The sequence below is a fragment of the Mesorhizobium sp. P2_B5 genome (genome assembly GCF_056404775.1).
Map to the genome: position 1 here is coordinate 1,022,413 of NZ_JBFUDJ010000002.1, position 218,559 is coordinate 1,240,971.

Annotated in this window: 225 protein-coding genes and 3 pseudogenes (1 of these 228 only partly in view); 127 read left to right on the forward strand and 101 right to left on the reverse strand. The window is 63.1% G+C overall.

The genetic code is table 11. The annotated features are described in order from the left end of the window. Positions 1 to 24: 24 nt before the first annotated feature. Together AC1D1N_RS11345 and AC1D1N_RS11350 are read right to left on the reverse strand one after the other, a co-directional pair. On the reverse strand, positions 25 to 744 hold the full coding sequence (locus AC1D1N_RS11345) for a DNA helicase (protein ID WP_477348595.1): 720 nt from the start codon (positions 742 to 744) through the stop codon (positions 25 to 27). 219 nt (positions 745 to 963) lie between these two features. After that, positions 964 to 1,413, reverse strand: a complete 450-nt coding sequence (locus tag AC1D1N_RS11350; RefSeq protein WP_436260965.1) for a GatB/YqeY domain-containing protein — start codon at positions 1,411 to 1,413, stop codon at positions 964 to 966. A 253-nt stretch (positions 1,414 to 1,666) separates the two neighbouring features. Here AC1D1N_RS11350 and carA point away from each other — a divergent pair, with 253 nt between their 5' ends. Continuing rightward, positions 1,667 to 2,884 (forward strand): glutamine-hydrolyzing carbamoyl-phosphate synthase small subunit, encoded by a 1,218-nt coding sequence (gene carA / locus AC1D1N_RS11355; RefSeq protein ID WP_477348598.1) that lies wholly within the window; start codon positions 1,667 to 1,669, stop codon positions 2,882 to 2,884. A 214-nt stretch (positions 2,885 to 3,098) separates the two neighbouring features. Here carA and AC1D1N_RS11360 read toward each other — a convergent pair whose 3' ends face one another. Both AC1D1N_RS11360 and ypfJ read right to left on the reverse strand, forming a co-directional pair. Continuing rightward, positions 3,099 to 4,367 (reverse strand): TCR/Tet family MFS transporter, encoded by a 1,269-nt coding sequence (locus AC1D1N_RS11360; RefSeq protein ID WP_477348600.1) that lies wholly within the window; start codon positions 4,365 to 4,367, stop codon positions 3,099 to 3,101. A gap of 169 nt (positions 4,368 to 4,536) precedes the next feature. Next, positions 4,537 to 5,469 carry a KPN_02809 family neutral zinc metallopeptidase gene (ypfJ, locus tag AC1D1N_RS11365; protein ID WP_142866943.1) on the reverse strand — a complete coding sequence of 311 codons (933 nt, stop codon included), beginning with the start codon at positions 5,467 to 5,469 and terminating at the stop codon, positions 4,537 to 4,539. A 191-nt stretch (positions 5,470 to 5,660) separates the two neighbouring features. Here ypfJ and AC1D1N_RS11370 point away from each other — a divergent pair, with 191 nt between their 5' ends. After that, positions 5,661 to 7,730 carry a hypothetical protein gene (locus AC1D1N_RS11370; RefSeq protein WP_477348602.1) on the forward strand — a complete coding sequence of 690 codons (2,070 nt, stop codon included), beginning with the start codon at positions 5,661 to 5,663 and terminating at the stop codon, positions 7,728 to 7,730. A gap of 29 nt (positions 7,731 to 7,759) precedes the next feature. Here the strand turns inward: AC1D1N_RS11370 and AC1D1N_RS11375 are convergent, their stop codons facing one another. Continuing rightward, a complete protein-coding gene (locus AC1D1N_RS11375; RefSeq protein ID WP_436260969.1) occupies positions 7,760 to 7,948 on the reverse strand; it encodes a hypothetical protein in 189 nt (62 codons plus the stop codon). Positions 7,949 to 8,048: 100 nt separating this feature from the next. Further along, positions 8,049 to 8,504, reverse strand: coding sequence for a manganese-binding transcriptional regulator MntR (gene mntR / locus AC1D1N_RS11380; RefSeq protein WP_181058845.1), 456 nt, complete (start codon positions 8,502 to 8,504; stop codon positions 8,049 to 8,051). A 244-nt stretch (positions 8,505 to 8,748) separates the two neighbouring features. Here mntR and AC1D1N_RS11385 point away from each other — a divergent pair, with 244 nt between their 5' ends. The 3 genes from AC1D1N_RS11385 (at position 8,749) to AC1D1N_RS11395 (ending at position 11,915) form a co-directional block, all read left to right on the forward strand. Then, positions 8,749 to 10,107 carry an Nramp family divalent metal transporter gene (locus AC1D1N_RS11385; RefSeq protein WP_477348604.1) on the forward strand — a complete coding sequence of 453 codons (1,359 nt, stop codon included), beginning with the start codon at positions 8,749 to 8,751 and terminating at the stop codon, positions 10,105 to 10,107. Positions 10,108 to 10,285: 178 nt separating this feature from the next. Beyond that, positions 10,286 to 11,146, forward strand: coding sequence for a protein-L-isoaspartate O-methyltransferase family protein (locus AC1D1N_RS11390; RefSeq protein WP_477348605.1), 861 nt, complete (start codon positions 10,286 to 10,288; stop codon positions 11,144 to 11,146). Between the two features lie 118 nt (positions 11,147 to 11,264). After that, a complete protein-coding gene (locus tag AC1D1N_RS11395) occupies positions 11,265 to 11,915 on the forward strand; it encodes a dihydrofolate reductase family protein (protein WP_436260972.1) in 651 nt (216 codons plus the stop codon). A gap of 58 nt (positions 11,916 to 11,973) precedes the next feature. Here AC1D1N_RS11395 and AC1D1N_RS11400 read toward each other — a convergent pair whose 3' ends face one another. After that, complete coding sequence (locus AC1D1N_RS11400) at positions 11,974 to 12,843, reverse strand: LysR family transcriptional regulator (protein WP_477348871.1); 870 nt, start codon at positions 12,841 to 12,843, stop codon at positions 11,974 to 11,976. A 96-nt stretch (positions 12,844 to 12,939) separates the two neighbouring features. Here AC1D1N_RS11400 and AC1D1N_RS11405 point away from each other — a divergent pair, with 96 nt between their 5' ends. Continuing rightward, on the forward strand, positions 12,940 to 13,539 hold the full coding sequence (locus AC1D1N_RS11405; RefSeq protein WP_477348607.1) for a LysE family translocator: 600 nt from the start codon (positions 12,940 to 12,942) through the stop codon (positions 13,537 to 13,539). A gap of 186 nt (positions 13,540 to 13,725) precedes the next feature. Here the strand turns inward: AC1D1N_RS11405 and AC1D1N_RS11410 are convergent, their stop codons facing one another. Next, positions 13,726 to 14,520: an SDR family NAD(P)-dependent oxidoreductase gene (locus AC1D1N_RS11410; RefSeq protein WP_477348608.1), complete on the reverse strand. Its 795-nt coding sequence runs from the start codon at positions 14,518 to 14,520 to the stop codon at positions 13,726 to 13,728. 182 nt (positions 14,521 to 14,702) lie between these two features. Between AC1D1N_RS11410 and AC1D1N_RS11415 the strand changes: the two genes are divergently transcribed. Continuing rightward, entirely contained in the window at positions 14,703 to 15,167 is a 465-nt protein-coding gene (locus AC1D1N_RS11415; protein WP_477348609.1) for a MarR family winged helix-turn-helix transcriptional regulator, read from the forward strand. A gap of 34 nt (positions 15,168 to 15,201) precedes the next feature. On the opposite strand, the gene AC1D1N_RS11420 is transcribed toward AC1D1N_RS11415, so the two are convergent. Continuing rightward, positions 15,202 to 16,380 carry an MFS transporter gene (locus AC1D1N_RS11420; RefSeq protein ID WP_477348611.1) on the reverse strand — a complete coding sequence of 393 codons (1,179 nt, stop codon included), beginning with the start codon at positions 16,378 to 16,380 and terminating at the stop codon, positions 15,202 to 15,204. Between the two features lie 206 nt (positions 16,381 to 16,586). Between AC1D1N_RS11420 and AC1D1N_RS11425 the strand changes: the two genes are divergently transcribed. After that, the gene (locus AC1D1N_RS11425; protein WP_112567379.1) at positions 16,587 to 16,943 is read left to right on the forward strand and encodes an ArsR/SmtB family transcription factor; all 357 of its coding nucleotides are present in this window, start codon (positions 16,587 to 16,589) and stop codon (positions 16,941 to 16,943) included. 34 nt (positions 16,944 to 16,977) lie between these two features. On the opposite strand, the gene AC1D1N_RS11430 is transcribed toward AC1D1N_RS11425, so the two are convergent. Beyond that, positions 16,978 to 17,448: a nucleoside deaminase gene (locus AC1D1N_RS11430; protein ID WP_352556492.1), complete on the reverse strand. Its 471-nt coding sequence runs from the start codon at positions 17,446 to 17,448 to the stop codon at positions 16,978 to 16,980. Between the two features lie 214 nt (positions 17,449 to 17,662). Between AC1D1N_RS11430 and AC1D1N_RS11435 the strand changes: the two genes are divergently transcribed. From AC1D1N_RS11435 to carB, 3 genes are all read left to right on the forward strand, one after another. After that, positions 17,663 to 18,433 (forward strand): metallophosphoesterase family protein, encoded by a 771-nt coding sequence (locus tag AC1D1N_RS11435; RefSeq protein ID WP_477348613.1) that lies wholly within the window; start codon positions 17,663 to 17,665, stop codon positions 18,431 to 18,433. A 149-nt stretch (positions 18,434 to 18,582) separates the two neighbouring features. Further along, complete coding sequence (locus tag AC1D1N_RS11440; RefSeq protein ID WP_477348615.1) at positions 18,583 to 19,413, forward strand: SH3 domain-containing protein; 831 nt, start codon at positions 18,583 to 18,585, stop codon at positions 19,411 to 19,413. Between the two features lie 259 nt (positions 19,414 to 19,672). Then, complete coding sequence (carB, locus tag AC1D1N_RS11445) at positions 19,673 to 23,176, forward strand: carbamoyl-phosphate synthase large subunit (RefSeq protein ID WP_477348616.1); 3,504 nt, start codon at positions 19,673 to 19,675, stop codon at positions 23,174 to 23,176. A gap of 126 nt (positions 23,177 to 23,302) precedes the next feature. Here the strand turns inward: carB and AC1D1N_RS11450 are convergent, their stop codons facing one another. After that, entirely contained in the window at positions 23,303 to 23,647 is a 345-nt protein-coding gene (locus AC1D1N_RS11450) for a hypothetical protein (protein ID WP_477348617.1), read from the reverse strand. A gap of 77 nt (positions 23,648 to 23,724) precedes the next feature. Here AC1D1N_RS11450 and AC1D1N_RS11455 point away from each other — a divergent pair, with 77 nt between their 5' ends. Then, positions 23,725 to 24,507, forward strand: a complete 783-nt coding sequence (locus AC1D1N_RS11455; protein WP_477348619.1) for a hypothetical protein — start codon at positions 23,725 to 23,727, stop codon at positions 24,505 to 24,507. Between the two features lie 4 nt (positions 24,508 to 24,511). On the opposite strand, the gene AC1D1N_RS11460 is transcribed toward AC1D1N_RS11455, so the two are convergent. The 3 genes from AC1D1N_RS11460 to AC1D1N_RS11470 all read right to left on the reverse strand — a co-directional run bounded on the left by AC1D1N_RS11460 (position 24,512) and on the right by AC1D1N_RS11470 (position 25,829). Beyond that, positions 24,512 to 24,904: a RidA family protein gene (locus tag AC1D1N_RS11460; RefSeq protein ID WP_477348621.1), complete on the reverse strand. Its 393-nt coding sequence runs from the start codon at positions 24,902 to 24,904 to the stop codon at positions 24,512 to 24,514. A 73-nt stretch (positions 24,905 to 24,977) separates the two neighbouring features. Beyond that, a complete protein-coding gene (locus tag AC1D1N_RS11465) occupies positions 24,978 to 25,439 on the reverse strand; it encodes a DUF6644 family protein (RefSeq protein ID WP_477348623.1) in 462 nt (153 codons plus the stop codon). Next, positions 25,440 to 25,829, reverse strand: a complete 390-nt coding sequence (locus AC1D1N_RS11470) for a DUF6152 family protein (RefSeq protein ID WP_112560976.1) — start codon at positions 25,827 to 25,829, stop codon at positions 25,440 to 25,442. Between the two features lie 232 nt (positions 25,830 to 26,061). On the opposite strand from AC1D1N_RS11470, the gene AC1D1N_RS11475 reads away from it, so the two are divergent. Then, on the forward strand, positions 26,062 to 26,382 hold the full coding sequence (locus AC1D1N_RS11475) for a DUF1476 domain-containing protein (RefSeq protein WP_477348625.1): 321 nt from the start codon (positions 26,062 to 26,064) through the stop codon (positions 26,380 to 26,382). 7 nt (positions 26,383 to 26,389) lie between these two features. Here the strand turns inward: AC1D1N_RS11475 and AC1D1N_RS11480 are convergent. The 3 genes and pseudogenes from AC1D1N_RS11480 to AC1D1N_RS11490 all read right to left on the reverse strand — a co-directional run. After that, a pseudogene (locus tag AC1D1N_RS11480) lies at positions 26,390 to 26,701 on the reverse strand (cupin domain-containing protein); the annotation flags it as partial. 360 nt (positions 26,702 to 27,061) lie between these two features. Beyond that, the gene (locus AC1D1N_RS11485; protein ID WP_477348627.1) at positions 27,062 to 27,526 is read right to left on the reverse strand and encodes a cupin domain-containing protein; all 465 of its coding nucleotides are present in this window, start codon (positions 27,524 to 27,526) and stop codon (positions 27,062 to 27,064) included. A 304-nt stretch (positions 27,527 to 27,830) separates the two neighbouring features. After that, entirely contained in the window at positions 27,831 to 28,568 is a 738-nt protein-coding gene (locus AC1D1N_RS11490; protein WP_477348873.1) for a DUF899 family protein, read from the reverse strand. A 159-nt stretch (positions 28,569 to 28,727) separates the two neighbouring features. Here AC1D1N_RS11490 and AC1D1N_RS11495 point away from each other — a divergent pair, with 159 nt between their 5' ends. After that, positions 28,728 to 29,072: a hypothetical protein gene (locus AC1D1N_RS11495; protein ID WP_477348628.1), complete on the forward strand. Its 345-nt coding sequence runs from the start codon at positions 28,728 to 28,730 to the stop codon at positions 29,070 to 29,072. A 201-nt stretch (positions 29,073 to 29,273) separates the two neighbouring features. Here the strand turns inward: AC1D1N_RS11495 and AC1D1N_RS11500 are convergent, their stop codons facing one another. Beyond that, positions 29,274 to 29,762 (reverse strand): GNAT family N-acetyltransferase, encoded by a 489-nt coding sequence (locus tag AC1D1N_RS11500; RefSeq protein WP_352556480.1) that lies wholly within the window; start codon positions 29,760 to 29,762, stop codon positions 29,274 to 29,276. A gap of 5 nt (positions 29,763 to 29,767) precedes the next feature. After that, positions 29,768 to 30,703: a transglycosylase SLT domain-containing protein gene (locus AC1D1N_RS11505; RefSeq protein ID WP_477348630.1), complete on the reverse strand. Its 936-nt coding sequence runs from the start codon at positions 30,701 to 30,703 to the stop codon at positions 29,768 to 29,770. A 178-nt stretch (positions 30,704 to 30,881) separates the two neighbouring features. On the opposite strand from AC1D1N_RS11505, the gene AC1D1N_RS11510 reads away from it, so the two are divergent. Beyond that, the gene (locus AC1D1N_RS11510) at positions 30,882 to 31,451 is read left to right on the forward strand and encodes a methylated-DNA--[protein]-cysteine S-methyltransferase (protein WP_477348632.1); all 570 of its coding nucleotides are present in this window, start codon (positions 30,882 to 30,884) and stop codon (positions 31,449 to 31,451) included. Positions 31,452 to 31,471: 20 nt separating this feature from the next. Here the strand turns inward: AC1D1N_RS11510 and AC1D1N_RS11515 are convergent, their stop codons facing one another. After that, positions 31,472 to 31,798: a hypothetical protein gene (locus tag AC1D1N_RS11515; RefSeq protein WP_477348875.1), complete on the reverse strand. Its 327-nt coding sequence runs from the start codon at positions 31,796 to 31,798 to the stop codon at positions 31,472 to 31,474. A gap of 298 nt (positions 31,799 to 32,096) precedes the next feature. On the opposite strand from AC1D1N_RS11515, the gene AC1D1N_RS11520 reads away from it, so the two are divergent. Next, positions 32,097 to 32,309 (forward strand): cold-shock protein, encoded by a 213-nt coding sequence (locus AC1D1N_RS11520; RefSeq protein WP_015316174.1) that lies wholly within the window; start codon positions 32,097 to 32,099, stop codon positions 32,307 to 32,309. Positions 32,310 to 32,690: 381 nt separating this feature from the next. On the opposite strand, the gene AC1D1N_RS11525 is transcribed toward AC1D1N_RS11520, so the two are convergent. After that, positions 32,691 to 33,551, reverse strand: a complete 861-nt coding sequence (locus AC1D1N_RS11525) for an EAL domain-containing protein (protein WP_477348633.1) — start codon at positions 33,549 to 33,551, stop codon at positions 32,691 to 32,693. Beyond that, a complete protein-coding gene (locus tag AC1D1N_RS11530) occupies positions 33,548 to 34,441 on the reverse strand; it encodes an EAL domain-containing protein (RefSeq protein ID WP_477348634.1) in 894 nt (297 codons plus the stop codon). Before AC1D1N_RS11530 ends, AC1D1N_RS11525 begins: the two co-directional genes overlap by 4 nt. A gap of 276 nt (positions 34,442 to 34,717) precedes the next feature. Between AC1D1N_RS11530 and AC1D1N_RS11535 the strand changes: the two genes are divergently transcribed. Next, on the forward strand, positions 34,718 to 35,920 hold the full coding sequence (locus AC1D1N_RS11535; RefSeq protein ID WP_477348635.1) for a pyridoxal phosphate-dependent aminotransferase: 1,203 nt from the start codon (positions 34,718 to 34,720) through the stop codon (positions 35,918 to 35,920). Between the two features lie 126 nt (positions 35,921 to 36,046). Here AC1D1N_RS11535 and AC1D1N_RS11540 read toward each other — a convergent pair whose 3' ends face one another. Continuing rightward, entirely contained in the window at positions 36,047 to 36,442 is a 396-nt protein-coding gene (locus tag AC1D1N_RS11540) for a (R)-mandelonitrile lyase (protein WP_477348636.1), read from the reverse strand. 36 nt (positions 36,443 to 36,478) lie between these two features. After that, positions 36,479 to 37,030 (reverse strand): methyltransferase family protein, encoded by a 552-nt coding sequence (locus AC1D1N_RS11545; RefSeq protein ID WP_477348638.1) that lies wholly within the window; start codon positions 37,028 to 37,030, stop codon positions 36,479 to 36,481. Positions 37,031 to 37,178: 148 nt separating this feature from the next. Here AC1D1N_RS11545 and AC1D1N_RS11550 point away from each other — a divergent pair, with 148 nt between their 5' ends. The 3 genes from AC1D1N_RS11550 to AC1D1N_RS11560 all read left to right on the forward strand — a co-directional run bounded on the left by AC1D1N_RS11550 (position 37,179) and on the right by AC1D1N_RS11560 (position 41,569). Beyond that, on the forward strand, positions 37,179 to 38,036 hold the full coding sequence (locus AC1D1N_RS11550; protein WP_112560988.1) for an alpha/beta fold hydrolase: 858 nt from the start codon (positions 37,179 to 37,181) through the stop codon (positions 38,034 to 38,036). 254 nt (positions 38,037 to 38,290) lie between these two features. After that, positions 38,291 to 40,342, forward strand: a complete 2,052-nt coding sequence (locus tag AC1D1N_RS11555; protein WP_477348639.1) for an elongation factor G — start codon at positions 38,291 to 38,293, stop codon at positions 40,340 to 40,342. A 729-nt stretch (positions 40,343 to 41,071) separates the two neighbouring features. Further along, entirely contained in the window at positions 41,072 to 41,569 is a 498-nt protein-coding gene (locus AC1D1N_RS11560) for a methyltransferase family protein (protein WP_477348641.1), read from the forward strand. A 19-nt stretch (positions 41,570 to 41,588) separates the two neighbouring features. Here AC1D1N_RS11560 and AC1D1N_RS11565 read toward each other — a convergent pair whose 3' ends face one another. After that, positions 41,589 to 42,485, reverse strand: a complete 897-nt coding sequence (locus AC1D1N_RS11565) for a LysR family transcriptional regulator (RefSeq protein WP_181058731.1) — start codon at positions 42,483 to 42,485, stop codon at positions 41,589 to 41,591. Between the two features lie 80 nt (positions 42,486 to 42,565). Continuing rightward, positions 42,566 to 43,540, reverse strand: coding sequence for a thioredoxin-disulfide reductase (gene trxB, locus AC1D1N_RS11570; protein ID WP_112560992.1), 975 nt, complete (start codon positions 43,538 to 43,540; stop codon positions 42,566 to 42,568). A 256-nt stretch (positions 43,541 to 43,796) separates the two neighbouring features. On the opposite strand from trxB, the gene AC1D1N_RS11575 reads away from it, so the two are divergent. Continuing rightward, positions 43,797 to 44,273, forward strand: a complete 477-nt coding sequence (locus AC1D1N_RS11575) for an Lrp/AsnC family transcriptional regulator (RefSeq protein ID WP_436260995.1) — start codon at positions 43,797 to 43,799, stop codon at positions 44,271 to 44,273. Between the two features lie 69 nt (positions 44,274 to 44,342). On the opposite strand, the gene AC1D1N_RS11580 is transcribed toward AC1D1N_RS11575, so the two are convergent. The 4 genes from AC1D1N_RS11580 to AC1D1N_RS11595 form a co-directional block, all read right to left on the reverse strand. Next, positions 44,343 to 44,987, reverse strand: coding sequence for a D-glycero-alpha-D-manno-heptose-1,7-bisphosphate 7-phosphatase (locus AC1D1N_RS11580; RefSeq protein WP_436260996.1), 645 nt, complete (start codon positions 44,985 to 44,987; stop codon positions 44,343 to 44,345). Then, on the reverse strand, positions 44,980 to 45,552 hold the full coding sequence (locus tag AC1D1N_RS11585) for a D-sedoheptulose-7-phosphate isomerase (RefSeq protein WP_436260997.1): 573 nt from the start codon (positions 45,550 to 45,552) through the stop codon (positions 44,980 to 44,982). Before AC1D1N_RS11585 ends, AC1D1N_RS11580 begins: the two co-directional genes overlap by 8 nt. Positions 45,553 to 45,560: 8 nt before the next feature. Further along, entirely contained in the window at positions 45,561 to 47,054 is a 1,494-nt protein-coding gene (gene rfaE1 / locus AC1D1N_RS11590) for a D-glycero-beta-D-manno-heptose-7-phosphate kinase (RefSeq protein WP_477348643.1), read from the reverse strand. Positions 47,055 to 47,177: 123 nt separating this feature from the next. Further along, complete coding sequence (locus AC1D1N_RS11595) at positions 47,178 to 47,810, reverse strand: LysE family translocator (protein WP_436260999.1); 633 nt, start codon at positions 47,808 to 47,810, stop codon at positions 47,178 to 47,180. 132 nt (positions 47,811 to 47,942) lie between these two features. Between AC1D1N_RS11595 and rfaD the strand changes: the two genes are divergently transcribed. From rfaD to waaC, 3 genes are read left to right on the forward strand one after another with little or no spacing between them, the layout of a single operon-like run. Beyond that, on the forward strand, positions 47,943 to 48,893 hold the full coding sequence (gene rfaD / locus AC1D1N_RS11600; protein ID WP_436261000.1) for an ADP-glyceromanno-heptose 6-epimerase: 951 nt from the start codon (positions 47,943 to 47,945) through the stop codon (positions 48,891 to 48,893). Then, positions 48,866 to 49,873 carry a lipopolysaccharide heptosyltransferase II gene (gene waaF, locus AC1D1N_RS11605; protein WP_477348644.1) on the forward strand — a complete coding sequence of 336 codons (1,008 nt, stop codon included), beginning with the start codon at positions 48,866 to 48,868 and terminating at the stop codon, positions 49,871 to 49,873. Before rfaD ends, waaF begins: the two co-directional genes overlap by 28 nt. Then, entirely contained in the window at positions 49,870 to 50,844 is a 975-nt protein-coding gene (gene waaC, locus AC1D1N_RS11610) for a lipopolysaccharide heptosyltransferase I (protein WP_436261002.1), read from the forward strand. Before waaF ends, waaC begins: the two co-directional genes overlap by 4 nt. 24 nt (positions 50,845 to 50,868) lie before the next feature. Here the strand turns inward: waaC and greA are convergent, their stop codons facing one another. Both greA and AC1D1N_RS11620 read right to left on the reverse strand, forming a co-directional pair. Next, positions 50,869 to 51,342, reverse strand: a complete 474-nt coding sequence (greA, locus tag AC1D1N_RS11615; protein WP_181058741.1) for a transcription elongation factor GreA — start codon at positions 51,340 to 51,342, stop codon at positions 50,869 to 50,871. A gap of 287 nt (positions 51,343 to 51,629) precedes the next feature. Beyond that, positions 51,630 to 52,166 carry a tetratricopeptide repeat protein gene (locus tag AC1D1N_RS11620; protein WP_436261003.1) on the reverse strand — a complete coding sequence of 179 codons (537 nt, stop codon included), beginning with the start codon at positions 52,164 to 52,166 and terminating at the stop codon, positions 51,630 to 51,632. Between the two features lie 217 nt (positions 52,167 to 52,383). Between AC1D1N_RS11620 and AC1D1N_RS11625 the strand changes: the two genes are divergently transcribed. From AC1D1N_RS11625 to AC1D1N_RS11645, 5 genes are all read left to right on the forward strand, one after another. After that, on the forward strand, positions 52,384 to 52,809 hold the full coding sequence (locus AC1D1N_RS11625) for a DUF3775 domain-containing protein (protein ID WP_112561002.1): 426 nt from the start codon (positions 52,384 to 52,386) through the stop codon (positions 52,807 to 52,809). 76 nt (positions 52,810 to 52,885) lie between these two features. Continuing rightward, positions 52,886 to 54,055 (forward strand): extensin-like domain-containing protein, encoded by a 1,170-nt coding sequence (locus AC1D1N_RS11630; protein WP_477348647.1) that lies wholly within the window; start codon positions 52,886 to 52,888, stop codon positions 54,053 to 54,055. A gap of 104 nt (positions 54,056 to 54,159) precedes the next feature. Further along, positions 54,160 to 54,960 (forward strand): extensin-like domain-containing protein, encoded by an 801-nt coding sequence (locus AC1D1N_RS11635; protein WP_436261006.1) that lies wholly within the window; start codon positions 54,160 to 54,162, stop codon positions 54,958 to 54,960. A gap of 64 nt (positions 54,961 to 55,024) precedes the next feature. Beyond that, entirely contained in the window at positions 55,025 to 55,732 is a 708-nt protein-coding gene (locus tag AC1D1N_RS11640; protein ID WP_477348649.1) for an LssY C-terminal domain-containing protein, read from the forward strand. Between the two features lie 70 nt (positions 55,733 to 55,802). Then, on the forward strand, positions 55,803 to 57,113 hold the full coding sequence (locus AC1D1N_RS11645; RefSeq protein ID WP_436261008.1) for a hemolysin family protein: 1,311 nt from the start codon (positions 55,803 to 55,805) through the stop codon (positions 57,111 to 57,113). Positions 57,114 to 57,126: 13 nt separating this feature from the next. Here the strand turns inward: AC1D1N_RS11645 and AC1D1N_RS11650 are convergent, their stop codons facing one another. The 3 genes from AC1D1N_RS11650 to AC1D1N_RS11660 all read right to left on the reverse strand — a co-directional run bounded on the left by AC1D1N_RS11650 (position 57,127) and on the right by AC1D1N_RS11660 (position 60,562). Further along, a complete protein-coding gene (locus AC1D1N_RS11650) occupies positions 57,127 to 58,005 on the reverse strand; it encodes a DMT family transporter (protein ID WP_436262044.1) in 879 nt (292 codons plus the stop codon). 327 nt (positions 58,006 to 58,332) lie between these two features. After that, positions 58,333 to 59,697, reverse strand: a complete 1,365-nt coding sequence (locus tag AC1D1N_RS11655; protein WP_436261009.1) for a DHA2 family efflux MFS transporter permease subunit — start codon at positions 59,695 to 59,697, stop codon at positions 58,333 to 58,335. Positions 59,698 to 59,704: 7 nt separating this feature from the next. Then, positions 59,705 to 60,562 (reverse strand): HlyD family secretion protein, encoded by an 858-nt coding sequence (locus AC1D1N_RS11660; protein WP_477348878.1) that lies wholly within the window; start codon positions 60,560 to 60,562, stop codon positions 59,705 to 59,707. Here AC1D1N_RS11660 and AC1D1N_RS11665 point away from each other — a divergent pair. Next, positions 60,449 to 60,889 (forward strand): hypothetical protein, encoded by a 441-nt coding sequence (locus AC1D1N_RS11665; protein ID WP_436261011.1) that lies wholly within the window; start codon positions 60,449 to 60,451, stop codon positions 60,887 to 60,889. The genes AC1D1N_RS11660 and AC1D1N_RS11665 overlap by 114 nt on opposite strands. On the opposite strand, the gene AC1D1N_RS11670 is transcribed toward AC1D1N_RS11665, so the two are convergent. After that, positions 60,805 to 61,356: a winged helix-turn-helix transcriptional regulator gene (locus AC1D1N_RS11670; protein WP_436262045.1), complete on the reverse strand. Its 552-nt coding sequence runs from the start codon at positions 61,354 to 61,356 to the stop codon at positions 60,805 to 60,807. The two genes, AC1D1N_RS11665 and AC1D1N_RS11670, sit on opposite strands and share 85 nt — an antisense overlap. 259 nt (positions 61,357 to 61,615) lie before the next feature. On the opposite strand from AC1D1N_RS11670, the gene AC1D1N_RS11675 reads away from it, so the two are divergent. Further along, positions 61,616 to 62,917 carry a glucoamylase family protein gene (locus AC1D1N_RS11675; RefSeq protein ID WP_477348651.1) on the forward strand — a complete coding sequence of 434 codons (1,302 nt, stop codon included), beginning with the start codon at positions 61,616 to 61,618 and terminating at the stop codon, positions 62,915 to 62,917. 93 nt (positions 62,918 to 63,010) lie between these two features. Here AC1D1N_RS11675 and AC1D1N_RS11680 read toward each other — a convergent pair whose 3' ends face one another. Then, a complete protein-coding gene (locus AC1D1N_RS11680; RefSeq protein ID WP_192257837.1) occupies positions 63,011 to 63,616 on the reverse strand; it encodes an NADPH-dependent FMN reductase in 606 nt (201 codons plus the stop codon). Between the two features lie 89 nt (positions 63,617 to 63,705). Here AC1D1N_RS11680 and AC1D1N_RS11685 point away from each other — a divergent pair, with 89 nt between their 5' ends. Then, entirely contained in the window at positions 63,706 to 64,074 is a 369-nt protein-coding gene (locus AC1D1N_RS11685) for a winged helix-turn-helix transcriptional regulator (protein WP_192257835.1), read from the forward strand. Positions 64,075 to 64,234: 160 nt separating this feature from the next. Here the strand turns inward: AC1D1N_RS11685 and AC1D1N_RS11690 are convergent, their stop codons facing one another. Together AC1D1N_RS11690 and AC1D1N_RS11695 are read right to left on the reverse strand one after the other, a co-directional pair. Continuing rightward, positions 64,235 to 64,483: a hypothetical protein gene (locus AC1D1N_RS11690; protein WP_436261013.1), complete on the reverse strand. Its 249-nt coding sequence runs from the start codon at positions 64,481 to 64,483 to the stop codon at positions 64,235 to 64,237. Positions 64,484 to 64,532: 49 nt separating this feature from the next. After that, positions 64,533 to 64,928 (reverse strand): acyl-CoA thioesterase, encoded by a 396-nt coding sequence (locus AC1D1N_RS11695; protein ID WP_112561014.1) that lies wholly within the window; start codon positions 64,926 to 64,928, stop codon positions 64,533 to 64,535. A gap of 225 nt (positions 64,929 to 65,153) precedes the next feature. Here AC1D1N_RS11695 and AC1D1N_RS11700 point away from each other — a divergent pair, with 225 nt between their 5' ends. The 3 genes from AC1D1N_RS11700 to AC1D1N_RS11710 are packed head-to-tail and all read left to right on the forward strand — an operon-like array spanning position 65,154 to position 68,895. Then, a complete protein-coding gene (locus tag AC1D1N_RS11700; RefSeq protein WP_477348654.1) occupies positions 65,154 to 66,770 on the forward strand; it encodes a GMC family oxidoreductase in 1,617 nt (538 codons plus the stop codon). Further along, positions 66,767 to 67,981 (forward strand): mandelate racemase/muconate lactonizing enzyme family protein, encoded by a 1,215-nt coding sequence (locus AC1D1N_RS11705; RefSeq protein WP_477348656.1) that lies wholly within the window; start codon positions 66,767 to 66,769, stop codon positions 67,979 to 67,981. The genes AC1D1N_RS11700 and AC1D1N_RS11705 overlap by 4 nt, the downstream gene beginning before the upstream one ends. Then, positions 67,978 to 68,895 carry an NAD(P)-dependent oxidoreductase gene (locus AC1D1N_RS11710; RefSeq protein ID WP_477348658.1) on the forward strand — a complete coding sequence of 306 codons (918 nt, stop codon included), beginning with the start codon at positions 67,978 to 67,980 and terminating at the stop codon, positions 68,893 to 68,895. The genes AC1D1N_RS11705 and AC1D1N_RS11710 overlap by 4 nt, the downstream gene beginning before the upstream one ends. 91 nt (positions 68,896 to 68,986) lie before the next feature. Here the strand turns inward: AC1D1N_RS11710 and AC1D1N_RS11715 are convergent, their stop codons facing one another. After that, positions 68,987 to 69,925: a diacylglycerol/lipid kinase family protein gene (locus AC1D1N_RS11715; RefSeq protein WP_477348660.1), complete on the reverse strand. Its 939-nt coding sequence runs from the start codon at positions 69,923 to 69,925 to the stop codon at positions 68,987 to 68,989. Between the two features lie 792 nt (positions 69,926 to 70,717). Between AC1D1N_RS11715 and AC1D1N_RS11720 the strand changes: the two genes are divergently transcribed. Further along, entirely contained in the window at positions 70,718 to 71,839 is a 1,122-nt protein-coding gene (locus AC1D1N_RS11720) for a hypothetical protein (RefSeq protein ID WP_477348662.1), read from the forward strand. 43 nt (positions 71,840 to 71,882) lie between these two features. Here AC1D1N_RS11720 and AC1D1N_RS11725 read toward each other — a convergent pair whose 3' ends face one another. Then, positions 71,883 to 72,479 carry a hypothetical protein gene (locus AC1D1N_RS11725; RefSeq protein WP_436261018.1) on the reverse strand — a complete coding sequence of 199 codons (597 nt, stop codon included), beginning with the start codon at positions 72,477 to 72,479 and terminating at the stop codon, positions 71,883 to 71,885. A gap of 286 nt (positions 72,480 to 72,765) precedes the next feature. Here AC1D1N_RS11725 and AC1D1N_RS11730 point away from each other — a divergent pair, with 286 nt between their 5' ends. Further along, positions 72,766 to 73,287, forward strand: coding sequence for a hypothetical protein (locus tag AC1D1N_RS11730; protein ID WP_436261019.1), 522 nt, complete (start codon positions 72,766 to 72,768; stop codon positions 73,285 to 73,287). Between the two features lie 123 nt (positions 73,288 to 73,410). Here the strand turns inward: AC1D1N_RS11730 and AC1D1N_RS11735 are convergent, their stop codons facing one another. Continuing rightward, positions 73,411 to 74,388, reverse strand: coding sequence for a DUF3137 domain-containing protein (locus tag AC1D1N_RS11735; protein ID WP_112561022.1), 978 nt, complete (start codon positions 74,386 to 74,388; stop codon positions 73,411 to 73,413). Positions 74,389 to 74,441: 53 nt separating this feature from the next. After that, entirely contained in the window at positions 74,442 to 75,488 is a 1,047-nt protein-coding gene (locus tag AC1D1N_RS11740) for a CapA family protein (RefSeq protein ID WP_477348665.1), read from the reverse strand. Positions 75,489 to 75,633: 145 nt separating this feature from the next. On the opposite strand from AC1D1N_RS11740, the gene AC1D1N_RS11745 reads away from it, so the two are divergent. From AC1D1N_RS11745 to AC1D1N_RS11765, 5 genes are all read left to right on the forward strand, one after another. Further along, a complete protein-coding gene (locus AC1D1N_RS11745; protein ID WP_477348667.1) occupies positions 75,634 to 76,890 on the forward strand; it encodes a hypothetical protein in 1,257 nt (418 codons plus the stop codon). Between the two features lie 122 nt (positions 76,891 to 77,012). After that, the gene (uvrB, locus tag AC1D1N_RS11750; protein ID WP_477348668.1) at positions 77,013 to 80,192 is read left to right on the forward strand and encodes an excinuclease ABC subunit UvrB; all 3,180 of its coding nucleotides are present in this window, start codon (positions 77,013 to 77,015) and stop codon (positions 80,190 to 80,192) included. 460 nt (positions 80,193 to 80,652) lie between these two features. Beyond that, a complete protein-coding gene (locus AC1D1N_RS11755; RefSeq protein WP_477348670.1) occupies positions 80,653 to 82,179 on the forward strand; it encodes an ABC-F family ATP-binding cassette domain-containing protein in 1,527 nt (508 codons plus the stop codon). Between the two features lie 106 nt (positions 82,180 to 82,285). After that, positions 82,286 to 82,675, forward strand: coding sequence for a nuclear transport factor 2 family protein (locus AC1D1N_RS11760; protein WP_112561029.1), 390 nt, complete (start codon positions 82,286 to 82,288; stop codon positions 82,673 to 82,675). A 126-nt stretch (positions 82,676 to 82,801) separates the two neighbouring features. After that, on the forward strand, positions 82,802 to 82,975 hold the full coding sequence (locus AC1D1N_RS11765; protein WP_185970417.1) for a hypothetical protein: 174 nt from the start codon (positions 82,802 to 82,804) through the stop codon (positions 82,973 to 82,975). A gap of 49 nt (positions 82,976 to 83,024) precedes the next feature. Here AC1D1N_RS11765 and AC1D1N_RS11770 read toward each other — a convergent pair whose 3' ends face one another. Further along, on the reverse strand, positions 83,025 to 83,639 hold the full coding sequence (locus AC1D1N_RS11770; protein ID WP_436261026.1) for a glutathione S-transferase: 615 nt from the start codon (positions 83,637 to 83,639) through the stop codon (positions 83,025 to 83,027). Positions 83,640 to 83,840: 201 nt separating this feature from the next. Between AC1D1N_RS11770 and AC1D1N_RS11775 the strand changes: the two genes are divergently transcribed. Together AC1D1N_RS11775 and AC1D1N_RS11780 are read left to right on the forward strand one after the other, a co-directional pair. Next, a complete protein-coding gene (locus tag AC1D1N_RS11775) occupies positions 83,841 to 84,269 on the forward strand; it encodes a VOC family protein (protein WP_112561031.1) in 429 nt (142 codons plus the stop codon). A 191-nt stretch (positions 84,270 to 84,460) separates the two neighbouring features. Further along, the gene (locus AC1D1N_RS11780; protein ID WP_112561032.1) at positions 84,461 to 84,814 is read left to right on the forward strand and encodes a DUF1428 domain-containing protein; all 354 of its coding nucleotides are present in this window, start codon (positions 84,461 to 84,463) and stop codon (positions 84,812 to 84,814) included. Positions 84,815 to 84,822: 8 nt separating this feature from the next. On the opposite strand, the gene AC1D1N_RS11785 is transcribed toward AC1D1N_RS11780, so the two are convergent. Next, the gene (locus AC1D1N_RS11785; RefSeq protein ID WP_477348672.1) at positions 84,823 to 86,457 is read right to left on the reverse strand and encodes a tetratricopeptide repeat-containing sulfotransferase family protein; all 1,635 of its coding nucleotides are present in this window, start codon (positions 86,455 to 86,457) and stop codon (positions 84,823 to 84,825) included. Positions 86,458 to 86,706: 249 nt separating this feature from the next. Then, complete coding sequence (locus AC1D1N_RS11790) at positions 86,707 to 86,982, reverse strand: hypothetical protein (RefSeq protein ID WP_477348674.1); 276 nt, start codon at positions 86,980 to 86,982, stop codon at positions 86,707 to 86,709. 236 nt (positions 86,983 to 87,218) lie between these two features. On the opposite strand from AC1D1N_RS11790, the gene AC1D1N_RS11795 reads away from it, so the two are divergent. From AC1D1N_RS11795 to AC1D1N_RS11810, 4 genes are all read left to right on the forward strand, one after another. Beyond that, the gene (locus tag AC1D1N_RS11795) at positions 87,219 to 87,488 is read left to right on the forward strand and encodes a hypothetical protein (protein ID WP_112561035.1); all 270 of its coding nucleotides are present in this window, start codon (positions 87,219 to 87,221) and stop codon (positions 87,486 to 87,488) included. After that, positions 87,485 to 87,769 carry a hypothetical protein gene (locus tag AC1D1N_RS11800; RefSeq protein WP_112561036.1) on the forward strand — a complete coding sequence of 95 codons (285 nt, stop codon included), beginning with the start codon at positions 87,485 to 87,487 and terminating at the stop codon, positions 87,767 to 87,769. Before AC1D1N_RS11795 ends, AC1D1N_RS11800 begins: the two co-directional genes overlap by 4 nt. Before the next feature lie 41 nt (positions 87,770 to 87,810). Beyond that, positions 87,811 to 87,948: a hypothetical protein gene (locus AC1D1N_RS11805; protein WP_192257804.1), complete on the forward strand. Its 138-nt coding sequence runs from the start codon at positions 87,811 to 87,813 to the stop codon at positions 87,946 to 87,948. A gap of 214 nt (positions 87,949 to 88,162) precedes the next feature. Continuing rightward, positions 88,163 to 88,381, forward strand: coding sequence for a hypothetical protein (locus tag AC1D1N_RS11810; RefSeq protein WP_112561175.1), 219 nt, complete (start codon positions 88,163 to 88,165; stop codon positions 88,379 to 88,381). A 138-nt stretch (positions 88,382 to 88,519) separates the two neighbouring features. On the opposite strand, the gene AC1D1N_RS11815 is transcribed toward AC1D1N_RS11810, so the two are convergent. Beyond that, entirely contained in the window at positions 88,520 to 88,921 is a 402-nt protein-coding gene (locus tag AC1D1N_RS11815; RefSeq protein WP_477348676.1) for a Kazal-type serine protease inhibitor domain-containing protein, read from the reverse strand. A 486-nt stretch (positions 88,922 to 89,407) separates the two neighbouring features. Between AC1D1N_RS11815 and AC1D1N_RS11820 the strand changes: the two genes are divergently transcribed. The 4 genes from AC1D1N_RS11820 to AC1D1N_RS11835 all read left to right on the forward strand — a co-directional run bounded on the left by AC1D1N_RS11820 (position 89,408) and on the right by AC1D1N_RS11835 (position 90,787). After that, a complete protein-coding gene (locus AC1D1N_RS11820; protein WP_006202520.1) occupies positions 89,408 to 89,620 on the forward strand; it encodes a cold-shock protein in 213 nt (70 codons plus the stop codon). A 51-nt stretch (positions 89,621 to 89,671) separates the two neighbouring features. Beyond that, complete coding sequence (locus AC1D1N_RS11825; RefSeq protein ID WP_352588554.1) at positions 89,672 to 89,845, forward strand: hypothetical protein; 174 nt, start codon at positions 89,672 to 89,674, stop codon at positions 89,843 to 89,845. Positions 89,846 to 89,970: 125 nt separating this feature from the next. Beyond that, entirely contained in the window at positions 89,971 to 90,183 is a 213-nt protein-coding gene (locus AC1D1N_RS11830) for a cold-shock protein (protein WP_112561038.1), read from the forward strand. A gap of 193 nt (positions 90,184 to 90,376) precedes the next feature. Continuing rightward, on the forward strand, positions 90,377 to 90,787 hold the full coding sequence (locus tag AC1D1N_RS11835) for a BA14K family protein (protein WP_436261030.1): 411 nt from the start codon (positions 90,377 to 90,379) through the stop codon (positions 90,785 to 90,787). Between the two features lie 149 nt (positions 90,788 to 90,936). Here the strand turns inward: AC1D1N_RS11835 and AC1D1N_RS11840 are convergent, their stop codons facing one another. From AC1D1N_RS11840 to AC1D1N_RS11850, 3 genes are all read right to left on the reverse strand, one after another. Then, complete coding sequence (locus AC1D1N_RS11840) at positions 90,937 to 91,575, reverse strand: MBL fold metallo-hydrolase (RefSeq protein ID WP_477348678.1); 639 nt, start codon at positions 91,573 to 91,575, stop codon at positions 90,937 to 90,939. A 141-nt stretch (positions 91,576 to 91,716) separates the two neighbouring features. Beyond that, the gene (locus tag AC1D1N_RS11845) at positions 91,717 to 92,034 is read right to left on the reverse strand and encodes a hypothetical protein (protein ID WP_112561041.1); all 318 of its coding nucleotides are present in this window, start codon (positions 92,032 to 92,034) and stop codon (positions 91,717 to 91,719) included. A 145-nt stretch (positions 92,035 to 92,179) separates the two neighbouring features. After that, a complete protein-coding gene (locus AC1D1N_RS11850; protein WP_477348680.1) occupies positions 92,180 to 93,073 on the reverse strand; it encodes a branched-chain amino acid aminotransferase in 894 nt (297 codons plus the stop codon). Between the two features lie 251 nt (positions 93,074 to 93,324). Here AC1D1N_RS11850 and AC1D1N_RS11855 point away from each other — a divergent pair, with 251 nt between their 5' ends. Together AC1D1N_RS11855 and AC1D1N_RS11860 are read left to right on the forward strand one after the other, a co-directional pair. Beyond that, on the forward strand, positions 93,325 to 93,858 hold the full coding sequence (locus AC1D1N_RS11855) for a MarR family winged helix-turn-helix transcriptional regulator (RefSeq protein ID WP_477348682.1): 534 nt from the start codon (positions 93,325 to 93,327) through the stop codon (positions 93,856 to 93,858). Next, on the forward strand, positions 93,845 to 94,564 hold the full coding sequence (locus AC1D1N_RS11860) for a response regulator (RefSeq protein WP_477348684.1): 720 nt from the start codon (positions 93,845 to 93,847) through the stop codon (positions 94,562 to 94,564). Before AC1D1N_RS11855 ends, AC1D1N_RS11860 begins: the two co-directional genes overlap by 14 nt. 79 nt (positions 94,565 to 94,643) lie before the next feature. Here AC1D1N_RS11860 and AC1D1N_RS11865 read toward each other — a convergent pair whose 3' ends face one another. From AC1D1N_RS11865 to AC1D1N_RS11885, 5 genes are read right to left on the reverse strand one after another with little or no spacing between them, the layout of a single operon-like run. After that, positions 94,644 to 95,183, reverse strand: coding sequence for a prepilin peptidase (locus AC1D1N_RS11865; RefSeq protein WP_477348686.1), 540 nt, complete (start codon positions 95,181 to 95,183; stop codon positions 94,644 to 94,646). 9 nt (positions 95,184 to 95,192) lie between these two features. Next, complete coding sequence (locus AC1D1N_RS11870) at positions 95,193 to 95,732, reverse strand: tetratricopeptide repeat protein (RefSeq protein WP_477348688.1); 540 nt, start codon at positions 95,730 to 95,732, stop codon at positions 95,193 to 95,195. A 56-nt stretch (positions 95,733 to 95,788) separates the two neighbouring features. Continuing rightward, positions 95,789 to 96,739, reverse strand: coding sequence for a type II secretion system F family protein (locus AC1D1N_RS11875; RefSeq protein WP_436261034.1), 951 nt, complete (start codon positions 96,737 to 96,739; stop codon positions 95,789 to 95,791). Positions 96,740 to 96,754: 15 nt separating this feature from the next. Beyond that, entirely contained in the window at positions 96,755 to 97,726 is a 972-nt protein-coding gene (locus AC1D1N_RS11880; protein WP_436261035.1) for a type II secretion system F family protein, read from the reverse strand. Continuing rightward, positions 97,726 to 99,111: a TadA family conjugal transfer-associated ATPase gene (locus AC1D1N_RS11885; protein WP_112561048.1), complete on the reverse strand. Its 1,386-nt coding sequence runs from the start codon at positions 99,109 to 99,111 to the stop codon at positions 97,726 to 97,728. Before AC1D1N_RS11885 ends, AC1D1N_RS11880 begins: the two co-directional genes overlap by 1 nt. A 543-nt stretch (positions 99,112 to 99,654) precedes the next feature. Between AC1D1N_RS11885 and AC1D1N_RS11890 the strand changes: the two genes are divergently transcribed. From AC1D1N_RS11890 to AC1D1N_RS11935, 10 genes are all read left to right on the forward strand, one after another. Then, positions 99,655 to 99,873 (forward strand): Flp family type IVb pilin, encoded by a 219-nt coding sequence (locus tag AC1D1N_RS11890; protein WP_112561049.1) that lies wholly within the window; start codon positions 99,655 to 99,657, stop codon positions 99,871 to 99,873. Positions 99,874 to 99,953: 80 nt separating this feature from the next. Next, positions 99,954 to 100,991 carry a Flp pilus assembly protein CpaB gene (gene cpaB, locus AC1D1N_RS11895; protein ID WP_436261036.1) on the forward strand — a complete coding sequence of 346 codons (1,038 nt, stop codon included), beginning with the start codon at positions 99,954 to 99,956 and terminating at the stop codon, positions 100,989 to 100,991. A gap of 54 nt (positions 100,992 to 101,045) precedes the next feature. After that, positions 101,046 to 102,491 carry a type II and III secretion system protein family protein gene (locus tag AC1D1N_RS11900; protein ID WP_436261037.1) on the forward strand — a complete coding sequence of 482 codons (1,446 nt, stop codon included), beginning with the start codon at positions 101,046 to 101,048 and terminating at the stop codon, positions 102,489 to 102,491. Beyond that, complete coding sequence (locus tag AC1D1N_RS11905; RefSeq protein WP_477348692.1) at positions 102,478 to 102,759, forward strand: hypothetical protein; 282 nt, start codon at positions 102,478 to 102,480, stop codon at positions 102,757 to 102,759. Before AC1D1N_RS11900 ends, AC1D1N_RS11905 begins: the two co-directional genes overlap by 14 nt. A gap of 73 nt (positions 102,760 to 102,832) precedes the next feature. Then, positions 102,833 to 104,374: a TadE/TadG family type IV pilus assembly protein gene (locus tag AC1D1N_RS11910; RefSeq protein ID WP_436261039.1), complete on the forward strand. Its 1,542-nt coding sequence runs from the start codon at positions 102,833 to 102,835 to the stop codon at positions 104,372 to 104,374. Positions 104,375 to 104,379: 5 nt separating this feature from the next. Continuing rightward, positions 104,380 to 104,904 (forward strand): TadE/TadG family type IV pilus assembly protein, encoded by a 525-nt coding sequence (locus AC1D1N_RS11915; protein ID WP_436262046.1) that lies wholly within the window; start codon positions 104,380 to 104,382, stop codon positions 104,902 to 104,904. Then, positions 104,889 to 105,542: a TadE/TadG family type IV pilus assembly protein gene (locus tag AC1D1N_RS11920; protein WP_436261040.1), complete on the forward strand. Its 654-nt coding sequence runs from the start codon at positions 104,889 to 104,891 to the stop codon at positions 105,540 to 105,542. The genes AC1D1N_RS11915 and AC1D1N_RS11920 overlap by 16 nt, the downstream gene beginning before the upstream one ends. Beyond that, entirely contained in the window at positions 105,539 to 106,702 is a 1,164-nt protein-coding gene (locus tag AC1D1N_RS11925; RefSeq protein WP_436261041.1) for a CpaE/TadZ family protein, read from the forward strand. Before AC1D1N_RS11920 ends, AC1D1N_RS11925 begins: the two co-directional genes overlap by 4 nt. Further along, positions 106,686 to 107,285: a L,D-transpeptidase gene (locus AC1D1N_RS11930; protein WP_436261042.1), complete on the forward strand. Its 600-nt coding sequence runs from the start codon at positions 106,686 to 106,688 to the stop codon at positions 107,283 to 107,285. Before AC1D1N_RS11925 ends, AC1D1N_RS11930 begins: the two co-directional genes overlap by 17 nt. Beyond that, positions 107,282 to 107,875, forward strand: a complete 594-nt coding sequence (locus AC1D1N_RS11935) for a hypothetical protein (RefSeq protein WP_436261043.1) — start codon at positions 107,282 to 107,284, stop codon at positions 107,873 to 107,875. The genes AC1D1N_RS11930 and AC1D1N_RS11935 overlap by 4 nt, the downstream gene beginning before the upstream one ends. 21 nt (positions 107,876 to 107,896) lie before the next feature. On the opposite strand, the gene AC1D1N_RS11940 is transcribed toward AC1D1N_RS11935, so the two are convergent. Both AC1D1N_RS11940 and AC1D1N_RS11945 read right to left on the reverse strand, forming a co-directional pair. After that, positions 107,897 to 108,436 (reverse strand): hypothetical protein, encoded by a 540-nt coding sequence (locus AC1D1N_RS11940; RefSeq protein WP_436261044.1) that lies wholly within the window; start codon positions 108,434 to 108,436, stop codon positions 107,897 to 107,899. A 131-nt stretch (positions 108,437 to 108,567) separates the two neighbouring features. Beyond that, positions 108,568 to 108,948, reverse strand: coding sequence for a hypothetical protein (locus tag AC1D1N_RS11945; RefSeq protein ID WP_477348696.1), 381 nt, complete (start codon positions 108,946 to 108,948; stop codon positions 108,568 to 108,570). A gap of 59 nt (positions 108,949 to 109,007) precedes the next feature. Here AC1D1N_RS11945 and AC1D1N_RS11950 point away from each other — a divergent pair, with 59 nt between their 5' ends. Together AC1D1N_RS11950 and AC1D1N_RS11955 are read left to right on the forward strand one after the other, a co-directional pair. Next, complete coding sequence (locus AC1D1N_RS11950; protein ID WP_112561061.1) at positions 109,008 to 110,423, forward strand: ATP-binding protein; 1,416 nt, start codon at positions 109,008 to 109,010, stop codon at positions 110,421 to 110,423. A gap of 273 nt (positions 110,424 to 110,696) precedes the next feature. Continuing rightward, positions 110,697 to 111,719 (forward strand): glycosyltransferase family 4 protein, encoded by a 1,023-nt coding sequence (locus AC1D1N_RS11955; protein WP_436261046.1) that lies wholly within the window; start codon positions 110,697 to 110,699, stop codon positions 111,717 to 111,719. A gap of 6 nt (positions 111,720 to 111,725) precedes the next feature. Here the strand turns inward: AC1D1N_RS11955 and AC1D1N_RS11960 are convergent, their stop codons facing one another. The 3 genes from AC1D1N_RS11960 to AC1D1N_RS11970 all read right to left on the reverse strand — a co-directional run bounded on the left by AC1D1N_RS11960 (position 111,726) and on the right by AC1D1N_RS11970 (position 113,224). Continuing rightward, a complete protein-coding gene (locus tag AC1D1N_RS11960; protein WP_436261047.1) occupies positions 111,726 to 112,085 on the reverse strand; it encodes a tRNA-binding protein in 360 nt (119 codons plus the stop codon). Positions 112,086 to 112,104: 19 nt separating this feature from the next. Next, the gene (locus AC1D1N_RS11965; RefSeq protein ID WP_006202532.1) at positions 112,105 to 112,605 is read right to left on the reverse strand and encodes a type III secretion system chaperone family protein; all 501 of its coding nucleotides are present in this window, start codon (positions 112,603 to 112,605) and stop codon (positions 112,105 to 112,107) included. A 316-nt stretch (positions 112,606 to 112,921) separates the two neighbouring features. Next, positions 112,922 to 113,224, reverse strand: a complete 303-nt coding sequence (locus AC1D1N_RS11970) for an accessory factor UbiK family protein (RefSeq protein WP_436261048.1) — start codon at positions 113,222 to 113,224, stop codon at positions 112,922 to 112,924. Between the two features lie 177 nt (positions 113,225 to 113,401). Here AC1D1N_RS11970 and AC1D1N_RS11975 point away from each other — a divergent pair, with 177 nt between their 5' ends. From AC1D1N_RS11975 to AC1D1N_RS11985, 3 genes are all read left to right on the forward strand, one after another. Then, positions 113,402 to 113,641 (forward strand): BrnA antitoxin family protein, encoded by a 240-nt coding sequence (locus tag AC1D1N_RS11975; protein WP_436261049.1) that lies wholly within the window; start codon positions 113,402 to 113,404, stop codon positions 113,639 to 113,641. Between the two features lie 102 nt (positions 113,642 to 113,743). Next, positions 113,744 to 114,628 (forward strand): prolipoprotein diacylglyceryl transferase, encoded by an 885-nt coding sequence (gene lgt, locus AC1D1N_RS11980; RefSeq protein WP_477348699.1) that lies wholly within the window; start codon positions 113,744 to 113,746, stop codon positions 114,626 to 114,628. Continuing rightward, a complete protein-coding gene (locus AC1D1N_RS11985; protein WP_477348701.1) occupies positions 114,625 to 115,689 on the forward strand; it encodes a class I SAM-dependent methyltransferase in 1,065 nt (354 codons plus the stop codon). The genes lgt and AC1D1N_RS11985 overlap by 4 nt, the downstream gene beginning before the upstream one ends. 101 nt (positions 115,690 to 115,790) lie before the next feature. On the opposite strand, the gene AC1D1N_RS11990 is transcribed toward AC1D1N_RS11985, so the two are convergent. Further along, positions 115,791 to 116,690: a hypothetical protein gene (locus tag AC1D1N_RS11990; RefSeq protein ID WP_436261052.1), complete on the reverse strand. Its 900-nt coding sequence runs from the start codon at positions 116,688 to 116,690 to the stop codon at positions 115,791 to 115,793. A gap of 151 nt (positions 116,691 to 116,841) precedes the next feature. Here AC1D1N_RS11990 and pgeF point away from each other — a divergent pair, with 151 nt between their 5' ends. From pgeF to AC1D1N_RS12015, 5 genes are all read left to right on the forward strand, one after another. After that, complete coding sequence (gene pgeF / locus AC1D1N_RS11995; protein WP_352588480.1) at positions 116,842 to 117,636, forward strand: peptidoglycan editing factor PgeF; 795 nt, start codon at positions 116,842 to 116,844, stop codon at positions 117,634 to 117,636. Beyond that, positions 117,636 to 118,787, forward strand: coding sequence for a M24 family metallopeptidase (locus tag AC1D1N_RS12000; RefSeq protein WP_142869245.1), 1,152 nt, complete (start codon positions 117,636 to 117,638; stop codon positions 118,785 to 118,787). Before pgeF ends, AC1D1N_RS12000 begins: the two co-directional genes overlap by 1 nt. Positions 118,788 to 118,841: 54 nt before the next feature. Continuing rightward, entirely contained in the window at positions 118,842 to 119,444 is a 603-nt protein-coding gene (locus tag AC1D1N_RS12005) for a hypothetical protein (protein ID WP_436261053.1), read from the forward strand. A gap of 159 nt (positions 119,445 to 119,603) precedes the next feature. Beyond that, the gene (locus AC1D1N_RS12010) at positions 119,604 to 120,539 is read left to right on the forward strand and encodes a ribose-phosphate pyrophosphokinase (RefSeq protein WP_142869247.1); all 936 of its coding nucleotides are present in this window, start codon (positions 119,604 to 119,606) and stop codon (positions 120,537 to 120,539) included. A gap of 110 nt (positions 120,540 to 120,649) precedes the next feature. Then, on the forward strand, positions 120,650 to 121,621 hold the full coding sequence (locus AC1D1N_RS12015; RefSeq protein WP_436261054.1) for a Bug family tripartite tricarboxylate transporter substrate binding protein: 972 nt from the start codon (positions 120,650 to 120,652) through the stop codon (positions 121,619 to 121,621). Positions 121,622 to 121,650: 29 nt separating this feature from the next. Here AC1D1N_RS12015 and AC1D1N_RS12020 read toward each other — a convergent pair whose 3' ends face one another. Then, on the reverse strand, positions 121,651 to 122,529 hold the full coding sequence (locus AC1D1N_RS12020) for an AraC family transcriptional regulator (protein ID WP_477348704.1): 879 nt from the start codon (positions 122,527 to 122,529) through the stop codon (positions 121,651 to 121,653). 181 nt (positions 122,530 to 122,710) lie between these two features. Between AC1D1N_RS12020 and AC1D1N_RS12025 the strand changes: the two genes are divergently transcribed. Next, entirely contained in the window at positions 122,711 to 123,955 is a 1,245-nt protein-coding gene (locus tag AC1D1N_RS12025) for an MFS transporter (protein WP_436261056.1), read from the forward strand. A gap of 252 nt (positions 123,956 to 124,207) precedes the next feature. Then, the gene (locus AC1D1N_RS12030) at positions 124,208 to 125,122 is read left to right on the forward strand and encodes an alpha/beta fold hydrolase (protein ID WP_436261057.1); all 915 of its coding nucleotides are present in this window, start codon (positions 124,208 to 124,210) and stop codon (positions 125,120 to 125,122) included. 76 nt (positions 125,123 to 125,198) lie between these two features. Here AC1D1N_RS12030 and AC1D1N_RS12035 read toward each other — a convergent pair whose 3' ends face one another. Further along, positions 125,199 to 126,041 carry an alpha/beta fold hydrolase gene (locus AC1D1N_RS12035; protein ID WP_263782527.1) on the reverse strand — a complete coding sequence of 281 codons (843 nt, stop codon included), beginning with the start codon at positions 126,039 to 126,041 and terminating at the stop codon, positions 125,199 to 125,201. Between the two features lie 152 nt (positions 126,042 to 126,193). On the opposite strand from AC1D1N_RS12035, the gene AC1D1N_RS12040 reads away from it, so the two are divergent. Next, a complete protein-coding gene (locus AC1D1N_RS12040; RefSeq protein ID WP_436261058.1) occupies positions 126,194 to 126,625 on the forward strand; it encodes a MarR family winged helix-turn-helix transcriptional regulator in 432 nt (143 codons plus the stop codon). A gap of 27 nt (positions 126,626 to 126,652) precedes the next feature. Here AC1D1N_RS12040 and AC1D1N_RS12045 read toward each other — a convergent pair whose 3' ends face one another. The 4 genes from AC1D1N_RS12045 to AC1D1N_RS12060 all read right to left on the reverse strand — a co-directional run bounded on the left by AC1D1N_RS12045 (position 126,653) and on the right by AC1D1N_RS12060 (position 132,087). Then, positions 126,653 to 127,414 (reverse strand): glutamine amidotransferase, encoded by a 762-nt coding sequence (locus AC1D1N_RS12045; RefSeq protein ID WP_436261059.1) that lies wholly within the window; start codon positions 127,412 to 127,414, stop codon positions 126,653 to 126,655. 77 nt (positions 127,415 to 127,491) lie between these two features. Next, a complete protein-coding gene (locus tag AC1D1N_RS12050) occupies positions 127,492 to 128,493 on the reverse strand; it encodes a rhamnose ABC transporter substrate-binding protein (RefSeq protein WP_112561079.1) in 1,002 nt (333 codons plus the stop codon). 46 nt (positions 128,494 to 128,539) lie between these two features. Beyond that, positions 128,540 to 129,529 (reverse strand): ABC transporter permease, encoded by a 990-nt coding sequence (locus AC1D1N_RS12055; RefSeq protein ID WP_477348708.1) that lies wholly within the window; start codon positions 129,527 to 129,529, stop codon positions 128,540 to 128,542. After that, a complete protein-coding gene (locus tag AC1D1N_RS12060) occupies positions 129,526 to 132,087 on the reverse strand; it encodes an ATP-binding cassette domain-containing protein (protein WP_477348709.1) in 2,562 nt (853 codons plus the stop codon). The genes AC1D1N_RS12055 and AC1D1N_RS12060 overlap by 4 nt, the downstream gene beginning before the upstream one ends. 182 nt (positions 132,088 to 132,269) lie before the next feature. Here AC1D1N_RS12060 and AC1D1N_RS12065 point away from each other — a divergent pair, with 182 nt between their 5' ends. The 7 genes from AC1D1N_RS12065 to AC1D1N_RS12095 all read left to right on the forward strand — a co-directional run bounded on the left by AC1D1N_RS12065 (position 132,270) and on the right by AC1D1N_RS12095 (position 138,639). Further along, entirely contained in the window at positions 132,270 to 133,559 is a 1,290-nt protein-coding gene (locus AC1D1N_RS12065; RefSeq protein ID WP_436261062.1) for an ROK family transcriptional regulator, read from the forward strand. Between the two features lie 268 nt (positions 133,560 to 133,827). Beyond that, positions 133,828 to 134,472 carry a 50S ribosomal protein L25/general stress protein Ctc gene (locus AC1D1N_RS12070; protein ID WP_352588437.1) on the forward strand — a complete coding sequence of 215 codons (645 nt, stop codon included), beginning with the start codon at positions 133,828 to 133,830 and terminating at the stop codon, positions 134,470 to 134,472. Between the two features lie 21 nt (positions 134,473 to 134,493). Further along, positions 134,494 to 135,234, forward strand: a complete 741-nt coding sequence (gene pth / locus AC1D1N_RS12075) for an aminoacyl-tRNA hydrolase (RefSeq protein ID WP_436261063.1) — start codon at positions 134,494 to 134,496, stop codon at positions 135,232 to 135,234. 95 nt (positions 135,235 to 135,329) lie between these two features. Continuing rightward, a complete protein-coding gene (gene ychF, locus AC1D1N_RS12080; RefSeq protein WP_436261064.1) occupies positions 135,330 to 136,433 on the forward strand; it encodes a redox-regulated ATPase YchF in 1,104 nt (367 codons plus the stop codon). A 214-nt stretch (positions 136,434 to 136,647) separates the two neighbouring features. Beyond that, positions 136,648 to 137,622: a magnesium/cobalt transporter CorA gene (gene corA / locus AC1D1N_RS12085; protein WP_436261065.1), complete on the forward strand. Its 975-nt coding sequence runs from the start codon at positions 136,648 to 136,650 to the stop codon at positions 137,620 to 137,622. A gap of 94 nt (positions 137,623 to 137,716) precedes the next feature. Continuing rightward, positions 137,717 to 138,178, forward strand: a complete 462-nt coding sequence (locus AC1D1N_RS12090; protein WP_477348712.1) for a MaoC family dehydratase — start codon at positions 137,717 to 137,719, stop codon at positions 138,176 to 138,178. Continuing rightward, a complete protein-coding gene (locus AC1D1N_RS12095) occupies positions 138,175 to 138,639 on the forward strand; it encodes a MaoC family dehydratase (protein ID WP_436261067.1) in 465 nt (154 codons plus the stop codon). Before AC1D1N_RS12090 ends, AC1D1N_RS12095 begins: the two co-directional genes overlap by 4 nt. A 251-nt stretch (positions 138,640 to 138,890) precedes the next feature. Here the strand turns inward: AC1D1N_RS12095 and AC1D1N_RS12100 are convergent, their stop codons facing one another. The 5 genes from AC1D1N_RS12100 to petA form a co-directional block, all read right to left on the reverse strand. Beyond that, positions 138,891 to 139,436 (reverse strand): adenine phosphoribosyltransferase, encoded by a 546-nt coding sequence (locus AC1D1N_RS12100; RefSeq protein WP_477238600.1) that lies wholly within the window; start codon positions 139,434 to 139,436, stop codon positions 138,891 to 138,893. A gap of 9 nt (positions 139,437 to 139,445) precedes the next feature. After that, a complete protein-coding gene (locus AC1D1N_RS12105; protein ID WP_436261069.1) occupies positions 139,446 to 140,591 on the reverse strand; it encodes an alpha-hydroxy acid oxidase in 1,146 nt (381 codons plus the stop codon). 329 nt (positions 140,592 to 140,920) lie between these two features. After that, a complete protein-coding gene (locus AC1D1N_RS12110) occupies positions 140,921 to 141,793 on the reverse strand; it encodes a cytochrome c1 (protein WP_436261070.1) in 873 nt (290 codons plus the stop codon). Between the two features lie 23 nt (positions 141,794 to 141,816). Next, positions 141,817 to 143,121, reverse strand: coding sequence for a cytochrome b (locus AC1D1N_RS12115; protein ID WP_112561091.1), 1,305 nt, complete (start codon positions 143,119 to 143,121; stop codon positions 141,817 to 141,819). Between the two features lie 16 nt (positions 143,122 to 143,137). Continuing rightward, complete coding sequence (gene petA, locus AC1D1N_RS12120; protein WP_436261071.1) at positions 143,138 to 143,698, reverse strand: ubiquinol-cytochrome c reductase iron-sulfur subunit; 561 nt, start codon at positions 143,696 to 143,698, stop codon at positions 143,138 to 143,140. Between the two features lie 316 nt (positions 143,699 to 144,014). On the opposite strand from petA, the gene AC1D1N_RS12125 reads away from it, so the two are divergent. After that, positions 144,015 to 144,359, forward strand: a complete 345-nt coding sequence (locus AC1D1N_RS12125; protein ID WP_477348715.1) for a cupin domain-containing protein — start codon at positions 144,015 to 144,017, stop codon at positions 144,357 to 144,359. Positions 144,360 to 144,381: 22 nt separating this feature from the next. Here AC1D1N_RS12125 and AC1D1N_RS12130 read toward each other — a convergent pair whose 3' ends face one another. The 4 genes from AC1D1N_RS12130 to AC1D1N_RS12145 are packed head-to-tail and all read right to left on the reverse strand — an operon-like array spanning position 144,382 to position 148,894. Further along, positions 144,382 to 144,693: a DUF6665 family protein gene (locus AC1D1N_RS12130; RefSeq protein ID WP_352588408.1), complete on the reverse strand. Its 312-nt coding sequence runs from the start codon at positions 144,691 to 144,693 to the stop codon at positions 144,382 to 144,384. 9 nt (positions 144,694 to 144,702) lie between these two features. Beyond that, complete coding sequence (locus AC1D1N_RS12135) at positions 144,703 to 146,586, reverse strand: ABC transporter ATP-binding protein (RefSeq protein ID WP_477348717.1); 1,884 nt, start codon at positions 146,584 to 146,586, stop codon at positions 144,703 to 144,705. Positions 146,587 to 146,596: 10 nt separating this feature from the next. Beyond that, the gene (locus tag AC1D1N_RS12140; protein ID WP_477348719.1) at positions 146,597 to 148,477 is read right to left on the reverse strand and encodes an ABC transporter ATP-binding protein; all 1,881 of its coding nucleotides are present in this window, start codon (positions 148,475 to 148,477) and stop codon (positions 146,597 to 146,599) included. A gap of 27 nt (positions 148,478 to 148,504) precedes the next feature. Beyond that, positions 148,505 to 148,894, reverse strand: coding sequence for a hypothetical protein (locus AC1D1N_RS12145; protein ID WP_112561182.1), 390 nt, complete (start codon positions 148,892 to 148,894; stop codon positions 148,505 to 148,507). A 445-nt stretch (positions 148,895 to 149,339) separates the two neighbouring features. Here AC1D1N_RS12145 and AC1D1N_RS12150 point away from each other — a divergent pair, with 445 nt between their 5' ends. Then, entirely contained in the window at positions 149,340 to 149,798 is a 459-nt protein-coding gene (locus AC1D1N_RS12150) for a tRNA (cytidine(34)-2'-O)-methyltransferase (protein WP_477348721.1), read from the forward strand. Positions 149,799 to 149,936: 138 nt separating this feature from the next. After that, a complete protein-coding gene (gene soxR / locus AC1D1N_RS12155) occupies positions 149,937 to 150,386 on the forward strand; it encodes a redox-sensitive transcriptional activator SoxR (RefSeq protein WP_436261077.1) in 450 nt (149 codons plus the stop codon). Here the strand turns inward: soxR and AC1D1N_RS12160 are convergent. Beyond that, positions 150,383 to 150,640 carry a hypothetical protein gene (locus AC1D1N_RS12160; protein ID WP_006202578.1) on the reverse strand — a complete coding sequence of 86 codons (258 nt, stop codon included), beginning with the start codon at positions 150,638 to 150,640 and terminating at the stop codon, positions 150,383 to 150,385. The two genes, soxR and AC1D1N_RS12160, sit on opposite strands and share 4 nt — an antisense overlap. A 112-nt stretch (positions 150,641 to 150,752) precedes the next feature. On the opposite strand from AC1D1N_RS12160, the gene hemF reads away from it, so the two are divergent. The 3 genes from hemF to AC1D1N_RS12175 all read left to right on the forward strand — a co-directional run bounded on the left by hemF (position 150,753) and on the right by AC1D1N_RS12175 (position 152,692). After that, entirely contained in the window at positions 150,753 to 151,667 is a 915-nt protein-coding gene (gene hemF / locus AC1D1N_RS12165) for an oxygen-dependent coproporphyrinogen oxidase (RefSeq protein WP_436261078.1), read from the forward strand. 244 nt (positions 151,668 to 151,911) lie between these two features. Further along, on the forward strand, positions 151,912 to 152,172 hold the full coding sequence (locus tag AC1D1N_RS12170; protein ID WP_192258836.1) for a DUF1344 domain-containing protein: 261 nt from the start codon (positions 151,912 to 151,914) through the stop codon (positions 152,170 to 152,172). 334 nt (positions 152,173 to 152,506) lie between these two features. Then, positions 152,507 to 152,692 (forward strand): DUF1059 domain-containing protein, encoded by a 186-nt coding sequence (locus AC1D1N_RS12175; protein ID WP_477348724.1) that lies wholly within the window; start codon positions 152,507 to 152,509, stop codon positions 152,690 to 152,692. A 3-nt stretch (positions 152,693 to 152,695) separates the two neighbouring features. On the opposite strand, the gene AC1D1N_RS12180 is transcribed toward AC1D1N_RS12175, so the two are convergent. From AC1D1N_RS12180 to AC1D1N_RS12190, 3 genes are read right to left on the reverse strand one after another with little or no spacing between them, the layout of a single operon-like run. Next, the gene (locus tag AC1D1N_RS12180; protein ID WP_477348726.1) at positions 152,696 to 153,967 is read right to left on the reverse strand and encodes a CCA tRNA nucleotidyltransferase; all 1,272 of its coding nucleotides are present in this window, start codon (positions 153,965 to 153,967) and stop codon (positions 152,696 to 152,698) included. Beyond that, entirely contained in the window at positions 153,964 to 154,596 is a 633-nt protein-coding gene (locus tag AC1D1N_RS12185; protein ID WP_112561100.1) for a CoA pyrophosphatase, read from the reverse strand. The genes AC1D1N_RS12180 and AC1D1N_RS12185 overlap by 4 nt, the downstream gene beginning before the upstream one ends. Beyond that, a complete protein-coding gene (locus tag AC1D1N_RS12190) occupies positions 154,596 to 155,225 on the reverse strand; it encodes a DUF1285 domain-containing protein (protein WP_477348880.1) in 630 nt (209 codons plus the stop codon). The genes AC1D1N_RS12185 and AC1D1N_RS12190 overlap by 1 nt, the downstream gene beginning before the upstream one ends. A 146-nt stretch (positions 155,226 to 155,371) precedes the next feature. Here AC1D1N_RS12190 and AC1D1N_RS12195 point away from each other — a divergent pair, with 146 nt between their 5' ends. Genes AC1D1N_RS12195 through AC1D1N_RS12210 form a run of 4 tightly spaced genes read left to right on the forward strand, consistent with a single transcriptional unit; the run spans position 155,372 to position 162,204 of the window. Next, the gene (locus AC1D1N_RS12195; RefSeq protein WP_436261080.1) at positions 155,372 to 156,376 is read left to right on the forward strand and encodes an AAA family ATPase; all 1,005 of its coding nucleotides are present in this window, start codon (positions 155,372 to 155,374) and stop codon (positions 156,374 to 156,376) included. Beyond that, positions 156,376 to 157,290, forward strand: a complete 915-nt coding sequence (locus AC1D1N_RS12200) for a DUF58 domain-containing protein (RefSeq protein WP_477348729.1) — start codon at positions 156,376 to 156,378, stop codon at positions 157,288 to 157,290. Before AC1D1N_RS12195 ends, AC1D1N_RS12200 begins: the two co-directional genes overlap by 1 nt. Continuing rightward, entirely contained in the window at positions 157,287 to 160,112 is a 2,826-nt protein-coding gene (locus AC1D1N_RS12205) for a DUF4159 domain-containing protein (RefSeq protein WP_477348730.1), read from the forward strand. The genes AC1D1N_RS12200 and AC1D1N_RS12205 overlap by 4 nt, the downstream gene beginning before the upstream one ends. A 4-nt stretch (positions 160,113 to 160,116) precedes the next feature. Then, on the forward strand, positions 160,117 to 162,204 hold the full coding sequence (locus tag AC1D1N_RS12210) for a hypothetical protein (RefSeq protein ID WP_477348732.1): 2,088 nt from the start codon (positions 160,117 to 160,119) through the stop codon (positions 162,202 to 162,204). 338 nt (positions 162,205 to 162,542) lie between these two features. Here AC1D1N_RS12210 and clpS read toward each other — a convergent pair whose 3' ends face one another. From clpS to AC1D1N_RS12230, 4 genes are all read right to left on the reverse strand, one after another. Next, complete coding sequence (gene clpS, locus AC1D1N_RS12215; RefSeq protein WP_352588371.1) at positions 162,543 to 162,848, reverse strand: ATP-dependent Clp protease adapter ClpS; 306 nt, start codon at positions 162,846 to 162,848, stop codon at positions 162,543 to 162,545. A gap of 132 nt (positions 162,849 to 162,980) precedes the next feature. Further along, on the reverse strand, positions 162,981 to 163,319 hold the full coding sequence (locus tag AC1D1N_RS12220) for a hypothetical protein (RefSeq protein WP_477348734.1): 339 nt from the start codon (positions 163,317 to 163,319) through the stop codon (positions 162,981 to 162,983). Positions 163,320 to 163,479: 160 nt separating this feature from the next. Next, the gene (locus AC1D1N_RS12225) at positions 163,480 to 163,707 is read right to left on the reverse strand and encodes a hypothetical protein (protein WP_112561108.1); all 228 of its coding nucleotides are present in this window, start codon (positions 163,705 to 163,707) and stop codon (positions 163,480 to 163,482) included. Positions 163,708 to 163,744: 37 nt separating this feature from the next. Beyond that, positions 163,745 to 164,047, reverse strand: coding sequence for a hypothetical protein (locus AC1D1N_RS12230; protein ID WP_112561109.1), 303 nt, complete (start codon positions 164,045 to 164,047; stop codon positions 163,745 to 163,747). Between the two features lie 259 nt (positions 164,048 to 164,306). On the opposite strand from AC1D1N_RS12230, the gene AC1D1N_RS12235 reads away from it, so the two are divergent. The 3 genes from AC1D1N_RS12235 to AC1D1N_RS12245 all read left to right on the forward strand — a co-directional run bounded on the left by AC1D1N_RS12235 (position 164,307) and on the right by AC1D1N_RS12245 (position 166,903). Then, positions 164,307 to 165,023 (forward strand): response regulator, encoded by a 717-nt coding sequence (locus tag AC1D1N_RS12235; protein ID WP_436262048.1) that lies wholly within the window; start codon positions 164,307 to 164,309, stop codon positions 165,021 to 165,023. Continuing rightward, the gene (locus tag AC1D1N_RS12240) at positions 165,020 to 166,429 is read left to right on the forward strand and encodes an ATP-binding protein (protein ID WP_477348736.1); all 1,410 of its coding nucleotides are present in this window, start codon (positions 165,020 to 165,022) and stop codon (positions 166,427 to 166,429) included. The genes AC1D1N_RS12235 and AC1D1N_RS12240 overlap by 4 nt, the downstream gene beginning before the upstream one ends. 93 nt (positions 166,430 to 166,522) lie before the next feature. Continuing rightward, positions 166,523 to 166,903 (forward strand): YciI family protein, encoded by a 381-nt coding sequence (locus AC1D1N_RS12245; RefSeq protein ID WP_436261086.1) that lies wholly within the window; start codon positions 166,523 to 166,525, stop codon positions 166,901 to 166,903. Between the two features lie 43 nt (positions 166,904 to 166,946). Here AC1D1N_RS12245 and AC1D1N_RS12250 read toward each other — a convergent pair whose 3' ends face one another. Beyond that, the gene (locus tag AC1D1N_RS12250) at positions 166,947 to 167,183 is read right to left on the reverse strand and encodes a hypothetical protein (protein WP_436261087.1); all 237 of its coding nucleotides are present in this window, start codon (positions 167,181 to 167,183) and stop codon (positions 166,947 to 166,949) included. A gap of 182 nt (positions 167,184 to 167,365) precedes the next feature. On the opposite strand from AC1D1N_RS12250, the gene AC1D1N_RS12255 reads away from it, so the two are divergent. Next, complete coding sequence (locus tag AC1D1N_RS12255; RefSeq protein ID WP_477348738.1) at positions 167,366 to 169,378, forward strand: BTAD domain-containing putative transcriptional regulator; 2,013 nt, start codon at positions 167,366 to 167,368, stop codon at positions 169,376 to 169,378. Between the two features lie 21 nt (positions 169,379 to 169,399). Here AC1D1N_RS12255 and AC1D1N_RS12260 read toward each other — a convergent pair whose 3' ends face one another. Both AC1D1N_RS12260 and AC1D1N_RS12265 read right to left on the reverse strand, forming a co-directional pair. Continuing rightward, the gene (locus tag AC1D1N_RS12260; RefSeq protein ID WP_477348740.1) at positions 169,400 to 170,887 is read right to left on the reverse strand and encodes a pyridoxal phosphate-dependent decarboxylase family protein; all 1,488 of its coding nucleotides are present in this window, start codon (positions 170,885 to 170,887) and stop codon (positions 169,400 to 169,402) included. 19 nt (positions 170,888 to 170,906) lie between these two features. Further along, positions 170,907 to 171,992, reverse strand: coding sequence for a PLP-dependent cysteine synthase family protein (locus AC1D1N_RS12265; protein WP_477348742.1), 1,086 nt, complete (start codon positions 171,990 to 171,992; stop codon positions 170,907 to 170,909). Between the two features lie 201 nt (positions 171,993 to 172,193). Between AC1D1N_RS12265 and AC1D1N_RS12270 the strand changes: the two genes are divergently transcribed. After that, positions 172,194 to 174,224 (forward strand): transcriptional regulator, encoded by a 2,031-nt coding sequence (locus AC1D1N_RS12270; protein ID WP_436261091.1) that lies wholly within the window; start codon positions 172,194 to 172,196, stop codon positions 174,222 to 174,224. Positions 174,225 to 174,263: 39 nt separating this feature from the next. Here AC1D1N_RS12270 and AC1D1N_RS12275 read toward each other — a convergent pair whose 3' ends face one another. The 4 genes from AC1D1N_RS12275 to AC1D1N_RS12290 all read right to left on the reverse strand — a co-directional run bounded on the left by AC1D1N_RS12275 (position 174,264) and on the right by AC1D1N_RS12290 (position 177,676). Continuing rightward, positions 174,264 to 174,554 (reverse strand): hypothetical protein, encoded by a 291-nt coding sequence (locus AC1D1N_RS12275; RefSeq protein WP_436261092.1) that lies wholly within the window; start codon positions 174,552 to 174,554, stop codon positions 174,264 to 174,266. Between the two features lie 16 nt (positions 174,555 to 174,570). Further along, positions 174,571 to 175,752, reverse strand: coding sequence for a choline ABC transporter ATP-binding protein (gene choV / locus AC1D1N_RS12280; protein WP_436261093.1), 1,182 nt, complete (start codon positions 175,750 to 175,752; stop codon positions 174,571 to 174,573). Further along, positions 175,749 to 176,603, reverse strand: a complete 855-nt coding sequence (choW, locus tag AC1D1N_RS12285; RefSeq protein WP_352556372.1) for a choline ABC transporter permease subunit — start codon at positions 176,601 to 176,603, stop codon at positions 175,749 to 175,751. The genes choV and choW overlap by 4 nt, the downstream gene beginning before the upstream one ends. A gap of 137 nt (positions 176,604 to 176,740) precedes the next feature. After that, positions 176,741 to 177,676: a choline ABC transporter substrate-binding protein gene (locus AC1D1N_RS12290; protein ID WP_477348745.1), complete on the reverse strand. Its 936-nt coding sequence runs from the start codon at positions 177,674 to 177,676 to the stop codon at positions 176,741 to 176,743. A gap of 237 nt (positions 177,677 to 177,913) precedes the next feature. On the opposite strand from AC1D1N_RS12290, the gene AC1D1N_RS12295 reads away from it, so the two are divergent. The 10 genes and pseudogenes from AC1D1N_RS12295 to AC1D1N_RS12340 all read left to right on the forward strand — a co-directional run bounded on the left by AC1D1N_RS12295 (position 177,914) and on the right by AC1D1N_RS12340 (position 189,767). Then, a complete protein-coding gene (locus AC1D1N_RS12295; protein WP_477348747.1) occupies positions 177,914 to 178,525 on the forward strand; it encodes a thymidine kinase in 612 nt (203 codons plus the stop codon). Positions 178,526 to 178,539: 14 nt separating this feature from the next. Beyond that, positions 178,540 to 179,724 (forward strand): glycosyltransferase, encoded by a 1,185-nt coding sequence (locus AC1D1N_RS12300; protein WP_477348749.1) that lies wholly within the window; start codon positions 178,540 to 178,542, stop codon positions 179,722 to 179,724. An 88-nt stretch (positions 179,725 to 179,812) separates the two neighbouring features. Next, positions 179,813 to 180,196: a c-type cytochrome gene (locus AC1D1N_RS12305; RefSeq protein WP_436261097.1), complete on the forward strand. Its 384-nt coding sequence runs from the start codon at positions 179,813 to 179,815 to the stop codon at positions 180,194 to 180,196. A gap of 311 nt (positions 180,197 to 180,507) precedes the next feature. Then, complete coding sequence (locus AC1D1N_RS12310; protein WP_112561187.1) at positions 180,508 to 181,596, forward strand: hypothetical protein; 1,089 nt, start codon at positions 180,508 to 180,510, stop codon at positions 181,594 to 181,596. Positions 181,597 to 181,624: 28 nt separating this feature from the next. After that, positions 181,625 to 182,770: a hypothetical protein gene (locus AC1D1N_RS12315; RefSeq protein ID WP_436261098.1), complete on the forward strand. Its 1,146-nt coding sequence runs from the start codon at positions 181,625 to 181,627 to the stop codon at positions 182,768 to 182,770. A gap of 24 nt (positions 182,771 to 182,794) precedes the next feature. After that, positions 182,795 to 184,705: an AAA family ATPase gene (locus AC1D1N_RS12320; RefSeq protein WP_477348752.1), complete on the forward strand. Its 1,911-nt coding sequence runs from the start codon at positions 182,795 to 182,797 to the stop codon at positions 184,703 to 184,705. Positions 184,706 to 184,806: 101 nt separating this feature from the next. Further along, positions 184,807 to 185,222 (forward strand): annotated as a pseudogene (locus tag AC1D1N_RS12325) (endonuclease domain-containing protein). 109 nt (positions 185,223 to 185,331) lie between these two features. Then, a complete protein-coding gene (locus tag AC1D1N_RS12330) occupies positions 185,332 to 186,636 on the forward strand; it encodes a DUF6638 family protein (protein WP_477348754.1) in 1,305 nt (434 codons plus the stop codon). Positions 186,637 to 186,650: 14 nt separating this feature from the next. After that, on the forward strand, positions 186,651 to 187,775 hold the full coding sequence (locus tag AC1D1N_RS12335; RefSeq protein WP_112561125.1) for a DUF2333 family protein: 1,125 nt from the start codon (positions 186,651 to 186,653) through the stop codon (positions 187,773 to 187,775). A gap of 312 nt (positions 187,776 to 188,087) precedes the next feature. Then, positions 188,088 to 189,767 carry a formate--tetrahydrofolate ligase gene (locus AC1D1N_RS12340; RefSeq protein WP_112561126.1) on the forward strand — a complete coding sequence of 560 codons (1,680 nt, stop codon included), beginning with the start codon at positions 188,088 to 188,090 and terminating at the stop codon, positions 189,765 to 189,767. A gap of 158 nt (positions 189,768 to 189,925) precedes the next feature. On the opposite strand, the pseudogene AC1D1N_RS12345 reads toward AC1D1N_RS12340, so the two are convergent. Next, positions 189,926 to 190,462 (reverse strand): annotated as a pseudogene (locus AC1D1N_RS12345) (isochorismatase family protein); the annotation flags it as partial. A 127-nt stretch (positions 190,463 to 190,589) separates the two neighbouring features. Here AC1D1N_RS12345 and AC1D1N_RS12350 point away from each other — a divergent pair. Continuing rightward, positions 190,590 to 191,579, forward strand: a complete 990-nt coding sequence (locus tag AC1D1N_RS12350) for a helix-turn-helix domain-containing protein (RefSeq protein WP_436261103.1) — start codon at positions 190,590 to 190,592, stop codon at positions 191,577 to 191,579. A gap of 18 nt (positions 191,580 to 191,597) precedes the next feature. Here AC1D1N_RS12350 and AC1D1N_RS12355 read toward each other — a convergent pair whose 3' ends face one another. After that, positions 191,598 to 192,155, reverse strand: coding sequence for a sugar O-acetyltransferase (locus AC1D1N_RS12355; RefSeq protein WP_477348756.1), 558 nt, complete (start codon positions 192,153 to 192,155; stop codon positions 191,598 to 191,600). A gap of 130 nt (positions 192,156 to 192,285) precedes the next feature. Between AC1D1N_RS12355 and AC1D1N_RS12360 the strand changes: the two genes are divergently transcribed. The 4 genes from AC1D1N_RS12360 (at position 192,286) to AC1D1N_RS12375 (ending at position 196,562) form a co-directional block, all read left to right on the forward strand. Further along, the gene (locus tag AC1D1N_RS12360) at positions 192,286 to 192,747 is read left to right on the forward strand and encodes a DUF4126 domain-containing protein (RefSeq protein ID WP_477348758.1); all 462 of its coding nucleotides are present in this window, start codon (positions 192,286 to 192,288) and stop codon (positions 192,745 to 192,747) included. Then, the gene (locus AC1D1N_RS12365; RefSeq protein ID WP_477348760.1) at positions 192,744 to 194,120 is read left to right on the forward strand and encodes an FAD-containing oxidoreductase; all 1,377 of its coding nucleotides are present in this window, start codon (positions 192,744 to 192,746) and stop codon (positions 194,118 to 194,120) included. Before AC1D1N_RS12360 ends, AC1D1N_RS12365 begins: the two co-directional genes overlap by 4 nt. Positions 194,121 to 194,236: 116 nt before the next feature. Beyond that, entirely contained in the window at positions 194,237 to 195,415 is a 1,179-nt protein-coding gene (locus tag AC1D1N_RS12370) for an MFS transporter (RefSeq protein ID WP_477348762.1), read from the forward strand. A 91-nt stretch (positions 195,416 to 195,506) separates the two neighbouring features. Then, complete coding sequence (locus AC1D1N_RS12375) at positions 195,507 to 196,562, forward strand: M14 family metallopeptidase (protein WP_477348764.1); 1,056 nt, start codon at positions 195,507 to 195,509, stop codon at positions 196,560 to 196,562. 1 nt (position 196,563) lies between these two features. Here the strand turns inward: AC1D1N_RS12375 and AC1D1N_RS12380 are convergent, their stop codons facing one another. Continuing rightward, the gene (locus tag AC1D1N_RS12380) at positions 196,564 to 197,334 is read right to left on the reverse strand and encodes an isocitrate lyase/PEP mutase family protein (RefSeq protein WP_436261109.1); all 771 of its coding nucleotides are present in this window, start codon (positions 197,332 to 197,334) and stop codon (positions 196,564 to 196,566) included. A 310-nt stretch (positions 197,335 to 197,644) separates the two neighbouring features. Between AC1D1N_RS12380 and AC1D1N_RS12385 the strand changes: the two genes are divergently transcribed. Together AC1D1N_RS12385 and AC1D1N_RS12390 are read left to right on the forward strand one after the other, a co-directional pair. After that, complete coding sequence (locus AC1D1N_RS12385; RefSeq protein WP_436261110.1) at positions 197,645 to 199,849, forward strand: anthranilate synthase; 2,205 nt, start codon at positions 197,645 to 197,647, stop codon at positions 199,847 to 199,849. A gap of 5 nt (positions 199,850 to 199,854) precedes the next feature. Beyond that, positions 199,855 to 200,802 (forward strand): cation diffusion facilitator family transporter, encoded by a 948-nt coding sequence (locus AC1D1N_RS12390; RefSeq protein ID WP_477348767.1) that lies wholly within the window; start codon positions 199,855 to 199,857, stop codon positions 200,800 to 200,802. A 102-nt stretch (positions 200,803 to 200,904) separates the two neighbouring features. Here the strand turns inward: AC1D1N_RS12390 and AC1D1N_RS12395 are convergent, their stop codons facing one another. Next, positions 200,905 to 202,002 carry a hypothetical protein gene (locus AC1D1N_RS12395; RefSeq protein WP_477348769.1) on the reverse strand — a complete coding sequence of 366 codons (1,098 nt, stop codon included), beginning with the start codon at positions 202,000 to 202,002 and terminating at the stop codon, positions 200,905 to 200,907. Positions 202,003 to 202,102: 100 nt separating this feature from the next. Here AC1D1N_RS12395 and AC1D1N_RS12400 point away from each other — a divergent pair, with 100 nt between their 5' ends. From AC1D1N_RS12400 to AC1D1N_RS12420, 5 genes are all read left to right on the forward strand, one after another. Further along, a complete protein-coding gene (locus AC1D1N_RS12400) occupies positions 202,103 to 202,531 on the forward strand; it encodes a DsrE family protein (RefSeq protein WP_477348771.1) in 429 nt (142 codons plus the stop codon). 66 nt (positions 202,532 to 202,597) lie between these two features. Then, positions 202,598 to 203,380, forward strand: a complete 783-nt coding sequence (locus AC1D1N_RS12405; protein ID WP_477348773.1) for an SDR family NAD(P)-dependent oxidoreductase — start codon at positions 202,598 to 202,600, stop codon at positions 203,378 to 203,380. A 79-nt stretch (positions 203,381 to 203,459) separates the two neighbouring features. Further along, a complete protein-coding gene (locus AC1D1N_RS12410; RefSeq protein ID WP_477348775.1) occupies positions 203,460 to 203,768 on the forward strand; it encodes a putative quinol monooxygenase in 309 nt (102 codons plus the stop codon). 63 nt (positions 203,769 to 203,831) lie between these two features. Next, a complete protein-coding gene (locus AC1D1N_RS12415; RefSeq protein ID WP_477348777.1) occupies positions 203,832 to 204,920 on the forward strand; it encodes an AbrB family transcriptional regulator in 1,089 nt (362 codons plus the stop codon). A 49-nt stretch (positions 204,921 to 204,969) separates the two neighbouring features. After that, entirely contained in the window at positions 204,970 to 205,722 is a 753-nt protein-coding gene (locus AC1D1N_RS12420; protein ID WP_477348882.1) for an SDR family NAD(P)-dependent oxidoreductase, read from the forward strand. 54 nt (positions 205,723 to 205,776) lie between these two features. Here the strand turns inward: AC1D1N_RS12420 and AC1D1N_RS12425 are convergent, their stop codons facing one another. Continuing rightward, a complete protein-coding gene (locus AC1D1N_RS12425; protein ID WP_477338933.1) occupies positions 205,777 to 206,673 on the reverse strand; it encodes a LysR family transcriptional regulator in 897 nt (298 codons plus the stop codon). 148 nt (positions 206,674 to 206,821) lie between these two features. On the opposite strand from AC1D1N_RS12425, the gene AC1D1N_RS12430 reads away from it, so the two are divergent. Beyond that, positions 206,822 to 208,357 carry an MFS transporter gene (locus tag AC1D1N_RS12430; RefSeq protein ID WP_477348779.1) on the forward strand — a complete coding sequence of 512 codons (1,536 nt, stop codon included), beginning with the start codon at positions 206,822 to 206,824 and terminating at the stop codon, positions 208,355 to 208,357. Between the two features lie 12 nt (positions 208,358 to 208,369). Here the strand turns inward: AC1D1N_RS12430 and AC1D1N_RS12435 are convergent, their stop codons facing one another. From AC1D1N_RS12435 to AC1D1N_RS12445, 3 genes are all read right to left on the reverse strand, one after another. Beyond that, positions 208,370 to 208,519 carry a hypothetical protein gene (locus AC1D1N_RS12435; RefSeq protein ID WP_477348781.1) on the reverse strand — a complete coding sequence of 50 codons (150 nt, stop codon included), beginning with the start codon at positions 208,517 to 208,519 and terminating at the stop codon, positions 208,370 to 208,372. A 163-nt stretch (positions 208,520 to 208,682) separates the two neighbouring features. Beyond that, positions 208,683 to 209,459 (reverse strand): esterase family protein, encoded by a 777-nt coding sequence (locus tag AC1D1N_RS12440; RefSeq protein ID WP_436261119.1) that lies wholly within the window; start codon positions 209,457 to 209,459, stop codon positions 208,683 to 208,685. Between the two features lie 5 nt (positions 209,460 to 209,464). Then, entirely contained in the window at positions 209,465 to 210,631 is a 1,167-nt protein-coding gene (locus tag AC1D1N_RS12445) for an ATP-grasp domain-containing protein (RefSeq protein WP_352588273.1), read from the reverse strand. Positions 210,632 to 211,149: 518 nt separating this feature from the next. Here AC1D1N_RS12445 and leuA point away from each other — a divergent pair. The 4 genes from leuA to AC1D1N_RS12465 all read left to right on the forward strand — a co-directional run bounded on the left by leuA (position 211,150) and on the right by AC1D1N_RS12465 (position 216,393). Then, on the forward strand, positions 211,150 to 212,826 hold the full coding sequence (gene leuA, locus AC1D1N_RS12450) for a 2-isopropylmalate synthase (protein WP_477348884.1): 1,677 nt from the start codon (positions 211,150 to 211,152) through the stop codon (positions 212,824 to 212,826). 192 nt (positions 212,827 to 213,018) lie between these two features. Further along, complete coding sequence (locus tag AC1D1N_RS12455; RefSeq protein ID WP_436261120.1) at positions 213,019 to 214,788, forward strand: tetratricopeptide repeat protein; 1,770 nt, start codon at positions 213,019 to 213,021, stop codon at positions 214,786 to 214,788. Positions 214,789 to 214,894: 106 nt separating this feature from the next. Then, the gene (locus tag AC1D1N_RS12460) at positions 214,895 to 215,692 is read left to right on the forward strand and encodes an alpha/beta fold hydrolase (RefSeq protein ID WP_436261121.1); all 798 of its coding nucleotides are present in this window, start codon (positions 214,895 to 214,897) and stop codon (positions 215,690 to 215,692) included. 83 nt (positions 215,693 to 215,775) lie between these two features. After that, complete coding sequence (locus AC1D1N_RS12465) at positions 215,776 to 216,393, forward strand: hypothetical protein (protein ID WP_436261122.1); 618 nt, start codon at positions 215,776 to 215,778, stop codon at positions 216,391 to 216,393. On the opposite strand, the gene AC1D1N_RS12470 is transcribed toward AC1D1N_RS12465, so the two are convergent. After that, positions 216,383 to 217,318, reverse strand: a complete 936-nt coding sequence (locus AC1D1N_RS12470; protein ID WP_352588569.1) for a metallophosphoesterase family protein — start codon at positions 217,316 to 217,318, stop codon at positions 216,383 to 216,385. The genes AC1D1N_RS12465 and AC1D1N_RS12470 overlap by 11 nt on opposite strands. Positions 217,319 to 217,389: 71 nt before the next feature. On the opposite strand from AC1D1N_RS12470, the gene AC1D1N_RS12475 reads away from it, so the two are divergent. Next, a complete protein-coding gene (locus AC1D1N_RS12475; protein ID WP_436261123.1) occupies positions 217,390 to 217,890 on the forward strand; it encodes an NUDIX domain-containing protein in 501 nt (166 codons plus the stop codon). A 90-nt stretch (positions 217,891 to 217,980) separates the two neighbouring features. Here the strand turns inward: AC1D1N_RS12475 and AC1D1N_RS12480 are convergent, their stop codons facing one another. Next, a protein-coding gene (locus AC1D1N_RS12480; protein ID WP_436261124.1) for a glutathione S-transferase family protein crosses the window boundary here: on the reverse strand, positions 217,981 to 218,559 show its 3' portion. The gene runs 408 nt beyond the window's last position; only the last 579 of its 987 coding nucleotides appear in the window; its start codon lies off the right edge, out of view; its stop codon occupies positions 217,981 to 217,983.

The window sequence follows — 218,559 nt, forward strand, 5'->3', positions numbered from 1 at the left end:
CCGGGAAGCAGGGCGACGCCGAGACTAGGCAAAGCCTCCGGCCTGGAAACGAACTTCGCCCTTGTTGAGAAAACATGCCTTGTCGAACAGCGACAGATCCAGCGGGTTCGGCAAGCGGACGTCGCTGATATCTGGACAGGACTTGATCCGCGGATCGTATGATCGATCGATCTGGGAGATGAAGACTAGGATCAGCCCTCGTTCCCGGGCAAATGACTTCAGCGTCCGAACCTGGGCCATCAGGTCGGGGTTTTCACGTTTCTGATCGAGCAGTTGCAGATAGTCTATGACCACCAGCGTGCCACGCGGCGCCGATCCCAGTTTGCCTATGATGTAGTTGGCGCTGACGGCGTCGGAATTGTCGAATTCGAACAGGCCGCCGAACTGCGCCGGGTCCGCCCCGATGGCGCGAAATCGGTCCAAAACGTCTCGCTCGCTGTACTCCAAGGTGAAGAATACGCCGCGATTGCCGGACCTCATGGCCTCCAACGCGAGCTTGAGGCTCATCAGGGTCTTGCCCTGGCCCGGCCGCGCCCCCACCAGAACCAGGTCACCGGGCGCCATTTGCGCAAACAATTTGCCGGCAGGCGTCGCTGCGGAGGCTTTGCTCGCAAGCAAGCTCCAGTTGTCGAAACCTTCCCTGGCTGCAATGCGGTCAAGCGCTTGGTGAAGGGGAATATTGTCTTTGCGCGCCAAGAGTTTGGCTTCACGCTTCAGATGGTAGACCGGCGCTGACAACCTCATCGAAAAACCTCCTATTGCGAGCAATCTTCGCAACCCCTCCTTATGCTTGGTGCTCGAACAGTCGGTTTTGATGATCGCATGGCCCCGCATGATCAATGCTTCCCCGCTGGAGGGAGGAGGCGTGGGCGCGCCGGAATCAGATCATAGCTGAATCTTTGCCGATCGAAAATGCGTCGCCACACGGCAAGACGCGCTGCAAGACGCCTTGAAGGCCGGCTGCTACTGCAGCAGGCCTTTGACGATGCCGCTTGCCTTGCCGAAGTCGATCTGGCCGGCATATTTCTGCTTCAGCGCGGCGATCACCTTGCCCATGTCCTTCTGGCTGGCGGCACCGGTCGCCGCGATCGCCTCGCGGGCCGCCGCGGCCACGGCCGCATCGTCCAGCTGCGTCGGCAGGAAGCCGCGGATGATCTCCATCTCGCCGCGCTCCTGGGCCGCCAGTTCCGGCCGCTTGCCGTCTTCGAACGCCTTGGCCGACTCCTCGCGCTGCTTCACCATCTTGGCCAGGATCTGCAGGATCTCCTCGTCGCTGGCGGGCTCCTTGCCCGAGCCGCGATTGGCGATGTCGCGGTCGTGGACGGCGGCCTGGATCAGCCGCAATGTCGGCAGCCGGTGCTTGTCCTGCGCCTTCATCGCGCTCTTCAGGGATTCGGCGATTTTTGCGCGCATGATGCTTTCTCCTTCGAACGGCGCGGACAATAACCGTGGCGAACTCGTAAAGCAAACGTGCCAAGCCCTTGATATCGTTCGACGAAACAAATGCCCGCCGGATTTGGCCCGGCATCATTGACCGCTCTGGCGCCTTCCCCTATGTACTCGGCCTTGCATAAGACAATGAATTGATGCGCGCAGGCTCGAGAGATCGGCCGCGCCGTTTGCGGCGCAGAACCGTCGAAACGCGCAACCTGACAGGAGCGCCGCCATGGCCGAGATGACGCCCGCATTGACCCCCGCCTGGGCAACCGAAAAGCCGACCGCCCTTCTGGTGCTGGCCGACGGCACCGTCATCGAGGGTCGCGGTCTCGGCGCCGCCGGCTCCGCCGTTGCCGAAGTCTGCTTCAACACCGCGCTGACCGGCTACCAGGAAATCCTCACCGACCCGTCCTATGCCGGCCAGATCGTCACCTTCACCTTCCCGCATATCGGCAATATCGGCACCAATGACGAAGACATCGAGGACTTGAACCCGATCGCCCGCGCCGGCGCCGTCGGCGCCGTGTTCAAGGCCGATGTCACCAACCCGTCCAACTACCGTGCGGCCGGCCATCTTGACCAGTGGCTGAAGAAGCGCGGCATCGTCGCGCTGTCCGGCATCGACACCCGCGCCCTGACCGCGCTGATCCGCGAGAAGGGCATGCCCAACGCCGTCATCGCCCATGCGCCCGACGGCGTCTTCGACGTCGACGACCTCAAGCGCCGCGCCGCCGCCTGGTCGGGCCTGATCGGGCTCGACCTTGCCAAGGAGGTCACCTCCGGCCAGTCCTCGGTCTGGCGCGAAACGCCCTGGGTGTGGAACGAAGGTTTTGGCGAACAGGCCGAACCGTCCATGCACGTCGTCGCCATCGACTACGGCGTCAAGCGCAACATATTGCGCCTGCTTTCCGGCCTCGGCGCCAAGGTGACCGTGGTTCCGGCGAGCACCGGTTCGGAAGAGATCCTGGCCATGCAGCCCGACGGCATCTTCCTCTCCAACGGTCCCGGCGATCCGGAAGCAACCGGCGACTACGCCGTGCCGGTGATCCAGGATCTGCTCAAGACCGACATTCCGGTGTTCGGCATCTGCCTCGGTCACCAGATGCTGGCGCTGGCGCTGGGCGGCAAGACCGCCAAGATGCATCAGGGCCACCACGGCGCCAACCATCCGGTCAAGGATCATACCACCGGCAAGGTCGAGATCGTCTCGATGAACCACGGCTTTGCCGTCGATGCCGACTCGCTGCCGGAAGGCGTCGAGGAAACCCATGTCTCGCTGTTCGACGGCTCGAATTGCGGCATCGCGTTGACGGGACGCCCGGTGTTCTCGGTCCAGCATCATCCCGAGGCTTCGCCAGGCCCACAGGACTCGCACTACCTGTTTCGCCGCTTCGTCAATTTGATCCGCGAAAAGCGTGGCGAGGAATTGCTAACCGAGCGGGCCTGAGCCTCTACGCCACCGGCCGGCCTTCGCTTGCCTCCAGAATGGCGAACCATTGCTGGCGGTCGAGATTTATCTCCAGCGCCTTGACCATGGCTGACAACCGCTCGGTTTCATCGTTCCGGAGGCGCGCAGCGCCGTCGAGCAGGCGCCAGGCGCCGAAGACCAGGCGCCACAGCGATACTCCCGTCCCTGGTCAGCGCAATGCGGCTGACGTGCCTCATACCTGTGCTCCATCTTCCGCAGCAACACCGGTGGTGACATTTGCCCGGGCCGCCGGCCTCGCCACCTTTGTGACAAAGACGATGACTGCAAGCGTCAGGAAGCACGCGCCGAGCAGATAAGGCGCGCCGCCGAAGGTCACGGGCGCATTCGGCCCGGTGAACCAGGAAAAGATTGCGGTGTAGAGCAGCGGCGTGATGATCGAGGTGATCGAGAAGATCGAGGTCATCGCGCCCTGCAATTCGCCCTGCGCCGAAGGCGGCACCTTGGCGGCGGCGAGGCTCCTCAGCGGCGGATCGGCCAGCGCTTCCAGGCAGCCGACGACGATCACCGCATAGATCATCCAGCCTTGCGAAGCGAAGGCGTAGCCGAAGGCGCTGGCGGCCGTGAATGTGAGACCAATGACCGCCGTCCTCCATTCGCCAAGTTTTGGGATCACGCGCGGCAGCACTGTCGCCATGACGATCGCGCCGCACAGGCCGAAGGCGCCGAGCGAGAAGCCGATCTGCTGCTCGCTCCAGCCATAGCGGTAATTGGAGACGAACGACCACACCGCCGGATACATCATGTGGCCGAGCGTCATCAGGAAGAAGGCGAGCCCGATCCAGCCGATCCCTTGGTATTGGCGCATCTGCATGAGCGTGCCGACCGGGTTGGCGCGCTTCCATTCGAAGCGGCGGCGGTGCTTCTGCTCCAGCGTTTCCGGCAGGAAGAACAGCGCGATCAAAAAATTCACGAAGGCAAGCCCGGCGGCGAAATAGAACGGCACGCGCGGCCCGAACGTACCGAGCAGCCCGCCCAGCACCGGGCCGATGACGAAGCCGACGCCGAAGGCAATGCCGAGCAGGCCGAAATTCTTCGCCCGGTTCTCATCGTTCGAAATGTCGGCAATGAAGGCCGATGTCGTGGAATAGCTGGCGCCCGAAATACCAGCCAGCACGCGGCCGATGAACAGCATCGGATAGGACCAGGCGATGGCGCAGATCAGATTGTCGATGGAGAAGGTGAGCACCGAGGCAAGCAGGATCGGCCGCCGCCCGAAGCGGTCGCTCAAGCCGCCCATGATCGGCGCGAAGAAGAACTGCATCGCGGCATAGACGAAGAACAGCCAGCCGCCCTCGATCGCCGCTTCGCTGATGCGGACGCCGCTCAACTCCCTCAAGAAAGCCGGCAACACCGGCATGATCATGCCGAAACCGATAATATCGAGCAGCAGCGTGGTGAAGACGAGCGCAAGGCCCCGCCTGGCGGTTTTGGGGTCGATCATGATGGTGCCTGCTCCCTGGGCCGCCTTTGGGCGAAGGCGGGCGCCCCTTATAGGCGAGGCGTCATTCCGGAACAATAAGGGAACGCGCAGGAATCGTTGATCCTGACATTCCCTGACGGCAAGTTGGCGGTTGGTTTACGCTGGGAACTGCGGGCCTGAGACAGTCTCGTCAGATTGGACCCGTCAGCGTGTTGCAATCCGACAGCTTGCCGCTCTTGTAGCCACGCGCCAACCAGGTCTGCCGCTGCTGCGAGGTGCCATGGTTGAAGCTTTCCGGAACGACATAGCCCTGCATCTTCTTCTGCAGCGTGTCGTCGCCGATCTGCTTGGCGGCGTTCAGCGCCTCTTCGATGTCGCCCTGTTCCAGAATGCCTTTCTGCCCGGTGAAGTGTGCCCAGACACCGGCGAAGCAGTCTGCCTGCAACTCGATCCGCACCGACATCTGGTTGGCTTCCGCCTCGCCCATGGACTGACGCATCTGGTTGAACTTGGGCAGGATGCCGGTGAGGTTCTGCACATGGTGACCGACCTCATGGGCGATCACATAGGCCTGAGCGAAATCGCCCGAGGCGCCGAACTGCTGGTCGAGCTGCTGGAAGAAGGTGGTGTCGAGGTAGACCTTATGGTCGCCGGGACAATAGAAGGGGCCGGCTGCCGTCGAGGCGGAGCCGCAGGCCGAGCGGATCTGGCCGCTGAACAGCACCAGCTTCGGGTCCTCGTACTTCAGGCCCTGTGACTGGAAAATGCCGGTCCAGGTCTCTTCGGTCTCGGCGAGCACCGTCGCCACGAACTGCTTCATCTCGTCGGAAGCAGGCGTGCCGGCACCCTCGTCCTGGCCGCCGCTGTTGTCGGTGATCTGGCCGCCGCCCCCCGGCAGCACACCGCCGCTGTCGCCGCTGCCCAGGATCTGCGACGGATCGAAGCCGAAATACCATCCGGCCAGCACCACAAGGATGACGAGCAGGATGCTGCCGCCGCCACCGGTGCGGCCGCCGATCGGGACGCGGAACTGGCCAGGGCTGCCGCCGCCGAAACCACCGCCGCCGCTGTCGCTGCGCTCGTCCTCGACGTTGTCACTCTGACGGCGGCCCTTCCAGAGCATGGCAACTCCCCGTAATGCAAAATTCCCGGCAGACCCGGCCGATGGTATGGCCCGGTCCGACCCAACAAACGAATATCCCAATGGTTGCACCAAGTCACAGTATTTTTCGCGCCGCCGGCATCGCGGCTTCGCGCTCTGGTCGAGGCGGCCTGCGCGCTGTAGCATCCGGTTCGAACGGGGGTATCAGGGGCTTGCGGACGATCGGCCGATTTCTGTTGCTGGCGGCGCTGCTGTGCCTCGGCCCGTGGCCGGCGTGCGCCGTGACGCTCGATTCCAGCGTCGCCGTCACCGACCCCGACACATTGCAGGCGCTCGAGCGTGGTGGTCTTTCCATCAGCCGCCTGCTCGGCCCGGCGCTGGGTCTCACGCGTGAGGTCGACAATCGCGGCCTGTTTTCGGTGCGTGCGCTGACCCCGGTGCGCAACGCCGTCAAGCAGGAGATCGCCGACGAGCCCGCCGGCAGTCCCGACCCCTATGTCGCCGCTATGGCGAAGACGAAGGACCCCAGCCAGAAATTCAACCCCAACTACATCGATGACGATGGCTCGACGCTGGACCTGACTGGCGTCGTCAACCGCATGGACCGCGGCTATCTCGGCCACACCGAATGCGGCGAGATCAGGCTGATCTACCGTTTCCATTATTCGGTGGCGGAGAAGCCGGCGAAAGGGAAGACGGCACAACGCATTTCGTCGCGCCTGCCGCTGACCATGAGCCTGGTCTTCAACGCCAAGCCCGGCGGGGTTCGCGCCCGTGCTTCGAGAGACCGTCCAAGAGCCACCGCCGTGTCGTGCGCCGATGTCGCCAAGCGCTGGCTGGCCGCGGGGCAAAAAGACCTTCCACCCGATCAGCTGGCGGCCTGGCTGCGCTCCGATGAAGGGCCGCTGTCCAACGCCATGCTGAACTCATCGCAGATCATGCGGCTCGAACTCAACATGCAGGTTCTCCGGCTATCGGCCTCGAGCCGGCGCGACTTCGGCGGCCACGCCGAATATCTCCTCAAGATTTTCAAATGGGACCCGGCGACTTCCACCTTCCAGGAATCGAAGATGGAGAACCAGATCGACAGGAAGATCGTGCTCGCCGACCGGCCGGGCTTCGCCAAATGGCTGCTGACCGATCGCAACATCTACGACCTCGATCGTGGCCGGCTGGTGATATCAGACAAATTCCTGGCGACCAGCGCCGTATCGGTCGCACCCGGCGGCATGGCCAGATCGCAAAACAACATCGCCTATGGGCTGCTCGACGATGCCGATATCGACAAGGCGCTAAAGGATTATGTCGCCAGAGGCAACGAACTGCGCAGCGTGAAATCGGTGGCCGGTTTCAATTTACGTCTCAACGACATGACCTGCACCGGCTGCCATCAGACGCACGGCATTGCCGGCTTTCATTACACCGGCGCTGATCCGGCCAGCGAGCCGCGCCGCAACGCTGTCTTCGTACCGGGCTCGGCTGTGTTCTTTGCCGACCTGCCGCGCCGGCGCGCCATCGTCGAGGACTTCGCCGCCGGCAGCCATCCGGATTTCTCCCGCGGCTTCGCCGCCCGTCCCGATGCCAAATACGCCGAGGCGCTGAAAGGCACCGACCTCTACAATGGCTGGGGCTCGATCTGCTATCAGGGTGAGGATGCAAGTTTCAAGGACTGGAGCTGTGGTGAAGGCCTGCGCTGCGCCGGCGTCCATGAAAGCGCCATCCATCTTGGCTTCGGCACCTGCGTCAGCGAGAAGGGCACCGCCGTCGGCGATCCCATCGAGTTCGGCGAGATCAAGATGTCAAAATGGGGCATCGACCAGTATTGCCGCCTGTCACCGGCCACCGCAAAGGCTTGCGCCATCGATCCTGCGCGCGACAAGAAACCGGTAATCAAGCTCGCCGGCTATGGCGCGGCGCGCCAGCGCTACGACAATCCCGAACAGAAGACCGGCGGCTTTCCCGGCGGCATGCTGCGCAAGGCGAGCTGCGAAAAGCTGCCCGACGAGGCGAGTTGCGGACGGCTGGCCAAGACCGGCTTCAACGACTGCATTGCGTCGGGCAAGGACCACAAATTCTGCACCAAGGAATTTACCAAGACTGCCGGCCTGCGCGGCTGCGACAAGGCGCATCCCTGCCGCGAGGACTATATCTGCACCGCCGGCTACGACGATCTGGCCGAGGCCAAGCCCGGCAAGGGCACCTGCATCCCGCCCTATTTCATCTTCCAGTTCCGTGTCGACGGCCATCCGCGCAGCTGGGTGCAGGATGTGAGCGAAGAATAAGCTGCGCGTTGGCGCTTGCGGCCGAGAACTCAGCTCTTCTGCTTGGCGCCGGCGCTCTTGCCGTCCGAGCTTTTGGAGCGTTCCTCGAAACGCGCGGCGCCCTTCTTCAGCGGCTGGCCGGTTTCGGCTTCGGTCTTGCGCTCGTCCTTTGCAGCTGCCTGCTTCAATCCCCTGGCGGCCTGCTTGCCCTTCGCGGTCGGTGCCTGTTCGACGCCCATGGTTTTCCTCCCTTGGCGCGCAACAATCGCGCGCGACGTCAGGAGCAACGAGCCTGAGGTGCAGAGGTTCCCGTGGACTTTGGTTCGAGGCTGGCAAGGCTCAGCGCGGCGCGATCATCGCCTTGCGAAACGCTTCCAGCGTCTCGGCGCTGACATGATGCTCGATGCCCTCGGCATCGATGCGCGCCGTCTCGGCGCTGACGCCGAGCGAACGCAGGAAGGCTTCAACCGTTTGGTGGCGGATGCGGCTTTCCTCCGCCACCTTGCGGCCGGCATCGGTCAGGAACACGCCGCGATACGGCTTGCGGGAGACGAGCCCGTCGGCGCACAGCCTGGTCAGCATCTTGGCCACCGTCGGCTGGGCGACACCAAGCCTTGCCGCGATATCGACCTGACGCGCCTCATTGCCGTCCTCGATCAGGTCGGCGATCAGCTCGACATAATCCTCGACCAGCGCGCTGCGGCGCGCTTCGCGCGTGTGCCGGAAGCCTTCGGAATGGACGTCGGCATCCGGAAGCGGCTCTTCGCGTCGAACCGGTTTGTGCTTCAGCGCCAATATGTGTTCCCTCTTGGCTTTCGACAAATCAATCCGCCTTTGCCATTCATAGCACAGGCTTAACTGTTCCAGCCGTTTATTTGCATTCCATGGCAGGCGCAACCGGCGTTTGCGATCACCTCCTGCGTGTCCATTGGGCTGCCCTCACAAGAAGCACATACAATGAAATATAGCCTATTGCATAATGTTGAGCCCTGGCATAGATAGGATGACAGATACCAATCCATCCAGTGGAAAACTCTCCATGTCCGAAGCCGACGCAACCGTGGGATCAGCCTGGCGATTTGACAGGCTGGAGGACAATCCGCCGAGCCTGCGCGAGGTGAATTCCACGATCGCGGTGCCGCAATCCGGCATCTGGTTCCGCCGCCTGTTCGCCTTCATGGGGCCGGGCTACATGGTTTCGGTCGGCTATATGGACCCGGGCAACTGGGCAACCGATCTCGCCGGCGGTGCCCAGTTCGGCTACACGCTTTTGTTCATCATCATGCTGTCCAATCTGATGGCGATCCTGCTGCAGGCGCTCGCCGCCCGGCTTGGCATCGCCACCGGCCGTGACCTCGCCCAGGCCTGCCGCGCCTACTATCCGCGGCCCGTCAGTTTCCTGCTGTGGATCGCCTGCGAACTCGCCATCATCGCCTGCGACCTCGCCGAAGTCATCGGCACGGCGATTGCGCTGCAGCTTCTGTTCGGCATTCCGCTCATCGGCGGCGCCATGCTGACGGCGCTCGACGCCTTCATAGTGCTTTTGTTGATGAACAAGGGTTTCCGCTATCTCGAAGCCTTCGTCATCGCGCTTTTGATCATCATCTTCGGCTGCTTCGCCATCCAGATCTTCGCCGCCGCCCCGCCGGTCGGCTCGATCCTGCATTCGATGTTCGTGCCGTCGACGGAGATCGTCACCAACCCGGCGATGCTCTACATCGCCATCGGCATCATTGGCGCTACGGTCATGCCGCACAATCTCTATCTGCACTCCTCGATCGTGCAGACACGCGCTTATGAGCGGACCGAAAAGGGCAAGCGCGACGCCATCAAATGGGCGACGACCGACTCGACCATCGCGCTCATCCTGGCGCTGTTCGTCAACGCTTCGATCCTGATCGTCTCGGCTGTCGCCTTCCACGGCACCGGCCATCAGGACGTCGCCGAAATCGGCCAAGCCTTCGAACTCCTGTCGCCGCTGCTTGGCCTCGGCATCGCCTCGATCCTGTTTGCGGTGGCGCTGCTGGCCTCGGGCCTCAACTCGACGGTTACGGCAACACTTGCCGGTCAGATCGTCATGGAAGGCTTCCTGCGCCTGCGCATTCCGCAATGGGCGCGCCGGCTGCTGACGCGCGGCATCGCCATCGTTCCAGTGGTGGTCGTCACCGCGTTCTATGGCGAAAAGGGCACCGGCCAGTTGCTTGTCTTCAGCCAGGTGATCCTGTCGATGCAGCTTCCCTTCGCGGTCATCCCGCTGGTGCAGTTCGTCTCGGACAAGAAGAAGATGGGCAACCTAGCCATCCCGCGCAGTGTCGCGGTGCTTGCCTGGGTGGTCGCGGCGATCATCCTGGTGCTCAACTTCAAGCTGCTCTACGACACCGTCTTCGGCGTCGGCTGAGTTTCTTCTCGAGTAATTCGCCGTTTCGCGGAAACGGCGACCTGCTCTATCTCTTTGTTTTAACGCAATTCCCAAGGGAAAGCGCTACGCGCTTTTCCCGGGAAAACCACTTCACACTTTTCCTGGAATTGCTCCAGACCGCGACAAACTGGCGGCTTGCGCTATCTTGTTCGCCATCATGACAAGTGTCGAAGACGCCAGGAAATTCTATGCGCAGTTGATGGCGGCCAGTGCTGGCTCGGCCGATCCGCGTCTCGAACAGGCTTTCGCCACGGTGCCGCGCGAGGCCTTTCTCGGCCCCGGACCGTGGACGGTGGTTGCTGGCAGAGCGCTGATCACCGGCACCGGCAAGATCATGACGCCGAGCGCCGATCCGGTTCACATCTATCAGGACGTGCTGGTGGCGCTCGATGCCGACAAGGGCATCAACAATGGCGAGCCCTCCCTGCACGCCATGTGGATCGGCCGGATCGCCCCCAGACCGGGTGAGGCCGTCACCCATGTCGGCGCCGGCACCGGCTACTACACCGCCTTGTTGGCACGGCTGGTTTCGCCTGGCGCGGTCACCGCCTTCGAACTGGAGGCCGACCTTGCCGCCAAAGCGACAAAGAACCTCGAAACCTATGACAATGTCAGCGTCATTCACGGTGATGCCGTCACGAGCGATCTGCCGCCTTCCGACATCATCTATGTCAACGCTGGCGTCATCGCCCCGCCGGTTGCCTGGCTGCGAGCGCTAAAGCCCGGCGGCCGCATGATCTTTCCCTGGCGCCCGTCCCAGAGCGTCGGCCTTGCCGTGATGGTAACCCGCACCGACAAGGGCTTTGCCTGCGACCCGTTCATGCGCTCCTGGTTCATCCCTTGCGTTGGCGCCTCGGTTGCCAGCTCCGAGGCGAAAATCCCCGACCTCCAGCAAGCGGCCCGCAGCCGCTCCATCTGGCTGGCAGCTGACAGGACGCCCGACCGGACCGCCACCGCTGTCATCGGCGATGTCTGGTTTTCATCACAGGCTCCTGGCAGCGGGCGAAAGCGACAATAGGTATCCTGCACCGGGCGGCGGCGGATTTCTTGCCGTCGCCTGTCGGAAGGTCGCCTGCCCGTCCGTCCTTGGATCGAAATCCGGCCCTGACGGCGTGGATCACCAAAGGAGAAGCTCAATGAGGAAGATCATCGCCGCCACCTTCGTCAGCCTCGACGGCGTCATGCAGGCCCCAGGCGGTCCGGAAGAGGATCCGGTTGGCGGCTTCGAGTTCGGCGGCTGGACCTTCCATTATTTTGACGAGGTGGCGGGCGTGGCGATGGAAGAACTCTTTTCCAAACCCTTCGCGCTGCTGCTCGGCCGCAGAACCTACGACATCTTCGCGGCGTACTGGCCTTACCAGAAAGATCCGATCGGAGATGCCTTCAACCCTGCGACCAAATATGTGGCGACACATCGACCGGACAGCCTGACCTGGGAGAACACGCAATGGCTTGGGGAAGATATCGTCGCGGCGTTGCGCCGCCTCAAGCAGGAAGATGGGCTTGATCTGCTCATCCAGGGTTCGGGCGAGTTGATCCAGACTTTGCTGGCCAACGGGCTGATCGATGAAATCCGGCTGATGATCTTCCCGTTATTGCTGGGCAAGGGAAAGCGGCTGTTCGGCGACGATGCGATGCCGGCCGCCTTCAAGCTTGTCAAGTCGCAGGCGACAACCACCGGCGTCATCATGGCAACCTACGAACGATCAGGCGAGATCAAGGTCGGGTCGTTTGCCACGCAGGAGCCGTCCGACGCCGAGCTCGAGCGGCGCAAAACCTGGAAGTAGCTGGGCCTATTTCCTCTCCCCCACATCGTGAGGGAGAGGAACCTGAGTTCGAAGAGGTTCAAGCCGCTACAGCTCGCCGTGCCAGCCCATCCCTGATATACCGCGCGAATTCCTGCGCGGCCGGCGCTGCGCCGTACTTGGGCAGGTGCAAATTGATCGAGAAATTCGGCAGCGGCGGCAGCCCTGAATCGGAAGGCAGAATGTCGAGATCGGCCGGCACGGTGGAGGCGAGCCAGGTGGTGACTGCGAGGTCGGAGCGCACCGTCGCGGTCGTGGCGTCGATGTTACCGTTTTCGAACACGGTGCGCCATTCCAGCCCGTGTTCGTTCAGCGCCGACAGCACCACCGGGCGGAAGGCGCAGGTGTCGGCGACGATCGACACCGGCAGTGGTCGCTTGGCGCGGGCGACGCCGCCCTTGGCCCCGACCCAGACCAGCCGGTCGATGACCAGACATTCGCCGGCCGACGGACCGACCCGTTCCTCGATGACGGCAAGATCGATGGTGCCGGCCGCAAGGGCAGCGGTAAGGTCCGGCGAGGCAGCACAGAGCAGCGATATCTCGACCCGCGGATAGGCCTCGGCATAGGCCTTCAGCACCGGCGCCAGCAAGGTGCCGACGAGATCGTAGGGCATGCCGAGCCGCACCTGGCCGGCCACGTCCGTGCCCGCCATCTCGACCCAGATCTCGTCATTGAGCCCAAGCAGCCGCTTTGCCTTGCCGAACAGCCGCTCGCCGGGCCGTGTCAGCCGCAAGCCGCGCCGGTCGCGCTCGAACAGGCAGCAGCCGAGTGCCTCCTCCAGCCGCTTCACCTGCTGGCTGACGGCGCCTTGCGTCAAATGCAGCGCGTTTGCCGCGGCTGTCATGCTGGCCTTGTCGGCGACGGTGACGAAGGTGCGGATCAGCGCGGTGTCGAGATTACGGATCATGGCTAGCATTATATCTCCTAATGCCAGGCATCGCAAACATTGCATTTACTGAAGCAGGCGGCGGTCTACCATGGGGCCTTCGATGAAGGGCGTCCCATGCTCCAGCCCATCCTGCCGCTTATCCTGTTTGCCTTCGTGGCCACCGCCACGCCTGGTATTGCCACGACCTTGTCCACCGCTTCGGGCGCGCAGTTCGGCTTTCGCCGTTCTGTGCCGCTGATGGCCGGCAGTGCTGCCGGCCTCGCCACGGTGACTGGTGCCGCCGCCGCCGGGCTCGCCGGCCTGCTGCTGGCCATGCCATCGCTGCAGCTGGCGATGAAGATCATCGGCTCGCTCTATCTCATCTGGCTGGCCATCAAGATCGGCCGCGCCGGGCCGCCCAATCTCGATGTGACGATGGCCAAGCCCAACAGCTTCTTCGGCGGCGCCGGCATTCAGTGGATGAACCCGAAGGGCTGGGCGATGGGACTGGGTGCCGCTGCCTCGTTCGCGGCGCTGGCCGACGAACCGGGACAGCTGGCTTTGCTGCTCGGCTCGACCTTCGGCCTCACCGCCGCCATTTCGTTGTCGATCTGGTGCGTGGCGGGCATGGTGCTGGCACGGCTGCTCAAGACCGAATGGCAATGGCGCGCGCTCAACATCGTGCTGGCGCTGGTGCTGGCGGCGTCAATCATTCCGATGTGGCGGACTGCTTAATCTGTAAAGCTTGCGCCAGTACCCCCACCCGGACCTTCGGTCCGACCTCCCCACAAGGGGGAGGTTGGGAGCGCACTTCACCCTCCCCCTTGTGGGGGTCCGAAGGACGGGCGAGACCCGTGGCTCGCCCCGGCAAGTAGCGAACGAAGTGAGCGGGGTGGGGGTTCGCGAAGCGAACCAGCCTCCTCAAGCCGCGTAACGCGCCGCCGGCTTGTCGGCGTGCAGGCTGCCGTAGAAGGCCTGCCGGGCGCCGAGGAAGGCGTCGAGCTTGGCCGCATCGGCAAGCGCCGGCACGGTCACGGCTTCGCCCCTGGAGAGACCGACAAGGGCGGCATCGACCATATCGTCGGCGCTCATGATAATTTCCTTCGGCAGGTTGTCGATATCGCTGCCGGCAAGCTCCCAGAAATCGGTGCGGGTCGCACCCGGCAGCACTGCCTGGACCTTCACATTGGTGCCGGCGACCTCGCGGTGCAGCCCTTCGGTGAAGTTGACGACATAGGCCTTGGTGCCGCTGTAGATGCCGCCGAACGAGGTCTCGTAGGCGAGCACCGAAGCGATGTTGACGATGGCGCCGCGGTTGCGCGCCAAAAGCCCCGGCAGCACGGCGCGGGTCAGGCGGGTCAAGGCAATGACATTGACCTTGATCATGCGCTCGGCCTCGTCGGCGTCGGCGGTCGCCACGACCTGCTGGCCGCCAATGCCGGCATTGTTGACCAGCAGCGTCACGCTGTCGTCCGCGGCGATCGCCTGCTCGACGCGGCGCACATCATTGTCGTCGGCGAGATCTGCGGCAATCACGCTGACCTTGCGCTTGTAGGCATAACGCAGCTTTTCAGCCAGTTCCTCGAGCCGGTCGGCGCGCCTCGCCACCAGCACCAGATCGTAGCCCTGCCCGGCCAGCCTGTCGGCATAGACCGCTCCGATGCCGGCCGACGCGCCGGTGATGACTGCGGTGCCCTTATTGTCCTGTCCACTCATTGTTGTGTTCCTTTTTTAGCTGCCCGGCGAGATGGGATGTCCCCCGCTCGCCGCCTGATTTCCAATTAGTGGCATATACCACTATCTGGGAAGTAGGTATATGCCACCATCTTGTCAACGGAGGTGGCAGAAACTATTTCTGCGGCAGGCCGACAGACGCTTTTCGCCGGTGAGGAGTCGTGATGACCAAGACTGCGATGCCGGGATTTAGCCCTTGCAACAATGCCACGCTGCGGCGCGCCGCGCGCAAGCTCAGCCGCTTCTATGACGATATGATCGCGCCTTCTGGCCTGAAGGGCACGCAATACGGCCTGCTCTACCAGATCTATGTCGGCAGCGAGCCGGCGATGGGCACCATAGCCGAAGAGATGGTCATGGATCTGTCGGCGCTCGGCCACACGCTGAAGCCGCTGATCCGCGACGGCTATATCGAGACCTTCGCCGACAAGGACGATCGCCGCATCAAGCGGGTGCGGCTGACAACCCAAGGCCTCGCCAAGCTCGAAGAGGCGACGAAACTGTGGAGCACTGCCCAGCAGCGCTTCGAGGACATGGTCGGCAGGCAACGGGCGGCCGATCTGCGCGCCATGCTGGATGAAGTCGCGGAGCTGGATTACGAAGTACCACCGGCCGCCCCTTCAAGCTGAAGAAGCGACCGGCGATCATTATCTGGAAACGGCATTACTCCGCCGGCATGGCGACTGGTCGTGCCGCCCAGCTGCCGGCCAGCACGACGCCGAGCCCGATAACCGGGAACACCGCCGCCACCAGGCCGAGATCGGCCGGCACGCCATAGCGCAGCACCGCACCGCCGACCACCGCGCCCAGCGCCACGCCGAGATAGAGCGCCGAGGCATTGAGCGACAGCACGATCGGAGCGGCGTCTGGCGCCAGCTTGATGATGCGGCTGGCTTGCGCCGGCGGGAACGCCCAGCCGACGATGCCCCACGGCACCATCATGGCCATCAGCACCGGCCCGGCGATGTGCTGCGGCAGGACGGTGGGGACGACCGAGAGCATCACCAGCATGGCCGCGCTCAGCGCCAGCGACCAGCCGACGGTGCGCGTCGCGCCGAACCGGTCAGCCGCCTGGCCGCCGGCAATGTTGCCGATGACGGCGCCGACGCCGAAGGCGAGAAGCATGCCGGGCAACGCAATCGGGCTGAGGCCCCCGCTTTCGATGGCCAGCGGTGCGACATAGGCAAAGACGGTGAAGGCACCGATCAGCGCCAGAGTCGTCGTCAACAGGATTGGCATGACGCCGGGGCGCACTGCTGCCGAAAGCCGTGCCCGTAGCGGCAGTCTGGTGCCGATGATGCCACGCGGCAGCCGATACCACAGGATGGCGCCGACCAGCGCGCCAAGCCCGGCAATGGCAAAGAAGGTGCCGCGCCAGCCGGCAAAGGCGGCGACCAGCGCGCCGAGCGGTGCGCCGAGCGCAACCGCCACGGTGGTGCCGCCGACGACCACGGCGATGGCGCGCGCCCGGTGATGATCATCGACCAGCGCCACCGCCGTGCCTTGCGCGGTTGCGGCAAACAGGCCCGAGGACAGCGCCATGATGATGCGGGCAATGAGCAGCAGTTCGAAGGACGAGCTCAGTGCTGCCACCAGATTGCCGATGACGAAGAACGCCAGCGTCCACAGGATGACGCGGCGCCGGTCCCATTCACCGGTCAGCGTCGCCAAGATCGGCGTGCCGATCGCATAGGCGAGCGCAAAAGCGGTGATCAGCGTTCCGGCGAGCGGAATGGAGATGCCGGCATCGCCGGCGATGTCGGGCAAAAGGCTGGAAATGACGAAGCCTTCGGTCGAGATCGTGAACGATCCGAGCGCAAGCCAGAAGAGGCGCTTGTCCATTGGGGGTGTCCTTAGTTCAAAACTTATTGAACAATTGGACATAACAGGGCATGATGTCAATGAAGGTGGCCAAAAATAGCTGAACCCTGCTGACAGCCCTGTGTCAGGACGGCCATTGGGCCAATCGCAAAACGGAGAAACGCTGTGCATGCGCAGGACAAGATGGACGCGTTGAAATCGCCACCGACTGTGCTTAGTTTCGGGCCATGACCTTGCCGCATCCCAACACAGACCAGATCAGCCTGCCGATCGTGCTCGGCGTGCTTGGCGACCCGACCCGGCTCGCCATCGTGCGCTATCTCGCCAGCAAGGAAGGCGTGGCGTTGAACTGCAGCCAGTTCCTCGACCTCGGCTCCAAGACCAATCTCAGCTATCACCTCGCCAAACTGCGCGAGGCCGGCGTCACCCGCGCAGAAGTGGTCGGCACCAACCGCATGATCACGCTGCGCCGCGCCGATCTCGACGCCCGCTTCCCCGGCCTGCTCGACAGCGTCATTGCGGCGGCTGGCGACGACCCTGCCCTTCCGGCGGTCGGAGGCCACGACATCGAACTGCCGGCTTGAGGCTGCAGGTTCGCAAGTAAGGTTTCTGTCGCTCCTAGCGCTGCCAAAAACCGATATGCGGGGCGAGAAGTTCCTCATCCATCTCGGGGAATGGGCCGTGGACCTCGACCGGCTTCTGCCCGGAGGCGAGGACTGTGCGCGACGAGAGGTTCATCGTCGGATTCTCGGCGTGGTCGCCAGTCAGCGCGAGCAGCTTGGTCTCCTCGTAGCCGTAGACCAGCCGGCCGATATTGGCCCAGTAGAGCGTTCCGGTGCACATCGCACAGGGCTCGCCGGTGGTGACCAGCGTACAGGACCAGAGGAATTCCGGCGGATAGGCGTCCGCGGCACGCCGGGAGAGTTCGGTTTCGGCGTGGCGCACGGTGTTGATGTTGCCTTGCCGCATCAGGATGCGATCGTCGGGGCCGACGAGCACACAGCCGAAAGGATGATGCCCGTGCGCGGCAGTCTCGCGGGCGACGTCATTGGCGGCGCGGAGGTGGGCAACCATCTGGTCGCGGGTCATCGCCTGGTCCCTCCAAGGCTGTCTTGAGCAGATCTCCCCCCAGATGAACTCTGGAATGGCGTGGACGGTAGCAGATGGAGTGCTTCCGCAAAAGCCACGGGTGGGGCTCCCGGCTGTCCCGAACGATCTCAAGGGCTTGATACCGAAGGCACGGGCTTGATAACGAAGACGGGCCGCAAAGCCTCCAACGCGGCTGCACCAGGGAGCCCGCCGCATGCGCATCGCCGTCCTCGCCGACATCCACGGCAACGCCCTGGCGCTGGATGCCGTGCTCGACGACCTCAAGCGGCGCGGCGGCGCCGATCTCACCATCAATCTCGGCGATTGCGTCTCCGGTCCGCTCTGGCCGCGCGAGACGTTCGAGCGGCTCGAAGCGCTCGACCTGCCGACCGTGCGCGGCAACCATGACCGCCGCGTCGCCGTCGATCCCGCCGACGACACGATGTGGGCTTCCGACCGCTACGCCCAGGAGCGGCTGACCGCGGCTCAGCGCGAAGCCCTGTTCGCCCTGCCCTTCACGCTGGAGATCATTCCCGGCGTGGTCGCCTTTCATGCCCGGCCCGACCATGACGAGAAATATCTGCTCGACGCGATCGTCGATGGCCAACTGGTGCGCGCACCGCTCGCGGCTATTCAGCGGCGGCTGAAGGGGCTCGCCTGCCGCATCGTGCTGTGCGGACACAGCCACCGCCCAGAGCTGATCCGCATCCCCGACGGCCCCGTGATCTTCAACCCCGGCAGCGTCGGCGCCCCCGCCTATGACGACGACACCCCACCGGCGCATGTTTCGGAGCAAGGCAGCCCGCATGCGCGCTACGGCATCGTCACCTTGGATGGTGAAGGACCCGACCGTTTCGAGACCATCGCCGTCGACTACGACCACGAAGCGGCAGCCAGGCAGGCTGAACAGGCGGGGCGGCCGGAATGGGCGCATGCGCTCAGAACCGGCTTCATGCCCAAATCCTCTGGGCAAGGTTCCGTTTGACGCCACAGCCGTGCCCTGCGCCGCCCTCCCGGCACCAAACATCGGACGCATTTTCGGACTTACATGGCGCCGTATCGTCCCTTATAAAACCGCCTCGGCATGCGGCAGGACCTGCCGCGGCAAAGGTACAAAGTATCAGTGCACGGCCAATGATGAGGCGCATCGTTACGCTCCGAACAAGTTTGCATGCGCTGATTGCCGCTCCGCTGCTGGCTGCGTGGCTCGCTGTTGTCCCGGCCCACGCCGAAGAGGTGCCCTTCATCTCCATCGTCACCGGGCTTGCCCCCGACGATCTGCTCAACATCCGCGCCAAGCCATCGCCGATGGGCAAGACCGAGGCGCGGGTGGCTGCCGGCGCGAGCGTGCGCAACCTCGGCTGCAACGACATTGACGGACATCCCTGGTGCAAGATTGTTTCAGACAATCCCAAAGTCACCGGCTGGGCGCCGGCGCGCTATCTCGTTCCGGTCAATCCGGCGACCGTGTCCGAATCTGACCAGCCAACAGATGCGTCCACTGTCGCCACGGCTGTTGCCGGCCCGGACGCCACCACGCCTTCCCCACCGCCCGCACCTGCGCCGCCGCCTGACCTGACGCAGCGTCTTGGCGGCACGGATCCAGGCGCACCGAAATCCGCCGCAGAGATCGGCAGGACCGCGATGGACGATGCCTATGGCATGGCGTTCGCGGCGATCGAGCCCTCCCCTGCTCCGCCCGCGCCCGGCATCCCCTGCGCGCGCCATGTCGGCGAGCCGATGACCCAGTGCCAGATAAGCGTCGCCCATACCGGCGGCGACAGCGCCGTGACCGTGACCTGGCCGGACGGCGGCGCGCGCATCATCAGCTTCCATGGCGGCTTGCCAGTCGGCTCCGACTCTGCCGACGAATTCCGCTTCACCCGCGAAGGCAGCTTGAACATGATCCGCATCGGCACCTCCGAGCGCTTCGAGATCACCGACGCCGTGGCGACCGGGGATTAGGGTTCGGCGCCGTCGCAAAATGGATTCTGCCGCGACTAACCATTTGTCGGCGCCGGCGCCCGGCAAGATGCGATTTCAAACTTGAAGCGATTGCCCCGTTTGTGAAGCCGCGAGCAATCCCTCATTTTCGGGGTTACATCCGCCAAAACTCTTCCCTATAAGGCCCTCCTAGCCTGATACCAGAATCGCAAGCACAACCGGCCGGGTCTTCCCGTCCCGGTTTTTCGTGCAAGCCGCTCGCCGAACGGAACTCACAACGATGCCAAGACGCACCGACATCAAGTCGATCCTGATCATCGGGGCCGGCCCCATCGTCATCGGTCAGGCCTGCGAGTTCGACTATTCCGGCACCCAGGCCTGCAAGGCGCTCAAGGAAGAAGGCTTCCGGGTCATCCTGGTCAATTCCAACCCGGCCACCATCATGACCGACCCGGAACTGGCCGACGCCACCTATATCGAGCCGATCACGCCGGAGGTCGTCGCCAAGATCATCGCCAAGGAGCGGCCCGACGCGCTGCTGCCGACCATGGGCGGCCAGACCGCGCTCAACACCGCTCTGTCGCTGCGCCGCATGGGCGTGCTCGACCGCTACAATGTCGAGATGATCGGCGCCGACGCCACGGCAATCGACAAGGCCGAGGACCGCGCTTTGTTTCGCGAGGCGATGAAGAAGATCGGCCTGGAAACACCGAAGTCGATGCTGGCCAACGCCACCGACGTCAAGAACACCGACCGCAAGACGCATGAGGCCGAGCGCGCCGCGCTGAAGGCCGAGGCGCCGGCCGATCTCGATGCCGCGCTCGACGCGCTGGAAACACGCTGGAACCTCGGCGAAGGCGACCGCAAGCAGCGCTACATCAGCCATGGCATGGCGATCGCCGCCCAGGCGCTTGACCATGTCGGCCTGCCCGCCATCATCCGCCCGTCCTTCACCATGGGCGGCACCGGCGGCGGCATCGCCTACAACCGCGCCGAATTCTACGACATCGTCCAGTCCGGCCTCGACGCCTCGCCGACCACCGAAGTGCTGATCGAGGAAAGCGTGCTCGGCTGGAAGGAATATGAGATGGAGGTCGTCCGCGACAAGGCGGACAATTGCATCATCGTCTGCTCGATCGAGAACATCGACCCGATGGGCGTCCATACCGGCGACTCCATCACCGTCGCCCCTGCTCTGACGCTCACCGACAAAGAATACCAGATGATGCGCAACGCCTCGATCGCGGTGCTGCGCGAGATCGGCGTCGAGACCGGCGGCTCCAACGTGCAGTTCGCCGTCAACCCGGCCGACGGCCGCCTCGTTGTCATCGAGATGAACCCGCGCGTCTCGCGCTCGTCCGCTTTGGCTTCGAAGGCGACCGGCTTCCCCATCGCCAAGATCGCCGCGAAACTCGCCGTCGGCTATACGCTGGACGAGCTGGAGAACGACATCACCGGCGGCGCCACGCCCGCTTCGTTCGAGCCGAGCATCGACTACGTCGTCACCAAGATCCCGCGCTTTGCCTTCGAGAAATTCCCCGGCGCCGAGCCGGTGCTGACCACCGCCATGAAGTCGGTCGGCGAAGTCATGGCCATCGGCCGCACGTTCCAGGAGTCTTTGCAGAAGGCGCTGCGCGGTCTGGAAACCGGCCTGACCGGCCTCGACGAGATCGAGATTCCCGGCCTTGGTCATGGCACTGCGCCCGCCAGCCACGTCGACGACCGCAACGCTATTCGCGCCGCTTTGGGCACCCCTACCCCTGACCGGCTGCGCATGGTGGCGCAGGCGATCCGCATGGGCACCTCGCTCGAAGACGTGCACGCCATGTGCAAGATCGACCCTTGGTTCCTCGAACAGATCGCCGGCATCCTCGCCATGGAAGACCGCATCCGCGAGCACGGCATTCCACAGGACGCTGTCAATCTGCGCATGCTGAAGGCGATGGGTTTCTCCGATGCCCGCCTCGCGTCGCTGACGAAGACCGACGCCGAAGTGATTCAGAGGATTCGCGAAAAGCTCGACGTTCATCCGGTTTATAAGCGCATCGACACCTGCGCCGCCGAGTTCGCCTCGCCCACCGCCTACATGTACTCGACCTACGAAGTGCCCTTCGCCGGCGCGCTCGCCAACGAGGCGCAGGTCTCGTCACGCAAGAAGGTCGTCATCCTCGGCGGTGGACCCAACCGCATCGGCCAGGGCATCGAGTTCGACTATTGCTGCTGTCATGCCGCCTTTGCGCTGCGCGACGCCGGCTATGAAGCGATCATGATCAACTGCAACCCCGAGACCGTGTCGACCGACTACGACACATCCGACCGGCTCTATTTCGAGCCGCTGACGGCGGAAGACGTGCTAGAGATCCTGCGCGCCGAACAGGCCTCGGGCGAGCTGGTCGGCGTCATCGTCCAGTTCGGTGGCCAGACGCCGCTGAAGCTGGCCGACGCGCTGGAGAAGGCCGGCATCCCGATCCTCGGCACGTCACCCGACATGATCGATCTCGCCGAAGACCGCGACCGCTTCCAGAAGCTGCTGCACAAGCTCAACCTGACCCAGCCGAAGAACGGCATCGCCTACTCCGTCGAGCAGGCCCGCCTCGTCGCCGGCGAGCTCGGCTTCCCCTTGGTGGTGCGCCCCTCCTATGTGCTCGGCGGCCGCGCCATGCAGATCATCCATGACGAAGGCATGTTGCAATCCTACCTGCTCGACACCGTGCCCGGCCTGGTGCCGGAGGACATCAAGCAGAAATACCCCAACGACAAGACCGGCCAGATCAACACGCTGCTGGGCAAGAACCCGCTGCTGTTCGACACCTATCTCTCCGGCGCCATCGAGGTCGATGTCGATTGCCTCTGCGACGGCACGGCGACCTTCGTCTCAGGCATTCTGGAACACATCGAAGAGGCCGGCATCCATTCGGGCGACTCAGCCTGTTCGTTGCCGGTGCACTCGCTGCCCTCGGAACTGGTCGACGAACTGGAACGCCAGACGGCAGCACTCGCCCGCGCGCTCAATGTCGGCGGCCTGATGAACGTGCAATATGCGATCAAGGACGGCACGGTCTATGTGCTGGAGGTCAACCCGCGGGCGTCGCGCACCGTGCCCTTCGTCGCCAAGACCATCGGCCGGCCCATCGCCAAGATCGCCGCCCGCATCATGGCCGGCGAAAAACTGGAAGACGCCTTCGCCCATTACGGCGCCATGCCAGACCCACGCAACCCCGGCCACATCGCGGTCAAGGAGGCCGTCTTCCCCTTCGCCCGCTTCCCCGGCGTCGACATATTGCTCGGCCCGGAAATGCGTTCGACCGGCGAGGTCATGGGCCTCGACCGCGACTTTGCGCTGGCCTTCGCCAAGAGCCAGTTAGGGGCCGGTGTCGACCTGCCACGCTCCGGCACGCTGTTCGTCTCGGTGCGCGACGAGGACAAGAAGGGCATCCTGCCGGCGGTCAAGCGCCTCGCCGGCCAGGGCTTCAAAGTGATGGCCACATCAGGCACCGCCCGCTTTCTCGCCGAAAACGGCGTCGTAGCGGAGAAAATCAACAAGGTGCTCGAGGGACGCCCCCACATCGAAGACGCCATCCGCAACCGCCAGGTCCAGATCGTCTTCAACACGACGGATGGCCAGAAGGCGGTGTCGGACTCGAAGTCACTGCGCCGCGCGACGCTGATGCAGAAGGTGCCGTATTACACGACGCTGTCGGGCGCGGCTGCGGTGGCCGAGGCGATTGCGGCGCTGAAGGCAGGGAGCCTGGAGGTCAGGCCGCTGCAGGAGTATTTTGCGTAGGGCGATTGGCTCTCTTCTCCCCGTTCAACGGGGAGAAGGTGCCGGCAGGCGGATGAGGGGCGGTGCCGATGTGTCCTCCGAAGACAGAATGTCAGATATATTTCCATCAACCGACTACGGTCCCTATTAAGTTGGCAATTTCAGCGCACCTCGCTTCCATAGAATACGAAGTCGATTTCTAATATTCATTGCAACCTGACCAACATTTAATTGTCCGTATTTGGAGCGTGTGTCCATCAGTCCATTAAGGCGTGCAATCTCATGAAGCGCCTCCAGGTCCACGACGCCGTTGGATCGTTTGTAGTGGGGTGCGATAATCCCTTCCCATTCAAGATTCTCAGGCCGCTTTGACCACGCTTCACGTTGATCACTTGTAATGTCCATCGCTTGCCCCTTCAATCGGTTCTGATTTGAGATTAACCCGAAGCGAACGGCGGCAGAAGCCGTGCCATCAAGCTTGGCGCGTTGCATCTCCCAATCGCCAGCGCCGAAAGTTCTGCTACGCCCTGTGACTACCCAAGGGTATAGAATCCGGGCATTGTTCCCGAATGGGCTATTTGGGAAAGTGCTTTCACCGCGCCTTTGCCGGTTCAGTGCTGTTTACTGACAAAGTTTCAATTGTTGGTGGCGTTCTCGCTCCTGCGATATTCTTTGCGCGCGGCGAGGCAATGGACGCCGCTTATCAAGGTTATCTCGCATGGACGATTCTGGCGGTGGTCGGCGGTGGTATTGCACTTCGGTTGGTGACCGCGCCGTATTTTATTTGGAGGGATGATCAAAAGGAAATTTCTAGGCTTCGCGAGGAGATAGCGGATACCTCGCGCAAGAGGCGCCAATTCTTCGAAGAGACTTTCCTCCAGGATCGAGCCGACCTAGCCCGTCAATTGACTCACTATGCCATGGTCAATGCACCGATGGACGCGTTCTCCAATTTCGACGCGGATGCGCATCTGAACGAAATGACACGCAAGGCCGTCATACAATTGGGGGATCCAAACTTCCGTGTTTATTGGGAAACTTTCTGTTTCGCGTTTCGAAATCTCGTGCGAGGGGCGAAGTTCGCCAAGGACAATGCAGCTCGCCTTACGGACGAACAAATGCAAATTTTGCGCGACCGATTCGATTATGATTTCGGCGCCATGAAAGCAGGCTCAACGGCCCTGATATTCATTTTAACCGAAAATCATGATCACAATAAAGTATATGTAGAAATCCTTGAGGGACTGAACACTAAATACCCACACGTCCAATTTGATGACGTAGCCGCTAGTTTGTGGACACTGCCTGGGCTCCAATCGCTTCCAGACGCTGACGAAAAGAAAACGCTGTAACTCCTCACCCCACCGCCACACACTCGATCTCGATATCGAACTCCATCGGCCATGACGCCACCGGCACGAAGGTGCGCGAGGGCGGGTTTTCGGGGAAGTGCCTGGCATAGACGCGGTTGATGGCGCTATAGAAGCCGGCATTGGCGGCGTAGATGCGCACCATCAGCACGTTCTCCAGCGAGCTTCCCGCCGCTTGCAGGCAATGGCGCAGCGCCTTCAGTGACGCCTCGGTCTGCACCTCGATGTCGCCCTTGACCAGTTTGCCGGTCGTGAGATCGAGCGGCGGAGTGCCGGAGACGAAGACCAGCCCCGCGCCCTTGGTCACCAGCGACAGCGGCACCCCCAGCGCCCGCACCGCCGCCGACAGCACCGGCACTTCGACGATTTCCTTGGTCATGACGATCCTCCGTGGGTTTGGGGCGAACTTACTTTGCTCCAGGCTGAACGCCAGCGCCGACGCTCGGTTTTGGTTAGAGAAAACCAATGAACCGCCCGGCGAAAAGCACGGAAGTCCACAAGACGAGCGAGAGCATCGCCAGGATGGCGCCGCCGGTCGGCTCGTCACCGCCTGTTCCGCGGGAGAAGCGCATGAAGGCGAGGAAGTTGACGCCGGCGAGCAGGATGAGTGCCATCTTGGCGAGGAAAATCGGCATCGCGGCATAGGTGGTCGCCTTGACTGAAAACAGCAGCGAGCCGGTGACAAGGGCGCCGGCGAACGCGCCTGACGCGGTGCGGCGCAGCAGCGCGACGAACGCCGCGTATGGCAGCGAGCGGAAGGCGCCGCAGATCCTGAGATCCATGAGCATGACGCTGGTCAGCAGCGCGCCGATCGACAGTATGTGGAGCGCGTTGACAATGGGGTAGGCAATGAAGGATGCCTTCAGCCAGCGCGCCACTGCAAGTTGCTCGATGCCGGCGAGGAACTCGGCCATTCAAGCCGGCGGTACGCGGTCGGGATAGACATCATATGTCTTGCCGTTGACGATGATGCGGACCGCTTTCATACGCTTTTCGGCCTGATCGACCGAGCGGTTGCCGATCGCAGTCACCTCGTCGCCGACCTTGGCAACCGCCTCTGTGAAGCCGGCGGCGATCGTGCGGGACGGCGGCGCCATCTCCACCCGCCAGGCCTCTCCCTCCGCGTCGACATCCAGCGTGGCGTGCGGATTGCCGATATAGATGGCCTTGATCGTGCCTCTGAGTTCGAAAAACCCGTCCTGCGTCCACGACCAGCCGTGATGGGCATAGGCTGCGGTGCCGGCGGCAAGGATCGCCGCCGCTGCCAGCGCGACGCTGCGAATGCCCTTGAAAGGTGACCGCATTGTTCGTCTCCTCCATTCATCCAGCAGGCGTCAGAGAGTAGGTCGCGGCGCGGCAACGTCAAATCACATCGGGCCCCTGGCTTGCGAGACGTTCGATTTTCCGGCTTCCGCCCGATCAATCGCCGGCATGAACGATCCGGCCTTGCTAATGACATCCATGCGCGGCACTCTCGCCCCTCCTGGCCGCTCATCCCCGGATGAAGGTCGGACTCACATCTGAACGAGGCAAACCATGAGCAGCATGAGAGACCGCCAGGAAGGCTTCGAGAAGAAGTTTGCCATGGACGAGGAATCGAAATTCAAGGCCATGGCGCGCCGCAACAAGCTGCTCGGCCTGTGGGCCGCCGAAAAACTCGGCAAATCGGGTGCGGACGCCGACGCCTATGCCAAAGAGGTGGTGCGTTCAGACTTCGAAGAGGCTGGCGACGACGATGTGTTCCGCAGGGTGCGCGCCGATTTCGATGCGGCAGGCATCGCCCAGTCGGATTCTGAGCTTCGCCGAGCCATGGACGAACTGCTGGTGACCGCGGTCGAGCAGATCAGGACGATCTAAGCTCCGCTCACCCCTGCCCCGGATACGGCGTGCCATCCTTGTGCAGGAACCGTCCATCTGAACTCGGGCTCATCATGTCGATGTCGGAGCAGGTTATCACATCGTCTAGAGAGCGCGAGCCGACTTCGAGGTAGCGCGCTGTCATCGTCGAGCGATTGATCATGTGATGGCCGTTGCCGCTGTTCTTCGCGAAGGTCGCACAGTCGCCTGCGCGCAGCAGCGTCTCGCCGCCATCCTCGACCAGCACCAGTTCGCCTTCCAGCACATAGACGAGCTCGTCCTCATGGCTGTGCCAATGGCGCTGGCTCGACCAGCGCCCGCACCGCCGCCGACAGCACCGGCACTTCGATGATTTGTTTGGTCATGACGATCCTCCTTCGTGGGTTTGCGGCGAGCTTATCGCGGCGCCGGCGGAACGTCAGCGCCCGGCATTGTCGTCCGGGCGCTCAGTGAGCGCCGGAAAGCCGCCTACCCTCGCCCTACGGGCGATCGCATATGGCGGCGCCTGCCCCCTCTCCGTCCGCTACGCGGCCACCTCTCCCCCACTTTGTGGGGGCGAGGAACCCAAGCTTTCAAAGGCCGCGACCTCAGCGATTAGCGTTTCCTCGCCCCCATGAAATGGGGGAGAGGTGGCTCGGCGAAGCCGAGACGGAGAGGGGGAGCGCCATCGGCGACTGCCCTACCCCTGCCCCGGATACGGCGTCCCATCCTTGTGCAGGAACCTGCCGTCCGAACTCGGGCTCATCATGTCGATGTCGGAACAGGTGATGACATCGTCAGGATTGCGCGAACCGACTTCGAGGTAGCGCGCCGTCGTCGATGACCGGTTGATCATGTGATGGCCGTTGCCGCTGTTCTTCGCAAAGGTCGCGCAGTCGCCTGCCCTGAGCACCATCTCGCCGCCATCCTCGACCAGCACCAGTTCGCCTTCCAGCACATAGACGAGCTCGTCCTCATGGCTGTGCCAGTGGCGCTGGCTCGACCAGCCGCCGGGCGGCAGGGTCATCAGGTTGACGCCGAAGTCGGTGAGGCCGCCGGCATCGCCGAGGCGCTTGCGCGTGCGGTCGGCGCAAGGGGCGTCGAAGGGCGCGGGGTAGCCGGAGCCTTTGCGGACAGGCACGGTGGACAGGTCGATCTTGGGCATTCACTCCTCCTCGATTCCGCATCGAATCTACGTCACAATCGCCCGCGCACAGGGCGGGCCAACAGATGTCAGCGCTGCCCCTCATCTGCCTGCCGGCATCTTCTCCCCGTATAGTGACGGGGAGAAGGGGCTTGGCCGCAGCGCCGGGACGCTTTCTGCAACGCTGGTGATTGGCGAAACCATCGGCGCAGGCTTCTTTCTCCCCGTCACTATACGGGGAGAAATGCCCGGCAGGGCAATGAGGGGCGGCGCCGGCGCCTAGTGAGCTGAAACGATGCCGGGGCAGGAGCGCCCCGCGCCACCCTCAATGACAACACCCATACTGCAGCTGTTCGTGCCAATCCGGCCGGCCCTCCGGCGTAAAATCCATCAAATTCCACAGGATCTCGCAGGTCCCGATGGCGCGCGGGTCCTGGCCGGGATCTGTCGGCGCGAAGCCGAGCTCCGACGACCAGAAATGCCTGATCCCGTCGGCATCGCGATGAAACACCGACATCAGCGGCAGTTGCGCACCGTCATCGGCCTCGGCGTGGTAATCGCGCTTGAAGGTATTGCCGGCTGAGGAAACGAGCCGGATGTTCCTCCAGCCGCGATCGCGGCCGAGCGCAACCATGTTTTCCAGCGCGGTCTTGCCGACCGCGGCGAAATTGAAGCCGGCGCCTTCGAGATGGCCGACGGCGCCGTCGAGCTGATCGAGCAGCGCCGTGCAGGATGGGCACGGCTGGTCCTGCCTTGCCAGCTTCGCGGTCTCGCCGCTGGCCGCCACATCGCGCTTTTCCTGCGGATGGCGCGGAAACATCATGTTGTAGAGGATCAGCGAATCCTGGCCCGGCGCGAACAGCTCCGACAGTTTTATCCGCGCCGGCTTGCCGTCAGGGCCAAGCCCGTCGAAGACATAGTCCTGCGGCACCAGCCCGCCTGGCGGCAAAGCGCGCCTGGCGACAGCCACGGCCTCCATGGCGCGGCGCAGTTCGATTTCCCTTTGCAGGAGTTTTTCACGCGCGGTGCGATATCTAGCGGATTCGTTGGGGAAGGTGATCATGATCGTCTCCTTGGCCATTGCGCCGGCGTCCCGGTGCGGATTGCTCTACGACCCAAGGACGAGCCAACTCGACTGGTTCCGACATTCTTGATCCGGGAAACGAGCCCACCTTGCCGTATTCTTCCCGTCAGCTAGATCTCCGGGGATCAGGGAGCACACATGCGCGAGCAAAACACCGAAGAGATCGACCTGCGCTGTCCGCAGATCGTCGCAGATAACGCCGCCAAGGGGCTGAGGCTGCGCAAGCAGTTCGGGCGCGGCGGCACCGAGATCGGCGTCGCCCGCGCCACCGAACTGAAGAACCGCGAAAAGCTGGCGCCATCCACCATCCGCCGCATGGTCAGCTATTTCGCCCGCCACGAGGTCGACAAGCGCGGCAAGAATTACGGCAATGAAGACAATCCGTCGGCAGGCACCATCGCCTGGCTGCTGTGGGGCGGCGACGAGGGCCGCGCCTGGGCGCTCGATCTCAAGAAGAAGATCGGCAATGCACCTGATATCTGAAGGATAGTTGTAAACGACTGGCGGGCCCCAAACCCCCGCCTGGGACCCGCCAAGGAGTGGCTGAACACATGCCGGTGCAGCCCCTCCACATCTGCCAGTCGTCGATCCGCCATCGGCCGAAAGGCATGGATGGTGAGGTAGCACCCGGTTGCAGCGGCCTATGTGAAGCAGTTCACAATCCGGAGGTTTTCAACAGCCGCTTTAGCCTTCCCAAGGGACTTGAATCATTCCCAGCCGCTCGTAGAGCCTGAGCGCTGCGGCGTTCTCGACCGTGTTGGTCTTGAGGTCGACATGGGGGGCGCCGCGATCGCGAAAGGCGTTGAAAGCCTGCCACATCAGCGCTTCGCCAATGCCTTTGCCGCGCGCCTCGGGGTGAACGGCGAGGTCCTTGACGAAGGCCCTCGTCCAGCACAGCGCTGCCGCCGCCAGCCGTCCTTTGGCGTCGATGACCAGGAAACACAGCGCCGGGTCGAATTCGGCATCACCTGAGATACGCGGCCACCATTCGTCGAATGGGCCATCGGTGCCGTCATCGAACACCTCGCTCAGCAGCGCATGCAGGGGTTGCGCGTCGCCATGTTCGAAGCAGCGCATGGCAAAGCCGTCCGGCCAGTGCGGTGCAACGAGTGTCTCGTCGAGGATCTTGCGCAGCCGGATGTCGTTTGGAGCCGGCGGCCGCGGTTCAGGCATGGCGCTCAGGCGTCGGGCTGCAGCCGGCGGCGCTTGCGGTCGACACCGAGGCCGGTGACCTCGAGCAGGCCTTTGCGCTTGGCGTCGAAATAATAGCCGGTCTGGTAGAGCCAATCGGCCTTCTTGGCGTTGCCGTCGGCACACAGCCAGGCGCCGCGCAGATATTTGACCGCGTATTTCAGATTGGTCTCGGCGTCGAACAGGCCCTTGGCCGGCCCGTCATAGCCCATGCCGCGCGCCGTCGCGTGCTTGATCTGCATCAGGCCCCAATGGCCGTTATTGTAGGCCTTGGGATTGTAGGTGCTTTCGCGGTTGACGACATGGCGCACCAGATCGACCGGCACCTCGTAGAGTGCGGCGTATTTCTGGATCAGCTGGTCGATGTCGCCGCGCATGCCGGTGGCGTGCTCTTCTGCCGGCGCGGGGTTGAGCGGCGCGGCGGGGAACTGCACCAGGGCAGCCGGATTCTGCGGCCCGACATAGGCCACCTGCTGCACGCCGGGCAAGGTTTTCTGACCGCCCTTGGCGGTGGCCGGCATGACCAGCCCGGCGGTCGTGTATGTCTCAGCCGTGACCGGCTGCCCGGCTTTGGCAGGCGCAGGCGCCTGCCAGGCATTGGCGGTCATTGCGGCGGGCATGGCTGCCACGGTCGGCGTCGCGCCGGCAAAAGCCGCGGTTGCAACAACCGGCTGCGCGGCGGCATCAAGTGCCGGCGTGGCGGGTGTCGCTTCGGCCGCCTGGACGGGTGTAACCCCTGAGGATTGCGGCAGCACCGAAACCGTGTCGGGCAGCGGCACGGTGAAGCCGGCATCGCTGCCGGCAGCGGTCGCGGTTTCAGTCAGCGCAGGCGTAGCCTTCACCTGCGAAGTCGATTGGCAGCCGCTGAGTGCAGCAGCACCGACGATCACGCAGATCGCAATAAGGTTGAATTTTGCTGGCAAGCCGCGCGGGTCCGGTTTGTCGGGTTGTTAAGAAGTCCTTACACCAGCGATTCCTGGTGAGCAATCGGGGCTATCCGGTGGTTTTCGGGTGGCAAGAGCTGGGCCCAGATGCCATATTGTTCTGCATATGTACCGGTCGGTATGCCGGTTTTCGCCACTTTGCGGAAAGGAGCGCATCATGGAAACGGCATCTTCGATCACAGCCGGCCACGCAGTGTTAGAAACAGTGATCGGCTTCATGGGCATCGCCTGGAGCGAAAAGGGCCTGATCCGGCTCTGCCTGCCCGAAAAGAGCCGCGAAGCGGTGGAGCGCCGGCTGATGCGCCATGCCGGTGTTGCCGCCAATACCGAGCAGCCGCAATGGGTCGTCGAGCTCATCGCCTCGATCAAAGCCTATGCCTCGGGCGAGGACGTCGATTTCTCCGGCGTGCCGGTTGATTTGGACGGCGTCGACGACTTCCGCCTCGCCATCTACGACGCGGCGCGAAAACTCCACTATGGCGAAACAACCACCTATGGCGAACTGGCCAAGCGCGCGGGCCAACCCGGCCTGCCGCGTGAAACCGGAGCAGCGCTCGGCGCCAATCCCGTGCCGCTGGTCATCCCCTGCCACCGCATCCTGGCCGCGGGCGGCAAGATCGGCGGCTTCTCCGCGCCCGGCGGCTCGGCCACCAAGGAAAAGATGCTGGCCATGGAAGGCGTGCGCGTCGGCCCGCCACCGCCGGCCCAGGTGTCGTTCGGGTTCTGAAAAATMAGAACCCGAACCACTTAGTGGCGCCGCAGGAACCGCCGGTGGAAATGGTCGTTCTCGATCCGCTTGCAGAGATAGACCGGGCAGGATTCGGTATCGGTGCTCGGCACATAGGCGCGTTTCCTGACCTCGCCGATGTTGCAGAATTGCTGGCTCTGCACGTAGCGGTCGAAGAGCGGCAGCCCCGGCACGCGCCTGGACTGATAGCGCAGGATCACCGCGCCCTGGCGGGCGATCGTGCCCTGCACCCTGTCGCAGCTCATACGAGTGGGGTCGTAGCGCGAAATCGCTTGCGCTTCGGCGGCCGCCAGCGTCAGGCAGACAGCCAGCAGAATGGTTTTCACGACGGTTTTCATGGTTGTCTCCCAAAACCGGACTAACGCCGTGGGGCGCCCCGATCTTCCCGATTGCTCAACGCTTTCATGCGATTGGGGCGGCCTTTGGGCGGCGCCGCGGCGGCGCCATTTTTCGACCCATCTTGTTTTTGGTGCAAAACCCGCCTATATCAGGTCCATTGATATTTCGGCCGATCGATCCGGGCCTCGCGATCTTCGCGTTTGCTGACGTCTATCTCCAAAATCTCGATACACACCGGCTGAACCTCGGTTCGGTCAAACCAAAGCAAATGCGAGGACTATTTATATGGCAACTGGTACGGTCAAGTGGTTCAACGCCACCAAGGGCTTCGGCTTCATTCAGCCTGATTCGGGCGGCGCGGACGTTTTCGTCCATATCTCCGCTGTCGAGCGCGCTGGACTGTCGACCCTGGTCGAAGGCCAGAAAATCAACTTCGAGATCGAGCAGGACCGCCGCACTGGCAAGTCGTCCGCTGGTTCTCTGAGCAAGGCAGCCTGATTTTGCAAACAGCGCGCGCCGGACGAGAGTTCGGGGCGCGCGGCAAGTCACGGATGTACTGACAGTCGCGCGAGAAGCGCGCTGGAGTGGAAAGACCCGACCAGCTGGATCAGCAGATAGCTGCCAGCCCGGACTTAAAGCTCCCGATCAGGCTACCGAAAATGGGAAGGCGGGATTTATCCCGCCTTTTTGTTTGTCTGGGGTTCAGACAATACAGCGTCCTTCTCCCCGTTCACGGGGAGAAGTGCCCGGCAGGGCGATGAGGGGCAGCGCCGACGCGGAAGGACTGCCCCGTCACCAGACCAATTATGAAAGCCGGCGCCGCCCCTCATCTGGCTGCCGCCATCTTCTCCCCGTGAACGGGGAGAAGGACGCTCCTCATTAACGCCGCAGATGCAACGGCACCACTTTGTTGTCAGCGCCCAGCAGCGCCTCGATCGACAGCGGCTGCTGGTTGAAGATCGTACCTGCGAGCGCCGGGCGGCCAAGGTGATATCCCTGCAGCAGGTCGACACCGCCATCCAGTGCGACGCGCAGATGCACGGATTGCTCGATGCCTTCGACCAGCACCTTGGCGCCGCGATCGTGCAGCGACGAGACAAGCGGCCGGAAGAAGCGCTCGGCGGCAGTGTGGCGGCAGAATTCGGCGAACCAGCCGCCGTCGATCTTGACGATGTCCGGTTGAAGCAGGCTCATCCGCTCGGCGGTCGAATGGCCGGTACCGAAATCATCGATGGCGATGCGAACGCCGTGGCGCCGCATCTCGCGCACCAGCGGGGCCAGCACATGATCGTCGGCGGCCTGCTCGGTGATTTCGCAGACAAGCATGCCGGGGTGCAGGTCGAGATCGCCGAGATGCCGGGTCATCAGCCGGATCTCGGCCAGCGCACGCCCGAGATGATCGTTGATCATCGGGTTGTAGTTGAAGAACAGGTCGAGCCCATCGACGCCGATGTTGCGGAAATTTCTCAGATGCAGCATCCGGCACATCGTCTCGACAAACAGGCGGTCGCCCGCCGCGACGCTGTCGAAGAACACGGCCGGCGCAACCGGCATGGCAGCGCGGTGCGGTTCGATCAGCGCCTCGACGGCGACCGCGGCCAACGCGCCGCCGCGTGGCGCAAAGATTGGCTGGTAGGCGCTCTTCAACCGGAACGCGCCATAGACGCCGTATTCGATGCCGACCTCGTCGGCGAAGACCGCTTCGCCGACATCGCGCCGCCGCTCGCGCTGCCCGGTCATGGCCCGGTCCTGCGCCCGAACACCCGGCCCGGCCGCGCTGAAGCGGTTCGGCCGGCAGGCGCCTTGACTGGCTCGGCCGCCGCGGCAGGTGCCTGTGCATCCTTGCCGAAAACGCGAAAGCTGGTCGGCGCCAGTTCCGGCTTCGCCAGCACGAAACCCTGTACCATCGAGGCGCCCGATTTCTCGGCCAGTTCAAGCTGCCAGCCCTCCTCGATGCCCTCGAACACGGTGCGGATGCCTTGCTGTTCGAAGTTCGTCACCATGGTGGTCAACAGGGCGAAGCCGGCGCCTGACTCCATCAGCTGCGTGATCCAGTGCGCATCGAATTTGACGATGTCCGGCTTCAGTTCCTTGATGCGGTTGATGTCGGATTCATCGGCGCCGTAATCGTCGACAGCAATGCGGAAGCCATTGGCCCGCAGCGCCTCGACGAAGCTGTAAAGCGTTTCCTGCGACGCCGACCTCTGCTCGGTCACCTCGCACACGATGCGGCGCGGATCTATCCCCGCCTCGTGCAGCACCAGGCGCATGTCGCGCAGCGCGTTGTCGACGACGGAGCGTTCGGTGAACACCGACGGGTCGAAATTGACGAAGATCGAGGCCTCTTGTGGCAGGCAGGCGCCGGCGTTGAGCAAATGCAGCGTGCGCGTCAGCGCCTCGATATGCAGGCGGTCGCCGGCCGGACAGGTCGAGAAAAAATTCATCGGCGATTGCGGCTCGCCGTCACGAAACGGCCGGATCAACCCTTCGAACGCCACTACCGACAATTTGCCCTCTTTGAAGGCGAAGATCGGCTGGAAGGCGCTCTGCAGGGTGTAGAGGCCCCAGACACCTGAAGAGGTGCCGTCATCGTTACGAATGATGTGGGCAAGCCCGATGCTGCGCGACAAGGGTCCCTCGCTCCGCGAGACAGGCGAAATGGCTGGCGATCCTGCCGTCAAAGGTTTTAGCGGCCGTTGATGAATTTATTCTTGCCGCGGATGCGCTCTGTGGATTGCTTCACACGAACGAGGAGAAATCCCGGCGCAGGCGGTGTTCCAAAGCCGATCTTCACACCTCCTTGACCCCTGGCTCATCCGACAATGCTTGCACTTGGCGGGTTGATGCGACATGAGAAGCGCCGCAGCTGTTCCCGGCTGCGCCGACCCCTCTGGAGATATCTGGTCATGGCCTTTCTTGCCGACACCCTTTCCCGCGTGAAGCCTTCCGCCACCATCGCGGTGACGCAGAAAGCCCGCGAGCTGAAAAATGCCGGCCGTGACATTATCGGCCTCGGCGCCGGCGAACCGGATTTCGATACGCCCGACAACATCAAGAATGCGGCGATCGAGGCGATACGCCGTGGCGAGACCAAATACCCGCCGGTTTCGGGCATCGTGCCGCTGCGCGAAGCGATCGCCAAAAAGTTCAAGCGCGAGAACAATCTCGACTACAAGCCCGAGCAGACCATTGTCGGCACCGGCGGCAAGCAGATCCTGTTCAACGCTTTCATGGCGACGCTGAACCCGGGCGACGAGGTCATCATCCCCCGCCCCTACTGGGTCAGCTACCCCGAAATGGTGGCGATCTGCGGCGGCACCTCGGTGTTTGCCGACACCTCGATCGACAATGGTTTCAAGCTGACGCCGGCCGTGCTGGAAAAGGCGATCACGCCGAAGACGAAGTGGCTCTTGATGAACTCGCCCTCGAACCCGTCGGGCGCCGCCTACACGGAAGCCGAGCTGCGCGCACTGGCCGACGTGCTTTTGAAGCATCCGCATGTCTGGACGCTGACCGACGACATGTACGAGCACCTGACCTACGGCGACTTCGTCTTCAAGACCATCGCCGAAGTCGAGCCGAAGCTCTACGAGCGCACGCTAACCATGAACGGCGTCTCGAAAGCCTATGCCATGACGGGCTGGCGCATCGGCTATGCTGCGGGTCCGGTGCAGCTGATCAAGGCGATGGACATGATCCAGGGCCAGCAGACCTCCGGCGCCTGCACCATCGCGCAGTGGGCCTCGGTCGAGGCACTCAACGGTCCGCAGGATTTCGTCGCCAAGAACAAGGCGATTTTTCAAGGGAGGCGCGATCTCGTCGTGTCGATGCTCAACCAGGCGCGCGGCATAAGCTGCCCGTCGCCGGAAGGCGCTTTCTATGTCTATCCGTCCTGCGCCGAGCTGATCGGCAAGAAGACCAAGGCCGGCAAGGTGATCGACACCGACGAGGCCTTCTGCTCCGAACTGCTCGAAGCCGAGGGTGTCGCGGTGGTGTTCGGCTCGGCCTTCGGCCTCGGCCCCAACTTCCGCATCTCCTACGCCACGTCGGAGACGCTGCTGGAGGAAGCCTGCACGCGCATCCAGCGCTTTACGGCATCGCTGACCTGATCAGGCCAGCCTGAAACAGAAAAACCCGGCGTCACCGCCGGGTTTATTGGCGCCTTACGCCTCTTGCTCCAGCATCGCCGGCCGGTGGCGAAGAGTTCGTGCGTCCCGCTTTCGCCCGCGATGCGCTCAGCCGCCATATTGTTCAGGGGTTACCGCTTCCATCCAATCGGCATGGACGCCGTCCAGCGCCTCTTGCATGGCGACATGGGTCATCGTCGTCTTCGGACCTGCGCCGTGCCAGTGCTTTTCGCCGGGTTCGAACGAGATGACGTCACCGGCCCTGATCTCCTGGATCGGCCCGCCCCATGTCTGCGCCAGGCCGGCGCCCGCGGTGACATAGAGCGTCTGGCCGAGCGGGTGCGTGTGCCAGTGGGTGCGCGCGCCGGGCTCGAAGCTGACCAGCGTGGCGCGCAGCCGCGCCGGCGCTTGCCTCTCGATGATCGGCGTCTGCAGCACGCGGCCGGTGAAATACTTGTCCGGGGCGATGATGGTCGGCACGCTGCCGCAGGCAATGATCTTCATCTGGCGATCCTCAATCCGGCAAACCGTGCCCCTTGCCTACCACCCCAGCCGCGGCCAGAACAGGCCGGCACGCCCCCGATAGGCCTTGTACGAGTCGGCAAGCGGTGTACGCGAAAATTTCTTCTCTTCGTCGAGCGCGGCAAACACATAAAGGATGGCGATCCCGGCGACCGGCACCACCGCCCAGATCGACCACGTCGCGATCCCCCATCCGATCCAGAAGATGATGTAGGACGTATAGAACGGGTGGCGGACATAGCCGTAAGGGCCGTCGGTCAGCAGGCTGTGGGGATCGTCGGGCGCGAAGATGAAGCGTAGCCGCGCCTTGCGCGACGTGGCAATCGCCCACCAGAACAGGGCAGAGCTCGCCAGTTCGACGGCAAGTCCGGTGAGCTTTGCCGAAACCGGCTGCGATTGGGTCCACAGTATGGCGAGAAAGAACAGCGCAGTGGCGATGACCGCCGCCGATATCGCCATGGCGCCTGGAGACATGGCCTGCAGTTGGAAATGCGCCCGCATCGACCAAACATACTGGCCAATCGTCGCGATGCTGCAGATCGAGACAAGAAGATCGAGAACTGGTTCCATTGTCGGGATTCCGCGGTGGTTGCCATGGAGCCGGTGGGCGCGCCGATGGTCGATTTCTAGAAATCCTTTCTTAACCACATGTTTAAAGAACATATAGAGCCCGCGATGCGATGTTGGCCTTCAGGCAAATCTGAAGGTCTAATCCAGCATGAGCATCACTGACCGCACCATCCGCACGCCGCAGGCCGATTTGCGGCTCAGCCAGTCGTCGGGATCCGGCATGCCCATCGTCATGATCCATGGCTCGGGCAGTTCGCGCGCCGTGTTTGCCCGTCAGTTCGACAGTCCGCTCGCCGATGCCCATCGGCTGATCGCCTTCGATCTTCCCGGCCATGGCGAGTCATCGGATGCCCGCGACCCGGCAACCGCCTACACGATTACCGGTCTCGCCCAGACCACAGCCCGCCTTCTCGATTCGCTGGGCATCGACCGCGCCATCATCTTTGGCTGGTCGCTCGGCGGCCATGTGGCGATCGAACTCGCCAGCTTTCACCACGCGGTGAACGGCCTGGTTCTGACCGGGGCGCCGCCGGTGTCGAGGGGACCGCTCGGCATGCTGCGCGGCTTTCACGCCAATTGGGACATGCTGCTCACCTCCAAGAAGGTCTACTCCGAACGCGACATCGAGCGCTTTGAGGCGCTTTGCTTCGGCGACACCGCCAGTCCGTCGTTCCGTGAAGCCATAAGGCGCACCGACGGCAGGCTGCGCGCCGGCGTGGCGCGCAGCATGTTTGCCGGCAAGGGCGCCGACCAGAAACAGGTGGTCGAACACGCCCCGTTCCCGGTCGCGGTGATCAATGGAGAGCATGATCCGCTGGTGCGGCTGAGCTACTTCGAGACGGTGGCCTATGCCTCGCTGTGGGAACAGTGCCATGTCATCCCGGACGCCGGCCATGCACCTTTCTGGGAGCGCCCAAACCTGTTCAACCCGCTGTTGTCGCGCTACGCCGAAACGGTGGTGAAGCAGAGTGCAGCCACGCCGGCGCGGCGAAGCCAGGGCCGCTGAAAACCTCCCGACAAGTTTTCTAATCCCGCTTCCCGCCCTCTCCGCCTGACGGCGGCGCACGCCGATTTCTATTTTCCTTGCCCTGCCGCCTAACCCGTGGGACGATGGGTTTGGGCAGGTGGCTAAATGAAAACAACCCCGCCCGCGACGGTCGAACAGGCCGGCCGCCGCTCAAAACAGGGTGCGATCGGCGCAAAACCGTTTCCACTTTTGCTGATCGTACTCCAAGGCCAACGCCTGAGTGGAGGTCAGCCATGGGTACTCGCGCCGGAGGACGACGCACGGGACCGAAATGCATTGCCATAGTCGGTCCCTTTGCAAGCGGTAAGACGACACTTCTCGAAGCCATCCTCGCCCGTACGGGCGCCATCCCTCGCCAAAATCCCGTTTCATCGGGAACCACCGTTTCCGATCATTCGCCAGAGGCGCGCGCTCATGCCATGAGCGTCGAGGCGACCTTTGCCACAACCGAATTCATGGGCGAGCAACTCACCTTCGTCGACTGTCCCGGCTCGATCGAATTCTCCTTCGAGGCCGAGCCGGTGCTGGCCGCCTGCGACCTCGCCGTGGTTGTCGCCGAGGCCGACGAGAAGAAGATCCCGGCCTTGCAGCTCATCATGCGCAAGCTCGATGATCTCGGCGTGCCGCGCATCCTGTTCCTCAACAAGGTCGACAAGGCGATCGCCGGCGTGCGCGACACGCTGAAGATGCTGCAGCCGACGAGCGCGGCACCATTGCTGCTGCGCCAGATTCCGCTGCGCAAAGACAGTGTGGTGATCGGTTCGATCGACCTGGCGCTGGAGCGCGCCTACATCTACCGCGAATATGCCGAAAGCCAGGTCGCCGAGATTCCGGGCGACGAAAAGGCGCGCGAGCTGGAAGCCCGCTTCTCCATGCTGGAGACGCTCGCCGATCACGACGACCAGCTGATGGAGCAGTTGCTGGAGGAGATCGAACCGCCGAAAGACGCGGTCTTCGACGATCTGTCCGCCGACCTGCGCGCCGGCGTCATAACGCCGGTGCTGATCGGCACCGCCGAAAAGGGCAATGGCGTGCTGCGTCTGTTGAAGGCGATCCGCCATGACGCGCCGGATGTCGAGGCGACCCGCAAGCGACTCGGCGTCCCGGACGGCAACCAGACTGTCGTCCAGGTGATGAAGACCATCCACACCGCGCATGGCGGCAAGCTGTCTGTGTCACGCATCCTGTCGGGCCAGCTCGCCGACGCCACAGAGCTTTTCCTGTCGAACGGCGAGACGGCGAAGGTCTCCGGCATCTACAAGATGCTCGGCAAGGACCAGTCCAAGCTCACCGCCGCCAAGGCTGGCGACACGGTGGCGCTGGGCAAGCTGGACGAGGTCAAGACCGGCCAGACGTTGAGCTCCACCAAGGGCGGCATCAAGCCGCTGCTTACGCTGACGCCGCCGCAGCCGGTCTTTGCTTTTGCGCTACGGCCCAAGGAGCGCAAGGACGAGGTCAAGATGTCGGCGGCCATCCAGCGCCTGGCCGAGGAAGATCCCTCGCTCACCCTGCGCCACAATCAGGACTCGGCCGAAACCGTGCTGTCCGGCCATGGCGAGATGCATCTGCGGGTCGTACGCGAGCGGCTGGAAGGCAAGAACCAGATCCCGGTCGAAGGCCACGCGCCTGCCGTCCCCTATCGCGAGACGATCCGCAAGACGGTGCAGCAGCGCGGCCGCCACAAGAAGCAGTCCGGCGGCCATGGCCAGTTCGGCGATGTGGTGATCGAGATCAAGCCGCTGCCGCGCGGTTCCGGCTTCCAGTTCTCGGACACCATCACCGGCGGCGTCGTGCCCAAGACCTACATCCAGTCGGTCGAAACCGGCGTGCGCGATTATCTGAAATCCGGCCCGCTCGGCTTCCCTGTGGTCGATGTCGCCGTCAACCTCTCCGACGGCTCCTACCATGCCGTCGATTCATCCGACATGGCCTTCCAGATGGCAGCCAAACTCGCGATGAAGGAAGGCATGGCGGCGTGCTCGCCGGTGCTGCTCGAGCCGGTAATGAAGGTCGAGATCGTCACCCCGTCCGAAGCCACCTCGAAGATCATCGCGCTGATCCCGCAGCGGCGCGGCCAGATCCTCGGCTACGACGCGCGGCCCGACTGGCCGGGATGGGATGTCGTCGAGGCGACCATGCCGCAGGCCGAGATCGGCGATCTGATCATCGAACTGCGCTCGGCGACCGCCGGCGTCGCCAGCTATCGCTGTGCCTTCGATCATATGGCCGAGCTTACGGGGCGGTTGGCCGACGAGGCGATGAACGCCAACGGCAAGGCTGCCTGACAGGCGGTGGCTGATCCGCACAAAAAACGGCGCCCGGACGATCCGGACGCCGCTCCTATTGCGGACCGTCTTCTTGGGAGGAAAACGGCAGGTCCGCCGCATGTATCCGCCGCGCCATACGGCACAGGCAGACGAATAGGTTCGGACGCGGTAGCCGCCTGAGCCCGGATCTTCCGAGTGATGCCCCCATCTCCCGGACGAACCACACCGCGTCCTATGATCTGCTTAAACGATGAATCGCGCCTGCGACATGTTACCTGAGGTTACATGTCACTGTTACGCGGCAATTCCGGTCGGTTTTTCGCCGGTTGCGGCAGGCCTGAAAACAAAAAAGCCGGATCAACGAAGATCCGGCTGAGTTTGATTGGAAGTGCCTGTTAAGGCTAACCTCCAGAGGGGAACACTCGAGGGCGCTAATGGGAGGAGAACGCGCCCAGGAGATGGTCTATATATGTGCTCATCATGCCCAAGAAACAAGCATCTATTTTGCAACACACGCATGCAAAAAGGCGCAGGCTGTGGTCTAACCCATTTTTGAGCACGGTAGGACCAGAAAAAGACCTCAAATAGCCTGCGCGACCGGCCCATAGCTGCCACAGAACCGTAACCGGACCCGATTTTTGCGCCAAAGCGCAAAAACACCAAATGACATAGAATCAGGCAGAGCGCGTTTATTTTTGCGGCAGCGGCCAGAATCGGAAGGCCAGGCGTCAGCAAGGGAGACCTGAAATGCGGACACCCCAGGCGATCGCCGGCAGCGCGGTCTTCTTCATCGCAGCGCCTTGCGTCGTCGCCGGTGTGGTGCCCTGGGTGCTGACGGACCACTACCATCTGCCGCTGTCGACTGTGCCCGGTTTCGTTCCCCTCGGCTGGCTTCTGATCGTCGCGGCCATCGCCCTGCTCGTTCATTCCTTCGCCCGCTTTGCGCTTGAAGGCCTCGGCACGCCGGCGCCTGTCGCGCCCACCGAGCGACTGGTGATCGGCGGCGTCTACCGCCATGTCCGCAACCCGATGTATGTCGCCGTGCTGTCGATCATCCTCGGCCAGGCGCTGCTGTTTTCAAGCTGGACCGTCGTCGCCTATGCCGTCATCGGCGCGATCGTCATGGGCTCCTTCGTGAAGCTCTACGAAGAGCCGACGCTGGCCCGCCGCTATGGCGCCGAATACGAGACCTACCGCCGCAACGTCCCCGGCTGGTTGCCGCGGCTGACGCCGTGGCGGGAATAGCTACAGAGCATCGTGGGGATCAAAACGACCAGCTACGCGCTTTCGCGATGATGAAATCGCGGAACACGTGCAGCTTGGCCTGGTTCTTCATCGCGTCGGGATAGGCGAAATAGGTGTCGAAGGACGGCACCTCGGTCTCTGGCAAAAGCTGCACCAGATCCGACTCCTTGGAGATCACATAGTCTGGCAGCATGGCGATGCCGGCGCCGCCCTGCACGGCGCGCTTGATCGACAATATGTCGTTGATCTGCAGCGTCGGCACCCTCTGCCCGCCTTCGAAATCGCCGATCGTTTCCAGCCAGTTCAGTTCCGACAGATGCGACGGCACCGGCACGCCGAAGGTGACGATGCGGTGGTTCTTCAGATCGGCGACCGAGGTCGGCTTGCCGTGTTTGCCGACATAGGCCGGCGAGGCATAGAGGTGGAAATGCACGGTGAACAGGCGGCGCTGGATCAGATCGGGCTGCTGCGGCTGGCGCAGCCGGATCGCGCAATCGGCCTGTCGCATGGTGAGGTCGAGTTCCTCATTGGCCAGGATCAGCTGCAGGCTGATTTCCGGATAGAGCTCGATGAATTCCTGCACCCGCTCGGTCAGCCAGCCGGCGCCAAGCCCGACAGTGGTCGTCACCCTGAGCACGCCGGACGGCCGGTCCTTGGCTTCGGTCAGCCGCGACTTGATGGTCTCCAGCTTCATCAGCACGTCATGCGCTGTGCGGAACAGCATCTCGCCCTGCTCAGTCAGCACCAGGCCGCGCGCATGGCGGTTGAACAGCGGCACCCCGACATCATGTTCGAGCGCGCTGACCTGGCGCGAAATCGCCGATTGCGACAGATGCAATGTCTCGGCGGCATGGGTGAACGACCCAGCCTCCGCCGCAGCGTGAAACACGCGAAGCTTGTCCCAGTCCAACGCCATTGAGTTCCCCTCGTTCTGTTTTTGGCGTCTGAATGAAAAATCAGGCTTTTGAACGGCTTGCTCTGCCGTCTTGATAGATTTTATTCCGCCGCTTCGCGGAGCACCTCGATGCCGGCCAGGTACTTTTCCGCCTCGAGCGCGGCCATGCAGCCGAGCCCGGCGGCGGTCACCGCCTGACGGTAGATGTCGTCGGTCACGTCGCCGGCGGCAAACACGCCGGGCACGTCGGTGCGGGTCGAATCTGGCGCCGTCCACAGATAGCCATTCGGCTTCTGCTTCAGCTTGCCGACAAACAGCTCCACCGCCGGCGCATGGCCGATCGCCACGAACACACCGTCGACCTTGAGATGGCTGATCTCGCCCGTCACCGCATTCTTGAGCTTCAGCCCTTCGACCGAAGGTGGCAGCGGCGTCTTGCCGGGCCGGCCGGTGATCTCGTCGACGATCGTGTCCCAGATGACGCGGACATTGTCCTTCTTCAACAGCCGCTCACGCAGGATGCGCTCGGCGCGGAAATCATTGCGCCGATGAATGACGGTCACGCTCTTCGCCAGATTGGAGAGATAGAGCGCCTCCTCCACCGCCGAATTGCCGCCGCCGATCACCGCGACATCCTTGCCGCGGTAGAAAAAGCCGTCGCAGGTGGCGCAGGCCGACACGCCGAAGCCCATGAAGGTCTGCTCGGTCGGAATGCCCAGCCACTTCGCCTGCGCGCCGGTGGCGATGATCAGCGCGTCCGCCGTGTAGGTGGTGCCGGAATCGCCCTTGGCGCGGAACGGCCGCACGTTGAGATCGACCTCGGTGATGATGTCGTTGATGATGTCGGTGCCGACATGCTCGGCCTGCTTCAGCATCTGCTCCATCAGCCACGGACCCTGGATCGGATCGGCGAAGCCCGGATAGTTTTCGACATCGGTGGTGATCATCAACTGGCCGCCCTGCTGCAGGCCGGCGACGAGCATCGGCTTCAGCATGGCGCGCGCGGCATAGACCGCGGCGGTATAGCCGGCCGGGCCGGAACCGATGATAAGGACAGGCGCATGTTTGGTGGTCATCTAAAGCCTCTGCGGGGCAGACAATCGAGTGTGCCTTGGAAAAAGACGTGAAATGTCGCTGGTAATGTAAGGGTTGCCAACCACGCCAGCAAGACGAACGGGCCGTCGTCCCCGGAAAGCTTCGGCCCATAGGCATATTCGCGCAATCGCCGCTTTCGTTACCGCCCTAAAATCGCCTGACCAAGGGCTGGCATCGACACAAAAGTCGTTTAATGACGAGATCGCGAAAGATTCTTGCGCTTAAGCTGAGACAGCCATGCCCCTGAAAGCCGACCTCGACGCCATCGACTGGAAGATTTTGCGTGAGCTTCAGGGCGACGGGCGCATGACCAATGTCGAACTGTCGAGCCGCGTCGGCATTTCCGCCCCGCCCTGCCTGCGCCGTGTCCGGCGGCTGGAGGAAACCGGCATCATCAGGGGCTATCGCGCCTTGCTCAACGCGCCGGCGCTCGGCATGGACGTCGTCGCCTTCTGCCTGATCGGCCTGCATCACCAGGCCGATGCGGAGCTCAAAACCTTCGCCGAGCGTACGCGCGGCTGGCCGATCGTGCGCGACGCCTGGATGGTATCGGGCGAATCCGATTTTCTGCTGCATTGCGTGGCGAGTGACCTCGGCACCTTCCAGACCTTCGTCATCGAACAGCTGGCCTCGGCGCCCAATGTCGACACGGTGCGCACCGCACTCACCATCCGCCGCGTCAAGGATGAAGGGCTGGTGGCGTTTTCGACCTAAGCCAAAAAACTTCCTTAAAATCGTTATAAAACAACTGGATAAGGCCGGAACCTGAATCGATTTTGCAGATCAAGCCGAGAGCGCTTCGATCGCCGTCAGCAGTCCGTCCCGATCATTGCACTTGCGCAGCGGCAGAACCTCAAATCCCGGTTGCTTGCTTTCCACGCCGTCGACCAGCCAGCCGCGCGGTAGGCCGGCTCGCCGGCCGGCTTCCATGTCCGCCCGCTTGTCGCCGACGATCAGCGAGTGCCCAAGATCGAGGTGAAGACGTTTCTGCGCCTCGAACAGCATGCCCGGATTGGGCTTGCGCATCGGGTGGTCGGCGACCGCCAGTGGCCCGCTGCCCGCCTCGTGATAGGCGCAGGCCAGAACCATATCGACCACGGCATTGCCATCGGCAAGCAGTTCTAGAACCCGGCCGTTGACGGCGGCAAATTCCTTCCAGCCGAAATAGCCCCGTGCAATGCCGGACTGGTTGCTGACGATCACGACCGGGATGTTGCCCCGGTTAGCTGCCGCGATGACCGGCACGATGCCGTCGCGCAGCGCCATTTTGGCTGGATCGTCGGGATAACCGGTATCGACATTGATGGTGCCGTCGCGGTCGAGGAACAGCGCCGGCGTGTTGGCCGGGAACACCCGTGAACCGACCCGCTCGACCCACAGGCCGGGCTCAGCCAGCGGGTATGGGCCGGAGGCGCCGGTGTCAGCCATCGCTGAGACGCGCTTCGACCACTTCGCAGAGATAATGGTAGAGGCACAGATGCCCCTGCTGGATGATCGGCGTCGAGGTCGAGGGCACGTTGAGCAGGATGTCGGTGAGCGGCTTCAGCTTGCCGCCGGTGTCGCCGGTAAGACTGATCACCGTCATGTCCATCATCCGTGCCTGCTCGGCGGCCGCAAGGATGCTCGGCGAATTGCCGCTGGTCGAGATCGCCAGAAGCACGCCGCCGGCGGCGCCATGCGCCTCGACCTGACGCGAAAACACCGTGTCGAAGCCGTAGTCATTGCCCCATGCAGTCAGCACGGCGGCATTGGCTGGCAGCGCGATGACATTGTAGGCCTTGCGCTCCCTAAGGAAGCGGCCGACCAGTTCGCCGGCAATGTGGATGGCGTCGCTGGCCGAACCGCCATTGCCAGCGATCAGCAAAGCCTTACCGGACGAAAGCGCGGTGACGATAGCCACTGCCGCCCGCTCCATCTCGCCGGTCAGGTCGCGCTCGACCATCGCGTTGATCGCAGCCGCCGAGCGGACAAGGTAATCGTTCAGTCCGGACATGAAATCCCTCAGTTGGTGGCGCCACCGGCGCGCAATTTGCCGATCGTGCCGGTGGTGCTCTTGCCGGCGACGAGATCGACCAGCACGACACGGCCGCCCGCCTTCTGCACCACATCGGCGCCGACCACGGTTTCGACGGTGTAGTCGGCGCCCTTGACCAGAATGTCGGGCAGCAGCGCCTCGATCAGCGCCAGCGGCGTGTCCTCCTCGAACACGACGACGGCGTCGACGGAAGCCAAAGCGGCGAGCACACAGGCGCGGTCATGCTGGTCGTTGACCGGGCGCCCCGGCCCTTTCAGCCGGCGCACCGAGGCGTCGCTGTTGAGCCCGAGCACCAACCGATCGCACTGGCTGCGCGCCGCGTGTAGCAGGCTGACATGGCCTGCATGGAGGATGTCGAAACAGCCATTGGTGAAGCCGACGGTCAAACCCTCATCCTTCCACGTCGCCACCATGCGAGCGGCCGATGCGGCATCGAGGATGGCGTCCTTGTGCGCGGTCGGGCCATGCGAGCGAAACAGCGCGCCGGTTAGCTCCTCGACGGTGAGCCGCGCCGTGCCGCGCTTGCCGACCACCACGCCACCGGCAGCATTGGCGATGGAGGCGGCCATGACGCGATCGGCGCCCGCGGCCAGGGCCAGCGCGAAGCTGGCGATCACCGTGTCGCCGGCGCCCGAAACGTCGAACACTTCGCGCGCCTGGGTGGCGATGTGGCGCGCCTCATCTGCGCCGACGACGCTCATGCCCTTTTCGCTGCGGGTGGCGACGACAAAGTCGAAGCCGTGCGCCGTAATCAATTCGCGAGCCGCAGCCACAATCTCGTCATCGGCGAAAACCGGATGACCGACCGCTTCACCAAGCTCCTTGCGGTTGGGGGTGATGGCGGTCGCGCCGGCATAGCGCGCATAATCGCGCCCCTTGGGGTCGACCAGCACCGGCTTCTCGGCCTCGCGGCAGATGGCGATCAGTTCGGCGGCCACGCCGTCGAGCAGGATGCCCTTGCCGTAATCGGACAGGATGACGATGTCGGCGCGAGAGAGTGCTTCCCGGAAATGCTGGATCAGGCCTGCCCGCTCGGCCACGTCGAGCGGCTTGATCTCTTCCTCGTCGAAGCGCAACACCTGCTGGTTGAGCGCGCTGAAGCGGCTCTTCGACGACGTCATGCGGCCGCGCTCCTGCGCCAGGCCCGCCGTATCGGCGCCGAGTTCGCGCAGCATGCGCATGAGATTGTCGCCGGCCACATCGGTGCCGATCACCGAGACCGGTATAGCGGCTGCACCCAGCGAAACGATGTTGGCGACGACATTGCCGGCGCCGCCCATCGTCGAGGTCTCGCCGCGCCCGTGCAGCACCGGAATCGGCGCTTCCGGCGATATCCGCTCGATGACGCCATTGACGAAACGGTCGAGGATGAAGTCACCGACCACCAGCACGGCGACGTCGCCAAAGCGGGCAATGGCGCGGTGCAAAGGTTCGGGCGAAGGCGGATCGTGCTTGATCATGTCACTGGCAATGCGAGGGAAAGGCCGATCTCAATCACGCTGAAAATTGTCAATTTACGGGCCGGATCGTTCATGGCGAAGCCGATATACCGCAAATCCACGCAGCGCAACGTCAGGCAGCCGTCAGCTCTTCTGCAACGCAACGTGGACGCCCAGTCCAACCAGCACCGCCCCGCCCGCCCGCTGCATCATCCGCTGCGCCCGGCTGGAGCGCTTGAGCCGGACGATGACCGCACCGGCCAAAAACACGCAGACGATATCGGCGGAAGAAAACATCAGATTGACGATGGTGCCCAAAACGACGAACTGCAGCCAGACTGGCAAAGCCGCCGAGGCATCGATGAACTGCGGCAGGAACGCCATGAAGAAGATCGCCGTCTTCGGATTGAGCACCTCGACGGTGATGCTCTCGAAAAAGGCCCGTCGCGCCGATTTCCGCTCGATGGCCGGCAATGCCGCATCGCCCTCCCCGCGCTTGCGAAACAGCGAGACACCAAGCCAGATCAGGTAGAGCGCGCCGATCAGCTTAACCGCCATGTAGAGCGGCGGCACGGCGTGGAACAGCACCGACAGGCCGGCGGCCGCGGCAAAGACATGGAAATAGCCGCCAAGATGGATGCCGAGTGCCGCCGTCAGCCCCGACCAGCGCCCGCGCGCCATGGTCTGCGCGGCCGCGTAAAGCATGGCTGGACCCGGGATGTAGGCGAAGATCGCCGTGGTGACGAAAAACGCAATGAGCAGTTCGGTCGACGGCATTTTTGTCCCTCACTATGTGGGCTTCGACTGAGGCGGGGAGCCTTGCAGCCCAATGGCGCAGCCGCCTGCTTCATCGACAGCCCGGCTGGCCTCCCTTATAAGGACCGGAATCGCAAGCAACCAGAGGCCTTCATGATCATCGTCACGGGCGGCGCCGGCATGATCGGCTCCAACATAGTCGCCGCACTCAACGCCGAAGGCCATGACGACATAATCGTCGTCGATGACCTCACCGATGGCCACAAGATCGCCAATCTGGCCGATCTCAAGATCGCCGACTATCTCGACAAGGACGAATTCCTGCCGCGCCTGGAAGCCGGCGACCTCGGCCGCATCGAGGCTGTGTTCCATCAGGGCGCCTGCTCGACCACCACCGAGTGGAACGGCAAGTACATGATGGATGTGAACTACGCCTATTCGAAGCGGCTGCTGCATGCCTGCCTGTCGCTGCGGGTCCCCTTCCTCTACGCCTCCTCGGCCTCGGTCTATGGCGGCGGTTCGGAGTTTCGCGAGGATCCGGCGCTGGAGCGGCCGCTCAATGTCTATGCCTATTCGAAAAAACTGTTCGACGATTATGTCAGGCGGACCGTCTTCGATACCGACCATTCGCAGGTCACCGGCCTGCGCTATTTCAACGTCTACGGGCCGCGCGAGGCGCACAAGGGCGCCATGGCCTCAGTCGCCTTCCATCTGTTCAACCAGGTCGGGCGCGGCGAAAACCCGAAGCTGTTCGGCGCCTATGACGGTTTTGGCCCTGGCGAACAGAGCCGCGACTTCATTCATGTCGGCGATGTCGCCGACGTCAATCTGTGGCTGTGGAAGCGGGGCTCAAGCGGCATCTTCAACTGCGGCACCGGCCGCGCCCAGCCGTTCCGCGCCATCGCTGAAACCGTCATCGACACGCTGGGCAAAGGCGAGATCGAGTTCATCGAATTCCCCGACCATCTCAAGGGCAGCTACCAGAGTTTTACCCAGGCTGATATGTCCCGCTTGCGCGCAGCCGGCTATAACGGGCAATTCCGCAGTGTGGAAACCGGCGTCAGAGACTATGTCGAATGGCTGAAAGCCCAACGATCCTCGTGATCGGCCCACGCTGGGTGGGCGACATGGTCATGGCGCAGTGCCTGTTTTCGGCGCTGAAGGAACTCCATCCCAACGCCGCCATCGACGTGCTGGCTCCGGCCTGGGCAGCCCCCTTGGTCAAGCGCATGCCCGAACTGCGCCAGCAGATTGATTTTCCGCTGAAACCCGGCGCGCTCGAATTCACCATTCGCCGCCGCTTCGGCCGCCTGCTGCGCGGCCGCTACGACATGGCGTATGTCCTGCCGGGGAGCTGGAAATCGGCGCTGATCCCGTTCTTTGCCCGCATTCCACGTCGCTTCGGCAATTTGCGCGAAATGCGCTATGGCCTGCTGACCGACATCGTTCCGCTGCCCGACAGCGTCAAGCGGCGCACCGCGCAGGCCTATTTCGGCCTTGCCCAAGGCGGACATTTCCAGCCGCCGCACCTCACCGTCGATACCGGCAACCAGAAAGAGCTTCTGGCCCGCTTCGAGCTGCAGCCGGGAAAATTCGTCGCCATGATGCCCGGCGCCGAATTCGGCCCGGCCAAACGCTGGCCGAGCGAAAGCTATGCCGGCCTCGCCCGCGAGATGATGGCAAAAGGTTTTCGGGTCGCGCTGTTCGGCTCGAAGAATGATCGCGATGTCACCGCCGAGATTTCAGCACTGGCACCCGGCGTCGTCGATCTCGCCGGCAAGACACGGCTGGAGGACGCCATCGACCTGATCGCGGCGGCACGACTGGCGGTGTCCAATGACAGCGGGCTGATGCATGTCGCGGCTGCCGTCGGCACGCCGGTCGTCGCCGTCTACGGTTCGACCTCGCCTGAAAACACGCCGCCGCTGGCTAAACAGCGCGAGCTGATCTGGCTGCATCTGTCCTGCTCGCCCTGCCACCAGAAGACCTGCCCGCTCGGCCATCTCAACTGCCTGAAGACGCTCGACGTCGCCCGCGTGGCAGCGGCGGCGGATCGTTTGCTGGAAATCCCGGCCGCCGCATGAAGGTGCTGATCGTCAAGACATCGTCGATGGGCGACGTCATCCACACCTTCCCCGCCGTCGAGGATGCGCGCCGCAACCGCCCTGACATTTCCTTTGATTGGTGTGTCGAGGAGGCCTTTGCCGGCATCGTCGCGCTGCATCCGGCGATCGCAACCATCCACAAGGTGGCGATCCGGCGCTGGCGCAAGCAGCTTTTCGATAGCGGTACATGGCGCGAGATGGCCGGCCTGCGCCGGGAACTGCACGCGGCCCAGTACGATCTGGTCATCGATGCGCAAGGGTTGTTGAAGTCGGCCTTTGTCGCCATCCAGGCCGCCGCGCCGGTTGCCGGTTTCGACCAAGCAAGCGCGCGGGAACCCTCGGCAACGTTGTTTTACAAGCGCAAATACGCCGTGCCGCGCGACCTGCACGCCATTGAACGCACGCGCCGGCTGTTCGGGCTGGCGCTTGGTTACGAGCCGGATTTATCGGCGCTGGCATCGGGGATTGTGCCGCCTCCGGGCGGCCTGGCCGGCATCGATGGCAAAACGGCCTTCCTGCTGCACGGCACCAGCCGCGAGGACAAGAAATGGCCGGCCGAAGACTGGATCGGAGCCGCTCGCCTGCTGGTTGGGCGGAGGATGACGCCGGTCACCACCTGGTCGAACGAGCGCGAGAAGGCCGTGGCCGAGGCGATCGCGCAAGCGGTGCCGGCAACAATCGTGGTGCCGAAATCGCCGCTATCCGACATCGCCGCGATCCTCGGCCGTTCGACGCTGGTCATCGGCGCCGACACCGGCCTGACCCACCTCGCCAGTGCCTTCGGCCTGCCAACTGTCGCGGTATTCCTGGCGACGGAGCCGGGGTTAACCGGCCCGCGCGGGCAATATGCCTCAACGCTGCTGGCCGCATCAGGGGAGCGCTTGACGCCGGCTGAGGTTGTGGCGGAAGCTGAAAAGCAACTGGCGCTCAAATCCAGAGCGCCGGCTTAGAACCTTTCGGAATTATCTGAGGTCCTAGATGAACTGCACCTGGACGATCTCGTAGCCCCTGGCACCGCCGGGCGCATTGACCTCGATGGCGTCGCCGACTTCCTTGCCGATGAGCGCGCGCGCGATCGGCGACGAGATCGAGATGCGGCCAGATTTCACGTCCGCTTCCTGGTCGCCAACGATCTGGTAGGTCTTCTTTTCCTCGGTGTCCTCGTCGACCAGCACCACCGTGGCGCCGAACTTGACCTTGTCGCCGCTGAGCTTGGTAACGTCGATCACTTCGGCCCGCGCGATATAATCTTCGAGCTCGTTGACGCGGCCCTCATTGAGGCTCTGCGACTCCTTGGCGGCATGATATTCGGCATTTTCGGACAGGTCGCCATGCGAGCGCGCTTCGGAGATCGCCTCGATGATGCGCGGCCGCTCTTCCTGCTGGCGCCAACGCAGTTCTTCCTTCAATGACGCGAACCCCTCGCCTGTCATCGGGACCTTGTTCATGATGCCTAACCTTTCCTGCCGCCACCCCCGCGTTTCGGGGAAAGCCTTGTCGATGGGTACAAAAAGAAAACGGGTCCGGCAGCCTCGGGCTAACGGAACCGTTTCACCGCAATTTCCCCTAATATAGCGATCTTCGCGCGCTTTTCACGCTGAAAAAGCGGGCTTTTGAAAAATCATGAGCCGATTGTGCAGTTGCCGTGGCGGAATGCGCGTTGTGTTGCGGCTAAGACAACAAAAAGCCGGCTGCGATTGCTCGCAACCGGCCCAGAGAAGCCATTGGGGTGGGGTCAGCTTCTCATGAAATGGTAGATCTGTTCGGCCAGCATGCCGTATTCGCGCGAGCCTTTGCCGGTGCGCTTCTCGATCTCGGCCAGCTGCTCCTGGGCGCCAGCCAGGTCGCCGATCTGCAGATGCGCCTCGCCGAGATATTCGCGCACCAGCGTGTAATCGGGATTGATGCGCAGCGCTTCCTCGTAATAGCCGAGCCCGACCGTGACGCGGCCGGAATGGCGGTGCGAATAGCCGAGATAGTTGAGGATGCGCGGATCCTGCTTGTTGGCGGCCAGGCTGAGCACGGCGATCGCCTCATCATAGCGGCCGGCCATCGCCAGATCGTGGCCGGCCTCATAGATATTGTTGTCGTCGAGCATGCCGTATTTCGGCGCGACGCACTTCTTGAGCTTCTTGTCCCAGACCTCGCCCTTCTTGCATTTCGTGCTCCCGCCGTCACCGCCTCCGCCGCCCTCGCCGGCGGTAAATGCTGGCGCCGCAAACAGCGGCAGAGCGACAACAGCTAGAACTTGAATCAGCAAACGTCTGCGCATCGAAGCCTCCTTGAGGGATAATGATGAAATGCTAACGCCAGGCGGACGCCATTTCATCCCGGAAAAGCCGCGCCGCGAAAACTATTTGCCAAAACCACTTCAAAAGACAGGCGGGCAAGTCGGAATCCCGCCGGCGGTGAGCCAAGCCGGCCGAACGGACGTGACGCGCGCTGCAAATCCGCTATCATCCGGGAAATGACCAGCGGAGTGCGAGAGAGTGCAACAGCGCCGTGAACGGGAATGGGAGCTATCGATCGGCCCGGACACCGTGCGGCTGTTCATTCTCAAGGCAAAGGGTCTGAGCGCTGCCGTCAACGAAGACTATACCGACGGCGCCGAGCATGAGGTCGAGTTCGACGGCGACACGCACGACAATCACCACCATGACGGGCTTGCGGAGGAGAGCTCGGAAAACCTCACCGAGGAAGAGCTGCGCGAACTGATCAACGACCTCAATGTCGACGAGGCGGCCGAATTGATCGCGCTGGCCTGGGTCGGCCGCGGCGACTATGACGCAGCGGAATGGTCCGATGCGGTTGCCGCCGCGCGCGAGCGCGCCAACAAGCGCACGGCAAAATATCTGCTCGGCATGCCGCTTCTGGCCGACTGGCTGGAAGAAGGGCTGGAGGCGATCGGCGCGTAACGCCGGGGTAACCGATCGTGATCGGGCGCATGCGCTTTTCCCGGCAACCTCCGCAAGCCCACGCCGTTTAGGACCGATGGCGGCGCTTGTCTTTTCCAGAATGTGCGGGTTGGCGCTGGCCATGGTGGTGGCCGGATTGCTCACGACGCCTGCCGACGCGAAGCACAGACGGCCTCACAAGCCGTCCTGGGTTGAGCAACTGCTGACACAACGGGCCGACCAGCCGTCAAAGGCGCGCAGCAAGCATCGCCCGAAATCACGCGGCAAGCGGCATATCGTGCCGAACCAGGCGGAACCGAAAACGCCGGATCCGCAGCCCTCAGCTGACGACATTCCGGTGCCCAAGGCGCGCCCCGAGGAAGCGCAGAAGACCGACGCCGCAAAGACCGAAGAGCAAAAGACCAGTGGTGCACCCAACCGGTCCGATGACGATCGGTTCAATGAAGAAAAATCCCGATATAAGAAACAGGCGCGGCCCGAACCGTCAGCCCCAGAGCCGTCAGGCTCGGAGCCGTCAGCCAATACCGAGAGTAGGCCTGAGCCGCCGGCAGTGGTGCCCGTTCCGACACAAAGGCCCGACGTCACAAAGCCGGAGGTAGAGCCGCCGGTCGTCGCCCCGCAACCGTCTGAAAAACCCGCGGATGCCGACGACAAGAAGATGCTCCCCGACCCTCGCTCGGGCGATTTGCCCGATGCAAAAATGCCGGCGGAGGAAGTTGCCTGTCGCGAGCGGCTGACGGCGCTTGGCGTCGAATTCGAAGAGCACAAGGCGGAAAGTAATCCCGATATCGGCTGCTCGATCCCCTATCCCATCGTGCTGAAGACGCTCGGGAAATCCATCGCCATCGGCCCCGCGACCGAGCTCAACTGCCCGATGGCCGAAGCGGCCGCCCGCTTTGCCGCCAATGTCATCCAGCCCACGGCAAAGGCTGAATTCGGCGCCGACCTGAAATCGATCAACCAGGCATCGGCCTTCGTCTGCCGGCCGCGCAATGGCACACGCAAACTGTCGGAACACGCATTCGGCAACGCCTTCGATATCGCCAGCTTCACCTTGTCTGACGGCCGGAAGATCGAAGTCGGTCCAACGCCGCCCGAGAAGGACGGCAAATTCCTCAACGCGGTGCGCAAGGCTGCCTGCGGACCGTTCAAGACCGTGCTCGGACCGGGCGCGGACTCTGATCACGCCCTGCATTTCCATCTCGATCTCGAACCGCGTCGGCACGGCGGCACCTTCTGCCAATGATCGTCCGCCTGCCGCATTTCAGCCGCAGGCGTGAATGCGGCCGCTGAGTTTTCCTTTACCCTTGATCGTTAAAATCCCACCGATCAGGGACAGGGATTCCGCCCATGGCCGGAATATTTCGCGCCGCCGCGATGGTCGCGCGCCAATCGAAACGCGCAGCGATGGTGGCCGCCGGCCTTGCGCTGGCCGCCGTTTCTGCCTGCAACACCGGCAGCGTGCTGTCGCTGCAGCCGGCCGTCGATGTCGGCGCCCAGACTGCTGCCGTACCGCAGTATGAAGGCATGCAGAAGCTCGTCCCGTCCAATCCCTACATGACCGCCGCCTATCCGCGCATGGACGAGCCGATGTCGGAGCCCGAGCAGATGCCGGCCAGCGAAACCGACTGCCGTGGAGAATTGCGGCGACTCGGCGTCGTCTACACCGATGTCCAGCCGATCCATGAGGGACAGTGCGGCATCGACTATCCGGTCAAGGTTTCGGCCATTGGCGGCATCCAGATGAAACCGGCGGCGACATTGACCTGCGACATGGCCGCCAGCTTCGCCGCCTGGACGAAGAACGAACTCGTTCCCTCCGCCCGCTGGCGCTATTTCTCCGGCGTCAAGACCATCCACCAGGGCTCGAGCTATTCCTGCCGCAACATCGCTGGCGAAGGTGTTTTGTCCGAGCACGGCAAGGGCAACGCGCTCGACGTCATGAGCATCGAGCTCAACAATGGCGACGACATCGACGTGCGCAAGCCCGGCCTGTTCGCTTTCCGCACCCGTGGCTTCCTCAACAATGTGCGCGCCGACGGCTGCCAGTATTTCACCACCGTGCTCGGTCCCGGCTACAATTACGACCACCGCAACCATTTCCATTTCGACATCAAGAACCGCAAGAGCGGCTACCGCGCCTGCCGCTAGCCGGCTCTTTGCCAAAGCCCCGTCACGCCGCATAAAGTGACGCCTCGCAGGCAGGCGGCGACAGGTGGGACAGAGAAGCCTCAGACGACGCGCAACGATCTGGCTTGCGGCTTTCGTGGCCGCCTGGCTGGCGCTCGCCTATGTCGCCGCACCTGAATTCTGGACATTCAGGGATCGCGGCTTTCGCAAGCAGACCTTCGAGATGGTGACGCACACGCCGCAAGGCATTCCTGGCGACCCGATCAATGTCGGCCTTGTCGGCAGCGAAAAGGAGCTTGTGCATGCCTTCGCCGTGGCCGGTTGGGACACGGCAGACGGCGTGACGCTGAAGACAGCGATCGAAATCGGGGAAAGCGTGCTGTTCGACCATCCCTATCCCGACGCCCCGGTCAGCCGGCTGCTGTTCGAAGGCCGCGCCCAGGACCTCGCCTTTGAAAAACCGGTCGGCGACAGCGCCGACCGGCGTCATCATGTCCGCTTCTGGCGCACCGATGCGACCGGCGACGATGGCCGCCCGCTCTGGCTGGGCTCGGCCAGCTTCGATCGTGGCGTTGGGCTGAGCCACGACACCGGCGCCATTACCCACCATATCGGCCCCGACATCGACGCTGAGCGCGATCTCGTGATCCACGACCTGAGTGCGGCCGGCATGGTGATCTCGGTGAGCGATATCCCCGGCATCGGCGCCACCAAAGCCGGACGCAATGGCGGCGGCGATCCCTATTTCACCGACGGCAAGGCCATCGTCGGCGTGCTCAGGCAACTTCCCTGAACCACTGTCATTTTTCAAAAATCAACGCGGACTATTTTCCAGCGGCCTGCGGCAATGCTATTGACCCCTGATGCTATACGTCGAAATCGCTACCGTGGTCGTCCTCATCTGTGTGAACGGCCTTCTGTCGATGTCGGAGCTCGCCATCGTTTCGTCGCGCCCGGCACGGCTCAAGGCGATGATCGACCGCGGCGTCAATGGCGCCGGGCGCGCGCTGGCGCTCGGCTCCAACCCCGGCAAATTCCTGTCGTCCGTGCAGATCGGCATCACCTTGGTAGGGGTGTTGTCGGGCGCCTTCTCCGGCGCCACGCTGGGTGACAGGCTGTCGGTCTTCCTGGCCTCGACCGGCATCCGCGAGAGCGTCGCCGACCCGCTCGGCGTAGGCATCGTCGTCGCCATCATCACCTATTTCTCGCTGATTGTCGGCGAACTGGTGCCCAAGCAGATCGCATTGCGCGATCCGGAACGCGTTGCTGCCCGCGCCGCTCCGGCGATGACCATCCTTGCCACTGTCTCGGCGCCGCTCGTCTTCCTGCTCGACATTTCCGGCCGCGCCATATTGTGGCTGCTCGGCCAGCGCGGCGAAAGCGACGAGAAGGTCACCGACGAGGAGATCAAGATGCTGGTCGCCGAGGCCGAGCATCACGGCACCATCGAATCCGACGAGCGGCGCATGATTGCCGGCGTCATGCGGCTCGGCGACCGCGCCGTGCGCGCGGTGATGACGCCGCGCACCGAGGTCGACTGGATCAATCTGCAGGCCGATGAGAGCGCCATCCGCAAGCTGTTGATGGACACTCAGCATTCGCGCCTGCCGGCGGGCGATGGCGGCGTCGATGTCATGGTCGGCGTCGTCCAGACCCGCGACGTGCTGGCGGCGATCCTTGCCGGCCGCCCGCTCGACCCACGCAAGCACGTGCGCGCCGCCCCCATCGTCTATGACCAGGCCGACGCGCTGGACGTGCTGCAGAAGCTGAAGGATTCCGACGTGCCGATGGCCCTGGTGCATGACGAATACGGCCATTTCGAAGGCATCGTCACCCCCGCCGACATTCTCGAAGCCATCACCGGCGTGTTCCGCGCCGACCTCGATGCCGGCGAGGAGGAAAACGCCGTCAAGCGCGAGGATGGCTCATGGCTGCTCGCCGGCTACATGCAGGCCGACGAGATGGCCGAAGTTCTCGGCATCGACCTGCCGGAGAACCGCGACTACGAGACCGTCGCCGGCTATGTGCTGTCGCACATGCACCATCTGCCGGCGACCGGCGAATGCGTCGACGCGCAAGGTTGGCGCTTCGAGGTCGTCGACCTTGACGGCCGCCGCATCGACAAACTGATCGCCACCCGCCTGCCCAGCGGCCATCGCGAAGTGGTGCGCTGACAACAGCGCCGCTTCAGACCGCAGCTTCGATCGGTTCGGCAAGTCTGGGATTGGAACGCGAGGCGATCAGGCAACTGGCAACGATCAGGGCGGCGCCAGCCAGCGTGGTCCAGGTCGCCGCCTCGTCGAAGAACAGCCAGCCAAACACGATCGCCCAGATGAAGGCCGAGTACTCCGTCGGGATCAGATATTGCGCTTCGGCGCGCGCATAGGACCAGCTCATCAGGTATTGGCCGGAGAGCGACAGTGCCGTCACGCCGGCCAAGGGAAGCCAGAGATTGCCCGGCAGGGAAACCGCCAGCCAGGGCGCGGCGGGGAGAAGGACAGCGGCAACGCACAGGTTCTGGAACAGCATGATCTCGACTGGTTTGGCCACCAGCGCCTGCCGCCGCGAGAGGATCAGATTGTAGGCGTAGAACACCGTCGATGCGAGCACAGCCACCGTGCCAAGCAGAGCATCCCCGGTATAGTTCCCTTGCCCGAACTGTCCGGCCATGATGATGACGACACCGGCAATGCCCGCCAGCGACGCCCAGATCGCCTGCCGCTGTATGCGTTCGCCCAAGAGCAGCGCGGCCAGCAGAAGAGCAAACAGCGGCGCGACGAAACTAAGCCCGATCCCATCCGCCAGCGGCAGCCTGGCAAGCCCCCAGAAGAACGACAGCAGGACGATACCGACGACGATGGCGCGTAGCGCGTGCAGTCTGAGCACGGAGGGCGTGGGAAGCGAGCGCGGCCCCGCCGCCCAGGCCGTGCCCGCGACCACGGTCGCGAGCATGCTGCGCCACAGCACCGTGTTGTAGACGCCGACGGCGATGACCAAGATCTTCATCGCCGCATCCATGGCCGACAGAAGGAAGATCGCAAGCGCGCAGACCAGCACCGGGATCATAGGGGAAACGACGCCTGTCAGGCTGGGTGATTTCACGGGGACCGCTCATGTGATGGATCGCGGCCGATATATCAGGGCAAAACGGCAGGGCCAGATGGCAGCCCTGTCCATATGCCGGTCCAAGGCAAGTTTGCCTCAGTGCGCGTCCGGCGGCGGCGCCTTCGGCGTGACGTTGCGCAGGAAGGGAACCAGCGCGGTGGCGATGACGAAGGCAACCATGATGACCAGGAACGCATCGGCATAGGCCATGGTGGAGGCCTCGCGATAGGCAAGTTGCCAGAGCTCCTTCAGCGCCGCGGCATGACCATCGTCGACAGCACCCGGCAGCTACCCATAGCGCTGCCCGACATTGTCGAGGAGCCGCATCGCCGCCTCGTTTTGCGGCGTCAGATGCGAGGCGATGGTCAGAAAATGGAAGTTGGTGCGGTCGTTCAGGATCGCGCCACAAATGGCGATGCCCACCGCGCCGCCCAGATTGCGCATCGTATTGAACAAGCCGCTGGCATACTTCAGCCGCTCCGGCGGCAGGCTGCCGAGGCCGAGATTGACGCTTGGCGCCACGGCGAAGACCTGCGGAAACCCACGAAAGATTTGCGGCAGAAGCAGTTGCGCGGCGCCCCACTGGCTGGTGATGGCGCTGAAGCTCCACATCGAGGCGCCGAAAGATGCCAGCCCGAACATCATCAGCCAGCGCGTGTCGAAGCGCTTGGCGAGGAAGATGTAGACGGGCACGCCGACCATCGAGGCGACGCCGGTGGAAAACACCGCCACCCCGGTCTGGAAGGCGTCGTAGCCGCGGACATAGCCGAGGAACAGCGGCGTCAGATAGATCGTGGCAAAGATGCCGATGCCGGTGACGAAGGAGAGGAAGCAGCCGATGGCAAAGTTGCGGTTGCCGAAGGCGCGAAAGTAGACCACCGGCTGCGCATAGGTCAGGCTGCGGATGACGAACAGAACCAGGGTAACGCTGGCAATGATGGCGCCGTTGCGGATCGTTGCGTCGTCGAACCAGTTCCAGCGCGTGCCCTCCTCCAGCACATATTCGGCCGTGCCGAGGCTGACCGCCATCAGCACCATGCCGATATAGTCAGCGCCCTTCAGCAGCGACGGATCGGCCTTGTCGATCTTGACCAGCAGCGCGACGAGGATGGTGATGATGGTGCCGGGAATGACGTTGACATAAAACAGCCAATGCCAGCTCAGCGTGTCGGTGATCCAGCCGCCGATCACGGGGCCGAGCGTTGGCGCGATCGACGCGATGCTGCCGACCACCGCCGCCGCATAGACCCGCCTCGGCCCCTGGAAATAGTGGAACGACGAGGTGAACACGGTCGGGATCATCGACGCGCCGAGCAGCCCCTGCAGTGCGCGGAACACGATCATGCTTTCGATGCTCCAGGCGAAGCCGCACAGCATGCTGGCCAGCGTGAAGCCGGCTGCCGAGAAGGTGAAAAGCCAGCGTGTCGAGAACACGCGGGTCAGCCAGCCCGACAGCGGGATGACGATGATTTCCGCCACGAGGTAAGAGGTCTGCACCCAGCCGATCTGGTCCTGTGCCGCCGACAGACCACCACCGATGTCCTGCAGCGAGGACGCCACGATCTGGATGTCGAGCAGCGCGATGAACATCCCCACGCACATCACCATGAACGGCAGGATGCTGGTGATGAAGGATTCCTGGCGCTCCGGCATGGCGTCCTCAGCGTGACGCGGTATCGACGGTGACCGTTGTCGACAGACCCGGCCGCAGCGCGACTTTCTGCGCCTGGTCCGGGTCGATCGTGATCCGGACCGGAACGCGCTGGACGATCTTGGTGAAATTGCCGGTCGCGTTCTGCGGCGGGATCACGCTGAAGATCGCCCCGGTCGCCGGGCCCAGGCTGGTGACGTGGCCTTTGAGCGGCGCATCGGGCGCAATGTCGGTGTAGACCGTCGCAGCCTGGCCGTCGGTCATGTCGCGCAGCTGGTCTTCCTTGAAATTGGCGTCGACCCAAAGGCCGGAGGTCGGAACGATGGTCAGGAGATAGCTGCCCGGCGAGACATAGGTGCCGACCTGCGCAAGCCTGTTGCCGACGACGCCGTCGAGGGGTGAGCGTATCTCAGTGAAGCCGAGATCGAGCTCGGCCGTATCGACGTCGGCCTTGGCCGCCGCGACAGCTGCGGTCGCTTCCGCGATCTGGGTGTTGAGCACGTCGAGCTGCTGTCTGGCGGCGGCAAGCCCGGCGCGCGAGGCGGCAACGGTAGCCTTGGCCTGACCGTCGGCGGCGAGGCTTCTCTGCGCATCCTGCTGCGTTCCGGCCCGGGTGCTGGCCAGCACTTCATAGCGCTTGGCATCCTGGGCGGTGAAAGTCGCGGCAGCGCTCTTGGCTTCGAGATCGGCCTCGGCCTGCTCGATCACCGAATTCTGCAACGATATCTGGGCGCGCAGATTGTCGAGGGCCGATTGCTGCTGCTGGACGGACGCCTGAGCATGCTCCAGCGCGGCCTTGAACGGCCGGTCGTCGATGCGGATGATGAGCTGTCCGGCGGCGACGTGCTGGTTGTCCTCGACGAGGATCTGATCGATGTGGCCGGCGACCCGCGGCGCCAGCGGCGTGACGTTGCCGCCGACATAGGCATCGTCGGTCGAGACGAGGAAGCGGCCGCCCTGCTACCACTCGACGCCATACCATCCGGCGGCACCGACGACGATCACGGCTGCCAGCGTCAGCCACGGCTTGCGGCGCTTTTTGGGGGGTGCGGGGATTTGCACGACCGGGGGCTGCGCCGGCTGCAGCTCGGCGGCGGAAAGAACCTTGTTCATTGGCGCGCCTCATCCGACCTGTGCTCAATCACCGTATTCTCTATAAGCGGAAGGCCTGAGCCCGCGCTGCTGAAGCGATAGCGCTGCCGCATACGGTCGGTGGCGGTCGGTCCCGTCGCCAGGATGAAGCCCTCGCTGTCGAGTTCACTGCCGGTTTGGCGGTCGACCAGAACCGGCTCGGCCCAGCGTCCATCCGCCCTGTCCACCATAACCAGGCTCGGGCCTTCGGGGGCCAGATGCTTGTTGCCCCAGGCGAGCAGGGAGAGGAGAACCGGGCGAAAATCGCGCGCCTTGGCGGTCAGCACATATTCATGGCGAAGCGGCCGTTCGCAGTAGACGCGCTTTTCGAACAGGCCGCGCTCGACAAGGCTGTTCAGCCGCCGCGTCAGAATGTTGGGCGCAATGTCCAGGCTCTTTTGAAACTGGTCGAAGCGCGTCAGGCCCTGGAACGCGTCCCTTAGCAGCAGGATGCTCCACCACTCACCAACAGCATCGAGGCTGCGCGCGATGGGGCATGGGCGGTTTTCGAAGCTTGTCTTTGCAACCATGACAGCGGTCTCTTTCATAATGAAAGTTACAGATAGCGGTGTGAGTTGCATTATGCAATTCACTCGGACGTGATCGAGCAGGGACACGAGCGCGTGGCGGCTCAAGGTCGGCAAGCAATGCCGGCGACGTGGCGTCAGAAGGGCTTTGTCAGATGCTCGCTTGCATGGCGAAGTACGGACTCCGAAAGCCGCCTGCCTCACCCATGATTGATCCACTGAGAGATTGGGAAACGCAGCCAAAGCCTCTATATCGGTAGCCATGGATGCATCGAACGAACACGCGCTAAACGACGAGCTTCTCCAAGATATCCAGCGTCTGTCCTTCGAGTATTTTCTCAACGAGGCCAACCCTGCCAACGGCCTGGTCGCCGACCGCAACACGCAGGCGTCGCCTGCCAGCATAGCCGCCGTCGGCCTCGCTTTGTCGTCCTATCCCGTCGGTGTCGAACGCGGTTTCATGACACGCGCGGCCGCAATCGAGCGCACGCTCGCCACGCTCCGTTTCTTCTGGAACGCTCCGCATGGGCCAGAGCCCGATGCCACCGGCTACAAGGGTTTCTACTATCATTTCCTCGACATGCAGACCGGCCGCCGCGTCTGGAAGTGCGAGCTGTCCACAGTCGATACCGCGCTCCTGCTTGCCGGCGTTCTGTCCGCCGGCGCCTATTTTGACCAGGACGATGGATCCGAGCTGGAAATCCGTCAGATCGCCGATGCGCTCTACCGCCGCGCCGACTGGCGCTGGGCGCAGAATGGCGGCCCCACCGTTACCCATGGCTGGCGGCCTGAAAAAGGCTTCCTGCGCTATCGCTGGGAAGGATTTGACGAAGCGCTGATCCTGTACGTGCTGGGTTTGGGCTCGCCAACCCATCCGCTGCCGCTCGAGAGCTACGCGGCCTGGCTGTCCAGCTACAAGTGGAAGACAATCTACGGCCGCGAACTGGTCTATGCCGGCCCGCTTTTCATCCACCAGTTCTCGCATATCTGGATCGATTTTCGCGGCATCCGCGATGCCTTCATGCGCGATCACGACAGCGACTATTTCCAGAACAGCCGCCAGGCGACCTACCTGCAGCGCGACTATGCCATCCGCAATCCGAAGGGACTGAACGGCTATGGCGAGAATTGCTGGGGCGTCACCGCCAGCGACGGTCCGGCCCCGACCAAGCGCGAAATGAGGCTCGATGGCCGCCGCTTCTTCGGCTATCTCGCGCGCGGCGCGCCTTTCGGCCCCGATGACGGCACGCTGTCGCCATGGGCGGCGATTACCTCCCTGCCCTTTGCGCCGGAAATCGTGCTGCCGGCGCTGCGCCATTTTCACGAGATGGACCTGCACGTGGGCAATCCTTACGGCTTCGTCGCAAGCTTCAATCCGACGATCGCCGCAGCCGACGGCCGCGCCTGTGGCTGGGTATCGCCGGACCACGTCGGCATCAATCAGGGGCCGATCGCCCTGATGATCGAGAATTACCGGTCGGACTTCCTGTGGCGGCTGATGCGCGGCGTGTCGGCCGTCACAACAGGTCTGCGCCGAGCCGGTTTTTCCGGCGGTTGGCTGTGACGGGCGGCGATCCATCACGCATGGCCGTCAACGAAAAAGGGCGGCGCAAGCGCCGCCCCTTGGGAAGATGATTGATCCTTGGGAGGATAAGGCTCAGGCCGCCTGGGCTTCACCGGCAATCGCGTCGGCCTGACGCGCAGCCTTGAGCACCCGGGCCCACCAGGCAACATCGTTGACCAGCGCGGCGGCAGCCTGGTTCAGATGCTCGATCTCCTCAAGCTTCTTTTCGCCCTGGCGTACCGCCAGGAAATCGCCCCAGGCGATGTGGACGGCGGACTTGACCGGCGCCATCTGCAGCTCAACGGCGGCAAGGCGCAGGTGCTCGACAGCACGCGAGCCGCCGACGCTGCCATAGCCGACGAAGCCGGCCGGCTTCTTGTTCCATTCATTGGCGGCATAGTCGATGGCGTTCTTCAGCACTGCGGTCGGGCCGTGATTGTATTCGGCGGCGGTGAAGATGAAGCCGTCGAACTCGGCGACCTTCTTCTGCCAACGCTGCGCAACTTCGTTCTGCGACGGTGCCCAAGCGGACGAGGCAACTTCATCGAAGAAGGGCAGCGGCCAGTCGCGCAGATCAACGATCTCGACATCGATGTCGGCATGCGATTTTGCGATCTTAGCGATCCACTGGGCGGGCACATCGGCGAAACGCGCGGCGCGTGTCGAACCGACGACGATGGCGATTTTGGGCTTGGACATGGGGCTCTCCATATATGTAAAAGCTGGTATCGTTTGGATACCGGCGCTATATGAGATACTGTCAAACCACTGCGCAAGGAGGCACCGTTTTGTTACTGAGGCACCCGCACAACACCGAAGACTGCCGCGCCGTCTCGGAAATCCTGCAGCGCGTCGGCGACAAATGGACCGTCCTGGTCGTCGGCAAGCTCGGCGGCGGGCCGCTGCGTTTCAATGAATTGCGCGCCGCCGTCGGCGGCATTTCGCAGAAGATGCTGACCACCACTTTACGCGGCCTGGAGCGCGACGGTTTCGTCACCCGAACCGTGTTCCCGACCATCCCGCCACGCGTCGATTACGAGCTGACCGAGCTAGGCCATGAGCTGCTGGTCCCGGTCGGCGCGCTGGGAGAATGGGCGCGTAAAAATACCGTGCGCGTCCAGGCAGCGCGCGAAAAATTCGACGGCGTGCACGCCTGAAACCCTTGCAGCGCAAGGACTTCGTCCTCGAAGACACGCAGTTCAGATTTGGCTGGGTCCGCCTGGCATCCTCGGCCGCGCCGTCGCGATCCAGCTGCCGCATGTCGTTCGCCGGCGCACCATCATTTTGAGGCGAATAAGCGTCCTCGCTGAGAGGCCTTCAGGCCTTTGACGCAGGGTTGCTGCAACACATCGTGCTGCACGTATCGGCCCTTGCAGTTCGCTGTTTGTCGACTGTCCGGTCGTGCTTGCAGGCGACGCTCGGAAGTTCTTTGCTGATCTCGGTATAGGCGGTGGTGCCAAGCAGACAGATCACCGCGACAAGGGCCGCCACGAGCCAGCCGTTCAGCATGTGTTGACGCATTGTCTTCCCTCCGCCATCCGCAAAATCGGAGACGAAGGCAACCATTGGATGTCGCGCAGCGCATCGCCCGCGTGGGGGATGTTACATAAGCGCGTCAGCTTTCCGCTGGAATCGGCTTCGGCTTGCCGTCGCTATCCAGCGCCACCATGACAAAATCGGCATGGGTGACCTTCTCCATCAGATCGGAGAGGTAGCGTTGTGCCCAGGCTTCGACCTTGAGCGTCATCGACGTGCGGCCGACGCGCTCGACATGGGTGTAGATGCACAGCGTGTCGCCGATCTTCATCGCCTTGGCGAAGGACATCTCCTTGACCGCCGCCGTCACCACGCGGCCCTTGGCGCGCTCGGCGGCGCGGATGCCGCAGGCAAGGTCCATTTGCGCCATCACCCAGCCGCCAAAGATGTCGCCGGCCGCATTGGCATCGGCCGGCATGGCCAGCGTGCGCAAGGTCAGATCGCCGATCGGCTGTCCGTCCGCGTAATGCACCATGCGCCAAATCCCCTGAAACGATTGCCCTCGATCCCGTACCGTCACGGCGCCGGGAGGTCAACGCGATGTGCGAGGCTGGTGGCGCAATGTCGTTTCCCTGCTGGCATTTCCGAACCAGGCGTCTCGCGGTCGCATTTTTCACAACGCATGCCGGAAGGTGCGGCGACTTGGCGAAGCCGTCGCGTCTAGGCTGCGCCCAGTTTTGCGGAGCCGCCAACACCAATCATGCAGACCTATGACTTCATCATCGTCGGCTCCGGCTCGGCCGGCTCGGTTCTCGCCGACAAACTGTCGGCTTCCGGCCGCTACTCCGTGCTGGTGCTGGAAGCTGGCGGCACCGACCGCCGTTTTTACGTCCAGATGCCGCTCGGCTATGGCAAGACCTTCTTCGACCCGGCGGTCAACTGGAACTACAAGCCCGAACCGGATCCCGGTCTCGGCGGCAATGTCGACCATTGGCCGCGCGGCAAGCTGCTCGGCGGCTCGAGCTCGATCAACGCCATGGTCTGGATCAGGGGCGCGCGCGAGGATTTTGACGACTGGCGCGATGCCGGCAATCCCGGCTGGGGCTATGACGATCTGCTGCCGGGCTTCAAGGCGCTCGAGGACAATGAGGCCGGCGCCGATGTCTGGCGCGGCACCGGCGGGCCGCTGCACATCACCGACACCACGAACGCCGTGCATCCGCTGACCAAACGCTACCTTGCTGCCGGCCAGCAGGCGGGCCTGCCGCTCAATCCCGACTTCAATGGCGCTGCCCAGGAAGGCGTCGGCGTCTACCAGATCTCGACCAAAAATGGCCGCCGCATGTCGGCGGCGCGCGCCTTCCTGCGCCCGGCGATGAAACGCGGCAATGTGCGCGTCGAGACGAATGCGCTGGCAAGCAAAATTCTGTTCGAAGGCAAGCGCGCCGTCGGCATCGAGTACCAGCAGAACGGCGAGACCAAGACCGCCCGCGCCGGTCGCGAGGTCATCCTCTCCGCCGGCTCGATCAACTCGCCACAGCTGCTGCAGTTGTCCGGCGTCGGCCCCGCCGCTTTGCTCGGCGGCCTCGGCATTCCGGTCGTGCATGCCAACGAGAATGTCGGCGCGCATCTGCAGGACCATGTCGGCATAAACTACACCTTCAAGGGCAAGGTGCCGACGCTGAACCAGATCCTGCGCCCCTGGTGGGGCAAACTGCTGGTCGGCATGCAATACATCCTCACCCGCTCCGGCCCGCTGTCGCTGTCGATGAACCATGGCGGCGGTTTCTTCCGCACCGACCCGGCCTTCTCGCGCCCCAACATGCAGCTTTATTTCCAGGCCTTCTCGACCGTCATTCCGAAAAGCGGCGAGCGGCCTATCCTGACGCCGGACCCATGGCCGGGTTTCTCCATCGGCCTGTCCAATTGCCGCCCGTCGAGCCGCGGCGAGATCATGATCCGCTCCAGCAATCCGCTGGACTATCCCAAGATCGTCGCCAACGCCTACTCCACCAATGCCGATGTCGACGAGATGCTGGCGGCGGTGAAATTCGTGCGCAAGATCGCCTCGATGCCGGCCATGGCCGAGATCATCGCCGAGGAGGTTTTGCCGGGGCCATCGATCCAGTCAGATGCCGACCTGATCACGGATTTCAGGAAGCGCTCGGGCACCGTCTATCACCCGGTCTCGACCTGCCGCATGGGCCCCGATGCCGGGCAGGCGGTCGTCGATCCGCGCCTGAAGGTGCACGGGCTCGACGGCCTGCGCGTCATCGACGCCTCGATCTTTCCCGCCAACATCACCGGCAACACCAACGCCGCCTCTATCATGACCGGATGGAAGGGCGCCGAACTGGTTCTGGAGGACCAAAAATGAAGATCACCGACGTCAAGACCTGGGTTGTCGGCAATCCGCCGCCAGGCATCGGCGGCAAGTATTTCATCTTCGTCAAGCTGACCACTGATGGCGGTGTCGTCGGCTACGGCGAGGCCTACAACGCCACCTTCTCGGCCCACACGACCGCGAAAATGGTCGAGGACATGGCCGAGCGCTATCTCGTCGGGCGCGACCCGCACGACATCGAGAGCTTTTTCCGCCGCGCCTATTCCTCCGGCTTCACCCAGCGCCCGGATGTTTCCGGCATGGGCTGTTTTTCCGCACTCGAAATGGCCTGTTGGGACATCATCGGCAAGGAAGCCAACAAGCCGGTCTACAAATTGCTCGGCGGCCAGGTGCACGAGACGCTGCGCTCCTACACCTATCTCTATCCGCACACCGGCAGTGTCCATTCCGAGGACGCGCCGGACGGCAGGAATGTCTACAACGATCCCGAATTGGCGGCAGCCTGCGCGCTCGAATATGTCGAGCAGGGTTTCAATGCCGTGAAGCTCGACCCGGCGGGGCCTTACACCGCTTTCGACGGCCACCAGCCGCGCCTCATCGACATCGATGTCTCCACCCGCATGATCAAGGCGATCCGCGAGGCCGTCGGCACCCGCGCCGATATTCTGTTCGGCACGCATGGCCAGTTCACGGCATCGGGCGCGCTGCGCATGGCGCGCGCCATCGAACCTTACGATCCGCTGTGGTTCGAAGAGCCGGTGCCGCCCGATATGCCCGAAGTGATGGCGCAGGTTGCCCGCGGCACGTCGATCCCGATCGCCACCGGCGAAAGGCTGACGACGAAATTCGAATTCGCCCGCGTCATCGAGAACCGCGCCGCGACCATCCTGCAGCCGGACCTCGGCCGTTCCGGCGGCATTCTCGAAACCAAGAAGATCGCCGCCATGGCCGAGGCCTACCACATCCAGGTCGCGCCGCACTGCTATTGCGGGCCGATCGTCGGCGCCGCCAACATCCAGCTGGCGGTGACGCTGCCCAACTTCCTGATCCTGGAATCGCTGAAGCAGTGGGACGGTTTCCACGCCACGCTGTTGAAGAAGAAGATCGAATGGCAGGACGGCAATGTCATCCCCTCGAAAGAGCCGGGCCTCGGCGTCGAGCTCAACGAAGCGGTCTGTGACGCGCATCCGTACACCGGCAAGGATTTGCATTTGCAGATGATGCAGATGCCGCTGATGCCGTGAGAGAGCCCTACGCATTCATCGGCCTTGGCCATCTCGGCGGCAACCTTGCCGCCAGCCTGCTGCGCAACGGCTTTGCTGTCACCGTCTTCGACCGTGACCCCACAGCCGTCGAGCGGTTGGTTGCGCTCGGCGCGACAGCAGCAGCTAGCCCTGCCGAAGCGGCGGCGCAGGCCGGCAACGCCATCACTTGTCTGCCCTCGCCCAAGGTCAGCGAAGCTGTGCTGACTGGTGCCGACGGCCTGCTCGAAGGCCTGCCCAAGGGTGGCACCTGGATCGAGATGTCGACCAACGGCCGCGATGAGATTCTGCGCCTCGCAGCCCTCGCCTCGTCCAAGGGCGTCGAGACGCTGGAGTGCCCGGTCACCGGCGGCGTGCACCTCGCAGCGGTCGGCAAGATCACCGCGCTGGTCGGCGGCGATGCTGCCCTCTACGAGCGACATCGGCCGGCCATCGAAGCGATGTGCGCAAAGTCGTTTCTGATGGGACCGATCGGCTCGGCGGCGGTGATCAAGGTCATCACCAACATGCTGGCCTTCATCCATCTCGTCGCCGCCGGCGAAGCGCTGATGCTGGCCAAACAGGGCGGGCTGGATCTCGCCCAGTCCTACCACGCCATCGTCGCGTCCTCGGGCAACAGCTTCGTCCATGAGACCGAAAGTCAGCTCATCCTCAACGGCTCCTACGACATCGGCTTCACCATGGACCTGGCGCTGAAGGACCTCGGCTTCGCGCTCGCCATGGGCAGGGAATTCAGACTGCCACTCCAACTGGCGCCGCTTGTGAATGAGATTTTCCTGATGGGCAAACAGGAATATGGCGGCAACGCCTGGTCGACCCAAATCGTCAAATTGCTTGAGGATGCCGTCGATACCGACCTGCGCGCGCCTGGGTTTCCGGCAAAACTGGAAATCTAAGCCGGGTAATTTGTCCTGCGATTTCAGGCCATTGGCCGTATTGCCGGAATCACCGTCAAAACCACTTGAATCAATCCCTCCACGTCTTGATTCAATATCTCAGCGTCAGCGCGCCCGGCAGAATCTCGAAGGTCGCGGGAATCCGGCCCGGCGACTCGCCATCTATGTCGACAAGCGCGCCATTTTTCTCGATATCGCCGAGCGGTTCGACAACCACTTTCCTACCCCGCAATATGGTGATGGCCGGATGGTTGCGGTGGCGGCCGCCATAGAGCAGGCGGATGTCCCAGATCAGCTTCAGCTTGCCGGCCGCCCGCAGGACGACGATGTCGAACTGGCCGTCGTCCAACTCGGCATCGGGCGCAATCATCATGCCGCCGCCGAAGAATTTGCCGTTGGCCACCGCCACCAGCGCCATGCGCGCCTCGACCGGCGCGCCGTCGTCGACGGTGATCCGCACGTCCTGGAAACGGTAGCGGATGAACTCGACCACGGTGCGCCACAGGAACAGCGCCCTAGTCGACATCTTGCCCTTGCGCTTGTCGGCATTGACCGCGCGGTCGGTGGCGCCCGACAGGCCGAGGCTGGCGATGTTGATGAAGTGGCGGCTGGCCAGCGCGCCATGATCGTCGATGTAGCAGATGCGCCCGGCGTCGACCTTGCGCGCCTTGGCTTCGGCGATCCGTTTCAGCACTGCGTCCACCTCTTTCGGCAGGCCGAGCCCGCGGGCGAAGTCGATCCCTGTGCCGCAAGGCAGCAACCCAAGCTCGGTTGTCCGGCCGCTCTCATCGAATGCCTGCAGCAACCCATCCGCCACCTCACTGGCGGTGCCGTCGCCGCCAGCCGCGATCACCAGATCGAAGCCGCTGGCCGCGAGGTCGAGCGCCAACCTTTCGGCATCGCCCTCGGCCTGCGTCTCGCGCAGTTCGAAATCGCCGAAATGCGTTTTCAGCGAAGCAGCAACCTCCGGCCAATGCCGCTTGAGCCGGCCGCCACCGGCAATCGGATTGAGCACCATCCCGACTTTCACTGCACCCTCCCCGCACCGCGCCGATAGGCTCGATGCTTTGCCGGCATTGAAACCCGCGCGCGCCGATGGAGCAAGGGGTACAACCCGCTGGGCGTCAAAAAGCGGGCAGGCTGTCTAAGGCAGCCGACGCCGAGATTCCGAGGTTTGCGGCAAACCGTCCCCGATAATCCCGTTATCCACAGGCTCGCGCCCATTCCCCAAAACCCTTACCCGGCGTAAGTTTAACCCATCTCAGGCGGCTACCGATCGCCACGCCGAAAGGCAAAGCGAAAAGGCGGATTTCCTGAGGCCCGTACGGCCCGAAGCGAGAGCAGGCTTGCCTGTTCGAGGGACGGATGCCGAGACCTACGGGGCCGCGGAAAGCGTGCGAACGCCAACGGCGGACCGATGCTGCCATGAAGGACGGCAAAAACCTTCGATGGCACGCTGAGCAAAGCTCGCAAGAGTGGAGAACGGCGTGGCCTGGAACGGGCATCGCCCTCGGGTGGTGACTGGCAGGGCCGTCAAAATCAAGGCCGGCATGGCGCGACATCTCTAGGGAAGTTGCTGCCCGACCGTGTCCTGATCTGACAGGGAGGCGCTGGGAGAAATCCCGGCGCCGACTGTCTTTTGGGGCCCGACACACCTTCCAGCTGGGGCTGCAACCCGGTTGCAGGTGGGGCTGCAACCTGCGGTAAAATCGGCTAACGTCCAGTGTCGTTTGAAGGGGGATACTTCATGACGCTGATCCGGAAGCCGGCCGCCACCTGCATTCCGCACCGACGCTGCTGTCCTGCCACGGCCTGACCGGCCATGCTCCTGCTCCGCTGGCTGAAGCGCATCGTCAAGACCCTCCTCTGGCTGGTCGTCATCGTCGTGTTGGTCCCGATCGCCGGCCTCGCCTACGGTTTCCTGACCACGTCGTCGCCGGAACCGCTAACCGGTGTTGCCGGCAGCGCTCCGCCCAAGGCGCTGGCCGACAAAGTCCGCGCCGAGATTGCGGGCTACCAGCGTCCGCAAGCATCAACCTTTCTCGCCTATCCCGAATGGGCGACCGTCCATGCCGCGCGCGACTATGCCGGCTTTGTCGCCAAGGATCAGCCGAGCAGCTTCCCATACTGGTCCTATATCGGCAGCTTCTGGCAGGACTACGCCGCGATCCTGCGCGCCAGCCCCATTGAGAAATTCAACTATGACGACCAGCAGATGCCGGTCGTCATCGGCACCGGCTACACGCTCGGCTACATACTGCAGTGGGCCTATGAGAACACGGTCGGCCGCGTCACCGAGGCCACCGCCGGCAAGCGCACAGCCACCGATCTCTACCAGGCCAAGGCGGCGGCCGACTATGCCGGCTTCCTCGGTCGGTCGTCATGGTACCAATTCCCGTATGCCGAAAAGCGCGCCGAACTGTTTGCCGTGCAGCCCGCACCCGGCGATGGGGCGGTGCGCAGCGGGGAGCGCAAGCTCGCCTTCGGCTTCGCCGATACGGTCAAGCAGGGCTCCGCCTGGCTGGTCGGCGCACTCAGCGTGCCCTCCGACCCCACCTCGCTCGACATCCATGTCTGGGCCAAGGGTCCGGTCGGCGAAGCGACGCGCGAGGAAGCCGACACTTTGCTGGAACGCGATTTCGGCGCCGATGGCACCATCTTTATCACCAGGCACGGTCAGCCGTTCACCGACATGATCCCCCGGCTGATCGACAGAGGCGTGTCCTTTGTCGAGATCGGCGGCAATGACGAAATCATGATCACCATGCTGTCGGCGGCCGAGCTTGGGCCGCCCGGAGGCGCCCGCGCGCTGTTCAGCCAGCCGATCCCGGTCGATCCGGCCAACCGCCGCACCGGGCTGATCGTCGCCGTGCGCAAGCTGCACCTTGTGCTGCCGGCTCTGACCAAGGCCGGCGCCAGGCTGGAACATGTCTACGACTACTGAAGCCGCGACGGCCGTACTGCGACGAGGCCGGCCTCCACGCGGCCTACTTCTTTGGCCCGATGCCCGGGATCAAATTGAGACCAGCGTTTATATATTCCGGCCGGATGGCGCCGCTGATGAGCGTGAAGGTGGCGAGCATGATACTGGCCAGCGCCCCGTCATGCCATGGCCTGAAGGCCAGCGCGTCGACGGCATAAGCCCAGAACGGGAAAGCGAGCATCGACATGACGATGTTGGCGCCGGGAGCCTCCGCATTGTCGGCGGCATCGCTCACCGATTTCAGGTACACTGGGGTCATTGCCAGCGCGACGAACAACACGGCCCATGAAATGGTCCAGACGCTGATGCCGGCCATTTTTTCGAGATCGATTGCCTCCCGCACCTTACCGGAAATGGCTTCATCATTCGATGCCGCCGCCATTGCCTTGGCGACGGGCTTCTCGACCGCATTGGCGAGGATGGAGTTGACGAAGATGAAGAAGGCCACGATTTCGGCCGGTACATATTTCGCTACCCGGTCAAGATAACCATCGCCGTCTTTCGAGTCCGTTTCGCCCTGACCGTTCTGCCCGCCTTCGTCGTCTGCAACGCCCTCAAGATTGCCTTTCGACACCACCGCCGACCGGACAATTCTTCCCATGGCAAACCCCTCCGATGTTGTTGTATCACCCCATCAGTATTGTAATAGAAAACCGCACCAGGAAACAGTTGTTGCTGTCATAGAAGGCAATATTTATTTTGCCCTTCTTTCGCAAACGCACCATGGTCGCCGCCCTATCTGCTCCCGGGCATCTCGAAATCCACCTAATAGTGAGCCGTGCCCGAAACCGCATCGCCTGGCTCATTGCGCGATCGTGGCCAAAATCCCGCCTTGTTCGCGCGCGATGGAAAGGGGGGCTGCCGGGGGGCAATCCGAGGACAAGACCGTGATCAAGACCGCCCTTGTCGCCATGACCATCGTCGGTTGCGACTGCGACGCCAAGCTTTGCGAATATATCGGCGAGACGCCGGCGAAGTGGGCAACCATCGCCGACTGCGAAGCGGCGATGAAAAGCCAGATGCTGCACCAGAAGAATTTCAACTATCCGCTGGTCTCCGGCATCTGCCGCACCAAGGGGTCGGCATCCTCTTCGCAACTGGCGGCGACCGCATCCGGCCCGGAACTGAAGCCGGCCAGCCGGAGTGTTCAATCCGAAAGCCCATTGCCGCCGGAACTGAGCCGTCGGCCGAGCGTGCCCGTCGGCTCGCCGACGACGGCCATGGAAGCAGCAGCGGCCCGGCCCGTCGCCTACGAACAAGTGGTCGATGGCGGAACCGGCGTGCTCTACCGCACCAGGAACGGCTATGCCGTGGTCAAGACCGATCTCGGCCGTGCCGCTTCGGCAACGGTCGGCATGGCGAAGCGGTCGGCGAACTGGCTGGCAGGGCTGGTGCCAAGCGGGTTGTGAACGGCGCGCCGTTCGGGCCGTACCACGATGTCCCACTGCCGTTGAAAACTCCAGATAGGTGCCTGATGGTGTCAGGCATCGACACGGAGGAGCGCCAACTATGGCTTCGACTGCTGATGTGCTTCAGCCTGGCTGAACCTCGCCATCCGTTGCGCCGATCTTGCGCACCAGCGCCGCCGTCGCCAGGATCGAGCCCATATCGGCGATCATCGGCGCAATATGGCTGGTGTAGTCGAGCGGCACGGAAATGGCGGGCAGCTCGAAAAAGTTCTTCGGCTGCGGCAAAAGCAGGAACCCGTCGCTGCCGTTGAGTGCCACCCGCGCCGGATCGTCGCGCCATGTCTCATGCAGCCATTTCAGCGCCTGCGCCAGCCGGCCGGTCACCAGCGGCTGGGCGGCGGCGACATTGTCGGTGCGGAATTCATAGTCGCCATCGAGCAGTGGATCACCGCTCGACAGTTCCTGCATCTTGCCGGCGAAGATACCGCGGAAGAAGCCGACGACCGCATTGCTGCGCCGCGTCGCCACCAATGTGCCGGGGAATGGCGCGATCGTCTCGAAGGCAACGATGACGCCCTTGAAGACCGTCGACGAGCCTTTGCCGGTGCCCTGGCGCAACTCTGCCTCGTAAAGCTCGAACGGAAACTCCTCGTAGCGGCCTGACACGATGTCGTCGAAGCTCTGCCGGTTGAAGGCGCCGACCACGGCCCGCGGCAGCCGGTCGAAGGAATTCGGCGTCACGCTGTGCTGATAGCGCACATCCCTGATGAAGCCGAAAATGATCGGCAGCAGCGTGTCGCGGAACGATTGCTGCAGCCGCGTCGCCGGTCTCATCGCCAGGAAATAGAGCAGCAGCGCCGCGAAGAAACCAACGACATAGAGGAACACATGCGGTGTCGAGAACCACTGCTCGTTCAGGTCGGCGACCTTGTTGAACAGCCAGGCGACCAGCGCAACAAAGACCAGCAGCAGCCCAAGAAACACCGGCACCCGCCAGCGCACCTGGCGATAGGCCGAGGCGCGTCCGGCCTCATAGGCTTCGATGTTCTTCCTGATGCCGGCGATAACCGTTTCATCAGGCATGAAATCCGCTGTTTCCATCGCCCCCTCGCAAGCTTGATTGCGTCTATGATAGCCGCTTTTTCGGAAAATCGTCAGGCGCCGAAAATCGCCTTCAGCCGCGCCTCGACCTTGCCCTTTATCAGGCCGGTGAGCGTCTCGACCGGGACCAACCGCTCATGCCCGCCGGCGCGCAGCCGCATGAAGGGGTGCATCCGGTAGCCGGCGATGGCGCCGCGCTTGCCGAGATCGGCGCTGACATCGACGACGAAAATGCTGCCGATGCGGCCAGGCCATGGCTGGCGCGCTAAGGCGGTACCGAGGAAGTCGCCGAGCCCGTAGGCGACAAGCGTCTTGCCGACCCACTGCACCGGCTGCACGACATGGGCGTGGTGGCCGGCAATCAGCCCGACGCCATGCGAGGCAAGCTGCCTTGCCAACGCCTGCGTCTGGGGCTGTGGGAAATGCCGGAACTCCCAGTCCCAATGTGGAACGGCACAGCGCAGATCAATCCTCTTGTCCGTCGCGTCTTTTGCCCATGCCGCCGGGTCGCTCTGCATCGACACCCGCTCGGTGAACGGCGCAGCGTCGGCATTGCGCCACAGCGTGAATGCCGCAAAGCCGATCGTCAGCGGCCCGGCCTTGACCTGCTCTACAGGTCCTTTTTTCGCGGTGCCGATGGTGCGGATGCCGAGCCGTTCCAGCGCCGCAACGGTCTCGTCGAAACCGGCGATACCCTGGTCGAGCACATGGTTGTTGGCCAGCGAAAGCACCAGTTTTTCGCGCGCGATACCGAGGGCGGCCAGCGCCTTGGCGAGGAACTGTTCGCTCATCGCATGGTGCGTGCCGAGCCGAGTGCCGAGTGCCACGCTCGGCCGCTCTACGACCGGACTTTCGCAATTGCCGATCACCAGATCGGCTGAGCCCAGCAGCTTTGCGATCATTGGATCGCACTCCGGCGCACTGCTGTTGGCCACCGCCGAAATGTCGCCGACGAAGGCCAGCCGCACCTTCCGCCCCGGCGGCGGGTCGATGATGGTTGTCGCCGCGATCGGCGCGAAGTCCCTGACGTCGCCGCCCAGCGAAGGCTTCAGGAAGCGCGGCAGCCATGACAGTTTATAGGAAAGCGGATAGTTCGACACGCGACGCCCAATCGTTTGCTCTGTGTAGACGGTCTGCCCGGGAAGTGTCGACCGTCAGCCAATTGAAACAATGCCGTTCAGAGCCGGCAGACGCGGCGCACCGAATGCGTGTATGGTCCGCGCAATGGCATAGTGGAGGAATGAGATGACACGTGTAGCAACCCTGTTGGCGTCCGCCCTCCTTCTTTTGCTGCCCTTGTCTTCGGCATCCGCCGCCGCGCCCGAAGCGGCCTCGGCCCTGTTCGAGGCCAAAACCGTGGCTGACCGCAACACCGCGCTCGCCACGCTCGAAGCCGCAGCATCAAGCGATCCGGCGTCGGCCTATGCCGCCGGCGCAGGCGAATTCTTCACCGCGCTGGAAATCCTCGCCGGCGGCCTGCACCGCCACGGCTTCGACAGCCCGCAATCCTTCATGCTGCCGCTGATGCGGCTTCCGGTTCCAGACAATCCCAATCCCGAACCGCTGACCTATGAGCAGTTCCGCGCCATTCTGGTCGCCTTCCGCGACCGGCTGGAGAAATCCGCCGCCAGGCTGGGCTCGGTGCCGGCCGACGCCGATATCGGCATGGTCATCGACCTCACCCATATCGGCATCGACCTCAATGAGGACGGCACCATCGCGCCCGACGAAAGCATGGCCGCCATCATGGCGTCGCTGGCGCGCGGCGGCATCGCCCCGGACGATACCGCGCCATCGCTGGCCTTCCGCTTCGACCGCGCCGACGGTTACTGGCTGCAGGGCTACGCCGAATTCCTCATGGCTCAAGCCGATTTCTGGCTGGCGCATGATTTCAGGAACATGTTCGACGGCTCGTTCCACATGCTGTTCCCGCACGCCGAACTACCACTGCAGGACATTCTCGTGCCGCTGGACGGCGGCACCAGCGGCGGCATGCTGGCCTCCGAATGGCGCATTGCCGACTTCATATCGCTGGTGCATCTCGTCAACTGGCCGGTGGTCGAGCCGGAACGCCGGCAGGCGGCGCGCCGCCACCTTCTGGAAATGATCCGGCTGTCGCGCGAGGACTGGAAGGCGATCCGCACTGAGACCGACAATGACCGCGAATGGCTGCCTGGCCCGCAGCAGAAGGGCGCCAACCCACTGACCGGGCTCGAGGTCGGCGAGGAGCAGGTGCAGGCCTGGCTCGCCGCCTTGACCATGGCCGAGGATCTGCTCGAAGGCCGCGTGCTGCTGCCGCATTTCCGCATCGCCGACAAGGGCATCAACATGAAGCGCTTCTTCGAGGAGCCGAAAAATTTCGACCTGGTGCTGTCGATCACCGGCCCGGCCATCGCGCCCTATCTCGAGAGCGGCAAGATCCTGACCAGCGACGAGTTCGACCAGATCCAGCGCCAGTTCGGCGGCGCCGGGTTTTTGACCTTCGCGCTGTGGTTCAACTGAGGACAATCGCCAGGCACTCGCGCCACAGCTCCTGACACCCTTGTGTCAGCAGCCTCGGTTCGCCCAATGCCCCGCGCCACTGCACCCTTTCCATTTTGGCGGACTCTGCCCATATTTGGGGCATGGCCAAACTCCCCGATAGAAAGACGCCCTCGACGGTGGGTGATAACAGCGCTTCGCCGCCCAAGCGGCGCAGCCCGCTGACCGATTTCCTCGATGCCTCGGAGCCCCTGCACAAGGGCGGCTTCGCCGAGGCGCCGCAGGCCGACTTCACCGGCACGCCGCTGACCGGGTCGATTGCGGACTGGGCCGAGCAGATCGAGCAGGAGGCCGAGAAGGAAGGGCGGCTCTCCGGCAAGGATGGCGGCGGCAAATCGCCAAAGGCCGCGAAGAAGATTCCGGAGCGTTCCGCCGCGCCCGGCCGCAGTTCGCGCGGCACCTCGATGGGCGGCGCGGCCACGGCCCGCGAACGCACGGCAGCCGGCCTCAATCCGGTCGCCGGTCTCGACATCTCGTTGGAAGACGCGGAGACGATGGCCTCCGGCAGCGTCACCGCGACGGTCGCGGCACTGTCGGCGCTGATCGAATCCGGCAATCCGCTGCACAAGGATGGTGTCCTGTGGACACCGCACCGCCCTGCCCGCCCGGAAAAATCCGAAGGCGGCATCGCCATCAAGATGGTGTCGGATTTCGAGCCGGCCGGCGACCAGCCGACCGCCATCAAGGATCTGGTCGAAGGCATCGAAAACAATGACCGCACCCAGGTGCTGCTCGGCGTCACCGGTTCGGGAAAAACCTTCACCATGGCCAAGGTGATCGAGGAGACGCAGCGCCCTGCCTTGATCCTGGCGCCCAACAAGACGCTGGCCGCGCAGCTCTATTCCGAATTCAAGAAATTCTTCCCGGACAATGCGGTCGAGTATTTCGTCTCCTACTACGACTATTACCAGCCGGAAGCCTACGTTCCGCGCACCGACACCTTCATCGAGAAGGAATCCTCGATCAACGAGCAGATCGACCGCATGCGCCATTCGGCGACGCGCTCCCTGCTCGAGCGCGACGACGTCATCATCGTCGCCTCGGTGTCCTGCATCTACGGTATCGGCTCGGTCGAGACCTATACGGCGATGACCTTCCAGATGCAGATCGGCGACCGGCTCGACCAGCGCGCTTTGCTCGCCGACCTCGTCGCCCAGCAATACAAGCGCCAGGACATCAATTTCGTCCGCGGCTCGTTCCGCGTCCGCGGCGACACGATCGAAATCTTCCCGGCCCACCTTGAGGACCGTGCATGGCGCATCTCGATGTTCGGCGACGAGATAGAGGCGATCACCGAATTCGATCCGCTGACCGGCCAGAAGACCGGCGAGCTCAAAAGCGTCAAGATCTACGCCAACTCGCACTATGTGACGCCGCGCCCGACCTTGAATCAAGCTATCAAGTCGATCAAGGAAGAACTCAAGCAGCGCCTGCAAGAGCTTGAAAAGGCTGGACGCCTGCTGGAGGCGCAGCGACTGGAGCAGCGCACCCGCTTCGACCTGGAAATGCTGGAAGCGACCGGCTCCTGCGCCGGCATCGAGAACTACTCGCGCTATCTCACCGGGCGCCAGCCGGGCGATCCGCCGCCGACTTTGTTCGAATATATCCCTGATAACGCGCTGGTTTTCGTCGACGAAAGCCACGTCACCGTGCCGCAGATCGGCGGCATGTATCGCGGCGACTTTCGCCGCAAGGCGACCCTGGCCGAGTATGGCTTCCGCCTGCCGTCCTGCATGGACAACCGTCCGCTGCGTTTCGAGGAATGGGACGCCATGCGCCCGCTCTCGGTCGCGGTTTCGGCGACGCCCGGCGGCTGGGAAATGGAACAGGCCGGCGGCGTCTTCGCCGAGCAGGTCATCCGCCCGACCGGCCTGATCGACCCGCCGGTTGAGGTGCGTCCGGCCAAGAGCCAGGTCGACGACGTCGTCGGCGAAATCCGCGACACCACGGCCGCCGGCTACCGCACGCTGGTGACGGTGCTGACCAAGCGCATGGCCGAAGACCTGACCGAATATCTGCATGAGCAAGGCATTCGCGTCCGCTACATGCATTCCGACATCGACACGTTGGAGCGCATCGAGATCCTGCGCGACCTACGCCTCGGCGCCTTCGACGTGCTGGTCGGCATCAACCTGCTGCGCGAAGGCCTCGACATTCCCGAATGCGGTTTCGTCGCCATCCTCGATGCCGACAAGGAAGGCTTCCTGCGTTCCGAAACGTCGCTGATCCAGACCATCGGCCGCGCCGCTCGCAACGTCGACGGCAAGGTCATCCTCTATGCCGACCAGATCACCGGCTCGATGGAGCGGGCGATGGCCGAGACCAACCGCCGCCGCGAAAAGCAGATGGAGTGGAACGCGGCCAACGGCATCACCCCGGAATCGGTCAAGTCGCGCATCTCCGACATTCTGGATTCGGTCTACGAGAAGGACCATGTCCGCGCCGACATCTCGCAGTTCACCGACGGCGCCGGCGCGATGATGGGCAACAATCTCAAGGCCCATCTCGACGCCATGGAAAAACAGATGCGCGACGCCGCAGCCAATCTCGACTTCGAAAAGGCCGCCCGCATCCGCGACGAGATCAAGCGGCTGCGCGAGATGGAACTGTCGATCTCGGAAGACCCGCTGGCCAAATATGCCGACATGGAAAGCCCGGTCTCCGGTCGCGAGAAGGGCAAGCACAACAAGGGCGTGGCCAAACACCGTACAGCTGAGGAGCAGGAGCGTTTCCGCAAGTTCGACGCGGCACGTGCCGCCGAAGAGGCGGCCAGGGCTGCCCGGTCCAACCTCTTCCGCAAGCCGGCGCTCGACGAGATGGGCGCCGACGGCGCCGTGCCGGTGAAGAAGCCGCTGTTTGCCAAGCCGTCGCTGGACGATATGGGGCCTGGTACCGACATGCCGACGCCGTCAGGCGCGGTGTCCCGTTCGCTGTTCAAGAAACAGTCGGCGCAGGAAGCGCACGGTTCCGACTTCGGCATTCCGGGCGACGCCACCAAGCCGCTGTTCAAGAAGAACTCGCTGGACGAGATGACTGTGCGGCGCACGGAGAAGCCGGTTGAGGGAAGAGTGCCGGCCAAGCCACAGCCGATCTCCCCCCTTGTGGGGGAGATGTCCGGCAGGACAGAGGGGGGCGCGAAGGATCGCAGCGATTCAGCCAAGCCCATCGTTCGCCAGCGCACCGGTATTGGTTCCTACGAAGACCCAGGCGACGCCCGTCGCGAAAAGCGCCGGCCCGGCAAGACGGGCAGGCCGGGGAAGTAGCGCCTTTCCCTTCTCCCCTTGTGGGAGAAGGTGGATCGGCGCGCAGCGCCGAGACGGTTGAGGGGTGTTCCAGCGGAGTGAGGCGTTGGCGTTCCCTGGAACACCCCTCATCCGACCTCGCTTCGCGAGGCCACCTTCTCCACAAGGGGAGAAGGTAAGCGCTTCACCGCCTCCGCAATCCCCCACCCACTTGCCTCCACCACCGCCTTTGGTGTAATCGCTCCCGCACACTCAACGTCTGTCTTGAAAGGAGGGCTGCGTGTTTATCGATCACCATCGTCAGCGTGGCCCGATTTCCGCCCTGCGAGTTCGCTTGCAGGGCTGACCAGGGACATCACGGGTTTTTTCCCGCTTCGATTTTTTGGTCTGCCCTTCGTGGTGCAAAGCTGAGCCTGATGGCCGGAATGCGCACCGTCAAAGTGCATCCGGAGTTGTCTCCGGCAAGACCAGAGAAATCACAATGGCCCTGATCAGCCTCAAATCCCTCGGCGTCACCATGAGTGCGCCGCTGTTTTCCAATCTCGATCTCACCATCGGCACCGGCGACCGGCTCGGCATCGTCGCCGCCAACGGCCGCGGCAAGTCGACCTTGCTCAAATGCCTGACCGGCGGGATGGAGCCGAGTTCCGGCGACATCACCCGCACGCGCGGCCTGCGCGTCGGCCATGTTGAGCAGTCGGTTCCTCCTGCCCTTCTCAGCCGCACCTTCCACCAGGTGGTGGCCGACGCGTTGCCGCCGGAGCAGGCCGACAGCGAGCTGTGGCGGGTCGACGTGGTGCTGGATTCGCTCGACGTGCCGGAGCCGATGCGCGAGCGCCCCATGCAGGCACTGAGCGGCGGCTGGCAAAGGCTGGCGCTGATCGCCCGCGTCTGGGTCACCGACCCGGATGTGCTGCTACTCGACGAGCCGACCAACCATCTCGACCTCGCCAAGATCAGCCAGCTGGAGAGCTGGCTGAACGCGCTGCCGCGCGAGGTGCCGGTGGTGATCGCCAGCCATGACCGCGCCTTTCTCGACGCCACCACTAACCGCACGCTGTTCCTGCGCCCTGAGGAATCGCCGGTGTTTGCGCTGCCCTATTCGCGGGCGAGGCAGGCGCTGGACGAACTGGACGCTTCGACGGCGCGCCGGTTCGAGCGAGACATGAAGGTCGCGCAGCAACTGCGAAAACAGGCCGCCAAGCTCAACAACATCGGCATCAATTCCGGCAGCGACCTTTTGACGGTGAAAACCAAGCAGCTCAGGGAACGGGCGGAGAAGCTGGAAGACGCCGCGGTATCAGCGCATCGCGAGCGCTCGGCCGGCGCGATCCGGCTGGCGAACCGCGGCACCCATGCCAAGGTGCTGATCACGCTTGACGACGCAGCCGTGGAAACACCCGACGGTACGCTGCTGTTCAAGACCGGCAAGCGCCACATCTGCCAGGGCGACCGCATCGTGCTGCTCGGCCGCAATGGCGTCGGTAAGTCGCGTTTCGTCAATCTGATCCGCAATGCCATCACCGAGCCGGACACGGTGCCTGGTGTGAAGGTGACGCCTTCGACGGTGCTCGGCTACAGCGACCAGGCGCTGGCCGGCATCAGCGGCGACGACACGCCGCTGGCCATGGTCTCGCGCCGCTACGATGTCGGCGAGCAGCGCGCCCGCTCGCTGCTCGCCGGCGCCGGCGTGGTCATCGAGATGCAGGAGAAGAAGATCGGCATGCTGTCAGGAGGCCAGAAGGCGCGGCTGATGATGCTGGCGCTCAGGCTCGCCAATCCCAATTTCTACCTGCTTGACGAGCCGACCAACCATCTCGACATCGACGGCCAGGAAGCGCTGGAGGAGGAGTTGCTCAAGCACCAGGCAAGCTGCGTCCTCGCCTCGCACGACCGCTCCTTCATCCGCGCCATCGGCAACCGCTTCTGGCTGATCGACAAGCGGTGGCTGACCGAAGTCGAAGACCCCGAGGAATTCTTCCGCTCGGTGACCGAACCAGGTGGTTGAGGTTTGGCCGACGGGCCGGCCCTCCATCAGGACTGCTCGTCAGGCTTTCGCAAAAGTCGGAAAAGGCGCATTCTGAGGTCTCGCAAACCGAGGGAGGAAACCGATCATGCGTGGCGCGGACGTCGTCAGGAACCTGTATGATGCCTATGCAAAACGTGACATCGAGGGCGCGCTGGTCGACTGCGCCAATGATATCGTCTTCCGCTGGATCGCCGACCCGGCGCAGTCGCGCTACGCTGGAGTGGCCAAGGGCAAGCAGGAGTTCCTTGCTCGGCTTTTGGCGCTGGACGACGATTTCGAATACCGGAGCTTCATCCCGGTCGAGATCATCGAAGAGGGCGACAAGGTTGCGGCGCAGGTCGAGATCCATATGACGCGCCGAACCACCGGCGAGGAGTTTGTCATGCGCACCGCCGATTTCTGGACGCTGCGCGACGGCAAGATTATCGGGATGGTGGAGTATTACGACACCGCTCTGGCCGCAGCGGTCATCTGAGCCGTCTTCGATTGAATCTGGCCTTGCGGCCAATAAATTTCTCCGCGCTCTGTCGGATTGTCGCCGTGTGACGCGTCCTTGGGATGCCGACACGATGATGCCGGCTTCATCTGAGGAGAAAGCATCATGTCCATTCTGTCATCCATAGGCCGCGTCGCCACCCGTTACGCACAGAACCGCGCCCGCCATCGCAGCGAGCGCGAGCTGCTCGCCCTGCCGATCGAACTGCGCAAGGATATCGGCTGGCCTGAAATCGTCATCGACGCGCAAAACGGCCCGCGGATCTGCAGGGCGCCCTGACCATGCGGTTGGGAAGTATCGATGCAGGCCGCCGCGGGGCGACCATTGCTCAGTCATGTGTGTCGCCTGACAGCGGCGTCGCCTGCATCGATGCGCGCTTTTCGAACGCCTCGAACCAGCGCGTCAGCCGCACGCGCGCGCGAAACGACGGCAGCTGGCGGAACGCTATCCAGGACAACGTGGTGGCAAGCGCTATGTGGCCGACATGGTGCGGCGCCTCATCATCCAGCGTGCTGTCGATCCAGTCGTAGCTCGCCTCGATCTTGTCCCGGTATCCCTGGGCGAGCGTAGCGTAGCGCAATTGTTCGGGCCTCCTTTCCGTCTCCCAGCGCAAGCCTATCCCCGTCTGCGCCAAGCCTTGGGCGACCGCCTGCAGCCGCAACGCCTGCCAACGCGCCTCGCCATCCTGCGGCAGCAATTTGCGGCCGTCATGCAGCGTGTCGAGATAGGCGCAGATGACATCGGAATCGAAGAGCGGCGACGCATCCGGCCGCAGCAGCACCGGCACCTTGCCGAGCGGATTTTCGGCGTAGACACGGGCGTTGCGCAAGGTCGGGCTGGTCTCGTGGTGAATGATCTCGAGCCGATCGGCAAGGCCGACCTCATGGGCGAAGACGAGCGCCTTGCGCGCGAAGGGCGAATGGGTCTGGTAGTAGAGGATCATTGTCGTCTCAACGGGTTGAAGAAGCGGTCCCTTTTCTAGCCCGCGGGCCGCGAGGATTGCGCTCTGATTGGGCGCCGCCGGCGCAAGTTTCTTTCACGCCAAAAAATCGCAGCGGCCATGTAGGATTGTCGCCGCCTCGTTCGTCCTATGGTCCGCAAGGCCAGATCACACGCCCAGACCAAACGCAAAGAGGAGCAAGATATGACCGACCAGACCCCCGTTCAGCCGGCCGCGAAAGTTCTCGGTGGATTGACCCCCTATCTGCAACTGGACGGCGCCTTCAAGGCAGCCGAATTCTACAAGAAGGCCTTCGGCGCCGAGCAGGTGTTCTTCTATCCGCCCGACGACCAGGGCCGCACCATGCACATCCATCTCCACATCAACGGCTCGACGCTGATGATCTCCGATTTCTACCCCGAAAACGGCATGCCCGCCGTCAAGCCGCAGGGCTACACCATGCAGCTCCATCTCGGCGCCGACGACATCGACGCCTGGTGGAAACGAGCCGTCGATGCCGGCTGCGAAGTCGCCGTGCCGCTCCAGCTGATGTTCTGGGGCGACCAGTGGGGCAACATGCGCGACCCCTTCGGTGTCGAATGGGCGATGAACGCACCGGCGAAGAAAGGCTGACGCTTCTTACCTCTCCCCCTGTGGGAGAGGTCGGATTGCCCCGAATTGCTCTTCGCAATTCGGCTGGCAATCCGGGTGAGGGGTAACTTGGCGCCAAGCTGGAACACCCCTCAACCGTCTCGGCGCTGCGCGCCGATCCACCTTCTCCCACAAGGGGAGAAGGAAGAACGCCACCAACCAAGGAGAACCCCATGTCCTACGTCGATGGTTTCGTGCTCGCCGTGCCCAAGGCAAATCTCGATGACTACAAGAGACTGGCCAACCTCGCGGGCCCGATATGGATGGAGCACGGCGCGCTCGCCTATGTCGAATGTATCGGCGACGACGTGCCCAATGGCGAGGTCACTTCGTTTCCGCGTGCCGTTCAGGCCAAGGACGATGAGATCGTCGTCTTTGCCTGGGTGGTTTATGAATCCAGGGAAAGCCGCGACACGGTGATGCCCAAGGTGATGGCCGATCCGCGTTTCACGCCCGATTGGGGACCTATGCCCTTCGATATGAAGCGCATGATCTACGGCGGCTTCCAACCGTTCGTGGAGCTGTAGCCGCTGCCTCAGGCCAGCTTGTCGAGGAGAGGCTTCAGCCTGTCTCCATAGCGCTTCCACAGATCGACCGAGCCCTGATACATCGGCTGGCGCACCTGCGCGGCCGAGGCCGTGCGCACCGGACGATCGGTCTCGTGGAACGACAGCACCTTGTCGTCCCAGGGCAGGCCGAGATGCGCGATCAGCGCCCGCGTCTGTCCCTCCTGGTCGGCGACGAAATCCTCGTAGCGCACATCATGGACAACGCCGGGCAGCACGCTGCGCCAATGCGCCATGATGTCGGTGTAGAGATTGTGGAAGTCGGCGAGTTCGCCGAGATCATAGCCGTAGCGGTGACTGTCGCCGCGGAAATGCACCTTGTAGATCGAAAGGCACGTCGCCGCCGCATCGCGCGCGCAATGGATGATTTTCGCCTTCGGCAGCATCATATGGATAAAGCCGATGAGCAGGAAGTTGCCGGGCATCTTGTCGGTGACATGCCTGAAGTTGGGATAGCGGGCATGCAGCATGTCGAGATAGGCTTGGCCTGCCTCGGCAAACTCCGCGTCGGATACATCAACCAGTCCCCAGGGGAAGCCGCCGGGCATATTTGTCGGGAACTGCTTGCCGACCGCGGTCTTCAAAATGCTGAGCTCGCCCGCACCGTAGACCTCAGGATGGCTGGCGATGATCTGTTCGACCAGCGTGGTGCCCGAACGCGGCATGCCGACGACGAAGATCGGCGTGTCATTGGAAATCGAGCTCGGCTTGTGCTTTTCGAAAAGGCCCGTGTCGAACACCGTCTTCATCGCCTCGAATTCGTCGCGTGTCCTGACGGAATCGTAGTCGATGCCCTTGCGGCGAATAGCATTGCCTTCGGCGAAATAGTCGAAGGCCCTGCTGTAATCCTTCAAATCGTCATTGGCCTTGCCGAGACCGAAGGAGAGCTGCATGCGCGCCAGGCTGTCGGCCGGCGCCTTGGCATGCTGTGCCTCCATCCCCACGAGTTCGGTGTCGCGCTCCTTCTGGCGCTTGACCTGCGTCAGCATAAGCCAGGCTTTGGCCATGCCGGGCGTGATCGCCAGCGCCTGCCGGAACAGGTCGGCGGCTTCATCGAGTTTGCCTTTTTCCATCAGCCCGACGCCGAGTCCATGCAACAGGTCGGCATCCTTCGGCCGGATGGTCAACGCCTCGCGGAAGGTCGCCAGTGCCTCGTCCAGACGCCCGGCCTCCTGCAGCGTTTCGGCAAGCCCGATGCGGGCACGGACATGGAAGGGATTGCGCCCGACCGTGCCACGATAAATGTCCTCCGCACCCTCGAACTGGCCGAGCTGTTTCAACGCCGAACCCAGATTATCGCGTGCCGCAAGCTGGTCGGGCTTGAGATCGACCGCACCGCGAAAGAAATCAGCCGCCGCTGCAACGCGACCGAGATCGCGCATCACCGTGCCGAGATTGTTGAGGAAATCGGGATTCTTCGGCTGCAGACGCACCGACTGCTCGATCAGCTCCAGCCCTTCGGCGCTGCGCCCGGTCTGGTGCAGCAGCAGGCCCAGGAAATGCGCCGCCGCCGCGTGATTGGCCTTGCGCGCCAGCACCTGCCGGTAGAGCGTCTCGGCCTCCTGCCGGCGCCCGGCCTGGTGCAGCTGCAGCGCCTGCTGCACATATTGGTCGAGGCCCAGCGGTGGCTGTCCGCCCGAACCTGCGCCTGCCGCTCTTCTCTGATCTCTGTTGATGGGAAACCTGCCGTGTTTGTCCGCTAGCCGGACCTAAGGCATGGAAGAGACAGATTCAAGGGCAGATCGAAGCCGGGTATCGTCTTCGATCAGGGCAGCAACCGTGCGTAAAATCAGAGTGCTGCGGGGGTGTCCAGCGAGCGCGCAACGATGCACCTCGTGACAAAGCTCGTCCGGTCAAATCAGCCGGTTGCTTTCGGCAAGCTGGCGCTTCCGCCGCAGCGTTCCGTCGGTGTCGGCGACCTTGCGCCGTGCCGCTTCGTCGCTCCTTATCGTCAGGCGCACAGAGAGGGCTTTCGGGAACGCGACGATTGGCGCGATGGTTGCGACTGGGCCGTCCGGTGTTTTCATGATTCTCATAGATTTCGCCTTTTCAGCAAAAATAAAATCAGGCGACAGGACAATTATTCCGGTGCGCCATCGATAAGGGATTTGTTGATATAATGACGTCATAGCAGTTTTATCCAAGATTTATATGCGTTAAATTTTTAGATTGGTCGAATCGAGCCAGAAATTATCTTGAACAAGCCGCTGTTTAGGGCTATGAGTTGGAAGATCGTTTTTGGGCCAAGCTTGGCATATCGCGGCGTCAGAAGTTCTCGACCCGCCAAACTCATTCCAAATCGCCGATATCTGAATTGCCGGCACAGTGGCGTGCAGCGCGTCCAGGCGGAACCAGAGCCAAGCCAATGTCGGAGCGCACCACCCATTCCATCGCCCATTTCGCGGCACCCTTCGTGCTCGGCGGACTGGAAGGGCAACTGCCGGCCGGCGATTATGACATCGATCACGATGAAGAGCTGATCGAGGGCATGTCGCGGCTTGCCTGGCGTCGCGTCGCCACCTTCATCCATTTGCCGGCAAGGGCGGTGAAGAACCCGACCACCAGCCAGCTTGTCGCCATAGACTACCTCGAACTCGAAACAGCGCTGAGGCGCGACCAGGAGAACGCAGCATGATCCGCTTCCAGCAGAATGCGCGTCCGCGCACCGACACGCCCTCGCACCGCTTCGCCGTCGGCCAGACGGTACGCATGAAGAGCCGCATCGGGATGCTCCAGAAGCCCGTGGAATTGTTTGAGATCAAGAGCAGGTTGCCGGTCAAGGACGGCTCGCCGCAATACCGCATCCGCAGCGAGCAGGAGACCTATGAGCGGGTCACCACGGAAGACAATCTCGAAGTGGCCGACGATCCGGTTGCTGCCAACAACCCGGTTGTTTCCAACAACCCGGCCGCCTGAAACGCGGGCAAAGCCAAGCCAACACGCACCAGGAGCAGTCCATGTCCAAGGGTCAACAGCGAAGCAACCGCGAAACGCGCAAGCCGAAGAAGGATAAGGTCGTGGCCAAGCCGGCCGCCCCCTTCGGCTCGTCGGTCAAGCAGGCCGAGAGCGGCCTGAAGCCGAAGTCCAAAAACTGACCGGCAAGGGGCGCTTCGTGCGCCCCTCCGTCGCCTTAGAGCAATTCCAGGAAAAGTGTGAGCGGTTTTCCCGGGAAAAGCGCGTAGCGCTTTCCCTAGGGAATTGCGAAAAACAGAGAGATAGAGCGGTTCGCCGTTTCCGGGAAACGGTGAAACGCTCTAGGTGCAAGGTGACGGCAACAAGCTCGCGCAACGCTCTGCCACGGAGACGTGCTTGAACTTCTTCATCGAGTTCTACCGTTCGCGCGACGCCGACGAAGCCACGCTCGACAAGGTGTCGCTGGAAGCGCCCAACCTGCGCGCCGCCTTGCAGGGCGCAACCGCGCTGTTCCATACGCTGGCCATGCCGCAGATCCCCGATCGCCTGCGCATCTGCGACGAGAACGGCAGCGAGCTTTACGCCGGCCCGGCCGACGGGGCGTATCCGGTGTAGGCAGCCATTCCGATTTGATCCGCACGCCAACCCCAAGCGCTCGTCTCATTCCGTCCAGCCACCCTTCCCGGCCTCGGCGCTGGCGCGGCGATCCACCGCACGGGGCGAGTTATGGGTCTCGCCCCATCCTTTGCCCTCTCAGCAGGGGCCGTTGTCGACGACGCGATAGTCGGCGGCACGGGCCTCGCAGGCATTTGGGAAGGTGCGCAGTTCGCCATGACGGCGGGCGCAGACGGGCGCATATTCGCGTGTGCAGAATGTCGGCTCCTCGCCACCACCGCCGTCACGGCAAGGGCCGTCTCGCACGATGCGGTAGCCCGAGCGCTCTGCCAGGCAGGCATTGGCGAAGGTCTGGCGGTCACCGCCGCGCCGCGCGCAGACCGGCTCATATTCCCTGGTGCAGAATTCCGGTTCCGGCCGTGGCGGCCGCGGACGGGGTCCCGGCCCGTCGTCGACGACGACGGTGCAGGCCGCAAGAAGACCCGACAGGAAGAGAATGGTAAAACCCTGGCGCGAGAAGATCGTCGCAAGAAATCTCATGAATATGCCTCCCTCGAGAACCCCCGTCCCGGCGCAAAACGCGCCTGTCGATCCTCGTCATTCCCTTGCCAAATGCAACCCCTGTTTGCGGCGCGGCGGAGCCATGCGATACCCCTCCCCGCATCGTTTTAACCTTGGACTATATCAGCTGGACCATGCGTGGCCGGGCTCTGGCTGATGACCGCCAACGGGGCCGGGTCTATCGAAGCGCCTGCGTTGGGATGCGTCGATGGTCGCGGCCCGCGGCGCTATCTTGCAACTATCACGTTTCCGTGCGATAAATTTTGTGTTCGGGCATTTGCGACCCGGAGAGCGGAACGTTTTGGACGACCTTTCCCCGATACTGTGAATCTCTGACGGCCCCGTTTTCGGCGGGGGGTTTTACCATGCGCAAATGCAGGACTGCCGAAGCAACCACCGGGACTTGCCCACGATGCCAGGCGGCGGGCAAACCACAAGACTGACACGGGTGAAGGAGTTTCCCCAATGGCCCAGACCGGCACCGTTAAATTCTTCAACGCGACCAAAGGCTTCGGCTTTATCACGCCCGACGGCGGCGCCAAGGATGTGTTCGTCCACATTTCCGCGATCGAGGCTTCGGGCCTGCGTACGCTCGTCGACGGCCAGAAGGTCACCTTCGACGTTGAACCCGACCGCATGGGCAAGGGCCCGAAGGCGGTCAATCTCCGCGCGGCCTGAACCGGCGGTGCCCGCGCGCCCGTCAGGGCGCGCGAAGGAAGCACTGAAAGCGTGCTTGAGCCGGCTTTGTCAGCCGTCCCAGAGTTTCGAAGGCGCGACGTTTCCCGTCGCGCCTTTTTCGTGTCCGCCGGTGATGGGCAAAGGACGCTCGATCCGTTCATCGAATGGCTGATCGCCGGCGCGATCGTCTGGCGCGAATTGCCTTGCCTGCAACGATCTATTTGACCCCCTCGACCGTTGCCGGCCTCGCCAAAACTTTCTCTTGCCGATAGCGCTAAAATAAAGGACAAATTTCCCTTCGGGCATTTGCCGGCCCGAAACTGACTTTATGGGATCAAAGGGAGCTTCCCATGCCGCAGACCGGCACCGTCAAATTCTTCAATCATGCCAAAGGCTTCGGCTTCATCACGCCGGACGACGGCCAGAAGGATGTCTTCGTCCATATTTCCGCCGTGCAGGCGTCGGGTCTTCCCGGTCTGGAGGATGGGCAGAAAGTGACATTCGACACCGAGCCGGACAAGCGCGGCAAGGGTCCGAAGGCTGTCAATCTGTCGGTCGGCTAAGCCGGCTCCAGACAGTCTGGACGGAGATTGACGAGGCGGAGCGCCTTCCGCACGCGCTTGGTTTTTGCCGTATGGCCTGAATCAGAGGTGTAAATTCCGTTCAGCCCCCGTTCAGCCACGGTCTCCTATTAATCGTCCCCAAGGCCGGACCGCATCCCCTAGAACTACCCGGGCCGGCACGAAGGAGACCAAAATGAATCGCATTTTCAAGACCGCCATCCTGGGCGCCGCACTCGCCGCGACCACGCTCGCCGCTCTGCCCGCCGCCAACGCCGACGAATGGCGCCATCGCAGTCATGGTCACCACAATGGTGACGCGCTTGCAGCCGGTGTGGTCGGCCTTGCGGCCGGCGCCCTGATCGCCGGAGCGCTGAGCAATCCGCAGCCGCGCTACAGCAGCTATGACGACGACTACGACTATCGCGAAGTGCGGCCGGTGCGCCGTTACTATGCCGAGCCGAGGGTTGTCTATGCCGACCGCTATGCCGAGCCGTGGACCCGCGACTGGTACGAATACTGCTCGGACCGCTACCGGACCTTCAACGCCCGCAGCGGCACGTTCACCGGCAATGACGGTGAGCAGCATTTCTGCACGGCTAATTAGTGCATGTCGCCCAAAAGTGCGTAGCGGTTTTGGGATAACGACCTGCACAAGATAAAGACTCTAGGGCGCGAAGCGCCGTAGAGCTTCCCTGCCCCAAACAAAAAGCGCTGACCGCGAGGTCAGCGCATTTTTGTTGGTAAAAGACATCGCTAAGTAAGGAACGGATTGGTCCGCCTCTCCTCGCCAAAACGGCCGCCCGGGCCATGGCCGCAGATGAAGCCGATGTCGTCGCCGAGCGGCAGAAGCTTGGTCTTGATCGAGGCGATCAGCGTCGCATGGTCGCCGCCCGGCAGGTCGGTGCGTCCCACCGAGCCGCGAAAGAGCACATCGCCGACATGGGCAAACTTGGCCGCGCGGTTATAGTAGACGACATGGCCCGGCGCATGGCCGGGGCAATGCAGCACCTCGAACACATGCGAGCCGAACGACACGGTTTCACCTTCGCTGAGGAACCGGTCGGGAACGCAGTTGCGCACCCCTGCAATGCCGTAGAGCTGGCCCTGCTTTTCCAGGTTGTCGAGCAGCGGCTTGTCGGCCTCGTGCGGGCCGATGATCTCGACGCCGAGCGCTTCCTTTAGCTCCATGGCGCCGCCGGCATGGTCGATATGGCCATGAGTGATCCAGATCGCGCCGGCCGAGATCGCATTGTCCTTCAGCACCGCCAGCACCTTGTCGATGTCGCCACCCGGATCGACGACGACGCCATGCTTGTCATCCATGTCGAACAGGATGGTGCAGTTCTGCTGGAAGGGCGTCACCGGCACGATGCCGGCATTGAGCTGACCCATGATTGTCCTTTCGCTGTGTCCCGCGTGATGTAGAGGCACAGGCCGGCAACGTCCACAGCTGCGCGACAATCTTGATAGACCCCAAAACAGATATGGGCGGCCCAACGGCCGCCCATATGACGAAGCCCGAGATGTCGAGGCTTATTTCTTCATCGCGCCCATGACCGCACCGATGATGCCGGTCAGGATCGCGCCGCCGCCTGCGCCGCCGACGAGGTTTTCGATGTTCAACGCGCTGCCCAACCCGCCGGTTGCCGCTGCAGCCGCTGCCGGGTCGACCGTGCCGCCGCCGAGCAGGCTGCCGAGGATCGCCGCGCCGCCGACGCCGCCAATGGCGCCGCCCAGGATTTTGGTCAACTGGCCCATCGCCGCATTCTTCAGCGCAACGCCGATTGCCTGACCACCGACAACACCCGCTATTACCTGCACAACGATCGCAATGAGCGTGTTCGTATCCATGTACCTAGTCCCTCCATAGCTGCCAGCCTCCCGGGCCGACACCATCATGAGACGCCGAATTAGACGAAAGTCAAATGCGTAAATGCTGAAATAAAAGGGGCGGTCCTAAAACCGCCCCTGCTTGCGAAAAAAGCTGTGATTTTCGTTATTCTGCGGCTATGGCATGCTTAGGCTGCACTGCAGCAGAATAGTCGTTCATCAAAGTCTTGGCGATCTCGCCGACCTCGAATCGGTAGGGACCGATCTCGGAAACCGGCGTCACTTCCGCCGCCGTTCCGGTGAGGAAGCACTGTTCGAAGCCTTCGAGTTCCTCAGGCATGATGGCGCGTTCGATCACCTCAAGGCCACGGTCCTTGGCCAGGCCAATGACAGTGCGGCGGGTGATGCCGTCGAGGAAGCAATCCGGCTTGGGCGTATGGATGTTGCCGTCCTTGACGAAGAAGATGTTGGCGCCGGTTGCTTCCGCGACCTGGCCGCGCCAGTCGAGCATCATGGCATCGGCATAGCCCTTGGCCTCGGCGGCATGCTTGGACATGGTGCAGATCATGTAGAGGCCGGCGGCCTTCGACTTCGACGGCGCCGTGCGCGGGTCGGGCCGGCGCCATTCCGCCAGATCGAGACGAATGCCCTTGAGCTTCTGCGCCGGGTCGAAATAGCTCGGCCACTGCCAGATGGCGATGGCGCAGTTGATGCGGCTGTTCTGCGCCGACACGCCCATCTGTTCGCTGCCGCGCCAAGCGATCGGCCTGACATAGGCATCCTGGAAACCCTGCTTCTTCAGAAGCGTGGTCGAGGCGTCGTTGAGCTCGGCCACCGAATAGGGAATCTTGAAGCCGAGCAGCCGCGCCGATTCATGCAGGCGCTCGGTATGCTCGTTCAGCTTGAAAATCGCGCCGCCATAGGCGCGCTCGCCCTCGAAGACGGCGCTGGCATAGTGCAGGCCGTGGGTCAGCACGTGGATCTTGGCGTCGGCCCATTTGACGAACTCGCCGTTCATCCAGATGAAGCCTTCCAGCTGGTCGAAGGGAACGGATGCCATGGAAACCTCCCGCGGGCGGCGGCCCGCACATCATTGGTGTTGTTGTTTGTTCCGCGACAGCCGCATCGGGCGGCCGGATATCTTGAAGCGTAAGCGGATAATCGAACTCTGGCAAACTCAGGAAGTTCCGGAAAAACCGCGCTCCCTTGCCTTTTCGTTCGCAATCCGCCCAAAAGCTTGTCAAAAATTACCATTGCAGGGAAATTACGTCAATAGTACTGACATAATTTCCCTCTATGGACGGAGAAATGATGACGGATCGAAGCCCAGCTGCCGGAAAACCGATCAAGACGGCGATCACCGACGAGGACGGCATCGACTTCGCCATCATCGAACTGTTCTTCTTTGCCTATCGTGATTTCACCTCCGACCCCGACCAGATCCTGGCCGATTACGGCTTCGGCCGCGCCCATCACCGGGTGCTGCATTTCGTCAACCGCCGGCCGGGGCTGACGGTCGCCGAACTGCTCGACGTGCTCAAGATCACCAAGCAGAGCCTGGCGCGGGTGCTGAAGCAGCTGATCGACACCGACCATATCGTGCAGTTGCAGGGCCCGCGCGACCGTCGCCAGCGTGAACTCTACCCGACGGCCAAGGGCCGCGCCCTTGCGCTGGCCCTGGCGCGGCCACAGTCACGCCGCATCCGTGCTGCATTGGAAGATTCCGGAGCCAGCGAGCGCCCCTTGATCGAAAGATTCCTGGAAGCGATGGTGAATCCGGAACTAAGGGCGCAGATCGACATTGTGCCTGCAAACATGTCAGGGAAAAGCCATGGAGACGATTGAGAGGGTGGACCAGCCTGCGGCGCCGGACGATGACGCGCCGCATCTGCTTGTGGTCGACGACGACACCCGCATCCGCAATTTGCTCAAGCAGTATCTGACCGAGAACGGCTTTCGCGTCACGGTCGCCGGAAATGCCGGCGAGGCCAGGCGCAAGCTCGCCGGGCTCGACTTCGACCTCCTTGTCCTCGACGTCATGATGCCCGGTGAAACCGGCGTCGACCTCACCAAGGCGCTGCGGGAGGAGAAGAACGTACCGATCCTGATGCTCACCGCGCTGTCGGAGACCGACAGCCGCATCACCGGGCTCGAGGCCGGCGCCGACGATTATCTGCCCAAGCCCTTCGACCCGCGCGAGCTGATCCTGCGCATCAACAACATCCTGCGCCGCGGCGGCCCGGCGACCACGCCCAAGGTCGAGCAGCTGGTCTTCGGCCCCTACACCTTCCAGATCGCCAGGCGCGAGCTGAAGCGTGGCGCCGAGGCGCTGAAGCTGACCGACCGCGAGCAGGAGATCCTGGCGATCTTCGCCGCGCGCGCCGGTGAAACCATACCGCGCCATGAGCTGGTCGGCGACGATTCCGAAGTCGGCGAGCGCACCATCGACGTCCAGATCAACCGGCTGCGCCGCAAGATCGAGCGCGATCCGTCCAATCCGGTCTGGCTGCAGACGGTGCGCGGCATCGGCTATCGGCTCAGCGTGGAATAGCTGGTCCGGCCAGGCGTTTTCAATCCATGCGGTTGCGCTTTTGACTTTAGGTCTAGCGACGACCCAGCGGATTGCTGGTTCAGTGCAGCTGGTCCAGGATTCCAGAGCTGCTCGCCACCACCCAGCTCCCGTAAATCTGGAAGGCGATAGCGCCAATCGCAGCTGCCGAAATCGGTACGCCAAACGGCACGACGCCCTTCCTGTCCATATGCTGGACATAGACGCGAAACGCACCCGCTGGCAGCAGAAACGGGTTTTTCACCACAACAGCCGTGGCCACGGCGAACACCATCAGCAGCAGAGAAAACACGACAAGGCCAGTGCTGCCGACCAGCAACGGTGTGACCGCCATCAGCTTGACGTCGCCCGCGCCGACCTTGCGCAAGATCCAGAAGGGGAAGAACACGATAAACAGCAGGAGGCCGGCAAGCGCGCTCAGCCCCATGTCCCACCAGGAGCCGGACTGAACAGCCAACAACAGCAGTGAGCCCAGGCCCAGGCAAAGCAGCAGCAGCACGTTGCTGTTGGATATCTTCTGGGTGGTGAAGTCGACCCAGGCCACCCGCGCAAGCAGAGGGATGGCAAGCGCCTCCAGCAGCAGCGACGCGACTAGCAACATGCAGGTAGCCTACCGCTCGACGTTCTGCACGCTGGAGGACAGCAGCCTCAAATTGTTGGCCACGGTCGGATCCTTGGGCGCCAACTCGTAGGCCTTGAGGAAGTTGGTGCGCGCGTCCTGCAGCTTGCCGCGCAGCAGATAGGAATAGCCGACATTGTTGTAATATTCGGGTGTCGGGCCAATCAGCTTGAACGCCCGGCCATAGGCCCGGTCGGCAAGGTCGAAGCGATGGATACGGTCGCTGCAGGCGGCGAGGCCCAGCCAAGCAACACCGTCATTGGGTGCCAGTTGCGTCGCCTTGTAGAACAGCGCACCGGCATTGCCGTAGTTTTCGGCGCGGAACTGGTTCTTGGCTTCGGCGACGGCGAGGTCGGAGGCATAGTATTCGACATCGCTGACCGTCTTCAGCCCATCGAACGCATCGCCAAAGGACGTCACGTCGCCCTTGGAGGGTTCGTTGGTGCGAACAACACCGTCGGCAGCGTCCGTCTGGCAGCCGGCAATCGCAAGGATCAACAGGCCGGATGCGGCCGCATTTTGCCATCTCATATTGATTTCCTCAACGATTCCCCAAATGGCACATTAGGACCAAAGCATATGCACACCTAGAAGAAAATACCCCTCATCCGGATGACTACGGGTAGCATAATAACCATCAGCACCACAGGAAAAATGCACAGCCCCAATGGGATCATCATCTTGACCGGCAAAGCGTTGGCGCGCTCCTCGGCGCGAAGAATTCTCTGGCTGCGCATCTCGTCGCTATAGACGCGTAGCGCGTCCGTGAGGCTGGTGCCAAGTTCTTCCGATTGCCGAAACAGAACCGCCAGAGCCCGCGCCTCGTCGAGACCAATGCGGTCCGCAAGATCGCGTAGCCCCTCGCGCAACGGCTTTCCAGCGCGCAATTGCAGCGTCATTATCGAAAGCTGGATGCCCAGCCATTTGTGGGTGCCGGCCAGTTCGCCGCTGACACGCTCGACCGCCGCCTCCAGGCTCATGCCGGCATCGGCGCAGGTGATCATCATATCCATGAAATCGGGAAACCCCCGACGATATACCTGTTTCTGGGCATTCTCGAAACGATCGAGCGCGACACTCGGAACCACGAGACAAGCGAGCCCGCATAAGGCAGCACCGGCAAATACGAACAAGCCGGGTATTTGCGGCGGCAGGACCACAGGTAGCAGCGCGAAGGCGGCAAAGAAGCCGACGCCGACCGCAGCGATGCGCAAGAGGGTGTAGATAAGGGGAGCGCTCGATTGGTGGAAGCCGGCGCGAAAGAGCTTCGCTTCGAGCGCGTTTGGTGCGCCTCGTTCCTTCTCAAGCGTGCGGAAATAAGCGTCGATCGGACGCTGGGCCGATATCCTGGCGAGTTGCTCCTGACCGACCAGCGAACGACGATCGGCAATCCCCTCGGCCATGAGGCTTTGCGAGACCAGTTTTCGCGTCTGGAACGCAGGCAGAAAGACCAGAGCGCCGAACAGGAAGAGCGCCACCGCCGCCAAGAAGACGGCTATGGAAACCAGAAATCCTAGATCCTGAATGGTCGAGAACACGTTTGTGCTCGCTCCTTAGAAGTCGAAATTAACCATGCGATACATGACGAAATCGCCGAGAAGCGCCCACGCCCCGAAGATCAAGAACACAGGCATGATGACCGGATTGTTCCAGACGTTGCCGTAGTAAGCCGGGGCAGCGACCTGGAGGATGACGAACATAACCACCGGAAATAGAGAGATGACCCATGCCGACATTCGTCCTTCGGACGAGAGCGCTCTGATCTTCATCCGGAGCTTCTGTCTCTCGCGCAACACTGATGAGAGATTGGCAAGGATCTCGGTAAGGTTGCCACCCGTCTTAGACTGGATGGAAAGGGATACCGAAAGCAGGTGAAGACCTTCGTACCCTACCCGCTGCGAAAGTTTGCGAACGGCGTTTTCAAGGCTGAGGCCGAAGGTGATTTCGTCGGCGACGATGCCGAATTCCGTGCCGAGCGGGTCAGGCATTTCACGCGCCACCAGCGCTATTGCTACAGAAGCTGGATGCCCGGCGCGCAGTGATCGCACGATCATGTCAAGGGCATCCGGCAACTGCCTGGCGAATTTCTGGACTCGCTTGCTGCGGGCACGTCGAAGGACAAGAAGCGGCAACACGAAACCCACCAGCAGGAAAACCATCAGCACCGCGACAACCGACAAGCCGAGAAGCAGTTTCAACATCAAGGCGAGCACCAGCCCAGCAAGAAGGAACATTGCAGCGAAAGCCAGCGGGTTGCCGGTGATGCCAGATTGTGTGTAGAGCCGGTTCAGCCCGACCGCGCCGAAAATAAAGTCGCCCTTATCTGTCAAGCCACGCTCGCGCAACAGGCTCTGCAGGGCCTTCTCGGCCGGTGCGTCCTCGGCCAGGCGCTTGAGACGTCGGTTTATGACGCCGGCGCGGACGCGCCGCGATGCATACGACAAATAGAGGGATTCAGCGGCCAGGATCACTGACGCTGCTGCGAGCACATAGATGAAGTAGAGCAGCGTTTGACTGGTGGGCATTAGAGTGGCACCTGCGGATTGAAGGCATCCTTGCCGAAATGGTGACCAAGTGTTGCCGCTTCCTGGGCAAACCGCGGACGAACTCCCGTGGCGCGAAAATCGCCGATGATCTTGCCCTCCGCCGTCACCTCCCGGCGAACAAAATGGTAAAGTTCCTGAAGCTGGACCACGTTGCCTTCCATGCCGGTCAGTTCCGATATGGAGATGACGCGTCTGCCACCGTCGGATAGGCGCTGCGTCTGCACGATAATATCGATTGCTGACGCAATCTGCGCCCGGATGGACTCATGCGTCATAGGCATACCGGCCATGCCGACCATCTGCTCCAGGCGCGACAGTGCATCGCGCGGCGTATTGGCATGGATCGTGGTCATCGAGCCTTCGTGGCCGGTGTTCATCGCCTGCAGCATATCGAAGGCTTCTTCGCCGCGAACCTCGCCGACGATGATGCGGTCGGGTCGCATGCGCAGTGCGTTCTTGACCAGTTCGCGCTGGCGAACCTCGCCCTTGCCCTCGACATTGGGCGGACGTGTCTCGAGCCGGCCAACATGCGGCTGCTGCAATTGCAGTTCCGCTGCGTCCTCAATGGTGATCAGTCGCTCGGTGGATGGAATGTAGCTTGATAGCGCGTTGAGCAAGGTCGTCTTGCCGCTGCCGGTGCCGCCCGAAACCAGGATCGATTTGCGCGCCTGCACGGCGATCCGAAGCATATCGACCATTGGCGGGCGTATCGAATTGAACGCGATCAGACGCTCGAGCGAATAAGGATGCCTGGAAAATTTGCGGATCGACACCAATGGGCCGTCCACTGAGATGGGTCGCACCGCGATATTGACGCGAGAGCCGTCAGCGAGGCGGGCATCGACCATCGGCGACGATTCATCGACGCGCCTGCCGATGGCTGAAACGATCTTGTTGACCACACGCAGCAGATGCGCCTCGTCGCGGAAGCGGATCGAAGTTTCCTCGAGCACGCCGCGCCGCTCGATGAACACGTGCTTGTGGGTGTTGATCAGGATGTCGGCAATGGAATCGTCTTTCAGCAGCGGTTCGATCGGACCCAGCCCAAGCATCTCGTCGGCGGTATCGCTGGTCAGTTGATCAAGCTCGCGTGCATTCAGCGGCACATTGCGGCCACGCACGAACTCGCGCACGATCGGCCTGATCTCGTTCAGGATTTCATCCTTGGAGGCGCTTTCAAGAGCGGTCAGATTGAATCGGTCAATGAGATGGCGATGCAGTTCGACCTTGAGTGTCAGGAAGTCGTCGCCATTTGGTTCGACATCAGACGGCGGAACGATTGCCGCTCCGTTCGACGCTGCTACGGCGGGTGCCGGCTGCGGCGTTCCCACCTCACTCGGTCCCTTGATAAAGCGACCCAACATATCGCTCAAGCCCCCCTTGAAATTCCCCAGGACCAGAAACTAAGCGTTAACCACGAGGGGCACAAGCGGCCAGCGTGGTGGCGAACACCGAATACTTACAACATAGTTAAAGATGTCACGCAAAAAATATCGTTTTTATTTTCAACGCCGCGCTTTGCCGTCGTCACACGAAGCCCCCACTTCCAACCTCACGGAACCTTTCATACCGCAACAAACGGCATGCAGGTGAAAAATGTCAGTAAGCCCTTAGATATAAAGGAATATGCCGTCTGGCTAATACGACTATCATTTTGCCTTAGCTGCGGCCAAATTGTGAACGAATGGTTAAGGACGGTTGAAAATTCAGCCGAATCAAGCTCTTGTCAGAATTGAAATCGCTTTTGAGCTCGCAAGTTCAGGTATTGGAAGGTTAAGGAACTGTTAATCCGTTTGACTCCGCTTTTTCGTGGGACCTAGGATTGAGGTGACGGGGGATGCTTGGGTATGGGGTTACATCCTTGGCTCTGTCTCGTCGGGTTCAAACCTCCAAAGGGAGACATTGACATGAAGAAGCTCATGACGGTGGCCCGGCAGTTCCGCGACGATAACAACGGCGCTGCTATGGTCGAATATTCAATCCTGGTCGGCATCATCGCTGCTTTGGCGATCATGGCGATTCTTGCGATCGGCGGCTGGGTTACTGGTCGTTTCACTGGTCTCTGCACCGCACTGGACAACTCGCCGATCGGCACCTGCAACGGTGCAACGGGCGTCGGCACCTGATCATTCAATAATGCTCAGGCCCGGATCCTTCGATTCGGGCCTGAGTCTCATCGCGGTGGGCGAATTGGGGCTTGGGGTTCATGCGTGCCAACACTTTGATTATGATTGTCCTCGCCGGCGTGTTCGGCGTCCTGGCAGTGGTGCTTGTCAACATCTGGTTGGCCAGTCAGCGTAGCGCGCTCGCCGAGGCGAATGGCGTCCAGCGCGACACGGTGGTGGTAGCGGCAGTGCCTTTGAAATTCGGCGACACGCTGACATCAGACAAGCTGCGCGAAATTGCATGGCCGGCGGGCGCGGTTCCGGCCGGCGCCTTCAAGACCAGCAAGGAGCTTCTGGCCGGCGACTCGAAGCAGGCGCTGCAGGCGATCGGCGCCAACGAGCCCGTTCTCGCCACCAAGATCACCGGTCCCGGCCAGCGCGCCACGCTTTCGGCGGTGCTCGGCGAAGGCATGAAAGCCGTCTCCATCAGGGTCAACGACGTGCTCGGCGTGGCCGGATTCGTCTTCCCCGGAGATCGCGTCGATATATTGCTGACCCGCACGGTGCGCGCCGATGGCGGCGCCGACAAGAGTTTTGTTGACGTGCTGCTACAGAGCATAAAGGTGCTCGCCATCGACCAGGTTGCCGATGAAAGCAAGGACAGCCCGACAGTGGTAAAGTCGGTGACGCTGGAGGTCAGCACCAAGGATGCGCAGAAGCTTACCTTGGCGGCCGGCGCTGGCCAATTGTCGCTGGCGCTTCGCCAGGCGGCGGCCAGCAAGGGCGAGACGACCGAACGCGTCACGCTTTCGGACCTGACCGGCGACACGCCGGACGATGTCGCCGCCAGGCAGGCTGAACTTGCCAAGCAAGCGGCCGCCGAAGCCGAGGCGGCAGCCGAGCGCAAACGCGCCGACGACAAACTGGCCGGACTGACCCAGGCAGTCGACCGGGTAGGAAGCAAGCTCGACGATTTGAGCAAGATCAAGCCGGCCCCGGCTGTGGCATCTGCGCCGCAGGTAAAGGAAGTTGTAAAGGAAGTGGCCAAATATGTGCAGCCTGAACCACCGGCGCGCGCGACAGTCGGTGTCTTTCGAGGTATAAAACTCGAAACATACGATGTGCCGCGACAACCATGATAAGGTGCGGCCGATAAAAATCGGCTGCAGCGGCAGCGAGTGGGGAGTTTGCAGATGCGGGGGTCTTGGTTAAGGATAGCGGCGGCCGCGTTGTCGTGTCTGGCAGCGCTATTGCTATCGCGCCTTGCGGCTGATGCAGCCGACCGTTTCATCGATGTGTCCAACCCCAGCGTCCATCGGATTTTCCTGCCGATGTCGCAATCGGTGACCCTCCAGGTGAGCGCCAATCTGGGCGATATCGTCGTCGGCGACGAGAAGATCGCCGATGCCCAGCCGATGACCGACCGGACGCTCTATGTCATCGGCAAGAGCGCCGGCACCACCACGGTCAATCTCTTCTCCCCGGAAAAGCGCTCGCTCGGCGTCATCCAGATCGAAGTCGGCGTCGACGTCAGCGACATGGCGCAGGCGATCCGGCAGGTGGCGCCCAAAGCGCGCATCGAAATAGGCTCGATCAACGGCAAGGTGAGACTTGGCGGCCATGTCAAGGACGGCGCCACGCTGGCGTCGATCCTTGAGGTGGCGCAGCAGTACGGCCCCGACGCCATCATAAACTCCGTCATCGTCGACGACAGCCAGCAGGTCAATCTCGAGGTCCGCGTGCTGGAAGCCAAGCGCAACGCCGGTCGCGATCTCGGCGTGTCGATCAGGAGCACGAACGGCAGCGGCACGACACGCGCCGCAACCGGCATCGGCACCGTCGACAAGGACAATATAGTGCTCGGCCCGGGCGATCTGCTCACCGGCCTGCTGTCGACCAGCAATCCCTTCGCGGCTCTGATCACCCGCGTCATTGACAGCAACATCAAGGTCGACCTGATCATTGAAGCACTTGAGGCCAAGGGGGTCGTGCGCACGCTTGCAAATCCCAACCTGACAACGCTTTCCGGCGAGCCCGCCAGCTTCAACGCCGGCGGCGAAGTGCCTATCCGTGTCATCGGCAACGATGGCGAGGTAACCGTCACGTACAAGCAATTCGGCGTCAATCTGCTGTTCACGCCGGTCGTACTCGACGACGGCAAGATCCATATGAAGCTGGCGCCGGAAGTGAGTGACCTCACCGGTTTCACCACCGCCGGCGACCCGATCTTCACCAACCGCAAGCTTGATACCGTCGTCGAACTGCGCGACGGCCAGAGCTTCGCTGTCGGCGGGCTGCTGTCCAGCAAGACCACCAAGCTGCAGGAACAGGTCCCGTGGCTCGGCCAGGTGCCGGTTATCGGGACGCTGTTTCGAAATTCGAGCAACCAGAAGGAAGAGACCGAACTGGTGGTCATCGTCACGCCGCACGTCGTGCGGCCGGTGAAGCCCGGTGAGCAGCTGGCGACGCCGTTCGACAAGACACGGCCGGCCAACGATCCGGAATTCTTCGTGCTCGGTCAGCTTGAGGTGAACAAGGACATGATCCGAAAATATGAAACGGGAGACGGCGTGACTGGCCCCTATGGCCACATGCTGGACTTCAAATCGAAGGACAAGATGCTCTATGTCAAGAAATAGCGCCTTGATCCTCATTCTGTGCGCCGGTGCACTATCGGGCTGCGCCGCCGACTATCTCAACAACTACGACACGGTGACGCTGGCCGCCGGCGACACGCAGAAATACAATTCACTGCTGCAGACGGTCGATCCGTTCAATCCGGCGTCGAAGAACACCAGAATAGAAGGCGATGGTGCACGTGCCGCCGGGGTCGCCCAAAGATACAAGATTCCACCGCCGCCTCCGCCGGCGCCGAGCATCACGGTCAACGTCGGCAACACGAATTGAACAGAAGGATGCGGTTTTATACGCGCCAGGCGAACGAGGGGTTGGCGTCGGGGGTAGTAAAAGGGGTAGGGCCATGCTGCGGATTGTTCGCGCGTTCTGGCACGATCAGAGAGGACTAGCGCTGATCCTGGTCAGCGTTATGTTGCCGGCGATCATCGGCTTTTCCCTGCTGGCGATTGACATGAGCAGGGTCAACAACCTGCACAATGATCTGCAGAAGGGCGCCGACGCGTTTGCGCTTGCAGCTGCGGCGGAGTTGGACGGGAGGAGTGGCTCTTGGGTTCGCGCGGAACGCGCCATGGCGATGCTTGTGCACAACGAGAGCAATTTCTCGACCGCAGGCAGGGTCCCGATGGCCGCTGGCCAACCGGGAGGCACGCAGCGCTGCAACAGTGCCGGAAGCATCTCCTGGTGCTTCCTCAAGGCCATCCCCCCCTCCGACGGCACCAAGATCACAACAGCCAACCAGGCCAATTATCTGGCCGACAATACACCTGCTGTCGGCGAACAAGAGACGCGATTTATCCAGGTAACAGTGGCACCTACCGGCTTTGCCGCGATCTTTCCGGCCGCCTTTGTAACACCCGGCGCCAGCGAAAGCTTCAATGTCGCCGCCGTCGCCGTGGCTGGCTTTACCTCCGGTGTTTGCGATTTTACTCCCGTCTTTATCTGCAATCCTTATGAGGATGACCCGGATGGACACACCCTCGAAGAGGCGGTTACAAACCCCGAATTGCATCGGAGACTCATCGAGTTGCGCAAGGTCGGCAATGGTGCCGCCGCCGGTCCTGGCAACTTTGGCTTCCTAGAGCCCCCGGAAGGGGTTGGTAACGGGGCGCAGGCGCTAGCACAGACCATTGCCACATCCCGGCCAATCGGTTGCTACTCCGCGGAAGGGGTCACCACCAAGACAGGACAAAACGCCGGACCAGTGCAAGACGCCTTCAACGTTCGGTTCGGGATTGCTGCCAACGGCCACTTCAATAGCGCGGAATACGGCCCGGCCGTTAACGTCCGAAAAGGTGCTTCGTCTGGAAATGGCAATGGCAATGGCAATGGCAACGGAGGCGGAGGCGGAGGCCAATGCCCACAATATAACCAGTTGACGTTCAACGGAACGGGCAACATGGGCCTGCCCAGAGATGCCACAACGCCCTATATGGGCGGACGGATGGGCGACGGAAATTGGAACCTCTCCGGCTATTGGAACACCAACTTTGGTTCCGCCAGCCATCCATCCTCGTGGGACACGACAAAGCCGACCCGTTACGAAGTCTACAAGTACGAGATATCGGCTGGGCTGGTGGGAACAGCTTCGACTGGTGGCGAGGTGGGCACGCCCCCGAACTCTTGCCAGCCACCAGTGACCACGGTCGATCGACGCCTGATCTATGGCGCCATCCTGAATTGCAACGCGCTCGAAGAAACCAACGATCTGTCTGGCCACAGCACCAACCTGCCCGTTGAAGCATTCGGCAGCTTCTTCCTCACAGAGCCGGTATCTTCGCCGTCGGACGATGCATCTGTCATGGTCGAGCTCGTCGACATCACCGGCCGTGGCGGACAAGGGACCCTTGACAACTTCCTGCGCGACGAACCTCAGCTCTACCGGTGACGGCGATGTTGAGAAGGCTGTCCCGTATCCTGAATCGCTTTCGCCTCGACGAGCGCGGCATGGCACTCGTAGAGATGGCTCTGATCGCGCCTTTGATGCTGCTCTTGTCTGCGGGCGTGTTCGAGTTCGGCAATCTGATTCACCGGAAGCTGCTGATGGAAGCCGGGCTTTCGGATGGGGCTCGCTTTGCGGCACGCTGCAACAGCGCGCTGTATACCAGTGCCGGGCTGGCGATCAATTGCGCCGATATCGCCGCCAACATCGCCGTGTTCGGCAATGCGGCGGGGACCGGCAACGCGCGAGTTGCTGGCTGGCAAAAGGCTAATGTGACCGTAACCATCGCGGCCAGCGGCTCTTGCCAGGACACCGTGGTTGCCGGCGTCACCCAATATCGCTCCACCACTGCGCAGGTCTGCATCGTCAGGGCTGCTGGCACCTATGCCTACGCCGGCGTCGGCATGCTGTCGCTGCTCGGCATCAGCCCAATGACGCTGAGTGGCTTTCATGAAGAGCGGTGGACACGGTTCTGAACATGATTAGGCGCTTTGCAAAATCAGAAGACGGCTCAACGATGGTGGAAATGGCCATCGTCTCGACCCTGCTGTTTACGCTGACGCTGGGCTTCGTCGACTTCGGCTACGCCTTCTATCAATGGAATGCCGCGACCAAAGCCGTGCAGATCGGCGCCCGGCTGGCGTCGATATCGGATCCGGTTGCAACCAACCTCACAGCTGCCGGCCCGACCTCGTCTCCGGGCGCCCCGATTGTCGCGGGCGCCTATGGTCCCTTCGTCTGCACATACACTGCCGGCACCGGCGCTTGCAGCAACAGCGGCGGCTTCAGCGCCGCCAATTTCAGCCGCATCTTTCGCGGTGACACCGCAAACACCAATGACGACGCCTGTCCCGATCTGGCCGCCGACCAGCGAGCCGGCATGTGCCATTTCTTCCCGGGCCTGCAACGAAGCAATGTTGTCATTACCTACGCCGCCACCGGCCTAGGTTACCAGACCCGGCTAGGCGGGCCGGTGCCGACAATCACCGTCAACCTCCAGAACGTAACTTTCCAGTTCTTCTTCCTGCAAGGACTGCTTGGGTACGCAAACAAAACCATGCCCTCCATGCTCAGTACGGTCACGGGCGAAGACTTGAAGAGTACGTTCCCATGAACGCAATCGACACGAGAGTTCTCCCGACTAAACGAAAGCAGGTTGCCCTGTTCTCGTCCGATCCGAATTTCAAGCGCGATGTCGCCACCCGGCTAGAGGCGCTAGCAATCTATGATGTCAGGATTTCCGATACGGGCGACTTTCTCAACGGGCCGCCTGCCGACACGCGGCCGGGCATCGTCATCCTTGACTTTGGCCATGGCGAGTTGCTCGGCCAGCCCGGCATTGTCGAGGCGCGCTCAAAATGGGCGGCCGTGCCGCTGATCGCGGTCTCCGACGAACTGTCGCCGGAGCAGACGCGCGTGCTGGTGCGCATGAACGCTTCGGACTGGCTGCACAAGCCGCTCGACGGCAAGGAACTGCTGAACGCAGTGACCTTCCACGACACCGGCAACCAAGGCACCAAGAGCCGCATCATCACCTTCATCAGCGCCAGCGGCGGCGCCGGCGCGACGACGCTCGCTCTGTCGGCGGCCGAATTCCTGGCGTCGAAATCGACAGAACGCGGGGCTTCCACCTGCCTGGTCGACCTCGATTTCCAGAGCGCCAATTGCGGCGCCTATCTCAACCAGTTCAACCAGTTCGACCTTGGTGGCATCATCGGCCAGCCGGAGAGGCTCGACGTTGAGCTGATGGATGTCATCAAGCTCTCGCGTCCGTCCGGGCTGACACTCTATTCCTTCGAGAGGCCGCAATTGCCTTTCGAGCCGCAGGGCGCCGATTTCGTGTTTCGTCTGCTGGACCTCGTCGCCTACCGGTTCGACGACATCGTCATCGACCTGCCGAACATCGAGACGCCATGGCACAATTCCGTGCTGTCGACGAGCGATGAGATCTTCATCGTCTTCGAACTCAACGTCGCCTCGCTGCGGCAAGGCAAGCGGCTCTACAAGAAGATCCGTGAATTGCGAGGCAATGCTGTAAGCATCACGCTGGTCGCCAACAAGCACAAGCGCAAATGGTTCGGAAACCACTTTTCGCGCAGCGAACTGGAAAAGATTTTCAAGGCGCCGCACATCAAATCGGTCGCGCTGGACAATGCGCTTCTGACCGATGCCTTGAACCGTGCTATCTTGCCTGCAGAGGTGGATGGGCGTGCGCGCTTCAACAAGGACCTGAAGCGGATGTTCAAAGAGCGGCTCGATGACGCTGCCAAATAGGTATCGGCCAGGTAGGAATCGGGTTGGCCCGGGATTGGCCTGCGTCATGGCCATGGTGCTGGCGATGTCGGTCCAGGATTTCGCCAGCGCGCGATCGGCACTTGCGGATCGGCCGCCGCTGCCAGCAATGGGCCCCAGCCTGCGCAAGACTGTCGCCTTCGAGACCACGGAACAACCCGGAACGATCGTTATCCGCAAGGGCGAGAAAGCGCTTTATCTGGTGACCCGACAAGGCCAGGCGCTTCGCTATCAGATCAGCGTCGGCCGCGACGGATTTGGCTGGACCGGGGTCGTCAAGGTGGGGGCCAAGACCGAATGGCCGGAATGGCGCCCACCCCGCGAAATGCGCGCTCGCCAGCCGGAGCTGCCGCAAATGGTGCCTGCCGGTCCCTACAATCCACTCGGCGCCCGGGCGCTCTATCTGCTTCGGGACGGGCGTGACACGCTCTATCGGATACACGGAACCAACGATCCGTCAGGGGTTGGCTTCGACGGAACATCGGGGTGTTTTCGCCTTACCAACACCGATGTGATCGATCTCTTCAAACGCGTCGCGATCGGCGCAAAGGTGGTGGTTCAATGACGATGATCAGCGAACCGGACATGCCGGCAATCGAGATTGGGACAGCAACCCGCGTTGAAGAGCAGGCTGTCGTTGGGAAACCGAGCGACAAAAGCATGATCGGCGCGGTCATCATCGGCACGTCCCTGATCACCCTGGTGAACATAATAGCCGCCGTTTATCTCTACCGCGGCATCAGCGATATGCGCTTTCTGGAAGGGCGCCTGCAACAACTCGGAACCTTCGAACAAAGAATCGGGAGTCGGCTGGATACGGTCAACAACGGTTTTCAGAGCCGATTTGAAAAACTGGACAGTCAACTGCAGAGCAGCTTTGGTGAGATCAACAGGAGCATAGCCCGGCTGGAACAGAACCAGCCTCTTGCCGGTGACGAAATCATGTCGAGCGCAGCGGAACCTTCCGTCGACACGACCAGCAGCATGGCGGAGGCACCTGCCGTTCTCGATGGTGAAGGCGCAACCGAGCCCAGCGTTGTCGATGCGCCGCGTGCTCCGAAAAGGCGGATCGCAGCGGCAGCGCCTGCCCCAAGCCCCAACTACCAGCGCATACAGCAGGCCGACGGCAAGGTTTACTACAGAAAGATCAACTAGCGCTTGAAACGCAGGGCTGGCCTAGAGATCCCGCTGCAGAGCAACAAGTCTCATGGCCAGCGCTTCTGACCGCTGTCGGGTTTCGCTGAGGAAGGCAACATGACAATAGGCGCATGCTGTCACACCCAGAAACAGCACAAGGCTGTTCTTCAGGGTGAAATCGACCATTAGCGAGAATGGAAGACCCCCGGGTACCGTGAACGAGGCGATCGCGCTCGCTGTTTCGGAATGGCTGGTGACGGCGATCATCAACCCGGCAAAAAGCAGGGCGATGTGATTTGCAAGGAAGTAGAAGGCAGCCGACTTTCTTGTGCGGCACGCCATCCAGCAAACGATCGACGCGGCGCCCAGGATAGAGGCATCAAGAACCATCGACGCCCCCAGAAAGAGATCGATCTGTTGCCAGAACATGGTCGACAGCGGCCTTAGTTCAAGCCAAATACGCCACATTGTGGGACTGGCCGGATATGCTCCCAGCAAGAAGGTCGCCATGCGCTCCCCTGCCAGAATCAGCAGGACCAAAGCTGGGAAGGCAAAGAGCATTGTCGACTTGCGCTTCATGTCACCCTCAACAATCTGGCCTTCAAGATAGATTGCAGAGATTGACCGAGGCTTAACGGAGCGCCGTTGGTCCTTCGGCAGCGCAGCCAGTTGCGAATGGCAGCCTGCATATCAGAAAGAGCCATTCGCCATCAGTTGTTTTGGCTGAGCACGAGCGTCACCACCTTCGGCTCGACCCGTTGCAGACATCGTTCCGGAATATTGGGCCACATCGCCTTGGCGCATCCCTCTTCGCCTGGCGCCGGCGCCAGCGAGAGTTCTGAGCTCCGGGCTTCCTCGGCGGTCGATAGGAATACCTGTGTAGCCAGCGCGGTCGCCATGGATACCTGGACGAAGATAAGGGCGTAGGCAAATTGTCTGACCATCCGCTCGTAACGCTCAATCTGCGAAGTGGTTCCAACGCAACGCGCCGGTGAACCCTTGATCACAATACTTGCGATTCCGTGCCTGCTGGTCGCCGGCCGCCATGCCACGGCTGTTCCAGAACGGCTCGGCGTGGAATAGAATGCCACCGACGGTCGCCGTTTGGCCATAGACGAGTGCCATCGACGAGCGACCAGCGGAAGGACACATGGCGACCACGCAACTGGAACGGCCGGAACAAGGCGGCTTCGGCACGCGCATATTGCGCGCGCTGAAAGCCATGCCGCGCGCCTGGAACCGGTTCTGGCGCCTGGTCGCGCTCTATATGCCGAAGCGGCTTTATGCCCGCTCGCTGATCATCGTCATCGCGCCGATGATCCTTCTGCAATCGGTGGTCGCCTTTGACTTCATGGAACGCCACTGGGCAACCGTGACGCAGCGCCTGTCGCAGGCCACCGTGCGCGACATCGCCGCCATCATCGACATGATCGAGACCTATCCGCACGACGGCGACTACGCCAACATCATCCGCATCGCGCAGGACCGCATGCAGCTGAAGGTCGACCTCCTGCCGCCCGACCCACTGCCGGCGCCAGGTCCCAAGCCCTTCTTCTCGATCCTGGACGACGTCCTTTCCACCGAGATCACCCGCCAGATCAACCGCCCGTTCTGGATCGACACCGTCGGCAATTCCAACATCGTCGAGGTGCGCATCCAGCTTGAGGGCAAGGTGCTGCGCGTCTTCGTGCGCCGCAGCCAGGCCTATGCCTCCAACACCCACATCTTCCTGATCTGGATGGTCGGCACCTCGCTGGTGCTTTTGACGATCGCCATCCCCTTCCTGCGCAACCAGATCCGGCCGATCCTGATGCTGGCCGAGGCCGCCGAAAGCTTCGGCAAGGGCCGGCCGATGCCGCGCGATTTTCGCCCCCGTGGCGCCGAGGAGGTTCGCCGCGCCGGCTTTGCCTTCATCCAGATGCGCGAGCGCATCGAACGGCAGCTCGAACAGCGCACCGCCATGCTGACCGGCGTCAGCCACGATCTCAGAACCATCCTCACTCGCTTCAAGCTGCAGCTGGCGCTGGCCGGCGGCAAGCCCGAGACCAAGGCGGCGCTCAACCAGGACATCGACGACATGCAGTCGATGCTGGAAGGTTATATCGCCTTTGCCCGCGGCGAAGCGTCGGAAGATGCCGGCCATTTCGATCTCGAGGCCTATTTCCAGAAGCTCGGCGAGGAGGCGTCGCTGCACAAGCGCAAGCTGTCGACGGTGCTCGCCGGCGATCCGGACGTGCATGTGCGCCCGCACGCTTTCGCCCGGCTGTTGTCCAATGTCGCCGGCAATGCCTTGCGCTATGCCAAGACCGTGGAGATCAGCGCCAATCACGGCCGTGGTTCGCTTGTCGTCACCATCGACGACGACGGTCCGGGCATCCCTCCCGAAAAGCGCGAGGACGTGTTCAAGCCGTTCTTGCGGCTTGACGAAGCTCGCAACCTCGACGCCAGCGGCACCGGTCTTGGCCTCTCCATCGCCCGCGACATCGCCCGCAGCCATGGCGGCGACATCACGCTGGACGACAGCCCGCTCGGCGGCCTGCGGGCGGTGATCAAGGTTCCTGCCTGACGAGGCATGATCCCGAAAAATGGGAACCGGTTCCTCGAACAAACGGGAACCGTTTGTCCAGAGATCAGGCTCAGCCAAAAACCGCCTTCATCCGCCCGTCATGAAATCATGGTCAAGAGCGCGCATGAAGCGCGCGACCTCAGTTGATTCGGCTCAGCCGCCTCACTTCGAAATCGTGCCCGCCCGGGTGCGCTGGAGCGAAGCGAGGGCCGCCGTGTGGGTGCCGTTCCGCCATCGCATCAAGGCAACCGTCGATCCAAGCAAAGGACCGCCATGCGCATCCTGATGGTCACCGACGCCTGGCGCCCTCAAGTCAACGGCGTCGTCCATACGCTGGAGCGGCTTACCGAAACGCTGAAATCCTTTGATGTCGAGGTCGACTTCCTAACCCCGAACATCTTTCGCACCTTGCCCTTGCCGACCTATCCCGACATCCGGCTGGCACTGACCACGCCCGGCAACGTCGCGCGGTTGATCGATCAGCGCAAGGCCGACCACATCCACATCGTCACCGAGGGACCGCTCGGCATCATGGCGCGGCGCTATTGCCGCAACGCCGGCCGTCCTTTCACCACCAGCTATCACACCCGCTTTCCCGAATATCTCAGCGCCCGCCTGCCGGTGCCGGAGAGCTGGGCCTACCGCTGGCTGCGCGATTTCCACAATTCCGGACAAGGCACGCTGGTTGCCACACAGTCGCTGGCCGACGATCTCGCCGCGCGCGGCTTCAACAAGCTGCGGCCATGGACGCGCGGCGTCGACACCGACCATTTCCGCCCGGACAAGAAGAAGGACCTCGGCTTTCCCGGCCCGGTGTTCCTGTGCGTCGGCCGTGTCGCCATTGAAAAGAACCTGAGCGCCTTCCTCGATCTCGATCTCCCCGGCAGCAAGGTCATCGTCGGCGAGGGGCCGGAACTGGCCAAGCTCAAGGCGAAGTACCCGCAGGCGCACTTCCTTGGCCACCGTCCGAACGACGAACTGGCGGAAATCTACGCCTCTGCCGATGTCTTCGTTTTCCCGAGCCGCACCGACACGTTCGGCAACGTCATCATCGAGGCGCTGGCCAGCGGCACGCCGGTCGCCGCCTATCCGGTCACCGGGCCGATCGACATCGTCGGCGACGGCATCGGCGGGGCGGTGTCGACCGATCTGCGCGAGGCCGCGCTCGCCGCGCTAAACGTCGACCGCGCCGAGGCGCGCGAACGCGCCATGCGTTACAGCTGGAAAGCCTGCGCCAAAATGTTCATGGACACGGTCGAAGAGGCGCTTGGCACCAAGCGGAAGCTTGCCGCCTAGGGGCAGTTAGAACAAGCGCCCGCCGTCCGGCACCTTGCGCTCGATGGCGCCCAGCACCACGGCGCCCTCTTCGTCGGGAAAGCCGAGCGTCAGCACTTCGGACATGAACGGACCGATCTGGCGCGGCGGGAAATTCACCACCGCAAACACCTGCCGGCCGATCAGCGTTCCCGGCGCATAATATTTGGTGATCTGCGCCGAGGATTTCTTCACGCCGATATCGGGGCCGAAATCGATCTTCAGCTTGAACGCGGGCTTGCGCGCTTCAGGGAAAGGCTCAGCCTCGACAATGGTGCCGGCACGGATGTCGATACGATCGAAATCGGCAAAGCTGATCTCGGGCTTGCGCGCGCTGCTCGAACTCATCTTCTTTTCTTAGCGACGATCAGGCGTTACCGTAGGTCTCAAACAGGACGCCGGCCAGCGCATCCTTGGCCGAGGTTCCCGACCAGACGACGAACTGGAAGGCCTGAAAATAGCATTCGCAGGCTTCCAGCGCCGACGACAAAAGCACCTCGACCTGCTGGCTCGACGGCTCGACCCCGCCGGCGAGCAGCAGCGACTGGCGAAACATGATCGCGCCCTCCTGCTCCCACAGGTCGAAATGGCCAAACAGCATCTGCTCGTTGATCAGCGACAACAGCCGCATCACTTCCAACGCACGGGCTTCCGGCACCTTGATGTCGAACGCGCAGGCCAGATGCAGCGCCTCGAAATCCTCCATCCACGAGAAAGAGACGTGATAGTCGGTCCAACTGCCGGCGACCGAGATCGAGATTTCGTCATCGCCGGCCCGCTCAAAGGACCAGTCATTGTTATGGGCCACCTGCTCGATGACATCCACCGGATGGATTTCGCGGGAGAATTCGAGTTCGAGAAGTTCCATGGAATGCTTCCTGTGTTCAGGGGAGCGCCGCACGCTCCGCGGGGCACACACGACGAACAATCTTGTCTAGAACTCGGACGGCCAGGACTTCACGACACAAAGACCCCGGACCGGACCCCACCGCCCGGCCGCATGACCCTGCTCCGAATCATGCAACAAATTCAGTCTATTGATCGGGAGTCGCGTGAACAGCCTAATTTTTCGCACTGCGTCATCCGCATGTGGAAAGGCGCTGTCACAAAGATTCATGCATCGCCGGTAAACGATTCACGGCAAAGCACTTTTTCGGATTGCGCTTTGTGGAAAAGTTTAAAGATTATTTTTTTGCTTTGGGCTTTGCCGCCGCCGCAGGTGCGGCCTGATCGGTCAATTCGGCAAGCCTGGCCTCGAGCGCATCGATGCGCGCGGCAAGTCTGGTGTTTTCTTCCCGGGCCTTGGCCGCCATGTCGCGGGCGGCCTCGAACTCCTCGCGCTGCACCACGTCCATGGTGTTGAGGATGCGCTCGGCCTGCCCCTTGAAGGCAGTCTCGACCTCGCGGCGCACGCCTTGCGCGGCACCCGCGGCATCGGTCATCAGCTTGGCGAATTCATCGAGAATGCGGTTCGGTCCGGTCGACATGGCAAATCCTCGCTTGGTCGAATTGAGGTAATGGCGCCGTGTGCGGAATGCAAGAACGTTGCGATGGCTGCGGCATCGCACCTCGGCTGCCCAGCCCTGTACGTGATGGCGCGACGTCGCCTATTGTAGTGCTTTCAAGTCGACCTGCGTCCAGTCGCTCTGATCAAGGATCAACCAATGGCATCACCCCCGCGCCGACCGATAAATCCGATGGAAGCCGCAGAAGCAGCCTTCAAGCCGATCAAAAAACCGGCGCCACCAATTCGCGAACCTTCGACCGCACCAAACGTCAGGGAGCTTGTTTCGATCAGGATCGATCGGGCAGTGCTGGACCACTTTCAGGAAGATGGTCCCGGCTGGCAGGACAGGATCAACGACGCCCTAAGGCAATTGGTCGCCGGCAAGCCGCAGGATTGAGCCTCCCATCTGCGGGCCAAGGCAACCACCACCTTGCCTTGACCCCGCCAAAACCCTGCCGCATGGTCCGCGCCCGAACGCGAGCCCTTCCGGGAGACCCTGTTGAACGACTATTTCCTGCTGCCGATGGCGTCGCTGCCCTTCCCCAACATCGACCCGATCCTGGTCCAGATCGGTCCGCTGGCGGTGCATTGGTACGGCATTGGCTACATCGTCGGCATCCTGTTCGCCTGGTGGTACGCCAAGCGGCTGGTCACCAACACCAGGCTGTGGCCGGACGGCGTCTTGCCGATGAAACCGATCGATCTCGACGATTTCATCGTCTGGGCCGCCGTCGGCGTCGTGCTCGGCGGACGCACCGGCTATGTGCTGTTCTACGATCTCAAGCGCTACATCGACCACCCGCTTGACATCTTCGCCATCTGGCAGGGCGGCATGTCGTTCCATGGCGGTTTGCTCGGCGTCATCCTCGCCATGACGCTGTTTTCCATCAAGCGCGGTATCCGCACCTGGTCGCTGTTCGACGTCGTCGCGGCCGGCGTGCCGGTCGGTCTCGGTCTCGTCCGCATTGCCAACTTCGTCAATGCGGAACTGTGGGGTCGCGTGACTGATGTGTCGTGGGGCGTCGTCTTTTGCAACGAGCGCCTCCAGCAGACGGTGGCGGGCTGCGTCGCTGGCCTCGAACCGCGCCATCCGAGCCAGCTCTACGAGGCCTTGCTTGAGGGCCTGGTGCTGTTCCTGGTCCTGCGCTTCCTCACCCATTCGCGGCTGAAGCTGAAGACACCGCGCTTCGTCGGCGGCGCCTTCATCTGCGGCTACGGGCTGTCGCGCATCTTCGTCGAGTTCTTCCGCGAGCCCGACCAGCAGCTCGGCTATCTCTTCGGCGGCTGGCTCACCATGGGCATGGTGCTGTCGCTGCCGATGGTGCTCGCCGGCATCTGGGCGATGGCCACCGCGAGGCCGGTGCCGCAGCCACAGCCGGCATGACACGGCTGAAAACCCGCATCGTCGACCTGATCGGTGCGCTAGGCCCCCTTCCCGTCAACGAATACATGGCGCTCTGCCTGTTCGATCCGAGCGACGGCTATTACACCACGCGCGAACCGTTCGGCGCCGCCGGCGACTTCGTCACCGCGCCGGAGATCAGCCAGATGTTCGGCGAGCTCGTCACTGTTTGGCTGTATCAGGCCTGGCTGGCAATCGGCCGGCCGCTGCCGGTGACCGTCGCGGAGATCGGCCCGGGACGCGGCACGCTGATGAAGGACATGCTGCGCACTCTGGCGCGGCTCGACCCTGCGCTCGCCAAAGGCGCATCGTTCGCTCTGATCGAGACCAGCCCGCGGCTGACCGAAATCCAGAAACAGACGCTTGCCGGAAGTTCGGCTGAGGTCGGCTGGCACGAAACCATCACCACCCTGCCGCAAGCGCCGCTGCTGATCGTCGGCAACGAATTGTTCGACGCCGTGCCGATCCGCCAGTTCATCCGCGCCGGCGCCGGTTGGCGCGAACGGATGGTCGGCCTCGATGACAGTGACGAACTGAGCTTCTTCGCCGGCGCCGGTTCTGTCGAGCCAACGCTGCTGCCGGACAATGCCGTCGAGGCGCCGCAAGGTTCTATTTTCGAAGCAGCACCGGCCCGCGCGGCGCTGATGGCGGCCATTGCCGAATACATAGCCGGCTACGGCGGCGCCGGGTTATTCCCTGACTACGGCCATCTCCAGCCCGGTTTAGGCGACACGTTGCAGGCCGTGCGCAAGCACGCTCCCGAAGACGTGCTGGCCAATCCCGGTGAAGCCGATCTCACCGCCCATGTCGACTTCGCAGCGCTGGCCGCTGTCGTGCGGGCGCATGGCCTCGATGTGGAATTGACCACGCAGGGCGACTTCCTGCTTTCCATGGGTTTGCTCGAGCGGGCCGGCCTGCTGGGTAGCCAGGCAAGCGACGAGGCAAAACAAACCATTACCGACGCCGTCGAGCGCCTGGCCGGCCCCGACGCCATGGGTACGCTGTTCAAGGTCCTGAAAATCCTGCCGCACCAGCCAGGCTGACAAGAGCAATTCCAGGAAAAGTGTGAGCGGTTTTTCGTCCGGAATTGCGTCAACACAAAGAGATAGAGCGGTTCGCCGTTTCCGTGAAACGATGAAACGCTCTAGAGGTCGTTTACAAGCCGCTCCGACACACCGCCAAGGTAGGTCTCCCAGACATGATCGCACATCAGCCGGCGATAGTGCCGCGTGCTGATCAGGCCGCGATACGAAGCGCCGCCGACATGAAAGAAGCTGTTGTCCATCATGCGATGGTCGGCCTCGATGCCGCCGAGCTTCAGGCTGATCGTGGTCTTTTCGGCATTGACGATATTGCTGTCGTCGAGCCTGTCGCGCAGCATCGGCCAGTTGCCGCCGCCAGTATCGAGCCCGGTGTCGAAGCGCGGCGTGAAATCGAGCTCAAGGTCCTCGACGACGGAAAAGCGAAAGAAGCAAAGCCCCGCCCAGAAATACCAACCTTCATGGCCTCTTTTGGCGGGGTATTTGGTGCCGTAGGCGTCCGTGCCCGCCATGCGTGTGGCTATATCGAGGGCAACCACCGGAAAGCAGTCATGGTCGAGAAAGCCGAACAGGTCGGGCCGCAGCGGGCGCACGATGTTATGAAAAACCCAGTTCATCGAAATGCCGTGCGACCGGTTCGGATTCCACTCGGGATTTCGCGGCAAGCCGAAATAAGCAATGCCGCGCCGCCGGCAGATGGCCTCGATCGCCTGCCGCGCCGCGGGCTTGGACGAATTGTCGATGACCGCCAGCGTCATCCCGCTCGAATAGGTCAGCCATGCCTTGGTCAGCGCATCGATGACCCAGGGCGTGTTGTAGGCGATGGAGAAGCAAAAATGCCGCGCGCCGGTTCGCCGCAACTCTTCGGCAAATTCCGCCCCCGACGCTGCATTGCGTGAGCGGAAATAGCCTTTCACCAGCGCGTTGCGAAAATCCTTCGCCTTGCGCACCTGCCGATTTCGGTGGATCTGTCGGATCAGGCTTTTGACTGGATTCCAGCCCATGCACTTTCGCCCGCCCCGGAAATTGTCTGGCCATTGCCTATAGTCGAATGCCCGCTTTTCGCCAACTCGGAGCCAATGCGGCATGGCTGCCGCATTGGCTTGGCCGAACTTCGCCTTGACGAAAGCGCTGGCGCGGACAACAAACCCATCCATGCTGAATCAGACCAAACCGGATCCTGTTCGCTCGCCGCTGCTGGAAGCGGCGAAGCCGCGAGGCATCCGCCATGGCTACTTCACCCGTATCGGCGGTGTCTCCAGCGGCATCTACCAAGGGCTCAACATCGGCACCGGCTCGGATGACGACCAGACGCTGGTCGCCGAGAACCGCCGCCGCGTCGCTGCCTGGATGGGCGTGCCGGCCAGCCATCTCTTGACTGCGCATCAGGTTCACTCGCCCGACGTCGTCATCGTGAACGAACCCTTCCCCGGTCCACGGCCCAAGGCCGACGCCGTCGTCACCGACCGGCCGGGCATCGCCATCGGCGCCTCGACAGCCGATTGCGGCCCGGTGCTGTTTGCCGATGCAGAGGCGCGCGTCATCGGCGCGGCGCATGCCGGCTGGAAGGGCGCTTTCACCGGCGTGCTTGAAAACACTATTGCCGCGATGGAAAGCCTCGGCGCCCGCCGCGAGCGCATCGTTGCGGTTCTCGGCCCTTCCATCGGTCCTGAAAACTACGAAGTCGGGCCGGAATTCGTCGCCCGTTTTGTCGAAGCCGATGCCGAAAACATCAGCTATTTCATCCCTTCGGCCAATCCGGGGCATGCGATGTTCGACCTCAACCTCTATACGGTCGACCGGCTGAAAAAGGCTGGCGTGATCGCCGAGGGGCTTGGCCGCTGTACTTATGCCGAGGAGGATCTCTTCTATTCCTACCGGCGCACCACGCATCGCAAGGAACCGGACTACGGTCGGCAGGTTTCGGCAATTGTTTTGGAGAATGAATAATGGCGCTGCATTTCGAACGCTCCGAGTTTGACGCCCGGCGTGACCGGCTGATGATCGAGATGACCGAGAAGAAGCTCGACGCAGTGCTGCTCTTCGCCCAGGAGAGCATGTACTGGCTGACCGGCTACGACACGTTCGGCTTCTGCTTCTTCCAGTGCCTGGTGGTAAAGGCCGATGGCTCGATGGTGCTTTTGACCCGGTCGGCCGATCTGCGCCAGGCGCGCCACACCTCGATCATCGACAAGATCGTCCTGTGGACCGACCGCGACGGCGCCAACCCGGCGATCGACCTGCGCAACCTGCTCAACGACCTCAATCTGCTCGGCGCCCGCATCGGCGTCGAATACGACACCCATGGCCTGACCGCCTTCAATGGCCGCCGCGTCGACGAGCAGTTGCAGACCTTTGGCCAGATCGCCGACGCCTCCGGCATTGTCGGCCGTCTGCGCCTGTTCAAGAGCCCGGCCGAAATCGCCAAGGCCGAAAAGGCCGCCAATCTATCCGATGACGCGCTCGACGCGGCCCTGCCGCTGATCAAGCAGGGCGGCGATGAGGCGCTAATCCTTGCCGCCATGCAGGGCGCGGTCTTTGCCGGCGGCGGCGACTATCCGGCCAATGAATTCATCATCGGCTCGGGCGTCGACGCACTGCTCTGCCGCTACAAGGCCGGGCGCCGCAAACTGACCAAGAACGACCAGCTGACGCTCGAATGGGCCGGCGTCTTCCACCACTATCACGCCCCAATGATGCGCACCGTGCTGACCGGCAAGGTGTCGAAGCGCCATCAGGAGCTGTTCGACGCCGCCCGCGCCGCCCTGCTGGCGGTCGAGAAGGCGATGACGCCGGGCAACACCTTCGGCGACGTCTTCGACGCCCATGCCCGCACGCTGGAAGCGCATAATTTGACCAAGCACCGGCTCAACGCCTGCGGCTACTCGGTCGGCGCCCGCTTCACCCCGTCCTGGATGGACATGCCGATGTTCTACCAGGGGAATCCCGAGCCGATCGCGCCCAACATGACGCTGTTCGCGCATATGATCATCATGGACTCCGAAACCGAGACGGCCATGACGCTTGGCCGCACCTACCTGACCACCGAATCCCAGCCGAAGCCGCTTTCGCGCCATGATCTCGACTTGATCGTACAGTGAATCCATAATGGCTGGTCCACGCGGGCGCGTTCACGGCTAAGGAGTTTCGGGCAGATGAGACGATCGCGTGTGACGACCGTGTCATTGCTCGCAGCGCTTGTGCTGGCCGGTTGCACCAACGCCAAGGACGTCCTCGAACCGTCCGCCATCACGCCGCCGGCAGCCTCTGCCCAACCGGCCCAGCCTCCGTCGGCAACCCCAGGCACCGCGCCAGCTGGCACGCCCTCGCCGCCGGCCGTCGGCGCCACAACACCCGCCAATCCCGCGCAGAGCGCCGCCGCCCTGTCGAAGACGCGGCTGCAGATCGCGCCGATCGTCGGCGCCTCGGTGGAAGCGGCAACGCCGCTGACAGCCGAACTCCAGACCCGCGCCAGGCAGCGCGGCATCACCCTTGCCGGCAGCACCGATCAGACAGCCACCCATGTGCTGAAGGGCTACTTCTCGACCATGACGGAAGGCAAGGACACCACCGTCATCTATGTCTGGGACGTCTATGACCCCGCCGGCAACCGGCTGCACCGCATCAACGGCCAGCAGAAGGCGGCCTCAGTCAGTGGCGCCGAAGGCTGGCCCGCCGTCCCCCCCGCTACCATGCAGGCAATCGCCGACCAGACGATCGACCAGTTCGCGGCCTGGCTCGGCAGCAGCGCCGGCTGATCCGCCTGTTACCGCTATTCGTCACGCGTTGACGTTTTTGAGATTAGCCGGCGGAATCCGGTTGACGAGGCTTGCAATACCGGCACGGCTCGCTAAAAGCCCGGTTAAGAGGCTTTCGAGAGTCTGTCGCGCCTCTCCATCCTTCGCCAGGAACGGTGCATGAAGCTTTTCGCGGGCAATTCCAACCGGGTGCTGGCCGAAGCGGTCGCCCGCTATCTCAACGTCCCGTTGGGAAAGGCCAGCGTCAGACGCTTCGCCGATCAGGAAATCTTCGTCGAAATCCAGGAAAACGTACGCGGCGAGGATGTCTTCATCCTGCAGTCGACCTCGTTTCCGACCAACGATCATCTGATGGAACTGCTCATCATGATCGATGCCTTCATGCGCTCCTCGGCCAAGCGCATCACCGCGGTCATCCCCTATTTCGGCTACGCCAGGCAGGATCGCCGCGCCTCGGGCCGTACGCCCATTTCGGCCAAGCTGGTCGCCAACATGATCACCCGCGCCGGTGTCGACCGCGTTTTGACGCTCGATCTCCATGCCGGCCAGATCCAGGGCTTTTTCGACATTCCGACCGACAATCTGTTCTCGGTGCCGGTGATGGCACGCGACGTGAAGGCGAAATACAAGCAGCTTGCCAATGTCGTCGTCGTCTCGCCCGATATCGGTGGCGTGGTGCGCGCCCGTGCGCTGGCCAAGCGTTTCGACGCCCAACTGGCCATCGTCGACAAGCGCCGCGAACGCCCCGGTGAATCCGAAGTGATGAACATCATCGGCGCCGTTGCCGGCAAGGATTGCCTGTTGATCGACGACATCGTCGATTCCGGCGGCACGCTGTGCAACGCCGCCGATGCTCTGCTCGCCAACGGCGCCACCAGCGTCACTGCCTACATCACCCATGGCGTGCTGTCGGGCGGCGCGGTGGCCCGTATCGCCGGCTCGAAGCTGCAGGAATTGGTGATCACCGATTCCATCCAGCCGACGCAGGGCGTGCTCGACGCGCCGAACATCCGCGTCATCTCCATCGCCGACCTGATGGGCGAGGCGATCTCGCGCACGGCGACCGAAGAGTCCGTGTCGAGCCTGTTCGACTAAGCGGACGCACACATTAGCGGCCCGTAATCTGCACTGTTGCGGGAAGCAGACGTTTCTCCTGACCCGCTTAGCATGGCATACTGCTCCTCCAAACAATGGAGGAGTAGCAAATGCGGCGACGGACTTTGCTCGGGCTTGCGGTTTCCATCGCGGCCGCCTTTTCGGCGCCGGCGGCCTGGGCCGCCGATTTCCCGGATCGGACCATCACAATGGTTGTCCCCTTTTCCGCTGGCGGCTCGACGGATCTGGTCGCGCGCCTCGTCGCCAACAAGATGTCCGAAAAACTCGGCCAGCAGATTGTCGTCGAAAATGTCGGCGGCGCCGGCGGCAGCATTGGTGCTGCCCAGGTCGCCCGGGCCGAACCGGACGGCTACACAATCCTCATGGGCACGGTTGCGACACACGCGCTCAACCCTCTTATCCTGAAGACAAAGCCCTACGATGCGGAGAAGGATTTTGCGCCGATATCGCTGCTTGTCCTGGTGCCGAACGTCCTGGTCGTGAACCCTGCGTTCCCCGCCAAGGACGTCAAGGAACTGATCGAGATGCTGAAGAAGGACCCGGACAAATACGCCTACGCCTCCTCGGGCAATGGCACCCCGCTGCATCTCTCGGGCGAGCTTTTCAAGACGATGGCCGGGGTGAGCATGCAGCACATTCCCTACAAGGGCGCCGGCCCGGCGCTGAACGATGTTATCGGCAATCAGGTGCCGATGATGTTCGACAATTTGCCGTCTTCATCGGGCCATATCAAAAGCGGCACGCTGAGAGCGCTCGGCGTTACCACCAAGGAGCGCGTTCCCTCCTTCCCCGATTTGCCAGCCATTGCCGAAACCATCCCCGGCTATGAAACCTACAGCTGGAACGCTCTGTTCGCACCCGCGGGCACGCCGCCGGAAGTGATTGCCGTGCTTCAGAAAGCGGCAGTTGAATCCCTGAAAGATCCAGACGTGATTGCCAGCATGGCCCAGTTCAGCGCCTCGATCGTGGCCTCCACCCCGGAGGAGCTTGGAGCGCATGTGAAAGCCGAGCTCGCCAAATGGGAGCCGATCGTCAAGGCCAGCGGCGTTCAGCTGGACTAGGCAGCGTCAAGCACTGCTCCGGCGCCATTTTAGGGGGCCGGAGCCTCAAGTCGCGGCGGGGCCCGCCGCACGACTTCGCCACTGTCGCGCGCGCCGCGCATATAGCCGCGCGGCGAGGCGCCCAGCATGCGCTTGAACATGGTGATGAAGGCCGGCACGCTGTCATAACCGAGATCGAGCGCCACCCTGGTGATCGGCTCGCCGTCGGCGAGCCTGGGCAGTGCTGCAAACAGGCAGGCCTGTTGGCGCCATGTCGACAAGGAAAGCCCGGTCTGGCGGTGGAAGGCGCGGGTGAAGGATCGCCGGCTCATCCCGGCGGCATCGGCCCACTCGTCGATCGTGGCACGCGGCGACGGTGCGGCGACAAAGCGCCGGCAGAGCGCCGCCAGCCTCGGATCAGTCGGGAACGGCAGCCCAAGCGGCCGTTCCGGCAAGATCGGAATCTCGTGCAACAAAAGCTTCATGATCAGCCCGCCGCGCCCTTCCAATTCACCGCCTTGCGGCAGCTTTTCCGACTCCACGATCAAGCTGTGCATCAGCTCGGTGACGCCGACGACGCGCAGGCCTTCCGGCAGGCCGGGGATCGCGCCCGGCATGACATAGACCGAGCGCATCGAGACATCGCCCAGCATTTCGACGGAATGCTCGGTGCCGGCCGGTATCCACATTGCGTGGTCGGGCGGCACCATCCAGCGCCCATACCGGGTCGTCACCAGCACGACACCGACCAGCGCGTGCAGCAACTGGCTGCGGCTGTGGCGGTGCTGCGGCACGTGATAACCGTCGGGATATTCGGTCGGCAAAGCCACGGCCGGCCCGGAAACTTCCTCGAGCCATTGCCAGCGGCTTTCGTGCAATCGGCCGAGATCGGCATTGCCGGCGCGGAAGACGTCCCTGCCATGTGGCATTGGCTATGGCCCACTTGCGAAACTATTGGACCAAACCACGAAAGAAGTCGCCTCGCAAGCGGCTTATAAGGCAGTCGTCCCCCAAGGCGCTTCAGACGAGCGTCCTTAAGACGGTCCGCAAGATGCGGCCGCCAAGCCTGCCTGCGGGCAAACGCCCGCCAAAAAGACCTCGGAGCCTGCCTTGACCGATACGACAGCCGCCAGCATTGCGCCGCAGCCGAGCGCCAGCCTCCCTTCAGTCCAGGCAACCGCCTTCACCGTCATCCTGGCGGTGAGCTTTTGCCACGGCATCAACGACATCATGCAGTCGCTGCTGCCGGCGATCTATCCGCTGCTGAAAGAGAATTACGGTCTCGATTTCTGGCAAATCGGTCTTTTGACCTTCACCTTCCAGGTCACGGCGTCGCTGCTGCAGCCGATCATCGGCATGATCACCGACAAGCGGCCAATGCCCTATTCACTGCCCTATGGCATGGCGTCCTCGCTGATCGGTCTGATCGTGCTCGCCTATGCCGGCCACTACGCGCTGCTTCTGGTTGGCGCCTCGCTGATCGGCATCGGCTCGGCGATCTTCCATCCGGAATCCTCGCGCATTGCCCGTTTCGCCTCGGGCGGCCGCTTTGGCTTGGCGCAATCGCTGTTCCAGGTCGGCGGCAATTTCGGCCAGTCGATGGGGCCGCTGCTCGCCGCCTTCATCGTCGTGCCCTTCGGCCAGACCAGCATCTCCTGGTTCGCCGTTGGCTCGCTGATCGGCATCATCGTTCTGTCGCGGGTCGGCGGCTGGTACAGCCGGATGCGCGCCGCGCAGGGCAGCCGCAAGGCGGCAAGCTTCGTCTCGCCCTTCCCGCGTAAAAAGGTCATGGGAGCGCTGGCGGTGCTGACGCTGCTGGTGCTGACCAAGAACGCCTACATCGCCTCGCTCTCCAGCTACTACACCTTCTATTCCATCCATAAGTTCGGCGTTTCGGTACAGATGAGCCAGGTCATGTTGTTCCTGTTCCTTGGCGCCTCGGCGCTGGGCATCCTGCTCGGCGGCCCGTTCGGCGACCGCTATGGCCAGAAGGCGATGATCTGGTTCTCGATCGTCGGTGTGCTGCCCTTCACGCTGGCGCTGCCTTACGCCAATTTCGAATGGACGATGGTGCTGACGGTGCTGATCGGCCTGATCCTGTCCTCGGCCTTCTCCAACATCGTTGTGTTTGCACAGGAACTGGTGCCGGGGCGCGTCGGCACGATCGCCGGCATCTTCTTCGGCTTCGCCTTCGGTATGGGCGGCATCGCGGCCGCCGTGCTCGGCGTCGTTGCCGACATGAAGGGCATCGATTTCGTCTTCCAGGTCTGCTCATATCTGCCGCTGCTCGGCCTGCTGACGGTGTTCCTGCCCAACATGAAGGAAGCCAGGAAGGCGCATGCCACCGCCAGCTAGAGCAATTCCTGGAAAAGTGTGATCGGTTTTCCGTTCGGAATTGCGTAAAAACAAAGAGATAGAGCGGTTCGCCGTTTCCGTGAAACGGTGAAACGCTCTAAGACACCGATCTCCAGGTCTCGACATAAGGGCGTGGCAGCTGCCACGCCCTTATTGATTCTTTCCCATGCGCCAGGTGAAAAGCCTGTTAGTGTTCGAAACGTGTGCGCGGGGCGACGCTGCCACAGATCCTCAACGTCTCTGGAGAATGATATGCGCAAGATCGTATTGGCCGTGTTGGGCGTGCTTCTTGTTACCGTGCCGGCTATGGCACGCATCGTTCCTTTTCCGCCAGGTTTCAAGACGCAGTCCGTCGAAACCAACGGCACCAAACTCTATGTGCGCGTCGGCGGAAAGGGTCCCGCTGTCGTGCTGCTGCACGGCTTCGCCGATACCGGAGATATGTGGGGCGCGGCCGCGGCGGCGCTTGCGAAGGACCACACCGTCATCGTGCCGGACTTGCGCGGCATGGGTCTGTCTGCCCACCCGGAAGCGGGCTACACCAAGAAGAACCAGGCCGTTGATATCGCCGGGGTGATGGACGCGCTTAAGATCGACAAGGCAGATCTGGTCACCCACGACATCGGCAACATGGTCGGCTATGCGCTTGCCGCGCAATATCCCAAGCGCATCACCAAATGGGTCATCATCGATGCGCCGCTACCCGGCATCGGCGACTGGGAAAAGATCAAGCAAAGCCCGCTGCTTTGGCACTTCAACTTCCGCGGCCCGGATATGGAGCGGCTGGTCGCAGGGCGCGAGCGCATCTATCTCGATCGCTTCTACAACGAGCTGTCGGCCGACCCCAAGAAGATCGACGAGGCAACGCGCAAGCACTATGCCAAACTCTATGCCCGCCCGCATGCGATGCATGACGCGTTCGAGCAGTTCAAGGCCTTTGACCAGGACGCGATCGACAACCAGGCGATGCTCGCCGCCGGTGGCAAACTGACCATGCCGGTGCTGGCTGTTGGCGGGGAAAAATCCGCCGGCACCACGCAGGCCGATATCTTGCGGCTTGTTGCGACCGATGTTGCGGGCGGCATTGTGCCTGACTCCGGTCACTGGATCATGGAGGAAAACCCCGACGCCACCGTCAAGCTGATCACCGGTTTTCTCGCCAAATAGATCCTGCGGACATTTCGATGAAAGCACAAGGCACCCGCTTGACGGCGGGTGCCTTGCCTATCCCAAGTGGACAGTACTAGGCCTTGATGAAGGCCAGGAGGTCGGCGTTGATGACGTCGGCGTGGGTGGTGGCCATGCCATGCGGGAAGCCCTTGTAGACCTTGAGCTCGCCCTTCTTGAGCAGCTTGACCGACAGCAGCGCCGAGTCCGCGATCGGAACGATCTGATCGTCGTCGCCATGCATGACCAGCACCGGCACGTCGATGGCCTTCAGATCGTCGGTGAAGTCGGTTTCCGAGAACGCCTTGATGCAATCATAATGCGCCTTGGTGCCGCCCATCATGCCCTGGCGCCACCAATTTTCGACCACAGCCTGCGAGACTTGGGCGCCGGGACGGTTGAAGCCGTAGAACGGGCCGGCCGCAACATCGTGGAAGAACTGGGCGCGGTTGGCGGCCTGGGCGGAGCGGAAACCGTCGAAGACCTCGATCGGCAGGCCGCCGGGATTGGCCGGCGTCTTCAGCATGATCGGCGGCACAGCGCCAATCAGAACAGCCTTGGCGACACGGCCGCCTGAGCCGTACTTCGCGACATAGCGCGCCACTTCGCCGCCACCGGTGGAATGGCCGACATGGATGGCGCCCTTGAGGTCGAGATGCGCCACAAGTTCCGCGACATCGGCGGCATAAGTGTCCATCTCGTTGCCCGTATCGGTCTGCGTCGAGCGGCCATGGCCGCGCCGGTCATGGGCAATGACGCGGTAGCCCTTCGACAGAAAGAACAACATCTGGGCGTCCCAGTCGTCGCTGCTCAGCGGCCAGCCGTGATGGAAGACGATGGGCTGGCCGGTCCCCCAATCCTTGTAGAAAATCTCGGTGCCGTCCTTGGTGGTGATCGTGCTGCTGCCGGGCTTGGTCATCTCAATCTCCGTTGATTATCTTTCGCGATAATCAATATCGCGATAACGATATGACTAGCGCAGATCGAAACCCTTGTCTACAGAAAATATGTATCGCGATATCATTTTTCGTGGTACATATCGAAAACGCTCAGTCGGCAAAGGAATATATCGTGCCTCTCCCGTTGGACAACCAGCTCTGTTTCACCCTCTACGCCACCAGCATGGCGATCAACCGCACTTACAAGCCGATGCTGGACAAGATGGGGATCACCTATCCGCAATACCTCGTGCTGAACGCGCTTGCCGAGGCCGACGGCATGTCGGTCGGCTCGATTGCGCACAGGCTTGCTCTGGAATCGAGCACGATCACGCCGCTGGTCAAGCGCATGGAGCAGGCAGGTCTCGTCACCCGCCAGCGCAGCCAGACCGACGAGCGCCAGGTGCAGGTCGACCTGACCCCAGCCGGCCGCGCCCTGCTTGTCCAGTGCAACTGCCTCAACGAGACCCTGATCGAGCGCTCGGGCATGACGCTGGCACAACTCGATGCCTTGAACCGGCAGATCCAGACACTGCGTGACGCGTTGAGCGGCAATCAGAAATAGCCCTCCCCCCCGAGAACAAGCCCGACCCTAATCCTTGCCGGCCAGCCAGCGCACGATATTGCCCATCAGCTTGCCGTAGAGCGGCCATCCCAAAAAATCCTGCGACAGCCAGTGCGGGCCGATATCGGTCGCCCAGGCGACGGTGCGGCCGCGGCCATGCTCACGAACCGCAAGCAGCGGCCAGTCGGTGCCGCGATAGTGGCAGGTCGCCAGGAGCTGGGACGAACCGTCACGTCTGAAATCGAGCTTATTCATCCCGAGGATGGGCGGCAACGGCCCCTCCAACCCGGCAAGGATCGGGTGCGAGGTCTGCAGGATGGAAGCCTGCAGCCCTTGCGGCACCTCCATACCGTCGGAAAATGGCAGGCAGCGCACGGGCAGCACGTCCTCGACCGGCGTATCGTGGAACCGCGCCGTCCCGAACATGCCCTGAAACCCCATATAGCCGCCGGCCAGCATCAGCCCGCCGCCGCCTTCGACATAGGCCTTGAGTACCTCGAGGCGGTTGACGCCGATACGCCCGGCACGGGCCTCCGGCGTGACCAGCAAGGTCAGTGCGCCGACATCGGAGATCACCACCGCCTGATATTCAGCGAGCGCGTCGATGTCATAGGGAAATTCGGTCGCACAGCGATCGCCACCGATCTGCGTGACGGCGATGCCCTCCGTGGCGAGCGCGGCATTGAAGGCCGTCGCGCCGTTCACCCACGTCGCACTTGTCAGCACGTCGCCGCCGGCAGCGACCGAAGTTGTCGCTGCGAAGGTCTCGCCTGCCAGCAAGAGTTTCATCGTCGCCCCCGCACCCTTCAGCTGAAGATTAGAAGGCGGGCGCCGGCTCGATCGGCGCCCGCCTGGCCTTGGGAGGCTTAGAACTTGAACTCGGCCAGGTTTTCCGGCGTCACGATCTTGGCCGGGCCAAGGATCAGTTCGCCGCTGGCGCCTATCGTGTATTCGCCGAGCCTGCCTGCCGTGAACTTCTCACCTTCCTTGCCGGTGATCTTGCACTGCGCCAACGCCTGGGCCGTCTGATAGGTAAGATAGCCAAGGTCGGTGACATTCCACCAGATATCCTGCGCAGCGCCGTCCTTGATGTATTTCGAGATCAGAGTTGCCGGCGCGAGGCCGGTCAGCTTGACCTTGCCGATCATGCCGGCTTCCTCGAGTGCACGTGCGGCCGCCGGAAGGCCGATGCCTGCCGGAACGATGATCACCTTGAGATCCGGAAACGCCTGCACCAGCGCCAGCGCCTGCTGCTGGTTGACCTGTTCGCTTTCTTCGCCATAGGCGACCTGCACCAGCTTCATCTTGGCGAACTTCGACTCGGCTGCCATCCTCGCCTTCATGAAGTCGATCCAGGCGTTCTGGTTGGTCGCCGTCGGCGTCGACGACAGGATCGCGAATTCGCCTTCACCGCCGCTGAGGTCGAATGCGCTTTCCAGCATCATTTCGGCGAGACTGTCGCCCTTCACCTGGTTCACGAATACCGCACGGGCATCGGCCGCCACGTCGGAGTCATACGAGATCACCCTGACGCCTTGCTGAACGGCGCGCTTCAGTGCAGGCGCAACGGCATTGGCGTCGTTGCCGGCAATTGCGATGACACCGACCTTCTGCGACACGAGGCTGTTGATGAATTCGATCTGTGCCTCGGCCGTCGCTTGCGATGGCGCGACCTGGGTAGCGGTGCCGCCAATTTCCTTCGCCGCCTCTTCGGCGCCTCCAAAAGCGACCTTGAAGTAGGGATCGGTATCGAGTTTGGGCAGGAAGCCGACCGTTACCGGTTCCTTGGAGCATTCCTGGCTGTAAGCCAGCGAGGCTGGCGCAAGCAGAACTGCGGATGCGAGCAGGGCTAATCTAAACGCTTTCATTGTGTCTCCTCCGTCAGAATTCGGGCTTGAAGTAAGGGGCCCGAGATTACCCCTTGGTTTCGCGCAGGACGCGCGATCTTGAGAGCCGCTCCTCCAGGGAGCGCCAGTAATTGCCGACCAGCAGCGAGCCGATCAGAAACAGGCCGATGATCATGCCTTGCGCGTCGCCGCCGATCTGGTTGAGCGCCAGCACGTTGCGGATGATGGCAATCAAGAGCAGCGCCAGCATGACGCCGGTGAGCCGCCCCTTGCCGCCAAAGACACTGACGCCCCCGAGCAGCACGATGGTGATGACGTCGAGCTCCATGCCGAGCGCATTGTTGGCGCGGGCATTGGAAAGGCGCGCGGTATAGACGATGCCGGCGATGGCCGCGACGACGCCGGAGACGACGAACAGTTTCAGCACCATCTTGCGCGTGTCGATGCCGGAATAGCGCGCCACTTCCGGGCTGCCGCCGAGCGCGTAGATGCGCTTGCCGGTCGGCGTCTTCTGCAGCACCACCGCGAAGATCGGCGCCAGCAGCAGGAACGGCACGATGGTCCAGGGTATCTCGGTGCCCGGCAGATTGTTGATGCCGAAATCGACCACCGCGGGCGGCAATATGTTGACCGAACCGGTGCCGAGCAGGATGTAGCCAATGCCGCGATAGAGCGCCATGGTGCCGAGCGTCACCACCAGCGACTGCAGCCCCAGGCCCGAGACGAGATAGCCGTTGAACGCACCGAGCAGGCCGCCGAAGACCAGCGTCAGCGGAATTGCCGCCAACGTCGGCACGCCGGCCTGAACAGCCAAGCCGAACACCACCGAGGTCAGCGCCAGCACCGAGGCGATCGACAGGTCGATCTCGCGGGTGATGATCAGCAGCGTCATCGGCAGGATCAGCAACGCTTTCTCAGAGGCGCTCGCCGCCAACTGCGAGAGGTTGAAGCCGGAGATGAAATTCGGCACGAAGAGCGCTGCGTAGAGAAAGACGGCGAGGCAGGCGGTCGCCAGCAGCAAGTCCCAGAAGTCGATCGAGCGCAGGAATTTTCTCATCTCGCCCTCGCCTGTCTTGCCTGCTCGGCGCGCCGCACGATGAAGGTGTCGATACCGATGGCGACCAGGATCACCAGGCCATAGACGCCCTGCAGCCAGAGCGGGTCGACACGCACCAGCGTCAAGCCGTTCTTGATGACTAGCAAAGTGAGCGCGCCGAGGATGATGCCGAGCAGCGTGCCCGAACCGCCACGGATGGCGACGCCGCCGACTACCGCCGAGGCGATCACGGTAAGCTCGAAGCCGAGCGCGACGCGCGCATCTATGGTGGCGTAGCGCGAGGCCCACAGCGCGCCGCACAGGCCGCCGAGCAGGCCGGCCATGCCAAAGGCGAGCAGGATGCGCCGGTCGACCGGAATGCCGATAAGCCTTGCACCGTCGGGATTCGACCCCGTGGCGAACAGCTCGCGCCCAGTCGCCGTGCGGTAGAGCAGCACATAGCCGGCGCACAGCATGAGAATGGCGATGACGACGATCAGCGGCACGCCGGCGATCTTCAGGCCGGTCATGTCGAGCCAGGCTTGCGTGACCTCATCGGCACTGACCTGGTCGCCCGCCGCCCAGATCGAGTTGAAACCGCGAAAAATCGACATTGAGGCCAGGGTGACGACGATGGCCGGGATCTTTCCCCTGGTGACGACAAGGCCGTTGAGCAGCCCGGCAAAGCCGCCGACCGCGCAGGCGGTGATCAGGCCGATGGCGATGTCCAACCCCGGATAGGCATGGACCATGCTGGCCGCCATATAGGCGGAAAGGCCGATCACCGCGGCGATCGACAGATCTATGTTGCGGGTGATCAGCACCAGCATCTGGGCGAGTGCCGCCACCACCAGCAGCGCGGCATCCATCGACACCGCGGTGAGGTTCGCCGCGCTCACCATGCGCGGGTTGATGATGGTGACCGGAATGGCGACAGCCAGCATGGCCGCGAGCAGGCCGAACTCACGCCGCTTCAGGAAATCGAACGGCCCTTTGGTCTTCTCCTCGTGGGCCGCCCACTCCAACTGTGCCGCCTGGCCGGCACGTTCGTCGGTCCTGGTCGCCGCTTCCAGCACCTTTTCCTGGGTGGCCTGCCCGCGCGCGAACTCGGCCGTCTGATGGCCTTCGCGCAGCACGACAATGCGGTCGCACATGCCGATCAGTTCGGGCATTTCCGACGAAATCAGCAGGATCGCCATGCCTTGCGCGGCAAGGTCGGCAATCATCGCATGCACTTCCGCCTTGGTACCGACATCGATGCCTTGCGTCGGCTCGTCGAGGATGAGAACGCGCGGCTCGGTGCGCAGCCATTTGGCCAGCACCACCTTCTGCTGGTTGCCGCCGGACAGTTCCTTGACCGGCTGCCCGTAACCGGAAAAGCGCAATTTCATGCGCTTCAACCAATCCGCCACCAGATCGATGGCGCGATCGGTGCCGTAGAGGCCGCGAGACGCTGCCTTGTCGAGGACCGGCAGCACCGCATTGTCGAGAATGGAGAAATCCATCACCAGGCTCTGGCCCATGCGGTCTTCCGAGACATAAGCGATGCGCGCATCCATGGCGTCGCGCGCCGAGGCAAATTGCACGAGCCTGCCGTCGATCATGATTTCGCCGGCGTCGGGACGGTCGATGCCGAACAGCACGCGCGCGATCTCGGTGCGCCCGCTGCCGACGAGACCGCCGAGCCCCAGCACCTCGCCGGCGTGCAGCTTGAGGTCGATGCCAGAAAAGCCGCCGGCGCGCGAAAGCCCCCTCGCCTCCAGCACCAGCGCGCCGGAAGCGTGGCGCCGTTCGGGATAGAGATCGGTGACTTCACGCCCGACCATCATGCTTATGGCGGCAGCGCGACCGAGTTCGGCCTTCGGCTTGACGCCGATGAGGCGGCCGTCGCGCAGCACGGCGATGCGGTCGGCGATGCGAAAGATCTCGTCCATGCGGTGGCCGACGAACATCATCGCCACGCCGTGCAGCCTGAGATCGGCAACGACGGCAAAGAGCCGCTCGACCTCACGCTGTGACAGCGCGGCGGTCGGCTCGTCCATGATCAGCACGCGCGCATCCAGCGACAGCGCCCGGGCGATCTCGACCAGCTGCTGTTCGGAGGTGCGCAGTGTTCCCAGCCGCGTTGCCGCCGGCACGCTCAGGCCGACGGTCGCCAGCACCTTGCGCGCGCCGGCCAGCATGGCGGCATTGTCGATGCCACCGAAGCGGTCGCGCGGCATGTGTCCGAGATAGATGTTCTCCGCCACCGAAAGATCGGGAAACAGGCCGGGATGCTGGTGCATGACCGCAATGCCGGCCGCTTGCGCGTCATGCGGCGAGTGGAAGACCGCCGGTTTGCCGTCAACCTCGACGTGACCACTGGTGGGGGAATGCACGCCGGCCAACAGCTTCACGCAGGTGCTCTTGCCGGCGCCGTTTTCGCCAAGCAGCGCCAGCACCTCGCCGGAGCGCAGTTCGAAGGACGCGTCCTTGAGTGCAATCGTGCCGCCGAAAGCCTTCGTCGCCTGAACCAGGGCAACGGGAACAACCCGCACCACCGCTGCGTCGGCTCCGCTTTGTGTGCCCGAGTGCAGCACGTCTCCTCCCGGTTATTTTTTCAATTTGCTATATTAAATAGCGCAAAGGCGCAACGGCAAAATTGACTTCGGTGGTTCCGGCGCGCACTGTCGCGGCGAACACGGGCGCCTCAGGGTGTCTCGACCGCAGGTGGTTAATAGGCTTCGCGGCGGAACGACGACATTTTTGGGAGATGCGAGTTTTGTCAGGAAAAGGCAGCAATTCTGTCAAAGTTCGGCATTACAATGAGCGTTTCGTCCTCGACGCCATCCGTCGCCTCAAGGAAGCGTCCAAGTCCGATCTGGCGCGCGCGGCCAGCCTGACGCCTGCAGCGGTCGCTGCCATCGTTGATGGCCTGGAGTCATCCGGTTTCGTAAAGCAAGTGGGGAAAAGGTTCGGGCAACGCGGATCGCCCTCCACGCTTTACAGGCTGACGCCGGAGCGTATCTACAGCGTTGGTATCAAGATCGGCCGACGTGCGCTGGAAGCGGTGCTGGTCGACTTTGCCGGCGAAATCCGCGCCCGCGAATCGCATGAATACCGCTTTCCCGATCCCGACCTGGTGCTCAAGGCCGGCAACATGGCGCTGGCCACGTTCGAGAAACTGGTCGACGGGCTTGGTGACGCCAGCATTGTCGGCGTCGGCATTGCCTCGCCCTATTTCCTCGGCGGCTGGAGCGAGGAACTCGGCTTTCCCGACGATCTCGGCAGCCGCTGGGAAGCGATCGACCTGGCGACGTGCTTTGCCACGCCTGCAAAGACGCCGGTGTTCGTGGAAAACGACGCCACCTCGGCGGCGCTGGCCGAACTTGTCCAGGGTGCCGGCGTCCGCTTCCGCGATTTCATGCACATTTCGATCGACACCTTCGTCGGCGGCGGTCTGGTGCAAGGCGGCAAGGTCCATACCGGGCCGCATGGCAACAGCGCAGCCCTCGGCCCGTTGCCGGTGTCGCCCTCGAGCCTCGATTCGGTGGCGGCCAAGCCGGCGCGCTACCAAAGCCTGCTGCATCGCGCCTCGATCTATGTGCTGGTCAATCATCTGCGGTCGCGAGGCGTGGTCATCAACCGCGTGCGGGAGCTCGATCCACTGCCGCCGGAGGCGCGCGCGCCTTTGTTCGAGTGGATCGACGATTGCGCCAGCGCGCTGGTCGAGGCGATCATCGCCATCACCTCCATCATCGACATCGAGGCCATTGTTCTCGACAGCATCCTGCCGCGGCCGATCCATCTCGAACTGCTGGCAAGGGTGCAGACCCAATTCAACCAGACCAGCGCCATCGGTATCGTGGCGCCGGAGATCGTGCCGGGCCAGTTCGGCGCCGAAGCCTCCTCGATCGGCGCTGCCATGCTGCCGTTCTCGGCGCTGCTGGCGCCCGACAGCGGCGTGCTGATGATCGGCAAGGACCGGACGAAGCTCTTGAGCGCGCTGTCCACGCTGGCCGGCGCCAAAGGCAACGGATCAAATCCAACGCCCGACAATCTGCCGGCCTGAGCACTATGTAGCGCCCGACGCAGGCTATGGGCCGCCCTTGCCGGCTATGGCTTGCACCCTTTCCCGCCTTCCGCTATAGAGCCGCCACCCGCGTAGACACCCTTGGAGGCAACGCGGCGGAAGGCTGCCTTCCCCCGGTGATCCCGAACAAAGCTCCGTGTCAAAGCGGCTGCGTTCTCTGGGATATCCAGGCATGGCGGCTTTCGACGTTTACGGTCCAGGCACGTTGCCCGCCGCAAACGCTCCATAACACGCGAAAGGAAATGCCATGAGCCACGATACTTACGAGCTCAAGGCCGAAGCGCGCGAACAGGTCGGTAAGGGGTCCGCCCGTGCAGTTCGCCGTAACGGTAAAGTGCCTGCAGTGATTTACGGCGACAAGCAGCCCCCCCTGGCTATTGCGCTGAACTACAAGGACGTCTTCTACAAAATCCATGGCGGCGGGTTTTTGACCACGATCGCCACGATCGATGTCGACGGCAAGAAAATCCAGGTTCTGCCCAAGGATTTCCAGCTCGACCCGGTCAAGGATTTTCCGGTCCATGTCGACTTCCTGCGCATCGGCAAGGACACCGAGGTCAATGTCGACGTGCCTGTCCACTTCATCAATGAAGACAAGTCGCCCGGCATCAAGCGCGGCGGCGTGCTCAACATCGTGCGTCACGAGGTCGAGTTCCACTGCCCGGCCAATGCGATCCCGGAATTCATCACCGTCGATCTCACCGGCGCCGACATTGGCGATTCGATCCACATCTCGGCGGTGACCCTGCCGGCCGGCGTCAAGCCGGTGATCTCCGACCGCGACTTCACCATCGCGACCATTGCCGGCTCCTCGGCGATGAAGCCGGAGGCGGAAGAGACGGCGGAAGCAGCAGCCCCCGAAGCGGCGGCTCCTGCTGCCGAAGAGAAGTAATTTTCGGGCCCGGAGCGCACGATGCTTGTTTTTGCAGGCCTCGGCAATCCGGGCGCGAAATACGCTGATAACCGGCACAATGTCGGCTTCATGGCGGCGGACGCTATCGCCCGCCGCCATTCCTTTTCGCCCTGGTCGAAGAAATTCCAGGGCCTGATCGCCGAAGGCACGATTGCCGGCGAAAAGATTCTCCTGATCAAGCCACAGACCTTCATGAACCTGTCAGGACAGGCGGTTGGCGAAGCCTTGCGCTTCTACAAGCTCGGCCCCGAGGCGCTGACCGTCTTTTATGACGAGATCGACCTGCCGGCCGGCAAATTGCGGGTCAAGGTCGGCGGCGGCGCCGGTGGCCATAACGGCATCCGCTCGCTCGACCAGCATGTCGGCAAGAATTTTCGCCGCGTGCGCATCGGCGTCGGCCATCCCGGCGTCAGGGAAATGGTGCATGGCCATGTACTCGGCGATTTCGCCAAGGCCGACCGCGAATGGCTGAACGTGCTGCTAGATACCATCGCCGACGATGCCGGGCTGCTGGCCAAGGGCGACGACAATTCATTCATGAACCGCATCACGCTGGCTCTGCGCGACAAGCTCGTGCCGACCGGCGACGACGACCGCCCGCCGCCCAAGGCGCCGAAGGCCGAGGGCCCAAAAGGCCAGAGCCACATCCGCCAGGCAAGGCCGCATCAGGCGCCGGCCAAGCTGCCCGAAAGCAGCCCGATGGCCGCCATGCTGAAGAAACTGTTCGGCAAGAAAGACTGAGCCTCGATAGGATCGGGACCGCAGGGCTTGACGTTCCTCACCCCTATCGCCCATAGCCCTCATCAAATTTCTATTTTCCCGATAGGACCGGACACATGGGTTTCAAATGCGGCATCGTTGGCTTGCCCAACGTCGGCAAGTCGACGCTTTTCAACGCGTTGACCAGGACGGCGGCGGCGCAGGCCGCCAACTATCCGTTCTGCACCATCGAACCGAACACCGGCGAGGTCGCGGTGCCCGATCCGCGGCTGCAGAAGATCGCCGCGGTTGCCAAGTCGAAAGAGATCATCCCGACCCGCATCTCCTTCGTCGATATTGCCGGCCTGGTGCGCGGCGCCTCCAAGGGCGAAGGACTGGGCAACCAGTTCCTCGCCAACATCCGTGAGGTCGACGCCATCGTGCACGTGCTGCGCTGCTTCGAGGATGACGACATCACTCATGTCGAGGGCCGCATCGACCCCGTCGCCGACGCCGAGACGGTCGAGACCGAGCTGATGCTTGCCGACCTCGACAGCCTCGAGCGCCGCATCGTGCAAATCCGCAAGCGTGCCGGCAGCAAGGACAAGGAAGCCACCACCGTTTTGCCGATGATGGAGGCTGCGCTCGAATTGCTGCAGGCCGGCAAGCCGACCCGCATCCTGCTCAAGGGCATTTCAGCCGAGGATCTGCGCATTCTGCAGGGGCTGAACCTCTTGACCTCGCATCCCGTGCTCTATGTCTGCAACGTCGCCGAAGCCGACGCCGCCACCGGCAATGAGCACACCCAGGCCGTGGAAAAGATGGCCACCGCGCAGGGCGCTGGCACCGTGGTAATCTCGGCCGCGATCGAGGCCGAAGTCGCGCAGCTCTCGGACGAGGAAGAGATGGAGTTCCTGTCCTCGCTCGGGCTCGACGAACCGGGCCTCAACAAGGTCATCCGCGCCGGCTACGATCTGTTGCACCTGATCACCTATTTCACCGCCGGGCCGAAAGAGACGCGCGCCTGGACCATCCACAAGGGCGACAAGGCCCCGCAAGCAGCCGGCGTCATCCACACCGATTTCGAGCGCGGCTTCATCCGCGCCCAGACCATCGCCTATAACGACTACATCACGCTGGGCGGCGAAGTAGCGGCCAAGGAAGCCGGCAAGGCGCGAGACGAAGGCAAGGAGTATGTCGTCCAGGACGGCGACGTCCTGCTGTTCAAGTTCAACACTTGAGGCGCCAAGGTATCTCGCGGCCGGCGCGCTGACCGCGGCCGATCACAGCTGCGTCAAGTGGAAGAGCCCGCATGCTGCTTCGCTTGACTGCCCTTGGCACCGGGTCTAAGGCCGTCTGCATGCGACCTGCCCGTCTCCGTGGGAAATGGCTGCGCGCGCAGGACCCATCGCTATCGAACGAAACCTCTTGGGCTCAACCAACGGAGACCCGGCGATGATCAAGGCCTTCGTCGTCGACAATGACCGCCTGCGCGTCGCCGACGATCTGCTGGCCAGCAGCGATCAGGTCGTCTGGGCAGACCTTCTCAACCCGACCAGGGAAGAAGAAGCCACGATCGAGAGCTGGCTCGGCGTTGCCATTCCGACGCGCGAAGAGATGGAGGAGATCGAGATTTCGAGCCGCCTCTATATCGAGGACGGCGCCTATTTCATGACCGCGACGCTGCCAGCGCAGACCGAGATCGACGATCCGCTGATGTCACCGGTCACCTTCGTGCTTGCCGGACCGAGACTGGTCACCATCCGCTATCATGAGCCGAAGGCGTTCAAGACCTTTCCGCAGCGCGCCGAGAAGGTGGCGACAGGCTGCACCACCGGCAACACCATCCTGATCGGTCTGCTGGAGGCGATCGTCGATCGGCTCGCCGATATTCTCGAACGCGCCGGCCGCGACATCGAGACGATTTCGCGCGATATCTTCGAGGCGCGCTCGACCAAGGTGAACAAGCGCAACCGCGATTTCCAGGAGCTGCTCAAGGCCATTGGCCGCAAGGAGGACATCGCTTCCTCGATCCGCGACAGCCTGATCTCGCTGCAGCGCCTCACCGGCTTCCTCGCCCATGTCGCGACCCAGACCAAGATGAGCAAGGACGTCCGCGCCCGTATCAAGACCGTGTCGCGCGACGTGCTGTCGCTCGCCGACCATGCCACCTTCCTGTCGCAGAAGATCTCGTTCCTGCTCGACGCGACGCTGGGCATGATCTCGATCGAGCAGAACGCCATCATCAAGATCTTCTCGGTCGCCGCCGTCATCTTCCTGCCACCGACGCTGGTGGCTTCGATCTACGGCATGAATTTCGACGTCATTCCAGAGCTGAAATGGGAGCTCGGCTATCCCTTCGCCATCGGCCTGATGATCCTGTCGGCGATCCTCCCCTTCTGGTATTTCCGCCGTCGCGGCTGGCTCTGACCGGGTCTGGATCACCAGAATTCACTTGACCTAACGCCCTCCGGACGGCATCCGGATGCCCGGTGATCGTACAATCTTGAACCGGATTAGGATCATGACCAGAAGAAGCTGGGCCTACGAGGATTTCACCGAGGGCGCCTCGATCGACCTCGGCGCCAAGCAGGTGAGTGCGGCCGAAATCGTCGAATTCGCCACCGAGTTCGACCCGCAGCCGATGCATCTCGACGAGGAGGCCGGCAAGGCCAGCATCCTTGGCGGGCTCGCCGCTTCCGGCTGGCACACCTGCGCGATCTTCATGCGCATGCTGTGCGACGCCTTCCTGCTCGACTCGACCGCGCAAGGTGCGCCGGGCATCGACCAGGTCAGATGGAAGAAGCCGGTGCTGGCCGGCGACACGCTCAGCGGCAGGACTGGTGTGGTCGCCAGGCGCCTTTCGAAGTCACGACCCCAACTCGGTCTGGTCACCTTTCGCAGCGAAATGGTCAACCAGCGTGGCGAGCGCGTCTTCGAACTCGAAAACACCGTCATGTTCCTGACCCGCGAGGCCGGCGCATGAGCCTCGACGCGTTCTTCCGCATCGGCGAGACCATCGATCTCGGCTCGCACACATTCGAGGCCGAGGCGATCAAGGCATTCGCCCGCAAATACGATCCACAGCTCTTTCATGTCGACGAAGAGGCAGCAAAGAAAAGCGTGTTCGGCGGCCTCTGCGCCTCAGGCTGGCACACCGCCGCCACCTGGATGAAACTCAACCTCGAAAGCCGGCTGGACGCAACGCGATGGAGCGGTCCCGGCCCATTGCCCGAATTCGGCCCCTCGCCCGGCTTCAAGAACCTGAAATGGCCAAAGCCGGTCTATGCCGGAGAAACCGTAACCTTCATGCGCACCGCACTGTCCCACCGCCCGCTCGCCACCCGCCCCGGCTGGCGGCTGCTCGCGCTGCGCTCGGAGGGGTTCGACTCGAGGGACGACAAGGTGCTGGAATTCGACAGCGCCGTGCTGGTGAAGGCAGGGTAGCCTCTTCCTTCTCCCCCCTGTGGGGTGAGCAGCCGGTTCGCGTAAGCGAATTCATCGTGCCAGTGGCACGATGAAAGGCCGGCGAACGCCGGGACGCTGCGAAGCAGCGGGGACCCGGCAGGGTGGGTCGGCCACCCGGCCCTTCGCAGGCTCAGGGCGTTCGAAGCTCGAAAAGCCAAGCAATTGGCTTTTCGTCCGCTACGCGGACCGCTTCTCGCCCCACAAGGGGAGAAGGGAAAAGCGCTCTTCCTTCAATGTCCTTCAAACCCGATCAGCGTCCGCACCGGCACACCCAGCGCCTCAAGCTTCGCCCGCCCGCCAAGGTCCGGCAGGTCGATGACAAAGCATGCAGCAAGAATGTCGGCGCCGATCTGTCTGAGCAGCCTGATCGCTGCTTCCGCCGTGCCGCCGGTGGCGATCAGGTCGTCGACCAGGATCACCTTCTCGCCCGGCGCAACACCGTCCTTGTGCATCTCCATCTCGTCCAGCCCGTATTCCAGGCTGTAGGCGACGCGCACCGTCTCGTAGGGCAGCTTGCCCTTCTTGCGGATCGGCACGAAGCCGGCGGAAAGCTGGTGCGCGACGGCGCCGCCGAGGATGAAGCCGCGCGCCTCGATGCCGGCGATCTTGTCGATCTTCTGGCCGGCATAGGGATGCACCAGCTCGTCGATGGCGCGGCGGAAAGCGCGCGCATTGCCGAGCAAAGTGGTGATGTCGCGAAACAGGATGCCGGGTTTGGGATAGTCCGGAATGGTGCGGATCGCGGCGAGCAGCGTGTCTTCGAGCGAGGATTTCATGAGCCGAGATTACCTGAAACGGAGATTCGTGCGCGACAATTGTTCGATCGAACTGCAGCCCATCAGCTTCATGCCGCGCTCGATCTCGACCCGCATCTGCTCCAGCGCCCGCTCGACGCCCGGCTGGCCGGCCGCCGCCAACGGGAACAGATAGTAGCGCCCGACGCCGACAGCCTTGGCGCCGAGCGACAGCGCCTTCAGCACATGCGTGCCGCGCTGCACGCCGCCATCCATGATGACGTCTATTCTGTCGCCGACGGCGTCGACGATCTCGGCCAGCTGGTCGAAGGCCGCCCGCGAGCCGTCCAGCTGCCGGCCGCCATGGTTTGAAAGCACAATGCCGCTGCAGCCGATCTCGACAGCGCGTTTGGCATCCTCCACCGACATGACGCCCTTGAGGCAGAACGGACCACCCCACAGCCTGACCATCTCGGCGACATCGTCCCATGTCATCGACGGATCGAGCATCTCGGTAAAATAGCGACTGATCGACATCGTGCCGCCGCCCATGTCGACATGCTCGTCGAGCTGCGGCAGCTTGAACCCCTCATGGGTGAAATAGTTGATCGCCCAGCCCGGTTTGAGCGCAAACTGCAGCATGCCGGCAAGGTTGAGCTTGAAGGGAATGGCAAAGCCGGTGCGCTTGTCGCGCTCGCGGTTACCTCCGGTGATGCTGTCAACGGTCAGCATCATCACCTCGACGCCGACCGCCTTGGCCCGCTGCATCATCGCCCGGTTGAGGCCGCGATCCCGGTGGAAATAGAACTGGTAGACCTGCGGGCTGCTGCTGATCTTGCGCGCTTCCTCGAGGCTCACCGTGCCGAGCGAGGACACGCCGAACATCGTGCCGAACTTGGCCGAAGCCTTGGCCACCGCGCGCTCGCCCTGATGATGGAACAGCCGCTGCAAGGCGGTCGGCGAGCAATAGACGGGCATGGCCAGTTTCTGGCCCATCACCGTCACCGACATGTCGATCTCGCTGACACCGCGCAACACATTGGGAACGAGGTCGCAGCGCTCGAAACTCTCGGTGTTGCGGCGATAGGTGACCTCGTCGTCCGCCGCGCCGTCAATGTAGTTGAAGATCGGCCCCGGCAGCCGCTGCTGCGCCATGCGCCGGAAATCGGAAAAGTTGTGACAGTCGCTTAGCCGCATCATCGATTTCCAAATGCCATGGCGCAAGAAGCTCGCTGCGTCGAATATCAAGACGATGCCGCCATGCCAACGGGTGAATTGCCAAACTGCCTCTTGGCCACAGCCATGAACGAAAAAGGGACGCCGCTGGCGCCCCTTGCCGTCGAAAACCGACTGTTGGGAATAGCTTACATACCGAGGTCGGAACGCAGCTCGGCCTTGGCCCTCCTGACATCAATTTGCTGAGCCAAATCATTCCGCAAAACAAAACCCCGCCGAAAATCGACGGGGTTTGTCAGCGGTCTGGGGGCGCCTTTCGGCGCCCTTTCTTGATCGCAGGCTGCTTGGCCTTAGTGGGCCACGCCTTCCCACACTTTGCGCTTGGTCAGATAAACCAGGGCGCCGAAGAGCAACAGGAACACCAATACGCGGAAGCCGGTCTTCTTGCGGTCTTCCATGTGCGGCTCGGCCGCCCACATCAGGAAAGCCGACACGTCGCGCGAATACTGGTCAACCGTCTGCGGCGAACCGTCATCATAGGTGACCTGGCCGTCCGAGAGCGGCTTCGGCATCTTCAGCGACACGCCGGACATGAAGTACGGGTTGTAGTGGGTGCCTTCAGGGATCACCATGCCGGCCGGCGGCGTCTCGTCGTAGCCGGTCAGCAGCGAATGGATGTAGTCCGGGCCGCCTTGTGCGTACTGGGTGAAGATGTCGAAGACGAAGCGCGGGAAGCCGCGCTCGACGCCGCGTGCCTTGGCCAGCAGCGACATGTCGGGCGGGGCTGCGCCGCCGTTGGAAGCGGCAGCCGCCTCCTCATTGGCGAACGGCGCCGGGAAATGGTCCGACGGCTTGCCCGGCCGGTCGAACATGTCGCCGGCATCGTTGGGACCGTCATGGATGGTGTATTCGGCGGCAAAGGATTTCACCTGTGCTTCCGAATAGCCGAGGCCTTCCAGCGTGCGGAATGCCACCAGGTTCATCGAATGGCAGGCCGAGCAGACTTCCTTGTAGACCTTCAGGCCGCGCTGCAGCTGCGCCTTGTCATAGGTGCCGAACGGACCGGCGAAGCTCCAGTCCATTTCCTTCGGCTCGTCGATCGGGAAATGCGTGGGTGCCGCCGCGTTATGCGCCTCTTCAGCGGCCATCGCCACGCTGCCGACCGCTCCGATGCCGCCAGCCAACAGGCCGAGCAGGGCGAGCGAGGTGAGAATCTTTTTCATGCCAAATCCCCTTAGATTCTCGCTCAGCCCTTGGTTTCCGGCGCGGCGTTCGCACCTGCCGGATGTCCCCCACCGGCACCCTTGTTCTTCTCCAGCACCGCTTCGGTAATCGAATTCGGCAGCCTGCGCGGCGTCTCGATCAGGCCGAGCACCGGCAGGACGACGAGGAAGAAGGCAAAGTAGAACAGCGTCGCCATCTGCGCCATGAACACGAAGCTGCCTTCGGCCGGCTGCGAGCCCAGCCAACCGAGCAGGACGGCGTCGGCTGCGAAGAGCCAGAAGAACAGCTTGTACCAGGGCCGGTAGACCGCCGAGCGCACCTTGGAGGTGTCGAGCCACGGCACCAGGAACAGCATGACGATGGCGCCGAACATGCACAGCACGCCGCCGAGCTTGGAGTTGATCGGCCCGATGTTGAAGGTGATGGCGCGCAGGATCGCGTAGAACGGCAGGAAGTACCACTCCGGCACGATGTGGGCCGGCGTCTTCAGCGGGTTGGCGACCGTGTAATTGTCCGGATGGCCGAGGAAGTTCGGCAGGTAGAAGACGAAATAGGCGAAGAAGAACAGGAACACGATCATGCCGAACGCGTCCTTGATGGTCGCATAGGGCGTGAAGGCGACGGTGTCGGTCTTCGACTTGACCTCGATGCCGGTCGGGTTCGACTGGCCGACCACATGCAGCGCCCAGACGTGCAAGACGACGACGCCGGCAATCATGAACGGCAACAAATAGTGCAGCGCAAAGAAGCGGTTGAGCGTCGGATTGTCGACGGCGAAGCCGCCGAGCAGCAGCTCCTGGATCCAGTTGCCGACCAGCGGAATGGCACTGAAGAAGCCGGTAATGACGGTGGCGCCCCAGAAGCTCATCTGACCCCAGGGCAGCACATAGCCCATGAAGCCGGTTGCCATCATCAGCAGGTAAATGATGCAGCCGAGGATCCACAAAAGCTCGCGCGGCGCCTTGTAGGAGCCGTAATAGAGCCCGCGGAAGATGTGGATGTAGACGGCGACGAAGAAGAACGAAGCGCCGTTGGAATGCATATAGCGCAGCAACCAGCCCGAATTCACGTCGCGCATGATCTTCTCGACCGAATTGAAGGCGAGATTGGTGTCGGCCGTATAGTGCATGGCCAGCACGATGCCGGTCAGGATCTGCGCCACCAGCATGATCGCCAGGATGCCGCCGAAGGTCCAGGCATAGTTGAGGTTGCGCGGCACCGGATAGGCGATGAAACTGTCATAGACCATGCGCGGCAGCGGCATGCGGGCGTCGAACCAGCGTTCGATACCGGTCTTGGGCGTATAGGTCGAGTGTCCCTCGCTCATCGAAATATCCCCTGCCTCAACCGATAAGGATTTTGGTATCGGAAATGAACTTGAATACCGGCACAGCCATGTTTTCCGGCGCCGGGCCTTTGCGGATACGGCCGGCGGTATCGTACACCGAGCCATGGCACGGGCAGAACCAGCCGCCGAAATCGCCTTCCTGACCGAGCGGAATACAGCCCAGATGCGTGCAGACCTGCACCATCACCATCCAGGCTTCCTTGCCGGGCGTGGTGCGGTTGGCGTCGGTCGCCGGCGCATCGGCCGGCAGATTGGCGTTGCGGGCAATCGGATCCTTGAGATCGGCAAGGTTGATGGCCTCGCCGTCCTTCATCTCCTGCTCTGTGCGGTTGCGCACCACGACCGGCTTGCCGCGCCATTTCACGATCAGCGACATGCCAGGCGTCAGCGAGGAAACATCGACCTCGACCGAGGCCAGCGCCAGCGTCGAAGCATCGGGGCGCATCTGGTCGATGAACGGCCAGGCGACAGCGCCTGCGCCGACCACTGCGGCCATGCCGGTGGCGACGTAGAGAAAATCACGACGGTTGGGATCCTGGGTGTCGGTTGCGCTCACGGGTGCCTGATCCTTTCGCCTCTTCCGAGCCGGCGGTCGAGCTTTGTTCCCCGCTCCATCGCGCCGGCCCGACAGCGCATGGCGAACAAGCTAGCGAATTCCTCCGGCAATTTGGATTTCGGTTTATGCGTGAAGCCCGTTTTTGTCCAGCGGGGTGAGGCCACAAGGGCAGATTGTCGCGGGGACAGAAGAGCGCGTCGGTCGGCCAGATGTCCAAAGGCCGGCAAAGGCGGCTAAACAACAGGGAAATATCAGCAAATCCGAGGCTCCCCGCCTGTCTCGACAGGACAGGTTGCCGTGATCTAGTCTCGCTGGCATGGCACACATCATCGACCGCGAGACCTGGACCAGGACGCCCGGCCTTTGGCAGGGCGAACTGCAATTGGCCGCCTACGGCTCCAACTCCTGCCTGATCTTCAATTACCAGGCGGAGATCGGCGGCGGCCCGCGGCTGCACACGCATCCTTATTGCGAGATCTTCATCATCCGCCAGGGCACCGGCCTGTTCACCATCGGCGACAAGCAGATCGAGGCCACGGCCGGCCAGATCCTGATCGTGCCGCCGAACACACCGCACAAATTCACCAATCTCGGACCCGGTCCGCTGGAATCGACCGACATCCACGAAAGCGGCAGCTTCGTCACCGAATGGCTGGAATGATTATTTGCCGGGGCGATGATCTCTAGCTGGCGCCGAGCCTGACCAGAACCGCCCTTGGGATGTCGTATTCGCGGATCACCGACTCATGCCGGCGTAAGCCGCAAAGTTCGCGCTGGATGAAATAGGCGTGCACTGCCGCGGCGGCTTCCTTCAGCAGCCGCGCGCGATGCTCGTCATCACTGTTCTCGCGCAGCTTCTTCAGCGTTTCCTCGACACGTTGGCCAGCGCGGCCGAGTGCGGCCGCCTTTTCGGCCAGTATCTCGTGGCCGAGCAGGTCCAGCGCGCTTTCCTGCGCGCCGCCGCGTCCAAAATTCGAGGGCATTCTGACCGACATTTCAGCGTTTTACTCCGCCGGCCGCGTCTCTTCCAGCACGCTTTCCTCGTGATAGAGGAAGCCGCCGGATTGCCGTTTCCACAGCCGCGCATAGAGCCCGTCCTGCGCCACCAGCTCATCATGCGTGCCTTGTTCGACGATGCGGCCGCCGTCCAGCACCACCAGCCGGTCGAGTGCGGCAATGGTCGACAGCCGATGCGCGATGGCAATGACCGTCTTGTTCTCCATCAGCCTTGCCAGATTCTCCTGGATCGCCGCCTCGATGTCGGAATCGAGCGCCGATGTCGCCTCGTCGAGGATCAGGATCGGCGCATCCTTGAGGAAGACGCGGGCGATCGCCACGCGCTGGCGCTGGCCGCCAGACAGTTTGACGCCACGCTCGCCGACAAAGGCCTCGTAGCCGGCACGGTCCCGGTTGTCGCGCAAACCGAGGATGAAATCATGCGCCTCGGCCTTCTTCGCTGCTGCGACCACCTCGGCGTCGGTTGCATCAGGCATGCCGAGCTTGATGTTGTCGCGCAACGATCGATGGAAAAGCGCGGTGTCCTGGCTGACGACACCGATATTGGCGCGCAGCGAATTCTGCGTCACCTCTGACACATCCTGCCCGTCGACGGTGATCTGTCCGCTCTCGAGGTCGTAGAGGCGCAGGATGAGGTTGGCGAGTGTCGTCTTGCCCGCACCGGACGGTCCGACCAGCCCGACCTTCTCGCCGGGCCTGACGACGAGGTCGATGCCGTTGAGCACGCCGAACCCCTTGCCGTAATGAAACTCGACATTTTTCACGTCGATGCGGCCGCCGGCCACGACAAGCTCCTTGGCGTCGGGCGCATCGATGAGGCCGAGCGGCTGCGAGATCAGCGCCTTGGAGTTCTCCAGCACGCCGAGGTTTCGCAAAATGCCGTTGAGCTGCATCATCACCCGCCCGAGCAGCATGTTGAGCCGCAAGACCAGGGACAGCGTGAAAGCGACGGCGCCGACGGTGATCAACCCTTCGACCCAGAGATAGACGGCAAAGCAGCCAATCGCTGAGATCATGATGCCCGACAGCGTCGTCAGCGCCATGCGCACGCCGGTCAGCCGGCGGGTGAAAGGCCGCAGCGCGTCGAGATAGATGTCGAAGCCGTTCTTGATGTAGCGGTCGTCGCCATCGACCGAGAACAGCTTCAACGTCTGCACGTTGGAATAGGAATCGATGATGCGCCCATTGATCATCGAACCAGCTTCGGCCGTGGCCTCGGCATGCCTGCGGATCGAGGGCAGATAGAGCTTGGCCAGCCAGGCGAAAGCGAGAATCCAGACCACCACCAGCACGGCCAGGCGCAGATCCAGCCCAGCGACCAGCGCCAGCGTCGTCACCGTATAGATGAGCATGAACCAGATGACCTCGATGAAGCTCTCCATCAGGTCGCCGGTCGCCTGCCCCGCCTGCCAGACTTTTGTCGCGATGCGGCCAGCAAAATCGTTCTGGAAGAAAGTGTAGGACTGGCGCGAGACATGCCGGTGCGCCTGCCAGCGCACCAGATTGTAGAAACCCGGCGTAATCGTCTGCTCGTCGACCAGCGCCGACAAGCCGACCACGACGGTGCGGATAACCAGCACCACCGCGACCATGAAGACAAGCTCGGGCCCGGCAGCGGTCCACAGCGCATGCCAGCTGCGTTCACCGGGAAGCTGGTCGAGAATATCGACCAGCCGCCCGACGAAGTAGAACAGCCCGGCCTCGATCAGCGGCGCTATGCCGCCGATGACCAGCATGGCGAAGAAGGCGAACTTCGCCTGGCCGACATAGTACCAGAGGAAGCCGCCGACGCTTGATGGTGGCCGAAGATTCGCCGGCTCCCTGAACGGATAGACCCAGTTCTCGAACCAGCGATAGACGGCTGTCATCATGCTGATGTCATCACTCTGCGGCTTCTCCCTTGGCCACAGCGTCATTGGCGGCGTCGACCGGGCCGTCGTCGAGCAGGAACCCGCCCGACTGACGCTGCCAGAGCTGCGCGTAGAGCCCGCCGCTGGCGACGAGTTCCTCGTGCGACCCCTCCTCGATGACACGGCCCTTGTCGAGGACGACGAGCCTGTCCATCGCCGCAATGGTCGACAGCCGGTGCGCAATGGCGATGACGGTCTTGCCTTGCATGAGCTTGTAGAGATTCTCCTGGATGGCGGCCTCGGCTTCGGAATCCAGCGCCGAGGTCGCTTCGTCAAGGATAAGTATCGGTGCGTCCTTCAACATAACGCGAACTATGGCGATGCGTTGCCGCTGGCCGCCGGACAATTTGACGCCGCGGTCGCCGACATGAGCGTCGAGCCCTTTGCGTCCAGTGTGGTCCGAAAGCCCGGCGATGAACTCCAGCGCCTCGGCCCGCCCGGCTGCCTCGACAAGCATCTCTTCCGTGGCATCGGGCCGGCCATAGAGGATGTTGTCGCGCACCGAACGGTGCAGCAGCGAAGTGTCCTGCGTTACCATGCCGATCTGTGCGCGCAGCGAATCCTGCGTTACCGACGCGATCTCCTGGCCGTCGATCAGGATCCGGCCGCTCTCCAAATCGTAGAAGCGCAGCAAGAGATTGACCAGCGTCGACTTGCCCGCACCAGAGCGGCCGACAATGCCGACCTTCTCGCCGGGCTTCACCGTCAGCGACAGGCTCTCGATGACGCCCTTCTGCTTGCCGTAGTGGAAGCGGATATCGTCGAACTGAATCTCACCCTTGGTGACGGCAATGTCCCTCGCCCCCGGCCGGTCCTCGACCAGGCGTGGCAGCGAGATCGAGGCGATGCCGTCCTGCACCGTGCCGATGTTCTCGAACAGGCCAGACATTTCCCACATGATCCACTGCGACATGCCCCACATCCTGAGCACCAGGCCGATGACCACGGCGACGGCGCCGATCGTCACCGCCTGGCCAAGCCACAGCCACAGCGCCAGCGCGGTGACCGAGAACAGCAGCAACGCATTGAGGATGTAGAGCAGACCGTAGAGCACTGTCACCAGCCGCATCGACCGGTAGACCGTGTCGAGGAAGCCGGCCATGCCTTCTCTCGCGAACGTAGCTTCGCGGCGCGCATGGGAAAACAGCTTCACCGTCTGGATGTTGGTGTAGCTGTCGACGACGCGGCCGGTCATGGTCGAGCGCGCATTGGCCTGCGCCTCGCCGACCTTGCCCAGCTTGGGGATGAAGTAGCGCAACAGTCCGATATAGCCGAGCAGCCAGACGCCAAGCGGTGCTGCCAACCGTAAGTCGGCCGAACCGACGATGAAGAGCATGCCGAGGAAATAGACGATGACGTAGTTGAGGACGTCGATCACCTTGATGACGCATTCGCGCACGGCAAGCGCCGTCTGCATCAGCTTGGTGGCGATGCGGCCTGCGAATTCGTCCTGGTAGAAGCTCATCGACTGCTTCAAGAGATAGCGATGCACCTGCCAGCGGATGCGCATGGGGTAGTTGCCCATCAGCGTCTGCTGGTTGAGCAGCGAATGCAGCCATACCGTGCCCGGCAGCGCAAACAGCACGACGAAGGCCATACCGGCGAGCTTCCAGCTCTCGGTCTGCAGGAAGGTTTCGCGATTCTGCCCGGACAGCCAGTCGACGATGCGGCCCATAAAGCCGAACATCCACACTTCGGCCACCGCGATCGCCGTCACCAGCACCGCATCGACGATGATGTAGGGCCACGCGCCACGCGTGTAATGCACGCAGAAGGCAACCAGCGTCTTCGGCGGCTCGACCGGTTCCGCTGCGGGGAACGGATCGAGCCTTTTTTCAAACCAGCTAAACATAGTGATGCTCACAAAACTGTTGTCCGCTCACGCGGCACGGGAAAAGTCCCCGGAGCGTACGGCGTCAGGGACCGACGGCCCGGAATCACCCGGGCCATCGGTCCTGCTTCGCGCAATATAGGGACTTGCGGGCTTTTCGCCGACAGGCACGTTCGACTGACCTGACGGCACGCCGCCGCCAGCCCGGCTTTTCGCGCCCGGCCGGATCAGCCGGATGATCCGGCGCACCAGCGACGGCCGGCTGTGGTCAGGAACCGCGCGCGAGAAATCGACGTCCGGCAGCATGCCGCGATGCGGGCGCCGGCGCGTCTCGGCGTGAACCGCCGACGAGTAGGTCTCGCCGATCAGCAACGCCCAGGTCGCCGTCTTGCGCTCGTGCAGGCTTCTTGAACCAGGTATTTTGTAGGGATCGAACATCGGTCCGTCCTCCGTGTGCAAATAGAGATAAAAAGGCGAAGCAATGTCGTGCGCTGGCATTCGGCCGGAGGCACGGATTGCATCGGTCGGGACACGAGGGGACACCTCGGTCAGGACACGCTCAACTGGGGCGCTTGGCCCCTTCAACAGGTTGAAAAACATCGCAGGATTCCTTCGAAAGCCGAAAACTGGGTTCGGCGGGAATCGGTGCGATCAGATCTAGGAAGTCAGGTAAATCGTCGTACCGAAACCGCCGGCAGGCAGGTAAGCCCACGGGAGGGGCGCTGGATGTGCATGGCCATCATGAAATACCCCTCCATCGGTTCGGGTTGACAATGCGTGCGGTATAATCGACTTCGCAGAAAATGACCACCCGCAGGTCCAGCAATTTCCAAAACCAGGAGCCCGCTGTGGCCGATCTGCCACTTATTAGAAAGACGCGGAAATGAACCACCGTCTCCGCATCGCCCTCTACCAGCCTGACATCGCCGGCAACACCGGGACAATCCTGCGCTTCGCCGCGTGCCTTGGCTTTGGCGTCGACATTGTCGAGCCGGCCGGCTTCCCGCTCTCCGACAAAGCGCTGAAACGTGCCGGCATGGACTACCTCGAAATGGCCGCTCTGACCCGGCATGTTGACTGGAACGCCTTCGAGGACTGGCGCCAAGCGAGCGAGCGCCGGCTGGTGCTGCTCACCACCAAAGCCGCGACCGCCTACACGGGCTTCAACTTCGCCGCCGGCGACATCCTGTTGTTCGGCCGAGAATCGGCTGGGGTACCAGATCCTGTCCACCAGGTGGCGGATGCGCGGCTGACGATCCCGATGCAGCCGGGCACACGCAGCATCAACGTCGCGCTGTCCGTCGCCATGGTCGCCGGCGAAGCCATCCGGCAGCTCGGCTAATTCCTCGTCGCCGTCGCGAACGGCCTTTATTTCTTGCGTCATTCTCACCCAGGCGCACATCGCCTTCTCCTCAATTGCCCTATCGACATTTCTTGGCTACAAGCTCAACTTAAGTTGAGGTCAAGCGGAAAAGTCGAAATGGCTCCGGTAAAGGAATTGACGGTTGGCCAGGTGGCCATGCGCAGCGGCGTGGCGGTGTCGGCGCTGCATTTCTACGAGGCGCGCGGGCTGATCCGCAGCCACCGCACGTCAGGCAACCAGCGGCGCTATGGCCGCGACGTGCTGCGGCGGGTGGCGATCATCCGGGTCGCGCAGGAGGTCGGCATCTCGCTGGCCGAGATCGCGGCGGCGCTTCAATCCCTGCCCGAAGGCCGCACGCCGACGCGTGAGGACTGGAACCTCTTGTCGACCGGCTGGCGCGACGACCTCGACCGCAAGATCAGCCAGTTGAAGAAGCTGCGCGATGGCCTGACCGACTGCATCGGCTGCGGCTGCATGTCGATCGACAAATGCCCGCTAAGGAACAGGGAAGACCGGTTGAGTGCGCAAGGACCTGGCGCAAGGCGACTGCTGGTGGCCGAACCCTAATCCGCTGCAGGCAGCCGCCTTATGGTGAATTCGATCACATCTCCCGGCCGCTCGAACCAGCTTTCGATCTCGGTCCAGTAGGCCTGCTTGGGAAAGCGTTCGAACCATTCCTTGGCTTTGAGCCGCGCATCCGAACGCGGCAGGACGAAGGTTTCACGCAGAAAACCGTCGCGCGGCATGCGCTCGCGCTCGGCGCGCGAACGGTCGAGCCGCTTCTTCAAGCCATCCAGCGGCGGTCTTGCCGGGGTGCGCATGAAAGAACTCCTGGGGCCTTGACCAGATGACACTTGACCCTTGCCCTTAAGAGATTAGGGATCGCGCCCTAAAAAGACGAGTCATTTGTCGGCTGCGACCGGAGACCTGATTTTGGAACGACCAGAAATACCGGCAGGCCTGCCGGCCGACATCGAACAAAAGAAGATGAAGGCCAGGCTGTGGTTCGAGACGCTGCGCGAGCGCATCTGCACCACTTTCGAGCAGATCGAGCAGGAACTGCAGGGGCCGCTGGCCGCCTGGTCTCCCGGCCGCTTCGAAAAGACGCCGTGGGAGCGCGACCAGGGCAAGGGCGGCGGCGGCACCATGTCGATGATGCGTGGCCGCGTTTTCGAGAAGGTCGGTGTCCACACCTCCACCGTCTATGGCGAGTTCTCGCCGGAATTCCGCAAGCAGATGCCCGGCGCCGAGGAAGACCCGAGCTTCTGGGCATCAGGCATTTCGCTGATCGCGCATCCCTGGAGCCCCAACGTGCCGGCCGTGCACATGAACACCCGCATGGTCGTGACGTCGCGCCACTGGTTCGGCGGCGGCGCCGACCTGACCCCGGTGCTCGACCGCAACCGCACCGAGGATCACCCCGACACGGTCGCCTTCCACCGCGCCATGCAGTTCGCCTGCGAGAAGAATGCCGCCGTTGCCGATCACCCCAAATTCAAGGCCTGGTGCGACGAGTATTTCTATCTGCCCCATCGCAACGAGCCGCGCGGCGTCGGCGGCATCTTTTTCGACTGGCTGCATTCGGGCGAGGACAAAGGCGGCTGGAATGCCGATTTGAATTTCGTCCAGGATGTCGGGCGTTCTTTTCTCGTCGTCTACGGCCACCTGGTTCGAGCCCATTTCAACGAAAACTGGACCGATGACGACCGCGACGAACAGCTCATCCGCCGCGGCCGTTATGTCGAATTCAACCTTCTTCACGATCGCGGCACCATCTTCGGCCTGAAGACCGGCGGCAATGTCGCCTCGATCCTGTCCAGCCTGCCGCCGGAGGTCAGGTGGCCGTAACAAATCGGTGAGCGAAGCGTGAGCCGCAAAAGCGTCCCATTCGCCGAATTTTGGCATTCAATGTGGCGCACGAATTATCTTTTTCGTCTAATAGGCAATTGAAATAAAACGACTATTTGTCGTTTCCGGGCCGGGAAGCGCCGGCGATTCAGTCCCGAACCGCGACACGACGCTACCGGACGGCCCTGAACAAGGCGGAGCATTCTCAAGAAACGGATGTCCGCATTTTCCAGGAGTACTTACCATGCGAAAGCTCATTGTAACGGCAGCCGCCGCTGCCCTTCTCGCTTCAGGCTCGGTTGCCTTTGCCGCGGTCAAGCACACCACGGGCACGGTCAAAACCTATGATGGAACGGCCATGAGCCTTGTTCTGGACGATGGATCGACCTTTACGCTGCCCAAGACCTTCAAGGATCCTGGCCTGAAGGCCGGCGAAAAGGTCCGCGTTTCCTGGGACATGAGCGGCAAGAACAAAGTTGCCGAGTCCGTCAAGATCGTGAAGTGACGGCCCTGTCGGGACAAGACCAAGCTGGTCTTGCTCTGGGGTAGCGTAGAGAGGCGGAGCAGCGCTGCTCCGCCTTTTTCGCCTATGCATGTCAGCCAGAAGTGACCTCGGTTCTGGGAAAATGACATGCATAAAATCAAAGGCCTAAAGCGCGTCGCGTGAATCCGCTTCGACGCGACGCGCTTTAGCGGCAACCAAAACCGCCGAACCGTGTTATGCTTGTTCCCCCATACGTGCCCTCAAAACCGACTGCTACGACAGGGCGCGGAACAAAGGTGGCGGAGCTTCGTGCCCGTGAGAGGCGCAGGCTCCCAGGAGGAAAGGAGAAAAACCCATGAAGGAATTCCATTGCGGCTCGCTGGTTCCCGGCTGTGGGTGGCACACCCGTGCCGACGAGGAAGCCGAGGTGATGCGCCGTGCCGTCGACCACATGCGCGAGACGCATGGCGAAACAGTGATCCGCGAGACGATGATCGAAGCGATCCGCTCGCGCATCGAAAAGGTTCGCGACGCGGCCTGAGGCTCAACTGGCCCTTAACGCCTCCGCGGCGCGCTCAAGCAGCGCGTCGCGATCGAGCGAAAAGCCGGAGCCGATCCATTCTTTTTCGAGGTTTTTCAGGATCGCGCCGAGTTTCGGCCCCGGCGACGCGCCAAGCGTGGTCAGATCGGCACCCTTGACCGGAAATACCGGCTTTTCCCATTTCAGCGCAAAGGCCAGCAGGCGCGAAAAACCACCAGCCTGGACAAGCGCGTCATTGTCCTCGACGGCGCGCGCCCGCGCCGAGGCGAGCGACAGCCGAAAGCGATCGACAAAGCCCTGGCGATAGCCTGCATAAAGCAGCTTTGCCAGCTCCGCTTCACTCGTCTTCGGTTCGATGGCACCCGTCAGCGTCCAGTGTCGCAGGCGCTCCGCCTCATTGGTGGACAGTTTCAGCCGCTCGGCCAATACCGTCATCCGCGCCGCATCGGGCGGCACAATGGCCTCCAGCCTGAGCAGCGGATCCGGCGCCCAGCCCAGATCCTTCTCGGTCTTTGTCAGCCCGTGAATGGCATCGATGCCCCATTTTTCACTCTCCGGCAGGGCGCCGGTCAGCACGCCGGCCTGCCGCATCCACAGCAGCGCGCGCGATGGGTCAGGCGCCGACAGCAGCTTCTTCAGCTCGGACCAGATGCGCTCCGCCGAGAGTTTTTCGAGCCCGTCCTTGAGCCGGGCGCAGGCTTTCAGTCCCTCAGCATCGGGCCGGCCGTCGCCATACCAGGCGAAGAAGCGGAAGAAGCGCAAGATGCGCAGATAATCTTCGCGGATGCGCTGCTCGGCATCGCCGATGAAGCGCAGCCTGCGCGCCTCGATATCGCCGACACCGCCGACCAGGTCGATGACCGTGCCGTCGGCCTCGGCATACAGTGCGTTGATGGTGAAATCGCGCCGTTCGGCGTCGGCCTTCCAGTCGCGGCCGAACGTCACTTTGGCGCGGCGGCCGTCGGTCTCGATGTCTGCGCGCAGCGTGGTGATTTCATAGGGCGCGCCACCGGCGATCACCGTGATCGTGCCGTGTTCGATGCCGGTCGGCACCGCCTTGAAGCCCGCCGCTTCGGCGCGGCGGATGGTTTCCTCAGGCAGGCAGGTCGTGGCAATATCGATGTCTGCAACCAGCTGACCGATCAGCGCATTACGCACCGCGCCGCCGGCGATACGGGCTTCTTCACCGCCTTGCGCCAGCACGGCAAGCAGCCGCTGCAGATGTTTTTCACCGAGCCAGTCAGCCTTGCCCGCCAGCGATATCGGATCACTCAAGCATAGAGCCTTTCATAGAGCGTGCGGATGATGCCAGCGGTGACGCCCCAGATGCGCTGGCCGCCATAGGGCATTTCGTAGAAGAACCATTCGAGCTCGTTCCACATGCGGCTGTCCCTGGTGTGGTTGGCCGGATCCATCAGGAACGGGAGCGGCACTTCAAAGGCGGCATCGACCTCGTCGGCGTTGAGCGACAGAGTAAAACCGGGCTTCACGATCGCCAGCACAGGGGCGATGCGATAGCCGCTGCCGGCGACATAATCGGGCATGCGGCCGATGATCTCGATGCGGTCCTGGCCAAGCCCAATCTCCTCGAAGGTTTCGCGCAAGGCCGCTGCTTCCGGGGTCGGATCGGTCGGATCGATGGTGCCGCCGGGAAAAGCCACCTGCCCGGAATGGCTGCGCAGCTTTTCCGCCCGCTTGGTCAAGAGCACGGTCGCATCGCGTCCGTGGTCGACGACCGGGATCAGCACAGCGGCATCGCGCAGCGCCTTCAGCTGCTTTAACCGGGGATGGCCGGGGTTGAAGCGATGGTCGCCATAGTCGTCGCCGGCATGGGCCTCAGCTTGCGCCGCGACACGCGCCCGAAAATCCGCTGTGGAAAACGCTGCCGGCGTCACCTGATCCATCACATGCTCAGCCGCTTCAGTTTTTCCGTCGGCATGATCGGATAGACCTCGCCCTTCGAGCGCACGGCAAACATTGTCTTGCCGCCGATTTCGATCTCCTCGCCATGCTCGACCAGTTCGTACATTACCGGCCGCGTCACCAGCGCATCCAGCCGCCCACGCACCAGCACATAGGGTTTTAGCCCGCCGGTCTCGTCCTCGTCGACGAAACGCAGCGGATGGCCGGGCCCGGCTTCGACGACATCACCGACGTTGGTGCGGAAGGTGATGGTCTGCTCGGCGCCGGCGCCGGAAACGTTCATTTCGACGGCAATGAACGGCGCATCGACGACGCGGATGCCGACCCGTTCCACCGGCGTCACCAGATAGGTCCTGCCATCCTCGTCCTTGCGCAGCACGGTGGAAAACAGCTGCACCAGGGGCATGCGGCCGATCGGCGTGCCGAGATAAAACCAGGTGCCGTCCTGTTTGATCTCCATGTCGAGATCGCCGCAGAAGTCCGGATTCCAACGCTCTACCGGTGCCGCGCCCTTGCCGGCGCGGGTGGCGCGCGAGATCAGCGCCTCGAGGCCGCGCGCCTCTGTGGCACCGGTAAGGCTTTGTTCGCGATGTTCGGAGCGTTCCGTCATGGTCACGAAATAGTCACTGTTGTTCCGCTTGTCAGCCTAAGTCTGTGATTTAAGTTGAATGCAGGCGCCAGGCGAGGCCGAATCGCGGCATTCTGCGGCACTGCTACAGTGCAAGCCGGTACTTCCAGCACAAGGATCGATGCGGCATGAGCGTTATGGTCAAGGAAAGCCCGATCAACGAAAAGGACATGATCGCCCAGGCGGAGGCGGCGCTGGCGGACATTTCGAGGGTCCGCGACGGCGTCGGCCGCGTCATCTTCGGCCAGGAAGCGGTGGTCGAACGCACGCTGGTGGCGCTGCTCGCCGGCGGCCATGCGCTGCTGGTCGGCGTTCCAGGCCTTGCCAAGACCAAGCTGGTCGAGACGCTCGGCGTCGTGCTCGGCCTCGATTCGCGCCGCATCCAGTTTACTCCCGACCTGATGCCGTCCGACATTCTCGGCTCCGAAGTGATGGAGCAGGACGAGGCTGGCAAGCGCTCCTTCCGCTTCATCTCCGGCCCGATCTTCGCGCAATTGCTGATGGCCGACGAAATCAACCGCGCCTCGCCGCGCACCCAGTCGGCGCTGCTGCAGGCCATGCAGGAATATCACGTCACCATCGCCGGCGTTCGCCACGACCTGCCGGCGCCCTTCCATGTGCTGGCGACGCAGAACCCGCTGGAACAGGAAGGCACCTATCCGCTACCCGAGGCGCAGCTCGACCGCTTCCTGATGCAGGTGGACATCCTCTACCCCGAAATCGAGGCCGAGCGCCGCATCCTCTTGGAAACCACCGGCATCGAGGATGCAAAGGCGCAAAACGTCCTGCAGCCTGTGCGGCTGAAGGAGATCCAGACGCTGATCCGCCGCATGCCGGTGCCGGAAAGCGTCGTCGACGCCATCCTCAAGCTGGTGCGCTCGGCGCGCCCCGGCCAGGGCAATACCGAGACCGACAAGCACGTCGCCTGGGGTCCAGGCCCGCGCGCCAGTCAGGCGCTGACGCTCTGCGCCCGCGCCCGAGCGCTTTATGACGGACGGCTGGCACCCTCGGTCGACGACATCCGCGCGCTGGCCGAGCCTGTCCTGCAGCATCGCATGGCGCTGACCTTTGCCGCCCGCGCCGAGGGCACGACCGTGCGTGACGTGGTGGCGAAACTGGCCAAAGGCATCTGATGGCGCATATCGGCGAAGTCCAGACACCGGCAGCGACGCGCGACGCGCTCGCCAGGGGCCGGTTGCGGGCTTCGCTGGTGCCGGACCTGCTGGTAGAAGCGCGCCGCATCGTCAACACGGTGATTGCCGGCTGGCATGGCCGCCGCAAGCGCGGCATCGGCGAGAATTTCTGGCAGTTCCGCCCCTATGTCGAAGGCGATTCCTCGCGCATCGACTGGCGCCGTTCGGCCCGCGACGACCATACCTATGTGCGCGACCGCGAATGGGAGGCCGCCCATACAGTATGGCTGTGGGCCGACCCCTCGCCTTCCATGCTCTACAAATCGACCGGCGCCAGCGTGTCCAAGGAATCGCGCGCCCTGGTGCTGGCGCTGGCCATGGCCGAACTGTTGTCGCGCAGCGGCGAGCGCATCGCCTGGCCCGGTCTGACCGATCCGTTCACCGCCCGCAACGGCGCCGAGCGCATCGCAGCGCAGTTGATGCACGCCGCCGATCCGCCGGCGAAGCCTGACCTGTCCGGCATCCGCCGCTTCTGCGACATCGTCATCGTCAGCGATTTCCTCGATCCGGTCGAGGAGACCATGGCCTGGCTCGACGTGCTGGCCCGCCATGGCGTGCGTGCGCATCTGATCGAGGTCGCCGATCCGGCCGAGGAGACCTTCCCCTATGCCGGCCGCACCGAATTCACCGATCCCGAGACCGGCGACAAGCTGACCGCCGGTCGCGCGGAAATGCTCGGCGATGAATATCGCCTGCTCTACACCGCCCGCCGCCAGGAGCTGGCCGGCTGGTGCAAGCGCCTCGGCTGGAGCTATACGGTCAACCACACCGATCGCCTCGCCTCCGAGGCACTGGTGCGCATCCATATGGCGATGACCGCCGATGGCGCGTTCGCCGGAAGGGCCAGCGCATGAGTTGGCTGCCGCTCTCCTTTGGTGCTCCCATGGTCTTGTGGGGCTTGCTGGCGCTGCCGGTGATCTGGTGGCTGCTCAGGCTGACGCCGCCCAAGCCGCAGACCGAGGTGTTCCCGCCGCTGAAGATCCTCGCCCGCGTGCTGAAGCGCGAGGAGACGCCGCAGCAGAGCCCGTGGTGGCTGACGCTGCTTCGGCTGCTGATGGCGGCCCTGATCGTTGCGGCATTGGCCGAACCCGTCTTCAACCCGCGCGAAAAACTGCCGGCAGAGGGGGCAGCCTTGGCACTGGTCATCGACAATGACTGGGCAAGTGCCGCCGACTGGGGCAAACGCGTCGCCACCGCGCAGCGGCTGATCGCCGATGCCGGCTCGAACGGCGTGCCGGTCGTCATCGCCTTCACCGCCGAAAAGCCGAATGCCGAGATCGGCCCCTTCGACGCCGCAACCGCTCTCGACCGGCTGCGCGCGGCAAAACCGCGGCCAATCCCGACTGACCGTCCTGCCGTCTATGCCCGTGTTGCCGGCGTGCTGGAGACCTTGCCCGGCGCCAGCGTTGCCGTTCTCGCCGACGGCCTCGCCGCAAAAGGCGACGAGGCCGCCTTCAACACGCTGCTGTCGAAAAAAGCCGACCGTGTTGTCTGGGCCAGTTCCGACCGGCTGGCGCTGACCGGCCTCACCGGCGCCGAGAACCAGGTCGATGGCTTTGCACTGACCGCCATTCGCGCACCCGGCGATCCAGCGCCGGCGCAGGTCACCGCCGGCGCCTTTGATGACAAGGGTCGGCGCATCGCCGATGCGACGCTGACTTTCGCACCCAGCGAGACCACCGCCACCGGCACGATGGCGGTGCCGTTCGAGCTGCGCAACGACTTCGCCTCGATCGCCCTTGATGGCGAGCACCAGGCGGGTGCGGTGCGCGTGCTCGATGAAAGCTCGAAGCGCCGCCGCGTCGGATTGTTGTCGCAGGCCGAGGCCGACCAGGCGCAGCCGCTTCTGTCGCCGCTCTACTATATCAGGCGCGCGCTGCAGCCCTTCGCCGATCTGGTCGAACCGTCGAGCGCCGACCTCGCCGACGCCATCCCGCAGCTCCTCGACCAGAAGCCGGCGATGATCGTCATGGCCGATATCGGTACCATTCCGCCACAGGTGCGTCAGCGGCTGGTCGACTGGGTCGACAATGGCGGCACGTTGGTGCGCTTCGCCGGGTCACGGCTGGCCGCCGCCGGCAACGACGACGACCTTCTGCCGGTCCGACTGCGCACCGGCGAGCGTTCGCTCGGCGGCTCCCTGTCATGGACGACGCCGCAGCCGGTGACCGAATTCCCGAAGAACGGCCCCTTTGCCGACCTCGCGCCGCCGGCCGAAGTCACGGTGAGCCGGCAGGTCCTTGCCGAGCCGACGCCCGATATCGTCGAGCGCACCTGGGCAACGCTGGCCGACGGCACGCCGCTGGTGACCGGGCTGAAAAAGGGCAAGGGCACGCTCGTCCTGTTCCATGTCACCCCGGAGGCGACATGGTCGACGCTGCCGATCTCCGGCAGCTTCGTCGAAATGCTGCGGCGTATCGTGCAGCTGTCGCGCAACCAGGGCGCGGCGGTCGCCAACGCCGAAGCCGCCGCGACGTCGCTGGCGCCCTATCGCATGATCGCGGCCGACGGCGCGCTGGTGCCGCCGACGCCGGACGCACGGCCGCTGGTACCCGTCGCTGGCCCGCTGCCTGTGACGTTCGAGAACCCGCCCGGTCTCTACGGCTCCGAAACCGGCGTCTTCGCCCATAATCTGCTTGATCCGGCCACCGTCTTCGCGCCGCTGGTGCGTCCGCAATTCACGGTGCCGGTGACCAATGTCCAGTATGCTTTCGATGAATCACGCGACCTCAAGGGTCCGCTGGTGACCGCAGCACTTGTGCTGATGCTGCTCGACACGCTGGCGGTGTTCTGGATGGGCGGGCTGTTGTCACGTCGGCCGCGCCGCGCCCGCACGGCTGCGGCAACGACGGCTGCGCTGCTGCTCGGCCTCGGCGTGTTGTTTGGCCATGCCGACCTCGCCCGCGCCGACGATGCCAAACCGGGCGACGCCGCGGCCATCGAGGACATTGCCAAGACCCGCATCGCCTATGTGCTGACTGGCGTGCCAGGCGACGATTCGATCAGCCGCGCCGGCCTTGAGGGCCTGACCCGTTTCCTGATCGAGAAGACCGCGCTTGAGCCGGGCGCGCCGGCGGGCGTCGACATTTCGAAAGACGAGCTGTCCTTCTATCCGCTGATCTATTGGCCGATCGACCCTTCCGCGCCGATGCCGAGCGAGGCCGCGATCGCCCGCATCGACGCATATATGCAGCAGGGTGGCACGGTGCTGTTCGACACCCGCGACCAGTTTGCCAACGGCATCGGCGTCGATTCGGCGAGCCCGGCGACGGAACGATTGCGCGACATCCTCGGCAATCTCAACGTGCCGCCGCTGGAGCCGGTGCCTGCCGACCATGTGCTGACCAAATCCTTCTTCATCCTGCCCGAATTTCCCGGCCGCTTCGCCGGCAGCCCGCTCTGGGTGGAAGCCTCGCTCGACGCCAGCAACGCCGAGAACCGGCCGGTGCGCGTCGGCGACGGTGTCTCGCCTATCCTGATCACTGCTAATGATTTTGCCGGCGCCTGGGCTGTCGACGAGAATGGCGACCCGCTTTTGCCGACCGTGCCGTCGGATCCGATGCAGCGCATCTATGCGCTGCGCGCCGGCGTCAACATCATGATGTACATGCTGACCGGCAATTACAAATCCGATCAGGTGCACGTGCCCATCCTGCTCGAACGGCTGGGGCAGTAAGATCATGAACTGGTCGATCTCCTTCGAACCGCTGCTGACCTGGCCGCTGCTGGCCATGGTGCTGGTGCCTTTGCTGCTGCTCGCGGCTGTCGGCCTGTGGTTTCGCCAGCGCGGCGCGATCTTCCGCTTCGCCGCGCTCATTGCGCTGGGCGCCGCCTTGCTCAACCCGGTCTTCCTCGACGAGGAGCGCGAGGCGTTGAAAAGCGTCGTTGCCGTCATCGTCGACCGCAGCCAGAGCCAGGACATCGGCGACCGGACCAAGCAGACCGACGAAGCGCTGGCAGGGTTGCAGCAGCGCCTTGCCCGCTTCAAGCAGTTCGACGTGCGCGTCGTCGAGGCCGGCAAGTCCGAAGCCGCCGAAGAGCGCACCGAGACCAAGCTTTTTGCAGCCCTCGAAGGCGCTTTCCGCGACGTGCCGCCATCGCGCATCGGCGGCGCCATCATGATCACCGATGGCGAGGTGCATGACGCGCCGCCGGCTGCCCCCGACTTCAACGCGCCGCTGCACGCGCTGATCACCGGCAATGAGCACGAAAAGGACCGCCGCATCCGCTTCGAGAACGCGCCGCGCTTCGGTCTCGTCGGCAAGCCGCTCGACATGACCTACCGCGTCATCGCCACGGACGGCGAAACCGGCCCGGTCGATGTGCGCGTCTCGGTCAATGGTGAGCAGGTCGCGGTCGAAGAGGCCACCATTGGCCAGCCCATGCCGCTGCAGGTGACCATTCCTGGCGCCGGCCGCAACATTGTCGAACTCTCGATCGACCGCGAGCCGGGCGAACTGACCGACGCCAACAACCGCGCCATCGCGCTGATCGACGGCATTCGCGAAAACCTGCGCGTGCTTCTGGTTTCCGGTGAGCCGCATGCCGGCGAGCGCACCTGGCGCAACCTGTTGAAATCCGACGCTTCGGTCGATCTCGTCCACTTCACCATTTTACGGCCGCCGGAAAAGCAGGACGGCACGCCGATCAACGAATTGTCGCTGATCGCCTTCCCAACGCGCGAATTGTTCGTCGAGAAGATCAAGGATTTCGATCTCATCATCTTCGACCGCTACCAGCACCGCGACGTGCTGCCTATCCTCTACTACGACTACATCTCCGAATATGTGGAAAAGGGCGGTGCTCTGTTGATCGCCGCCGGGCCGGAATATGCCGGCGACGCCTCGATCGCCCGCACGCCGCTAATGTCTTCGCTGCCGGCGATGCCGACAGGCGAAGTCATCGACAAGGCGTTCTATCCGCGCCTCACCGATCTCGGCCAGCGCCATCCGGTGACGCGCGGCCTCGACGGTTCGGCGAGCGAGCCGCCGCACTGGAGCCGCTGGTTCCGCACCATCGGCGTGCAGAATCCCGAAGGCGAAGTGGTGATGAAGGGCGCCGAAAACCGTCCCCTGCTTTTGCTCGACCACAAGGGCGAAGGCCGTGTCGGCATGCTTCTGTCCGATCAGGGCTGGCTATGGGCGCGCGGCTTCGAGGGCGGCGGCCCGCATGTCCAGCTCTACCGCCGCATCGCCCACTGGCTGATGAAGGAGCCTGAGCTCGAGGAAGAGCGGCTGACCGCCGACGGCCGCGGCATGGTGCTGGAAATCCGCCGCCAGACGATGAGCGACGACCCCGGCCCGGCCCAGGTGATCACCCCCTCAGGCAAGGCGCTGATCGTCAAGCTGGAAAAATCCGAGCCCGGCGTGTTCCTCGGCAGCATCGAGACCAAGGAGATCGGCCTCTACCAGATCGGCAATGGCGACCTGACCGCACTTGCCCATGTCGGCCCAGTCAACGCGCCGGAATTCTCCGACGTCATCTCCACTGAAGACCGGCTGAAGGCGCCGGCCGAAGCCACCGGCGGCAGCGTTCGCCGGCTGGCGGCGTCCTCGACCCTTGGCCAACTCACCGGTAGTGTCGCCCTGCCCTCCATCGTCCCGGTCCGCGCCTCGGGCGCGGCCTCGGGTGCCGACTGGATCGGCCTGCGCACCACTGACGACAGCGTGCTCAAAGCCGTCTCGCGCGTGCCGCTGTTCGGCGGCTTCCTCGGCCTCGGCCTGCTGCTGCTGGCCATGGGCGCGATGTGGTACAGAGAGGGAAGGTAGTGGCGCTCCATTCCTTCTCCCGTTCACGGGGAAAAGGTGCCCGAGGGCGGATGAGGGGGTGAGAAGTGATCCGCGTAGCGGACGAAAAGCCAATTGCTTGGCTTTTCGAGCTTCGAACGGTGAAGACCCGGTCCGCCTTCGGGCGGATCAAAAGGTCCAGTGGACCTTTTGAAGGGGCTGAACGCCCGAAGGGCTGGGAGCCTGCGAAGGGCCGCCTTCTCCGCCGACTCTCATGAATTTGCCTTCACGACCGGCCCTGCCCTCCGCTATGGCTCCGGGCGTTCGTCGTTTCAATCGACAAATCATTGTCGATTGATCGCCCTACGGGCGACCACTCCTCACTCCTCCGGCTCTGTCGTAAACAGCAGCGGATAGCCCTTGGCCTTGCCGGCATCGGTGGCTCGGGTCGCCTTGGTCTCGGCGACATCCCTGGTGAACACGGCGACGACGCAGACGCCGCGCTGGTGGGCGGTGATCATCACCCGGCGCGCCTGATCTTCGCTGAGCTTGAACTCGCCCTTCAACACCGTCACCACGAATTCGCGCGGCGTGAAATCGTCATTGATGAGGATGACCTTGTAGAGCTTCGGCCGCTCGGTCTGCGGCTTGGTCTTGGTGCGGGGTTTGGAGGTGATCTCAGGCATCGGAAACCGGCATTGCGCGAGGGTCGCTCTCACTTTGTCATGGGGGAAAGCAGTCGTCCATTTTGATCGGCGCGCGAAACCGGCTTCCCGGGAGTGCTGCCATTCACAAATTTAGGAACTGTCCGGTACGGTTCAACGGCCCTGGCGGTCGACGGTGCGACGAGCGTGGAATTGCCCTGCTGAGGCGGACGTGGCCGCATCTGCCTTGCGCACCATCCAGGCGACAGCGAGCCAGCCGGCAAAGCAGGCCAGCGCGCCGCCGGTGAGCACCGTAAGCAGCAGGCTCTGCCATGGCGTTATGTATTGCCAGTTGCTGGAGATAGCCGGCGCGAACAGCGACGGCTCGGTGCGCCCGCTCACCGGATCGGGCACCGGGCTGGCGGTAAACTGGATCAGCACCCTGACCACAGCCGAGGCCACAAGGCCGCCAATGGCCATCGAGCGCAGAATGGATGAAAGCCGCTTCTTCATGCTGGCTGTCCTATCGGACCGGCATTGCAAACGGGTTAAATTCCTGGTGGCCGGCACCCATCAACGGGATAATCATGCTTGTCAGATACGACAAGGCCGCTCCAGCCGGGGGGGTGCTGGAGCGGCCTTGTTACAGACAACCCTATTGGGTTGGTCTGGATCAGGCCTTCGGAGCGTCCTTCTTGACGACCTTCTTGGCCTTCTTGTGCTTCTTGACGGGCTTCTTGGCGACGACCTTCTTCACCGGGGGCTTGGCGGTCGTGGTCGCCGGAGCGGTCGTCGAGGCAGCCGGAGCAGCGGTCGTGGTGGCAGCGGCATTGCCCAGAGCCGGCATTGCGAAAGCGAGAGCGACGGCGAGACCGGTGGCGGAGAGGATGGACTTTTTCATGGCTTCATTTCCTTTTTTGTGCGGGTCGGTTTGAGTGTCACTGAACCGGGTCGATCGGTGTCACTCCAAGCAGCTTCAAAGCGTTCGCGAGCATCCGGATACCCTGTGCCTGTTTCTTGTTGGCGCAGAACCGGTTTCCCTTTCTTTGCAGTGCTTTCGCCGCGGTGACCTGCGTTGCCGCGGCATGGGTTTCGAGGGCTTCGTCTACCTGGCGATTGAGATCGATGCAGCGCTCGCTCCTTGTGATCGGCGTCACCTTTGCGCTAGAGGCTGCGACCGCGGCCGTGACGAGCGAAATGCTGAACAGCGCACCCATCAAGCTGATCGTGAACCTGTGCATTGGTAATGTCCGTTACTCCGGAGACTAGCGTCGCAGCCGATGTCCTGACCGCCACGGCACCCTTTATGCCCTTGATTTTTTTCGGAAGTTTTTCCGGACTATAGAATTTTGTTTCTGGATTGTTTCTGGCAAATCGGCTGTGCAGGCGATCGTCGCCGCTGGCCAACATGTGGCCAGAATTCTATCGTGTGGGTGACGTCGCCAAAAGCAGACTCAAGGGCGGCCACCGACTGGCCCGCCAACAATGACAGGGATCGCCGTGAAATCCGATGCGCACATACTGATCGTCGACGACGACAAGGGCATTCGCGACCTGCTTCAGGAATTCTTCCAGAAGCGCGGCCTGCGCACCACGGTTGCCGCCGACGGCATCGAGATGGAAGACATACTGCGCCGCACGCAGGTCGACCTGATCGTTCTCGATGTGATGCTGCCGGGAAAGAGCGGGCTGGAGCTCTGCCGCGACCTGCGCGCCAGCTATTCGACACCGATCATCATGCTGACCGCGGTCACCGAGACCACCGACCGCGTCGTCGGCCTCGAAATGGGCGCCGACGATTATGTGCCCAAACCCTTCGATCCGCGCGAGCTTCTGGCCCGCATCCGCGCCGTGCTGAGGCGCAATGGCGCTGCCTCGCCGAAGCGCGCCAGCACCAAGCAGATCTACCATTTCGCCGGCTGGACGATGGACTGTTCGCGCCGTCGGCTGATGGCGCCGGGCGACGTCAGGGTCGAGCTGACCATGGCGGAGTTCAACCTGCTGCAGACCTTCGTCAAGAGCGCACAGCGCGTGCTCACCCGAGACCAGCTCATCGAGCTTTCCGGTGGCGACAGCGACTATTCCTTCGACCGCAGCATCGACATTCTGGTCAGCCGTCTCAGGCGCAAGATGGAAGACGATCCCAAGACGCCGAAACTGATTCTGACGGTGCGCAGCGGCGGCTACCAGTTCCTGCCCGAGACCACCTCCGAATGAGACGCCTGTTGCCGCAAACCCTGCCAGTCTGGGTTTTGCTCATCGTCATTGCCGGCCTGCTGATCAGCCAGGTTGCCACCCTCTATATCGTCTCGCGCGACCGCGCCGTCGCCAATGACGAGGTCGATCTCTACCGGCTCAACGACCGCGCCTATTCGCTGGTGCAGCTGATGCATGACGACACGCCCGATCAGCGCAAGCTGACGGCGTCCGGCCTGTTCAACGCCACTTATGCATTGACCGTTTCGGACACGCCCGCGGTCACCTCGTCGATCGCCGGCGACGACGAACTGGCCGAGCTCGAGGACATACTGGTCGGACGGCTGTCGAAATTCGGCATCACCGACGCACGCGTCCGGCGCGATCCTGCATCGCAGGCGGCCAACACGCCTGGCGGTGTGGTGCTCACCAAGGATGTCGGTGCGGTGGAGCGCGACCTCCTGGGACTGGCGGCGAGCTTCGCCCAGAGTGACAAGCTAACGGCATCGGTCCGCTTCGCCGACGGCCAATGGCTGAATTTCACCGAGCCCAACACGCCGGTCGGGCCGATATTGAGTTTCGACAGCCTGCCGCTCTATTCGCTTATCGCGGCCCTGGTGGTGATCATGTCGATCTGGTCTCTGCGCCGGCTGACCGCGCCCTACCGGATGATGGAAACGGCGGTCAACCGGATCGGCACGGATCTGAAAAGCCCGCCGATCGCCGAGACCGGCAGCCGCGAGATCCGCGCCGCGGCCAAAGCCGTCAACGCCATGCAGGTCAGATTGCGCGACTATGTCGAGGACCGCGAGCATCTTGCGGCAGCACTCGCGCATGACCTGCGCACGCCGCTGACCCGGATGCGGCTGCGACTCGAACTCCTGCGCAAATCGACGGCGCGCGAGGCGCTGGCCCACGACCTCGCCGACATCGAGAGCATCGCCAGCTCCGTCATCGACTTTGCCACTTTCGAAGTCACCGAGGAGAGGAGCGAGCGGATCGATTTCTGGTCGCTGGTAGAATCGATCGCCGACAGCTTCGAGGACGTCTCGTTCGACCATGACGGCGCCAGGCCGCGTGGCATGATCTGCATGGCGCGGCCGGTGGCGCTGAAGCGCTGCGTCAACAACCTCGTCCAGAATGCCGTGACCTACGGCAAGAAGGCCCATCTCAGCCTGCGCCAGTCGGACGGTACGATCACGCTGGTCATCCGCGACGAGGGACCGGGCATCCCGCAGGCGCAGCTCGACCAGGTGTTCGGTTCCTTCGTGCGGCTGGAGCAGTCGCGCAACCGCCAGACCGGCGGCCTTGGCCTCGGCCTGACCATTGCCCGCAACATTGCGCGTGCCGCCGGCGGCGAGGTCCATCTGTCCAACCATCCCGGCGGCGGCCTGCTGACGGAACTCAGCCTGCCGCTGGCGGCATAAGGCAGCAGACTACCGTCTCGATGGGCACTGGGGCTGGATCGGCCAACCCAACCTTGCAATAGTGCGGCCGCTCGAACAGGAGGAGATCGCCGCATGTTTTACGCCATCCTGGCCTATCACGTCGAACAGACCATCCAGTCCCTGACGCCGCAGCAGGATGCGGCGCTGATGCACGACCTGCTCGAGGTCAATGCCAGACTGACCCGTGAGGGCAAGCTCGGGCCGGCGGCAAGGCTGGGCGCGACCGCCGACGCCGTCACGCTGCGCGGTCCCGGAGAAGGCACCGTCATCGACGGTCCATTCGCCGAGACCAAGGAGCAATTGCTGGGTCTGTATGTGCTCGACTGCGCCACCCAGGATGAAGCCATCGCGGCGGCGCGTGACCTGAGGCGCGTGAACCCTTCGGCAGTCTACGAAATCCGCCCGATCCTGCTCTATCTGCCTGGCACCCGGCTTGCCTCCGGCGCGGGATGAGAAGGGCCTGCAAGGCAATTCCAGAAAGCACGCACAAGAGGGGTCATTGCAGCGAACTGCGCCCGGCGATGCGGCCGCAAGCTGCGACATCGGCGGGAGCTTCATCGGCTGGATAGCCGAAGTCCTTCAGTTCCGATATCGACAGGCCGGCCAAAGCCCTGCGTTGCATGGCGTCCTGATACCGGCGCCGAAGCCCGGCGATGACGGTCGTGACATGGGCAGCGAGCGAGTCGGCAAAACGTGAAGTCGGCTGGAAGGTCCTGAGGCCGATGTAGGTCATTGTCATTCTCCCTGTTTCGAACTCACGAGGGCAATGTCCCATCGGCTCGCTTTGCCAATGTTCATCCAGGCGTGAAACGGCAGAAAAAACTGCGGATGGAAGCGCTAAATCGTCGTTAAGTCGACAGCGGGACGTGATATTCTGTCGGGGGCTGTTTCACGGGGGTCGGGGTGCATATCCGATTGCTTGGGGACATCGAAGTTGTCTCTGGAGGCGGGGAACCTCTGCATTTCGCGACGCGCAAGACGTCGCTGCTCTTTGCTGCGCTCGTTTTGGCTGGGCCCAAGGGCCTTCGCCGCGAGAGGGTGGCGGCGATGCTGTGGGCAGGCAGCGGCGAGCAGCAGGCGCGAAATAGCCTGCGCCAGGCCTTGGTCGACATCAGGCGGCTGTTTCCGTCCGCCGGCGACGAGACCATTCGCATCGAAGGCAATGCCGACACCATCTGGCTGGCGGCGAACGCCGATGAAGCTGACATCTGGATTTTCGACCGGAAGATTCAGGCCGATGACGGTGCGAGCCTCGCCGCAGCGGCCGACTTCTACCGGGGCGACCTGCTCGACGGGCTGTCATTCTCACACGAGATCGACGAGTGGCTTGCGCCGCTTCGGGCGAACTATACCCGCAAGGCGCTGGACCTGGTCGAGCGGCTAAGCCTTTTGCCGGAACTCGGTTCGCGCGAGGAACAGGCCTGTGAAAGACTGGCCGAACGGCTGGTGACTCTCGACCCATGCGCCGAGCAGGCCCACCGCGCCCTGATCCGCATCCTCCACCGCCACGGCAAGACCAACGATGCCTTCCGCCAGTTTCTGGCCTGCAAGGAAGCACTGAAGCGTGAGCTCGGAGTCGAGCCAGAAGAGGCGACGCGGGCGCTGGTCGAACGCATCGAAGCGCCCAACATGGGGCGTTTGAAGGAACCCATGGCCGATGGCGGCCCGCCTGAGATCGGACTTTCCCGCCTGGAAGCGAAGGTGGAGCCGCTGCGCCCTACCGTTTCGGTGCCGGAAAAGCCGTCGATCGCGGTGCTGCCATTCCAGAACATGAGCGGCGACGCCGAGCAAGACTATTTCACCGACGGCGTGGTCGAGGAGATCACGACGGCGCTATCGCATGTGAGCTGGCTGTTCGTGATCGCGCGGAACTCCGCCTTCGCCTACAAGGGCCAGGCGGTCGACGTCACGCGCGTGGCGAGGGAACTCGGTGTGCGCTACGTGCTGGAGGGCAGCGTCCGTAAGGCCGGCAGCCGGCTGCGCGTGGCGGGCCAACTCATCGAGGCGGCGGCGGGTGTGAGTCTCTGGGCCGACCGCTTCGAAGGCGGAGTCTCGGAGGTATTCGAACTGCAAGACCTCGTCGCTTCCAGCGTCATCGGCGCGATTTCGCCCAAGCTCGAACAGGCAGAGATGGCGCGCGCCAAGCGCAAACCCACCGAGAGTCTCGACGCCTATGATCACTATTTGCGCGGCATGGCGAGCCTTTACTGCTGGACGAGGGAGGGGCAGGAGGTCGCGCTCCCGCAGTTCTACAAGGCCATCGAGCTCGATCCCGATTTTGCCGCCGCGAAGGGCGCTGCGGCCTGGTGCTATTTCTGGCGAATGGCGAATGGCTGGATGACTGACCCGCAGAAGGAGAGCGCCGAGGTCTCCCGACTGGCCGGCAACGTAGCCATTGCCGACCAAGACGACGCGGTGGCGCTGGCCTTCAGCGGCCTCGCGCTGGGCTATGTCATCGGCGACTACGAGGCCGGCTCGGCACTGGTCGACCGCGCGCTCGTGCTGAACCCTAACTGCGCGGCCGCCTGGAGCGCCAGTGGCTGCCTCAAGGCCTGCCACGACGATCCGGACATCGCCATCGAGCACCTGTCGCGGGCAAGGAGGCTGAGCCCGCTCGATCCGCTGACCTTCTTCATGCAGTGTTTCACCGCATTCGCTCATTTCGCGGCTGGTCGCTACGCCGCCGCCTGGCCGCTCGCCGAGGCTGCTTCCCGCGCGCAGCCATATTATCTCACCGGACTACGCGTCGCGGCCGCTAGCAATGCCATGGCCGGCAGGTTGGATGCCGCGAGCAAGCATATCGCGCGCTCGCTGCGGCTCGACCCCGAACTGACGCTTTCCAACCTCAAGCACCGCGTGGGGCAAATCAGGCCGGACTATTTCGTCAGATACGTTGAAGCGCTGCGGCTGGCCGGCCTGCCCGAATGACACGACTTGGCCGCGCTCTCTTCAATCCGGTGCCGCAGCAGCATCGATGTCTTTTCCAATGCGGACCGTTTCGGCGACCAGAAGGTCGAGGTCCTCGCGACGGGTCCGGTGGTTGTTGATCGCCACCCTGAGGCAATGTCGGCCCTGCACCGTCGTATCGGAAATGGCGGCGATGCCTTCTTCCTGCAGCCGCAGCATGATCTCGGTGTTGAGCGCTTTCGCGCGTTCGCCATCGAGCCCTTCCGCGCGATAGCGGAAGCAGACGATGTTGATGCTGGTTGGGGCTGTCAGCTCAAGCGCCGGTTCGGCCTCGATCAGGTTCGCGAGATAATGCCCTTGCGCAATATTCTGGTCGATCAGGCGGCCGAACTTTTCGACGCCATGTTCCCGCAGCGCCATCCACACCTTGAGCGCCTTGAAGCCGCGTGACGTCTGCAGTCCGTAATCGTGCAGCCATTGCCCGGAAGCGAGGCCGCGCGGCGTCGATTCCAGATATTCCGGCGTCACCGCGAAAGTCTTGCGATGCGCCGAGGCATCCCTGACCAGCGCACAGCCCGCCTCGAACGGTGCATGCAGCCATTTGTGCGGATCAAGCGCGATGGAATCGGCCCATTCGATGCCGGCGACGCGATGCGCATTCTCAGGCGCAATCGCAATCAGCGCGCCGATGCAGCCGTCGACGTGGAACCACATGTCTTCCTCGTGCGCCAGCTTGGCCAGCGCCTGCAGATCGTCGATGGCGCCGGTGTTCACCGTGCCGGCATTGCCGATGATGCAGGCCGGCTTGAACCCGGCCGCGCGATCCTCAGCAATCGCCGCCCGCAAAGCCGCGATATCGATGCGCAGGCTGGCGTCGCTGGCAATCCGGCGCAACGCCCTGTTGCCGAGGCCGAGTGCCTCCATCCCCTTGCGGTGGCAGGAGTGGATCTGGTCCGACCCATAGAAGCGCAACGGCTTCTCGATGGCAGCAACGCCATGCTCGCGCACGTCGATGCCGGCCTTGGTGTTGCGCGCCACGGTGAGTCCGATGATGTTGGCCATCGAGCCGCCGCTGACCAGCGTGCCGCTGGCCGAAGCCGGCATGCCCATCATCTGCTTGCACCAGTCGACAACCTGGCCGTCCATCAGGGCGGCGGCATGGTTGCCGCCGCCGAGATTGGAGCCCTGGATGGCCGCCAGGAAATCGCCGAGGGCGCCCGTAAAATTGCTCGACCCCATATACCAGGACCAGAAGCGCGGATGGATGTTGCCCATCGGATAGGGCATCACCTTGTCGACGACATCGCCATAGATGTCGGCAAGCGGTGTCGGCGATTGCGGCAGCGACGCGGTGAAGAAGTCCCTCACATCTCCAGGCATCTCCTGCCACACCGGCCGTTGCCTGACATCGCACAAATAGGCGACGGCATCGTCAACGATCCGATGCGACAGGACCTGCACATCGGCCCAGTCCGAGGGGTCAAGCGTTTCCTCGGTGCTGGTAGCCGAGTGTCCAGACATCGCGTCCATGCAGATTGCTCCCGCGCCATCATGCCGGGAACTGGCAACCGGGCGTCGAGCGCGAAAGAGCAAGCTCTTCCGCATTCATCTCGGCCTCGATGCCATCGAACAGCGGCGTCGACATATAGCGTTCGCCGGTATCGGGAAGCATGCACAGGATCACAGAACCGGCAGGCGCCGTACCGGCGATCTGGCGCGCCACGGCGAAAGCCGAGCCGCCGGAAATGCCAGTGAAGATGCCCTCCTGCTGCGCCAGCGCCTTGGCCCATTTCATGCCCTCCGGCCCCGCGATCGGCATCACCTCGTCATAGAAGTTGCCATCGATCGCTTCCTGCAGGACGTTCGGGATGAAGTCCGGCGTCCAGCCCTGGATCGGGTGCGGCTCGAAGGCCGGATGGCTGGCAGCCGGCGCGCCGCCTGCGCCACGCACCTGCGGCTTGCCGCTGCCGACAAGCTGTGCGTTGGCGGGCTCGGTCAGCACGATCTTGGTCTCGGGCCGCTCGCGGCGCAGCACCCGCGCCACGCCGGCAACAGTGCCGCCGGTGCCATAGCCGGTGACAAAATAGTCGAGCCGCGAACCGGCGAAATCGTTGATGATCTCACGTCCCGTGGTGGCTTCATGAATGTCGGCATTGGCCTTGGTTTCGAACTGGCGGGCCAGAAACCAGCCATTGGCTTCGGCCAGTTCCACCGCCTTCTTGTACATGCCGAAGCCTTTTTCGGCGCGTGGCGTCAGCACCACCTTGGCGCCCAGCATGCGCATCAGCTTGCGGCGCTCGACCGAAAAACTGTCGGCCATCGTCACCACCAGCGGATAGCCCTTCTGCGCGCAAACCATGGCAAGGCCGATGCCGGTGTTGCCGCTGGTCGCCTCGACGATGGTCTGTCCTGGCTTGAGCGCGCCGGTGCGCTCGCCTTCCTCGATGATGTTGAGCGCCAGCCGGTCCTTCACCGATGACGCCGGATTGAAGAACTCTGCCTTGACGTAGATGGTGGCGTGCGCCGGGCCGAGATTGTTGACGCGGATGACCGGCGTGTCACCGACCGTGTCGAGAATGCTGTCGAACAGGCGGCCGCGGCCGGCCGTGGTTCTGATTTTCTGCTGATGCAACATGGATGAACTCCTGGTTTTGCTCACGGACCGGTTACACACCGGCGGTTTGGGCGGCGAGATTTCGACACCTTGCCGCACTACAGGTCTTTGACGTGCCGCAATGTGGTAAACCCCACATCCGGCGCGCAAATTTGCAAGCCGGGTGCACTTTGTCGTGTTCGGTGATAAAGCAGGGGCCGGCGGGCCAGCGTGGGAGAAGGCGTGGTATCCGACGTGGAATCGAGCGTGGAGAGCAGCCGTCAAGGTCTTAGCGTGCGCCTGTTTGGGCCGCCGGCGATTGCGCGCGACGGCGTCCCGGTGGTCCTGCCGGCATCGCGCAAGTTGCGCGCGCTGCTGGCCTATCTGGTGCTAGCGCCCCACCCGGTCGGGCGTGGCAAGCTGTGCGAATTGCTGTGGGATGTTCCAAATGATCCCAGAGGCGAGCTGCGCTGGTGCCTCAGCAAATTGAGGGCTGCTCTCGACGAGCCAGGGCGCCGCAGGATCGAAACCGCTGATGATACGATCGCGCTTGATCTCGACGGCATTTTGGTCGACGTGCTGGATGTCGCTGCGGCGACTGCCGCAGGCATCGAAACGCTCGACCCCGAGCGACTGCAGGCGCTGTCGAAGCTCTTCGCCGGTAATTTCCTGGAGGGGCTGGAGATCGACCGCAGCCCGCTCTTCAACAGCTGGCTGACCGCGCAGCGCCGTCGTTTCGGATCCTGCCACGCAGCCATACTGGAACATCTGGTCAAGACGCTGCCGGCCGAGTCCGAAGACGTCTCCTCCCATCTCGAAAAATGGCTGGAATTGACCCCGTTCGACAGCTGCGCCCACATCGCGCTTCTAGCCAGGCTGGCGCGGCGCGGCCAGTTCGGCGCCTGCGAGGACCATCTGGCAGCAGCAGCGCAGCTGTTTCAGTCGGAAGAGCTGGATTTCGGCCCGGTGCGCCAAGCGTGGCTGGCCATTCGCGCGGAACGTCACTGCGCGACTTTGCCGGCACAGCCGGCAACGGTGCCGGCTGCGAAACAGGCGCCGATCATGCTTGCCGGTGCCGAGCCCTCGACACCGCACAAGGCCTCGCTTGCCGTGATGCCGTTCGCCGAAGACGCCGGCAGCGGCATTCGCGGCGGGTTGGCCGACGGCTTTACCCACGACATCATCACCCGCCTGGCCAAGCTCAGGGATTTCTTCGTCATCGCCCGTGGCTCGGCCTTCGCGCTGGCCGAGAAAAACATCGCGCCGGAAGATGCCGGTCGCCGGCTGAATGTCGACTATGTCGCCACCGGTACGGTGCGCAGCGTGACAGGCCGCCTGATCGTCACCGTCGAGCTTGTCGAGGTGCGCACGGCCAGGATCGTCTGGGCCGAGACCTTCGAGCGCAGGCCCGACGACCTCTTCGCGATCCTCGACGATATCGGCAACAGCATCGTGGCCTCCATCTCATCCGAGATCGAGACGGTCGAGCGCAACCGCGCCATGCTGAAGGCGCCCAATTCACTCAATGCCTGGGAGGCCTACCACCGGGGCCTCTGGCACATGTATCGCTTCACCCGCAGCGAAAACGACCTCGCCCGGCATTTCTTCGATATAGCCGTGCAGCAGGATCCGACCTTCGCCCGCGCCTATGCCGGCCTGTCCTTCACCCATTGGCAGAGCGCCTTCCAGCGCTGGGGCAACCGCGACCAGGACAGCGCGCTCGCCTACGAAGCGGCCGGCCAGAGCCTGTTGGTCGACGATCACAATCCGGCCGCGCACTGGGCTATGGGCCGGGCGCTGTGGCTGCGCGGCGAAGGCAACGCGTCGCTTGTCGAGCTGGAAAGAGCTGTCGATCTCAGCCCCAATTTCGCGCTTGGCCACTATGCGCTTTCCTTCGTGCAGTCGCAGTCGGGCGACCCGCAAGCCGCGATCGGGTCGTCGGATCACTCGCGCCATCTGTCGCCGTTCGATCCGTTGCTGTTCGGCATGCTGGGTGCACGCGCCATGGCGCATGTCCGCCTCGGCCAGTTCGATGATGCGGCGCATTGGGCGCTCAAGGCCGCGGCCCGCCCCAACGCCCATGTCATTATCCTGTCGATCGCCGCCCATTGCCTGGCGCTGGCCGGACGGCTCGACGAGGCCAAAACCTTCGCCGCCGCCATCCGCAAGACGCTTCCGGACTACAGCACCGACGACTTCATCGGCACCTTCCGCTTCGACCCGGATGCCACTGCCCTCTACAAGCTCGGCGCCAAGCGCATCGGGCTTAGCTGAACCTGCAAAGCAGCCTGCCTTGGCCGCCGTATCAGCCTGTCAGGGAACGGCAACAATCTTCCAGGCCAGCAAGGCGATGATGACAATTGCCGCGAACAGCGTTGCCCAGCGATGTTGCCCGAACGCATGCAAGGCAAGAACAACAAGCGCGGCGATGGATGCAGCAAGCGAGCCTTCGATGTAAAAGACTTCCTCATTGCCCGGCGGCGATGCGGTCGTCCCCCCGAGGCGGAAGAACTCCAGGTTCGAGCGGATCGCAATCACGATCAGCAAACCGAGCGCCGCTTGCGCCGCCCGCGGCATCGACAGCCAGGTCAAAATCCGTTTCATCGGTGACGTTGCCGGCCTAGCGCCGCAGCACCGCGCTCAGCACATCGCGTATGCCGATGGCGCCGACAAAGCGTGACTGGTCGTCGAACAGCGCCACCGGTGCCGTCTGCGAGCGGTGCATGGCCAGCATCACTGTCTTCAGCGAGGTGCCCGGAGTGGCCCAGAATACCTGCGCCGTCTCCTCCGGCTGGGCCTCGACATCGACGCACGACACCCACACTGCCGGCTTGCCGTCGCGTTCAGCCGCCGCCACCAGGCCGTGCTCGTCGATCTTGAAGCGCGTCGTCTTGCGCCGGTCGAGCCACACCCAGCCGTTGTCGCCGTGCTCGAGATCGCGCCGGTCGCGCATGACGTTCCAGGCGGTCAGCACCGAGAGTGGGTTCACGTTGGCGATGAAGTCGCGGACATAGTCGTTGGCGGGCCGCAGCACGATGTCTTCCGGCGCGCCGGTCTGCACGATGCGGCCGCCTTCCATGATGGTGATGTGGCTGCCGATCTTCAGCGCCTCTTCGAGATCGTGGCTGACGAAGATGATGGTCTTCTTCAGCTCCGCCTGCAGCTGCAGCAATTCGTCCTGCAGCTTGGTGCGGATCAGCGGATCGAGCGCCGAGAACGGCTCGTCCATCAGCAGGATCGGCGCCTCGGTGGCAAAGGCGCGCGCCAGGCCGACGCGCTGCTGCATGCCGCCGGACAGTTCATGCGCGTATTTTTTCGACCACTGGTCGAGATTGACTAGCTTGAGTTGCTTGTGCACGCGCTCCTTGCGTTCTGCGTCCGGCACGCCGGCGAGTTCGAGGCCGAGGCCGACGTTTTCCTCGACCGTACGCCATGGCAGCAGGCCGAACTGCTGGAACACCATCGCCACCTGCTTCTGGCGCAGCCGCCGCAACGTCGCCTGATCGCAGGTCACGACATCGACGATGTTGTCGCCGTCCTTGACTAGCACCTGGCCGCGCGACACCACGTTGAGCCGGTTGACGGCCCGGAGCAGCGTCGACTTGCCTGAGCCGGACAGGCCCATCAGCACCGAGATCTCGCCCTCGTGCACGGTCAGGCTGGCGCCGGCGCAACCCAGCACATTGCCGGTTTTTTCGAGGATTTCGGCGCGCGTGGCGCCGCCGTCGATCAGTGCCAGCGAACCGGCCTGATCGGACCCGAAGACGATATCGACATTCTTGAAGTCAACGGCGACGGTCATTTCTTGCCTCCAACGCCGATACGCGTCATTCGGTCGAGCACGATGGCGAGCACGACAATCGCCAAACCGGCCTCGAGGCCGAGGTCGATGCGGCGCGAGCCGAGCGCGCGGTTGATTTCGGTACCGAGGCCGCCGGCGCCGATCAGCGCTGCGAACACCACCATCGACAGCGACAGCATGATCGACTGCGTCAGGCCAGCCATGATGGTCGGCAGCGCCGACGGCAGTTCGACCTTCCACAGCAGCTGCTGCTTGGTGGCGCCAAACGCCTCACCCGCCTCGATGATCGACTTCGGCACCGAGACGACGCCGAGATGGGTGAGCCGCACCGCGGTCGGGATGACGAAGATGATGGTGACGATGAGGCCAGGCGCATTGCCAAGGCCGAAGAGGGTCAAGACCGGGATCAGGTAAACGAAGGTCGGCAGCGTCTGCATCAGGTCGAGCACCGGCAGCATGACGCGGTAGACCTTCGGCTTGTGCGCGGCCCAGATGCCGAGCGGCACGCCGATGGCCATCGCCATGGCGGCGGCGGCCACGACCAGCACCAGCGTCTGCACCGTCTGCTTCCAGAGGTTCTGGTTGATGATGAAGATCAGGCCGAGGAACACGCCGATGGCCAGCGGCCGCGAGCGCTGCAGCAGCCAGGCAATGATGGCAATGACCAGCGCCAGCAGCACCGGCGGCACCACCAGCAGGATGTCGACCAGTCCGTCGAGCAGAAAATTGAGGCCGTTCGAAAAAGCCCTGAACACAGTGTCGAAATTGTCGGTGAGGAAACCGAAGAAGGCCTTTCCCCAGGCGCCGATCGGTATCTTGTGATCGACCATGAATTTCGAAATCGGATCCATATCGCCCCTCTCATGCGCGAGACCGCCTGCCCCCGGCCTCTGCTGTCGTTACGTCATCTTCTCACAGGATATGAAAAAGGGCAGCCTTTTCTAGATTGGCTGCCCTTCCTGGTTCGGCTTTGCCGAATTCAGTCGGCTCAGCTTCCGAGCGCGGTCTTGACCGCTGCGGCCGCATCGCCGCCATCGAAGGTGGTGACGCCGGCAATCCACGGCGCAACCGCGTCAGGGTGCTTCTTCAGCCAGTCGGCTGCGACCGTGTTGGCGTCGCCGCCTTTCAGGATCGCGTCCATCATCTCGCCTTCCATGTCGAGATTGAACTTCAGGTTGGCGATGAACTTACCGGCATTCGGGCATTCGGTGGTGTAGCCCTTGCGCACATTGGTGTAGACGGTGGCGGCGCCGAAGCCGCTGTCGCCCATGCCGTCGAGATAGGTGATCTTCATGGCGCCCATCACCGGATGCGGCGTCCAGCCGAGGAAGGCGATCCACTCGTTGTTCTTCATCGACTGTTCGGCCTGCGTCAGCATGCCGGCTTCCGAGGATTCGACCAGTTCGAAGCCTTCGAGATTGTCCTTCGGGTTCTTGATCATGTCGAGGATGATGCGGTTGCCGTCATTGCCGGCCTCGATGCCATAGATCTTGCCGTTGAACTTGTCCTTGAACTTGCCGATGTCGGTCAGCGACTTGACGCCGGCATCGGCGACATAGGTCGGCACGACGATGCCGTAGCCGGCGCCGGTCAGGTTGGTGCTGATCGTCTCGACCGAACCGTCGGCGGTATAGTCCTTGATGTCGTTGGTCATCGACGGCATCCAGTTGCCGAGGAAGACGTCGAGATCCTTGTTCTTCAGCGACGCCATGGTTACCGGCACCGAAAGCTGGATCGTCTGCGGCTCATAGCCGAGCGCGGTGAGCAGCACCGAAGCGACGCCGGTCGTGGCCTGGATGTCGGTCCAACCGACATCGGAAAGGCGCACCGCCTTGCAGCTCTCCGGATCGCCGGCAAGGGCTGCGCTCGTGGACAGGAAAGTCACCAGACCGAGGCCGGCGACGAAGGTGTTCATACGCGACATTGATAGTCTCCCATTGTGATTCTTTGGCGAAGCGTAGTTACGGTTTCTTTGCCCGCCTTGTTTCGTCAGCCAAACACCATTCTGGTGTGGTTTCAAGCGCTAAGGCAATCACGATCAACGGCGCGGGCTGGCCAATCAGCGACACGCCTGCCGCTTTTTCGATGGCAGACGGCTTTTCCAGTGAAATGCTGCGGTGCCCCCTCCCCGCGGCAGGACAACTCGGCTTAAAAGGACGGCATGGCCAAGCTTTACTTCCACTATGCGACGATGAACGCCGGCAAGACGACGATGCTGCTGCAGGCGTCCTACAATTATCGCGAACGCGGCATGACGACGATGCTGTTCGTCGCCGGCCACTATCGCAAGGGCGATACCGGGCTGATCTCGTCGCGCATCGGCCTGGAGACCGAGGCCGAGATGTTCCGCGATGGCGACGATCTCTACGCCCCCGTCGCCGAGCATCATGAACACACGACCGTGCATTGCATCTTCGTCGACGAGGCGCAGTTCCTCGAGGAGGAGCAGGTCTGGCAGCTTGCCCGTATCGCCGACCGGCTGAACATCCCGGTCATGTGCTACGGCCTGCGCACGGATTTCCAGGGCAATCTGTTTTCGGGTTCGCGCGCGCTTCTCGCCATTGCCGACGATCTGCGCGAAGTGCGCACCATCTGCCGCTGTGGCCGCAAGGCGACGATGGTCGTGCGCCTCGGCCCCGATGGCAAGGTGGCACGACAGGGCGAACAGGTAGCGATCGGCAAGGACGTCTATGTCTCGCTCTGCCGCCGCCATTGGGAAGAGGAAATGGGCCGCGCCGCGCCCGACGACTTCATCGGCTTCACCAGAGGCTGAACGGCCGGGGCAACATGAGAATTCTCCAGTTCACAGTCGATTGCCCGTTTCCGCCGGTATCCGGCGCCGAGATCAGGAACGCCGCGAATGCGCGCGCCTTGGCATCGATGGGCGAGGTTCTGACGGTAAGCCTAACTGGCGCCCCGGCGCCTTCTCCACCGCCGAATATCCGTCACCGGATCATCGAGGCGGCGCGCGGCAGAGGTCTCTGGGGCAGGCGCAGCCCTCACCCGACCGTGCATATGATGCCGGACGACGAACTGGCTGAAGCCGACGCGATCTGGAGAGAATTCTCGCCCGATCTCGTGGTGATCGAGGAGATCCCACTGTCGCAGCTGCTGACGCTGGCGCCGAAGCATCGCGCACGCACCGTTCTTGACCAGCACAACATCGATTCCCGGACGGTCGCCGACCGGATCGCCGGCCTGACACTGTGGCAGCAAATTCGAGGCTGGCGCCAAAACAGGCGCAAGAGGGCAGAGGCGCGCGACGCCGACAGGCGTGCGGCTGCCATGGCCGATCAGGTCTGGGTCTGCTCGCGGACTGACGGGGCGCTGCTGTCCGCACTCGGCCCCGTCGGCGACGTCAGGCTCATCGCCAACCCCATTCCAGACGAGACTGTGCTTTCCCTGCCGATTGGTGCCGAGCGGTACCGTGAACTCAGCCTGTGCTTCATCGGCCATCTCGGCTATTTCCCCAACATCGACGCCGTCAAGCAGATCGGCCGCGGGATGGTGCCGCGCCTCGCCGCCTCCGGCCGGCCATGGTCGATCACCGTCGCCGGCAGGAACCCGCGCGACGTCGTGCGTGGTTTATGCGCCAAGCATGGTCTGCAGTTGATCGAGAACCCACCGCATCTGCCGGAATTGCTTGGTCGTGCCGGCTATGCGCCGATCCCGCTGCGCTTCGGCGGCGGAACCCGCATCAAGGTGCTTGAGGCGATGGCGGCGGGCCTGGTCGTCGCCGCTACCGAAAAAGCCGTCGAAGGGCTCGGCCTGCAGGCGGACAGGCATTTCCTGTCAGGCGGCGATGCCGGCGAACTCGCGTCGAAAATCGTCGATCTCGCGAAACGCCCGCAAGCGGCGGGCGAGATGGCGGAGAGCGGCCGCACCTTCGTGCGCGACAACCATTCATCGGCAGCAATTGAAAAAGCGATCCGGCAGGCAATCGCGGAAATGCCGCTCCACCGAACGGGATAAGACCCGCCTTGCAATCCAGCCACCATGCGGCGTTTGTTAAGGCCCTGCGGCCTATTTTGCCCGCAGCCAGAGCCAGCCGGGGACCGCCATGCTTAGAGCCATTTCGTCAGCACTTGTCATTTACTTAGCCGGTATCGCGGCCGCGCAAGCCGACGGCGATGCTGCGCTGGGCAAGAAGGTTTTCTTCAGATGCATGGCTTGTCACGAGGCGGCAACCGACCGCGACAAGATCGGCCCGCATCTCCTTGGTATCGTCGGCCGTACAGCCGGCACAGCCGAGAATTTCAACTATTCGCAGGCCATGAAGGATGCCGGCGCCGCCGGCCTCGTCTGGGACGAAGCCAATCTCAAGGCCTATCTCAGCGCCCCCAAGCTGAAAGTACCCGGCAATAAGATGGCCTTCTCCGGCCTGACCAGCGACGAGGACATTGCCAACGTCATCGCTTATCTGAAGGCCGATTCGAAGCCCTGAACGACTGGATGTGCTGCGTGACGGTGATGGCTTTCTCCAGCTGCCTCGCGCCTGCAACCGGTTGAGTTCTCTATCGAATTCCGGCACATTAGATCGACTGCTTTGCCGGCGTCAAAGTTCAATGACAGTTGAACAATGCCTGGCCGGCTGGTTATTCACGCCATGACCCCGCCTTCATTGACTTTCAAGACGATGACGGATTTTTTTGTTTTCGGGGCGGGTCTTGTCTTGCGTCTTTCAATCCCCGGATGCCCCACATATATTCGCCGCTGTTCGCAGCCAGCGACCGGAAGCCGAAGCGGGAGGCCCCTATGGCGACATTGCAGAATTTTGATGCCGAAATTGCCAAGACCAGGCAGGTTGTGCAGGACATGCGCACCAAGATCGAGCAGTCCGGCACCGTGCTTGATACTTTGGCCACCGCTGACAAAAAGATCGGCGACGCCAATTTCGACATCGAGAATGCCCGCATCGAGGATGTGCTGAAACAGCAGAAGGTGATGGAAGGCAACATCGCCGACCTGATCATCGGGCTGGAAGACGCCACCAACGTCTTCGGCGCCGAATTCGAGAGCATGAAGAACTACACCGGCTGGGAAAGCTTCGTCGGCGTCTTCTCGGCGCAACGCAAGCAGCGCATGCGCACCGACCGTGTTCGCAACATGTCGCTGGCCGGCAATCTGCAGGAGCTTCTGGTCAAATCCGACACCATCGTCGGCATCCTGAAGGCGCAGAAAGAGGTCCTCGACCAGCGCTACAAAACCTCCGAAAACAGCCTGTCGCAGGTGATCGAGCGCCGCAAGGTGACAATGACCAACCTCGAAGCGGTGCAGAAACGCATCGAGGAGGTCAACCCGCTGCTGCTCGACATCGAGAACAAGATCGCTGCCTCGACCAGCCAGAAGGAGCGCACGCAGCTTGAGGGCGAGCGCTCGAAACTGGCCACCGAATACAATGAAAAGCAAGCCAAGGAGCAGGAATTGCTGGCCGAGAGCCAGACGCTGGAACGCTACACCTCGATGTTCCAGACCTTCGTCGATTCGCTCAACAACCAGATTGCGGCGCAGTCGACGCTGATCAACAAGCTGACCATCGATACCGAACAGCGCATCGTGCTTTACAAGGCCCTGGAAGATTCGCTGAAGACTGCCGCGCAGCAGGACGTCGCCCACAAGATCAACACGCTGGGCAGCCAGGTCGACAACACCGCAGAAGAGACGATGGCCGGCATTGGCGCCGCCTCGCAAAAGCACATTGGCGATCTCCTCGAAATGCACGAGAAGAACATGGTCGCCAGCGCCGACATCCAGCGCCGCAAGAAGCTTGCCGACGATGCCTTCGCCCGCCGTTTCGACGACGTGATGAAGAAGCACAATTCGGCCAACTACGTGCAGTCGTAAGGAGCGGCTGCACGCGAGCACACCCGGCATGACTCCCGAAAACGAAGCGGCGGCGCGCTATTTTTCCGCCATCACGGCCGCACTCAGTGGCCTTGAAGTGTTCATGCGCGACGACCGCTCGCCGCTTTACCGGCACGGTATCGTTGCCAAGATCGTCGCCGAATACATTGCCCGGCTGGACAAATCGTTCTCCTGCTGGCGCAACCGTCTCGGCTTCATGGACACGTTCCGCATTTCGCGCGCCGACAGCGGCTATCCCGTCTTCCAGAACCTGCTCGAGCTGGAAAACGACCGCCGCCAGGCCGACGCGCGGCTGGCCAACATCCCGCTTGCCGGCGAGTTGCGCGAGGAAATGGCCGACTTCATTCTGCGCCACAAGGAGTTCCCCGAGGCGCTGCAGAAGTCGATGGCCGAGCGGCTCTATCTCGAAGACGTCAAGAGCGAGCAGACCTTCGGCCCGTTCTCACTGGCGCAGACGGCCAAGGTCTCGGTCAATCCAAAGACCTTCCGGCCCTATTACCTCGTCCACTGGGCGACATTCGACGGCAGCGCCAACCTGCCGCTGGTCTACATGGTGACGGTGGAGGATTCCTCCGAAGCCATGATCCGCCAGCTTGTCGACAGTAACGGCAAGCTCAACGAACAGGTCGACATCCCGCTGCCCGTCGATGGCCTGCTCAACCCCGAGCTTGCCCATCGCTTCGACGACTTCACCGAAAAGAATTCCGCCTACACGCTGTCGCCGGCGACGATTGCGGTCAATCTCGACAAGGATTTCGAGCCACTGCACCCCAAACAGTTGCGCCGCGTCGTGCTTGGCCCCTTTTATTCCGCAGGGATTACCGACAACAATTCGACGGTGACCGAGGTGCTGGCCAAGGTGCGCAAGCCCGAAAATGCCTGGCTGCTCACCTGGACCATCCAGGAGGTCTATTCCAAGGGCGAGAGACCCGGCCGCAAGGGCCTGTTTTCCAGCGAGAAGACGACGCAGGAATTCTTCATCAACACCGACGATCTCGAAGCCGCGCGCCAGGGCGTGTCGAGCTACGAGAACCACGCGCTGATCCCGCATGAAGCCTACCAGGCTCTCTACGCCGCCGGCGAGGCGCAGAAGATCTTTTCCGGCTACAAGGTTCACATCCTGTCCAACGGGCAGGTCATCTCAGACGTCTGACCGTCACACCACGGAGCATCCTTCATGGACACCGGCCTGACTACCATCCCGGAAGCCGCGATCGAAAAGCACCGCGCCACGGCGCAGAGCTTCATCACCCGCGTCGTCGTGCTGGAAGACCCTTCGCGCGAATCCGGTACCGCGCTTGCGGGCACCAATCGCCGCTTCGTCTCGACCGTTTCCGTCGGTTCGGTGCGGCGCACGCGGGAGGTCGAACTGACCAAAACCGTCGCTGCCATCCACCCCGACGACCAGCTGATGAGCATCCCGCAGCACACGCTGTTGTTTCGCGCCCGGCGCGGCCTGGCGATTTCGCTCGCCATTTCCGATGTCTTCGCCGAGGGCTCCGATCTTGAAAGCCTGCAGGCCAAGAACACACGCGCGCCGCTGGAAGGCGACGAAGCCGCCACCTTCAAGAAGCTTCTGTCAGCCTCGGCTTACGTTTCAGCCTTCAGTCTTGCCTCCTATCTGTTCCAGCTGATCGACAGCGACGGCGAGGCGCCCAACGATATCCCCGAGCCGGACTTCCTGTTCGACACGCCGCAGGATGCGGTGAAGTCGATTGTCGCCGGTCTCGACAAGGCGATTGCCGGCTCCAAGGACGATGGCGATTTGACCACCCGGGCGCGCGCCTTCGCCCGCGTCGCCATTGACGGGCTCTTGGCCCGCAAAGGCCGCTTCGATGGGATCGGCCCGTTCGAGGACGCTCATATCCGCATCGACGCTGACGATTTCACCCTGGACGGCTTCGACGTCGCGCCGGGCAAGCGCTCCAAGCCGCTGGTGATGACTTTCAAGAAGCCGGAAGAGGTCGTCGGCAACCACATCGCCAAATACCAGTCGGTCAAGCTCGCCAAGATGCTGATGGCCTATGATTTCGAGCGCGAGCTGAATCCGTTCGTCGAACTCGGCGGCTTCCTCTTCACCTTCATCGGCGACGGTGCGCCGGGCACCGGCAAGACGACGCTGATCCAGATGATCGCGGGCCTGGTCAACGGCTATTGCCAGGTCGCCGGCTATCCCTTCGCCTATGAGAATTTCGGCGTCGACCAGATTTCGTCCTACCAGGGCAAGTCAGGCCAGAACTGCCGCCAATTCATAAACAATGTCTTGAACCCGCGCGTCATCGGTTTCGGCACCGTCGACGACATCGACCAGGTGGCGGCGCGGCGCTCCGACGACCGCGCCTCGGCCGGCCAGCAGGAAATCACCGGCGTCTTGATGGATGCCTTTGCCGGTGCCGGCACGGTGGTGCGTGGCAATTGCTCGTTCGGCATGTTTTCCAACTATCCCGAAAATGTCGACGACGCCCTGCGCCAGCGCGCCGGCGCCCGCTGGCTGGTCGACGGCCCGCAGAGCCGCGACGACTATATCGACATCTTCGTTTTGCTTGCCGGCAAGAACCACAAGATCCCGCTCGGCGACCACAAGCTCTATGCCGCGCAGGAAATCCAGCGTGCTGTGACCGAGGCCTATGAGGAGCATGAGAAGCCGCAGGAAGATGGGCTGATGAAGGTCTATGAGCGCTACATGAAGGAGAATGGCGCGCCGAAATCGATGGCCGACATCGGCACCTATCTGCACCTGATCAAGGACGCCGAGCCGCGCTTCACCGGCCGCGCCATCAAGAACGTCACCGACGCCATCAAGATGCGCGCCATGGACATTGAGCTTCCCGACGAGTGGTTCGAGAAGCCGGAAGCCTTCATGCACAAGGGCTATGACGAGAAGAAAGCCATGATCGAGGAACTGCGCGGACCGTTCTCGATGGACATGGTCATGCAGGAGATCAACCGCTACGCCGATTCCGAGTTCCGCTATTCCGACAAGTCGGACGATGCGGCGGTCGAGAAGCTGCTCCGCGATGCGCGGCTGCGCGAACGTGCAGCGCGCGAGATGGAGGAGATGAAGAAGAAGGGGCTGTGGAATGCGTGAGCTTCCTTCGCAGCCCGCGGGTGCCGAAAGGCTTGGCGCTAACGCTGACGCCCCCCTCTCCCCGTCCTTCACGGGGAGAGGGTAAGGGTGAGGGGCAGCGCATGCGTGGACCAGAGATCGCGACAACGAAACGGGCAAGACGTCTGCGTCAATCGGACAACGACGCCGAAGGTGCTCTTTGATGGAGTTGCGAGACCGCAGACTGAACGGCCACAAATTCGTGCGACAGTTTCCGATAGGCAGCTACTTTGCTGATTTTGCCAGCAGAGAATGCCAACTGGTTGTCGAAGTGGATGGGAGTCAACACGCCGGGAACAACTACGATCAGGCCCGTGATCAATTCATGGTTTCAAATGATTGGTCTGTGCTCCGCTTTTGGAACGTCGACGTATTGAAAGAACGCGACGCGGTGCTTGAGACCATACTGGCAGCTATCGAACAGCGCCTCGATCGCCACATCCAGACGAATGATCTTCGATTTATTGCCGCCAAAGGCTATGGGGAGACATGTCCTTGACCGTTAGCGCTGCCCCTCACCCTTACCCTCTCCCCGTGAAGAACGGGGAGAGGGGGGCGTCAACGTTGGCGCTTCGCCATAACAGGCAACGCCCCTCGGAACGTTCTGCATGACCCCCGCCAAAAAACCCGACCTGCTGCGCGACAACGAGCTGATCTACGGCCGCCTGCTCGCCGTCGATGAGTCGCACCTCATCCAGCGCTACAACAAGGCGCTTGTTGCCTTCGGGTTGAAGCCGACCACACTAAAGAGTTTCCAGATCGACCGCACCGGCTTCTCGCCCGAGGTGGCCGAGGAATGCGGCGACTACGATTATCTCGATCCCAATGAGGTCAACCGCCGCTTCATCATCCTGACGCCGTCGCAGATCGACCTGCCGGTGGTGCACACCGCCTTCTCCAACACCTCGCAGCTGATGTTCGAGTTCATGTCCAAGAACCAGCGCGCCATCGATGCGCTGACCATCAAGGACGTCATCTACGGCGAGATCGAGGATTCCGTCCCCGTGGTCAACGACATCGAGGATCTGCTGTCGATCAGCCAGGTCGAGTTCAAGGTGCTGTCGGCCGAGGACGTGCTGGGCAAGGCCGCCGAGCTCGGCAAGCTTGTCGACCGGTTGAAGCAGGAGCCGGACGCCTGGCGCGATAGCGCCACGCTCAACCGCATGGTGGAGCTGGCCAAGGTCTGCGGCGATATCCGCGAAAATGCGCTGGTGCCCGACCAGGTGATCTTCCGCCACAACGCCTACTGGACCAGCCATTTCGGCGGGCTCTACGTTTTCGTCGACCCTGACATGACCACCGTCATCGGCGACCCGGCCGCACCCGGCTTCCGCCGGTCGCGGCCCTGGCAGGTCAGCTACCTCTCAATCAACGATGCCGACAAGGTGTTCAAATTCCTGGCCAGCACCGGCCGCATCGAACTGCCGCGGGCGTCATGGGTCGAAAGCTCGGGCTACCTCGAGCATCGCGCCGAGATGGTTGTGCGCTCGCTGATCCGTGACACCGAACCGAACCGCAATTTGACCGATGTCGACAAGGTCTGGCTGCAGACCTGGATCCACGGCCATGCTGATCTCATCACCAGCGACGGCAATTTTCCCTTCCTCAACGCCGCCAAGCGCGAAATCGCCCAGCTCGGCCATCTCAAGATCGAGGATGTCGCGCCGCGCCAGCGCTTCCTGGTCGTGCGCGGCAAGCCCGATCATCCCGATGCCTGGCTGACCAACCAGCTGATCTCGGATTTCGTACCGCAGGACTTCGTCTCGCGCTACGTCTTCAACAAGCCCGGCTTCTACAAGGACTATGACGGCTACAGCGACGCCTGGCGATCGCATGTTGTGGACGTTCTGAAAACCACATATTTGAAGGACAAGGTGGCGTTTCGAACGCGCCTCTACGGCCTGACTGACTGAGAGGTGACATCGCCATGCTCGATCCGATTGTGAACTTCTTCACCCGGATTTTCCAATGGATCGGCCGCGGCATCGGCCTGGTCATCGGTGCGATCCTGTGGCCGTTCCTGTGGGCCGGGCGCTGGTATACGCAGCGCGGCTGGATCCTGAAGGCGGTGGTCGGCCTGGCTTTGCTGGTGTTGATCGGCCTCTACGCCAACTTCTTCTATGCCACCCAGTGGTGGAACAAGTTCGACCCCAACTACGTCGACAAATACACCTTCGAGAACCGCAACATTTCCGCCGGCGAACAGGTCGCGGCCGGCGCCGGCACCGAGACCGCCAAGACCTGTGGCAATTCGGGCATCGCCCAGGTCGCGGCCGACCTCACCGATTTCAACGTCAACCAGAATGCCTGGGTCTCGTCGATGATCCTCTACAAGCTCGGCCTGTTCGGCGTCGACTGGGATCACACGCCGTTTATGGACAACAAGGCCTCGTTCCAGCGCGGCATCAACCAGGCGGTGCGGCGCACCGCCACCGAGCTTGCCGACAATCTCGGCCGCGTGCGTACGACATCGCAGATCGACGCCGATCTGCAGGATGCGCGCGGCAATCTGCAGTTCGATGAGGAAACCTGGTATTTCGGCCTGAACCCGTTCGGACCGAAGACGCCGACGCCGAGCTATTATCGCGATGCCGTCAACAAGCTGCGCTCCTTCAACGCCCGCCTGGCCACCTGCCAGGCGACGTTCGACGCCCGTGCCGACAATCTGAAGCAGTATATAGACCGCATCTCCTCCGACATCGGCTCGACCTCGGCAATCCTCAAGGAGCGTGCCGAAAACCACAACAATGGCTGGTTCGACTTCCGCGCCGACGACCGCTTCTGGTTCGCCTATGGCCAGCTCTATGCCTATTACGGCCTGATGAAGGGCGCCCAGGCCGACTTCGAGGATGTGATCAAGGAAAAGCATCTCGGCAATCTGTGGGACACGATGGATTCGCAATTCGTCTCGGCGCTGCGCATCCAGCCCTTCATCATCGCCAATGGCCGCGAGGACGGCTGGATCATGCCGACGCACCTCACGACGATGGGCTTCTACGTCCTTCGCGTGCGTTCCAACATGGTCGAGATCAGTAACGTTCTGACCCAGTAGCCCTTATCGCAACGCAAGCAGCGATGGCGAATTTGCGCCGTCGCCTCTGTCGCATTCCGTGCATTGAGCGGCTGTTTTGAGACGGCGGAACGACGCGTCCTCTGGCTTCTATACGGCGCGGCAACGGAGCCAGGAAGAACCGACGGCAGGTCGGCCCGGCCGCGGAGACACTTTCTTCACAGGAAACATAGTTGCATGCAAGTTGACGCCGCGGCAGCGACAGGGTTAGAACATGCCCGCGCCCGGATCCAACATGCCTGCGAGTGAGATCAAACCCGTCCCCTCCACCGTTCAATCCGAAGGAAAGCCGTCATGGCCGAAGTGAAGTCCGACATCGAGATCGCGCGCGGCGCCAAGAAAAAGCAGATCCAGGAGATCGGCAAGAAGATCGGGATCCCGACCGAGCACCTTTTGCCCTACGGCCACGACAAGGCGAAAATCTCGGCAGAGTTCATAAAGTCGGTAAAGGGCAACAAGGACGGCAGGCTGATTCTGGTCACCGCCATCAACCCGACGCCGGCCGGCGAAGGCAAAACGACCACCACGGTCGGCCTCGGCGATGGATTGAACCGCATTGGCAAGAAGGCGATCGTCTGCATTCGCGAGGCGTCGCTCGGCCCGAATTTCGGCGTCAAGGGCGGTGCGGCCGGCGGCGGCTATGCGCAGGTCGTGCCGATGGAGGACATGAACCTCCACTTCACCGGCGACTTCCACGCCATCACCACGGCGCACAATCTGCTCTCGGCGCTGATCGACAACCACATCTACTGGGGCAACGAGCTCGGCATTGACACCCGCCGCGTCGTCTGGCGTCGCGTCATGGACATGAACGACCGGGCGCTGCGCGAGATGATCTGTTCGCTCGGCGGCGTCGCCAACGGCTTTCCGCGCGAAGGCGGCTTCGACATCACCGTCGCCTCGGAAGTCATGGCGATCCTGTGCCTGTCCACCGACCTCAAGGACCTGGAAAAGCGTCTCGGCGACATCATAGTCGCCTACCGCCGCGACAAGACGCCGGTCTACGCCCGCGACCTCAAGGCCGACGGCGCCATGGCGGTGCTCTTGAAGGACGCCATGCAGCCCAACCTGGTGCAGACGCTGGAAAACAACCCGGCCTTCGTCCATGGCGGCCCGTTCGCCAACATCGCGCATGGCTGCAACTCGGTCGTCGCCACCACAACCGCGCTGAAGCTTGCCGACTATGTCGTCACCGAAGCCGGCTTCGGCGCCGACCTCGGTGCGGAAAAGTTCTTCGACATCAAGTGCCGCAAGGCAGGCCTGAAGCCGGCCGCGGCCGTCATCGTCGCCACCGTGCGCGCCATGAAGATGAATGGCGGCGTCAAGAAGGAAGACCTCGGCAAGGAAAACATCGAGGCAGTCAAGAAGGGCTGCCTCAATCTCGGCCGCCACATCGAGAATGTGAAGCAGTTCGGCGTGCCTGCGATCGTGGCGATCAACCATTTCACCACCGATACCGAGGTGGAAATCCAGGCGATGAAGGATTTCGTCGCCTCGCTCGGCGCCGAGGCGATCCTGTGCAAGCATTGGGCCAATGGCTCTGCCGGCATTGAGGAGCTGGCGCGCAAGGTCGTCGAGATCGCCGAATCCGGCGCCTCGCAGTTCGCGCCGCTCTATCCCGACGCCATGCCGCTGTTCGAGAAGATCAACACCATCGTCCAGCGCATCTATCGCGGCGACGAGGCGATCGCCGACAAGTCGGTGCGCGACCAGCTGCATGCCTGGGAGCAGGCCGGCTACGGCCACCTGCCGGTCTGCATGGCCAAGACCCAATATTCCTTCTCGACCGACCCGAACCTGCGCGGCGCGCCGACCGGCCACACCGTGCCGGTGCGCGAGGTCAGGCTGTCGGCGGGCGCCGGCTTCGTCGTCGTCATCTGCGGCGAGGTCATGACCATGCCGGGCCTGCCCAAGGCGCCGTCTTCGGAGAAGATCTTCCTCAACGAAGCCGGCCAGATCGAAGGCCTGTTCTGAGATCTTGTAGTCTCGACACTAAAAGGCGCCGCAGCGATGCGGCGCCTTTTTTGTTTCCAGAGGCTACGCCGCGTTGCGCGCCAGTGGTTGGAGGCGTAGATCGTGTCGCGCTTGGGCAGGACGCCGGTCTTCAGGCCATCGATCCATTCGGCGGTGTCGAGCACGGCCGCGAAGCGCGACTGCAGGATGACCATCACCACCCGGTGGATCTCCTCGGCCGAGGCGTAACCGGCGCTGTTGGCGTAAGGCAGCGAGCCGGTGGCGTCGGACAGGAACTCGACCGCAAAGCCGACATGCACGGCGTGGATGATGGTCGACAGATCGCAATTATGCGTCATGTAGCCGACCACCGTGATCGTATCGATGGCGTTGGTGCGCAGCCACGGCTCAAGGTCGGTGCCGGCAAATGCGCTGGGCAGCGACTTTTCGACATAGTGGTCGCGGTTGCGCCTGGCGATCTCGGAATGCAATTCGCCGCCATGGCTGCCCTTGGCGAAGATTGGCGACGTCTCCGGCGCCATCTGCTTGACGACCACCACCTTCACGCCGGCGGCAGCGGCAGCGTCCATGGCGCGCGCCACATTGACGACGCTGTCGTGGAACGGCGGATGCTGGATGGCGAGATTGCCGCCGTCATAGTCATTCTGGACATCGATGACGATGAGTGCGCGGCGCGGTGTGGTGTTGGCGGACATGGTGTTTTCCTTTCGGGCTTGACTGGGACGGGCCGAAAATAGGCGGATCGCCCGGCTGCCAAAAGTGGCCCGATTGACATCATTCGAAAGAATTGGGACAATCCGATCTCACTTGCCGGAAACGCCCATGACTGATCCAATCATTGCCGTTCTCGCCTTTGACGGCATCAGCCCCTTCCACCTCTCCGTACCGTGCGTGGTGTTTGGCACCGACCGCACCAAACTCGGCCTGCCGCGTTTCGACTTTCGCGTCTGCGCGCTCGACAATGGGCCAATCCACACCGATGCCGGGCTGACGATCGCGGTGCCGCATAGGCTCTCCGCGTTCGACGATGCCGACATCGTCATCATTCCGAGCTGGAAAGATCTCGACGCCCCGCTTCCCACCCCGCTCCTCGAAGCGCTTGCGCGCGCGAACCGACGCGGCGCACTGATCGTTGGCCTCTGTCTCGGCACCTTCGCCATCGCCGCCGCCGGGCTGCTTGCCGGCCGACGGGCGGCCACGCATTGGTCCTCCACCGATCGGCTGCAGGCGCTGCATCCCGACATCGAAGTCGACGCCGACGTGCTCTATGTCGACGATGGCGACATCGTCACCTCGGCCGGTGTCGCCGCCGGCCTCGATTGCTGCCTGCACATAGTGCGCGCCCGCTATGGTGCGGAGGTAGCGCTGCGGCTGGCCAGGCACATCGTACTGTCGCCGCACCGGCAGGGTGGGCAGGCCCAGTTCATCGAGCGCCCGCTGGCAAAAACCCCGACCGCCGATCGGTTCACCCAGGCGCTCGACACCGTGCGGGCAACGCTGGGGCAAACGCACAGCCTCGACCGCGTCGCTGAGGCCGCCGGCCTGACCCGGCGCACCTTCACCCGCCGTTTCCAGAAATCGATGGGCACCAGCTTTGGCGAGTGGCTGGCCGGCCAGCGCATCGAACTGGCGCAACGGCTGCTAGAGGCGACCGAGAAATCGATGGACATGGTGGCTTTCGAGGCCGGCTTCGGCAGCGCCACCTCGCTGCGCCAGCATTTTGCCGCACGACTGCGGACCTCGCCGGCGCAGTACCGGCGCGAATTCTCCAGGCGAACCGGCGAGCAGGCGATGTCCGCCCTGTCTCATTGATCATCGGCGGACGCGTATTCAGCCGCGTTTGACCGCCCGCGCCGGGTTTCCGACCACGGTGGTGTTGTCAGGCACATCGCGCGTCACCACCGCGCCGGCGCCGACAATGGCGCCATCGCCGATGCTGATGCCGCCGAGGATGATGGCGCTGCCGCCGATCCAGGCGTCATTGCCAATGGTGACCGGCCTGGCGATCTCCAGCCCCGCCTGCCGCCCCGATGCCTCCTTGTGGTGCTCGGCGCAGTAGATCTGCACATTGGGCCCAAGCAGTGTCCGGTTGCCGATACGCACCGGCGCGGTATCGAGGATGGTGCAGCCGGCATTGAGAAACGCGCCTGCGCCGAGATGGGTATTGAAACCGTAGGCGCAATGGAACGGCACCTCGATGCGGGCGCCCTCGCCAGCATTGCCAAGAAGCGCCAACAAGGCTGGACTGATATTGCCGCGCTGCCGGGGCGGCAGTGAATTGTGCTCGAACACAGCATCGCGCGCGATCACCCGCAGCGCTTCCAACTCGTCGTCGATGCAGGTGTACCACTCGCCTGCAATCATCTTCGTGCGTTCGCTTGCGGACATGGCCACGCCTCCAATCTGATCTCCTGCCAAAGCACAATCCTCCGCCTGGGAAAACCCCGCTGTCCAAATGCCCGGCCTATGCTAGCTTGCCGCGCGGACCGTCCGAGGTTCTGCGTTGAGGGGATCAACCATGCTCTATCTGCTTGCACTTCTGATCGGCATCATCGCCGGTCTTCGCGCCATGACAGCACCGGCCGCAGTCGCCTGGGGTGCTTATCTCGGCTGGCTGCCGCTTGCCGGCACCTGGGCAAGCTTCATGGGCCATTGGGCCGCCGTCGGCATCTTCACCATCCTCGCCATCGTCGAACTCGTCACCGACCAACTGCCCTCGACGCCGAGCCGCAAAGTGCCGCAGCAGTTCGGCGCCCGCATCATCATGGGCGCCTTTACCGGCGCGGTGATCGGCGCCACCGCCGGTTCCACCATAGGCGGCCTGATCGCCGGCGCCATCGGCTCCGTTATCGGCACCTATGGTGGCGCCGAAGCGCGCGGCCGGCTGGCGGCCGCCTTCGGCAAGGACTTGCCTGCCGCTCTCATCGAGGACGCGGTGGCCATCATCGGCGGCCTGCTGATCGTGGCGGCCGTGGCATGACGGCAAAGACTTTCGACGCCATCATCATTGGCGCCGGCCAGGCCGGCACACCGCTCGCCGGCAGGCTGAACGCAGCCGGCATGAACGTGGCGCTGATCGAGCGCAAGCTGGTCGGCGGCACCTGCGTCAACACCGGTTGCATCCCGACCAAGACTATGGTCGCCAGCGCCTATGCCGCCCATCTGGCGCGGCGCGCCGCCGATTATGGCGTGACGCTCAGTGGCCCTGTCGGCGTCGACTATAAGGCGATCAAGGCGCGCAAGGACAAGGTTTCGGGCGCCTCCCGCACCGGGCTGGAAACCTGGATCGCCGGCATGGACAAATGCACGCTCTATCGCGGGCATGCGCGCTTCGAATCCGCCAACACGGTGCGCGTCGGCAACCACCTGCTGACCGCCGAAAAGATCTTCCTCAACACCGGAGGCCGCGCCTCGGTGCCGGATCTGCCCGGCATCCACGACATCGACTACCTCACCAATTCCTCTATGATGGATCTCGAAATTTTGCCGCGTCACCTCGTCGTCGTCGGTGGCAGCTACATCTCGCTCGAATTCGCGCAGATGTTCCGCCGCTTCGGTAGCGAAGTCACCGTCATCGAGAAGAGCCCACGCCTGGCCGGCCGCGAGGACGAGGACGTGTCGGCGGCGATCCTGTCGATCCTCGAAAACGAGGGCATAGCGGTCCATGTCGGCGCCGACGACATCGGCTTCGCCAAACAGGGCAACGACATCGCCGTGACCTTCTCATCCGGCAAACCGCCGGCAGTCGGCTCGCACGTGCTTCTGGCGCTCGGCCGCACTCCCAACACCGACGACCTCGGTCTCGACAAGGCCGGCGTCTCGGTCGATCTGCGCGGCTTCGTCACCGTCGACGACCAACTGCGCACCAGCGTGCCCGGCATCTGGGCGATGGGCGATTGCAACGGCAAGGGCGCCTTCACACACACCTCCTACAACGACTATGAGATCGTTGCCGCCAATCTTCTCGATAACGATCCGCGCAAGGTCAGCGACCGCATCGAGGCCTATGCGCTCTACATCGATCCGCCGCTCGGCCGCTGCGGCATGACCGAGGTCGCGGTGAAAAAATCCGGCCGCAAGGCGCTGGTCGGCCAGCGGCCGATGACCCGTGTCGGCCGCGCCGTTGAAAAGGGCGAGACGCAAGGCTTTATGAAGATCCTGGTCGATGCCGAGACCAGGGAGATCCTCGGCTGCTCGGTGCTCGGCCCCGGCGGCGACGAAGCCGTGCACTGTGTGCTCGACCTGATGTACGCCAAGGCGCCGGTCGACACGCTGGCGCGCGCCATGCACATTCATCCTACCGTCTCGGAGCTGTTGCCAACCATCGCCCAGGAGCTGAAGCCGCTCGCCTGAGATAACTCGGCGTCAAGCTCTCGACTTTCTGCATTGGTGCATTGCAGCAATGTGCATTGCGCATGGCTAGGTTTGTCGTTCAGTCTGAAATTGAACCGATTCAGTCTGGACTTTCCATGCCTTTGCCGATCCTTGCGCTTGCCATTGCATCCTTCTGCATCGGCACCACGGAATTCGTCATCATGGGCTTGCTGCCGGAGGTCGCCGCCGATCTCGGCGTGTCGATCCCCTCGGCTGGCCTGCTGGTCACCGGCTATGCGCTGGGCGTCGTCTTCGGCGCGCCGATCGTCGCCATGGCCACCGCGCATCTGCCGCGCAAGCCTGTGCTGGTCGCGCTGACGGCGCTGTTCGTCGTCGGCAATCTGCTCTGCGCCATCGCACCCAATTACTGGCTGTTGATGGCTGCGCGCGTCTTCACTGCGTTCGGCCACGGCGCCTTCTTCGGCATCGGTTCGGTAGTGGCCGCGAGCCTGGTGCCGCGCAACAAGCGCGCAAGCGCCATGGCGATGATGTTCGCGGGGCTGACGCTCTCCAACATTCTGGGCGTTCCCGCCGGCACTGCGCTTGGCGAAGCGTTCGGCTGGCGTTCCACCTTCTTTGCCGTTGTCGGTATTGGCCTCATCTCGGTTGCAGCCATCGCCTGGCTGGTGCCCTCCAACGTCGCAGAACCGAGCGGCGGCGGCCTGCGCGGCGAACTGCGCGTGTTGGGCAGACTGCAGGTCTGGCTCGCCATGCTGATTGCCTCGCTGGCCTCGGCCAGCCTGTTTGCGGTCTTCACCTACATCAAGCCCTACCTCACCGAGGTCTCCGGCCTATCCACCTCGGCAGTCACCTGGGTGCTGCTGCTGTTCGGCGCAGGCATGACCATAGGCAACATCATCGGCGGCAAGCTGGCCGACTGGAAGCTGATGCCGACGGTGATCGGCACGCTCCTTTTGATGGCGCTGCTGTTTGTCGGCTTCATGCAGTTCGGCGCCATTGCCAGCGTCGCCATCGGCGTCGTCTTCCTGTGGGGCCTGCTGATCTTCGTCGTCGTGCCGCCGCTGCAGATCCGCGTCGTCGAGGCGGCCTCCGAAGGGCCGAACCTTGCCGCCACGCTCAACCAGGGCGCCTTCAATGTCGGCAATGCCAGCGGCGCCTGGATCGGCGGCGTCGCCTTGTCCGCCGGCGTTTCCTACGCCCATCTGCCGCTGGTCGGCGCGGTGCTGGCGCTACTGGCCGTTACCGCGGCCGTTGTCTCACAGGCGCTAGAACGCTCAGCCCCTGTGGCGACCGTTCCGGCGGCCGCAGAATAATCCCATTGCGCCCATGGCGGCGTGAACTGGACCAATCGACAGCCCTCCGGCAAACGTGCATGTGTTCTGCCTCTTTTCCTGGAGGCATCCCATGCAGAAATCGATCGAACGCATTGCCGGCGACAGCGAAGGCGTTTTCTACGAATTTCCGGTGTTCCGCTTCGCCGGCGCCGACAAGGCCGCACCCTCGGCCTATCTGCAGGCGGCCCTTCATGCCGGCGAATTGCCGGGCGTCGTCGCCATCGACGCGTTGATGCCGGCACTGAACAAGGCCGAGGCCGAAGGCCGCATCAAGGGCAACATCACTGTCGTGCCCTGGGCCAACCCGATTGGCCGCGCGCAATATCATTTTGGCGAGCACCAGGGCCGCTTCCATCTCGGCACCCGCAACAATTTCAACCGTGGCTTTCCACTGCTCGCCGCGCCCGACACCTCGCTGTTGCCGGACACCACGCTCGGCAACGCCGACCAGCAATTGAAGACGCGGCTGCTGCAGCTTTCGATCGGCCACGACATCGTGCTCGACCTGCATTGCGACGATGAGGGGCTGGCCTATCTCTACGTCCACACCAGCCTGTGGCCGGCAATGGCCGATTGCGCCGCCGCCATGGCTGTCGACGCCGTGGTGCTGTGGAGCGAGGACAGCGACGGCACCTTCGAGGGCGCCACGATCATGCCCTATCAGAACGTCCCCGCCGGCGTGGCGAAGTTCGAGCGGCGCGTCGCCACCACGGTTGAATATCGCGGTATGCTCGATGTCGACGGCGCGCTGGCCGCATCCGATGCCGAAGGTCTCTACCGGCTGCTGGCAGCGCGCGGCGTTATCGCCGATCCTGCCCTGCCCGCGCCAGACAAGTTCGCCGGCTTCGTCGCACCGCTGGAAAACATCGACATGATGCCGGCGCCCCGGGCCGGCGCCATCCTCTACGACGTCAAGCCCGGCGACCGCGTCGCCAAGGGCGCACGCCTCGCCACCATCGTCCACACGCCCGGCGAGACCGGCGGCCGCACCGAAGTGCTGGCGCCGCAGGACGGCGCCATCCTGACCCGCCGCTCGCGCCGCATCATCCGCGCCGGCGAGGATCTCTTGAAACTGGTCGGCGACAAGAAGAGCGTCGACGCCAGGTCGGGGACACTGGAGGACTGACCTAGCCTGAAATAGCCAACCGCGCCTTGGCCTCCAGCCATTCGGCCATTTGCCGGTAAGGCACAGGCCCGTGGCTGACACGCGCGACGCCGAGCTCTGCCAGCCGCTGGCGTGGCGGCACATGCGCCAGCGCGATGATGTTGACCGGCAGCGCGGTCGCCTTGCATAGCGCCTCGATCAACCCCTCATCGCCAAGGCCCGGCGCAAAGAAGCCGCTCGCGCCGGCCTTTTCATAAGCCTTCGCCCGCTCGATCGCCTGGTCGAGCAGCGCCTTGTCATGCGCATCCGGCTTGGCCTTGAGGAAGATGTCGCTGCGGGCGTTGATGTAGGCGGGAATGCCGGAAGCCTTCACCGCCGTCGCTGCCGCCTCGATCCGCTTCACCTGCACGGCGATGTCGTGCAGGCCAGCGCCACCGACGATCTGGTCCTCGAAATTGAAGCCGATGGCGCCGGCCTGCAGCGCCAGCGTCACTGTATGGGCTACGACCTCCGGCTCGATGCCGTAACCGCCCTCGAGATCCATGGTCACCGGCAGATCGACCGCCGCCACGATGCGCTTGATGTTGTCGAGCGCCAGCTCCAGCGGGATTTTCTCACCATCGGCATAGCCGAAGGCGGCCGCGACCGGCCAGCTTCCTGTGGCAATCGCCTTGGCGCCCGCCTTCTCGACAATCTTGGCCGAGCCAGGGTCCCAGGCATTGTAGAGGACGATCGGGTTTCCCTTGACGTGGAGGGAATGGAACGTGCGTGCGCGCTCGATCTGGTCGGTCATTCAGGTCTTTCCCGTCTTTCTCGATGTTGGATGGACAGTCTAGGCAGCACCGCTGGCCCTGGCGATGTGCCATGAGCCCCGGAAGCGGCAGCCACGAACAGGCTTTTCAAACCTGTTGCGCATCCGGCTTTTCGCCGCTATGGATTTCGGCCATGAACATGCGTTCGATCAAGACCATTTGGTGGTGGGCTCGCTGACAGCGGCCTGTTCGAACGCGTGCGCGTGAAAATAGAAGGTGGCCGCAACGGAATGTCCGGGCGGCCATTTGTTTTTTCAAAGCCAGTCCCGGGTCCGTTGCCCAACAAGCCAGATGGAGACGGCAATGACGACGATGAAGGTTCTGGAAAACGGCGCGGAACGCTTCGTGACCGCGGGTGGCGTCACCATTACCCGCGAGCGCCACGACAAGCCCTATGCCGGCGCGATCGACTCCTATGTCGACGGGCTGAATTCGCGCCGCGGGGCCGTGTTTTCCTCGAACTACGAATATCCCGGCCGCTACACGCGCTGGGATACGGCCATCATCGACCCGCCGCTGGTGATTTCCGCGCGTGGCCGCGCCATGCGCATCGAGGCACTGAACGGCCGTGGCGAGGTGCTGTTGCCGGTGATCGGCAAGGCGCTTGCCGGCTTGAGCGAAGTCACGGTCACCGAAACCTCGAAGAAGCTGATCCGCCTCGATGTCGCCAAACCCGGCCGGGTCTTCACTGAGGAAGAGCGCAGCCGCGTCCCTTCCGTCTTTACCGTGCTGCGCGCCATCACCGCGCTGTTCAAGACCGACGAAGACGCCAATCTCGGCCTCTACGGCGCCTTCGGCTACGACCTCGCCTTCCAGTTCGATCCGGTCGACTACAAGCTCGAGCGCAAGCAGAGCCAGCGCGACCTGGTCCTGTTCCTGCCCGACGAAATCCTGGTCGTCGACCATTACTCGACCAAGGCCTGGACCGACCGCTACGACTATTCCGGCGACGGTTTTTCGACTGAAGGCCTGCCGCGCGACGAAATCGCCGAGCCGTTCAAGACCGCTGACCGCATCCCGCCGCGCGGCGATCATGAGCCCGGCGAATATGCCAATCTGGTGCGCAAGGCGATGGATAGCTTCAAGCGCGGCGATTTGTTCGAGGTGGTGCCCGGGCAGATGTTCTACGAACGCTGCGAGACGCAGCCGTCCGAGATTTCGCGCAAGCTGAAGTCGATCAATCCCTCGCCCTATTCCTTCTTCATAAACCTCGGCGAAAACGAGTATCTGATCGGCGCCTCGCCGGAAATGTTCGTGCGCGTCAATGGCCGCCGGGTCGAGACCTGCCCGATCTCCGGCACCATCAAGCGCGGCGACGACGCCATTTCCGATAGCGAGCAGATCCTGAAGCTGCTCAACTCCAAGAAGGATGAATCCGAGCTGACCATGTGCTCGGACGTCGACCGCAACGACAAGTCCAGGGTCTGCGATCCGGGCTCCGTGCGCGTCATCGGCCGCCGCCAGATCGAGATGTATTCGCGCCTGATCCACACAGTGGATCACATTGAAGGGCGCCTGCGCGAAGGCATGGATGCCTTCGACGCCTTCCTGTCGCACGCCTGGGCGGTTACCGTCACCGGCGCGCCGAAACTCTGGGCCATGCGCTTCATCGAGCAGAATGAGAAGAGCCCGCGCGCCTGGTATGGCGGTGCCGTCGGCATGGTCAATTTCAACGGTGACATGAACACCGGCCTCACGCTGCGCACCATTCGCATCAAGGATGGCATCGCCGAGGTGCGCGCCGGCGCCACGCTGCTCTTCGACAGCATCCCCGAGGAAGAAGAAGCCGAAACCGAACTGAAGGCATCCGCCATGCTCTCCGCCATCCGCGACGCCAAATTAGGCAATGCCGCCGGCGCCGAACGCACCACCGCGCGCGTCGGCGACGGCGTCAACATCCTGCTCGTCGACCACGAGGACTCCTTCGTCCACACGCTGGCCAACTACTTCCGCCAGACCGGCGCCAATGTCTCGACCGTGCGCACGCCAGTGCCGGAGGAGGTGTTCGAGCGGCTGAAGCCCGACCTCGTCGTGCTGTCGCCGGGACCCGGCACGCCGAAGGATTTCGACTGCGCCGCGACCATCAAGAAGGCCAGGGCTCGCGACCTGCCGATCTTCGGCGTCTGCCTTGGCCTGCAGGCGCTGGCCGAGGCCTATGGCGGCGAGCTCAGGCAGTTGCATGTGCCGATGCACGGCAAGCCGTCGCGCATTCGTGTCTCCAAGCCCGGCATCATCTTCTCCGGCTTGCCCAAGGAAGTCACCGTCGGCCGCTACCACTCGATCTTTGCCGATCCGGTACGGCTGCCCGACGGCTTCGTTGTCACCGCCGAGACAGAGGACGGTGTCATCATGGCCTTCGAGCACCGCAAGGAGCCCATCGCCGCCGTACAGTTCCATCCGGAATCGATCATGACGCTCGGCCACAATGCCGGCATGCGCATCATCGAGAACATCGTTGCGCATCTGCCGCGCAAGGCCAAGGAAAAGGCGGCCTGACCGGTATGGCCGCAGCGGACAGCGTGACGGCGATCGCGGCAAAGGAGGCGGCCAAGCAAAGGGTCGCCGCCCTCGCCTTCTGGTCGATCGTCGTCGCGTGCGTCGTGCTCGCGCTCAAGCTTGCCGCCTGGTACATCACCGGCTCCGTCGCGCTCTATTCGGATGCGCTGGAATCGATCGTCAACGTCATCGCCTCGGCCGCTGCCTACTGGGCGATCCGGGTCAGCTACAAGCCGGCCGACCAGGACCATCCGTTCGGCCACCATAAGGCCGAGTATTTCTCGGCCGTGCTGGAAGGCGTGCTGATCGTGCTGGCAGCACTTTTGATCCTCAGCGAGGTCTGGCGCTCCTGGCAGGCGCCGACGCCGCTTGAACAGCCTTGGGAAGGTCTCGCGATCAATGGCGTCGCCACCGTCATCAACGCTTTCTGGGCCTGGACGCTGATCCGCGCCGGCCGCAGCGCAAAATCACCGGCGCTGGTTGCCGACGGCCGCCACATCATGACCGATGTGGTGACTTCCGTCGGCGTCTTCGGCGGTCTCGTCGGCGCAATCCTGACCGGCTGGCAAATCCTCGATCCGGCGCTTGCCGTCATCGTGGCGCTCAACATCCTGTGGCAGGGCTGGCATGTCATCGGCTCGTCGATGAACGGGCTGATGGACCGCGCCGTCGACACCAGCGAACACATGCATATCCGCGACATCATCTCGGCCAATTGCAAGGGCGCGCTGGAGGTTCACGACCTCAAGACCCGCATAGCCGGCCGCGCTACCTTCATCGAGTTCCACCTGGTCGTCGACGCCGACATGACCGTCGGCGCCAGCCACGTTATCTGCGACCGCATCGAGGATGCGCTGAAAGCCGAAATTCCGTCTGTGCGCGTCACCATCCATGTCGAGCCCGATGATGAAGCGAAGCTGCCGAAAGGCACGACGGCGGTGCCGTTCGCCTGATGGCGTTGGAGATTGGCTGAGCCATCTCAACTTCGTCATCCTAGGGCGAAGCAAGGAGCGAAGCGACGCGGCGCAGACCCTAGGATGACGAAGCGCGGGGTCTCAAGGAGCGCAAGCAGACTGCGTCATCGCTTCCAGCCGATAAACCTTGTCATCGGAGGCGGTCTTGCCATCCGCCGCCTCCGAGCAGAGATCAACGATCGCCAGGCTGCTGTTCGGGTTGGCGAGCATCATGGTGCCGTTGGCGCCGCGCTTGAGGTAGATTTCCTTTTGGCTGATGTCGCACGAAGAATTGCTCATCTTCGAACTGGCCGCGCAGCGCCACTGGTCCGCTTCGCCCTGGCAGGAATAGGTCTGCGTGACCTTGGCCCCGTTCTTCCTGGTGGTCACCGAAACGGCGATGTCGGCGCCGTCGGGCCAGTTGGAGACATCGCCGCCTGAGGCGAAGGAGGCAAGCTCGACCGGCCCGCGGAAGACGCGGATCGACTGCGTCACCTGGTCGGGATGAGAGCTCAGGTGCGCGGCATCGTAATCGCGCCCGAAACAGAAAGGCTGGTCCGGCTTCAGCCGCTCGCGCAACGGCGCACCCAGCGCCGGATCGATCGGATCGATCTTGGCGAATTCGGCCTTGCAGGTCGCTGCCGGCATCGGGTCGAGGCGGAAATTATCGTCCTCTGAGCCCAGCGCCTGCCGGTCATATTCAGCCTCGCCCAGTTCGTCTTCCGATCCGGCGTCGAGATAGAGATCGGACGAAACATCGGTGAGGATCAGGCGGCCTTTGTCATCGAGTTTCAGCGAAGCCATGGTGCGGTCGCAGTCCATGCCGCAGCGGATCGGGCCCGACTTGCCGTCCTCAGACTCGTGATTGCACCAGCCGCCGGCCCATTGCGGCGTCTTGGCGCCACGCACCGTGGTGGTGAGAAAGCCATTGTAGGAGGTGTCCGCATTCGCCATCGGCTCCTCGTTCGGATGGCTCACCGGATCATGGCCATAGAGGAAGAAAATCCGCGCCACCTTCTGCTTCGGATGCGCCTTGAGATGGGCTGCGTCATAGACACGGCCGAAACAGGCATCGGCGCCACTCGCACTGAGTTCGGGCAATTTAAGCGCATCGTCGGCCCCGGCCGAACCCGCAAGTGCGCCGAGCAGCATGGCGCCAGATCCGGCGACGGCGAAATTCTTCCACTTCCTGAATGCCATTGGACCCCTCCTCGCATCGACAGGACGTAACGTCAATTTATGCTAGTATCATGGCCGCAGCCACGCAATTTGCGATGAGCACCAAGCCGAGGAGGATGCCATGCGCCGACGCGACATTTTCCGTGCCAGCCTTGCCGGCGCCGCCGGCCTGTTCGGCCTGAACCGGGCGGCCGCCGCCGAGGACAGACCGAAGGTCGCCTATCATCTCAGCGACCTCGACAAGGTCAATTTTGTGCTCGGCAACATCAAGAACCACTATGAAGGCACCGGCGGCAATGTCGACATCGTGCTGGTCGTGCATGGTCCCGCCCTTGCCGGTTTCAAGTCGAAAGGCATATCGGCGGCGATTTCGGGACGCTTTGCCGGCCTCGTCCAGCAGGGTCTTGAGCCGCATGCCTGCGGCAACACCATGAAAGGCATGGAGATCAGCCTTGCCGATTTGCTCGAAGGCTTCCACGCCGCCGACAAGGGCGGCGTCGTCAAGCTCGCCGAACTGCAGCGCCAAGGTTACGCTTATCTCAGACCCTAGCCAGGGCTTGAACAGGAGGGCTGCGAGCGCCTACGAAGGACGGGAGGAAATTCCCGGAGAACCGACGTGCCAGCAACCCCCACCCTCGTCATCCCCGATCTTGCCGGCAAAGCGGTGCTGGTCACCGGCGCCTCGACCGGCATAGGCGCTGCCCTTGCGCTGGCATATGCCGCGCAAAGAAGCCGCGTCGCGCTGCACTTCAATTCGAGCCGCGAGGCGGCCGAGAAACTGGCCAAGACCATCCGCGATGGCGGCGGCGAGGTGTTTCTCACCCAAGGCGACTTTTCGATTGCCGCCGATGTCGAGCGTGTCGTCGAGGAGAGCGCCGAGCATTTCGGCCGGCTCGACGGGCTGGTCAACAATGCCGGCGGTATGCTTGGCCGCGTGCCTTATGCCGAGCAGACCGAGGCGCATTACGACGCGGTGATGGACCTCAACGCCCGCTCGGTGCTGACCGCCTCACGCAAGGCGATGCCATGGCTGAAGAAGCAGGGCGGCTTCATCGTCAACACCTCGTCGATCGCCGCGCGCAATGGCGCTGGCGGCGGCGCCGGGCTCTACGGCTCGGCCAAGGCCTTCGTCTCCAACGTCACCCGCGGCATGGCCAAGGAGCTGATTGGCTTCGGCATCCGCGTCAACGCAGTGGCGCCCGGCACGATCCTGACGCCATTCCACGAGCGCTATTCCACCGACGAACAGATCAAGGGCATGGTTACCACCATTCCTCAGGGACGCGCCGGCACGGCCGAAGACTGCGTCGGCGCCTATCTCTTCCTCTCGTCCGATCTCCTGAGTGGCTACATCACCGGCCAGGTGATCGAGGTGAACGGTGGCCAGTTGATGCCTTGAGCCGGCAATTGCATACTGCGTCTCGCAACCATGCCTGCCATGCGAGCGTTGCTGAGGTTTGAAGGGGAGACGTAAGGCAATGTACGGACTGATCGGCAAGATGCGGGCGGCGCGCGGCCAGCGCGACGCGATCATGGGCGTTTTGCGCGAGAGCACCGGCGCCCTCCCCGGCTGCCTGAGCTATATCATCGCCACCGACCCGGTCGATGCCGACGCGATCTGGGTCACCGAAGTGTGGACCGATCAGGCCAGCCACAAGGCATCGCTGCAACTGCCCGAAGTCCAGGCGGCGATCGCCAAGGCGCGGCCTTTCATCTCCGGCTTCGAGTTCCAGATCGAGACCCATCCGGTCGGGGGTTTCGGCCTGCCCGCCGTCAAGAACGAGTGATGTTCGAAAGCAAGTTTTCCTCGGCGGGGTTCGCGTCATTCTTCTCCAAGTCTAAGACCTGATATGGATTCCTCGCCAGAACAGCCGGCCGTCGAACGCATGGCGCGCATGCGTCCGGTCCGGCAGTGGCTGGTGCTGCTGATCTTCTCGCTGCTGTTCGCCGGCGCGCTGGAATATGCCGCACTGCCTGGGGCGTTGCTGATCGGGCCGATGCTGGCGGCCATCCTTGCCGGCACCAACGGCGCCACGGTGCGCGTGCCGCGCCCGCTGTTCGGCGCCGCCCAGGCCGTCGTCGGCTGCCTTGTCGCGGCGTCGATCTCCGCCGACATCTTTTCGGTCTTCTACAAGGAATGGCCTCTGTTCGTCGTCGTGGTGCTGGCGACCCTTGCGGCGTCCAGCCTGCTCGGCTGGCTGATCAGCCGCTGGCGCATTCTGCCCGGCACCACCGCCGTCTGGGGCTCATCGCCGGGTGCAGCCACCGCCATGGTTCTGATGGCCGGCGCCTTTGGCGCCGACCAGCGCCTCGTCGCCTTCATGCAGTATCTGCGCGTGATCTTCGTCTCGATGACGGCGGCACTCGTGGCCAAGATGTGGGTCGACACCTCCGGCGTTGAAATCCCAGCCATTGTCTGGTTCCCGCCGATCGACGCAATGGCCTTTGCCGCCACGCTCGGCGTGGCGCTGGTCGGCGGCCTGCTCGGCCGGCTTTGCCGGCTGCCCTCGCCCTTCTTTCTCGGCACCTTCATCTTCGGCACCATCGTCCATCTCGGCTTCGGCGTGGCGATGCAACTGCCGCCATGGCTGCTGGCGCTCTCCTATGCGATGGTCGGTTGGTCGATCGGACTGAATTTTACACGGGCGATCCTGCGCCATGCGACGCGGGCACTGCCGCAGATCGTCGGTTCGATCGTCGTGCTGATCGCCTTTTGCGGCGGGCTTGCCTGGCTGATCAGCCATGTCCTCGGCATCGATCCGCTGACCGCCTATCTCGCAACCAGCCCCGGCGGCATGGACAGCGTCGCCATCATCGCCGCCGCCGCGCAGAACGTCGACATCTCCTTCGTCATGGCGCTGCAATCGGCCCGCTTCCTGGTCGTGCTCATCGCCGGGCCAAGCATCGCGCGGCTGGTGGCGAGAGCCGTCAGGGACTGAGTTACGAATTCAAGTAACCGGGAAGAGGAAATTGCCCATGAACCGTCGCGTGAATGCCGTCGATCTCTCAGGCCGTGTCGCCGTGGTGACGGGCGGCGCGCAAGGCATCGGCCTTGCTGTTGCCCGGCGCCTGCTGTCGTCGGGCGCCAGCGTTGCCATCTGGGATGTCGACCAGGCTGCGATGAAGAACGCCGTCGCCGAACTCGCCCCGCTCGGTCGGATCGAGGCTTTGCTGTGCGATCAATCGCTGATCGAGGCCGTCGACAGCGCCGCGACGCAAACCGAGCGCTCGCTCGGCCCGGTCGATCTGCTCGTCAACAATGCCGGCATTGCCGGACCGGCGGCTACCGTGGTGGACTATGATCCTGCCTCATGGCGCCAGATCATCGACATCGACCTCAACGGTGTCTTCTACTGCTGCAAACGCCTGGTGCCCGGCATGATCGCGCGCAGCTACGGCCGCATCGCCAACATTGCCTCTGTCGCCGGCAAGGAAGGCAATCCGAATGCCGCCGCCTATTCGGCCGCCAAGGCGGGTGTGCTCGCGCTGACCAAATCGCTCGGCAAGGAGCTTGCCGGCCACGACATCGCCGTCAACGCGCTGACGCCGTCGCCCGCCCGCACCCGCATCCTCGAACAGCTCACCGAGGCCCAGGTGGCCTACATGCTGGGCAAGGTGCCACGCGGGCGGTTTGTCGAAGTCGAAGAGGCGGCCGCGATGATCGCCTTCATGCTCTCGGACGAGAATTCCTTCACCACTGGCGCAACGTTCGACCTGTCGGGCGGACGGGCCACCTACTGAGAAGTGGCGCTAGTCCCTCGCCGTCTTCGTCATCGCCAACGGCGCCGCGAAGGACTACGAGCCGCTCAGCGTCGCGGCAAGCCGGTCGGGGAGGAAGTCGACGAAAGCGCGCACCTTCGGCGACAAATGGCGATTTGACGGCCACAGCATCCGGAACTGGCCGCGGCCGTCGACATGGTCGTCCAGCACAGTGCGCAATTGCCCATCGCGCAGCGCCTCGCGGACCAGGAAATCGGGCATCGAGCTGATGCCGAGACCGGCCATGGTGGCGCCCTTCAGCGCCTCGGTGTTGTTGCAGGTCAGCATCGAGCGGACCTGCGGCTCGACACTGCCGCCGATGAACGGCCAACCCTGCAGCTTTCCGGTGTTTGGAAACCGGAAGCGTATGCCGTAATGGTTCACGAGATCGTCCGGTCCGCTCGGGTTGCCGTGCTGCTCGAGGTAGGAAGGTGCCGCGCACAACAGCAGCCGGAAGGGCGCAAGCGGCCGCGCCACCAGGCGCGAATCCGGCAGCTCACCGCTGCGGATTGCGATGTCGACGCCTTCGTCGATAAGGTCGACGATGCGATCGTTGAAATCGATGTCGAGTTCGATTTCGGGATAGCACGCCATGAACTCCGACAGCACCGGCAACAGCAGGTGATAGGTCACGATCGGCGTCGAAACGCGCAACCGCCCATGCGGCGTTTCCCGCGTCCGCGACAGCATCGCCTCGGCATCGTCGATGTCGTCGAGGATGCGCCGCACCCGCTCGTTGAACAGCTTGCCCTCTTCGGTCAGTCCGACACGGCGCGTGCTGCGCTGCAGCAGCCGCACGCCGAGATCCTGCTCGAGCCTGGCGACGCTCTTGCCGACGGCCGACGCTGAGATGCCAAGCGTTCGGCCGGCGGCGATGAAACTGCCGAACTCGGCAGTGCGGGCAAAGGCCAGAAGGCCGTTGAGGCGTTCCATCGCATCTCTCCATTCGAGCGTTTCAGTCCGGTATATCTGGAGATTTAATACTATTTTTCTGGGAATGTCGCGGGCCTATCTTGCCGTTGCGACCGGTGCTGCGCTCCCGACAGCACACCGGCGGATCCTGCTTCAAATAGGAAAAACCATGATTTCGAAGACCACAAACGGCGCAACCGCGCCATGGCTCGTCCTGTTGTCGGTATGCCTTGCCGCCATGACCATGCCCTTGACCTTCACCGGCCCGGCCGTCGCGCTCTCGCGCATCGCAGCCGATCTCGGCGGCAGCCCGATCGCGCTCAACTGGGTGACGAACGCGTTCATGCTGACCTTTGGCGCTACCCTGATGGCGTTGGGCGCGCTCGCCGACAATCATGGCCGCAAGCGCATCTTCCTCGCCGGCCTCGGCCTCTATGTCCTGGCCACGCTGGGCGCGATGCTCGCGCCTGACATCGTCTGGTTCGACACACTTCGGGCTGCGCAAGGGCTCGGCAGTGCGGCCGCCTTCGCTGGCGGCGCCTCCGCGCTTGCCCAGGAATTCGAGGGGCAATTGCGGTTGCGCGCCTTTTCCTTCCTCGGCACCAGTTTCGGCATTGGCCTCGCCTTCGGTCCGATCGCCTCCGGCCTCATCATCGAAGCATTCGGCTGGCGGTCGATCTTCGTTCTGGTGGCAGTGCTTGCGATTGCCGCCGCACTACTGGGTCTGGGCACAATCAAGGAATCGCGCGACCCCGATGCGACTGGCCTCGACTGGGCGGGGGCCGGCACTTTCACGATTGCGCTGGCCACGCTGACCTACGGCGTGCTTCAGGCGCCGCAGAGCGGCTGGACCGATCCGCTTGTGATCGGGCTGCTTGCCATCGCTGCGCTCTTCTTTGCCGCCTTCGTCATCGTCGAGCGGCGCGTGGGCCGGCCGATGCTCGATCTCTCGCTGTTTCGCTTTCCCCGCTTCGTCGGCGTCCAGTTTCTGGCGGCTGCCCCCGCCTATGGCTTCGTCGTCCTGCTCGTGCTGTTGCCGATCCGATTCATCGGCATTGAGGGGATGAGCGAGATCAAGGCCGGGCAATTGATGATCTGCCTGTCGGGACCGCTGTTGATCCTGCCTCTGCTTGCCGGCCAGGTGGCGCGCTGGATCGCTCCGGCGACGATCTGCGGCGTCGGCCTGCTGATCGCCGCCGCCGGCCTTGTCTGGCTGAGCCTGACGCCGCCGGTCGCCCTCGCCCTTGTGGCGCCGCTGATGCTGATCGGCATCGGCATCGCTTTGCCCTGGGGGCTGATGGACGGACTTGCCGTCAGCGTCGTGCCGAAGGAGCGCGCCGGCATGGCGGTCGGCATCTTCAACACCACCCGCGTCGCTTGTGAAGGCGTGGCGCTGGCCATCGTCATGGCGGTCCTGTCGGGCTTCACGGCTGCAAAACTGCCGGCCCAGGGCGCAACGTCGTCCCTGAGTGCAACCGCTGCCGCCCAGCTTCTGGTGACCGGCAATGTTGGCGAAGCGGCAGCCCGCTTGCCGGGGGCCGGAGCCACGGTCCTGGTCCAGGCCTACGAGACGGCGTTCGACAGGCTGCTGATCGTGCTGGCGGCAATCACGATCGTCACCGCGCTTGTCGTCTTCCTCGGCCTACGCCGCGGATCGACCGTGGAGCACGAAACCGTTCCTCTGCCGGTATGCCAGGAAGGCTAGCCTTGCGCGGCGTCAGCTGATGACCAGGCTCGCTATGCGGTCGCCGTCCAGCGTGAAGACCATGTCCCCTTCGCCGTTGAAGCCTTCGCCTGTGACGGCGATGCGGACGTGGTAGCTGCCATCGGCCTCGGCGATGCGGACAATGCGCAGATTGGACTTCACGCCGATATTGTCCGACTGGTTCCAGCGCGCAATCTGCTCGCGGCCATGGAAGGATCGTCCCCAGTCGGTCAGGGATGCGTTGGCGGTAAAGTGCCAAGAAACGCTTCGGTGTCACCTTCATTGGTGGCCTCGACGAAACGGCGGATGGGCTCGGGGGTGGCCATCAGTCCAATCTATGCATCAGATCGTCATCCAGCCAGCGGCCGAAGAAATAGACCAGCTGCTTGTGCCACCACGGCCAGTCATGGCTGACGTCACCACCCCAATAGTCGACCCAGGCGGGAATGGATTTGTCGCGCAGGATCTGTTCCAGCTTGCGCGTCTCGACCAGCATGCGCTCTTCCCAGGCGCCCTGCCCGCAGCAGAAGATCATCCTCAGCGCCTTCAGCCGCGCCAAGAGCTTGGGGTCGACGATGCCGGGCAGATAGTCGAGCGGCGAGTTGTAGAAAATGTCGCCGTCGAGCACCTTGCCGAAGAAGTCGCGCACCGAATAGACACCCGACAGCGCGATGACGCCGCTGGCGAGTTCGGGAAAGCGGAAGACGAAGTTCGAGGAATGGTAGCCGCCCATTGAGCAGCCGGTGAACAGCGGCTTCAGCTTGCGTCCGCCATTGGCTTGCTCGGCGGTCGCCAGAAACTCCGGCAACGCCTCCTCACGGACATAGCGGAAATAGGCCTCGTGGCGACCGATGCGGTGGGCGGCGTCGGCATGCTTGTTGAAGAAAGATTCCGAATCGATGCCGTCGACCGCAAACAGCTGGATGCGGCCGGTATCGATGAATTCGGCCAGCGCCCCTACCCCGCCGGAATCCTCGAACTGATAGAACCGCCCTTGCGAGGTCGGGAACACGACCACCGGCCGGCCGGCATGGCCGTAGCGCTTGTATTCCATGTCGCGGCCGAGATTGCGGGCAAAGCCCTTGTGATAGGAAATGTCCATCGCGTTTAAGCCTTTTCCGCGTGAATATAGGCGACGGCCTCGCGCAGCGCTGCTTCGTCCTTCGAGCGCATCTGGTAGGCGTAATTTCCCATGGCGCGGCTGAAAACCTTTTCTATCGGCTGATGGTGGACGATCTTGTCGCGATGCGCGGCCAGCACGTCCTCATGGCTGTGCAAATAGTGGAGGTGCTGCTTGCGGCTGGCATAGGCGGTGAAATACTTGCCCTCATAGGGTCCGCTGGCGGCATCCTTGACCACCATGTCGGCCCACGCCGCATAGACGTCGATGTCGAACGTGTAGTTGATCGCATCGGTCATCCAGGCGCCGGGCGGCCGCATATTGACCTCGAGCGCGATGACACGGTCGTCCTTGGTTTCGAACAGCTCGATGTGGAAGAAGCGCTCGCGCACGTCGAACGCCTTCAGGATTTTCCTGCCTGCCTCCTCGACCGCGGGGCTGATTTTGGGAAAACAGGTGTAGCTCATGTGGCGGTCCTTGTTGACCACTTCCATGACGCTCTGGTCGTACCGGTGGCTGGCGGCAAGCACCACCTCACCGTCGCGGTTGACCAGCCCGTCGAAGGTGACCACCAGGCCCTCGATGAACTGTTCCATGACGAAGGTCACGTCCTCGGGCTTGTCCCGGAAAAACTGGTCGAGTTCTTTGGCGTTGGAAATCTTGAAGGTGTTCGAGGCGCCGGAACCGGAATCGGGCTTCACCACCACGGGATAGCCGACGCGACGGATGAAGGTCATGGCGCCTGCCCGGTCGGAGCATTTGCGCTGCGCAATGGTGTCGACGCCGCTCTTGCGGAAGAAGGCGCGCATGCGGCTCTTGCGCTTCAGATTCTTCACGAAATCGAGCTTGGTGCCGTAGATGTTGAAGTCGGTGCGGATGTTGGCTTCCAGTTCCAGCCAATGCTCGTTGAGCGACTCGAAGCGGTCGATGCGGCCCCATTTGTGGATGAAATGACCCATCGCCCGGAACACCGGATCGTAGTCCTCCATGTCGGCGACGCGGTAATATTCCGACAGTGCCGCCTTCAGCTTGCCGTCCAGCGCATCAAAAGGCGCATCGCCGATGCCCAGCACCGTGGCGCCGGCCTTCTTCAGCCGGTCGCAGAAATCGGCGCCGTTGGCCGGAAAATGCGGCGAGAAGAATACAAAATTCATGGGCGACCTCCCCCGGCATCGCGACCTCGTCCAAGCATGTTGCCGGGACCGCGAAGGGACGGCGACACGCACAGAAACAACACCAAGTCTGGCGTATTTGCCGCGCGCGGGGAAGAGGCCTGGAATGGGCGCAAATGCGCCTACTTGCCTCTCCATGGCCGCTCCTGTATGAAAACCGCCATGAACACGCGCGCCTCCTCCGTCGCTTCCCGTCCGACCGGCTTTACCGGCGAGACCGTTCGCGCGCTGGCATCGACCCTGCTTCTTCTCGGCCTTATCGGCGATCGCCGGGTTCGCTGAAGGAGCGCCCGGCGGTCGAACCGCCGCTTACGCGCACGCTCCTTGGCCAGTTTCAAAATTGGCAATTCACATCAAGCGAACGAAAATCTGGTAAGGCGCAGCTCGCTCTCAATCCGTCCGAAGACCGATCCGTGAGCCGCCGGGAGAACAAGACGATGAACGCACGAGAAGAGATACGATCCGGCGAAGCCGAAAGCGTAAAAAGCGCCGCCGGCCACATGCCGGGCGCCGCCCGCAAATACCAGCCCTATCCGACAGTCGGCCTCACCGACCGCACCTGGCCCAACAAGGTCATCGACAAGGCGCCGGTCTGGTGCTCGGTTGATTTGCGCGACGGCAACCAGGCGCTAATCGACCCGATGGGCCATGAGCGCAAGGCGCGCATGTTCGCGCTGCTGCTCGACATGGGCTTCAAGGAGATCGAGATCGGTTTCCCCTCGGCCTCGCAGACCGACTTCGATTTCGCCCGCTGGTGCATTGAGCAAGGCAATGTGCCGGCCGATGTCTCGCTGCAGGTGCTGGTACAGTGCCGGCCCGAACTCATCACCCGCACCTTCGAGGCGCTGAAGGGCGCCACCAACCCGATCGTGCATTTCTACAATTCGACCAGCGAGTTGCAGCGCCGCGTCGTCTTCGAGAAAGACGTCGGCGGCATCAAGCGCATCGCCACCGACGCGGCCAAGATGATCACCGACATGGCGGCGAAGGCCGGCGGCGGTTACCGCTTCGAATATTCGCCGGAGAGCTTTACCGGCACCGAACTCGAAGTCGCGCTGGAGATCTGCAACGCCGTTACCGAGATCGTGAAGCCGACGCCCGATAACAAGCTGATCATCAACCTGCCGTCGACGGTCGAAATGTCGACGCCCAACATCTATGCCGACCGCATCGAATGGATGTGCCGCAACCTCGACAACCGCGAAAACCTGTTGATCTCGCTGCACCCGCACAATGATCGCGGCACCGGCATCGCCACCACCGAACTCGGCCTGATGGCGGGTGCCGACCGCGTCGAAGGCACGCTGTTCGGCAATGGCGAACGCACCGGCAATGTCGACATCGTCACCCTGGCGCTCAACATGTACACACAAGGCGTCGATCCTCATCTGGATTGCTCCGACATCAACCGGATGAAGGACGTCTACGAATATTCCAACCAGCTGAAGATCCCCGAGCGCCACCCTTACGTCGGCGAACTCGTCTACACCGCCTTTTCCGGCTCGCACCAGGACGCCATCAACAAGGGTATGAAGGCGCTGAAGAAGGCCAATACGCCGGTCTGGGAAGTGCCCTATCTGCCGATCGATCCGGCCGATGTCGGGCGCAGCTACGAGGCTATCATCCGCATCAACTCGCAGTCCGGCAAAGGCGGCATCGCCTATGTGCTGCAGGCCGATTACGGCCTCAATCTGCCGCGCAATCTGCAGATCGAATTCAGCCAGGAGATCCAGGCGATCACCGACGCGGAAGGCAAGGAAGTGCCGGCAAAGCGCATTCACGACCGCTTCCTCGAGACCTATGTCGACCAGCCCGTCGCGCGGCTCAAATTCCTCGACCATCACACCTACCCTGACACCGAGAAAAAAGGCCGGCGCGTGGTCGAGGCGGTGATCCTCGATAACGGCAAGGAGACGACCATTACCGGATCCGGCACCGGCCCGATCGACGGCTTCGTCGATGCGCTGTCGCGCCATGTCGGCGTCGACATGTCGGTCCTCGACTATTCCGAGCATTCGCTCCAGCGCGGATCGAACGCCTCGGCGATCTCCTATGTCGAGATGGAATATCCCGGCGGCAAGTTGTTCGGAGCCGGCATCAACACCAACATCGTCGCCGCCTCGCTGGAAGCCGTGGTTTCGGCTGCCAACCGTATCATCGGGCGCAAGGCCGGCTGATTTCTCGCCGGGCGCCGTATCCGCGGCGCCCGGAAATCACCCATTTGCCGGGGGAAATTCCGGTTTTCGCGTGTTAACCATCGGCAATTATCCGGTGCGGTACGCGATCGCATAACATAAGCATGCTTGTATGGAAGTGCAGGCGCTATATGATTGCGCCTCAACCTGTGCCGACTTCGAAAGGATCGACACTTGCAGCATGCCACGCCTGCCGCCCCCGCAGTGCGCGAGACACTGGAACGACTGCTCGCCAGCGAAACGTTCGGACGTTCCGAGCGCTCACGCAAGTTGCTGCGCTACCTCGTGGAGCGCGAGCAAGCCGGCGAAGCCGACAGGCTCAAGGGTTTCTCCATCGCCATGGACGTCTTCGGCAAGGACGGCGATTTCGATTCGTCGACCGATGCGGTGGTCCGGGTGCAGGCAGGCAGGCTGCGCGAACTTCTCCAACATTATTTCGCCAATGAGGGCGTAGCCGAACCGGTCCGAATCGCCATTCCGCGCGGCGGCTATGTGCCGTCATATGAACTCAACGCCATTCGCCTGCCGGTTGGGCAGGAGCCGGTGGCGCTGGCGCAGGCGGTAGCCGCCCTGCCGGGATCGCCTGACCAGGCGGCTCCTGCCGCGCTCCCCACGACAGCTTCGGCGATTACAGAACCCGGACCTTCGCTGGCCCGCCATCTCCAGTTCTTCTGGATCGCCTTGACGCTGGTCATCCTCATGCTGGGCGTGCTCATCCTGCGCCAGGGCAGCGGCGCACTGCTTGCCAGCAACGATCCGGCGGCAGGGGTCGAGACCGCGGGCGCGACGAGCAGCATCGCATCGCCGACGGTGGAGGCCCTGCCCCTCGTCTACATCGCCGTGAAGGCCACCGGCCCCGAGGCAGGTCGCGTCGCCGCCTCGCTGCGCGCCGGTCTTGCCGGTTTCGACACAATCGACTTCATCGGCCGCGACGCCGACAGCAAGCGCGACCCGAGCACCGACCCGACCAGTTTCGTTTTCGATGTCCTGCCGGGACCAATGGCAGGTGACGTGACGCTCGAGCTGCAGAGTGTGGCGACCGGCCGCGTGCTTTTGTCCCGCAATCTGACGGTCGCCGACAGTGCGCCTGGTACCGTCGAGGATCGTATCGCCGCCATCCTCAGCTCGACCATTCCCGCCGCCGGCCCGCTCTACAGCTACATCGAACAGAACGGCATTCAGACCGGGCTGACGAGGTGCCTGATCCTCAACGACAGATATTATCTCGACCAGAGCACCAAGACTCATGAGGCCGCCTATCGTTGTCTGGAAAACCTTGCCAGCCAAGGCGCAAAATCGTCGCTCGTTTATTCGGAACTGGCATCGCTCCATCTCGAGGCCGCGACCGATCACTACGCCTATCCGCCTGACGCGACGGTCGAACAGGCGATGTCTTTTGCCCATCGCGCCATCCAGATGGGGCCGACCAGCCCCTATGCGCACCGCGCATACGGTTACCTTTACTCGCGCCTCGGCAACCCCGAGGAGGCGATTCGCTGGATGCGCAAGGCTTATCAGCTCAACCCCTACGACCTCAGCATGGCTGCCGCCTACGGCTATGGCCTGATCTTCGCTGGCAAGTATGCCGAGGGAACACCGATCCTGACCCGTGCCGTCGAGACGTTCAGCGGCCACCCGACTTGGTGGGATTACGGGCTCTTCGCCGGGCAGTTCATGCTGGGCGATATGAACAAGGCCGCGATCGCCAGCGAGTCGCTGCGCACGACGGCGATGAAATCGCATTATCTGGCGGCGCGGCTGATCGGCGCCAAGGCTGCCGGCCGCGAGCAGCTGGCGGCCAAGCTTCTGGATGAGCTGACCACCAAATTCCCGAAATTCGCCGCTGACCCGCGTGCGGCCTTCGCCGAGCGGAAATATCCCGCCGATCTGACCGAGCGGCTGGTCGAGGCGTTGCGCGCCGCGGGCCTCGGTAACGCCAGCTAGTATCTTTCCGGATCGCGAAAATTTTACTGGCCATCGGTCTGGACTGGGAGCAATCCAGCCCAATTCGAAATTTCCTGTCCTATCTTGCAATAATCATACATTTTTCATGGTCTCATCCCTCTATGTTGCCGAGCGGGGCGCCGGGCCGAAGACGGTCGTCCTGCTGCATGGCTTCGGCGGTTGCCATGACATCTGGCGCGAGGTGACCGCGACGCTGGCGCCCGGGATCAGAACACTGACCTACGATCTTCCGGGACACGGACTGTCGCTCGATTTCCCTGGCAGCGGTCCGGCCAGGACAGCGGCCCGAGCAGTTCTCGCGGATCTCGCCGCACGCGGCATAGCACGGGTGCATGTCGCCGGTCATTCGATGGGCGGTGCGGTAGCCACCCTGATGGCATTGGCCGAACCCGAAACAATAGCCTCGCTGACGCTTCTGGCGCCGGGCGGTTTTGGCCCGGAGATCAATGGGCCGCTGTTGCGTCGCTACGCCGCGGCGGCCGACAGACGCGAAATCCGCACCTGCCTTGCCGCCATGTCCGGACCGCAAAGCCCGCCGCCCGAACGCATCGTTGGCGTGCTGGCGGAAGTACGCCGTCGCCCCGGCCAGTTGCGCAAGCTGATCGAGATCGCAACCGTCATGACCAGGGATGAGCGGCAGGGCGTCATTCCCCGCGAACAGCTGGAAACGCTCGACATGCCGGTGATGGTGGTTTGGGGAACGGACGATCCGGTCCTGCCCTATACCCAGGCTGATGGCCTGCCGGCGCATTTTCATATCCATCACGTCCTCGATGCCGGCCATATGCTGGTCGAGGAGGCGCCAGGCGTGGTCACCCAAGCCGTGCGCCGGAACATGGACCGGCGCGGCAGGCGTCCGACATTCGACGCCGCAGCGAGCTGAACTAACCGGCTTCCGGCATCTCGCCAGTGCATTTTGCAAACGGCTGTGTTAACTCGCTATCAACCATATATTAGCGAGGGATGATGAAGGACTCAGACGAGCAATTCACCTCTTTAAACCCGTCGCGCAAACTGTCCGATGCCGTTCGCGACGTGAAGAACGCCTTCGCCGATCGCGACGACGTCGTGGTCGACATGCGCGAGGCACACCGGATGCGGCTTGATCTTCTTGCCGCCGAACTCGCCCCGGTCTTTGCCGACGTACCCGCCGACATGGACAATTTCGACTTCGTCGTCTCGTCGGGCCTGCAGCCGCGGCTGTGGATCGACGCCGTCAGCCATGTCGCCATGGGACGCGACCGCCGCACCTACCGCTTCCTCAGGGATACCCGCATCGGCCGCGTGGTGCTTGCCGAATCGACCGATATGAAACCGGTTGCCGATCAGGTCACGCGCTATGTGGCGGAGCGCATCGTCGAGCGTCAGCGTATGATGGAGGGCGGCGTCGAGCCGGCCGTTGCCGGCCTGAACCGCGCCACCGTGCGGGAAGCCGAACCACCCTTGCAAGCAACCGCGCCCGGGAGGCGCTGGTCGACCTTCCTGTCCGGCCTCGGCCTGATCGCCGCCGGCGCGCTGGTGGGGCTGGCGGTGGCGGCCGCGCTGTTCTGGGATCGCTTGATGACGATGAAAATCAGCTTCTGACCAGCGGTTTGGATGCCTCGGCATCCACGCCAAGTTCCATTACCTGGAGGTCGGATGGCGGTATGGCCGGTCCGGTCAGGCCGCGACGCGTCAGCCGGATCCGCCAGTTGCCCTTTTCGCCGTCGATGTCGAGCAGATTGTACTGTGCCGCCGGGTTCTTGCCGCCGGGCGACTGCCCGGCAGCGGCGACGCCGACAACCGGAATCCTGGTGCCGCGTCCGCCAATGAAGAACAGCGACGGCAGGTGCGAATGGCCGTGCAGCACAAGCTCGGCGCCGTGCCGGTGAACGGTCTTGTGGAAACGGGATATGCCAAACAGGCGCTTTTGCTGGGTGACGGCGCCGCGCACCGGCGGATGATGGATCATGATCACCCGCAACAGGCCGCGTTTGGCAGTGGCGTCGAGCATCGAGGCCAACCTTTGCGCCTGACCTTCGAGGAAGAAGCCGTTGGCCATGAACGGCGCCGTGGCGCGCGCCGTCGAGACGCCGATCAGCGCGACGTTGCCGCGCACGCGCAGATAGGGAAAGGTGTTGCGGTCGATTGGTGTGGTGACGCCGTCGCCGCTCATCCACGCCGCCCAGGAGCGGCAGACCTTGTCGAAGGCGCCCGGCACATAGGCGTCGTGATTGCCCGGCACCACCGAGACATCCTCCGGAGGGCCTAGCGTCTCCAGCCAGTGCTTTGCCATTTCGATCTCGCCATCCAGCGCCAGATTGACCAGATCGCCGGTGACGGCGAGGTGGTCGGGACCGCTCGCCTTCATGTCGGCGACGATGGTGTCGATGACGGCATCGTGCATATGGCGGCGGCGGTTGCGCTGCCAGTTGACATAGCCGACCACGCGCTTGGACGCGAGTTCGCGATAGGTTACACCGGGAAGCGGCCCCAGATGGACATCGGAAATATGCGCGAGCCTGAACATCCTTCCTTCATAGGCGACGCGCCCCCCGCTTTCCACTCACTGTTTCCTGTCTGCTTACGGTTTCGCTAGCGATGGCGATATCGGATCCGGAGCAGGCGTTTCGCCAGACCAGTTGGGCCGGCCTCAGGGCAAGGTTGTTCCATCTCTATTTCCTGCTGCGGCGGCCAATGACGCTTGGTGTGCGCGGCCTGATCCACGATCGCGCGTCGAACTCCGTCTTCCTCATCCGCCACACTTACGTTCCCGGCTGGCAATTGCCGGGCGGTGGCGTCGAGCTGGGCGAAACGCTTGGCGAAGCGCTGACGCGGGAATTGGCCGAGGAAGGCAACATCGCACTCACCGCCCCGCCGGTGCTGAAATCAATGCATTTCAACCGCCGCTCCAGCCGCCGCGACCATGTCGCCTTCTACCTGATCGAGAGCTTCAGCCAGGCGGCGCCGAAACTGCCGGACCACGAGATCGCCGAAGCCGGCTTCTTCCCGCTTGATCGTCTGCCCGAAGGCACGACGCCGGCGACGTTGCGGCGGATCGCTGAGGTTTTTGGTGGGGACCCGGCATCGCCGCACTGGTAGGCCAGAGTTCTCCGACAGCATTAGCTGCTGCGATAACTCTCGCTGCTGAAATCGCAACGTAGTGCGCCATGCGCTCGATTGGATTTGGCGTCACGCCGCCTTCCTGAACCGCGCCCGGTCATGCGGCGCGGCGTAGTCGAGCTCCGGGCCGACCGGCACGATGCGCGTCGGGTTGATGCTCTCGTGGCTGCCGTAATAATGCGTCTTGATGTGGTGCAGGTTCACCGTGCCAGCGACGCCGGGCACCTGGTAGAGATCGCGCAGATAGTTCGACAGGTTCGGATAGTCGGCGATGCGGCGCAGATTGCATTTGAAATGGCCGACATAGACCGGGTCGAAACGCACCAGCGTCGTGAACAGCCGCCAATCCGCCTCGGTGATGCGCTCGCCGGTGAGATAGCGCTGTTTTGACAGCCTCTCCTCCAGCGTGTCGAGTGCCGAGAACAACTCTGCAAAGGCTTCTTCATAGGCTGCTTGCGTGGTGGCAAAGCCGGCCCGGTAGACGCCGTTGTTGATGGCCGGATAGACCAGCGCATTGACCTTGTCGATCTCGCCGCGCAGCGCCGGCGGATAGAAATCGACGCTGGCATCGCCCCATGCGTCGAAGGCGGAATTGAGCATGCGGATGATCTCGGCGGATTCGTTGGAGACGATGGTCTGTTCCTTTTT

Excerpts from the sequence above, each read along its gene's own strand:
- AC1D1N_RS12250 (WP_436261087.1), bottom strand. The coding sequence starts at position 167,183 with ATGACCTACATCGGCCTCAGGACCTTCCAGCCGACTTCACGTTTTGCC.
- AC1D1N_RS11440 (WP_477348615.1), top strand. The coding sequence starts at position 18,583 with ATGATGAGGCGCATCGTTACGCTCCGAACAAGTTTGCATGCGCTGATT.
- AC1D1N_RS11835 (WP_436261030.1), top strand. The coding sequence starts at position 90,377 with ATGAATCGCATTTTCAAGACCGCCATCCTGGGCGCCGCACTCGCCGCG.
- AC1D1N_RS11635 (WP_436261006.1), top strand. The coding sequence starts at position 54,160 with ATGGCCGGAATATTTCGCGCCGCCGCGATGGTCGCGCGCCAATCGAAA.
- AC1D1N_RS12375 (WP_477348764.1), top strand. The coding sequence starts at position 195,507 with ATGCAGAAATCGATCGAACGCATTGCCGGCGACAGCGAAGGCGTTTTC.
- AC1D1N_RS11795 (WP_112561035.1), top strand. The coding sequence starts at position 87,219 with ATGTCGGAGCGCACCACCCATTCCATCGCCCATTTCGCGGCACCCTTC.
- ychF (WP_436261064.1), top strand. The coding sequence starts at position 135,330 with ATGGGTTTCAAATGCGGCATCGTTGGCTTGCCCAACGTCGGCAAGTCG.
- AC1D1N_RS11620 (WP_436261003.1), bottom strand. The coding sequence starts at position 52,166 with ATGCGCAGACGTTTGCTGATTCAAGTTCTAGCTGTTGTCGCTCTGCCG.
- AC1D1N_RS11585 (WP_436260997.1), bottom strand. The coding sequence starts at position 45,552 with ATGTCCGGACTGAACGATTACCTTGTCCGCTCGGCGGCTGCGATCAAC.
- greA (WP_181058741.1), bottom strand. The coding sequence starts at position 51,342 with ATGAACAAGGTCCCGATGACAGGCGAGGGGTTCGCGTCATTGAAGGAA.
- AC1D1N_RS12005 (WP_436261053.1), top strand. The coding sequence starts at position 118,842 with ATGAGACGATCGCGTGTGACGACCGTGTCATTGCTCGCAGCGCTTGTG.
- trxB (WP_112560992.1), bottom strand. The coding sequence starts at position 43,540 with ATGACCACCAAACATGCGCCTGTCCTTATCATCGGTTCCGGCCCGGCC.
- AC1D1N_RS12175 (WP_477348724.1), top strand. The coding sequence starts at position 152,507 with ATGAAGGAATTCCATTGCGGCTCGCTGGTTCCCGGCTGTGGGTGGCAC.
- AC1D1N_RS11475 (WP_477348625.1), top strand. The coding sequence starts at position 26,062 with ATGAGCAGCATGAGAGACCGCCAGGAAGGCTTCGAGAAGAAGTTTGCC.
- uvrB (WP_477348668.1), top strand. The coding sequence starts at position 77,013 with ATGGCCAAACTCCCCGATAGAAAGACGCCCTCGACGGTGGGTGATAAC.
- AC1D1N_RS11385 (WP_477348604.1), top strand. The coding sequence starts at position 8,749 with ATGTCCGAAGCCGACGCAACCGTGGGATCAGCCTGGCGATTTGACAGG.
- AC1D1N_RS11885 (WP_112561048.1), bottom strand. The coding sequence starts at position 99,111 with ATGTTGGGTCGCTTTATCAAGGGACCGAGTGAGGTGGGAACGCCGCAG.
- AC1D1N_RS12385 (WP_436261110.1), top strand. The coding sequence starts at position 197,645 with ATGGAGACGGCAATGACGACGATGAAGGTTCTGGAAAACGGCGCGGAA.
- waaC (WP_436261002.1), top strand. The coding sequence starts at position 49,870 with ATGAAGGTGCTGATCGTCAAGACATCGTCGATGGGCGACGTCATCCAC.
- AC1D1N_RS11630 (WP_477348647.1), top strand. The coding sequence starts at position 52,886 with ATGGCGGCGCTTGTCTTTTCCAGAATGTGCGGGTTGGCGCTGGCCATG.
- AC1D1N_RS11675 (WP_477348651.1), top strand. The coding sequence starts at position 61,616 with ATGGATGCATCGAACGAACACGCGCTAAACGACGAGCTTCTCCAAGAT.
- AC1D1N_RS11890 (WP_112561049.1), top strand. The coding sequence starts at position 99,655 with ATGAAGAAGCTCATGACGGTGGCCCGGCAGTTCCGCGACGATAACAAC.
- AC1D1N_RS11745 (WP_477348667.1), top strand. The coding sequence starts at position 75,634 with ATGACACGTGTAGCAACCCTGTTGGCGTCCGCCCTCCTTCTTTTGCTG.
- AC1D1N_RS11545 (WP_477348638.1), bottom strand. The coding sequence starts at position 37,030 with ATGGAACCAGTTCTCGATCTTCTTGTCTCGATCTGCAGCATCGCGACG.
- AC1D1N_RS11485 (WP_477348627.1), bottom strand. The coding sequence starts at position 27,526 with ATGCCCAAGATCGACCTGTCCACCGTGCCTGTCCGCAAAGGCTCCGGC.
- AC1D1N_RS12290 (WP_477348745.1), bottom strand. The coding sequence starts at position 177,676 with ATGTCGCGTATGAACACCTTCGTCGCCGGCCTCGGTCTGGTGACTTTC.
- AC1D1N_RS11460 (WP_477348621.1), bottom strand. The coding sequence starts at position 24,904 with ATGACCAAGGAAATCGTCGAAGTGCCGGTGCTGTCGGCGGCGGTGCGG.
- AC1D1N_RS11850 (WP_477348680.1), bottom strand. The coding sequence starts at position 93,073 with ATGGCATCCGTTCCCTTCGACCAGCTGGAAGGCTTCATCTGGATGAAC.
- AC1D1N_RS11540 (WP_477348636.1), bottom strand. The coding sequence starts at position 36,442 with ATGAAGATCATTGCCTGCGGCAGCGTGCCGACCATCATCGCCCCGGAC.
- AC1D1N_RS11580 (WP_436260996.1), bottom strand. The coding sequence starts at position 44,987 with ATGGCTGACACCGGCGCCTCCGGCCCATACCCGCTGGCTGAGCCCGGC.
- AC1D1N_RS11905 (WP_477348692.1), top strand. The coding sequence starts at position 102,478 with ATGTCAAGAAATAGCGCCTTGATCCTCATTCTGTGCGCCGGTGCACTA.
- AC1D1N_RS11910 (WP_436261039.1), top strand. The coding sequence starts at position 102,833 with ATGCTGCGGATTGTTCGCGCGTTCTGGCACGATCAGAGAGGACTAGCG.
- AC1D1N_RS11720 (WP_477348662.1), top strand. The coding sequence starts at position 70,718 with ATGCTCCTGCTCCGCTGGCTGAAGCGCATCGTCAAGACCCTCCTCTGG.
- AC1D1N_RS11360 (WP_477348600.1), bottom strand. The coding sequence starts at position 4,367 with ATGATCGACCCCAAAACCGCCAGGCGGGGCCTTGCGCTCGTCTTCACC.
- AC1D1N_RS11845 (WP_112561041.1), bottom strand. The coding sequence starts at position 92,034 with ATGGATACGAACACGCTCATTGCGATCGTTGTGCAGGTAATAGCGGGT.
- cpaB (WP_436261036.1), top strand. The coding sequence starts at position 99,954 with ATGCGTGCCAACACTTTGATTATGATTGTCCTCGCCGGCGTGTTCGGC.
- AC1D1N_RS11985 (WP_477348701.1), top strand. The coding sequence starts at position 114,625 with ATGACACGGCTGAAAACCCGCATCGTCGACCTGATCGGTGCGCTAGGC.
- AC1D1N_RS11770 (WP_436261026.1), bottom strand. The coding sequence starts at position 83,639 with ATGATCCTCTACTACCAGACCCATTCGCCCTTCGCGCGCAAGGCGCTC.
- AC1D1N_RS12095 (WP_436261067.1), top strand. The coding sequence starts at position 138,175 with ATGAGCCTCGACGCGTTCTTCCGCATCGGCGAGACCATCGATCTCGGC.
- AC1D1N_RS12415 (WP_477348777.1), top strand. The coding sequence starts at position 203,832 with ATGGATTCCTCGCCAGAACAGCCGGCCGTCGAACGCATGGCGCGCATG.
- AC1D1N_RS12410 (WP_477348775.1), top strand. The coding sequence starts at position 203,460 with ATGTACGGACTGATCGGCAAGATGCGGGCGGCGCGCGGCCAGCGCGAC.
- AC1D1N_RS11860 (WP_477348684.1), top strand. The coding sequence starts at position 93,845 with ATGGAGACGATTGAGAGGGTGGACCAGCCTGCGGCGCCGGACGATGAC.
- AC1D1N_RS11435 (WP_477348613.1), top strand. The coding sequence starts at position 17,663 with ATGCGCATCGCCGTCCTCGCCGACATCCACGGCAACGCCCTGGCGCTG.
- AC1D1N_RS12260 (WP_477348740.1), bottom strand. The coding sequence starts at position 170,887 with ATGGACGCGATGTCTGGACACTCGGCTACCAGCACCGAGGAAACGCTT.
- AC1D1N_RS11830 (WP_112561038.1), top strand. The coding sequence starts at position 89,971 with ATGCCGCAGACCGGCACCGTCAAATTCTTCAATCATGCCAAAGGCTTC.
- AC1D1N_RS12430 (WP_477348779.1), top strand. The coding sequence starts at position 206,822 with ATGATTTCGAAGACCACAAACGGCGCAACCGCGCCATGGCTCGTCCTG.
- AC1D1N_RS11525 (WP_477348633.1), bottom strand. The coding sequence starts at position 33,551 with ATGACCGGGCAGCGCGAGCGGCGGCGCGATGTCGGCGAAGCGGTCTTC.
- rfaE1 (WP_477348643.1), bottom strand. The coding sequence starts at position 47,054 with ATGATCAAGCACGATCCGCCTTCGCCCGAACCTTTGCACCGCGCCATT.
- AC1D1N_RS12140 (WP_477348719.1), bottom strand. The coding sequence starts at position 148,477 with ATGTTTAGCTGGTTTGAAAAAAGGCTCGATCCGTTCCCCGCAGCGGAA.
- AC1D1N_RS11990 (WP_436261052.1), bottom strand. The coding sequence starts at position 116,690 with ATGGGCTGGAATCCAGTCAAAAGCCTGATCCGACAGATCCACCGAAAT.
- AC1D1N_RS11430 (WP_352556492.1), bottom strand. The coding sequence starts at position 17,448 with ATGACCCGCGACCAGATGGTTGCCCACCTCCGCGCCGCCAATGACGTC.
- choW (WP_352556372.1), bottom strand. The coding sequence starts at position 176,603 with ATGGATCCGATTTCGAAATTCATGGTCGATCACAAGATACCGATCGGC.
- AC1D1N_RS12220 (WP_477348734.1), bottom strand. The coding sequence starts at position 163,319 with ATGAAGAAGCGGCTTTCATCCATTCTGCGCTCGATGGCCATTGGCGGC.
- AC1D1N_RS11490 (WP_477348873.1), bottom strand. The coding sequence starts at position 28,568 with ATGATCACCTTCCCCAACGAATCCGCTAGATATCGCACCGCGCGTGAA.
- AC1D1N_RS11465 (WP_477348623.1), bottom strand. The coding sequence starts at position 25,439 with ATGGCCGAGTTCCTCGCCGGCATCGAGCAACTTGCAGTGGCGCGCTGG.
- AC1D1N_RS11780 (WP_112561032.1), top strand. The coding sequence starts at position 84,461 with ATGTCCTACGTCGATGGTTTCGTGCTCGCCGTGCCCAAGGCAAATCTC.
- AC1D1N_RS11655 (WP_436261009.1), bottom strand. The coding sequence starts at position 59,697 with ATGCCGGAGCGCCAGGAATCCTTCATCACCAGCATCCTGCCGTTCATG.
- AC1D1N_RS11695 (WP_112561014.1), bottom strand. The coding sequence starts at position 64,928 with ATGGTGCATTACGCGGACGGACAGCCGATCGGCGATCTGACCTTGCGC.
- AC1D1N_RS11520 (WP_015316174.1), top strand. The coding sequence starts at position 32,097 with ATGGCAACTGGTACGGTCAAGTGGTTCAACGCCACCAAGGGCTTCGGC.
- AC1D1N_RS11410 (WP_477348608.1), bottom strand. The coding sequence starts at position 14,520 with ATGAGTGGACAGGACAATAAGGGCACCGCAGTCATCACCGGCGCGTCG.
- AC1D1N_RS11705 (WP_477348656.1), top strand. The coding sequence starts at position 66,767 with ATGAAGATCACCGACGTCAAGACCTGGGTTGTCGGCAATCCGCCGCCA.
- AC1D1N_RS11790 (WP_477348674.1), bottom strand. The coding sequence starts at position 86,982 with ATGACGTCATTATATCAACAAATCCCTTATCGATGGCGCACCGGAATA.
- pgeF (WP_352588480.1), top strand. The coding sequence starts at position 116,842 with ATGCTGAATCAGACCAAACCGGATCCTGTTCGCTCGCCGCTGCTGGAA.
- AC1D1N_RS11940 (WP_436261044.1), bottom strand. The coding sequence starts at position 108,436 with ATGAAGCGCAAGTCGACAATGCTCTTTGCCTTCCCAGCTTTGGTCCTG.
- AC1D1N_RS12145 (WP_112561182.1), bottom strand. The coding sequence starts at position 148,894 with ATGTTCGATCCCTACAAAATACCTGGTTCAAGAAGCCTGCACGAGCGC.
- AC1D1N_RS11900 (WP_436261037.1), top strand. The coding sequence starts at position 101,046 with ATGCGGGGGTCTTGGTTAAGGATAGCGGCGGCCGCGTTGTCGTGTCTG.
- AC1D1N_RS12355 (WP_477348756.1), bottom strand. The coding sequence starts at position 192,155 with ATGTCCGCAAGCGAACGCACGAAGATGATTGCAGGCGAGTGGTACACC.
- AC1D1N_RS11645 (WP_436261008.1), top strand. The coding sequence starts at position 55,803 with ATGCTATACGTCGAAATCGCTACCGTGGTCGTCCTCATCTGTGTGAAC.
- AC1D1N_RS12475 (WP_436261123.1), top strand. The coding sequence starts at position 217,390 with ATGGCGATATCGGATCCGGAGCAGGCGTTTCGCCAGACCAGTTGGGCC.
- AC1D1N_RS12400 (WP_477348771.1), top strand. The coding sequence starts at position 202,103 with ATGCGCCGACGCGACATTTTCCGTGCCAGCCTTGCCGGCGCCGCCGGC.
- AC1D1N_RS12230 (WP_112561109.1), bottom strand. The coding sequence starts at position 164,047 with ATGCACAGGTTCACGATCAGCTTGATGGGTGCGCTGTTCAGCATTTCG.
- AC1D1N_RS11950 (WP_112561061.1), top strand. The coding sequence starts at position 109,008 with ATGGCGACCACGCAACTGGAACGGCCGGAACAAGGCGGCTTCGGCACG.
- AC1D1N_RS11880 (WP_436261035.1), bottom strand. The coding sequence starts at position 97,726 with ATGCCCACCAGTCAAACGCTGCTCTACTTCATCTATGTGCTCGCAGCA.
- AC1D1N_RS11815 (WP_477348676.1), bottom strand. The coding sequence starts at position 88,921 with ATGAGATTTCTTGCGACGATCTTCTCGCGCCAGGGTTTTACCATTCTC.
- AC1D1N_RS12185 (WP_112561100.1), bottom strand. The coding sequence starts at position 154,596 with ATGGATCAGGTGACGCCGGCAGCGTTTTCCACAGCGGATTTTCGGGCG.
- AC1D1N_RS11375 (WP_436260969.1), bottom strand. The coding sequence starts at position 7,948 with ATGGGCGTCGAACAGGCACCGACCGCGAAGGGCAAGCAGGCCGCCAGG.
- AC1D1N_RS11775 (WP_112561031.1), top strand. The coding sequence starts at position 83,841 with ATGACCGACCAGACCCCCGTTCAGCCGGCCGCGAAAGTTCTCGGTGGA.
- AC1D1N_RS12170 (WP_192258836.1), top strand. The coding sequence starts at position 151,912 with ATGCGAAAGCTCATTGTAACGGCAGCCGCCGCTGCCCTTCTCGCTTCA.
- AC1D1N_RS11565 (WP_181058731.1), bottom strand. The coding sequence starts at position 42,485 with ATGGCGTTGGACTGGGACAAGCTTCGCGTGTTTCACGCTGCGGCGGAG.
- AC1D1N_RS11955 (WP_436261046.1), top strand. The coding sequence starts at position 110,697 with ATGCGCATCCTGATGGTCACCGACGCCTGGCGCCCTCAAGTCAACGGC.
- AC1D1N_RS11400 (WP_477348871.1), bottom strand. The coding sequence starts at position 12,843 with ATGATCCGTAATCTCGACACCGCGCTGATCCGCACCTTCGTCACCGTC.
- corA (WP_436261065.1), top strand. The coding sequence starts at position 136,648 with ATGATCAAGGCCTTCGTCGTCGACAATGACCGCCTGCGCGTCGCCGAC.
- AC1D1N_RS12335 (WP_112561125.1), top strand. The coding sequence starts at position 186,651 with ATGCTCGATCCGATTGTGAACTTCTTCACCCGGATTTTCCAATGGATC.
- AC1D1N_RS12440 (WP_436261119.1), bottom strand. The coding sequence starts at position 209,459 with ATGGACATTTCCTATCACAAGGGCTTTGCCCGCAATCTCGGCCGCGAC.
- AC1D1N_RS11390 (WP_477348605.1), top strand. The coding sequence starts at position 10,286 with ATGACAAGTGTCGAAGACGCCAGGAAATTCTATGCGCAGTTGATGGCG.
- AC1D1N_RS11500 (WP_352556480.1), bottom strand. The coding sequence starts at position 29,762 with ATGCCTGAACCGCGGCCGCCGGCTCCAAACGACATCCGGCTGCGCAAG.
- AC1D1N_RS11550 (WP_112560988.1), top strand. The coding sequence starts at position 37,179 with ATGAGCATCACTGACCGCACCATCCGCACGCCGCAGGCCGATTTGCGG.
- AC1D1N_RS12390 (WP_477348767.1), top strand. The coding sequence starts at position 199,855 with ATGGCCGCAGCGGACAGCGTGACGGCGATCGCGGCAAAGGAGGCGGCC.
- AC1D1N_RS11650 (WP_436262044.1), bottom strand. The coding sequence starts at position 58,005 with ATGATCCCGGTGCTGGTCTGCGCGCTTGCGATCTTCCTTCTGTCGGCC.
- AC1D1N_RS11680 (WP_192257837.1), bottom strand. The coding sequence starts at position 63,616 with ATGTCCAAGCCCAAAATCGCCATCGTCGTCGGTTCGACACGCGCCGCG.
- AC1D1N_RS12465 (WP_436261122.1), top strand. The coding sequence starts at position 215,776 with ATGAAGGACTCAGACGAGCAATTCACCTCTTTAAACCCGTCGCGCAAA.
- AC1D1N_RS12425 (WP_477338933.1), bottom strand. The coding sequence starts at position 206,673 with ATGGAACGCCTCAACGGCCTTCTGGCCTTTGCCCGCACTGCCGAGTTC.
- AC1D1N_RS11535 (WP_477348635.1), top strand. The coding sequence starts at position 34,718 with ATGGCCTTTCTTGCCGACACCCTTTCCCGCGTGAAGCCTTCCGCCACC.
- AC1D1N_RS12130 (WP_352588408.1), bottom strand. The coding sequence starts at position 144,693 with ATGTCGGTCAGAATGCCCTCGAATTTTGGACGCGGCGGCGCGCAGGAA.
- AC1D1N_RS12190 (WP_477348880.1), bottom strand. The coding sequence starts at position 155,225 with ATGACGGAACGCTCCGAACATCGCGAACAAAGCCTTACCGGTGCCACA.
- AC1D1N_RS12370 (WP_477348762.1), top strand. The coding sequence starts at position 194,237 with ATGCCTTTGCCGATCCTTGCGCTTGCCATTGCATCCTTCTGCATCGGC.
- AC1D1N_RS11840 (WP_477348678.1), bottom strand. The coding sequence starts at position 91,575 with ATGGGTCAGCTCAATGCCGGCATCGTGCCGGTGACGCCCTTCCAGCAG.
- AC1D1N_RS11735 (WP_112561022.1), bottom strand. The coding sequence starts at position 74,388 with ATGGAAACAGCGGATTTCATGCCTGATGAAACGGTTATCGCCGGCATC.
- AC1D1N_RS11760 (WP_112561029.1), top strand. The coding sequence starts at position 82,286 with ATGCGTGGCGCGGACGTCGTCAGGAACCTGTATGATGCCTATGCAAAA.
- choV (WP_436261093.1), bottom strand. The coding sequence starts at position 175,752 with ATGACCGTCGCCGTTGACTTCAAGAATGTCGATATCGTCTTCGGGTCC.
- AC1D1N_RS11755 (WP_477348670.1), top strand. The coding sequence starts at position 80,653 with ATGGCCCTGATCAGCCTCAAATCCCTCGGCGTCACCATGAGTGCGCCG.
- AC1D1N_RS11975 (WP_436261049.1), top strand. The coding sequence starts at position 113,402 with ATGGCATCACCCCCGCGCCGACCGATAAATCCGATGGAAGCCGCAGAA.
- AC1D1N_RS12240 (WP_477348736.1), top strand. The coding sequence starts at position 165,020 with ATGAGACGCCTGTTGCCGCAAACCCTGCCAGTCTGGGTTTTGCTCATC.
- AC1D1N_RS11935 (WP_436261043.1), top strand. The coding sequence starts at position 107,282 with ATGACGATGATCAGCGAACCGGACATGCCGGCAATCGAGATTGGGACA.
- AC1D1N_RS12365 (WP_477348760.1), top strand. The coding sequence starts at position 192,744 with ATGACGGCAAAGACTTTCGACGCCATCATCATTGGCGCCGGCCAGGCC.
- AC1D1N_RS12070 (WP_352588437.1), top strand. The coding sequence starts at position 133,828 with ATGAGCCACGATACTTACGAGCTCAAGGCCGAAGCGCGCGAACAGGTC.
- leuA (WP_477348884.1), top strand. The coding sequence starts at position 211,150 with ATGCCGGGCGCCGCCCGCAAATACCAGCCCTATCCGACAGTCGGCCTC.
- AC1D1N_RS11725 (WP_436261018.1), bottom strand. The coding sequence starts at position 72,479 with ATGGGAAGAATTGTCCGGTCGGCGGTGGTGTCGAAAGGCAATCTTGAG.
- AC1D1N_RS12300 (WP_477348749.1), top strand. The coding sequence starts at position 178,540 with ATGAGAATTCTCCAGTTCACAGTCGATTGCCCGTTTCCGCCGGTATCC.
- AC1D1N_RS11970 (WP_436261048.1), bottom strand. The coding sequence starts at position 113,224 with ATGTCGACCGGACCGAACCGCATTCTCGATGAATTCGCCAAGCTGATG.
- AC1D1N_RS12100 (WP_477238600.1), bottom strand. The coding sequence starts at position 139,436 with ATGAAATCCTCGCTCGAAGACACGCTGCTCGCCGCGATCCGCACCATT.
- AC1D1N_RS12035 (WP_263782527.1), bottom strand. The coding sequence starts at position 126,041 with ATGACCAAGCCCGGCAGCAGCACGATCACCACCAAGGACGGCACCGAG.
- AC1D1N_RS12150 (WP_477348721.1), top strand. The coding sequence starts at position 149,340 with ATGAACCACCGTCTCCGCATCGCCCTCTACCAGCCTGACATCGCCGGC.
- AC1D1N_RS11420 (WP_477348611.1), bottom strand. The coding sequence starts at position 16,380 with ATGGACAAGCGCCTCTTCTGGCTTGCGCTCGGATCGTTCACGATCTCG.
- AC1D1N_RS12200 (WP_477348729.1), top strand. The coding sequence starts at position 156,376 with ATGGCGCATATCGGCGAAGTCCAGACACCGGCAGCGACGCGCGACGCG.
- AC1D1N_RS12050 (WP_112561079.1), bottom strand. The coding sequence starts at position 128,493 with ATGAAAGCGTTTAGATTAGCCCTGCTCGCATCCGCAGTTCTGCTTGCG.
- AC1D1N_RS11700 (WP_477348654.1), top strand. The coding sequence starts at position 65,154 with ATGCAGACCTATGACTTCATCATCGTCGGCTCCGGCTCGGCCGGCTCG.
- AC1D1N_RS11670 (WP_436262045.1), bottom strand. The coding sequence starts at position 61,356 with ATGGTTGCAAAGACAAGCTTCGAAAACCGCCCATGCCCCATCGCGCGC.
- AC1D1N_RS12195 (WP_436261080.1), top strand. The coding sequence starts at position 155,372 with ATGAGCGTTATGGTCAAGGAAAGCCCGATCAACGAAAAGGACATGATC.
- AC1D1N_RS12090 (WP_477348712.1), top strand. The coding sequence starts at position 137,717 with ATGACCAGAAGAAGCTGGGCCTACGAGGATTTCACCGAGGGCGCCTCG.
- AC1D1N_RS12110 (WP_436261070.1), bottom strand. The coding sequence starts at position 141,793 with ATGAAAAAGATTCTCACCTCGCTCGCCCTGCTCGGCCTGTTGGCTGGC.
- AC1D1N_RS12445 (WP_352588273.1), bottom strand. The coding sequence starts at position 210,631 with ATGAATTTTGTATTCTTCTCGCCGCATTTTCCGGCCAACGGCGCCGAT.
- AC1D1N_RS12265 (WP_477348742.1), bottom strand. The coding sequence starts at position 171,992 with ATGTTGCATCAGCAGAAAATCAGAACCACGGCCGGCCGCGGCCGCCTG.
- AC1D1N_RS11555 (WP_477348639.1), top strand. The coding sequence starts at position 38,291 with ATGGGTACTCGCGCCGGAGGACGACGCACGGGACCGAAATGCATTGCC.
- clpS (WP_352588371.1), bottom strand. The coding sequence starts at position 162,848 with ATGCCTGAGATCACCTCCAAACCCCGCACCAAGACCAAGCCGCAGACC.
- AC1D1N_RS11870 (WP_477348688.1), bottom strand. The coding sequence starts at position 95,732 with ATGAGATGGCAAAATGCGGCCGCATCCGGCCTGTTGATCCTTGCGATT.
- AC1D1N_RS11690 (WP_436261013.1), bottom strand. The coding sequence starts at position 64,483 with ATGGTTGCCTTCGTCTCCGATTTTGCGGATGGCGGAGGGAAGACAATG.
- AC1D1N_RS11575 (WP_436260995.1), top strand. The coding sequence starts at position 43,797 with ATGCCCCTGAAAGCCGACCTCGACGCCATCGACTGGAAGATTTTGCGT.
- soxR (WP_436261077.1), top strand. The coding sequence starts at position 149,937 with ATGGCTCCGGTAAAGGAATTGACGGTTGGCCAGGTGGCCATGCGCAGC.
- AC1D1N_RS11405 (WP_477348607.1), top strand. The coding sequence starts at position 12,940 with ATGCTCCAGCCCATCCTGCCGCTTATCCTGTTTGCCTTCGTGGCCACC.
- AC1D1N_RS11820 (WP_006202520.1), top strand. The coding sequence starts at position 89,408 with ATGGCCCAGACCGGCACCGTTAAATTCTTCAACGCGACCAAAGGCTTC.
- carB (WP_477348616.1), top strand. The coding sequence starts at position 19,673 with ATGCCAAGACGCACCGACATCAAGTCGATCCTGATCATCGGGGCCGGC.
- AC1D1N_RS11495 (WP_477348628.1), top strand. The coding sequence starts at position 28,728 with ATGCGCGAGCAAAACACCGAAGAGATCGACCTGCGCTGTCCGCAGATC.
- rfaD (WP_436261000.1), top strand. The coding sequence starts at position 47,943 with ATGATCATCGTCACGGGCGGCGCCGGCATGATCGGCTCCAACATAGTC.
- AC1D1N_RS11425 (WP_112567379.1), top strand. The coding sequence starts at position 16,587 with ATGACCTTGCCGCATCCCAACACAGACCAGATCAGCCTGCCGATCGTG.
- AC1D1N_RS11510 (WP_477348632.1), top strand. The coding sequence starts at position 30,882 with ATGGAAACGGCATCTTCGATCACAGCCGGCCACGCAGTGTTAGAAACA.
- AC1D1N_RS12295 (WP_477348747.1), top strand. The coding sequence starts at position 177,914 with ATGGCCAAGCTTTACTTCCACTATGCGACGATGAACGCCGGCAAGACG.
- AC1D1N_RS12395 (WP_477348769.1), bottom strand. The coding sequence starts at position 202,002 with ATGGCATTCAGGAAGTGGAAGAATTTCGCCGTCGCCGGATCTGGCGCC.
- AC1D1N_RS11765 (WP_185970417.1), top strand. The coding sequence starts at position 82,802 with ATGTCCATTCTGTCATCCATAGGCCGCGTCGCCACCCGTTACGCACAG.
- AC1D1N_RS12350 (WP_436261103.1), top strand. The coding sequence starts at position 190,590 with ATGACTGATCCAATCATTGCCGTTCTCGCCTTTGACGGCATCAGCCCC.
- AC1D1N_RS11415 (WP_477348609.1), top strand. The coding sequence starts at position 14,703 with ATGACCAAGACTGCGATGCCGGGATTTAGCCCTTGCAACAATGCCACG.
- AC1D1N_RS11805 (WP_192257804.1), top strand. The coding sequence starts at position 87,811 with ATGTCCAAGGGTCAACAGCGAAGCAACCGCGAAACGCGCAAGCCGAAG.
- AC1D1N_RS12460 (WP_436261121.1), top strand. The coding sequence starts at position 214,895 with ATGGTCTCATCCCTCTATGTTGCCGAGCGGGGCGCCGGGCCGAAGACG.
- AC1D1N_RS12310 (WP_112561187.1), top strand. The coding sequence starts at position 180,508 with ATGGCGACATTGCAGAATTTTGATGCCGAAATTGCCAAGACCAGGCAG.
- AC1D1N_RS11470 (WP_112560976.1), bottom strand. The coding sequence starts at position 25,829 with ATGCGGTCACCTTTCAAGGGCATTCGCAGCGTCGCGCTGGCAGCGGCG.
- AC1D1N_RS12380 (WP_436261109.1), bottom strand. The coding sequence starts at position 197,334 with ATGACCGACCAGATCGAGCGCGCACGCACGTTCCATTCCCTCCACGTC.
- AC1D1N_RS12055 (WP_477348708.1), bottom strand. The coding sequence starts at position 129,529 with ATGAGAAAATTCCTGCGCTCGATCGACTTCTGGGACTTGCTGCTGGCG.
- AC1D1N_RS11865 (WP_477348686.1), bottom strand. The coding sequence starts at position 95,183 with ATGTTGCTAGTCGCGTCGCTGCTGCTGGAGGCGCTTGCCATCCCTCTG.
- AC1D1N_RS12135 (WP_477348717.1), bottom strand. The coding sequence starts at position 146,586 with ATGATGACAGCCGTCTATCGCTGGTTCGAGAACTGGGTCTATCCGTTC.
- AC1D1N_RS12225 (WP_112561108.1), bottom strand. The coding sequence starts at position 163,707 with ATGAAAAAGTCCATCCTCTCCGCCACCGGTCTCGCCGTCGCTCTCGCT.
- AC1D1N_RS11960 (WP_436261047.1), bottom strand. The coding sequence starts at position 112,085 with ATGAGTTCGAGCAGCGCGCGCAAGCCCGAGATCAGCTTTGCCGATTTC.
- AC1D1N_RS12210 (WP_477348732.1), top strand. The coding sequence starts at position 160,117 with ATGAACTGGTCGATCTCCTTCGAACCGCTGCTGACCTGGCCGCTGCTG.
- AC1D1N_RS12360 (WP_477348758.1), top strand. The coding sequence starts at position 192,286 with ATGCTCTATCTGCTTGCACTTCTGATCGGCATCATCGCCGGTCTTCGC.
- AC1D1N_RS12020 (WP_477348704.1), bottom strand. The coding sequence starts at position 122,529 with ATGCCACATGGCAGGGACGTCTTCCGCGCCGGCAATGCCGATCTCGGC.
- AC1D1N_RS12030 (WP_436261057.1), top strand. The coding sequence starts at position 124,208 with ATGCGCAAGATCGTATTGGCCGTGTTGGGCGTGCTTCTTGTTACCGTG.
- AC1D1N_RS12320 (WP_477348752.1), top strand. The coding sequence starts at position 182,795 with ATGGACACCGGCCTGACTACCATCCCGGAAGCCGCGATCGAAAAGCAC.
- AC1D1N_RS11395 (WP_436260972.1), top strand. The coding sequence starts at position 11,265 with ATGAGGAAGATCATCGCCGCCACCTTCGTCAGCCTCGACGGCGTCATG.
- AC1D1N_RS12125 (WP_477348715.1), top strand. The coding sequence starts at position 144,015 with ATGGCACACATCATCGACCGCGAGACCTGGACCAGGACGCCCGGCCTT.
- AC1D1N_RS11560 (WP_477348641.1), top strand. The coding sequence starts at position 41,072 with ATGCGGACACCCCAGGCGATCGCCGGCAGCGCGGTCTTCTTCATCGCA.
- ypfJ (WP_142866943.1), bottom strand. The coding sequence starts at position 5,469 with ATGCTCTGGAAGGGCCGCCGTCAGAGTGACAACGTCGAGGACGAGCGC.
- pth (WP_436261063.1), top strand. The coding sequence starts at position 134,494 with ATGCTTGTTTTTGCAGGCCTCGGCAATCCGGGCGCGAAATACGCTGAT.
- AC1D1N_RS11455 (WP_477348619.1), top strand. The coding sequence starts at position 23,725 with ATGGGCTATTTGGGAAAGTGCTTTCACCGCGCCTTTGCCGGTTCAGTG.
- AC1D1N_RS11345 (WP_477348595.1), bottom strand. The coding sequence starts at position 744 with ATGAGGTTGTCAGCGCCGGTCTACCATCTGAAGCGTGAAGCCAAACTC.
- AC1D1N_RS12470 (WP_352588569.1), bottom strand. The coding sequence starts at position 217,318 with ATGTTCAGGCTCGCGCATATTTCCGATGTCCATCTGGGGCCGCTTCCC.
- AC1D1N_RS11350 (WP_436260965.1), bottom strand. The coding sequence starts at position 1,413 with ATGCGCGCAAAAATCGCCGAATCCCTGAAGAGCGCGATGAAGGCGCAG.
- waaF (WP_477348644.1), top strand. The coding sequence starts at position 48,866 with ATGGCTGAAAGCCCAACGATCCTCGTGATCGGCCCACGCTGGGTGGGC.
- AC1D1N_RS11855 (WP_477348682.1), top strand. The coding sequence starts at position 93,325 with ATGACGGATCGAAGCCCAGCTGCCGGAAAACCGATCAAGACGGCGATC.
- AC1D1N_RS12340 (WP_112561126.1), top strand. The coding sequence starts at position 188,088 with ATGGCCGAAGTGAAGTCCGACATCGAGATCGCGCGCGGCGCCAAGAAA.
- AC1D1N_RS12015 (WP_436261054.1), top strand. The coding sequence starts at position 120,650 with ATGCGGCGACGGACTTTGCTCGGGCTTGCGGTTTCCATCGCGGCCGCC.
- AC1D1N_RS12045 (WP_436261059.1), bottom strand. The coding sequence starts at position 127,414 with ATGAAACTCTTGCTGGCAGGCGAGACCTTCGCAGCGACAACTTCGGTC.
- AC1D1N_RS12275 (WP_436261092.1), bottom strand. The coding sequence starts at position 174,554 with ATGAAACGGATTTTGACCTGGCTGTCGATGCCGCGGGCGGCGCAAGCG.
- AC1D1N_RS11450 (WP_477348617.1), bottom strand. The coding sequence starts at position 23,647 with ATGCAACGCGCCAAGCTTGATGGCACGGCTTCTGCCGCCGTTCGCTTC.
- carA (WP_477348598.1), top strand. The coding sequence starts at position 1,667 with ATGGCCGAGATGACGCCCGCATTGACCCCCGCCTGGGCAACCGAAAAG.
- AC1D1N_RS12000 (WP_142869245.1), top strand. The coding sequence starts at position 117,636 with ATGGCGCTGCATTTCGAACGCTCCGAGTTTGACGCCCGGCGTGACCGG.
- AC1D1N_RS11915 (WP_436262046.1), top strand. The coding sequence starts at position 104,380 with ATGTTGAGAAGGCTGTCCCGTATCCTGAATCGCTTTCGCCTCGACGAG.
- AC1D1N_RS12105 (WP_436261069.1), bottom strand. The coding sequence starts at position 140,591 with ATGCGGCTAAGCGACTGTCACAACTTTTCCGATTTCCGGCGCATGGCG.
- AC1D1N_RS11595 (WP_436260999.1), bottom strand. The coding sequence starts at position 47,810 with ATGCCGTCGACCGAACTGCTCATTGCGTTTTTCGTCACCACGGCGATC.
- AC1D1N_RS12245 (WP_436261086.1), top strand. The coding sequence starts at position 166,523 with ATGTTTTACGCCATCCTGGCCTATCACGTCGAACAGACCATCCAGTCC.
- AC1D1N_RS12160 (WP_006202578.1), bottom strand. The coding sequence starts at position 150,640 with ATGCGCACCCCGGCAAGACCGCCGCTGGATGGCTTGAAGAAGCGGCTC.
- AC1D1N_RS11800 (WP_112561036.1), top strand. The coding sequence starts at position 87,485 with ATGATCCGCTTCCAGCAGAATGCGCGTCCGCGCACCGACACGCCCTCG.
- AC1D1N_RS12330 (WP_477348754.1), top strand. The coding sequence starts at position 185,332 with ATGACCCCCGCCAAAAAACCCGACCTGCTGCGCGACAACGAGCTGATC.
- AC1D1N_RS12315 (WP_436261098.1), top strand. The coding sequence starts at position 181,625 with ATGACTCCCGAAAACGAAGCGGCGGCGCGCTATTTTTCCGCCATCACG.
- AC1D1N_RS12115 (WP_112561091.1), bottom strand. The coding sequence starts at position 143,121 with ATGAGCGAGGGACACTCGACCTATACGCCCAAGACCGGTATCGAACGC.
- AC1D1N_RS11925 (WP_436261041.1), top strand. The coding sequence starts at position 105,539 with ATGAACGCAATCGACACGAGAGTTCTCCCGACTAAACGAAAGCAGGTT.
- AC1D1N_RS12305 (WP_436261097.1), top strand. The coding sequence starts at position 179,813 with ATGCTTAGAGCCATTTCGTCAGCACTTGTCATTTACTTAGCCGGTATC.
- AC1D1N_RS12205 (WP_477348730.1), top strand. The coding sequence starts at position 157,287 with ATGAGTTGGCTGCCGCTCTCCTTTGGTGCTCCCATGGTCTTGTGGGGC.
- AC1D1N_RS11930 (WP_436261042.1), top strand. The coding sequence starts at position 106,686 with ATGACGCTGCCAAATAGGTATCGGCCAGGTAGGAATCGGGTTGGCCCG.
- AC1D1N_RS12010 (WP_142869247.1), top strand. The coding sequence starts at position 119,604 with ATGAAGCTTTTCGCGGGCAATTCCAACCGGGTGCTGGCCGAAGCGGTC.
- AC1D1N_RS11965 (WP_006202532.1), bottom strand. The coding sequence starts at position 112,605 with ATGGAACTTCTCGAACTCGAATTCTCCCGCGAAATCCATCCGGTGGAT.